The 167,705-nt window shown below is 56.6% G+C and carries 129 protein-coding genes; 79 read left to right on the top strand and 50 right to left on the bottom strand.

The window, feature by feature from the left end:
- Positions 1-94: 94 nt before the first annotated feature.
- From DC28_RS05945 to DC28_RS05960, 4 genes are all read left to right on the top strand, one after another.
- Positions 95-1,297, top strand: coding sequence for an IS256 family transposase (locus DC28_RS05945; protein ID WP_037545877.1), 1,203 nt, complete (start codon positions 95-97; stop codon positions 1,295-1,297).
- A gap of 878 nt (positions 1,298-2,175) precedes the next feature.
- Positions 2,176-4,266 carry a methyl-accepting chemotaxis protein gene (locus tag DC28_RS05950; protein WP_037546882.1) on the top strand — a complete coding sequence of 697 codons (2,091 nt, stop codon included), beginning with the start codon at positions 2,176-2,178 and terminating at the stop codon, positions 4,264-4,266.
- A gap of 256 nt (positions 4,267-4,522) precedes the next feature.
- Complete coding sequence (locus tag DC28_RS05955; RefSeq protein ID WP_081942000.1) at positions 4,523-5,533, top strand: ROK family protein; 1,011 nt, start codon at positions 4,523-4,525, stop codon at positions 5,531-5,533.
- 84 nt (positions 5,534-5,617) lie between these two features.
- A complete protein-coding gene (locus DC28_RS05960) occupies positions 5,618-6,823 on the top strand; it encodes an MFS transporter (protein WP_037546885.1) in 1,206 nt (401 codons plus the stop codon).
- Here the strand turns inward: DC28_RS05960 and DC28_RS05965 are convergent.
- Together DC28_RS05965 and chrA are read right to left on the bottom strand one after the other, a co-directional pair.
- Positions 6,820-7,164 (bottom strand): hypothetical protein, encoded by a 345-nt coding sequence (locus tag DC28_RS05965; RefSeq protein WP_156104597.1) that lies wholly within the window; start codon positions 7,162-7,164, stop codon positions 6,820-6,822. The genes DC28_RS05960 and DC28_RS05965 overlap by 4 nt on opposite strands.
- A 12-nt stretch (positions 7,165-7,176) precedes the next feature.
- Positions 7,177-8,409, bottom strand: coding sequence for a chromate efflux transporter (chrA, locus tag DC28_RS05970; RefSeq protein WP_081942001.1), 1,233 nt, complete (start codon positions 8,407-8,409; stop codon positions 7,177-7,179).
- A 65-nt stretch (positions 8,410-8,474) separates the two neighbouring features.
- Here chrA and DC28_RS16205 point away from each other — a divergent pair, with 65 nt between their 5' ends.
- The 3 genes from DC28_RS16205 to arsB all read left to right on the top strand — a co-directional run bounded on the left by DC28_RS16205 (position 8,475) and on the right by arsB (position 11,000).
- Positions 8,475-9,356 carry an arsenate reductase/protein-tyrosine-phosphatase family protein gene (locus DC28_RS16205; protein WP_081942021.1) on the top strand — a complete coding sequence of 294 codons (882 nt, stop codon included), beginning with the start codon at positions 8,475-8,477 and terminating at the stop codon, positions 9,354-9,356.
- Positions 9,357-9,450: 94 nt separating this feature from the next.
- On the top strand, positions 9,451-9,909 hold the full coding sequence (locus DC28_RS05980) for an arsenate reductase ArsC (protein ID WP_037546890.1): 459 nt from the start codon (positions 9,451-9,453) through the stop codon (positions 9,907-9,909).
- Between the two features lie 47 nt (positions 9,910-9,956).
- Positions 9,957-11,000, top strand: a complete 1,044-nt coding sequence (gene arsB, locus DC28_RS05985) for an ACR3 family arsenite efflux transporter (RefSeq protein ID WP_037546891.1) — start codon at positions 9,957-9,959, stop codon at positions 10,998-11,000.
- A gap of 494 nt (positions 11,001-11,494) precedes the next feature.
- On the opposite strand, the gene DC28_RS05990 is transcribed toward arsB, so the two are convergent.
- The 13 genes from DC28_RS05990 to DC28_RS06050 form a co-directional block, all read right to left on the bottom strand.
- Positions 11,495-12,970, bottom strand: a complete 1,476-nt coding sequence (locus tag DC28_RS05990; RefSeq protein ID WP_037546893.1) for a dihydrolipoyl dehydrogenase family protein — start codon at positions 12,968-12,970, stop codon at positions 11,495-11,497.
- A 7-nt stretch (positions 12,971-12,977) separates the two neighbouring features.
- Positions 12,978-13,724, bottom strand: coding sequence for an ABC transporter ATP-binding protein (locus DC28_RS05995; protein ID WP_052078529.1), 747 nt, complete (start codon positions 13,722-13,724; stop codon positions 12,978-12,980).
- Complete coding sequence (locus DC28_RS06000) at positions 13,706-14,500, bottom strand: ABC transporter permease (RefSeq protein WP_052078530.1); 795 nt, start codon at positions 14,498-14,500, stop codon at positions 13,706-13,708. Before DC28_RS06000 ends, DC28_RS05995 begins: the two co-directional genes overlap by 19 nt.
- Positions 14,481-15,590, bottom strand: a complete 1,110-nt coding sequence (locus DC28_RS06005; protein ID WP_052078531.1) for an ABC transporter substrate-binding protein — start codon at positions 15,588-15,590, stop codon at positions 14,481-14,483. The genes DC28_RS06000 and DC28_RS06005 overlap by 20 nt, the downstream gene beginning before the upstream one ends.
- Positions 15,591-15,817: 227 nt before the next feature.
- Positions 15,818-16,813, bottom strand: coding sequence for a YkgJ family cysteine cluster protein (locus DC28_RS06010; protein WP_156104598.1), 996 nt, complete (start codon positions 16,811-16,813; stop codon positions 15,818-15,820).
- A 338-nt stretch (positions 16,814-17,151) separates the two neighbouring features.
- On the bottom strand, positions 17,152-18,054 hold the full coding sequence (locus tag DC28_RS06015) for an AraC family transcriptional regulator (protein ID WP_037546897.1): 903 nt from the start codon (positions 18,052-18,054) through the stop codon (positions 17,152-17,154).
- Positions 18,047-19,495 (bottom strand): amidase, encoded by a 1,449-nt coding sequence (locus DC28_RS06020; protein ID WP_052078532.1) that lies wholly within the window; start codon positions 19,493-19,495, stop codon positions 18,047-18,049. Before DC28_RS06020 ends, DC28_RS06015 begins: the two co-directional genes overlap by 8 nt.
- Positions 19,496-19,797: 302 nt before the next feature.
- The gene (locus DC28_RS06025; protein ID WP_280938009.1) at positions 19,798-20,976 is read right to left on the bottom strand and encodes a glycoside hydrolase family 130 protein; all 1,179 of its coding nucleotides are present in this window, start codon (positions 20,974-20,976) and stop codon (positions 19,798-19,800) included.
- Positions 20,976-22,394 (bottom strand): AGE family epimerase/isomerase, encoded by a 1,419-nt coding sequence (locus DC28_RS15355; RefSeq protein WP_052078533.1) that lies wholly within the window; start codon positions 22,392-22,394, stop codon positions 20,976-20,978. The genes DC28_RS06025 and DC28_RS15355 overlap by 1 nt, the downstream gene beginning before the upstream one ends.
- Positions 22,395-22,512: 118 nt before the next feature.
- Complete coding sequence (locus tag DC28_RS06035; protein WP_037546899.1) at positions 22,513-23,703, bottom strand: LacI family DNA-binding transcriptional regulator; 1,191 nt, start codon at positions 23,701-23,703, stop codon at positions 22,513-22,515.
- A 57-nt stretch (positions 23,704-23,760) separates the two neighbouring features.
- Positions 23,761-24,522 carry an ABC transporter ATP-binding protein gene (locus tag DC28_RS06040; protein ID WP_052078534.1) on the bottom strand — a complete coding sequence of 254 codons (762 nt, stop codon included), beginning with the start codon at positions 24,520-24,522 and terminating at the stop codon, positions 23,761-23,763.
- A complete protein-coding gene (locus DC28_RS06045) occupies positions 24,515-25,294 on the bottom strand; it encodes an ABC transporter permease (protein WP_037546900.1) in 780 nt (259 codons plus the stop codon). Before DC28_RS06045 ends, DC28_RS06040 begins: the two co-directional genes overlap by 8 nt.
- Positions 25,273-26,259 carry an ABC transporter substrate-binding protein gene (locus DC28_RS06050; protein WP_081942003.1) on the bottom strand — a complete coding sequence of 329 codons (987 nt, stop codon included), beginning with the start codon at positions 26,257-26,259 and terminating at the stop codon, positions 25,273-25,275. Before DC28_RS06050 ends, DC28_RS06045 begins: the two co-directional genes overlap by 22 nt.
- A 299-nt stretch (positions 26,260-26,558) precedes the next feature.
- Here DC28_RS06050 and DC28_RS06055 point away from each other — a divergent pair, with 299 nt between their 5' ends.
- Both DC28_RS06055 and DC28_RS06060 read left to right on the top strand, forming a co-directional pair.
- Positions 26,559-27,194, top strand: a complete 636-nt coding sequence (locus tag DC28_RS06055; protein ID WP_037546902.1) for a hypothetical protein — start codon at positions 26,559-26,561, stop codon at positions 27,192-27,194.
- Between the two features lie 158 nt (positions 27,195-27,352).
- Entirely contained in the window at positions 27,353-28,600 is a 1,248-nt protein-coding gene (locus DC28_RS06060; RefSeq protein ID WP_037546904.1) for an ABC transporter substrate-binding protein, read from the top strand.
- A gap of 129 nt (positions 28,601-28,729) precedes the next feature.
- On the opposite strand, the gene DC28_RS06065 is transcribed toward DC28_RS06060, so the two are convergent.
- Positions 28,730-29,092: a hypothetical protein gene (locus DC28_RS06065; RefSeq protein WP_156104599.1), complete on the bottom strand. Its 363-nt coding sequence runs from the start codon at positions 29,090-29,092 to the stop codon at positions 28,730-28,732.
- Positions 29,093-29,210: 118 nt separating this feature from the next.
- Here DC28_RS06065 and DC28_RS06070 point away from each other — a divergent pair, with 118 nt between their 5' ends.
- From DC28_RS06070 to DC28_RS15360, 4 genes are all read left to right on the top strand, one after another.
- The gene (locus DC28_RS06070) at positions 29,211-30,104 is read left to right on the top strand and encodes a carbohydrate ABC transporter permease (protein WP_037546907.1); all 894 of its coding nucleotides are present in this window, start codon (positions 29,211-29,213) and stop codon (positions 30,102-30,104) included.
- The gene (locus DC28_RS06075) at positions 30,101-30,982 is read left to right on the top strand and encodes a carbohydrate ABC transporter permease (RefSeq protein ID WP_202962960.1); all 882 of its coding nucleotides are present in this window, start codon (positions 30,101-30,103) and stop codon (positions 30,980-30,982) included. Before DC28_RS06070 ends, DC28_RS06075 begins: the two co-directional genes overlap by 4 nt.
- Before the next feature lie 97 nt (positions 30,983-31,079).
- Positions 31,080-32,873 carry a type 2 periplasmic-binding domain-containing protein gene (locus tag DC28_RS06080; RefSeq protein WP_037546909.1) on the top strand — a complete coding sequence of 598 codons (1,794 nt, stop codon included), beginning with the start codon at positions 31,080-31,082 and terminating at the stop codon, positions 32,871-32,873.
- A gap of 8 nt (positions 32,874-32,881) precedes the next feature.
- Complete coding sequence (locus tag DC28_RS15360) at positions 32,882-34,429, top strand: sensor histidine kinase (RefSeq protein WP_052078535.1); 1,548 nt, start codon at positions 32,882-32,884, stop codon at positions 34,427-34,429.
- Positions 34,430-34,435: 6 nt separating this feature from the next.
- Here DC28_RS15360 and DC28_RS06090 read toward each other — a convergent pair whose 3' ends face one another.
- Positions 34,436-36,532: a methyl-accepting chemotaxis protein gene (locus DC28_RS06090; RefSeq protein ID WP_037546911.1), complete on the bottom strand. Its 2,097-nt coding sequence runs from the start codon at positions 36,530-36,532 to the stop codon at positions 34,436-34,438.
- Positions 36,533-36,727: 195 nt separating this feature from the next.
- A complete protein-coding gene (locus DC28_RS06095) occupies positions 36,728-38,821 on the bottom strand; it encodes an FAD-dependent oxidoreductase (protein ID WP_037546913.1) in 2,094 nt (697 codons plus the stop codon).
- Between the two features lie 161 nt (positions 38,822-38,982).
- Between DC28_RS06095 and DC28_RS06100 the strand changes: the two genes are divergently transcribed.
- Together DC28_RS06100 and DC28_RS06105 are read left to right on the top strand one after the other, a co-directional pair.
- The gene (locus tag DC28_RS06100) at positions 38,983-39,636 is read left to right on the top strand and encodes a deoxynucleoside kinase (RefSeq protein WP_037546915.1); all 654 of its coding nucleotides are present in this window, start codon (positions 38,983-38,985) and stop codon (positions 39,634-39,636) included.
- A gap of 103 nt (positions 39,637-39,739) precedes the next feature.
- Positions 39,740-40,561 (top strand): Cof-type HAD-IIB family hydrolase, encoded by an 822-nt coding sequence (locus DC28_RS06105; RefSeq protein WP_037546917.1) that lies wholly within the window; start codon positions 39,740-39,742, stop codon positions 40,559-40,561.
- A 163-nt stretch (positions 40,562-40,724) separates the two neighbouring features.
- Here DC28_RS06105 and DC28_RS06110 read toward each other — a convergent pair whose 3' ends face one another.
- Together DC28_RS06110 and DC28_RS06115 are read right to left on the bottom strand one after the other, a co-directional pair.
- Positions 40,725-42,428 (bottom strand): FAD-dependent oxidoreductase, encoded by a 1,704-nt coding sequence (locus DC28_RS06110; RefSeq protein ID WP_037546919.1) that lies wholly within the window; start codon positions 42,426-42,428, stop codon positions 40,725-40,727.
- Entirely contained in the window at positions 42,425-42,877 is a 453-nt protein-coding gene (locus tag DC28_RS06115) for a MarR family winged helix-turn-helix transcriptional regulator (protein WP_162180200.1), read from the bottom strand. The genes DC28_RS06110 and DC28_RS06115 overlap by 4 nt, the downstream gene beginning before the upstream one ends.
- An 88-nt stretch (positions 42,878-42,965) precedes the next feature.
- Here DC28_RS06115 and DC28_RS06120 point away from each other — a divergent pair, with 88 nt between their 5' ends.
- The 4 genes from DC28_RS06120 (at position 42,966) to DC28_RS06135 (ending at position 45,801) form a co-directional block, all read left to right on the top strand.
- Positions 42,966-43,856, top strand: coding sequence for a damage-control phosphatase ARMT1 family protein (locus DC28_RS06120; protein WP_037546921.1), 891 nt, complete (start codon positions 42,966-42,968; stop codon positions 43,854-43,856).
- A 168-nt stretch (positions 43,857-44,024) separates the two neighbouring features.
- A complete protein-coding gene (locus tag DC28_RS06125; RefSeq protein WP_052078536.1) occupies positions 44,025-44,489 on the top strand; it encodes a TrmO family methyltransferase domain-containing protein in 465 nt (154 codons plus the stop codon).
- 9 nt (positions 44,490-44,498) lie between these two features.
- A complete protein-coding gene (locus DC28_RS06130) occupies positions 44,499-45,095 on the top strand; it encodes a GyrI-like domain-containing protein (RefSeq protein WP_037546923.1) in 597 nt (198 codons plus the stop codon).
- Positions 45,073-45,801, top strand: coding sequence for a helix-turn-helix transcriptional regulator (locus tag DC28_RS06135; RefSeq protein ID WP_037546925.1), 729 nt, complete (start codon positions 45,073-45,075; stop codon positions 45,799-45,801). The genes DC28_RS06130 and DC28_RS06135 overlap by 23 nt, the downstream gene beginning before the upstream one ends.
- Positions 45,802-46,073: 272 nt before the next feature.
- Here DC28_RS06135 and DC28_RS06140 read toward each other — a convergent pair whose 3' ends face one another.
- Together DC28_RS06140 and DC28_RS06145 are read right to left on the bottom strand one after the other, a co-directional pair.
- Positions 46,074-49,043 carry a hypothetical protein gene (locus DC28_RS06140; RefSeq protein WP_037546927.1) on the bottom strand — a complete coding sequence of 990 codons (2,970 nt, stop codon included), beginning with the start codon at positions 49,041-49,043 and terminating at the stop codon, positions 46,074-46,076.
- Between the two features lie 41 nt (positions 49,044-49,084).
- A complete protein-coding gene (locus DC28_RS06145) occupies positions 49,085-50,521 on the bottom strand; it encodes a sensor domain-containing diguanylate cyclase (RefSeq protein WP_037546928.1) in 1,437 nt (478 codons plus the stop codon).
- A 222-nt stretch (positions 50,522-50,743) separates the two neighbouring features.
- Here DC28_RS06145 and DC28_RS06150 point away from each other — a divergent pair, with 222 nt between their 5' ends.
- The 5 genes from DC28_RS06150 (at position 50,744) to DC28_RS06175 (ending at position 56,692) form a co-directional block, all read left to right on the top strand.
- Positions 50,744-51,685 (top strand): NAD(P)-dependent alcohol dehydrogenase, encoded by a 942-nt coding sequence (locus DC28_RS06150; RefSeq protein WP_037546930.1) that lies wholly within the window; start codon positions 50,744-50,746, stop codon positions 51,683-51,685.
- Between the two features lie 479 nt (positions 51,686-52,164).
- Positions 52,165-53,601 (top strand): tRNA 2-thiouridine(34) synthase MnmA, encoded by a 1,437-nt coding sequence (gene mnmA / locus DC28_RS15365; protein ID WP_052078537.1) that lies wholly within the window; start codon positions 52,165-52,167, stop codon positions 53,599-53,601.
- Entirely contained in the window at positions 53,601-54,806 is a 1,206-nt protein-coding gene (gene dusA, locus DC28_RS06165) for a tRNA dihydrouridine(20/20a) synthase DusA (protein WP_063135616.1), read from the top strand. Before mnmA ends, dusA begins: the two co-directional genes overlap by 1 nt.
- Positions 54,803-55,648: a class I SAM-dependent methyltransferase gene (locus DC28_RS06170; RefSeq protein WP_037546933.1), complete on the top strand. Its 846-nt coding sequence runs from the start codon at positions 54,803-54,805 to the stop codon at positions 55,646-55,648. The genes dusA and DC28_RS06170 overlap by 4 nt, the downstream gene beginning before the upstream one ends.
- Positions 55,649-56,692: a tRNA dihydrouridine synthase gene (locus tag DC28_RS06175; protein ID WP_052078538.1), complete on the top strand. Its 1,044-nt coding sequence runs from the start codon at positions 55,649-55,651 to the stop codon at positions 56,690-56,692.
- A 17-nt stretch (positions 56,693-56,709) separates the two neighbouring features.
- On the opposite strand, the gene DC28_RS06180 is transcribed toward DC28_RS06175, so the two are convergent.
- From DC28_RS06180 to DC28_RS06195, 4 genes are all read right to left on the bottom strand, one after another.
- A complete protein-coding gene (locus DC28_RS06180; protein ID WP_037546935.1) occupies positions 56,710-57,636 on the bottom strand; it encodes a hypothetical protein in 927 nt (308 codons plus the stop codon).
- 279 nt (positions 57,637-57,915) lie between these two features.
- The gene (gene gltA / locus DC28_RS06185; RefSeq protein WP_037546937.1) at positions 57,916-59,427 is read right to left on the bottom strand and encodes an NADPH-dependent glutamate synthase; all 1,512 of its coding nucleotides are present in this window, start codon (positions 59,425-59,427) and stop codon (positions 57,916-57,918) included.
- On the bottom strand, positions 59,427-60,284 hold the full coding sequence (locus tag DC28_RS06190) for a sulfide/dihydroorotate dehydrogenase-like FAD/NAD-binding protein (RefSeq protein WP_037546939.1): 858 nt from the start codon (positions 60,282-60,284) through the stop codon (positions 59,427-59,429). Before DC28_RS06190 ends, gltA begins: the two co-directional genes overlap by 1 nt.
- Before the next feature lie 195 nt (positions 60,285-60,479).
- Positions 60,480-61,436, bottom strand: a complete 957-nt coding sequence (locus tag DC28_RS06195; protein ID WP_037546940.1) for an aldo/keto reductase family protein — start codon at positions 61,434-61,436, stop codon at positions 60,480-60,482.
- 289 nt (positions 61,437-61,725) lie between these two features.
- On the opposite strand from DC28_RS06195, the gene DC28_RS06200 reads away from it, so the two are divergent.
- The gene (locus DC28_RS06200; protein WP_037546942.1) at positions 61,726-62,682 is read left to right on the top strand and encodes an alpha/beta hydrolase; all 957 of its coding nucleotides are present in this window, start codon (positions 61,726-61,728) and stop codon (positions 62,680-62,682) included.
- 247 nt (positions 62,683-62,929) lie between these two features.
- Here the strand turns inward: DC28_RS06200 and DC28_RS06205 are convergent, their stop codons facing one another.
- The gene (locus DC28_RS06205) at positions 62,930-64,102 is read right to left on the bottom strand and encodes a 30S ribosomal protein S1 (RefSeq protein ID WP_037546943.1); all 1,173 of its coding nucleotides are present in this window, start codon (positions 64,100-64,102) and stop codon (positions 62,930-62,932) included.
- 459 nt (positions 64,103-64,561) lie between these two features.
- Between DC28_RS06205 and nuoE the strand changes: the two genes are divergently transcribed.
- From nuoE to pflA, 6 genes are all read left to right on the top strand, one after another.
- Positions 64,562-65,080, top strand: coding sequence for an NADH-quinone oxidoreductase subunit NuoE (gene nuoE / locus DC28_RS06210; RefSeq protein ID WP_238565781.1), 519 nt, complete (start codon positions 64,562-64,564; stop codon positions 65,078-65,080).
- Positions 65,073-68,204, top strand: coding sequence for an NADH-ubiquinone oxidoreductase-F iron-sulfur binding region domain-containing protein (locus DC28_RS06215; RefSeq protein WP_037546945.1), 3,132 nt, complete (start codon positions 65,073-65,075; stop codon positions 68,202-68,204). Before nuoE ends, DC28_RS06215 begins: the two co-directional genes overlap by 8 nt.
- Entirely contained in the window at positions 68,197-69,975 is a 1,779-nt protein-coding gene (locus DC28_RS06220) for an NADH-dependent [FeFe] hydrogenase, group A6 (RefSeq protein ID WP_037546947.1), read from the top strand. Before DC28_RS06215 ends, DC28_RS06220 begins: the two co-directional genes overlap by 8 nt.
- Before the next feature lie 71 nt (positions 69,976-70,046).
- Positions 70,047-73,340 (top strand): DEAD/DEAH box helicase, encoded by a 3,294-nt coding sequence (locus tag DC28_RS15370; RefSeq protein ID WP_052078539.1) that lies wholly within the window; start codon positions 70,047-70,049, stop codon positions 73,338-73,340.
- 445 nt (positions 73,341-73,785) lie between these two features.
- Entirely contained in the window at positions 73,786-76,020 is a 2,235-nt protein-coding gene (gene pflB, locus DC28_RS06230; protein ID WP_037546948.1) for a formate C-acetyltransferase, read from the top strand.
- Positions 76,021-76,235: 215 nt separating this feature from the next.
- Positions 76,236-77,039, top strand: a complete 804-nt coding sequence (pflA, locus tag DC28_RS06235; RefSeq protein WP_081942008.1) for a pyruvate formate-lyase-activating protein — start codon at positions 76,236-76,238, stop codon at positions 77,037-77,039.
- 200 nt (positions 77,040-77,239) lie between these two features.
- On the opposite strand, the gene DC28_RS06240 is transcribed toward pflA, so the two are convergent.
- The 5 genes from DC28_RS06240 to DC28_RS06260 form a co-directional block, all read right to left on the bottom strand.
- Complete coding sequence (locus DC28_RS06240) at positions 77,240-79,180, bottom strand: amylo-alpha-1,6-glucosidase (RefSeq protein ID WP_037546950.1); 1,941 nt, start codon at positions 79,178-79,180, stop codon at positions 77,240-77,242.
- Between the two features lie 3 nt (positions 79,181-79,183).
- On the bottom strand, positions 79,184-80,602 hold the full coding sequence (locus tag DC28_RS06245) for a carbohydrate ABC transporter permease (protein ID WP_052078540.1): 1,419 nt from the start codon (positions 80,600-80,602) through the stop codon (positions 79,184-79,186).
- A complete protein-coding gene (locus tag DC28_RS06250) occupies positions 80,599-81,690 on the bottom strand; it encodes a carbohydrate ABC transporter permease (RefSeq protein ID WP_037546952.1) in 1,092 nt (363 codons plus the stop codon). Before DC28_RS06250 ends, DC28_RS06245 begins: the two co-directional genes overlap by 4 nt.
- A 71-nt stretch (positions 81,691-81,761) precedes the next feature.
- Entirely contained in the window at positions 81,762-83,048 is a 1,287-nt protein-coding gene (locus tag DC28_RS06255) for an ABC transporter substrate-binding protein (RefSeq protein ID WP_037546953.1), read from the bottom strand.
- 438 nt (positions 83,049-83,486) lie between these two features.
- Positions 83,487-84,464, bottom strand: a complete 978-nt coding sequence (locus DC28_RS06260) for a LacI family DNA-binding transcriptional regulator (protein WP_037546955.1) — start codon at positions 84,462-84,464, stop codon at positions 83,487-83,489.
- Between the two features lie 130 nt (positions 84,465-84,594).
- On the opposite strand from DC28_RS06260, the gene DC28_RS06265 reads away from it, so the two are divergent.
- Entirely contained in the window at positions 84,595-87,396 is a 2,802-nt protein-coding gene (locus DC28_RS06265; RefSeq protein ID WP_052078541.1) for a PEP/pyruvate-binding domain-containing protein, read from the top strand.
- Positions 87,397-87,555: 159 nt separating this feature from the next.
- On the opposite strand, the gene gdhA is transcribed toward DC28_RS06265, so the two are convergent.
- On the bottom strand, positions 87,556-88,896 hold the full coding sequence (gene gdhA / locus DC28_RS06270) for an NADP-specific glutamate dehydrogenase (protein ID WP_037546957.1): 1,341 nt from the start codon (positions 88,894-88,896) through the stop codon (positions 87,556-87,558).
- Positions 88,897-89,128: 232 nt separating this feature from the next.
- Positions 89,129-92,497, bottom strand: coding sequence for an ATP-binding protein (locus DC28_RS06275; RefSeq protein WP_037546959.1), 3,369 nt, complete (start codon positions 92,495-92,497; stop codon positions 89,129-89,131).
- Positions 92,498-92,686: 189 nt separating this feature from the next.
- Between DC28_RS06275 and DC28_RS06280 the strand changes: the two genes are divergently transcribed.
- The 11 genes from DC28_RS06280 (at position 92,687) to DC28_RS15380 (ending at position 103,255) form a co-directional block, all read left to right on the top strand.
- Entirely contained in the window at positions 92,687-93,817 is a 1,131-nt protein-coding gene (locus DC28_RS06280; RefSeq protein ID WP_037546961.1) for a hypothetical protein, read from the top strand.
- Positions 93,818-93,928: 111 nt separating this feature from the next.
- Positions 93,929-94,864 (top strand): ACP S-malonyltransferase, encoded by a 936-nt coding sequence (locus DC28_RS06285; RefSeq protein WP_037546962.1) that lies wholly within the window; start codon positions 93,929-93,931, stop codon positions 94,862-94,864.
- 177 nt (positions 94,865-95,041) lie between these two features.
- Positions 95,042-96,325 carry a beta-ketoacyl-[acyl-carrier-protein] synthase family protein gene (locus tag DC28_RS06290; protein ID WP_037546965.1) on the top strand — a complete coding sequence of 428 codons (1,284 nt, stop codon included), beginning with the start codon at positions 95,042-95,044 and terminating at the stop codon, positions 96,323-96,325.
- 4 nt (positions 96,326-96,329) lie between these two features.
- Positions 96,330-97,076, top strand: a complete 747-nt coding sequence (locus DC28_RS06295) for an SDR family oxidoreductase (RefSeq protein ID WP_037546967.1) — start codon at positions 96,330-96,332, stop codon at positions 97,074-97,076.
- Positions 97,077-97,113: 37 nt separating this feature from the next.
- On the top strand, positions 97,114-98,343 hold the full coding sequence (locus DC28_RS06300; protein ID WP_052078542.1) for a hydroxymethylglutaryl-CoA synthase family protein: 1,230 nt from the start codon (positions 97,114-97,116) through the stop codon (positions 98,341-98,343).
- Position 98,344: 1 nt separating this feature from the next.
- Positions 98,345-99,214, top strand: coding sequence for an enoyl-CoA hydratase/isomerase family protein (locus DC28_RS15375; RefSeq protein ID WP_052078543.1), 870 nt, complete (start codon positions 98,345-98,347; stop codon positions 99,212-99,214).
- A 70-nt stretch (positions 99,215-99,284) separates the two neighbouring features.
- Entirely contained in the window at positions 99,285-100,031 is a 747-nt protein-coding gene (locus DC28_RS06310) for a polyketide synthase (protein ID WP_037546969.1), read from the top strand.
- 22 nt (positions 100,032-100,053) lie between these two features.
- Positions 100,054-100,869, top strand: a complete 816-nt coding sequence (locus DC28_RS06315) for an SDR family oxidoreductase (RefSeq protein ID WP_052078544.1) — start codon at positions 100,054-100,056, stop codon at positions 100,867-100,869.
- Between the two features lie 47 nt (positions 100,870-100,916).
- On the top strand, positions 100,917-101,165 hold the full coding sequence (locus DC28_RS06320) for a phosphopantetheine-binding protein (protein WP_037546970.1): 249 nt from the start codon (positions 100,917-100,919) through the stop codon (positions 101,163-101,165).
- A gap of 271 nt (positions 101,166-101,436) precedes the next feature.
- Positions 101,437-102,714, top strand: coding sequence for an aminotransferase class I/II-fold pyridoxal phosphate-dependent enzyme (locus DC28_RS06325; protein ID WP_081942009.1), 1,278 nt, complete (start codon positions 101,437-101,439; stop codon positions 102,712-102,714).
- A 1-nt stretch (position 102,715) separates the two neighbouring features.
- Complete coding sequence (locus DC28_RS15380; RefSeq protein ID WP_052078546.1) at positions 102,716-103,255, top strand: 3-hydroxyacyl-ACP dehydratase FabZ family protein; 540 nt, start codon at positions 102,716-102,718, stop codon at positions 103,253-103,255.
- A 330-nt stretch (positions 103,256-103,585) separates the two neighbouring features.
- Here the strand turns inward: DC28_RS15380 and DC28_RS06335 are convergent, their stop codons facing one another.
- Positions 103,586-104,881 carry a beta-ketoacyl-[acyl-carrier-protein] synthase family protein gene (locus DC28_RS06335; protein WP_202962961.1) on the bottom strand — a complete coding sequence of 432 codons (1,296 nt, stop codon included), beginning with the start codon at positions 104,879-104,881 and terminating at the stop codon, positions 103,586-103,588.
- A 54-nt stretch (positions 104,882-104,935) separates the two neighbouring features.
- Between DC28_RS06335 and DC28_RS15385 the strand changes: the two genes are divergently transcribed.
- The gene (locus DC28_RS15385) at positions 104,936-105,646 is read left to right on the top strand and encodes a 4'-phosphopantetheinyl transferase family protein (protein ID WP_202962962.1); all 711 of its coding nucleotides are present in this window, start codon (positions 104,936-104,938) and stop codon (positions 105,644-105,646) included.
- Positions 105,647-105,656: 10 nt separating this feature from the next.
- On the top strand, positions 105,657-106,631 hold the full coding sequence (locus DC28_RS06345) for an NAD-dependent epimerase/dehydratase family protein (RefSeq protein WP_037546972.1): 975 nt from the start codon (positions 105,657-105,659) through the stop codon (positions 106,629-106,631).
- Positions 106,632-106,705: 74 nt separating this feature from the next.
- On the opposite strand, the gene msrB is transcribed toward DC28_RS06345, so the two are convergent.
- On the bottom strand, positions 106,706-107,344 hold the full coding sequence (msrB, locus tag DC28_RS06350; protein ID WP_156104601.1) for a peptide-methionine (R)-S-oxide reductase MsrB: 639 nt from the start codon (positions 107,342-107,344) through the stop codon (positions 106,706-106,708).
- A 58-nt stretch (positions 107,345-107,402) separates the two neighbouring features.
- On the opposite strand from msrB, the gene ccsA reads away from it, so the two are divergent.
- From ccsA to DC28_RS06370, 4 genes are all read left to right on the top strand, one after another.
- Complete coding sequence (gene ccsA / locus DC28_RS16835) at positions 107,403-111,434, top strand: cytochrome c biogenesis protein CcsA (protein ID WP_052078549.1); 4,032 nt, start codon at positions 107,403-107,405, stop codon at positions 111,432-111,434.
- A gap of 254 nt (positions 111,435-111,688) precedes the next feature.
- Positions 111,689-112,171, top strand: a complete 483-nt coding sequence (gene ilvN / locus DC28_RS06360) for an acetolactate synthase small subunit (protein WP_063135617.1) — start codon at positions 111,689-111,691, stop codon at positions 112,169-112,171.
- Between the two features lie 72 nt (positions 112,172-112,243).
- Positions 112,244-113,569, top strand: coding sequence for an NCS2 family permease (locus DC28_RS06365; protein WP_238565782.1), 1,326 nt, complete (start codon positions 112,244-112,246; stop codon positions 113,567-113,569).
- Between the two features lie 75 nt (positions 113,570-113,644).
- Positions 113,645-115,624: a putative bifunctional diguanylate cyclase/phosphodiesterase gene (locus tag DC28_RS06370; protein ID WP_156104602.1), complete on the top strand. Its 1,980-nt coding sequence runs from the start codon at positions 113,645-113,647 to the stop codon at positions 115,622-115,624.
- A 93-nt stretch (positions 115,625-115,717) separates the two neighbouring features.
- On the opposite strand, the gene DC28_RS06375 is transcribed toward DC28_RS06370, so the two are convergent.
- Both DC28_RS06375 and DC28_RS06380 read right to left on the bottom strand, forming a co-directional pair.
- Positions 115,718-117,562 carry a methyl-accepting chemotaxis protein gene (locus DC28_RS06375; protein WP_037546975.1) on the bottom strand — a complete coding sequence of 615 codons (1,845 nt, stop codon included), beginning with the start codon at positions 117,560-117,562 and terminating at the stop codon, positions 115,718-115,720.
- Positions 117,563-117,659: 97 nt separating this feature from the next.
- Positions 117,660-118,856 (bottom strand): tRNA-dihydrouridine synthase family protein, encoded by a 1,197-nt coding sequence (locus DC28_RS06380; protein ID WP_037546978.1) that lies wholly within the window; start codon positions 118,854-118,856, stop codon positions 117,660-117,662.
- Between the two features lie 62 nt (positions 118,857-118,918).
- On the opposite strand from DC28_RS06380, the gene DC28_RS06385 reads away from it, so the two are divergent.
- Positions 118,919-119,971 carry a 3-deoxy-7-phosphoheptulonate synthase gene (locus DC28_RS06385; protein ID WP_037546980.1) on the top strand — a complete coding sequence of 351 codons (1,053 nt, stop codon included), beginning with the start codon at positions 118,919-118,921 and terminating at the stop codon, positions 119,969-119,971.
- 143 nt (positions 119,972-120,114) lie between these two features.
- Here DC28_RS06385 and DC28_RS06390 read toward each other — a convergent pair whose 3' ends face one another.
- Positions 120,115-121,104: a tetratricopeptide repeat protein gene (locus tag DC28_RS06390; RefSeq protein WP_037546981.1), complete on the bottom strand. Its 990-nt coding sequence runs from the start codon at positions 121,102-121,104 to the stop codon at positions 120,115-120,117.
- 238 nt (positions 121,105-121,342) lie between these two features.
- Here DC28_RS06390 and DC28_RS06395 point away from each other — a divergent pair, with 238 nt between their 5' ends.
- Positions 121,343-122,533, top strand: coding sequence for a glycosyltransferase family protein (locus DC28_RS06395; RefSeq protein ID WP_162180201.1), 1,191 nt, complete (start codon positions 121,343-121,345; stop codon positions 122,531-122,533).
- A 132-nt stretch (positions 122,534-122,665) separates the two neighbouring features.
- Here the strand turns inward: DC28_RS06395 and sbcB are convergent, their stop codons facing one another.
- The gene (sbcB, locus tag DC28_RS06400; RefSeq protein ID WP_052078552.1) at positions 122,666-124,504 is read right to left on the bottom strand and encodes an exodeoxyribonuclease I; all 1,839 of its coding nucleotides are present in this window, start codon (positions 124,502-124,504) and stop codon (positions 122,666-122,668) included.
- Between the two features lie 383 nt (positions 124,505-124,887).
- Here sbcB and DC28_RS06410 point away from each other — a divergent pair, with 383 nt between their 5' ends.
- The 3 genes from DC28_RS06410 to DC28_RS06420 all read left to right on the top strand — a co-directional run bounded on the left by DC28_RS06410 (position 124,888) and on the right by DC28_RS06420 (position 129,506).
- Positions 124,888-127,803, top strand: a complete 2,916-nt coding sequence (locus DC28_RS06410) for a glycoside hydrolase family 2 protein (protein WP_081942014.1) — start codon at positions 124,888-124,890, stop codon at positions 127,801-127,803.
- 258 nt (positions 127,804-128,061) lie between these two features.
- Positions 128,062-128,976, top strand: coding sequence for an arginase (gene rocF / locus DC28_RS06415; RefSeq protein WP_037547106.1), 915 nt, complete (start codon positions 128,062-128,064; stop codon positions 128,974-128,976).
- 161 nt (positions 128,977-129,137) lie between these two features.
- Positions 129,138-129,506, top strand: a complete 369-nt coding sequence (locus DC28_RS06420; RefSeq protein WP_037546984.1) for a FliG C-terminal domain-containing protein — start codon at positions 129,138-129,140, stop codon at positions 129,504-129,506.
- A gap of 143 nt (positions 129,507-129,649) precedes the next feature.
- Here the strand turns inward: DC28_RS06420 and DC28_RS06425 are convergent, their stop codons facing one another.
- The gene (locus DC28_RS06425; protein ID WP_037546985.1) at positions 129,650-129,979 is read right to left on the bottom strand and encodes a hypothetical protein; all 330 of its coding nucleotides are present in this window, start codon (positions 129,977-129,979) and stop codon (positions 129,650-129,652) included.
- A 265-nt stretch (positions 129,980-130,244) separates the two neighbouring features.
- Between DC28_RS06425 and DC28_RS06430 the strand changes: the two genes are divergently transcribed.
- The 7 genes from DC28_RS06430 to rsxA are packed head-to-tail and all read left to right on the top strand — an operon-like array spanning position 130,245 to position 135,965.
- Complete coding sequence (locus tag DC28_RS06430) at positions 130,245-130,715, top strand: SoxR reducing system RseC family protein (RefSeq protein WP_037546986.1); 471 nt, start codon at positions 130,245-130,247, stop codon at positions 130,713-130,715.
- A gap of 36 nt (positions 130,716-130,751) precedes the next feature.
- Positions 130,752-131,594 (top strand): RnfABCDGE type electron transport complex subunit B, encoded by an 843-nt coding sequence (locus DC28_RS06435; RefSeq protein WP_037546987.1) that lies wholly within the window; start codon positions 130,752-130,754, stop codon positions 131,592-131,594.
- Positions 131,591-133,045, top strand: coding sequence for an electron transport complex subunit RsxC (rsxC, locus tag DC28_RS06440; RefSeq protein WP_037546988.1), 1,455 nt, complete (start codon positions 131,591-131,593; stop codon positions 133,043-133,045). Before DC28_RS06435 ends, rsxC begins: the two co-directional genes overlap by 4 nt.
- The gene (locus DC28_RS06445) at positions 133,042-134,142 is read left to right on the top strand and encodes an RnfABCDGE type electron transport complex subunit D (RefSeq protein WP_081942016.1); all 1,101 of its coding nucleotides are present in this window, start codon (positions 133,042-133,044) and stop codon (positions 134,140-134,142) included. Before rsxC ends, DC28_RS06445 begins: the two co-directional genes overlap by 4 nt.
- Positions 134,135-134,734, top strand: coding sequence for an RnfABCDGE type electron transport complex subunit G (locus DC28_RS06450; protein WP_052078555.1), 600 nt, complete (start codon positions 134,135-134,137; stop codon positions 134,732-134,734). The genes DC28_RS06445 and DC28_RS06450 overlap by 8 nt, the downstream gene beginning before the upstream one ends.
- Positions 134,731-135,396: an electron transport complex subunit RsxE gene (gene rsxE, locus DC28_RS06455; RefSeq protein ID WP_052078556.1), complete on the top strand. Its 666-nt coding sequence runs from the start codon at positions 134,731-134,733 to the stop codon at positions 135,394-135,396. The genes DC28_RS06450 and rsxE overlap by 4 nt, the downstream gene beginning before the upstream one ends.
- On the top strand, positions 135,393-135,965 hold the full coding sequence (gene rsxA / locus DC28_RS06460) for an electron transport complex subunit RsxA (protein WP_037546989.1): 573 nt from the start codon (positions 135,393-135,395) through the stop codon (positions 135,963-135,965). The genes rsxE and rsxA overlap by 4 nt, the downstream gene beginning before the upstream one ends.
- Positions 135,966-136,267: 302 nt before the next feature.
- Here rsxA and DC28_RS06465 read toward each other — a convergent pair whose 3' ends face one another.
- Positions 136,268-136,729, bottom strand: coding sequence for a universal stress protein (locus tag DC28_RS06465; protein ID WP_037546991.1), 462 nt, complete (start codon positions 136,727-136,729; stop codon positions 136,268-136,270).
- A 78-nt stretch (positions 136,730-136,807) separates the two neighbouring features.
- Here DC28_RS06465 and DC28_RS06470 point away from each other — a divergent pair, with 78 nt between their 5' ends.
- Positions 136,808-137,686 carry an inositol monophosphatase family protein gene (locus DC28_RS06470; RefSeq protein WP_037546993.1) on the top strand — a complete coding sequence of 293 codons (879 nt, stop codon included), beginning with the start codon at positions 136,808-136,810 and terminating at the stop codon, positions 137,684-137,686.
- A gap of 176 nt (positions 137,687-137,862) precedes the next feature.
- On the opposite strand, the gene proB is transcribed toward DC28_RS06470, so the two are convergent.
- The 3 genes from proB to DC28_RS06485 are packed head-to-tail and all read right to left on the bottom strand — an operon-like array spanning position 137,863 to position 140,869.
- Positions 137,863-139,014 carry a glutamate 5-kinase gene (gene proB, locus DC28_RS06475; RefSeq protein ID WP_037546995.1) on the bottom strand — a complete coding sequence of 384 codons (1,152 nt, stop codon included), beginning with the start codon at positions 139,012-139,014 and terminating at the stop codon, positions 137,863-137,865.
- 17 nt (positions 139,015-139,031) lie between these two features.
- The gene (locus DC28_RS06480) at positions 139,032-140,354 is read right to left on the bottom strand and encodes a glutamate-5-semialdehyde dehydrogenase (RefSeq protein WP_342585331.1); all 1,323 of its coding nucleotides are present in this window, start codon (positions 140,352-140,354) and stop codon (positions 139,032-139,034) included.
- On the bottom strand, positions 140,351-140,869 hold the full coding sequence (locus DC28_RS06485; RefSeq protein ID WP_037546998.1) for a hypothetical protein: 519 nt from the start codon (positions 140,867-140,869) through the stop codon (positions 140,351-140,353). Before DC28_RS06485 ends, DC28_RS06480 begins: the two co-directional genes overlap by 4 nt.
- A 154-nt stretch (positions 140,870-141,023) precedes the next feature.
- Here DC28_RS06485 and DC28_RS06490 point away from each other — a divergent pair, with 154 nt between their 5' ends.
- From DC28_RS06490 to phoU, 6 genes are all read left to right on the top strand, one after another.
- Positions 141,024-142,604 (top strand): HD domain-containing phosphohydrolase, encoded by a 1,581-nt coding sequence (locus DC28_RS06490; RefSeq protein ID WP_037547001.1) that lies wholly within the window; start codon positions 141,024-141,026, stop codon positions 142,602-142,604.
- Positions 142,605-142,712: 108 nt separating this feature from the next.
- Positions 142,713-143,711 carry a PstS family phosphate ABC transporter substrate-binding protein gene (locus tag DC28_RS06495; RefSeq protein ID WP_037547003.1) on the top strand — a complete coding sequence of 333 codons (999 nt, stop codon included), beginning with the start codon at positions 142,713-142,715 and terminating at the stop codon, positions 143,709-143,711.
- A gap of 176 nt (positions 143,712-143,887) precedes the next feature.
- Positions 143,888-144,829, top strand: coding sequence for a phosphate ABC transporter permease subunit PstC (gene pstC, locus DC28_RS06500; RefSeq protein ID WP_037547005.1), 942 nt, complete (start codon positions 143,888-143,890; stop codon positions 144,827-144,829).
- Positions 144,826-146,100 (top strand): phosphate ABC transporter permease PstA, encoded by a 1,275-nt coding sequence (gene pstA / locus DC28_RS06505; protein WP_052078557.1) that lies wholly within the window; start codon positions 144,826-144,828, stop codon positions 146,098-146,100. Before pstC ends, pstA begins: the two co-directional genes overlap by 4 nt.
- Before the next feature lies 1 nt (position 146,101).
- Complete coding sequence (gene pstB / locus DC28_RS06510) at positions 146,102-146,872, top strand: phosphate ABC transporter ATP-binding protein PstB (protein ID WP_037547008.1); 771 nt, start codon at positions 146,102-146,104, stop codon at positions 146,870-146,872.
- A gap of 176 nt (positions 146,873-147,048) precedes the next feature.
- On the top strand, positions 147,049-147,708 hold the full coding sequence (phoU, locus tag DC28_RS06515; protein ID WP_037547012.1) for a phosphate signaling complex protein PhoU: 660 nt from the start codon (positions 147,049-147,051) through the stop codon (positions 147,706-147,708).
- Here phoU and DC28_RS06520 read toward each other — a convergent pair.
- From DC28_RS06520 to DC28_RS06540, 5 genes are all read right to left on the bottom strand, one after another.
- On the bottom strand, positions 147,674-149,671 hold the full coding sequence (locus DC28_RS06520) for a transglutaminase-like domain-containing protein (RefSeq protein WP_037547013.1): 1,998 nt from the start codon (positions 149,669-149,671) through the stop codon (positions 147,674-147,676). The two genes, phoU and DC28_RS06520, sit on opposite strands and share 35 nt — an antisense overlap.
- The gene (locus tag DC28_RS06525; protein WP_081942018.1) at positions 149,668-151,056 is read right to left on the bottom strand and encodes a DUF58 domain-containing protein; all 1,389 of its coding nucleotides are present in this window, start codon (positions 151,054-151,056) and stop codon (positions 149,668-149,670) included. Before DC28_RS06525 ends, DC28_RS06520 begins: the two co-directional genes overlap by 4 nt.
- The gene (locus tag DC28_RS06530; protein WP_037547016.1) at positions 151,031-151,975 is read right to left on the bottom strand and encodes an AAA family ATPase; all 945 of its coding nucleotides are present in this window, start codon (positions 151,973-151,975) and stop codon (positions 151,031-151,033) included. The genes DC28_RS06525 and DC28_RS06530 overlap by 26 nt, the downstream gene beginning before the upstream one ends.
- Before the next feature lie 159 nt (positions 151,976-152,134).
- A complete protein-coding gene (wrbA, locus tag DC28_RS06535) occupies positions 152,135-152,749 on the bottom strand; it encodes an NAD(P)H:quinone oxidoreductase (RefSeq protein WP_037547018.1) in 615 nt (204 codons plus the stop codon).
- A 3-nt stretch (positions 152,750-152,752) separates the two neighbouring features.
- Positions 152,753-153,211 carry a MarR family winged helix-turn-helix transcriptional regulator gene (locus tag DC28_RS06540; RefSeq protein ID WP_037547019.1) on the bottom strand — a complete coding sequence of 153 codons (459 nt, stop codon included), beginning with the start codon at positions 153,209-153,211 and terminating at the stop codon, positions 152,753-152,755.
- A gap of 224 nt (positions 153,212-153,435) precedes the next feature.
- Here DC28_RS06540 and DC28_RS06545 point away from each other — a divergent pair, with 224 nt between their 5' ends.
- The 11 genes from DC28_RS06545 to DC28_RS15400 all read left to right on the top strand — a co-directional run bounded on the left by DC28_RS06545 (position 153,436) and on the right by DC28_RS15400 (position 167,371).
- A complete protein-coding gene (locus DC28_RS06545; protein ID WP_037547021.1) occupies positions 153,436-153,927 on the top strand; it encodes an ATP-binding protein in 492 nt (163 codons plus the stop codon).
- Positions 153,924-154,298, top strand: a complete 375-nt coding sequence (locus DC28_RS15395; RefSeq protein WP_052078558.1) for a hypothetical protein — start codon at positions 153,924-153,926, stop codon at positions 154,296-154,298. The genes DC28_RS06545 and DC28_RS15395 overlap by 4 nt, the downstream gene beginning before the upstream one ends.
- The gene (locus DC28_RS06555) at positions 154,298-155,452 is read left to right on the top strand and encodes a methyl-accepting chemotaxis protein (protein WP_081942019.1); all 1,155 of its coding nucleotides are present in this window, start codon (positions 154,298-154,300) and stop codon (positions 155,450-155,452) included. Before DC28_RS15395 ends, DC28_RS06555 begins: the two co-directional genes overlap by 1 nt.
- Before the next feature lie 12 nt (positions 155,453-155,464).
- Entirely contained in the window at positions 155,465-157,582 is a 2,118-nt protein-coding gene (locus DC28_RS06560) for a PP2C family protein-serine/threonine phosphatase (protein WP_037547024.1), read from the top strand.
- 192 nt (positions 157,583-157,774) lie between these two features.
- The gene (locus DC28_RS06565) at positions 157,775-159,988 is read left to right on the top strand and encodes a methyl-accepting chemotaxis protein (protein WP_037547026.1); all 2,214 of its coding nucleotides are present in this window, start codon (positions 157,775-157,777) and stop codon (positions 159,986-159,988) included.
- A gap of 195 nt (positions 159,989-160,183) precedes the next feature.
- Complete coding sequence (locus tag DC28_RS06570; RefSeq protein ID WP_037547118.1) at positions 160,184-160,879, top strand: ABC transporter ATP-binding protein; 696 nt, start codon at positions 160,184-160,186, stop codon at positions 160,877-160,879.
- A 1-nt stretch (position 160,880) separates the two neighbouring features.
- Positions 160,881-162,392, top strand: coding sequence for an ABC transporter permease (locus DC28_RS06575; protein ID WP_037547029.1), 1,512 nt, complete (start codon positions 160,881-160,883; stop codon positions 162,390-162,392).
- A gap of 12 nt (positions 162,393-162,404) precedes the next feature.
- A complete protein-coding gene (locus tag DC28_RS06580; RefSeq protein ID WP_037547031.1) occupies positions 162,405-163,715 on the top strand; it encodes an ABC transporter permease in 1,311 nt (436 codons plus the stop codon).
- A gap of 63 nt (positions 163,716-163,778) precedes the next feature.
- Positions 163,779-164,540 (top strand): outer membrane lipoprotein-sorting protein, encoded by a 762-nt coding sequence (locus tag DC28_RS06585; protein ID WP_037547032.1) that lies wholly within the window; start codon positions 163,779-163,781, stop codon positions 164,538-164,540.
- Between the two features lie 9 nt (positions 164,541-164,549).
- Complete coding sequence (locus DC28_RS06590) at positions 164,550-166,079, top strand: hypothetical protein (protein WP_037547034.1); 1,530 nt, start codon at positions 164,550-164,552, stop codon at positions 166,077-166,079.
- 179 nt (positions 166,080-166,258) lie between these two features.
- Positions 166,259-167,371, top strand: a complete 1,113-nt coding sequence (locus DC28_RS15400; protein ID WP_156104605.1) for a 1-acyl-sn-glycerol-3-phosphate acyltransferase — start codon at positions 166,259-166,261, stop codon at positions 167,369-167,371.
- Positions 167,372-167,705 lie beyond the last annotated feature (334 nt).

Consider the following 167,705-nt stretch of genomic DNA (forward strand, 5'->3'; position numbering starts at 1 on the left):
GTTGGTGTACAATTCTTTCTGTAAATTAGGTTGAAGAAAGCAGGCCGATCAGGCTCAAATGGTAAGTGACGAAACAAACCATAAGGAGAGCCCGATGGCCTACCAATCAGAGTATACACTTTTAGAGCAAGTGATCCAAATGTTAGCCACCAAGGAAGACAGTAAATTTTCTAAGGTGATAGAAAAGGTAGTGAACGAAGCAATGAAACTTGAGCGAGCCAAAACCCTTCAGGCCGAACCCTATGAGCGGACCGAAGATCGAATGGGCTACGCCAACGGGTTTAAGAACAAAACCTTGGCTTTGGCTACCGGGAAGGTATTACTCAAGATACCTCAAGTCCGCGGACTGGAATTCTATCCCAGCTGTATCGAAAAGGGTATTCGGAGTGAACGAGCCTTAAAACTTGCGATAGCCGAGATGTACGTAAAAGGGGTCAGTACTAGACGGGTTTCAGATATCGTAGAAATCCTATGCGGCACCGAGGTGAGCTCCTCACAGGTAAGTCGATTGGCGAAGGAGCTGGATGAAGAGGCAACATCCTGGCGATCCTCGCCGGTAGGACAAATACAGTATCTCGTGCTCGACGCTACATATGAATCAGTGCGTGTAGGCTCGAAAGTGGTCAAACAGTCCCTACTGATGGCCATAGGCGTCGATTATGAAGGCAAACGTCAGATTTTGGGCACAGAAGTAGCCAATAGCGAAGCGGAGGTAAATTGGCGATCGTTTCTAGAAGGCCTGGTTCGTAGAGGGCTCCATGGTCTGACCATGATTACCAGTGATGACCATGCGGGTCTTCGAGCAGCTATCGATGCTGTGTTTCCTGGAATCTTGTGGCAACGGTGTCAATTTCACTTGCAGCAAAATGCTCGTGGTTACGTGACAAGGAAAGACGATGTCCCGGCGGTAGCGGCGGAAATCCGCAAGGTTTTCAATGCCCCAGATGAACAGAACGCCGAAAGGTACTTGCAGAGCCTGGTAGAAAAGTATGAGAAGACCCAGCCCCGTCTTGCCCAGTGGGCTGATGAAAATCTCCGGGAGGGATTAAGCGTATTTCATATCCCGGAAAACCACAGGAGGAAGTTACGAACCTCAAATTTGGCTGAACGTCAAATGAAAGAAATAAAAAGGCGAACAAAGGTCGTAGGCGTATTCCCTAATGCCGATAGTTTGCTTCGCCTTGCGGCGGCCATGCTGATCGAACAGAACGATCAATGGCAGAATGAAAAACGGTACTTACCCGAGTCTAATGATCGCCCTGCTTTTAAAGAAATTTACAGAAAAAAGGTTGCTTAATCTATAAATCCCGGAGGGGCTTTTTTACTTCCCAAGCAAAAGGAAGTATAGTCACCTTGGAATCACTGTTGAAATTGGCATAAAAATGCCTCCGGCCTTGGGCAAACGTATAATCCCAAAGCAGTACAACACCGTATCCACCAGGAGGCTTTAAGCTTCCCCCCCATCTCATGGTTCCTTATTGTTAGCCTGCTTCTCATAAGGTAACACCTCTGTAAAACTACTAAGAACCACTAGAAATGGACATTTGTCAATGTGGGTTTTACTAAAATCATAAGGATATAAAGAATCGCGAAAGGCATACTTTAAGAAACTCAAGCGAAAGTTGTTCTTACGGCCTGCAGGGATAAAAAGACCATGTATATCTCAAATTAGAACTGAACCGGTACTTTCGTTTTTCAACATGATGAGGTTCCAGCTGGCCCGGGACTATCAGGTCCCGATAAGAAACACCAATCATTACAGGCCCTGAAAAACCATCCCAGCGCTTACAACTTATAGCAAGATATAATCTTACTTCTATAAAAATGGGAGTCCAACACCCCCAATCACCGCAAGCTGTCCCTGTGAGGGGAGGAGTTGAAGACCTGGAATATGGAGTGGCGTAACCCCGGGGTGTACTTCGGAACCTAGGTGCCGTAGTACACTTCGGCGTGAGATGGGGATGTGCGCTGGATTGCTGGGGGCCCAAAGAGGTACAGGCTTTTGCGTGCTATGAAATTAATCCCTAATTGCACCAGGAAAATATAGTCGGTATGCTAAGGGATACCGAGTGCGCAAAAGAATGTGTACGCGCTGCTACTAGAAACCAATTTTGACCTCCGGTCTGTCCACCGTACCAATCCAGACAGGCCGGAACCCTATCACCGGAGGATCTCATGGGAATTCGCGCCCGCATCAGCCTTATCGCTGGAACCATCGCTGTACTTGTTCTCGGGGGGCTTATCAGCACCCTGACCCTTATGTCCCGCAGTCGCCTGTTAGAAACCGCCACCCACGATATACGCCAGACTGCCTCAGCAGCCGCAGGGGATATTGACCGGTGGGAAGAGGTCATTACCACGGCTGCCCGGACCATGACAGGGATTCCCGGGGTCAGGGCGATGGATGCCCAAGCCCACGGGCAAGCCTTTACCGGGGGGTTCCAGGCCTTGGACACCTACGCCTACACCCTGTACTCCATTGATGATCAGGGTTCGGTGTTCATTACCCAGGACGGTGAGCGGGGAAGCGGTTCCCGGGCGGACCGGGTGTATTTTACCGAGGCCATGCAGGGCCGGGCGGTGGCCCGACAGGTTCTCATGGGTCGCAGCCTTACACCCCCGGCACCGGCGGTTGCCTACGGCTTTCCCATCATGGCTCCGGGTGAGCAGAGTTTACGCCGGGGTGGTATTGCGGGAGTGCTTCTTGTTGCATCCCGGTTAACCGAGATGTCCCAGATTGTGGCGAATTATACCCTGGAGGGTGGGCAAACCTTTATTGTGAATGACCAGGGTTTGCTGATCGCCCATAGCGATTCCGGCGAATTATCCTCGGATGATCTGGTGGATTATTCCCAGCAGCCCGCCGTAGCCCGGTGGTTTGGGGATGATTCGGATGCCCAGGAGGTCTTCACCTATACCCGGGAGGGGCGGCGGATGATGAGCATCGCCCGCCGGGCGGAGAACGGCTGGTGGGTGTTCCTGGAGGCCGACGAGGAGTTCATAACGGGAGCTGCGGAGGAGATTACCCGGGTTGGCGTCTCCCTTGCCCTGGGGGGGATGGTACTATTAGTTGCGGTGTTGTACCTGGTTACCTGGTTCTCCCTGAAACCCCTGGGGGTTCTGCAGGCCCGGTTGGAGGAGTTTGCCGCCGGGGGAGGGGATTTACAGGCCCGGTTGGAGATTCAGCGCCGGGATGAGGTCGGCAGGGTGGCTGAGGCATTCAACCGCTTTGTAGCATCTCTTGGGGGATTGATCGCGGAGGCCAAGGGCTCCATCCGCGAGGCCGATTCCCAGCGTATCGAGGTGGGAGCCAGAGCGGCGGAGACCTCGGCAAGCTCCGAGGAGATTGCTGCCACGGTACGCTCGGTTCGTCAGCAGATAGAACAGTTGAGCGGTCAGGCATTAGAATCACACCAAACAGCCCAGGAGATAGCCCGGGAGGGGGAGGAGCTTTCCGGCCGGGTCAGCGATCAGGCCTCGGCAGTGGAGCAGTCCTCCGCCTCGGTGGAAGAGATGATAGCATCCATTCAGAGTGTCACTCGTACAACCCAGGAGAAGGCTCAGGCCCTGGAGACCCTCCAGGGAACCACTGCCCAGGGGCGGGGCGAGATTCAGGCTACCACCGAGAAGGTGGATGAGCTGACCGGGGCTATTGAGCAGCTCCAGGATGCGATTTTGGTGATAAACAACATCGCCTCCCAGACCAATATTCTGTCCATGAACGCGGCCATTGAGGCGGCCCACGCCGGGGAGAGCGGGAAGGGGTTCGCGGTAGTGGCTGAGGAGATCCGGGCGCTGGCGGAATCAGCCGCGGAGAATGCCAAGGAGATTGAGGCGAGCCTCCGGAAAAATTCCCAGGATATTCAGAGTTTGAAGGTGTTCACCGACAGCGTGGATGCGTTCTACGGTGATATTGAGACCCAAATTACCCAGGTTCATCAGGCCTTTGATGAGATTGCCCGGGCCATGGAGGAACTGTCTACGGGTGCCCAGGAAATCGGTAGGGCTGTGGTGAGTCTCCGGGAGACAACCTCGGCGGTGGAGGCCAGTTCGGACCGGATTACCCGGGGCGGAACCCGGATCGCAGAATCCGCCGGCCGGACCAACCAGGTTTCATCCCAGGTGCTGGACAGCATGAGCGAGATCGATCTGGGAACCTCGGAAATCTCCACAGCCATGCAGAACCTGAACGCCTCGGTGGTTACCCTGTCGGAGCATATTGCCCGGGTAGCCCAGCTCATGGAAACCTTCCGTACCTCGGTGTAACCCGGGGTACACGAGGAACTACGAGAACTCCGGACGGTCGGAGGGTTCGGGGCACTTCGGGAATTCCGGGCGCCCTGTGTCGAACCGACCGCTCCGGGGAGGACCGGGGACTCGGGGTGCTCCAAGCAGGTCGCATCCGGTACTGCACCCGCTGGGTTCTCCCCCGGTGGGCCAAGCCCGGCGCTGTCTAGTGTATACCGGAATTGCCTAACCCCCTGGCTTGACAACTTATTAAAGTACATTTATAAAGTGTCTTATGAAGTTCCAGGAAGTTCACGGATCAAATGCTCGGACCATGAAGGATCGCAATACCCGGGTTGTGTTAGAGGCCTTGCGGGCCCGGAAGATGGGTACCGTCCGGTTTTTAGCAGAGCAGACCGGTCTTAGCGCGGTAACCGTGGGAAGCATAATCCAGGAGCTCATCCATGAGGGGAGGGTGCTTCCCGGAGAGTTGGCTCCCTCGGAGGGAGGGAGGCCGGCCCAGCAGTTCATCTTTAATGGCCATTTTCAGCACGGCCTGGCGGTGTTCTCCCGGGAGCTCGGGGGCGTGGATACCCTGTGTTTCCGGGTGGTGGATCTTCTGGGCGGCGTGGTCGGCCGCTGGGATGTGCCCCTGGGGCAGATAACCCCGGAAAATCTGGAAGAGCAGGTGGCTATCATTCTCGATGAGGATCCGTCCATCGGGGCTCTGGGCTTCGGGGTTCCTGGCATTGAGCTGGGGGGTACCATCGTCGCCCTGGATTATCCGGCTTTTCGGGGAGTTAACCTGGTTGAGCGGCTGACCGGCAGGTTCGCCAGGCCCGTGCGGGTGGAGAACGACGTAAATGCCGCTGCTCTCGGCCGGGGAATCCAGGCTGACGCCCGGCATTCCGAGGTCTGCATCTACTTTCCCCGGAAGTATCCCCCGGGGGCGGGTATTCGTGTGGACGGACGGCTCATCAAGGGGGCACGCCATTTTGCCGGTGAGGTAGCATGGTTACCCCTGGGGATCGCGTGGGGGCCGGAATTGGCGGATTCCCGGGATGATTTTATTGCTGCTGCGGCCCGGGTGGTGGTAAGTCTGGTCGCGGTGGTGGATCCCCAGAGCGTGGTGCTCTACGGGGAATTTCTGACCCCGGATTACCGGGAGGGAATCATTGCACGGTGCAGGAAGCTCCTACCCCGGGACATGGAGCTGCCGGAGATCCTGTGTCCCGGAGATTTCAGCGGAGATTTTGAGCAGGGGCTCATCGGAATCACCCTAGAACTATTAGACAACCCCAAGTAGGTTCCCGGAAGCCCGTCTCATCGTCCGGGGAATCCCGGGGGTGGATGAGAAACCAAGGGCGCCCCGGAATATGAAGGAGAGGATATGGCAACGCTGCTTCTTGTTTTGATTTACGTTTCGTTCATTAGTCTCGGGTTACCCGATGCATTGCTGGGGGCCGCTTGGCCGGTCATGCAGCCCGAGTTCGGGGTCCCCTACGGATTGGCAGGACTGGCCCAGATTATCATTTCCGGGGGAACCATTGTGTCCAGCATGGTGTCCGGGGCGGTTTTGAAGCGCTTCGGAATCGGAAAGGTAACGGCGGTGAGTGTCGGTATGACGGCCCTGGCGCTGCTGGGATTCTCCATCGCCCCGTCCTTTTGGTGGCTCTTGGCCGCCGCCTTACCCCTGGGACTCGGTGCGGGTTCGGTGGACGCGGGGCTGAACTCCTTCGTTGCAAGCCATTACGAATCCAGGCACATGAGCTGGCTCCATAGTTTCTGGGGGGTCGGCGCCCTGGGCGGTCCTCTGGTACTCTCAGCCCTGTTGTACCAGGGCTTTCCCTGGCGAACCGGATACGCCTCGGTGGGGGTGTTCCAGGTGGTGCTGGTGGTAGTTCTCATCGCTGCCATTCCCCTGTGGTCCCGGGTGCGGGTGCGCGCCGGAGCCGAGGGCGGGGGTCATGATCATGAGCATATTCCCCTCTTTGCGGCCCTGAAGATACGGGGGGTGGGCTTTGCGATGCTCACCTTCCTGGTGTACTGCGGCATTGAGGCGAGCATGGGGCTCTGGGGCGGGTCGTATCTCTTCAAGTCCCGGGGGCTGGATCCCGCCCAAGCAGCAACCTGGGTGTCCCTGTTCTACGCCAGCATTACTGCGGGCAGATTTCTTACGGGATTTCTGACCTACCGGCTTTCCAACCGGGCAATGATCCGCGGCGGGGCTGTTCTTGTGTTGTTTGGGGTGATTTTAATGCTTCTGCCTCTTTCCCTGCCGGGTGCGCTTACGGGCTTTCTCCTCATTGGACTCGGCTGTGCTCCCATATTCCCCTGCATGCTGCATGAAACGCCGGTTCGCTTCGGGGCTAAACATTCCCAGGCCATCATGGGCTTTCAGATGGCCCTGGCCTATGTGGGTTCCACCGTCCTGCCCCCCCTGTTCGGCCTAGCCGCAGGAGAAAGCCGATTCTGGCTGCTACCGGTTTTTGCCCTGGGGTACATTCTCGTTCTCTTGGCGAGCACGGTGGTTCTGGATCGGCAAACCGTGCAGAATCCCCAGGTCCAGGACGCGGTGGTAACTGAATCCCCCTAGAGACCCGAGGGATTCGGCGGGCCTTCTATCAGCTCGGTGAATTCGAAGTAGAGCAGACCTTGGTCGCTTACCTCGGTTTTTACCCGTAGGCCGTCGCTTACCGAGAGCAGAAGGGCCTCTGCATCCCCAGGGCTCATACCCAGATCAGCAGCTGCCTGGCTGACCGTGAGCCGGCCCCGGTGTTCCCGGGCCACCCGGAAGATCCTGGCTTGGAGGTCCCCTTGTGTTAGCCGGGGAGCATCCTTCCTCCGCCTACGGCGGATATACAGCGCCAATCCTATTCCGCCTGCGGCAAGGAGAGCCAGGGGAAAAAACATAGAGACAAGGGAAAATCCCATCATATGCATCATAGGTTATTGTACCATAATCCCGGCGATGATACTCCCCATGACCAGAAGAGGGGGTGGCAGCCGGGTGAAGAGCAGTAATCCCGTGCTCAGAGCGGTCACTCCCAGGGGCAGGGGGGAGATGCCCTGGGCTGCTAACAGAACCACGGTTGCTGAGGCAACCAGGCCTCCTGCTGCAGCCTTAATGCCTTCCAAGGCCCGCTGGATCACGGGTTGGCTGCGGAACCGCTGCCAGAGGGGGTAGATAAAAAACAGCAGGAGGAGCCCCGGCAGGAAAATCCCCACAGCCCCAATCAGACCGCCACCGACCTGCCCCAAGGTCCCCAGGGGTCTGGCAGCCATCCCTCCGGCGTAGGCCGCAAAGCTGAACATGGGCCCGGGAAGGCCCTGTACCAATCCAAAACCGGACAGAAACTCCTGATTCGTCATATACCCTCTACCATCCACCAATTCGCTCTGCATCAAGGGCACCACAACCTGGCCCCCGCCGATTACCAGGTATCCGTAGCGGTAGAAGCTCTCGAAGAGCTGCACTAGAGGCTGGTGCAGGAGGGCGGCCAGGCTAATGCCTGCCAGGGCTATACCGGCGAAGGCCGCCAGGTAACCCCAGGGCGCCTTGACCGGGCTGCTAGGGCTGTTCCGGGTGAGGGGATTCTTTCGAGGGCGGAGGATTCCGATGCCCCCGGCAGCCAGGAGTACCAGGGGAAACACCCAGGGCTGACGGTAGAAGACGGTAACCCCTGCCGAAACAGCAAAAATGACCACATCCCCCGGGGTTTTAAGCACCTTGCCGGTAATCCGCACACCCGCGAACACCACGAACCCGACGGCCATGGGAGCCAAAAACCGCGTTACGTCCTGGATAAAACCCAGGCGAGCCAGGTAGGTATAGAGAAAACTGGCCAGGGTCATAAGAATGACCGCCGGCAGGGCCCAGACCAGCATGGTTAATCCGGCTAACCGGGGACCGCCCAGCTTATGCCCGAGAGCAACAATGGTTTGGGTGCTGCTGGGGCCGGGCAGCATGGTGCAAAGGGCATTGAGCTCCAGAAGCTCGTCTTCGGTGCAGTAGCCGCGTTTTTCCACCAGCTGCCGGAGAAAGACCCCCAGGTGGCTCTCCGGGCCGCCGTAGGCGCCCAGGGAGCATAGTAATACATCCTTGAGAAATGCCCGGGTCGAAGCAGGCGGTTCCGGAGGGGATTTGGCGGGCAGTGGTTCGGGCTGGCGTGGATTATTCATGAGCGAAAATCTAATATATTCGCTTCTGGCTTGCAAGGCTTTAACGTATGCAGTATTATGCAAGTATGCAATCGTTAGTGACCATCCACAAGGCCCTCGCGGATGAAACCCGGTGGCGGCTGTTCCGGCTTTTGGTTCTGGCAGGACGCTTTGTCTGTGAGTGTGAGCTCGTGGATGCCCTGCGTAAACCACAGTACACCGTGAGCCGGGCAAGTTCGGTATTGCGGGCTGCCGGCCTGGCGGAGGAGTCCCGGCGGGGAAAGCTGGTATTTCTCCGGGCTGGGGATACTCCGGCGGTACAGCAACTCGGAGCCTGGGTTATAAGCGCCAGCTCCCAGCCCGATCCCGGGAGCGCGGGGGAGAATCCGGATGGTTCCCAACCCCCGGGCCGGGCAGACTGGTTCTATGATTGGGAGCGGTTGAGATGGCGGTTTGTTCTCCGGGATCGGGAACAAATTCAGGTGACCTACCCCAACCAAGAGGGCAGGGATGATCCCAGGAGGAAGGTGCTCCTGGTATGCGTGCATAATTCGGCCCGCAGCCAGATGGCCGAGGAGTATTTCAGGAGCCTGGGGGGTGATTTGTTTTTGCCCGTCAGCGCAGGACTGACTCCCGGGAATCTGAATCCCTATGTTGTGCAGGCCATGAAGGAAGACGGGATTGATATCTCCAAAAAACCGACCAGGGCGGTGGCGGATATCTACCGCCGGGGTTACACCTACGACTATGTGATAACGGTGTGTAGCCGGGAGGCGGAACGGGGATGCCCGGTTTTTCCCGGCCCGGTCCGCCGGTTGAATTGGCCCTTCCCGGATCCTGCTGCCTTTACCGGCACGGAGACCCAGATACTGAACCGGGTGCGGGAGCTGCGGGATGCCATAAAAGAGCGTATCAGCAGGTTTGTAGAAGAGATTCGTCAGGGGCACGAGGATGTACCCTGTGATTAGTGCATGAGCGGGTCTTGTTATTCCCGTGCTGTGCCTTAATCCGAGGTAGGTTCCATCAGCTGCTCATGAAAACTATCATAAGGAAGGGAGGATCATGGAAGGAAAATCGAAAACGCGAGTTCTGGTAATTTGTATTCATAATTCAAGCAGGAGCCAGATGGCTGAGGAGTATCTAAAACGCTTCGGGGGCGATCTATTCGAGGTGGAGAGCGCCGGGATAGAGCCGGGGAATCTGAATCCGGTGGTGGTGGAGCTGCTGGGGGAAGAGGGTATTGATATCCAGGGGAAGCAGACCCGGAGTGTTTTTGATCTGCATCAGGCGGGGCGGAGCTTCGATTATGTTATTGCGGTGTGCGATCCCGAGGCGAAGGAGGCCTGTCCCATCTTTCCTGCGGAGAAGAAGCGGCTACACTGGCCCTTTCCGGACCCCTCGGCGGTTCAGGGCAGCTTGGAGGAAAAGCTGATTCAGGTGCGTCCTATCCGGGATCTCATTCGGGCGAAGGTAGAGGGATTTGTGGAGGGCTGGCGAACCGGTTCGGCAGGCTGTTGTTGAGGCGCCGGGCATTAGAATCACCATAAAAAAAGAAAGGAATAACTAGTATGGGCTTTTTTGATAAATTTCTAAGTCTCTGGGTTGCCCTCTGCATCGCCCTGGGGGTGCTGATTGGTATCTTGCTTCCCGGGGTGCCGGGGTTTCTGGGTGGATTGGAATACGCGGGGGTTAATATTCCTATTGCGGTGCTCATCTGGCTGATGATTCTGCCCATGATGATGAAGATTGATTTTTCCAGTCTCCGAAATGTGGGGCGCAAACCCAAGGGGCTGGTGGTGACCCTGGTGATGAACTGGTTGATCAAACCTTTTACCATGTACGGCCTGAGTTATCTCTTTTTTAGGGTGATTTTCCGCGCCTTCCTGCCCCCGGAGCTTGCCAACGAGTACCTTGCCGGGGCCGTGCTGTTGGGGGCCGCACCCTGTACTGCCATGGTGTTTGTCTGGAGCGCTCTGACCAAGGGGGACAGCGCCTACACCCTGGTGCAGGTGGCAATTAACGATCTGATTCTGATTGTGGCTTATGCACCGATTGTTATGTTTCTGTTGTCCCTGGGCTCGGTGCCGGTTCCCGCGGATACGGTGCTGTTTTCGGTGGTAGTGTTTGTGGTGCTTCCTTTGGCTGCAGGCTGGCTGTTCCGCTGGGCCACGGTGCGCCGCCGGGGGCTTGAGTGGTTCACCGGGGTGCTTCTGCCCAAAGTTTCGGTGGTTACCCCTGTGGGGCTGTTGTTAACCCTGGTGATGATTTTCAGTCTCCAGGGACAGACCCTGGTGGATAATCTCCTGCATATTTTGTTGATCGCCCTGCCCCTGGTAATTCAGACCTTCCTCATTTTCGGTCTTGCCTACCTGTGGGCCAGGGTTTGGAAGATTCCCCACTGCATCAGCGCACCCGCGGGGATGATCGGAGCAAGTAATTTCTTCGAACTGGCAGTGGCTGTGGCTGTGGCGGTGTTTGGGGTCAATTCGGGGGCCGCCCTTGCCACGGTGGTGGGCGTTTTGGTGGAGGTGCCGGTGATGCTCGCCCTGGTTCGTTTTGCAAACCGAACCCGGTCGTGGTGGCCCGAGGGGCTCCGGGAGGGGGCCCAGTGAGGCTCGATTGGGCCCAGTAGGCCCGAGGGAGCTAAATAGGCCTCCAGGGGCCCAGTGAGGTCCGAGGGGGCCCCAGTGAGGCCCGAGGGGGCCCCAGTGGGCTTCTGCTCCCGGTGCGGCTTGGGGTCATAGGTGATTGTCATATCTCAAGCCCACCAGACCCCTTGTTCATCCGGGAGCACCATCCGCCGGGAACCCAATTGACAGATGCTGTATTCCCGGGGATGTCGATCCTAACCCGCAACATCCTCAAACGGCACCGGATGGAGGGGCAACGTCGGGAAACCAGCGTCGAAGAACCAGCGTCGAAGAACCAGCGTCGGGAAACCAGCGTCGGGAAACCAGCGTCGAAGAACCAGCGTCGAAGAACCAGCGTCGAAGAACCAGCGTCGAGGAATCAGTGTCGAGGAACCGCTGATGGGCCTTGCTGCCATCGTTTGCCCACGACGTCCTGCATGGATGGCGGTTGCGCCCCGGAGTTGAATGGCCTGAAATCAGAACATGTACTTTATCTCATCGCTGAAGGTCGGGTATGCCCGGGGAAGGTTTTTTAGGGTCTGGGCAGGCATGTCGGCGGTCATGGCCAGGGCGATGAGGTTGATGGAATCCGGACTTGCGTGGCCCAGGATGTGGGCGCCGAGGATTCTTCCGGTGGCGGTATGGACGATGGTTTTGTAGTAGCCGTGGGTCTGGCCGATGCGTTTGTTGCTTACCCACCGTGCCATGCTTCCTTGACGGACGGTAATGGCGTCCTTTTCCTGGGGGTCGGGCTTCCCGGAGCCGTCGGGAGATTGAGCGGCCCCGGGCCGGGGTGCGTGACCGGAGGCAGGGGAGCCGAAGCGTTGTTCGGCTTGGTGCTGGGTCAGCCCCACACTCGAAAGGGGCGGGTGGGTAAAGACCGTGGTGGGGATAATCTGGTAGTCCAGGGCTTCCGGGGCAGACGCGCCGGTTTCGCGGTAGATGATGTGGGCAGCGGCGGTTCTGGCCTGAAGGTCTGCCAGGGGGGCGAGCATGGGGGCCGGGGCGGCGCAGTCGCCCAGGGCGTAGACATCCGGGTTGCTCGGGGATTGGCAGAAGCCGTTGACGGGAATTCCCTGGTTTTCCGGGGTTATTCCGGCTGCTTCCAGGCCGAGATTCTGAACCCGGGGGATCCGGCCGGGGGCGTTCAGGACGGTTTGGGCGGTATGGGTCTGGTTCTGGGAGTCGGTTATCTCCAGACCACGGGCGGTTTTTTTAACGGCTGTTACTGCCCGTCCCAAGAGGATTCTGATGCCCTGATCCCGGGTAGCGGCCATGAGGGCCTGGGCCAGGTCGGTGTCGAACTGGGGAAGGGGGGTGTCCAGGGGATCAAGCATGGTTACCCGGCAGCCCTGGGCTGCCATGATCTGGGCGAATTCCAGGGCGATATACCCCGCCCCGATGGTGAGCATGGACTCGGGTGGTGTGGCAAGGTTGAGGAAGTCTTCGCTGTCTATGGTGTGTTCTATCCCCGGGATGGGCAGGATCCGGGGATCGGCCCCGGTGGCGGCGATGATGTATTTGGCGTTTAGGGATTGTTTTTTTGCGGTGCGGGATTCCTGGTTCGCCCGGGGATGCTCCGAGGGGCCGAGCTCCAGAGTGGAGGGGCCGGTAAACCGGGCTGCAGCCTGAAAACAGGTGATGCCGGCCTTTTCCATGATGTGGCGGGTTTTTCCCGGGACATTCCCGGTGAAGGCCTGTTTCGCGGTCATGAGAGCATCCCAGTCCGATGCAGGGGGCGTTGAAATCCCCAGGGAAACCAGATCCCGGGAAGCGGCAAGGACATCACGCTGCTCCACCAAAAACTTCTTCGGCTGACACCCCCGCATGGCGCAGGTGCCTCCGAAGTCCCGTTCATCCACCATGGCTACTGAGAGTCCCGCTTCAACCAGGGGCATAGCAGCGCTCTGACCGGCTGTGCCCGAACCGATAATGATTACATCAAAAGTCATATTTCTATTATATGACGTACCCTGCCAGGGCATCAAATTCGGCCCGGATGGTTTGAAGGTCCTTGCGGAAGTCGGGGTGGGCTCCGCTCCTGGGGTGGGGGAGGTGTATCTCCAAATCCTTGGTTATGGCTGCAGGGCTGCCGGCAAGCATGATGATGCGGTGGGCCAACCGTACGGCTTCTTCGGTATCGTGGGTTACGAAGAGTATGGTGGTGGCGGTTTCTTCTTGGATGGCAATGAGGCTCTTCTGCAGGGTGGTCCGGGTTTGCGGATCCAGGGCGCTGAAGGGCTCGTCCATGAGCAGCAGGTCGGGCCGGCGGACCAGCCCCCGGGCTAGGGAAACACGCTGCTTCTGTCCTCCTGAGAGCTGGTGGGGCCAGCGTGCGGCCTCGGTTGTTAGTCCCACCAAGCTCAGAACCTCGTCTACCCGGTTTTTTTGCTGCTGCCGGGTCAGACCCAGGCCGTAGAGACCCATCTTTATATTATGCCTGACGGTCAACCAGGGGAATAGCCGGGGTTCCTGGAACACAAATCCCTGGCGTTGACTTGGAACAGATACTCCGCCGGTTGCGGCGGGCAGAAGACCGGCTATCCAGCGGAGGAGGGTGGATTTTCCAACCCCCGAGGGGCCCAGGAGAACGGTAATCTGTCCGGGTTCCAGGTTCAGACTGAAGTCTTTGAACACAGTTTTCCGCTGCCCTCCTGTTCCCAGGGTAATGGAACTGTTTGAGAGGGTTATTCCTTGGGTAGCCATCGGGTCAGCCTCCGTTGAATGAGAGAAAAGGCGCTGTCAAATAGGGTGTAGAGTCCTGCAATGGTCAGCATGTATACCAGGACAATATCCGTCGCCAGGAGCCCCGCCGCCTGGTTCATCCGTTCCCCGATCCCGGGGATTCCGAAGAGCTCCGAGGCCACCACGGCCATCCAGCCCATCCCCAGGGAGGTCCGGATTCCAGTGAGCATTCCCGGCAGGCTTTCAGGGATTGTGACGTGGAGGAGCCGGGGTAAAAATCTCCCGAACCCGAAGACATGGGCGACCTCCCGAAAATCCGGATTGCTGTGCTGGACTGTGCCCAGGGTGCTCAGGAAGTTGATCCAGAATACACCCACAAAAATAATGAAGGCCGATGCAGCGGGGGTAATGCCGAACCAGATGATGGCAAAGGGGATCCAGGCCAAGGGGGGAATGGGTCGAAGCAGCCGGACCAGACCCTGGAGTAGGGCAGCGAGTTTCGGTAATGATCCTGCGGTAAGTCCGAGGATCACCCCTGCGCCGATGCCCCCCAGAACCCCCCGAAGGTAGTGCCCCAGGCTCTGGAGTACCTTGGCCATCCATAATCCCCCGGGAAGTCCGATTCCGGGCAGGGCCATCTCCCGGGCCAGGGCCTGAGGCACCTGGCTCGGCAGGGGTATGAGGGTTCCGGGCAGCAATCCTGCTCGGCCGCTCAGCTCCCAAATCAGTATGAACCCTCCCAGCCCAGCGGCGGACAGGAGCAGTTCGGTCCAGGATTTATTGTATGGCTTGTTCATAATGCTCGGTTTGAATGAGCTGATCCACATCCACCGGGGCTGCAAGGCTGCCTGTCTCTAATTGGAAGTTGTGCATCCGTTTAGCGCTTTCCAGGATAACCCGGGGATCTGCGGTAAAGCTCGGGATGCTGGTTCGGACGGCCTTTTCAATGAGACCCTGGTCTATCAGGCCTCCCCCAAGGGTACGGCTCAGGATTTCCGCGGCCTTTGCCGGGTTTTCCCGGATGAACCGGGTTGCCCGCTCTACTAACCCGGCGATGGTGGCTCCCAATCCGGGATGTTCGTCCAGTACTGCCTGGCGAACCGTCACCACGGCACCGGGCTGGTTGGGAAAGAGTTCGCTTCCCGATGCGAGAACCCGAATATCCGGTCGGCGGTCCTGCACAATGGTCACGATGGGTTCCAGGGTGGATGCACCGTCCACCGCCCCGGACAGCAGGGCCTGCTGAACCCCGTTTGCACCCATGCCGAGGATTTCCACATCCTCGGTTCCGGCACCGAGGATCTCCTCCAGCCAATATAACAACACCACATGGGGCACACTGCCCTCCTGGAAGGTCGCGATTTTCGCGCGTCGACCCCTAGCCTCGCGGAATCGGGCGAAGGTGCCGCCGGGATCCTGGGCCTGCCAGAATTCCGCCAATCCGCTATCCGCCAGAAAGCTCATCTGCTCGACGATAAGGCTCGCCACCACCCGAAGATCCTGACCCCGGCCTGCAGCCACCATAGCCGGGCCGATACCGAAGAACTGTACATCAAGTTGCCCGTTCCCCAGGGCCTGAACAATGGGAGGTCCGCTTTGAAAAACAGTGGCCTGAAAGTCTAGGCCGGCATCGTGATCCCAGCCCTGGTCTTTAATAATGTAATACTGGCTTACCGGTAGAATCGGCATCGTTGCAACCTGGAGGGTTAACAGGGGTTGCTCTGAATCCCCGGCGGAATTGTCCGATGCGGGTGCTTCGGTACCCGACGCCCCGGGAGGGGGCTGTTGCCCTGGCGATTCCGGGCTGCCTCCGGCCCACACGAGGGCTGATGCAATAATGAGAAGCAGGCCTGTAATTCCTGCTACCGGTTTTTTGGGGCTCCGCATGGTCGTACCTCCTTTGGGTTTCCTATCTATATATATAACTATGTAACGTTATTAAGTCAACAATAGTGGGTGTATGGTAGAAAAAAATGTGTCAGCACGCCGAACCAGGTTTATTTTCTATCGGCGTCAATGGGTATCGTATTAGGGGGGAGCGTAAGACCTAGATGTTGTTTGTGTGATGTGGGTATACCCACCCTACCGCCGGTTTTGTCAGTTCCTAGAGCGAATTAGGCCGGGGTTTTGATCATCGGGTCCTGGGGATTCGGCTCGGGCTCGGGGAAGAACTGATCAAGGAGGTGGAGGGTGCTGCCGGTAATTACCTGCAGATCCGGGCGGTAGAGCAGGTTGCGGGTCAGGGCGGGGAGTTTCTCGATGGCTGTATCCAGGTAGCCGCTATGAAGGTTGGTGAGGATTTTCCGGCCCAGCTGGGAGGAAATACCGGCAGAAAGGTCCAGGGGTAAGCAGAAGGCCCAGGAATCGCCCTGGCCGATAAATGCCATCCCCGGAAAACCTAACCGGAATCGGATCAGATCAAGGTGTCGGCGGTTCGACGGACGGCCGGGGGGCACTACAAGGATGGGTGGTAGATTCTGCCCGGTGCTGTCCAGGGGAAGGGTTGGCAGGGCTGCGGGTTGCTCCAGGGCTGGGGCCGGTAGCAAGGGAATCTGCTCCATAATTCGTATCATATCATCCCAGCCGGGAACCTTCTGAATAGATTGTTCCGGTCCGGAATAGCCGATCGCTTGGATGAGCCACTCCAGACGTTCCGGGTTGAACTGGATCATAGTGGTATTGGCACCGATGGGCCCGGGTTCAGGCGTCCGGGGCAGGGTGCCGAGGGAGGGAAATGCCCGGCGGTACCAGCAGGTATAGGGGCTGTAGGTGCTGCAAATGCGCGGCTGCTCCGGGGTATTATGAATGGAGCACATTCCGGTGGTGCTGGTTAAAAACCGACAATCCCGGCGGAGGAAGAGCCACCAGTTTCCGTCTTCCCTGAGGGCGGGTAGGATCCCCTGGAAGGCTGACAACCCTGCCAGGCGTTCAAGGTCTTCCCGGGTATCAACACGCAATTCTGCCAGGGGCAGATGGCGGCAGCATGGGGCTCCGCCGCAGGAGGAACAGGGAGACTTGCTGAAATCGGTATTTCCCACCAGCTTCACAGGGTTTCGACTCGCCGTTTGGGCCCCTGCAGGCCCTCCGAAGGGATTTAATTGTTCTGTCATGGAGGTGAACTGCTCTGGAAACTCCGAAAAAACGGTAATATGAATCCAGCCAACAGGCTGTGTTTGTCCCATTATTGGTCATGCCAATTGCACATGGCTTCTGTAATTGGCTCTACATCAATTCAAAAGCGTGCGCCATTATATCCCTTTTATCTGACGTTAGGCCATATCCATCGTCCGCATTTCTCTCGAGAGTTTTTTGTAGTGCGCAAAAGGTTGTAACCTAGGCCAGATATAGTGGGGCAGGTCGGGAACCAACCCAGGGATGGTTTCGTCAGGGTAAGGAGTTACAACCTTTTGCGCACAATGTACAGGTTCTGGTATCCGGCCGGACTTTTCTACCCGTGAAGCATAGATGCCTCATGGCAGGTAACAGGAACCCAGATTTCTGAGTAGGAATCCAGCTCCTTAGGGCGGGATTCTTTGGTATAACATTCAAAACTAAAATCGTCGGCAATCTGAGCATTAGAAGAGGGCAGCCAGTTGGCATAAATAAACTTATGGGCATCCCGTATTCGTCGTACTGGGCCGTGATAGGTAAACACCGCGTAACGGTGAGGGGGAATGGTTTTCTCGGTATACAGGTTTGGAGGGTCGGAGACCTCATTTGTATCCACCCCGGCAAAGTAATTAAAGACCTCACCCTCATGTATTTTCGTTTTTCCTTCCATACGACAACATCCATAAAACCGTGATGGGCCGGTTTTCCTGGGAAGTTTCGAGAAAAAGAGCTTCCATATGTTCATAATATCTCTCGAAACCCGGTATCCGCTTAATTCTACATCCGCCGAGATTCCCATCAGGGTGATACCCGGATTTTCGATAAAACGAGGACCCGAGACAGGCGCAATGCTAAAATTTTCGGTAAAGACCCTCCCTTCGAAGGGAGGGTATTCCGGTAGGATGATGCTGTTCTTTCGCGCGGCCTTTGGAGATATGCCAAAACAGCGTTTAAAAGACCTGGTGAAGGCTTCATGGCTGTTGTATCTGCACCGTAGCGCGATTTCCAGAATGTTGATGTTTGAGTTGAGAACCTCATCCTTCAATTCGGATAGCCGCCGCTTGGTGATATAGTCCTTTACAGTATCCCCGATTACAAACTGAAACATCCGGTGGAAATGGAAGCTCGACATATGTGCTTTGTCTGCAATCTCATCCAAGGTGAGGGAGGAGAACAGCCGTTCCTCTATGTAGTGGAGGGCCTGTTGAATATTTCCCTCATAGGTTCCCGGATTAGCCAAAGAATTTCTCCATTATCGGCATAGTAGATCCTGTGTGGCGTTCTAGTTCATTACAGGCTTGAAGAAGTGATAAGTCATGAAATCGCCGACCCACCACCTGTACCCCAACGGGAAGCCGTTCCTCTACAAGCCCGATGGGAAGCGAAACAACCGGACTGCCCGTTACACTAAAGGGCACGGTGAACCCTGCCATGGCTTGACCATATAGAACGGAATTACCGTTCATTGTAACTATTTTCATCGGGTCATGTAATAGGGTTGGAGATTTTCCCGGGTCAAGATGTTTCGGTGCCGCAGTTGCGGTAACCGGACAGATGAAACCATCATATTCTGCGAGAAAAGCCTCAAGTCTGGCCATAAGACTTTCCCGTTTTATCATCCAGGTATCGAAGGTCTTTCGGCTGGTAGAAACCTGGGTATTCATGAGGGAAAAACCGTTTACCCTTTTATTTTGCAACTTAACCAACATCCTCAGGAACAGGGGAAGGTTCATCAATTCAAGGCTCAGCAGTGCCCCGAACACCTTATAACATTCAAAAACATCCATCGGGAGTTCACTCACCTGTACCATAGTAATACCGGTGTGCTCACAGCGGCGGATAAAATCCCTAATAGAACGTTTATAGCCATCATCAACCTCAATGCCCGGCCATGAGTCTGTCCAAAGGAATTTGAGCTTGCTCTGTTCGGGGGGGAGGAGATATCCCAGCTCGGGTTGAAAGGCATCGGGTCCGGAAATGATCGATACCCCCAGGGTGAGATCCTCGAGGGATCTGGCCACAAGCCCCGGAACCGCCATGTTTCTGGGGGGACGGAACCCTGTTTTTGGTCCTCCTGGGTGTAGACCGTATCGAGAAACCGCATAATCAGTCGGGCGTAACCCGTAAACACCGCAAAAATGAGCTGGAATTCTAATGGAACCAGCTAAATCACTCCCAACCTCGAGGAAGCTCATGTTGGACGCTACTGCAGCAGCCCCGGCAGTACTTCCCCCGGATGTCCGCGTTACATCCCAAGGATTATTCGTTACTCCGAAGATGGGACTGTTTGCTTGGAAATCCATGGCCATAAAGGGTAGGTTTGTCTTGCCAAGAATAACCGCCCCCTCCTTCCGTAAGCGGGCCACCACCGTGGCATCAAAATCCGGAACCTGTTGCGCAAAGCTTTTCATGCTGTTGGTGGTCCGGAGGTTTTTTGTGGCAAAGTGGTCCTTGATGGTAATTGGAATGCCCTCAAGAAGCCGGGGATTTCCCTTTTTGATACGTTCATCCGAGATCTTTGCCGCGGCCATTGCTTCCCTATAGTTGAGGGTAACAATGCTGTTAATTGCGGGGTTAACCGTTTCAATCTGCTGAAAGCATGTTGCTGTCAGCTCCTGGCAGGTAATCCGTTGCTCTTTAAGAGCCTGAAGGGTTGTATGCATAGTGTTTTGTGTAATCATGGTCTACTCCTTGTAGGGAATGGTACGCGGAGTAGACCGGGGCTTCTTGATTTTTTTTGCTGGATTCTAACGCCCAGGGGATGGAAACTGCCTCCACCTAACAGTTCCTAAGCTATGAAAAACGCTCAGTGCTTTGTTCTCCAGCCAGGGCACACCTCAAGCTTCTCGGACACTTCCATCGAGTTAACTGTCAGGTACCCAACGGAGAGGGTGCTAATTACCATTCTTAAGAATTTTAGAGGATCATACCTTACCCGTGAGCCCACGAAGAGCGTAAGGTATGATCCTACCAGAACCCAGGCTTAGCGATTCGCCCGGATGAGTTCTATACGCTGAAGAACCGAACCCCGGCTGGTGACCCCGTCTTCGGGAGTGTTCAGACAGTAGTCCACCAGGCGTTCCAGGGAGGTCTCGGCCACATGCATCCGGGTATCGCTGGATGCATAGTAGAGCAGAACCCGGCCGGAGGGCTCGGCGACGGCGCCGTTAATAAATACGACATTGGATACATCACCCACCCGCTCGTCCTGCTCCGGCGCTAGGAGGTACCCACCCGGGCGAGCGATGACCCGGGTGGGGTCGTCCAGGGCGGTCATGAAGGCGTAGACCACATACCGGAGGCCTGCCGCGGTGTTTCGCACCCCGTGGACAAGGTGAACCCAGCCCTGGGGGGTCTTTAGGGGCGGGGCTCCGGCCCCGTTTTTGCTCTCCTTGATGGTGTGGTAGACCCGTGGATCCAGGAGCCGTTCTTCGGCTATGACGGCACCCTCCATGGTGTCGGTCAACCCCCAGCAGATCCCGCCCCCGGAGCCGGTCTCGATGAATCCGTCCTGGGGCCGGGTGTAGAGTAGGTACCGGCCCTGAACAAATTCGGGGTGCAATACGACGTTACGCTGCTGGGGGCTGGGGGTAATCAGATCGGGCAGACGTTCCCAGGATTCCATATCCTTGGTTCGTAGGATTGCGGCGGTAGCGGTGGCGCTGCTGGTATCCCCCGGGGCCGCCCCGGGGTCCTTCCTCTCGGCGCAGTATATGCCGTAGATCCAACCGTCCTCATGCTGGGTCAGTCGCATATCGTAGGCGTTGGTTTCCTGCTCAGCATTCCCGGGGGGGTCAAAGAGCAGGGGTTCTCCGATAAATGTAAAGGTGTCCGTACCGGTAGGGCTCTCCGCTACCGCGAAGAAGCTCTTGCGATCCCAGCCCTCTACCCGGCAGACCAGGCGGTACCTGCCCTTCCAGAGGATAGCGCCGGCGTTAAACACCGCGTTAATTCCCAGGCGCTGCATGAGATACGGATTGGTCTCATACCGCAAATCGTAGCGCCACTCTAGGGGTACGGAATCTGCGGTTACCACGGGGTGTTGAAAGCGCTCATAAATCCCGTTCCCGGGCAGAAGTGCTTTGTTGGGACGGTTCACCCCGGCCTCAAATTCCGCCCGTAGGGCGGCAAGCCGGTTATTCCATTCTTCTCTTGTCATCATTAGGACTTCTCCTCTATGGAAGCCAGGAGCGCCCGGCTTCGTTCTAGTATTTCCATGCAGGCTCGGCCGTTATGGTAGGGGGTCTTCCAGAGACCGCCCTTCTCCCGGGTAAGGTCCGGCCGGTCCTGGTCATCCAGGGCCCAATGCCATTCGCCGTTCTCGGCGCGCTGGTGCTCCAGGCAGTACCGCCAGACGCCCTCGGCTGCCCGCAGATAGTCCAGATTCCCGGTGGCCTGGTAGGCATTGAGAAACCCCACAGCCCCCTCGGCTTGGACCCACCAAATCCGGGTCGTATCCCGGGTTTCGGGCTTATCCGGATCGTGATGTTCATTGGCGAGCCACCAACCGGCATGATCCAGTCCGCGATGGTACACCGCCGCAGCCATACGCCGGCCAACCTCGGAGGCTACCCCCCGGAGATTGGAATCACCCAGGACCTCTGCAGCCTCCATAAGCAGCCAGCTGGTCTCGATATCGTGGCCGTAGCTCACCGCCCGGTCCAGGCGCGACCAGTCCTCGGTAAAAAACAGCCCCTGGTGGTCACCCTGAACGACCCGCTGGGCAATAGTCCGGATCAGGGAGCCCAGGGCCTCGGCCACGGGTGGGGTGGGCTCAATCCGGTAGTAGTTGGTGTAGGCTTCCAGGACGTGGAGATTGGTATTCATGCTCTTCTCACAGTCCATGTCCACCGGGGACAGCCGGCGGTCCTTGGCGGGGCTCCAGTCGGCTTCGCAGGCCTCCCGGTACCCCCCGTGCACCCCGTCCCTCCCGTAGGTCTCCAGCAGCCGGAAGATTTCTCCGCAGCGCCGGCGGATGTCCTGGATTCGCTGCTCCTCGGGGAGCCGGCTGAGTCCCCCCGGTTCCCGGGACTGGGAAGCGCCAGATGGGGGTTCTTGGTGGCCCCGGGCATTCTCTCCGGTACGAACCTCAGCATTCCGGCCCGGTCCTTCGGCGGGGCGAGTCCGGGGGAGCTCCTGGGGTTCCCGCCCGGGACCGCCGAACTCAGGATTCCGCAGAAGCTCGCTGTAGCCGTAGAGGGCAAAGGCCTGGCCGTAGATCTGTTTTTTAGAAACCACCGGTTCCGAGCCGTCCCCCCGTACTGACCAAAAGAACCCCCCGTGCTCGGTATCCCAGAACCAGCGGTCCAGGTAGGTTTCGGCGTACTCAGCGGTTTCCAGCCACCGGGTGTCCCGAGTGCGGGCCCCTGCAGCGTAGGTCCAGAGAAACCTGGCATGGGCTACCAGCCCCTTGGCATGCCCGGGATCGCCCTTGTTCTGACCATCGATGAGCCCGAAAAACCCTCCGTTATGCCGATCCACGGCGTAGCGGTTCCAGTACGGAAGGATATTCTCATCCAGCTCCTTCCGGGCCGCGTCGGCCATCCACCTGAGCACCTGGGCATCGTAATCGTTTCCCACATCCACCTCCGTACCGGCACACGGGTGAGGCAGCGCTTCCTAGTGGAATCATTCTGGATCTCAATTCCGAAACCGGTTTCGTATTATGGTACAAGAATACGCTGCTTTCCCGGCTCTGTCAACGGATATTTAGACTTCCCGGGACCAGCCGGTGGGGCTGTTCGGGGGGCCGACCTTCCAGGAGGGATAGAAGCATATCCACTGCCTGGGATCCCAGGGCCTCCACGGGCTGACGGATGGCCGCCATGGGGGGGTAGAAAAAGTCCAGGTACTCGTAGTCGTCGTTCACTACCAGGGTCTCCAAGGCTGGAATTCCGGAGGCTTCGGGGCGGCTTTCGGAACCGTGGGGATGGTCGGTGCGGGTCAGGGTTCCAGGGTGATTCAAATGCCCGTGCTCCCTGAGCCAGGCCAGAGACTTGAACATGAGATTCCCTCCGGCAGAGATGTACAGCCCGTCGGGAATCTGCCCGGGGGCATGGGAATCACCCCCAAAGAGAGAGGCCATGGCCTTCCGGATGCTGGAAGTCTGGTAATCCCTGGACTCCGCCTGGAGACATTTCGGGCCGAGGATGTCCATGAATCCATCCAGACGCTCCTGGTTGTACCCCAACCCCCGGGGGCCGGTAATGATGCCCGGGATCCGGCACCCCGAGGCAGCCAGATGACGGGCAGCCATTCTGCCGCTTTCTCGGTTGTCGGTATCAACCCGGTAATGTTCAAAGGATTGGGTGCGCCCCAGGGTAACGAAGGGAATTTCCGATTCCAGGAGCAGCCGGGCTCCCCGGGGATCCAGGAGCTCGGCAATGACGATGATGCCGTCAACCTGCCGGGACCGCAGGGCCTGCTCGTAGATCGGGCCGGTATCGCTGCCCCGGCGGGGGCTCAGGAGGATAATGGAATACCCTGCCTCCGCCGAGCGGTGCACCGTGGCGGCGATGAGCTCCGCCCAGTAGCTCTCATCCAGGGGGTGGTCGGGATCCAGGGGCAGGAGCAGACCGATGCAGTTGGAGCGCCGGGATGCCAGGGACTGCGCCGCCGAACTCGGATGGTAATCCACGCGCCGAACAATTGCCATAACCCGTTCCCTGGTCTCTTCTCCCACATCGGACCGGCCGTTGAGTACCTTGGAAACCGTTCCCTTGGTAACCCCGGCCAGTCGGGCAATCTCGCTGATGGTAATTCGCTGAGCCATGGCCCATGATACCACGGGTTTTCCCCGGGTTCTACGCCCCGGGGCGGAGGAATCGTCCCGGAATAGGGGCGCCGGGGCGGGCTCGTTCAGGAACAGCGGGGAGAAGCTGCGTTCCATGGATCCCGGGATGGGCAGGCCGGTACCCAGACGAAGACCGATTACTAGGCCCGGGCCCTATATTGAGGGTGCCCAGTGTTCGGTCCTGAGACCCAGGGCGGATAGCAGCTGGTGGCGAAGCTCGGCGTAGGCACCGCTTCCGGGCTCCCGGGGGCGGTCCAGGAGAACCGGGGTATCCAGGGTGATACGGCCCGGCCTGGGTGCCAATACCAGGATTCTATCCGCTAGGATCAGGGCCTCGTCCACATCGTGGGTTACCAGGAGGATGGTTTTGCCTTCTTCCTCCCAGAGTGTAAGGAGATCCTGCTGCATCCGCATCCGGGTTATGGCATCCAGGGCACCGAAGGGTTCGTCCATCAACAAGATATCCGGATCCATTACCAGGGCGCGGGCCAGGGCGGCCCGCTGACGCATGCCCCCGGAAAGCTGTCCGGGAAAGTAGGATTCAAAGCCTGTTAGTCCGACCCGGGTTAGGGCCTGGGCCGCCCGGGTGCTGCGTTCCTTCCGGGGTAGGCCGCGGTATTCCAGGCCGAGTTCCACATTTTTTCGAATCCGGCGCCAAGGGAGAAGCCCATCCTGTTGAAAGACCATCATTGTTCTGCCGGATAAACGACACCGTCCCCCGCTGGCTGGGGTCAAGCCTGCAACCATGGATAGCAAGGTGCTTTTTCCGCATCCTGAGGGGCCCAGGAGGGCGACCAGCTGTCCGGGTTGTACTGAAAATGAGAGTGGTTCCAGGACATTCAAATCACCATAAACCTTAGAGATACCCTCCACCCGGATGCTGCCCCGGGGGACTTCGATTTCTTGGCTATTCATGTTGAGCGTACCTCCAAAGCAATAGTCTGCGTTTCAGTAGTTCCAAGACCACCTGGTCCATGAGGGCGGCAAACACCCCGATCACCACAATGTGGGCCAAAACACCGGACATATCGGCAATCTCCCCTGCAAAGGTGATGGACCACCCCAGGCCGATACCCACCCCGGCGACCATCTCCGCCGCAACCAGGGCGCGCCAGGCATTGCCGAAGCTGATCTGCGCACCGGTGATGATGGACGGAAAGACCTCGGGCAGGTAGATGCTTGTCAGGACCCGGAGTTTTCCCGCCCCCAGTGCCCGGGCCACCCGGATATGCAGGGGCTCAACCTGCTCCGCGGCGCTCATCACGCTTTGGACCATGGGATAAAAACTGGCCAGGGTAACTACGACAATGATGGGGCCGTCACCGAATCCCATGGTTATAACCAAGAGGGGTACCCAGGTTATGGGAGGCACAGATTGCAGAACCGACACCAGAGCCCGAAGGTACGTCCGCAGCCAGGGGAGAATTCCCGAGGCCAGACCCAAAAGGGTTCCCGACAGGGCTGCAGTCAGGTATGCGCTACCCAGCCGGGCCAGGCTGATTCCCAGGGCCTCGGCAAATTCCCGGCTCGAAAGGATCGTCCCCAGGCGTGCAAATACCTGGGGTATCCCCGGCAGCAAGAAGCTGGGAAAGAGTCCCGCAGCCCCCTGCCAAACTCCTGCGATGGTCGCGGCCACAGCGAGGTAGGCCAGGATCCGTTTGGTGATTATTCCCTTGCCTGCTGCCATGATAGATCCAGGATTTCATCCAGATTTACCGCGCCGGATAACAGGTTCTCCCGGCGCATAATGCCCTCGACCTGGTATATCCGGTCGATATCCTGGGCAGTCAGCTGCCAGTTGAAGGTGTTGGCACGGACGGCTTCCTCGATGACCTGGACTGCCGGAATGGGTCCCTGGGGGGTATCCAGGGTATCGCCTTGGATGAAGTAGTGGGAGATCAACCGGGCGGCCTGTTGGGGGTTGTCGGTCAGAATTTCGATAGCGTCCTTCTGCGCTTCTAGTACCGCCTCAAGACGGCTTCGGTCCTGCCGCCAGGTTTCGCCGCTGGTTATGACTACCATACAGGGAAAGGGCCAGTGATCACCGATCTCATAGATTTCTTCCACCGGAGCGGTGTACTGGGCTATTCGGGCGTAAGGTTCAAACAAGAAGGCGGCATCAACCCCGCCGGCTACCAGGGATTGCACTGCTACAGCAGGGGAGACATAGCGCATGGTCAAATCCCGTTTAGTCAGATCGGCATCGGGTAGTACAACATTGGAGAGAACCACATCAGCCGTTGATCCCTGCTTCTGGGATGCTAAACTCCGGCCCCGCAGGCCGGAAACCCCGGTTATTCCCCGGTCCTTTCGCACCAGGATGGAGTGGTAGCCCCGCTGAGCACCCCCAATGATCTTCAGGTCCGCTCCCCGGGAGGCCCAACTCAGGGCATTGGTAAAGCCTAGTACACCAACATCCAGGCTCCCGGTAACGATGCCCTTTATCAGATCGGTTCCGCTGGAAAACCGCACCAATTCTACATCCAGACCGTACTGGGCATAGAGGCCTGCCTCGTAGGCTACATGAACCGGTGCATCATCCATGACATTCACATACCCGATGACGGTACGCTCGGGGGTTTCTGCCGTTACAGGACCGACAATACCCAGGATGACTACCAGTACGAACAAAAATCTGAGACCTTTTATCATATGATCCTCCTTATGGTTTCTTTGTATATTAAGTCGCGTTAGTATGTCAACAATAGAAAGGCAGTTTTATTCAAGAAGGTTCATTCAAAACCCCGTTTTGGATGATCCATGCTCCTGAATAATAAATGTACGTCTTTTCCTGGGCACTAGAGATACCCGCCTCCTCGTGGTGATGCCGTTTCCACGGGGGTGGGGTATGCCGGGGGCAAATTAGCCAATTTTGGCTATGGAATTCCTGTTGCTCCATCCCTCAGGATGGTAATAGGGTACCGTGGCGACGTTACTCTAGGGAGGAGCATATGACTCAGACCACAATCCTGCGAACCCGGGATCCAAAGCATGTACGGGAATTCCTAAGCCTGGAACTAGTACCCGGTGAATCCCCTGACCGCCAGGAGCTTCGGCTTACGGATATGGAGGTTCGGGATGTGTTCCGTACCTGCCCCCTTCTCCAGGACGGTAAGCTCGCGACCCACCCTACACCGGAGAACCCTGTTCTCTATTTTAGAGACGGCTCAAAGATAGTCGGATCCAGGATCCTTGAACCCAGATCCGAAGAGCAACGGATTACCCGGGTCTACACCTATCCCGGGAGGGTGGCTACCGCGGTGTTGACCTTTGATCATCGCGGCCAGATGAAGGAAAACCGCCAGTACATCTCAACCCAAACCGGGAATTCGGTTAAGATTTTTCTGGATGAATCCTTGGTGGGATTTCTGCGTCATGAGGACCGGGCTGTTACCCTAAGCTATAAGGATGCCCAGGATCAGTGGGATGTTGAGGCTGTTGAGATTGAACATGGATGGCGATTACAGACCAGCATCAGCGGCACCCAAACCCAATTGGTCTTCGCCCGACCCGGTACGGCTAAACCCCTCGCCTTGGGGCTTCTCTTTCTGTTTACCCTGGGGTTCATACCCTACTACCCGAATTGAACCTGGACCTGTAGCCCCCACCCTCGAACCGGTACAAAAGTACCGCAAATTCCGAGAAAAAATGTGATAATTGTTACTCCCCGGATCAGAAAAGCAGCCATAGCATGGTACGTATCCGGGAAGAGAGGCCCGGAGAAAAATCCGAAGGAGGAACGGGTATGAAGAAGATCCTTACCCTGATGCTGGCCGTATTGGTGGCCGGCGCTGTGTTTGCAGGTGGAGGCCAGGAATCCGGGGACGATGGAACCCAGGAGCTGGTCATAAATTCGTATATGTCCGACCAGGCCCCCAAAGAGGCCTTTGAGGCTCTGGTGGCCGATTTTGAGGAGAAGAATCCGGGAATTTCGGTTACCGTGAACACCACGGCTCACGAACAGTTTAAGACTCTGCTGCCGAACTGGCTTACCAGCCGCCAAGCTCCGGATGTGGTAACCTGGTTTGCCGGCTACCGGATGCAGGCCTTTGCAGAACGGGGCTTGCTGGAACCCATTGGTTCCGCCTTTCCCAACAATGCCTTTGCAGCCCAGTTCCCCGATGCGTTTCAGAAGGCATCGAGCTACGACGGAGATATCTACTTTCTGCCCCAGAGCTGGTATTGGTGGGCGGTTTACTACAATACTGAGGTCTTCGACCGCTTGAATTTGAATCCCCCCAAAACCTGGGAAGAATTTCTCCAGGTCAGCGAAACCCTGAAGCAGAACAACATTGCACCCATCGCCATCGGCGCAAAGGACACCTGGACCGCCGGAGGCTGGTTTGACTATCTCAATTCCGCCATCAACGGGATGGATTTCCATGTAGACCTGACCGCCGGTAAGGTATCCTACACGGACCCCCGGGTCGTAGAAACCTTCCAGACCTTCGCGGATCTCAACCAGCGGGGGTACATTATGGACAACGCTACCAGCTACAGCTGGCAGGAAGCCGCTACCCTGCTGTTTAACGGTGAGGCAGGGATGTACCTCATGGGACAGTTCATTAAGGACGTCGCCCCCGAGGATGTAAAGTCCAAGATCGACTTCTTTACCTTCCCGAGCTTCGGCAGGTCCGGTTACGCCGTTGATACCCCCATTGACGGGTACATGGTTCCCAAGAATGCCACCAACAAAGAGGCCGCTATGAAGTTCATGGCCTATCTGGCAACCCCCGAAGCCCAGGCCCTCTTTACCGTGCCCCTGGGACGCTTGGCCGCGAATAAAAATGTACCGGTGCCCAACGAAGACGCCCAGAAGGGACTGGACATGGTTCTTGGCGCCGAGGGAGCCATGCAGTTCTACGACAGGGACGCTCCGGAGGAGATGGCCGCCAAGGGAATGAACGCTATTCTGGATGCTATGCAGAATCCTGGAGACATCTCCGAGATTCTGGCTAACCTTGACCGGGAGCGGGAGCGGATCTACCGGTAGGGGGGCTGTCCAGGGCCGCGGGACCGGGGTCGGGTAACGACCTGGAACCGGCGGCCTGGGGCATAAACCCCTGGGAAGGGGGTCCGGTTCGTCGGATTATGATCTGCAAACCGGGACCCTCGATCGTTTTTACTGCCTGGAATCTATGTTCCGGGCAGTGCCCTTGGAGGGGCGGCTGGAGCTTGCCTGGGGCCGGAATTTCCCGGTGGCCGAGGTTTCCGATGGCGGCTTCCGATGGCGGCTTCCGATGGCCCGGCAAATCAGATGGCTGGCTTTTCGGGTAGCCGGATACCCGCCGACGGGGAGTTCCCGGGCGGGAAGTGCTGGAGGCCGTAATATCCCGGAATCCGGTTGTCCGGGGAGGTCACCCGGGTCATGTATGGCAGACCACCGTCGTGCATGGCCGATCAGGGTGAGCAAGGCATCCATGGTCATTCGGGGCTTTCCGAGCCGGCTGCCGCTCCAAGGGCGGAATGCAACGATAGTGTGCAAAGGGCTGAAACTCTACGCCTGATATAACGGGGTTGCCAGCAATCCCGTCCCGGGGGGTAGGGATGCCGATGGGCATTGTTACAGTTTTTGCCCACTAGAAATGTAAAAGGGGCGAACCATGAAAATAGGAAAATTTACCGTACATAAACAACATCTGGCACCCTGGCTTTTTCTGGCGCTGCCCCTGGCAATGTACGCCGTGTGGGTCATTGTCCCGATTCTACAGAGCATGGTGTTCAGTCTTACCGACCGGGATAGTATCCTGTACGGCCGGCAGTACATCGGCTTGGGCAACTTTATCCGTCTGATCTCCGATCCGACCTTCCATTTGGCACTCAAGAATAACCTGTTCTGGATGATTGCCTTCGTTCTTCTGCCCATACCCATAGGTCTGGCCATTGCCATGTTCTTTAATCAAGACTTTCCGGGGGCCAAGCTCTTCAAGACGGCGTTTTTCATTCCCATGACCCTGTCATATGCTGTAATAGGCACCATCTGGGCATGGATCTACCACCCCGATTTCGGTGCCCTCAATTCCCTTTTTCGGTCCCTCGGGCTGGACAACCTGGCCATGCAGTGGCTGGGAGATAGGCGCTACATGACCGGGGCATTGATTGTGGTAGGGATCTGGCGCCAGGTTCCCTACGTTATGATCTTGTATGTGGCGGGGCTTAAGAACGTGCCGGTGGAGTTGGTGGAGGCCAGTATGATTGACGGAGCGGGCTGGTGGCAGCGTTTTGTCAGGGTGATTTTACCCATGCTGCGTCCGGCAACCGTAGTAGCCGTCACCATATCCATTATCGACAGCCTGAGAGCCTTCGACATCGTGTACGTCATGACCAATACCAAGGCCCGGGCGGCGGAGGTCTTGGCAAGTTACATGTATTCCAGCAGCTTCCAATACCAGGACTACGGGTACGGCTCTGCCATCGCGGTGGTACAGTTTGCGATTACCCTGGGATTCATCCTGGTTTACGTCCACAACACCATGAAGAAGGAGACTGAACTATGAGTACCCAAGCCCGGATCCAACAGCCCCGGTTCATGAAAAACCGACGCACCCAAAAACGGGTATTCCGCGTCGTCTTCTACCTGGGAGGAACCCTGCTGGTGGCCTTCTGGCTGATTCCGGTGGTCATTGCCTTCTTTACAGCTGCCAAGAGTATGGACGAGATTATGTCCAGTCCCCTCATGTGGACCCCCCCGGAATCCTGGACCTGGGAAAACTTCACCCAGGCGTGGCGGGATGCGGGAATGTCCCAGTACATGCTGAACTCGTTTATTGTGACCATTCCCTCGGTAGTGGGAACCCTGCTCATCTCAAGTTTGGGGGCCTATGCCCTGGCCTTTTACCGGTTCCGGCTGAATAAGGCCGTGCTCATACTCTTTGTTTCCGGCATGCTGATACCCTTCCAGATGCTAATGATCCCCGTTTTCCGGTTCTCCGACACCCTTGGGCTCATAAATACCTACGGCGGGGTATCCCTCTTCCATGTGGCGTTCCAGCTGGGATTCTGTGTGTATTTCCTCCGGAATTTCATGAGGACCCTGCCGTACAGTCTCATCGAAGCCACCCGGATGGACGGGGCCGGGGAGTTTACTATCTACCTGCGGATTATTATGCCCCTGGCTCTTCCCTCTTTGGCGGCTCTGGCCGTCCTGGAGTTTACCTGGATCTGGAACGACCTGTTGTGGTCCATCGTCCTCCTGCACTCCGATAAGGTAAAGACCATTACCCAGGGGCTGGCCAATATGCAAGGTGAGTTCATCACAAGCTACAATATGATCGCTGCGGGCTCCATCTTGGCCGCCCTGCCTCCCCTGGTAGTATTTTTGATCTTCCAGCGATTCTTTATCTCCGGGCTCACCGTGGGAGCTGAAAAGGGATAGTTCTTCCTTCCCCCGCCGGAGCGTGGGGTGGGGCGGGCTGCCTCTCCCGCCTTGCCTTCTCCGGGAATTTGGTTAACACTAAAAGAGTGGGGGATGTATGAAGGGTAGGAAGTGGATTCTGGTTTGTATGGTGATTCTACTGGCGGGTTGGACCGGATGTTCCCGAAATAACCAACCCGGCCCCCGGTCTACCCAGGATCTCCCTAGGGAGGCCCCGAATGCATACCCGAATTCGAACACCCTCGAACTAACTCCCGTCCAGGAATCTCTCGTCGCCAGGATACAGCAGGAGGGGGGATTGCAGGCTGCGGTACTACGTAGGGAGGAAGTGACCTCAACCATCATCAATGCCCGGACAAACCCCACCATGCCGGCAATCCGGCGTTTTAACCTGCTACTTCTGGACGAAATCTCCCGGCTTCTTTCGCTGCCGGTAACGATCAATGAGATCGGTATAACCGAGGTATTCGGTAAAGACGGGGTCATCCCGAAGGATGTCCGTTCGAATCCCCTCATTAGCTACACCCCGGATGTATTTCTGAATAACCATATCCTGGTGGGGAGTGTGACCCCCCTCCCATGGAGGACCAGGCTGATGGGATTCGTTCCGGTGGTGCCCTCCCATGTGGTTGTCCTTGCCAGGGAAGAGTTTACGGGGACCAGGGTCTCCGAGTTGGGTTCCCTGGGGATGGTTATTCCCCCCGGTTCAAGTTATATGGAATACTACAACCGCCTCTCAGAGATTCACGGATTTGAGCCGAACCTACGGATTGCCGGTGAGGATTTTGTACAGCAGGTTCTCGACGGCCGGGCTGATGCGACCCTTACCGATGCCATTGAAGCGGTCGGACAGCTGCGGCTGCATAGCGGATTAACTATGTTGGAGGGGGTCACCAATATTCAATACGAAAGCTGGGCTGTTCCGAAGGATGCCCTGGAGCTGAATAACCTTATCCGCCAGGCCCTGGACCATCTCAAACGGGCCGGTCTGTTTGATCAGTTGTTTTTACGTAGTTTCGGTTTTGATCTAAAGACCTACCACATGATGATCGGGTTCCGTCCGGAGGATGATGTGAGTCAATTATCCCTCACCCTGGAGGAGCTGGACTATATCCAGGGTCTGCAATCCCGGGGAGGAATCCGGTATGCCACCATGGTGAATCCCGAGGGCTACCTGCCCCGGGAGGACGGCAGCATAACCGGCTTTGATTACAACCTGGCAATCTCCATGGCCCGGGTGCTCGGCTTGGATTGGCAGTTCATTGTCCTTCCGGACATTCAGGCCTTCTTCACCCACGATGGAGAGTTTGATCCCCGGGTTATGCAGGGGGCGGGGGTCTCCTATACCCCGGACATCTTCCGTCGAGCCGATGTGCTGGTGGCACCCTTTGCGGTGAATGAGTGGCGTCAGCGCCTGGCCCGGTTTATCACCCTGTACCCGGCGGGTATTGCCATAGTGGGTTCCCATGCCCAGGATATTCGGGAATTTACCGATCTGGAGGGCTTACGGGTAGCCCTCCCTCCCGGCGGGTTTCAGGAGCCCTTGCTGGAGCAGCTGGGGGCGGAGCACGGATTTTCGGTAGAGTATGTGTACTATCCCGCTGAACAGGATGTCTTTGCCCTGCTCAGGGCGGGCAGGGCTGATGTCACCATCGACGGTACGGTGTTTCTTGCCCGGGGGATGCAGGAGATTCAGGGATTGTCGATAGCGCCCCTCTCCCTTTCGCTGGTCCCGGTGGGTTGGGCTGTAGCGCCGGAGAATACAATTTTGGCAGGGATCATTGAAAAATTCCTTCAATTGTCCCTGAGCACCGGGAGTTTTAACCGGTTTTGGACCGAGGCCCAGGGGGTTGATTTTGACTATTACCTGCGGCTTGTTTCGGGTACCTAGGGGGTGGTATGAAGATTCGTAATCAGCTGCTTCTTACCTTCATTCCCCTCGTGGTGCTGCCGGTGGTTACCATCATAGGGTTGTTTTCCTGGATTTTTACCGGGAATCTCCTCGATCAGGAGGGAGACGTGCTCCGGGCCCGGAACCGGTTATTGGTCCGGGAGATCGAGTCCCAATACGCAAGTCTCCAGGCCTTGGGGATTCATGAGGTTCCCTTCTACCGTGACCGGATGATTGAGGCCTTGGACTCCCAGCTGGGAGAATCCTCGGTTCCCGGAGCGGGCTACCTGATTGTCGGGCAAGATGGGCAGATACTGGGGCCTAAGGTCTTTCAGGATAGGAGGCTGTCCCCGGAGCACCTGACCCGGCTATTCGGAACTCGGCGGTTTACCCAGTGGGACGGTCTGCCTTGGGATCCGGACCTTGGGGCCATGTTGGCCTACTGGGATCAGGTGGAGCATCCGCCCTGGCGGGTTGTATCCCTCCAGAGCCGGGTTAGGGTTCTACAGCCCATCCGGGACGGAATGGTGTACACCGGGCTCATTGGTCTTGGTGCGGTGGGGCTAGCGATTATCGGGGTATTGGTAGCTGCCCGCCGGGTTTCCCTCCCCTTGATGGAGCTGACCGCTGCCGTAGGCCGATTTGACGGTACTCAATTAGAAACCGACAGCACAATAGGGTATCCCGGTGAGGTCGGGGTATTGGCCCGGGAGTTTAACCGCATGGCCCAACGACTGACCACCTTCACCCAGGATCTGGAAGGCTTGGTTCAGAGCAAAACCGAGGACCTGGAGGTGACCCAGGGGCAACTGGTGCAGGCTGAGAAGATGGCAAGCCTGGGACGCCTAGTGGCTGGATTTTCCCATGAGGTTAATACCCCCCTGGGAATTGCCGTCACTGCCAATACCCATGCCGATGAACTGTTACGGGAGATTCGTGCCCTGGTATTGTCTCCGGAGGTGAGTAAAACCAGATTGCTTGCCCTGCTCGACCGGGCAGGAGAGTCCTGCGGGCTGACTACCCAGAACCTAGAACGCAGTAATGCCCTCATTCAAACCTTTAAGCAGGTAGCCGTGGATTACCACGTTGAGAAACCCAGGGTCATAGAGGTGGAGGAGTTTCTCCAAGAGATTACCCCTTCTCTCCGGGCTTTAATCCCCTCGGACCTTGTTACGATTCAGATTTCCTGTCCTGGCGAGCTGAATCTGCGGACCTACCCGGGGGTGCTGTGGCAGGTGCTCAGTAACCTAACCCAGAATGCGGCTATCCATGCCTTTGATGGTCAAGAGGAGGGTTCCATCGGTATTGCAGTGTCCGGGGCCGGACCGGCCGGGGTTGAAATCCGGTTTCTCGATAACGGTATCGGGATTCCCCCGGAACTCCGGGATCAGGTCTTCGAGCCCTTCTTTACCACTAAACGCTCCCAGGGGAGCACCGGGTTGGGCCTTCACATCGTCTACAATCTCATCACCCAAAAACTCGGGGGCAGTATCCGCATTGAATCTCCTGAGAACCAGGGTACCTGTTTTGTGATTGGTATTCCGTCCCTAGCATAGCCATCCCTAGACAGTGAACCGGTCTACTTCGTGGGTAATTTTACCGATCTGCCCCGAGAGAGAACCGATATTCTCGTTCAAATTGGTCACCGCCGTGGCTATTTCACTGGCACCCTGGGCGATCTCGCCGATGGCAGAGGTAACGGTAGAGGCGATATCCTTGTTCTCGGTGTTCATGGTATTCAGGTCCGTTACCGCTGAACTGATGCGGGTGCTACTGTCATTTACCTCGTTGATGGCGTCCCGGATGGATACAATGGCCTTGGTAATCTCTCCCATACCTGCGGAGAGTTCGGTAACGGTAGAGTTGATTTCCTGGAAGGAGATTACCACCTGGCCGGTGGAATCATCTACCTGATCGAACACCTGGCGTGTCCCTTCAAAGGCGGAGGAGATTTCATGAATCTGGGAGACGCTTTGCTTCAGGGAGTTCTGGATGGTTTTGGCATTGCTCGCGGAGTTTTCCGCGAGCTTTCGGATCTCATCGGCCACCACAGCGAAGCCTCGTCCCTGGTCTCCCGCGTGGGCGGCCTCTATGGCGGCGTTCATAGCCAGGAGGTTGGTTTGGGCAGCGATGGTGTTTATAACCGAGGCGGCAGAGATCATGGTATCGGTTTGTTTTGACAAGGTTTCTACTAATTGGCTGACCTGGTCTATATCCGTCCGTGTACGGTTTACCACTTCGGTCAGATCCTTGCTCTGGGTAACCCGGGTTTCTACCATGGCATTGATGCTGTTAGCCTGGGCATTGATCTGTTCAACCGAGGCGGTGGTTTCTTCGATAGCAGAAACCTGGGTATCCACCTGGGTGTGCAGCCCCGAAAGGGAATCGCTGATCTCATGGATGACCGAGGCTGTCTTTTCAATATTATCCGAGAGGTTGTGAATGGTATCCTTGACCGAGGCGATATTCGCGCTGATCTGGGTGATGGAGGCTGAGCTTTCCTCCGATCCGGATACTATTTCATCTTTATTGGCTGCCATGGTCCGGCTTCCCTTCTGGACGGTGGAGATTATTTCCCGGAGTTTTTCCATGAGCAGGTTGAAGGCTTCTGCTAACAGCCCGGTTTCATCCCGGGAGTGAACGGCCAGGGTTTGGGTCAGGTCGGCCTCACCCTGGGAGATTTCTGCCAGCTGGTGCTGGACAAGACGGATGGGTTTTACGATTCTGCGGACTACCAGTAGGACCGTAAGGATGGTTATTGCCAGACCAACCAGGGTTGCGGCCAGGGTAATCATGAGGCTTCGGTTCAGGAAGGTGGTGAGGGTCTGGTTCGGTATCATGGTTACCAGGGAGTATTCCGAATCGAGGATCTGGTTCGCACTTACCAGCAGGGTGTTCAAGCCGATGCGCGCCTCGGCATAGTTCGTTTCCAGGAGGTCCTGGATAACCTGGGTGTTCACCAGAGAGGATAGGTTCTGCCCCGGGTAGTCCGGATTATTGGAGATGAGGATGGAGCCCTCCCGGTCTATGAGGGTGATGATGGTATCCGAATCGTTCCCGGCGTATTCTTGGAATTCCCGGGCTAGACCGGTTACCTCAATACCAACCCCGGCAACACCGATGGCCCGGCCGTTTCGGCGCATGGGGACGTTGACAAAGAGGGATGTTTCTTGGAGTTGGGAATTATAGTCGAGGTTTAGGATGTATTGCTGGGTGCTCTCCAGGGCTTGGTAGAACCAGGAGTCGTCGGGATCGTCGGGGCTGACTACCTCAATGAGTCTCTCGCCGTCCGCCCAGTAGTTTCCGGTTTGGACCCCTACCAGGAAGGTGGTGAAGTAGTCAAACCTGCTGGTCAGCATATCCAGATGTTCCAATACCAGTGCCCGGGTTTGGGGCTGGGATTCCGGTTCTCCAGCGGCAATCCAGTCTTGGATAAAGGGGTTTTCAGCAATGTTCCGGCTGCTTTCAATGGCCCGGGCTACCCGGACCTCTACCGGTGCTGCCAGGGTGCCGCTGATACTACGTAGGTAGGCGGGTTTTATGTCCTGGTTATAGACCCGTGAAGTAAAAACGTAACTTCCGAACCCCGCAGCCAAAATACCTACCAGCACAATTGCAGCTGTGGGGATAATAATCTTCGTGAGTATGCTGTTTCTCATATCTGCCCCCTGATTCTAACTATAGTGGATGGCCGGGGTATTGCAAGGTGGGGGGCAAGGAGGTTTCTTTCGGGTTAAGGTGCGCAAAAGGCTGTACCGTTCCGTATCGCCAATACCACTCCTGGGCCGGAGCCCGGTACAGACCGCTATATCCGGGGTCGATTACAGCCCTTTGCGCGTTACCGATTTATCCGGTTACCGGCGATTGTGAGACAGCATCTCCATGAGGCTGCCGCCGTTCTCAACCTGGGTGAAGCCCAATTGGCCCAGGAGCATTTGGGCGTAGGAACTCCGGGCGCCGCTGGCGCAGTAGACGATGATTTGCCGGTTTTGGGGCTGGAGTTCGGTGTAGCGGCTGGGAAGTTCGTTCAGGGGGATGTTTAAGGCGCCGGGGTAGGCGCGCATGGCGAATTCCTCCGGGGTGCGGACGTCGACCACCAGGGGGGCCGGGGTATCCGATGCGGTTTTGCTGGAGGACGGGGCGTTGGAATCACCCTGGGATGGGGTTCCAGCCTGGGAGAGCAGATCATCCATGGATGGGGCCGATGCCATACAGGGGCTTGAGACCAGGCCTTGGGAGAAGTTGATGGTCAGGGCGCTGTAGGGCCGAACCTTCGCGTGACGCTCGATACTGGTGAATCCTCCGAGGATGTTCAAGACCCGGGTGTAGCCCCGTTGTTGGAGGATTCGGAGGGCCAGATGGGCTCTGTAGCCCGAGGCACAGTGGACCAGGATGCGCTTGTTCCTGGGCAGGCGGTGCAGGTTTTCTCTCAGCTCGTCCAGATCGATATTGAGGACGCCGTCGATATTACCGTCTTCGTATTCCTCCCGGGTTCGAACATCCAGGATCAGGTCGTTGTTCGGGTCATAGGTTTCTTCCAGTTCCTCGGCGGTAATGGCCGGGGAGCTCTCCGAGAGGCGGTTCTGAGCTACCATGGCAGCGATGTTCACCGGATCGTTGGCGGAGGAGAAGGGGGGGGCATAGGCCAGGTCCAGTTCAGCCAGATCGTGAATGGTGAGCCGCCCGGTGATGGCCGAGGCGATGACGTCGATCCGTTTATCCACGTCTGCCCCGGCAGCCTGGGCTCCGAGAATGAGGCCGTCGGGGATTCGGTAGGTCAGTTTGAGGGCGAGGTCCCGGCTTCCGGGATAGTAGCCGGCGTGGTTTCCCTTGTGAATGGTGACCGCCTGGGCTGGGATGCCCGCTGCCGTTGCCTGGGCCATGCTGATTCCCGTGGATGCGGCGTTTTGGCCGAAGAGTTTTACCACGCTGGTGCCGATGGCGCCTGAGTAGCCCTTCAGGGGGCCGCCGGAGAGTTGTGCCAGGGCATTGGCGGCTGAGATCCGGCCCTGGCGGTTGGCCGGGCCGGCCAGGGGTAGCCGCTGGTTCAGGCCTGTCACCCGGTGGGTGAGCTCAATCATGTCGCCGGCGGCGAATATTGCAGGGTCGCTGGTTTGCAGATACTCGTTCACGAGGATTCCTCCCCTCTCGCCCATGGCCAGGCCGGTTTTCTTTGCCAGTTGGAGGGTGGGGGCTACCCCCACGGAGAGCAGGACGATATCCGCAGGTACCTCGGTCTTATCGTCCAGGATGACGGAGTCTTCGCAGATGGCCTCTGCCCGGCGGCCGGTGTAGAGGGAAACGCCCTGGTCGCGGAGTTCATCTTCCAGGACCGCTGCTATTTCATCGTCCAGGTGGGCCATGATGTGGGGGGCCATTTCAATGACCGATACTTCCATGCCGCGATGACTCAGGGCTTCGGCCATTTCAAGGCCGATGAACCCGCCCCCGAGAACCGCCGCGGTTTTATTGGATTCGTCGGCGATGGCCTGTTCCAGGGCGTCCATTTCGGGAATGGTCCAGAGGGTGTGGACATGGGGCTGGTCGGAGCCGGGCAGGGAGGGGCGGATGGGCCGGCCGCCCTGGGCGAGAATAAGGCTGTCGTAGTGAAAGGTTAGTTCTTCCGAGATACCCTGGTGGCCCTCGGTCCGCCGGGCGGTGAGGACCTTATTGGTGGCATCGATGGCTACGGCCTCGGTATTGATGTGAACTGTGAGGTTGTACCGTTGACTGAATTCTTCGGGTGTCTGGAGAATGAGTTCCCGGCGGTCTTTGATCTCCCGGCCAAGGTAGTAGGGGAGTCCGCAGTTTGCGAAGGAAATATATGGTCCTGCTTCTAGGAGGGTTATTTGGGCGTTTTCGTCTTGGCGGCGGGCCCGGGCTGCAGCGGTGGCTCCCGCGGCGACTCCACCGACGATGAGTATTCGTTTTGGTTTGTTCTGGTTCATGGTTTGCTCCTTACCTGTAGCCGGGTGACTATCCGGCGGCGTTTGTTTTCTTAATCGTGATTTCATTATATATAAAAAAGCATATATAATCAAGGGACGATGAAAAAAAATGCCGCCGGGGGCTTGGCCTTGATGGACCCCCGGGGGCATACTGGGATTCCATGGATACCAAGAAGCATATAATTGTGGCCGGTAATATCGGAGCGGGGAAATCAACCTTGGTGGAGGAACTGTCCAGGGCCTTGGGATACGTGCCGTATTTCGAGCCGGTACAGGAGAATCCCTATTTGGAGGATTTTTACCGGGATATGCCGCGCTGGGCGTTTCACTCCCAGATATACTTTTTAACCCATCGGGTTCAGTCTCACCATGTTCTGGCACAGCAGCCCCGGCCGGTGGTCCAGGACCGGTCGGTGTACGAGGACGCCCTGGTTTTCGCCAGGAATCTTTTTCTTGGGGGGATGATGACTGATCGGGATTGGAAGACCTACGAGGGGCTGTATCAGACGGTCACCCAACTGTTGCCGCCGCCGGATCTGGTGGTGTACATCCGGGCCTCGGTGGCCACCTTGGAGAGGCGCATTGCTAAGCGGGGGCGGTCCTTTGAAGAGGGGCTCGATCCTCAGTATCTGGCGGGGCTGAATGATTTGTATGAGCAGTGGATCGGGGGATTCTCCTTGGCTCCGATGATGGTTATTGAGGGGGATGAGGTGGATTTTGTAGAGGATTCCCGGGCCATGACGCCGATCCTCGGGGAGGTGCGCCAGCGCCTGGCCGGGTCCCAGGGATTATTGTTTGGCGAAGAGGGTCGATAGGGCCCATGGAGCGGTGTGCGGGTTTTCCCATGTTCCCCGAGGCCGGTCTCGTGGACCTGACGTGGGAATCACCCGTAAGAATGAAATGGCGGAGGAACCAAGAATGAAGACCCTTGAGCCCATCGGGCTATTAGCATTGGATCTGGATGATACCCTGCTGAATCACGATTTGCAGATTTCCCGGGAGAACCATGATGCCCTGGTGGAGGCCGAGGCCCGGGGCGTTCGGGTGGTGTTGGCCTCCGGGAGAGGCCCCTATGCCATGCGCTCCTTCGTAACGTACCTTGAGATGGATCAGCGGGAGGGCTACGCGGTGACCTTCAACGGCGCCTTGGTGCGTAGGACGGATACCGGAGAGGTGATTTTTTCCGAGTCCTTGGCGGCTGATTTGGCGGAGGATGCCATGGCCTGGGCGGTGGAGCGGAATCTTCCTGTTCAGACTTACCGGGATGATACCATTTATGTGACCTTTGAGACGGAGTATACCAGCCTGGACGCACGGCTGACCCACATGAAGCTCGGGGTGGCCAGTCCCCGGCAGATTCTGGATTGGCGGCCGGTTAAGTATGTGATTCCCGGGGATCCCGAGGAGTTAGCCGAGCGTGAGGTGGAACTCCGGGCGTACCTGGGAAACCGGGCCAACGTATTCCGTTCCAAGCCCTTCTTCCTGGAGGTCATGGCACCCGGGGCGGATAAGGCCCACGGGCTGCGGGCCCTGGCGGAGCATCTGGGGGTGGATCGCCAGGAGGTGATGGCCATCGGTGATGCGGGGAATGATGCAGGCATGCTCGGCTGGGCGGGTTTGCCTGTGGCTATGGCAAATGCCATTCCTGAGGTAAAACAGTTGGCACGGTGGGTCACCACCCGGGATAATGATAACGCCGGTGTGGCCGAGGCCGTGCGGCGCTTTATTTTGGGGGAGTAGCATGCGGGACTTACCAGGGTAATCCCGCATACTCTACCGAGGGCGCAAAAGCATGGTAAAAATGCCGGATATAGGGTTCCATCCAAGGCCCACCCCAGGGATAGGGCCGTCAGTACCGAAGGTTTCAGCCTTTTGCGTAGTATCCACGGTTCCGATTGGAAGACTATTTTTCCCGGCAATACGGCCAGGCGAGTATTCCGCCCTCTAACACCTTGATGTTCGTATACCCCTCCCCTTGGAGAATCCGTGCGGCTTCATATCCCCGGAGGGAAATCTTGCAGAAGGTAATGATTTCGCTGTTCTTGTCTTGGGGGAGTTCAGATAACCGGTTTCGTAAGGCTCCGAGGGGGATGAGGCGCTCTCCGATTCCCAGGCGCATTTGCTCAAACTCGTCAGGGCCCCGTACATCCAGAATGAACAACTCTTCCTGGGCCTGTACCCGATTGTACAGCTCCTCAGCACAAATTCCGGTGAACAGGTTGTTCATCTTATTCTGCAGAACATGACTTACCCCGATACCATTATCGATGGCAAGGGAGAAGGGGGGTGCGTACGGCAGGTCCAGGTTGGTCATATCGTCAACGGTTAATCCTCCCTGGATAGCCACCGCCGCCTGGGCAACCTGTTTTGATACATCCCCGGTCCCCACACATTGGAATCCAAGAATACGCCGGGAATCGCGGTCTGCGACCATGTAGGAGATGAGGGGAAGTCCTTTCATGAACCCGGGCTTGTCGGGTCCGGAAGCTACCACACAGATGGGATTGAAGCCTGCCGCTTTGGCATTGTCAAAGGTCAGGCCTGTCGAGCCGGCTATGAAGTCGAAGACCTTGCAAATTCCGGTTTGTACGGTGCCGGGGAAGGACGGAAGCGGCTGGTTGGCCTTGGCGGTTTCTGTCGCTGCATGTTCCCCGGCTACCCGGCCCTGAAGGTTTGCCAGGTCTCCGTAGGGAGCTAGAACGGGTTTTCCCGTAAGGCGATTGTGAACCTCAATACAATCCCCTACGGCAAATACGTTCTTTATGCTGGTTTTCATGTACTGATCAACTACAATCCCGCCGAGATCCCCGATTCGGATGCCCGCCCTTCGGGCTAGATCTACATTGGGTTGTACGCCCACGGCGATGACCGCTAGCTCGGCTGATAGTTCAGTTCCATTGGAAAGTTTTACTGCCCGGAGTTTATTAGAATCACCTAAAAATTCCTGCACCCCATTGTCCAGGATGACATCAGCCCCCTTACTCCGGAGGTGCTGCTCTACCAGGGATGCGAGTTGGGGGTTCAAGAAGGAGAGGATGTGGGGGAGCATCTCCACTATGACCACCTCGATTCCGGCTAAATGCAGGGCTTCAGCCGTTTCTACCCCGATAAGCCCCCCGCCCACTACCACGGCTTTCCGGATGGATCGCTGGTCTCTGATGGCTCGCAGGTAATCCGCATCCTTTAAGGACTGCAGGGTTGTGATTCCTTCCAGGGTAATACCCGGTATGGGGGGCATTTTCGGACGAGCGCCGGTGGCGATAATCAATCGGTCGTAGGGGAATTGCCTGACTGATCCATCCTCCAGAGATGTTGCAGTAACAACCTGATTTTTCGTATCGATCTCCGTCGCCTCTGTTTGGGTCAGGGCGGTGATCCCCTTGGCCTTCATAAAGAATGCGGGGTCGCGAACCACCCCGGTGGGGGTGCTGATGAGTTGGTTTCGGTCGTCAAAAAAACCGCCTACGTAGTATGGGTACCCGCAGGAAGCCATGGAGAGGTGAGGTTCTTTTTGAATTATGGTTATTTCCGCCTTGGGGTTAATTCTTCGTGCCCGGGCTGCTGCCTTGGGACCTGCCGCCGATCCGCCGATTACAATAATGTTCATTTATCCTCCAGAATCCGTATTATATCAAACAGTTCTTCCCGTAGCCGGAAAAAACGTTCCTCACTCAGGGACTCTTTGTTCAGCCGATTCAGAGGCATGTTTACCGCCTGCTGTTTTTTCCCTAGGCCCGATTCGGTAATGGAAATGAGGACGGTCCGTTCATCGGATTGGTTTCGTTGGCGTTTAAGCAGTCCGTTCCGTTCCATTCTCTTCAGGAGGGGTGACAAGGTTCCGATATCCAGCATGAGCCGCTTGCCGATGTGGCCGATGGTCACCGGCGATTCTTCCCAGAGCACTAAAAGCACGAGGTATTGCGGATAGGTTACATGGAGGGAATCCAGGTATGGTTTTAACGCCTTGAGAACTGCCCGGGAGGCGGCGTAGAGGGCGAAACAGCATTGGTTATCCAGGTTTATGGTATTTATATCGTTGTCGATTGTATTGTGCACAATATAAATTGTACCATGACTTGTTCTACGAAACAATACCATTATTGCAGGCCTCGGGATGGGGGGCGTGCCCGGAGGAGTTTTCTACATGACCCTATTTCACCAGTGTATTCCCTGTATTATGAAGCAGATCCAGTCGCTCATTGAAATTTTAGGTTTACCCCCAGGGGAGGCCATGGCAGTTATGGAATCCGGTATGAGAATGATGCTGGATCGTGGGGATTCTATCACAACCCAGCATATTCTGCGGCAACTGTATGACCATATTCATGGCACCTATTTCCCCAACCTGGATGTGTTTGATCCGTTTCGGGAGCTGAAACGGGATGCAAATCTTCGGGTGTCGGTGATTCTTCCCTCCTTCGAGAAGGTCGTGGCAGGCGCCGATGATCCCTTTCGTATGGCTGTTCGGGGTGCTGCGGGGGGGAATATTATTGACTACGGAGCAATACCCCAGGGCAAGGTCTCCATCGAGACGGAGGTGGCTAGGATTCCACAGCTCCGGTTCGCAGTGGACCGGGTGGAGGAGCTCCGGAGCCGGGTCGGTGGCAGTAGAACCATTCTTTTGATTGGGGACAACGCCGGTGAGATTCTCTTTGATGCCCTGTTGGTGCAGGAAATACAGCGCTTGAATCCGGCAGCAGAGCTCTATATCACCCTGCGTCATGCTCCCATCATCAATGATGCGACCCTGGCTGATGCTTCCTTCCTTGATTTGCATCCCGGGGTCAGGGTGATTTCCAGCGGGAGTATCTATCCGGGGACTATCTTGGCTGAAACGACCCCCGAGTTTAGGCAGTTGTTTGGTAATGCAGATATGATAATCGCCAAGGGCCAGGGAAACTATGAAACCCTACTCCATGAGCAGCACCCGGGTCTCTTCTTCCTGCTCAGGGCTAAATGCAGCCCCGTAGCTCAATCCCTGGGAGTGTCCCCCGGGGATCTTGTCGTCACCCGGAGCCCCGAACTCCCAGGCTGAGCAGGGCGGGCCAGGGGTTCGTACTGCGCAATTTCCGTCGGGTACGATGGGTCGGATGGGCATAGGATGGGGCAGGGGATGAGGAAGTGCTCCGGGTTCGGGATGCGGATGTCAGAGCCGGGAGCAGTGGAATCACCCTAACACCAGAATACCCAGAGGAGACCCTGTATGTCAGAACAAACCAAGGTAGTGAACCCCATCGGGCGGGTGGAGAAGAGCCCCGAAGGAAAGATTGTAGCGCTGGAAGAGCCGTACCGGCGGGGCCTGGCCGGGCTTGAGGGCTTCAGCCACTGTATTGTCGTATGGTGGGGGCATGCCCATGAGGAACACCGGGACACCGTGCCCATGGAGCTGGAGCTGCCCTATGCCCCGGGAATTCGGGCTGGGATATTCGCCACCCGCAGCCAGATTCGGCCGAATCCCGTCAATTGTACGGTGGTTCGGATTGTAGGGGTGGATATTGAAAAGGGGATTCTACGGCCCGATGAACTGGACGCGTTTGCGGACACCCCGGTGTTGGATATAAAGCCCTACTACGGCTGCCTGGATAGGGTGCGGGATTACCGCCAGCCCGACTGGGTTCCCGGAGAGTGGGGAACATGGTACGTGCCAATTCCCGAACAAACCTGGTAGAATGATCCCATGAAACCTGAAATTCTCCACCTGCCTCCGGTTTTTCTGGCCGGGGCGGGTTTTTTCGGCAATCCCTTTACCTCCCATGCAGCCTGGACCGAAGAAAACGAGATCGGCCTATTGTGGAACCGGTACTTTTCCTTGATGACCGAGGCTGGATTTTCCTATCCCGGGGGGCAGGCTGCTTCTTCGGAAGCGAAGGCGGAGGGGGATGGGGAGGCGGATGGGGCCAACCTGAGGGCCGGGGAATGTGCCGGTGCCTCCGGGGCTGCCATGCCCGGTGAGTTCTATGAGCTACACATCCTCCATCCCCAGAGTCTGAAAACAGGTGACTACGAGGTCTTCGTTGGCCACCAGGTTCCCCTGGAAGATCCGGTTCGTTGGGATATCCGGTTTTCTACTAAGGTACTGCCGGGCGGGGATTATGCGGTTTTCTGGCTGGCTGGGGAAGCCATGACGGACGATTGGACCCGGGACCTGGAGCTGCCCGAGGGGTACCGGGTGGATACGGGGTTCTCGGTGAATAAATATGACTATCGCTTTAAGGGCATGGACCGATTGAGCGAGTCGGAGATTCAGGTGTATGCACCCCTGCGACGAGACTGACCGGCGATTACAGCGGGTATTTGATCTGGTAGAGGAGTATATCTCCGGTTCCTGCACCGTGGAAACCATGGCCCGGGAGGCTTGTTATTCCCTGTTTCATTTTATCCGTATCTTTACCCGGGCAAGCCTCTACTCACCCTATGAGTACCTCATCCGCAGGAGGGTGGCTTCAGCGATGGGGCGGGTGTTCCGGGAAGAGATGCGTATTACCGATGCTGCCTTCGAATACGGCTTCGACAGCGTTGAGGGCTTCAGCCGGGCGGTGAAACGATGTTGCGGAAGATCGCCGAGCCAGCTGACCCCGGAAATTTTGTTCTATCTCCCCAGCCCCTGGTCGGTTCCTCGGCTGGAAACCTATCGCCGGGTCTGCCAGGGGTCGGAGATCTGCGCTTGGGATGAGCCGGGTGTGGGGCGTTGGTGGGGGGACGGTGCTGGTGAAAAGGGTGGCGGAGAAGACTGTGCTCCGGGGCCGGCCTCCAAGCAGATACGGGCCATCGCCTTTGAATACCTTGGGCAGCAGGGGTTCGGCTGCCTACTCTCTCTAAGAGAGGCGGAAGAGGTGGTTTCCCACGCTATAGGATCAATACTTCCAAACAGGACCGGTAGGGCTATCTCCCCCGGGGCTCCTCATCCGGATTCTCAAAACCTGTTCAAGGTGCTCTTGACCCATGAGGCCTGTGCCCGCAGAACGGAGGAGATGATCTAGTCCGCTGTATGGGATCAGCTTTAGTGCAAGGTCAGACATCTCGTCGGTGTTCATCAAACCCCGTAGGTAGTGCGCAAAAGGTTGTAAACGACACTAAAGATAGCGGCGCAACCAATCATTTCACCCATGGGTGGTGTCGCCGGGGTGCAATGGTACAACCTTTTGCGCACTATAAACCTCATTCAGGCCCGGCGCATTTCCTGGTGACGGCGAATACCCGCCGCCCGTTCTGGGCATTCCTCTAGAATTTCACCTAGATCCATGGAAAGGGATTACCCTGTCAGGTAGTCCATGTAGGCCTGCATATCCTCCGGCACCGGTTTTTCGGCCTTTTCGAAGCGCTTGAACCGGCTCTCCAGCTTGAGAATCTCCTTCCGGGTGCGGTTGTTGTACTTCATATCCAGATCGCTGAAGAGGGGACGCTTTGCCATCTCCTGGCGGCGTTCCTTGGGAAAGGGGCAGAACCGGTAGAAGATATCCCGGGCTACAGGGTTCAGCCTGACCTTGTCCTCGTACTCGTGCATCACCCAGGTGTAGTAGTCCAGGGCGAAGCGTTCACGTTCCGTGCGGGTTTTCCCAATGAAGTCCTTGATCTTTTCCTTATGGGCCGAGGAGAGGTGGGGGTTCTTTTTATAGAAGGCCAGGTAATCGTAGTACGCACCCGAGAGCCCCCCTTCTACGGCATCCATCCAGTTGGGCCCCGCTACAACCCGGGATAGTTCCCATCGAAGATGGGCTAACACGTGGGTTATGGCCTGATCTGCCTGGCCGGCGAAGAAGGCCGGCACCATAATTCTGCCCGGGGTATCCTTTTTGGTACCGTCGATCTCCTGCCACATCATCATCCGCGAGCCTGCTCCGGGGTACAGGACAATGTTGGGTGCCACGGATTTTTTTACCAAATCGCTGCCGAAATGGTGGCGGCAAACTGTTTCCCGGTGAAACAGGGTGAAGTCCCGTTGATGAACGGCCTCAATCCGGCTGGATAGGGAGTGGGGATCCTGGAACAGCCCGGATATCCGACCGCCTTGGAGAGACTGGCTGCAGAGAACCGGCAGGGCGTGGTTGCGGCCTCCTGCCAGAAGCCGGGAAAGCTGGGGGGCTATGAGACTGAGTTCCCAGCGAACCCGGTCCTCGGGGGTGTCCTGGTATTCTTTCTGTTTGCCGCGTTTACCCTGGGGCTGCTTCCTCTGTTTCCGGAGGGTTTCTGCGAAGCCCTCTCCCATTTCGGTAATGGAGGGTTGCACGGTCCCGGTGTAAATTTTTTCCAGAAAATAGGGAAGGGTCATAACGGGAACGGGTTGTTCCAGGGAGAGAACCTGGGAATACAGGGCATCCAGCTCGATCAGCTCCTCCCGGGTAACCAGGGTTTCATCCACCAATCCGAGGTGAAGCATGATGCCGGGAATGAATCCCTTGAGGTCCGAATCGATGACCTTCAGGAAACAGCGCTCATAGAGCTTCCAGTACCGGGAGGATATCTGGCTGCGGAGCTGCTGAGCTTCCTTAGTGCTACTGAAAACATCCTCCATTCCGGCAAGACGCTGAATGAGTTCGGTAAACTCCCGGTTGAAATCGCTGCCCATCTCGGCAAACCCCAGCAGCTGGGCCAAGAGCCCGTTGTACTTATCCAGCCGCCCGAGCCTGTCGGATGTGCCGCCCCCGGATTCCCCGGCCACAGCACCAACTCGAGCCCCCGGAGCACCAACCCCGGCCACAGCACCAACTCGAGCCCCCGGAGCACCAACCCCGGCGGCACCGGCACCGGTACGCAACTCGGCGCCGGCTGCTCCGGCGGATAGTAGGCCTGAGGCAGTAGCGGCTGATGCCGTGCGGCTGGTGAGGTGCTTGAATCCTGGATAATCCCTGGAAATATCCCGGCCCAGGAGCTTCAACCCGTCTACCCGGCAGCGCCAGGAAAAGCGTTGGAGATAGGTTAAAAACCGGCCGTAGGATGGTTCGCCGGACAGGGAATATCCCGCCCCGCCGACGGATTGGGGAGCATTCGACCCGTCAGGCGAAACTGAGCTGCCTGATTCGGATCCAGCCATCGACCCGGCGACGGACGCCCCCGGGGCGGTTCCTGAGGCAGTTCCTGAGGCAGTTCCTGAGGCAGTTCCTGAGGCAGTTCCTGAGGCGGTTCCTGAGGCGGTTCCTGAGGCGGTTCCTGAGGCGGTTCCTGAGGCGGACTGGTCACCGGCAGGGGGTCCCTCGGCAGCTATGCCCGGCGGGGTACCGGGTCCCGAGGCCATAAAGCCGTAATGGTCCAGCTCCAGGACCCAGCCCCGGGGGCCGTAGAGCCTGGAGGTAAGATCCAAGATCGCTTGCACCAGATCCCTGTTGGCGGTCAAGAGGGTGGCCAAATACTGGGACAGCAGCTGGAACACATAAAAGTTGCTGGGCTCATCCTGGGAAAAAATCCCCGCCAGGGTCTTATCGTCCTTGGCAATGAGGCGCTTGAGGAACAGGTATTGGGGATAATCAATCATGTTTTCCACGGGATGGTCATCAAGATCGCCGTAGAGCTCCAATGCCTCCTGGACCCGGTCTAAAAACAGGTTAGGATCCCAGGGTTCCAGATTCACCGATTCAAGGGCTCTGGCCCTCCCCTGGAGATAGGCCGCATACTCCCCCAGCGGGGAGGTCTCCCGGGTCGGCTTCTCGGGTGGTTCGGGACTCTGGCCGCCATGAACCGTCCCGGGGGATTGGGATTCCTCTTCAGGTTGGGGTGGTTCTTGGGGTGATTCGAATGCCCGGACATCCCCCAGGGCCTGGGGGGGCAGGGCCAGGGCAATGGAATCCGCGATGGATGCCAGCTTATGCCAGAGGTAGCGGTAGTTTTTTGCCAGGAAGAGGGCAGAATCTATTCGCTGGCGCAGCGCCCGGAGTACCTGGAGGTTGAGGGCCATGTTCTTCTGGAAGGTCTCCAACAGCTCCTGGGATTCCACGGGTGTACTAGAAATAATACATTCACTCACGGTCCGGATGGACCATTGCTCGGGTTCATCCCGGGTGAAGCTGGACACTCCGCACACCGATTCACCCTTCAGCAGGCCCACCCGGTGGCTTTGCTCCATGATCTGCTCCGGCCGGATGGGCAGCTCCTCGCCGGAAAAGGCCAGGAGCTCCGCAAGCCCGGAGTGCAGCAGGATCAGGGCGCGGTTGGGCCGTCCCTGGATGGTCAGGATGGTTCCCGGAGGAATACTCTGGTGGTTAAGGGCTTGGGCTGGATCAAAGAGCATACATCTATTTTAAACCGAAAAGCCGGGGTGCAACAGTCGGTTTATGGATAATCATTCTGACCAAAAATGGCTACACGGTTGCGACCGCTGTTCTTGGCTTGGTAGAGGGCCTGGTCCGCCCGGCTGATGAGGGTATCCAGGGAGAGAACCGGGTCTTGGGAAAGCTCGGCCACGCCGATGCTTATGGGCACCGGTGCACCCAATTCGGGCTGGTTCAGGCCGGCTGAGAGACTGCGGAGCCGCTCAGCCAGGGCACCGGCCTCGCTTCCGGGGGTTTCGGGCAGCACCGCCACGAACTCCTCGCCCCCCAATCGGCAGAGCAGATCGGTGGTCCGCATCTCCTGTTGCCAAAGATTTGCTAACCGGATCAGAACCTTGTCGCCCACCCCATGGCCGTGGGTATCGTTAACCTGTTTAAAAAAGTCCAGGTCGATCATCAGGACCGATAGGGGGTGCTCCGACCGCCGGGCAGTTTCGTAAAGCAACCGTCCCTCGATGTGCAGACGGTGGCGGCTGCCGAGGCCGGTGAGGGGATCGGACATGGCCAGCTGATAGGTCTTGTCGTGAAGCCGGGCGTTTTCCAGGGCGATGGCTATGTGGTCCGCTACAATCCCGGCCAGGTGCATGTGGCGCTGCTGGTAGGTGTCCGGGGTGGTGCTGTCCAGGGTAAGTAATCCGATCACCTCGCCGCCCCGGATGAGGGGAATCCCCATCCAGGAGAGGATTGGCCGTTCCTCTTTCATGTAGGTAAAACTCGGAAAATCCCGGGAAAGGTTGTTGGTTGCCATGGGGTGTTTTTCTTGGATGGCCCTGGTGCTGAGGCTGTTTTTCTTCGGAAAGGGAATGGTGAGCTGGTTGACCGCCCGGGGATTCTTGAATCCGAAGGAACCCACTACCCGGGTGTGGTCCTTTTCCAGTATTTGAAGGCTTGCGGTGTCGTAGGGGATCAGTCGCCGGGTATGCTCGAGGATGTGGGTAATGGTTTCTTGAAGGTCCAGGGATGATCCGATAACCCGGACGATTTCCTGGAGGGTTTCCAGTTCCTGTAGATCACGCTCCAGCTGAAGTTCCATCTCCTTCAGGCGGCTGACATCCGCATCGCTGCCGATATAGTAGGCCGCCCTGCCGTCGGGTAGACGGCCGACGGTCCTGCCCCGGTTGTAGATCCAGTGATACTCATCCCGGGCGTCCCGCATCCGGAACATTTCATCAAAGATCCGGGACTCCCCGCTTAGGGCCCGCCGGGTGGCTTCCTCTACCCGGGGCCGGTCTTCGGGATGAACCAGATCCAGCCAGCCCTCGTGGCTTTTAATATCCCGGTCGGGCAGCCCCATGGACGTCCAGACATCGCTGGCGAAGGTACGCCCCGTGGCATACTCGGTTATAAAGACCCCGACCTCCGAGAGGGCTTGCTGGAGCTCCGGCTCGGTAAAGAACAGGTGGTAAGGAGAATTGTCTTTTTGTTCGCGAGGTGCCATACGCTAAGTATAGTGTTGTCTCCGGGTAAAATCACCTTTCAGAATATCGGGGCTTTCCTGGGAACCAACATGGAGTCCGGCGCACTGTTCTTTCTAGATTCAGAAAAAAATCCACCGTTCTTACACGAAGGTTCTCCGTCAACCGTCGGATACTAGAGGGCCCGGGCGGAATGTCGGTTCCGGCCGGGGCTGAGACAATCAAAGATAGTTGGGAGCAGTACAATGAAAGCAGTCTTGTTTAAAAAAGGGCGGAATCCGAATGAACTCCTGGTAGTTGGAGAGGCAGAAAAACCCGTACCTACCAGGGATGACGAAGTGGTAATACAGGTTCACGCGTCATCGGTTAATGCCGCTGATTACCGCATGATGAAGATGGGGATAGCACCCAAATCCAAGATATTCGGAGCGGATATCGCCGGGGTCGTGGAATCTGTGGGGAGCCGGGTGGTGCGCTTTAAACCCGGGGATGAGATTATCGGGGATCTTTCGAACGCAGGGTTCGGGGGATTTGCCGAGTATGCGGTAGCACCCGAAGGGGTTCTGGCGCCAAAACCATCACGCCTATCCTTCGCTGAGGCGGCAGCCCTGCCCCTGGCAGGGGGCACAGCCCTGCAGGCTCTGAGAATGGGAATGGTCTCACCGGGGAAAAGGGTGCTGATTGTGGGAAGCAGCGGCGGGGTGGGTAGCTATGCCCTTCAGCTTTCTAAGCATTTCGGCGCCGTAGTGACCGGGGTTTGCAGCCCGGGGAATATGGAGCAGGTACGGGGATTGGGCGCTGATCGGGTCATTGATTATTCCCGGGATGGGTTTGATGATGAATACGGTGTGTACGATGTAATTATTGCAATTAACGGGAGTTACTCCCTTGTAACCTATAAACGGTGTCTTGCCCCAGGGGGCGTTTGTGTGTGTGCCGGGGGATCCCTGGGACAGATTTTCAGATCCCTCCTGTTCGGAAGATTCCTTTCCTTGGGTTCAAAAAAATTCCGAGTGTTAAGTGCCAAGGGGACGGCGGAGGATTTGTTGACCCTCGCACGGATAGCTGATGAAGGGGGGATACGCCCTGTCATCGAGGCTGAATACCCCTTAGCCGAAACACCCCAGGCAGTCGGACACGTTATCTCCGGGCATGCCCGGGGAAAGGTGGTCATCCGGGTACCATAGCCCTGGTCCGGGTACCAAATGCACCAGGGATGGCAGCGGAAAGCCCGCAGCCCGGGCCCGGCGTTCCGGCGAGGGGGACCGAGCCGGAGGGCGCCGGGTGGGCGGAACGGTTCCGGGAGGTGGGGATCTGCCGGCGGCGGGGAAGGTGCGGGGCGGTGTCTCCGGCCCGGGGGAGGACTTGCAGCGTACAGCCCGGCCGGGCGGGACCGGAGCGGGATGGGGGATAGGCGGGGTGCGGGGGCGGTTGTTCCGGGCTCGGGGCGGTGTGGGGTGCGGGGGGTTGATGTCGGCTCCGGGTCGCCCGGGGTGCCCGAAAAAACCGGAAAAACCGGAAAATCCCGAGAAGTACCGGTAGAAATTCGGGAGGGGGCCGGGAGGTAGGGGCTCCGGGGTGCCCAACAAAAGCAGAATGCGTCGGGGTGAACGCGAAGAGGCTGCCGGCTTGTCAGGGCGGTGGTTTTTAGGCATGATAGGGAGTTATGAAAGCAGCAGTCCTCCTCTCGGGAGGGGTCGACAGCTCAGTGGCACTGTGGGAAGTAAAAAAGCGCGGCTACACGGATATTACTGCCTTTTACCTGAAGATTTGGCTCGAGGATGATGTGTCCTACCTGGGGGAGTGTCCCTGGGAGGAGGATTTGTCCTATGCCCGGGCGGTCTGTGAGCAGGCGGGGGTGCCTCTTGAGGTGGTGAGCCTTCAAACCGAGTATTTTAATAAAGTTGTTGAGTATGCCCTGGCGGAGCTCCGTTTGGGCCGTACGCCGAGTCCGGATATTTTTTGTAATCAGCGGATCAAGTTCGGGGCCTTTTTTGATAGGGTCCAGGGTGATTTTGATGTGGCGGTCTCGGGGCATTATGGTGTGGTGGAGCATGATGAGGCGGGGTACGCCCATCTGCATCGGGCTCCCGACCCGGTGAAGGATCAGACCTACTTCCTCAGCCATCTGAGCCAGGATCAGCTCCGGCGGCTCTGGTTTCCCATCGGTTCCATGCAGAAGAGCCAGGTGCGCGCTCTGGCCCAGGAGCTGGATTTGCCCAACAAGGATCGCAAGGATAGCCAGGGGATCTGCTTTCTGGGCAAGATCAAATACCCCGACTTCGTCCGCCACTACCTGGGAGAGCAGCCCGGGGAGATCCGGGAGCTGGAGACCGGCAAGGTCCTGGGGCCCCACAGGGGCTTCTGGTTCCACACCATCGGCCAGCGCAGCGGCCTGGGCCTGGGTAACGGTCCCTGGTACGTGGTGCAGAAGGATCCGGCGGCCAACATCGTCTACGTGAGCCACCAGGAGCACGTGGCCGATCAGACCCGCTCCAGCTTCGAGGTGGCGGAGCTCACCTGGCTCTACGGTACCAACCCTGACACCGGGCTGCCCTCCATGCCGGGAATTTCCTCTATAGATGATTTGAATGCCAATCTCACCGCCAAGCTCCGCCATGGCCCCGAGCTGGTGGGCTGCCGCCTTGACTGGGTGGCTGATAGTCCGGGTCCTGCGGGGGCAACCCAGCCGGTTGAGGACTCGGTTCAGGCAACGCGCCCGGCCGATGGGCTGAGCCCGGAGGCGCCGCGAGGGGCCGGGGCCTCGGTTCAGGTAACGAGCCCGGCCGATGGGCCGGGGGTAGGGGTGAGCACCTCTCAGGCCGCGAATTCGCCCCAAGCAACGCACCAGGCTAAAGAGCTGAGTCCCACCCAGGCCGCGAATCCGCCCCAGGCAGCGCAAGAGGCTAAAGAGCTGAGTCCCACCCAGGCCGCGCGGCCCCCCCAATCCGAATCCCCACCTTTCATCCGGCCGAACCCCGGTTTCCGCCTCCGGGTAACCCTGGACGTACCCGACCGGGGCGTTGCTCCCGGGCAGTTCGCCGTGTTCTACCACGGTACCGAGTGTCTGGGCAGCGGCAAGATCCAGGAATTCTGGACGTGATGATGACATGTTCCGGTAGACCCGATCCTGATACCCCCCGCCTGCCCATGGCATCCGGGATCCAGGCCTATTCACATTCTTCCGCAGCCGATGGTGACAGCCGGGCCGTGAAGGCGGACCCTGCGATAATCCAGGGTAGGCCTCTGCGCCCCATTCTTCCCGCCCCGGTTTCTGTGGCCCCCATGATCGACAAGACCCACCGGCATTTCCGGCGGTTCCTTCGCCTGCTCACCCGGCGGACCCTCCTATACACCGAGATGATCACTGCGGCGGCGATTATCCACGGAGACCGGCACCGGCTCCTGGATTTTGACCCGGTGGAGCGGCCCCTGGCCCTGCAGCTGGGGGGCGGGAATCCCGAGGAGATGGCCGAGGCGGTGCGGATTGCCCAGGATTGGGATTATGACGAAATCAACCTGAATGTGGGGTGTCCCTCCGACCGGGTCCAGAACGGCGATTTCGGTGCCTGTCTTATGGCCGAGGGTGATTTAGTAGCCCGGCTGGTTTCCGCTATGGTTTCAAATACCAATAAACCGGTAACGGTTAAGCACCGCATTGGAATCCGCTCCTACACCCGCCACATCGAGATGGAGCGCTATGACCAGATGGTGGATTTCATCCGGACAGTCAGCCGTGCCGGGGCCGAACGCTACACGGTGCATGCCCGGATCGCCATTCTCGAGGGGTTGAGCCCCAAGGAGAACCGTGATATTCCGCCCCTTCGATACCCCGATGTCTACCGGCTGAAACAGGAGCATCCCGAGTTGTTCGTAGAAATCAACGGCGGTATTAAGTCCCACCATGCTATAGCGGAGCATCTCAGGCATGTGGATGCGGTTATGGTAGGCCGGGCCAGTTACGACGATCCCTACCTCTTTTCGGAGATGGATAGGCGGTACTTCGGGGTGCAGGACCGGACATGGCCCGACGGCGGGGCTGTGATTCCCAGCCGCCGGGAGGTTATCCAGGGATTCTTCCAGTATCTCCGGGTTCAGGCCGAGGAAGGGCTCAATCCGCGCAATCTTGTGTGGCCGATATTGGAGCTGTTCAGCGGCAAGCCCGGAACCCGGCGCTGGAAGCAGCGGCTCTCCCGGCCGATTCCCCGGGGATGGTCCCTGGACGATTATCTATCAGATGCCTTTGATGCAGCCCCCGAGGACTGGCTGGATGTCCGAGGCTTAGAAGACCGGGGAGACCTGGCGTGAGTCCCGACCGTGATGGCTGGTTAGAGGCCCTGAACCGCCGCCCCCTGGGTCGTACCCTGGACGCTGCCTGCGGTGACGGAGAGTTCGGCGAGGAGCTTCTGGTTGACGGAACCGGCATGTCTTTTCTTGCAGGCTTCGATCCCGAGAGCGACTCCGTCGATCAGGCTCGCCGACACTTCCGCGCCTACGCCCCCCCGGGACTGACATTCGAGTTTGTTCACTCCGGTATTGAGAATCTCGCGGATCGGGCTCCCCATTTTGCTCAGCCCGATAGTTGGGACACGGTGTGCCTGGGAATCGCCCTGCACCATCTTCCCGATCCCCATGCATCTCTCAACCTCTTATGGTCCTGGGTTCGGCCCGGGGGGCGGCTGATTATCAGCGAGATGGTCCGAGATGGCCTGGACCCGGCACAGGAGGTTCTCCGGGATCTGCACCATCTCAAGGCCAGGGTGGACTCTCTGCTGGGTATAAGTCACCGGGAAACCTACTCCCGGGATGAACTGGCAGACCTGGTCCAGGCGGCCACCCCCGGGGCTGTTCCCTGGGGTGCTAACCCCACCACGCCTAACCATGGAGATGGCGGTAATTCCTGGACTGAGGCCTGCCCGAGCAGCTGTCGGGATGGTTTTCTCATCCAGACCGAGGATCAGGTAATCTGGGATCCCCGGGACCATGCCCGGCGGATCGATTTTATTGGGGATTACATCCTCCATGTGAAACATCATAGGGAGTATGCAGCCCTCCGGCGTCAGGTCAGCCGGCTGGAGCAGGAGATCGCCCGGGTAGGCGCCCGCCGGCCGCCTCGACTGAATATGATCCTGGAAAAGGAGCCTTCGTAAATGCCCCGCTACACCGATGCTGAGTCTGCCATGGCACCCAAGACCCCTTCCATAGACGTTCCCCTGGGGTTTTGGCGGGATCTTCCCCGGCCATTTACCCTACTAGCTCCCATGGAGGATGTGACGGATATTGTTTTTAGGGATATCGTCTGTGAGGCGGGGAGGCCCCATGTATTTTTTACCGAGTTCATTGGGGCCGGGCATCTGGTGGCCGGTGAGCGGGAGGCTCTGCGCCGGACTGAGTATCATCCCCGGCAGCATCCTATTGTGGCGCAGATCTGGGGCAACAACCCCGAGGATTACTACAAGGCTGCGGTGGAGCTTGGTCAGCGGGGATTCGACGGCCTGGATATCAATATGGGTTGTCCCCAGCCGAAGATCACCAAAAAGGGAGCCTGCAGCGCCTTGATAACCAACCCCGCCCTGGCTGCCGAGCTGATTGCCGCCGCCCAGGAGGGTGCCCGCGCCTATACCGCCGGGACGGACCGGGAATTGCCGGTGAGTGTTAAAACCCGGATTGGGTTTTCCCGGCCTGCAACGGCTGAGTGGTGCGGATTCTTGCTGGACCAGGGTCTGGCAGCCCTGTCCGTCCATGGCCGGATTGCAGCCCAGATGTCAGAGGGTGAGGCGGATTGGCGGGAGATCCGCCGGGTCAGCGATCTGCGCACCGGCCGGAACCTGCCTACCCTGATCATCGGTAACGGGGACCTGCATAATCACCACCAGCTGAAAACCTACTCCCAGCGTTTCGGAGCCGAGGGGCTCATGGTAGGCCGGGGGATCTTCGAAAACCTCTATATCTTCCGGGATCTGGCGAAACCCGAGTTCACCACCTTCGGTGAGAGTTCCCGGGAGGAGCATCTGGGGTGGGCTCGGAACCACTTGAAGGCCTACCGGGATGCCTACGAGGGCCGGCGTAACTTCGAGATTATGAAAAAATTCTTCAAGGTCTACCTCCAGGACTTCCCCGGCGCGGAGGAGCTGCGTGGCCGGATCATGGAGACCCACAGCTATTCCGAGGCGTCAGCCCTGCTGGATGATTAACCGGTGGACGACCGAGGTTACCCCTGGGGCGGTTCTGGAACCGCCTCGGGTTGGGCAGCCGGAACCTCGGAGTGGATGGGGTTCTCTACATCCATGCTTCGCAGAATACGGCTTCGTACTACGATGAGAAAGGTGTACAGACCTGTGGAGACCACTATTTGAATCAGCTGCAATAGATTGCTTCCCACTGCATCTAAGGCTCCTATGCCGTCGGTAAGGGAGAGATTCAAGAGGCTGCTGCCTCCGAGGATCAGCAAGGCTAATGCGTAGTAGATTCCGTAGATCCGCATAGGTTTTCGATGGTGGTTATAGAATTCCCTTGAAAGGTGAATAGCCGGACTTCCCGAGATGCCCGTGACAGCGGTTATCTGAGGTGACATGAATAACCGGAGACCGATAAAGAATGCTATTACAAAAAAGCCAAACACCGATATGCTCGTTAGGCTAGGGGCAAGGACTTCTGGGATAGGCAAGAACACCATGGTAAGAATAGTAAGAAAGATCAATATCACCATCGGGATCAGGAGATACTTTAACAGGTATAGAAATCCGAACACGGTGGTTTTTACAACTCCGCCGAAGCTCCTGCGTATCTGTTCCCACATCCCGGCGTGATTAGGCTGCTGCAGGTCTTGGTATGCAGCCTTGGTAAGCCAGATTTCCAGGAGAATTCGTACAACGAAGTCTAGGACAAACAATAGAATCACCATAACAGCACCCAGTACAGCCATTCCGGCGCTATCACCCAGGGTTTGCCTGAGCCAATTATAGGGGCGAGCAATGAAACCCACCCGGGAGCCCAGGACTCCTACCAGCATCAGGAGCCCGGCAATGACCCCGTAGGGTTTCCAGGCTTTTTTAATGTAGGCAACGCTATCCGAGAAGACACTCTTTGCTGTTAAATTAGAGTAAACTATCTTCGTGTAGATGGTATGGTAATTCATTGAATCAGTATAGTCGGAGTTTGTGCTCACAACAAGAAAAAGTTGTGGGTACCGGGGTGAGCAACAGGCAAATATCATGCGCAAAAGGTTGCACCATAACGCCCCGGCGACGTGAACTTATAGGTTGCTCTGCTATTTGTGCTGCCGTTTCCTGCCTTCTGCGCTTTATTATACCCTTGCCATACCTTCCCTGCCCCCGGGAAGGTCGTATTCCGGTGTACTCCTCGGGGCAGGGGCTACCCCGCACCTATAAATGATGTGTGCTCCCCGGGCCAGGGGCTACCCCCAGCGGCCCGAGGTCAGATCCTTGGTGATAGCGGCGGCGGCTCGCCGGCCCTCACCCATGGCCAGGATTACCGTGGCGGCACCCAAAACGATATCGCCCCCGGCATAGACCCGGTCCATCTTGGATCGGTTCTCGTCGTCCACGAGGATGTTGCCCCACTTGTTGGTTTCTAGTTCCTTGGTGGTCTGGCGGATCAGGGGGTTACTCACGTTTCCCAGGGCCGGAATAACCGTGTCCATGGGAATCTGATACTCGCTGCCGGGGATGGCGACCGGGCGCCGCCGACCCGAGTCATCGGGTTCACCCAGCTCGTAGCGCTGCACCTCCAGGGCGCAGACCTTCCCCTGCTCGTCACCGATAATGCGGGTGGGGTTATGGAGAAAGTGAAAGATAATCCCTTCCTCTATGGCATGGTCAACCTCTTCGGCCCGGGCGGGCATTTCCTCCCGGGTGCGGCGGTACACCACATTCACTTCCTTGGCACCTAGGCGCAGAGCCATCCGGGCCGCATCCATGGCTACATTTCCCCCGCCGATGACCGCCACCTTCTCGCTGGGGTAAATGGGGGTGTCCACCCGCTGCTTATCATAGGCCTTCATTAGGTTGCTCCGGGTCAAATACTCGTTGGCACTGAAGACCCCCACCAGATTCTCCCCCTCAATGCTCATAAACTTGGGCAGGCCCGCTCCCGAACCGATGAAAATCGCATCAAAGCCGTCTTTATTCAAAAGATCATCAATGGTCCGGGTTCGTCCGATGAGGAAATTCAGGTGGATTTTAACGCCCATGGCCTCCAGGGTGGCGATTTCCTGTTCGACGATGGCCTTGGGCAATCGGAACTCGGGGATCCCGTAGATCATAACACCTCCGGGCTTATGGAAGGCCTCGAAAATTTCAACCTGGTGGCCGGCCTTGCGAAGATCCGCTGCAGCGGTTAATCCCGCAGGCCCGGATCCTACAACGCCCACCTTGAACCCCGTTTCCGGACCCACCTGGGGAGGGGTGATCTTCCCGGCTTCCCGTTCCCAATCAGCGACATAGCGCTCAATCCGTCCGATGGCCACTGACAGCATGGGGTCTTTCAGACTTTTTCCTACGGTACAGTGTTCCATGCACTGCTTTTCTTGGGGGCAGACCCGGCCGCAGATCGCGGGAAGCAGGCTGCTCTCCTTTATAATATCGATGGAAGCCTGGTACTCCCCTTCGGCTGCCTTTTGTATGAAGCTGGGGATGTCAATGGATACCGGGCAGCCGGCTACGCAGGGGGCATTTTTACACTGGAGACAGCGCAGGGCTTCCAGGCGTACCTGTTCCTCGGTGTATCCCAGGGCAACCTCACATTGATTGCCGCCCCGGACCACCGGATCTTGGGCGGGCATATCCTGCTGGGGAATGCCAAGACGCTCCTTAACCTTTAGATCCCCGGCTTCCTGGCGGGATTGGTATTCACCCCAGAGCTTCAGCGCCTCGGAGGCCAGGGTTTCTGCTGTTTTATGGTCTGCCATTATTTTGTTCCTCCCTGGGGGGTTCTTACATCCAATCCGATATTACAGGCATGGTCGGCGTGCTGCTCCTGTTCCTTGTAGGCTTTTTGGCGGAGCATCATGTTGTCGAAATCCACCAGGTGGGCGTCGAATTCCGGGCCGTCAACGCAGACGAACTTTGTCTCGTCGCCCACGGTCACCCGGCAACCCCCGCACATGCCCGTGCCGTCCACCATGATGGTATTCAGGCTCACCATGGTATGGACGCCGAAGGGCCGGGTAGTTTCGGCGCAGAACTTCATCATGATGGGCGGACCGATGGCGGTAACCTCGTCCACAATCCCCTGTTCGCAGAGTTCCTTCAGGGGCTGGGTCACCAGGGCCTTGCGTCCGTAGCTGCCGTCGTCGGTGCAGATGATGACCTCATCGCTGTGGGCCCGCATCTCTTCCTCCAGGATGAGCAGGTCCTTGTTCCGGGCGCCCATGATGGTAATGACCTTGTTGCCTGCCTGCTTGTAGGCCTGGACGATGGGGTGAAGGGGCGCAACCCCGATTCCGCCCCCGACGCAGACCACGGTACCGACTCGGCGGATATCCGTGGGGGTCCCCAAGGGCCCGAGGACGTTGGCAATGGAATCACCTTGGTTAAGATCCCCAAGCATCCGGGTGGTTTTTCCCACGGCTTGAAAGATAATCGTAATGGTGCCAGCTTGCTCGTCTGCATCGGCAATGGTCAGGGGGATGCGTTCACCGAAGTCGGTGTCAAGTTGGATGATCAGGAACTGACCGGCCTTCCTAGCCTCGGCAATATAGGGGGCCTGGAAGACCATCTTGTAGACGTCTTCGGAGAGCCGGGTTTTTTCGATAATGGTATTCAATGAAAAGCCTCCTGGGCGTGGATTTTGGTATAATTATGCTGGTACGACCTACTGTACCGCTACTTCTTGGGATGCGTCAAAGGGAAATGTCGGCTGGGGGGGAATCTGGTAGGGGATTCTCATGCCTCAACCCCTGAGGGGGCGAGAAGAAACACCCCCCGGGCGGGCCGGGGGGCTGTGTGGGAGACGGTTTGATTACACTAGGGGGAAGAGCTTGTTGATCTTGGTGATGTCTCGGGGTTTTAGGGTTACCCCCGAGGCCTTTATATTTCCTTCCAGCTGGTCGATCCGGCTGGCTCCGGTGATGACCGAGCTGATGCCCGGGTTCTGGAGAATCCAGGCCAGGGAAAGCTGGGCGATGGTCAGACCGTAGGACTCGGCGATGGGGCCCAGGGAATCTACCTTGTTCAGAAGTTTGGTGTCCGAGGCGCGTTCTTTGATGAACATATTCAGGGACTCGTTGGCTGCCCGGCTGTCCTTGGGAATGGTTCCCCCGGAGTACTTGCCCGTTAGAATCCCCTGGGAAAGGGGACTGAAATTGGCGGTACCCATACCCAGGCTCATACAGGTCGGCAGGATCTGCTTCTCTATACCCCGGTCGAGCAGATTGTACACCGGCTGGTTCACCACGGGCAGATGCCAGCCTCGGGCCTTACAGATGCTGTAGGCCTGGGCAATCTGCTCTCCCGTCCACTCACTGGTTCCCCAGTAGATGATTTTTCCCTGGCGGATGAGGTCTTCAATGGCTTCCAGGGTTTCTTCCAGGGGTGTTTCGCTGTCGTAGCGGTGGCAGTAGAAGATGTCCACGTAGTTCAGGTGCAGGCGCTCCAGGCTTCCTTCCAGGGAGTCGATGATGTGTTTGCGGCTCAGTCCCCGGTCGGTCACATGGTCGTCCGACATGGGCCAGAAGGCCTTGGTGGCAACGACGTAGTGGCGGCGGTTGTATTTCGGGAGGATTTCGCCCAGAAGGCTCTCCGCCTGGCCTCTGTTGTATACATCTGCGGTGTCGATGTAGTTGATCCCGAGTTCAAAGGTCCTGTGGATAATGTCCTTGGCGCTATCCAACTCAACCTGGTTAGCGAAGGTTAGCCAGGAGCCATAGGCGATTTCACTCACCTTCAATCCTGATTGTCCGAGTCTTCGGTATTCCATAACAATGCTCCTTTATTAGTGATTCTGGCTCGGGTAGCCTGTGGCAGCCTCGCCCGGCCTGTTTCCATAATACCGCCCGGGAGTGAAAAAGGGCAACTTTGAGTCCGACTCTAAGGTTCGGTTTTTTGTCGGGAACTCCTGGGGTGCCCTCCCGGTGCGGGAAGGGTTGTGATTTTCTAAGGGGTCGCCGTGTATCCTCGGATTGTGTGGGGTGTTTGGGTTTTTGTGGGAGACATTGCTTCAGGTATAAATCCTGGGGATCTTGGTTTCCGCGTGTATAGGGGATGGTATGAAAAGACTGGTACTACTTTACATGGGTCTACTTCTGGCGTTGGTGTCCTGTGTCAGCTCTCCTGAAGCTAGGCTGTTTCAGAGGTACTATGATGAAATTGACCATAGTACTAGGGGGAGCAGCACCTACTATCGGTGGATGGTGCCCGGTTCCAGACGGTTGATTGTATATCTTGAGGGAAGCGGGCTCTACTCCGTGCTGGGAACGGAAGAGACGGGGCGGTTGGACTCATATACCGTTAGTTACGTTATTCTTGATGCCTGGAAGGATTCCGCGGATATCCTTATTCCCGAAAAACCCGGCATGCACAAGGGCGGTCAGTTTTATGGTGATGCCTCCGTCCTTGCTTCTTACACGGTTGAGGACCATGCATCCTCCCACGCGAGAGGGATCGATGATCATCTTTCACGGTATCAGTATGATGAGGTGTTCCTTGTGGGCTTTTCCGAGGGCGGCGCCCTTCTTCCTGCGGTCTACGAAGCTATGGAGCGGAAAGTCGAGATTACCGGGCTTGTTGCCGTTGGTGCCGGGGTCATGAATCAGTATGATGAGTTTATGCTCCTGGCTGAATCACCCTTGTCCATGAACGATCAGTACAGAAACGGACTGAGTCATGTCGCCGAAGCCCGGGAAAAAATCATGCAGGATCCCCAATCCATTGATAGGTGGTATCTCGGCTGGCCGTACCGCCGCTGGTCTTCCTACTTTTCTTATACCCCGGCAAACCTCTATAGGGATGTACCGGTTCCTGTTCTCTTTTTGCATGGCGAGAAAGACACCAGTTCTCCCGTCGAATCGTCTCTGGCGGCAAGGACACTCGGTTTAAGCGATTGCACCGTGATTACCTACCCTGAGATGGGCCATGGACCGGACACCGACGAGCAACGAACCCGGTTATTTACCGATATTACCGAGTGGTTTGCCGGGGTCGGGACCGGCGTGACCGACCGATAGTGCGCAAAGGGTTGTAACATTCCCCATTCGGGGCGCTATCTCTGGGGCCAGAACCCGGTCAACCCCGCTATATCCGGTGTAGTTTACAGGCTTTTGCGTACTAAGTGACCGATCCTTAAGAGTAACGTTACCGAGGTGGTTTGGTGCAGCCTTTCGCACACACCATCGTTTTACCGGCCCCTCCGGGGTATCCCCCGGAAGTAACCGGCCGGTTACGGCTCATACGGATCTTCCATTCCTGGAGAGCCTATCCCTTCTCCTTCCGGTTCTTCATGAACTGGGCAAAGGGGTTATAGGTGGATTCCTCGTCGGCGGTTTCAACGTACTGGGCATACTTATCGTCATCTATATCCAAGGAAGCGGGTTTCAGGGCTATGCGCTGTTGTTTCGGGTCCACGGAAATAATTTCGACCTTCAGGGTTTCTCCCCTCTTGAAGAGGAACCGCGGCTTGGTAGGGCCTTCATTTTTGGTCAGTTCCGACACGTGGATCAATCCGTCCAAGCCGGGTTCAAGGGTGACAAAAGCACCATAATCGGTGAGGCGGGCCACCCGGCCGTTGTGTCGTGATCCCGGGGGATACTTTTCAACAGCCTTCTCCCACGGATCGGGAAGCAGGGCCTTCATGCTCAGCCCGATTCGCTCCCGCTCCCAGTCGATGCTGATAACGAGGGCCTCAATCTCCTGGCCCGGGGAAAGAACCTCGGCCACATCATTGAGCCGGCCTTGCTGAATTTCGGAGATGGGTAGCAGAGTTTGTACTCCTTGGACATCCACAAAGGCGCCAAAATCCCGGATGGAGCTTACTTCTCCCCTGACCTTCATGCCTATTTTTAGGGAGGATTTTAACGCAGCAATCCGTTCAGCATACTCTTCTTCCTGGATCGCGCGGTGGGAAACAAGAATACTACGGCCGTTCTCTCTGAACTCAAGAATCTTGAAGGGTAATGTCTTCCCCAGCCACTCATCCGATGATTCGGACCGTTTTCGGCCCATCTGGGAGAAGGGGCAGAAGGCCCGGGCTTCGCCAATTCGTATATCAAATCCACCTTTTATTTCTTTCTCGACGCGGCCCTCCACGGGTATGGCGTTTTCATAGGCATTCTGGAGCATCGCCGATCCGGCCTCATCACCGGATATTCGGGTGGTGAACCGGAGTTCACCGTCCCGGGATGCCAGAAAAAAGACCCGGACGGTATCTCCCGGCTTCACCCGGAGTGATCCATCCTCTTCGCTCACCTCAGAGGCATCCAGGACTCCCTCGCTCTTTCCCCCCAGCTGGAGAAACACGGTTCCACCTGAGATCGAAATAACAGTAGTTTCAAGCATCTGTCCGGGCTCAAACCGGGATAGCCCTTCGAGGCTTTTTTCAATGAGATTTTCGAAGCTTTCTTCGCCAAATTCACTGGTATCCTTATTCATTGGTCCCCACTTCTTGGTTATCTGTTCAAACATCGTGCACCGTTTCGGTGTTTATGGATCAGGGGTATGGCTGATCCGCTCCAGTATAGCATAGTTTTGCCCTAGGTCTCCTGGGTCTGTGGCAATGGGCTCGGAGGGCGGGGGTCCTCTCGGGAATCCTTGGTTGGGTGGAGACTGCTCGAGGAATGTCCCCGCCCTCGCCATCCTTCCGCACCCCGGCCAGGGGAACGGCCAGCCCTCCCGGGTCAAGGATGGGGGCCATTGGAATCACCCTAAAAACATCCCAATAAATCCTTGACGTACCACCGGACTGCCCGTACGATTATTTTATATCGATAGATCATTATGTATACGGAATTATCCGTAGCAACCAGATAACAGCTAGAGATACTGCAACACGGTGTACCCCGGAAGATTCGCGCAGGTAATGCGCATGAGATATACGGCAAGGGGGATTGTATGTGTTCTAAGAGCGGGATGGCTTCTGCCCTCGGGCGGGAAGCCCTGGATCTATCGAAATTGTCAGAATTTCTTGACAAGCACAAGGAAATGCCGGGTGTACTCATACCCGCCCTTCAGTTTGCCCAGGATACCTACGGCTACCTGCCCGATGCGGTCCTGCACCATATCAGCCGCTTCCTCCACGTTCCATACAGCGAAGTAACCGGAGTTGTCGGTTTTTACTCCTACTTTTCCACCGTTCCCAAGGGGAAGCATACCGTCCGGGTATGTCTCGGTACTGCCTGCTATGTTCGGGGCGGCAAGGGGGTTCAGCAGGCTTTGGAGGCTGAACTTGGAATTTCCGACGGTGAAACCACCGAGGATCGCCAGTTCTCCCTCCAGACCGGGCGGTGTTTCGGAGCATGCGGCTTGGCCCCGGTAGTCATGGTAGATGACAACACCCACCAGCGGGTTTCTCCGGCAAAGGTACATGAACTCTGTGAACAGTACCGGAACCAGGAGGATTCTGATGCCTAATAAACAGAAGTTGAAAACCCTCGGGGATTGGGAGGTATTTCGGGCAAGTACCATTGAAGCGGAAGCCCCGGGCGCACCCACCCTGCATGTCTGCTGCGGAGGCGGGTGCCTAGCCTCGGGTGCCCAGGATGTAATCAAAGCGGCCACAGAATCGGCGGACAAACGTGGCTTGAATCTCCAGGTAGTTCCCTCGGGATGCCTGGGCCCCTGTTCAAAGGGGCCGGTGGCTCGGTTTGATCCCGCCGGAATTCTCTTCCAACACCTCACACCCGAGAGTGTCCGGGAGCTCATACAGGACTGGGACGACAGCCAGGCTGAACCCGTATCCCGGAAACATCCCGCCCGCTGGCCGGACGCTCCCAGTTTCCTCAGTAAGCAGCGTAAATCCGCCCTGCGTTCCTGCGGCCGGGTGAATCCCGAGAGAATCGAATCCGCCGTGGCTCACGGCGCATACTCCGCCCTCACCCAGGTTCTAGCCGAGGGCAGCGGTGATGGGGTCATCGCCGAATTGAAGGAATCCGGACTCAGAGGCCGGGGAGGGGCAGGGTTTCCAACCTGGCTGAAATGGCAAAGCACCATGAATCAGCCTGCTTCGCCGAAATACGTGATCTGCAACGCCGATGAGGGCGATCCGGGGGCCTTTATGGACCGGAGCATCATTGAAGGTGCACCCCACGACCTCATTGAGGGTATGGCCCTGGCTGCCTTCACCATTGGTGCCCGCCAGGGGTACGTCTACGTCCGGGCTGAGTATCCCCTGGCCGTGTCCCGCTTGGAGCATGCCATAGAAGATGCCCGCCAGATTGGCCTGTTAGGAGAAAACATCCTGGGAACCGGGTTTGGTTTTTCCCTGGAAATCCGCAAGGGATCAGGAGCCTTTGTCTGCGGAGAGGAGACCGCCCTCATGAACTCCATCGAGGGCAAACGGGGTGAACCCCGTCCCCGGCCGCCCTTTCCCGCGGAAAAGGGGTTGTGGAACTCTCCCAGCCTGCTCAATAACGTGGAAACCTATGCCACCGTTCCCCTCATCATCTCCCAAGGGGCGGAAAAATACCTGGACTTCGTACACGACGGCAAACGCCCCGAGGGCAGCCGGGGGACAAAGGTATTCGCTCTGGCCGGGGCCATTGCTAACTCGGGCTTGGTAGAGGTACCCATTGGAACCACCCTGGGTGAACTGCTTTACGATATCGGCGGCGGAATGTTGGGAGGACGGGAGTTTAAGGCAGCCCAGATCGGAGGACCCTCCGGGGGCTGCGTTCCCAAGGGGCATCTGAACGTGCCCCTGGATTATGAAACCCTTAACGAGCTGGGTGCAATTATGGGCTCCGGGGGATTAATAGTCATGGATGAAGAGACCTGCATGGTGGATGTCGCCCGCTTCTTCCTGGAATTTGTCCAAGAGGAATCCTGCGGAAAATGTGCCCCCTGCCGGGTTGGAACCAAACGGATGCTTGAAATACTGGAAGGGATTTGTGCCGGCAAGGGCCGGATGGAAGACATCGACACCCTGGTTCGGCTTGGTGAACAGATCCGGGAAACCGCCTTATGCGGCCTCGGACAGACCGCACCCAACCCCGTTCTGTCCACCATCAGGCACTTCCGTCACGAATATGAACAGCATATCCGCTCCCACCACTGTGCTGCGGGCATCTGCCCGGGCTTAGTCCGGGCCCCCTGTCAGAGCGGCTGTCCGGCTGGGGTGGATGTGCCGGGCTTCGTAGCCCTGGTGAAGGAACGCAGATATGCCGATGCCCTCCAGCTCCACCGCAACCGGAATCCCTTCGCAGCGGTCTGTGCCCGGGTATGTTTCCATACCTGCGAGGAGCGCTGCCGGCGCAGTTCCATTGACGACCCGGTGGCAATACGCTCCATCAAGCGGTTCATGGTGGACCAGGAGGTCACTATTCAACGGCCCGAGGTACGGGCTAACAGCCGTACCCAGGAGCGGCGCATCGCCATCATCGGGGGCGGTCCCGCTGGTCTATCCTGCGGGTACTTCCTTGCTCGGTTGGGTTATGAGCCGGATATTTTTGAAGCGGAACAGCGCCCCGGGGGAATGCTGGTACAGACAATTCCCGCCTATCGCTTACCCCGGGAGGTATTGGCTCGGGAGATTCGAATGATCGAGCAGATGGGGGTCAAGATCCACACCGATTCACGCCTGGGACGGGACTATTCCATTGAGGATTTGCGTAACCAGGGGTACGAAGCCATATTCCTTGCCATGGGTGCGCCGGGGTCTACCACCCTGGGCATACCCGGGGAAGAGGCGAAGGGGGTTGTACACGCCGTGGATTTCCTCCGTCAATACAACATCCGCGGCTCGGTTCCGGTAGCCGACCGGGTCGTTGTCGTTGGAGGCGGAAACGCTGCGGTGGATGCTGCCCGGACCGCCGTACGCCTGGGGGCCAAGGAGGTGACTATTGTGTACCGCAGAACCCGGGATCAGATGCCGGCATATGCCGAGGAGCTGCAGGCCGCCGAGGAGGAAGGGGTCGCGATATGCGGACTGACCCAGCCCGTGGAGGTTATCGGCAGCCCCGTTTCTGCCCTGCGGTGTTCATCCATGCGGCTCGGCGGATTCGACCCCAGCGGCCGCCGCAGGCCGACCGAGGCGGGGAAGCAGCTCTTCGACATCCCCTGTACCCAGGTCATTGTTGCCATCGGGCAGCAACCCGTGGATACGGCACTCTTTTCCGGATTTACCGCTATTCGTACCAGGGCAGGATGGATCGCCGTGGACCCTGCCACCGGACAGAGTTCGGTGGAATGGCTGTTTGCCGGGGGTGATGCGGTAACCGGTCCCAGCTCGGTGGTTGCCGCTATCGGTGCAGGCGAACGTGCCGCGGTGGGCATTGACCGGATGTTTACCGGAGAGAACAACGCCTTCTGGCGGATTGATCGTGAGGTCGATGTTGAGTTTAAACCCGGCGATGAGCCGGTTGAGACAGGCCGGGAACCCGTGCGGATGATGGAGGTACAGCGTCGATGCCACACCTTTGAAGAGGTTGAACTGCCCTGGAACGAAACCGTCGCGGTTCAACAGGCGGCGCGCTGTTTGCGCTGCGAATACGGTAAGTGCCGGAGCGAGGATGCATCCAAGGAGGCGGTAAATGTGTAAGGTTTCAATCGACTGTGTGGAGGTTAAGGTTGAGCCGGGCTCTACCATCCTTGATGCGTCCAAAAAAGCCGGGGTTGTCATACCCACATTATGCAATATGGAGACCCACGAGGCCCTGGGAGCCTGTCGGGTCTGTGTGGTGGAGGTTGAGGGGGCGAAAAGCCTCATGGCAGCCTGTTCCACCCCGGTTTGGGACGGTATGAAGGTGCGAACCACCACCCGGCGGGTTCGAACCGCCCGAACCATGGTGGTGGATCTGCTTCTCAGTGAGCATAACGGGGAATGCGGAACCTGTTTTCGAAACGGTGAGTGCGAACTTCAGGCTATTGCCGCGGGATTGGGTCTGGATCGGGACACCATCCCGGGGCCCAAGCTGCCGGCACATCTTGACACCTCCACTGCAGCCATCCGCCGTGATACGGGAAAATGCATAAAGTGCCGTCGGTGTGTGCGGGTATGTCACGGCATCCAGGGGGTAGGGGCCCTGTTTCCCCAGGGCCGCGGGTTCGACACTACTATCGGACCGGCCTTCGGGGCAGACCTCAGTACCGTTGCCTGTGTGCAATGCGGCCAATGCGCTGCAGTATGTCCCGTGGGGGCGATCATGGAAACCTCCCATATCGACCGGGTATGGGATGCCCTGGACAATCCGGATCTCCATGTGGTGGTGCAGACCGCTCCGGCCATCAGAGCGGCCCTGGGGGAGTGTTTCGATATGCCCCCGGGTACCCAGGTGACCGGAAAGATGGTGGAAGCCCTTCGGCGCCTCAACTTCGACGCGGTATTTGATACGGATTTTACCGCCGACCTCACCATTATGGAGGAGGGGACTGAGTTGCTCCTGCGCCTCAAGTCCGCCCTGGTGGACGGCAAAACACCGAAGCTTCCCCTGATAACCAGCTGTTCCCCCGGGTGGATCAACTTTGCCGAACAGTATTTTCCCCGGTCCCTACCGCTAATATCCAGCTGTAAATCACCCCAACAGATGTTTGGGGCGGTTGCAAAATCCTACTACGCGGAACTCAAGGGGATTGATCCAGCATCCATCTACGTTGTATCGGTCATGCCCTGCACCGCGAAAAAGTACGAGGCTGCCAGGCCGGAAATGCAGTCCTCCGGCGGCCCGGATGTGGACGCAGTCTTAACCACCCGGGAACTGGCTCACATGATCCATCAGGGTGGCATTACCTTCTCGAGCCTCAAGGACGGAACAATGGATGAACCCCTGGGAATCTCTACGGGCGCCGCGGACATCTTCGGGAACACCGGAGGGGTTATGGAGGCAGCCCTCCGGACCGTTCATGAAATCGTCACCGGTGCCCCGCTTCCCGGACCCCAGGGGCGCCTGGAGCTTCAACCGGTACGTGGACTGGAAGGGATCAAGGAGGCGACCCTGCGGGTGGAGGGAGCCAAGGGTGATTGGGCATTTCTGGAGGGCAAGGAGCTCTCGGTGGCGGTTGCCCACGGTCTGTCAAACGCTGCTGAGGTATTGAAGCGTATCGAATCCGGGGAAGCCTCGTACCATTTTGTGGAGATAATGTGCTGCCCCGGAGGTTGTATCGGGGGCGGCGGTCAGCCCCGGCCCACCACCGATGCCATCCGGGAGGCGCGAATGCGGGCCCTCTATGCCGAGGATGAGGGCAAGCCCCTACGCGGCTCCCACATGAATCCCGCAGTGCAGGTGTTGTATAAGGAGTATTTCCAGGAGCCGGGCAGCAAACGGTCCCATGAGCTTCTGCATACCCACTACACCGCCCGGACTCCTGTATAACAGAAGGTCTATACCCTGGTATAGTGAGCTTAAATGTGTCTTGAGCCCCCGTTGTAGGAGATCGATGGCCCATGGTACTTGAGAATCTCTTGGCTAGAATTAAAGAGGAGTTCTTCCAGCTCCGCGTCTGGCAGCGTGGGATAACCTATTTCGAGCAGGAAAGAGTTTTACAGTATATCACCGGGGAGAATCACGTAAGCTTTAGGGTGCATGGTTCTTCCGGGAGAGTCTATACCGTAATTGTTGATTATTCGGTCGAATATGGTGATCTTGATGCAAGTTGCACCTGTCCCTATGCCGAGGAATGTAAGCATATTGTTGCGGCCATTCATTTTGGATTTGCAACCGGGGTCTTCCAACCGAATATCTTTGATGCCCCAAGGGGTAACCCTGATGAATTTGGCTTCCCGGTTCCCCATCCTGCCTTAGGAATATTAGAACCCCGGGCTCGTCAGGCAGCGGTGGATAATGGCAAACGGTATACACCCTTTTTAGTGTTGTCGGACCGAACCGGGCCGGTACCAGGATCGAATCACCAGAACTACCTGTTCACCGGCTCCCGGGGACTGCCGTGGCACTTGGATATGCTTTGCCAGTATGTCCGTCAAGACACCAAGCAGGGGAGATTTTATCGGTGGGCACCGGGAATGATCTTCGAAACCGAAACCTCCAGCCTACAACAATTGTATCGTGCTATCACCCAGGCGTCTGATCGTCGATTAGACGCCCAGGTTTGGCTGCGTTGGGTCTTTAATCAGAACGAGATTCCCCTGGGAATACCTGGAAATTCACATTTTATGACCCTGCGAAAGGAATCCCTCCTCCGCATAGTTCTTGAGTTTACCGAACAAGATTCATTTGAGGAAGGGTTCTTCCGTCCACAGTTTTTAGGCTTATTCCAACAAGAGTCGGAGCTTGCTCATGTTGGTCATACCCCGCAGCTTTTGGCAATTAATGCGGGGCCGGAATGCTTTCTTCTGGATACCCAGAATGGTGTACTCTTTGAGACCAGCCAAATCGGCGACCTGGGCACCAAACCGGATATCCCTGGGTATCAATACCAAACCGCTCTGGACCAACTCTTTGATATCATACATGTGTGTAGCGTTTCTTATGAGGGGTTTACCCGCCAGATGATTGAGGTGTTAGAGAAACAGGTTGCTGGGAATGCCGTCATTTCCGCCATCCTAGATGTGGTGCCGCCACCGGCCGAGAAGGAATTATCCTTTGCTGTTCCCGCTTTCCGTCTGTACTTGAAGGCTGGTTGGCAGGTACAGGCCACCCTGGCAGTCAGTTACGGTGGACAGGAGATTCTATCTGGGCCCCGGCGTAACTGGTGGAGAGAGCCCATAGCCCGGGATGGTTTCCGGTGGGTGCAACCCGACTATATTCGGGAAAATTTGTTTCGTCAGCGGGTAGAATCCCTTGGGCTCATCCCCGCATCCGGAGATTCAGTGGGTGGATTCTCTTTCGTCAGCCAAAGACCACCGGCGGAATTACTCCAGGCTATGGTAACCGAGTTTTTCTCGGAAATCACTACTGGTGAGCTGGAACTGCTGGTTAATCGGATTCCGGTTAAGCTCAGTTCGATCCGCATTGAGGTGGAGTCGGGCATTGATTGGCTGAGCATTCATGCCACTGCCGACGGGGAGTCGTTAGATCAGCGGGATGTAGACAGCCTATGGAATATGCTGATGACCCGCTCAGGATACCGCCTAGTTAGTTCCCAGGAGTTGGCTGCCTTGAAAACCCTGGGTGAACTCAGCCAACGGGAGGATACAATTCGCCTCAACCCCTTGGAAATTGCCGCCCTGGACCCCCTGCTCACACTCCTCCAGGGGGAAACCAGGGAAGGGTCCGGCCAAGGTGAGGAAAATCAACAGAACCAACCGACCTCCGATCCCCTCTTCCATTTGGCTACGTTACATGGGGAATTTGAACAATCCCTCACCGGAGTATCTACCCCACCCGCTCCGGCATTCCGGGGTGAACTGAGAGATTACCAGCAGATAGGATTGAGATGGTTACGTTTTCTGAAGTCTGCTGGCGCCGGAGGAATAGTAGCCGACGATATGGGACTGGGTAAAACTCTCCAAGCTATAGCCCTCCTGGCGGATTACCGAGCCGAAAAGAATGATCGGCCTGCCTTGGTGCTTGCCCCGGTATCTACCCTGGGAAACTGGAAGCGGGAATTATCCCGGTTTTTACCCGATGTGGCGGTAGTCCTGCACGCCGGTACAAGCCGGGGTGAACTGCCCGCGGGACCGCTAACCATCCTCAGTTCATACCAAACCATGGTTCGGGATTGGGCTGTTTTTTCAGAAACCGTTTTTTCGCTCATCATCCTTGATGAAGCCCAACTAGTAAAAAACCATCAAACCAAGTTGCACAGTACGGTTTCGCAATTACGTGGCCAGCAGCGAGTATTGCTTTCCGGTACCCCGGTAGAAAACAGTATCATGGATCTTTGGGCTCTCATGCAAATCGCCAATCCTGGTTTCCTGATGACCCGAAGAGCCTTCAAAAGACGATACGGCGGAAGCAAATTGACCAAGGATGCCCACCTGACTAGCCAACTCCAGCAGCGTATCCGCCCCTATTTCCTGCGCCGCACAAAACAGATGATAGCCCATGAGCTGCCACCAAAGCAGGAAAATCAAATTACAGTAACCCAGGGAACGACTGAAGCCCAATTCTACCGTCGCCTTGAATCTGCCTGCCGCCAAAAAATCACCGAACTCCTGACTTCCCCCGACCCTCATAAGGCAGGAATCGCCATTTTGCAGACCCTTACCCATCTCCGCCAGGCTGCCATCGCTCCTCAACTGGTGGGCGGCCCAGAGCACTCCGCGAAACTGGACACCCTCACGGAAAAACTTACCGAGGCTGCGGCCGAAGGTCATGGAATTCTGGTATTCAGTCAATTTGTGCGGGTTCTCGAACTCATTCAACAGCGCCTGAACCGAAAGGGAATCCGCTATGCATACATCGATGGTTCCCTGAGTGCAGCGAAGAGGACCCAGCAGATTGAAACATTCCGAGGCAATAAACAAGTCCAAATCTTTCTATTGAGCCTTACAGCAGGGGGTGTTGGAATCAATCTGACCGAAGCGGACTATGTATGTATTGTCGATCCCTGGTGGAATCCCGCCGTTGAAACCCAGGCCATCGACCGCACTCATCGAATCGGCCAAACCAAACAGGTAGTAGCCATGAGATTTATTGTAGAAAATACAATTGAAGAACGGGTATGGGAGCTGCAAAATAAGAAGCGGCTGCTCTTGGAGAACATCTTCGGAAACGGTGACTCCCTGTTCAGCCACCTTGATAGCGAGGAAATACTCCAGCTGTTTCATTCGAAATGACCTGGTTGGGTAGTTGCTCATCCCACTATTAGTTCCCTGTCGCGGTATTTTTGGCATACTGCCGGTTTGCTACCGGGTGATTTCGGCCCAGGGGCTTGCAATTACCGAGGAATCGTTCTAAACTTAGACATGTCTAACTTTCAGGGGCATGGACAGGGCGGAATCAGCAGGGTTACTTGGTAGCCTAACGCATGAGAATCACCTGAAAAAAGGCAGAACTAGAGCAGATATTCAGGACATGGGACGGCGAGAATACCGCCGGTTGTCTGATTTCGATATTTCATCGGCGGAAAGGGATCTGGCCGCGGCCCGAGGGTCGGAGTCCAGGGGCTGATAATCCGCGGAGTACAACAAACAAGTACCGCATCTCTTCTTCCACTAACGGATCACGGCCCAGGGCCAGAGGTCCCTTAGCTGTTTTAGGGACGGTTCACAAGGAGCACATATGGCACAGCATGTTGATTCACGGGGCTTTACGCCCGGAAAATGGAATACCCGAGTAGAGGTACGGGATTTTATCCAACGGAATTATACACCCTACGAGGGTGACGCATCCTTCCTGACCCAGCCCAGCGAAAAAACAAAAAAATTGTGGGAGAAGGTCAGTGCCCTGATGACTGAGGAACGAAAGCGTGATGGTATGTACGATATTGATGCCAAAACGATTTCCACCATTACCAGCCATGCTGCCGGCTACATCGATAAGAGCCTTGAAGAGGTGGTGGGATTGCAGACCGATGAGCCCCTGAAACGCGCCATAATGCCATACGGCGGAATCCGCATGGTGTATTCCGGTTTGGAAGCCTATAACCGCGATATTGACCCCCAGCTGGAGGAGGTTTTCCGTCACCGGAAGACCCATAATGACGGGGTTTTTGATGTATACACCGACGAAATGAAGAAGGCCCGGAAGACCGGTGTTATTACCGGACTGCCCGATGCCTACGGGCGGGGCAGGATTATTGGGGATTACCGCAGGGTGGCTCTCTACGGGGTCGACTACCTGATTGCCCAGAAGAAGGAAGCTCATCGGAACGCTGCCGGGGATGCCATGACGGACGATGTTATCCGGATGAGAGAGGAGCTGGCCGAGCAGATCCGTAGTCTGCAGGAACTCAAGGAAATGGCTGCCAGCTACGGTTTCGATATCAGCGGGCCTGCCAAGGATACCAAGGAAGCAGTCCAGTGGGTGTATTTTGCCTACCTTGCTGCGGTGAAGGAACAGAACGGCGCGGCCATGAGTTTGGGCCGGATCGCTACCTTCCTAGATATTTACGCCCAGCAGGATCTGGACGCTGGGAGGTATACCGAGGAAGAGATCCAGGAGATGATTGATCACCTGGTTATGAAGCTCCGGATGGTCCGGTTTCTCCGTACCCCGGCCTACGACGCCCTCTTTTCCGGGGATCCTACCTGGATAACCGAAAGTCTCGGGGGAATGGGCTTGGACGGCCGAACCCTGGTTACAAAAATGAGTTTTCGCTTCCTCCATACCCTGACAAACCTGGGGCCCGCACCCGAGCCGAATATGACGGTACTCTGGAGTCCGCGGTTGCCCGAGGGCTTCAAGCAGTTCTGCGCCAAGCTCTCTGCTGAGACCAGTTCCATTCAATACGAGAGCGACGAACTCATGCGGGAAAAGTTCGGGGACGATTACGGAATCGCCTGCTGTGTGAGTGCCATGCGCATCGGAAAGCAGATGCAGTTTTTCGGGGCCCGGGCGAACCTGGCCAAGGCGCTTCTCTACGCTATCAACGGCGGGCGGGATGAGAAAACCGGTATTCAGGTCGGCCCGTTTTTTGAGCCGGTGAGAACCGAGTACCTGGAGTACGAGGATGTGGCTAAACGATTTGATATGGTGCTTGAATGGCTGGCTAAGCTCTACATCGACACCCTGAACGTGATCCACTACATGCACGATAAATACTGCTACGAACGGGTGGAAATGGCCCTCCACGACGAAGAGATAGACCGGACCATGGCCTGCGGGGTAGCCGGCCTCTCCGTTGTAGCGGATAGCCTGTCTGCCATCAAAAATACCCGGGTAAAATGTATCCGGGACGAGAGCGGCCTGGTTGTGGACTTCGAACTTGAGGGTGAATATCCGCAGTTCGGTAACAACGACCCCCGGGTGGACCAGATCGCCGTCGATCTGGTGGAAAACTTCATGACCAAACTCAAAAAACACCACACCTACCGGGGCAGCCGACATACCTTAAGCATCCTCACCATCACAAGCAACGTTGTGTACGGTAAAAAAACCGGGAACACCCCCGACGGCCGGAAAACCGGCGAGCCCTTTGCGCCCGGTGCAAACCCCATGCACGGCCGGGACAGCAAGGGCTGTATCGCCTCTATGGCATCCGTGGCCAAGCTGCCCTACGACTACAGCGAGGACGGTATCAGCTACACCTTCAGCATCGTACCCGAGGCCCTGGGGAAGGATGATTCCCAGCGTTATGCTAATTTAGCAAATCTTCTGGACGGTTATTTCGAGAGCGAGGGGCACCACATAAACGTGAATGTCCTCAACAAGGAGGTGCTCCTGGATGCCATGGACCACCCTGAACTGTATCCCCAGCTGACCATCCGGGTTTCCGGTTACGCCGTCAACTTTATTAAGCTGACCCGAGAACAGCAGCTGGATGTAATCAACCGGACCTTCCACGAGGTATTGTAGGCTCCCGGGACCCCAGGACTCCGGGACCCCAGGACTCCGGGACCCCGGGACTCCGGGACTCCGGGACTGTCCCGGGTCCGGCAGTCCCCGGAGTAGCAGGATGCAGCCATGAATCTATGGATGCATCCCCCCGAACCGGTGTCTTAGGCATCGGTTGAGGGGGGATGGTTCGGCGGGTGACGAAAGCTTAGAAAAATAGTAATATAGGAGGTCCCATGAACATTAAGCGAAGCCATTACGGCCCCCTAGGGGCCTCAGTGAGTCTGCATCCCGGCGCCCGGCCTGCAGCCCAGGACCCCCGGGGGTATATCCACTCCATCGAGACCGGTGGTACGGTGGATGGACCGGGAATACGGTATGTAGCCTTTCTTCAGGGATGTCCGCTGCGCTGCCTCTACTGCCACAATCCGGATTCCTGGCAGATGCGTACCGGAAAAACCATGACATCCTCCCAACTACTCGAGGACGTGCTCCGGTATAAACCCTTTATAAAATCCGGCGGTGTGACCCTTTCCGGGGGAGAGCCCCTGACCCAGCCGGAATTTGTAGAGCATTTTTTTACGAATGCCCGAGAACATGGCCTGCACACAGCCTTGGATACCTCCGGGGCTATACCCCTGAACAAGAGCCGGTCCGCCCTGGATGCGGCAGATCTTATTTTATTGGACATAAAGGCCTTGGATCCCCAACTCTGTCGGGATCTGACGGGAATGGACAACCAGCATGCCTTGGAGATGCTTGAATACCTGGAAGCTTCGGGCAAGCCGGTGTGGATCCGCCATGTCGTTGTACCCGGCTACACCGATGATATGGAGCAGCTTGAAGCCCTGGCCTATTACCTCAAGGATTTTTCGGTTATCCAGCGGGTGGAGCTTCTGCCGTTTCACCAGATGGCCACCTATAAATGGAAGGCTCTGGGTCTGAAGTACGCCCTCAAGGATACCCCGGTTCCCTCCAAGGAGCTCATGGAGCGGGCGGCCGAACCCTTTATTCGCCTTGGTTTGATGGATAGCCTGTAGCAGGACATGATCTGCACCCTTGAAATTAGCCTATTCAATCCGCAGAAAACCCCCGGCCGACCGGCCGGGGGATGGGTAAGGAGGTATGGCATTCGGTACTATAAAGAGCCGATTGCACATAACCACTGCAATCGACATGTGCAATTATTGGTAACCAGTCAACCATTTTGCGCACTAAGAAAGGTTTAAAAGAGCCTCGGTCACTCACGGATAAGCAGCGGGTGTAGATATACCAGGGCTGCGGCATCCCAGGACTGGGGCCTGCACGCCACGGGGTAGGGAACCGGGGGGGATGTGCCCCGGGAATACCCGGCGATCAGTTCGGGAAGCCTCCGGTCCCCCTGGCTTCCGGCGAGATCGAAGAGATCCCGGACCAGCTGACCGGCCTCATCTCTAAATCCGTAGTCCCATAGCCCCCGGGCAATCAAGGCGGTATCGTGGGGCCACACCGAGCCGTTATGGTAACTCACCGGATTATATCGAGCCTCCTGGGTCCCCAGGGTTCGTATGCCCCAGCCGCTGTAAAGTTCCGGTCCCATGAGGGTTGAAACCAATCTAGGGGCCCGGTTTTCCGGAACAATGCCCGACCACAAAAGCTGCCCTGCATTGGAGCTCTTAACCGCCAGGGGACGGGAATCACCATCCAATGCCATGGCGTAACAATCCAGAGAATCACTCCAAAACACCCTATCGAAGGACAGCTGGAGCGCCTGGGCGCGCATAAGCAATTCACTGCTCTTCTCCGGGTTCCCAAGGTCCTCGTAAAACTCTGCTGCGGCCATGTAGGCCCGGTAGGCGTAGCCCTGGACCTCGGCTGGCCGGATATATCCCTGGGCAAGGCTGCCGTCGCCGTGGCTCATGGAGTCATCCGAATCCTTCCAGCTCTGGACGACCAGTCCCTTTCCGGGTTCTGCGCTGATGTATTCCAAGAACCCGTCGCCGTCCGCATCCCCGTATTCCATCATCCAGGCCAGGCAGGCCTCCCACTGGGGCTGGAAATGGGCGATCAGATCCCGGGAGCCCGTCTGCTCCACCAATTCCTGGAGTAATATAATGTACAGAGGAGTGGCATCAATGGTCCCGTAGTAGGGGGTATGGGGTATCTTTCCCTTCCGGGCGAGTTCACCGAAGCGTATTTCGTGCATGATTTTTCCCGGTTCCTCCCCGCGGAAGGTATGCACCTCCCTACCCTGGTAATGTCCCAGGTACTCCAGGACTCCCCGGGCGACCCAGGGATGGTGGGGCAGCAGCATGGCCGCGGTAATCAGGCTGTCCCGTCCGAAGGCGGCGACAAACCAGGGAATACCCGCCGCGGGAATGCTTCCCTGGGGCGAAATGAGCATGAGGGCCCGCAGATCCTGGATGGCCTGATTGAGGACCCCCTGATCCTGGCTCACCGGGCCCCGGATCAGGGATTCGGGAAATCCTTCCCGCCACCGGGAATAGCTGGGCAGGCTCGATTCCAGGTCCTGGTTCAGACTTGGATGGGTCAGTGCTATCTTCATGGTCAGGGTAATTTTTTTTCTCGGGGGGATTTCAATGTCCCAGGATAGGGCGGCTTCCCCGGTACCCTCCCCCTGCCGGACTGCCATTTGGGTTTTCCCAGGGTCTCCGGGAACCATCAGACCCCCATCCGGGCCCTGGAGTTTCAGGGTAACGTGAGTTCCATAGGTATCGGGGCCGTCGGTGTATCCGAATTCCAGGGAGGACTTCCCTATGGCCGGGGGTGAGAGGCGGCGATCCAGGGAGGCGAAGCCCCTGGCCTCAAAGAGATCGATAAAATCTGCATCGATGCTCAGGCCAAGGCGAAGCCGCCGGGGTTGGCTGTCGGTGTTTTCCAACACCAAGGTATCAGCCAGCCGTCCTTCCTCCAGGCTCAGGGTGCGGTGGACACCCAGGATCTGGCTTGGCCCTTGGATCAGGGCGTGGTGAAAGACCGCTGTATCGGGCTGGGAGCTGTGGGCAACCAAGGTATGGAAGGTCTCGGGGACATCCGGGCAGTCGAACTGCCATAGGAGTCTGCTCAAGAACCGGGTGTCATGGGAATAGAGCCCCCGCTCCCCCCCAGGAATAGCGCCGTCCTCGTCCGTCACAAGAAAGGTGTAATTTTCCTTCAGTACAATGTTTTTGCTCAAATTCATGGATTATCCCTTTGTTCCGCCGAAGGAGACCCCTTCGAGGAAGTATTTTTGAAAGACAATAAAGAGTATGACTACCGGCAGGGCGCTAAGCATCGCTCCGGCGAGGATGAGCCCCCAGTCTCCTGCAGTTCCGTATATCTGCCGGAAGCTTAATAACCCGATGGGAAGGGTTTTTATTTCATCCGGACTGGTAAGGATGATGAAGGACCAAAAGAACTCGTTCCATGCGCCCTGAAAGCTCAGAATCACCAAGGCACCCAGAGCCGGCCGGGCCATGGGGAACATAACCCTCCAGTAGGTGGTCCATTCGCTGGCACCATCGATCCGGGCTGCTTCCTCGATTTGCCTGGGAAGGGATTCGAAGTACTGCTTCATCAAAAACACCTTGGCTGCCTCAATCATGGTACCCGCGCCTCCGATGATCAGGCCCCAGATATTATTCAATAGGGTGGGTGTACCGAAGATGTTGCTTAATCCCCAAATACCATCCCGTAACACCAGGTAGTTGGAGATAAAAATTACCTGTACGGGAACCATCTGAGCCACTAAGAGCAGCATGAAGACCAGGTGCCGGCCCCGAAAGGTGAAGCGGGCCAGGGCGTAACCGGCCATGGAGGCCAGGAGCAGGTTGGTAATTACCCTGACGAGGGCGAAGAAGAAGGAATTACCGAACCAGTTGGTAAAGAGGCTGGTTCCGGAGGTGATACTCTTCGCTTCTTGGAAAACCCGTTGGTAGTTCCGGAAGATGTATCCGAGGAACCCCGGGCTGATGGTATCGAAACTGGCAACCCGGCCCCGGCGTTCGATCCGACTGGCGGTGATGGTGCTGCCAGTGTAAATCTGGCCGGGGGGCACGGTGGCATCCAGGGGAACCCGGCTAATCCTGGGGCCGTCACCCTGGTATGAAACCGAAAATCCGTAGGTTGTCAAAAGACCGTCAACCGTAGCTCCGTCAATTTCTTTGCTGCCCGGGCGTTGGTCGATCTGCCGAACCGGTCCGACCAGGGCGTAGTCAGCGGCGTAGGTTTCTTCGAATACGGCTCCCAGGCCTGCCCCGGGCCGGCGCTTGGGTATGATAACCTCCGGGGGCTCGGGTGTCTGGGAATGGGGGGTGAGGTAGGTAATATCAAATTCGATGGTGCTTCCCGGTGTAAATCCCCCGAAAAATGCGTTTTCACCCCCCTGACGACCTAACCGCGCTGCTTGAACCCAGTTACGGGGATTCAGCTGGGGAGAAAGGAGCTTCGGCGGGTATTCCAAGGGGTCGGTTTTAATGCTCGAAAGGGCGGCAAAGAGAAGGGGAGAAAGGAATACCAGGGTAAGGGCGATAAAGAGGGTGTACCCAATACCCGCCCTTGCCCATCGCCGACGTCGATGCCAGTTCTCAAGTAGTTGCTGATTAATCTGTGTTGTTTCGGTCATACATCACCTCGGTCTTTTATTACCAGCCGCTGAAGCATGACCGCTGCAAAGGTAAACAGGGCCAGAAACATGGCTGCTGCTGAAGCCAGTCCCACCTCGGGCAGTTGAGCGCCGGGGAACATCCGGTCGTATACGAAGTAGGCCAGGGTTATGACCGATTCCTGGGGAACTGCGTCACCGAAAATAGCCACCTGGTCGAACATCTGCAGGGTTCCGATGAGCCCCATGGTGGTTACCAGGAATAGTACCGGCCGGATGGATGGAACGGTTATGGATAGAAATTGCCGTACCGGACCGGCTCCATCGATAGACGCCGCCTCGTAGAGGCTCCCCGGCACGTCCTGGAGTCCGGCGATGAAGATCAACATCAGGGTTGGAATGGTTGTGAAGGTGTTTTGAATCATGATGGCAATGAGGGGTACCGGAATGCCCATAACGGTTTGGCGGGTCTGGAGCCAGACAAAGTCCACATCAACCCCGGGACCTAGATCGATAATGCCGGTCATGGTGCCAAGTACGGTTATTCCCAGGGACAAGAAGAAGGACAGCAGTCCCGTGGGGGCATCGAAAAACCGGATAGGGAAGCCCTTGGTACGCTCGTAGAGGTAAAATCCCGTCTGGAACAAGAGAAAGAGCAATGCCGCAGTCACAATGGCTGGACCGAGGCTCTGAATCGTTCCCGATATAAAGTTTATAAATCCCCGGCGCTGGAACAGCCAAAGAAAGATAACGGTAATAACTACTGAACTGGCAATGCTGGGCAGATAAAAGGCGGAACGAAAGAAGCCAATGCCCTTCATCTTCCGATTCAGGATTGATGCTATCACCAAGGCCAGAAAGGTCTGTACCGTGGTGACAATGAGGGAAAAGGCTACGGTGTTTCTGAGGGCCTTAAGAAAATTCGCTTCACGGAAGAGGTTTGCATAGTTTGCCAATCCGACGAACTGTGCCTGATTGAACATATTGTAATCGGTAAAGCTAAAATACACCGCCCGGACCGCGGCATACACAAAAAATATGCCCTGAATTACCAGGAATGGGGTAAGAAATCCCCAGGCGGTCAGGGTGCGTTTTTGATGGAAGGTCATGTACGCCTCCTTGGCGGAAGCCCGGGATCAGCAAAGGAGCTGATCCCGGGCGGGGGAAGATTCGGGGTTTCCTAGAGTCCTGCGCGATCCAGGATTGCATCAAGCTCGTTTTGAGCCTGGCGCACCGCATCGTTCACAGAAATCTGACCGGTCATAACCTCGGACAACATGGCGTTTACCGGACCCATCCAGTCGGTTCCCACCACACCGAATTGGTAGCCGTATACCACACCCTCTTCTGCGCCTTGGAAGACTACCTTATTGGTCTGCGCTTCCACGGTGTCTTGGTCGAAGAAGGGGTTGTCTGCTAAGGCGGTTCGGCTTGGAATGGCCAGACCCTCTTCCAGAATGAATTGCTGGGCTTTTTCACTGGTAAGGGCCTTCAGAACCTCCACGGCGGCTGCCTTCCGGGGGCTATCGCTGTTGATCCCATAGGCAACGGTGAACAGGAAGTTGCCCCGCTCTCCGGTATTCGGTGCTTTGGGGAGGAAGGTCGCTCCGTAGGCGAGGTTCGGTGCCTCATTCCGGAGGAATCCGATAATCCAGGCTCCTTCAATGGCCATGCCTACATTCTCGGTTGCTAAGGCGCCGCCGCCCCAGCCCTGACCGATATCCGACGGAAGTACCCCGACCTTGTCCCGAACCAGACCGGTGTACCAGGAGGTCGCAGAAACGAAGGCAGGATCATTGAGGTTTGTCCGACCGTCAGATCCCCCGAAGGGGCTCCATCCAGCACCGAAGGCGAAAGCGCCGAACCGGGCGTAATCCGCCGGCAGGGCTATGCCATATACGTCTTGGCCGAGTTCAGAGATCTTCCGGGCCTTTTGAGCCAGGGTTTCCCAGGTGTCGTTCTCGTTGGGATAGGCAACACCGGCCTCGTCGAAGAGATCCTTATTGTATACCAGCGCCAGGGTGTTGAAGTCCTTGGCAATGCCGTAGAGCTTCCCATCGATGGTGTAGGCGTCGGTCAGGCTTTCAATGAAGGGATCCGGGTTTACATAGTCGTTCAAGGCCTCGACCTTCCCGGTGGCGATGATTCCCGGGGCTGTTTCTACGGGAATGTAGAAGATGTCTCCAGCTGTTCCTGCTGACAGGGCGTTGAATAGAGCTGCGTTATAATCGCCCTCCAGGGGTTCGTACACCACCTCGATGTTTTTTGCTTTTAGATCAGCGCCGATTACCTCGTTCAGCAGCCGGGTGACTACTGCGGGATCCTGGCCGCCATAGCCCATGATCCGTACACGCTGGGGTTGAGCAGGGGATGTGCTGCTGCCCCCGGATGCCTCTGATTCTCCTCCAGCCCATACGAGGCCGAAGCCGATTAGTAATACAAATACCGCAAGTACCAACTTTTTCATAGTTGTCCTCTCCTTTTTTGGTTTTTTGTAAGCGGTTACAATTCCTATTGTCCGGCGCTTTACCTCATCCGTCAAGTAAAAAAATGTAAAATATGGAACCGTTTACAAAAAAACCGGATTCCCGGTGTCCCGATCACCGAAGGGTGGAGGTTCCGGGCCGGGCAGCTGGTTCCGGGAAGTGCTGTCGGTGCCGGATCGGAAGGATTCTATCGTGGGCAATAGGTTGCACACTACACAGGATAGAGCGGAGCTGCCTGGTGTACAGCCCCAGGGATGGCGCCGCGGGATTATCATGGGCTGCATGCCAACCTGGAAGAGTTTAACGCCCCAGGGATAGCGCCGCAGATGGGGAAGGGTACAGGCTTTTGCGCACTATCTGAGGAACTGGTCCCGGGAAGTAGTAGTGGCTCGGCACCTATTCGCTCGGGCCCGGCCGTACTAGAGGCGCCGGGTGGTTTGGCGGGCTACCAGTTGGACCGGCAGAGTGATATGCCTGGGAGGTTGACGGTCAATCTGCTCTCCCAGGAGGGTAAGGGTTTGCTCCGCCATGAGGGGGATGTCTTGGTGGATGGTAGTAAGGGTATCTCCCAACTCGGGTAAATCGTCGAATCCCACAACGGAAACCTGGTCAGGGCAGGAAATGTGGTGATCCGCCAGACACACCAGGGCGCCCTGGGCCATTTCGTCCGATGAGGCGAAGACGGCGGTGAACCTCTCGGGATGGTTACCCCCCGAACCCTCCAGATACCCTGCCAACACCCGGTAGGCATCCAGGGCGGAGAACCGGCCGTCCAGAACCATCTCCGGATTATGCATGACCCCGGCTTGGGACAGGGCCTCGCGAAAGCCTTCGTAGCGGTCTTTAAAGGCCTGGTGCTGCATGTACCCCCCGATGTGAAGGATGGATGTATGGCCCAGGGCCGTCAGATGTCTTCCTGCCTGGTAACCGCCGTCAAAATCATCGGGGCTTATGGAAGCTATACCCTCACCGCGGCCGATGAGCACAAAGGGTGTAGCATTTTGTTGGAGGTAGGCGATCCGGGGGTCGTCATCATGGGCGCCGAAGAGTACCATTCCGTCGGGAAGCTGTTCGGGAAGACCGTTGGGAAGGTTGCCTACCTCCTCGAACCTCAGGCCATCTACCCGGGCGCGGTTCATGAGGCTCTCAATGAAGAGAAAAAAGAAGGGGGTCAGGCGTTTGGTGTTCGGGGCGACGTTTAGTCCGATCCTCAGGCCGGAACGGAAGGATAACTCCCGGGCTGCCACATCGGGTTGGTATCCCAGGGCCTTCATGGTCTCCAGGACCTTCCGGCGGGTGTATTCTTTGACCCCGGGCCTGTCATTTAAGACCCGGCTGACCGTGCCGATGGAGACTCCTGATTCTTGGGCTACTTCGCGAATGGTAATCTTGCTCATAATGGAACCGGTTCCAAGTGTATCATAGATACAGGAGGCGGCGCCAGGGATTAGAGAAGATTATGAACAGCTGTGCCGTTGCCTCCCGTCCCCTCTGGACTTTCTATCCCCCGGAGCCTATGGTTTTTTCATGAGTATGATACTGAATCAGGATTTTCCCTCGGGGGATCCCGGCATAGACACGGTGTCCGGGGGACTGAAGATCGGGGACAACGTGGTCTGGCGGACCGAGTCCCTGGCATTGTACCGCCGGTGCTGCCGGGCCTTAGCGGTGCAGGGCAGAGAGCACGGCATGGCCATGGTGTACTTCCGTTTTGCGAATCATCCCCCACTCTTCGCCCTGGAACAAGACGACCAGGGGGGGTGGATGGTGGCTGGCGAGTTTAGTCATGCAGTGGAGGTGATTCAGACCCATCCTGAACGGGGTTTTGAGGATTTTATTACCCAGATCCACCGGGTCATCTCTCGGAAGGGTGAGGGAGGGATCTACTTTTTTGACAGCCTGTCCGATCTCCAGAATATTTACTATTCAGACCGAATGATCGGTAGTTTTTTCCGGCTCACCTGTCCCTACCTGCGCCGCCTCAAGACCATTGCCTATTTTTGTCTTGACTGGTTCGTTCATTCCAACCATGCCCTGACCCCCATCCGAAGGACTACCCAACTATGGATCGACGGGTTCGTTCACCGGGGCCAGTTCTACCTTCAGCCCATTAAGACCCTGGGAGGTAAGGGGGGATTGTACCGCTGGGCCCGGAGATCCTCTGAGGAAGTCGGGATTTCCGGGGATCCCGGGGGTGATTCGGAGGGCCCGGATAGGGGAGATACTGCTGCCGTTCCGGTACAAAACAGCGCTGAGCAGTCCGCGGTCCGCTCGGCCCTGGGTTGGCAGGGGGTGCCCTCGGCGGCCTATCGTCAGGTGGATGTATGGGATTCGGTGTTTCTACGTCTCAAGGATCTCCTGCAGGCAGGAGAATCCCCCAAAAATACGGAATCTGCCCCCCAGGGCGAAGGCCCATCCACGCCGGATACAGAGGAGCAGATTCGGGAGCTGCACCGGATAACCACCCGGATGATGCTAACCAACGATCCGTCCATGGAGGAGTTGGCTCTCGCGGAGATTTCTCCCCGGGATATCGTATCTATCTGGCAGCGCATGGTGGGCACGGGGTTTATCGGGGGAAAGGCCCTGGGGATGCTTCTTGCCAGGGCGATTCTACGGAATGCCCGGTCGAGGATTCAGGATTACCTCGAGGAGCATGACTCTTTTTACATCGGTTCGGATGTATTTTACACCTTCCTGGTGGATAATGACTGCTGGTGGGACCGCCAGGACCAGCGCAGCCCGGAGTACTACCTGCGGAAGAATGAATCCCTGGCCCAGCGAATCCTCCAGGGCAGCTTCCCCCAGGATGTGGTTAACGCCTTCCAGGATCTGCTGGAGTACTTCGCCGGCAGCCCCATCATCGTCCGGAGTTCCAGCCTCCTGGAGGATAACTTCGGGAACGCCTTCGCGGGAAAGTACGAATCTATCTTCTGCGCTAACCAAGGCAGCCTACCAGATCGCCTGGAGGAATTTCTGAATGCCGTGAGGCGTATCTACGCCGGAACCATGAGCCGGGAGGCCCTGGAATACCGGCGGGACCGGGGGGTGCTGGAAAAGGATGAACAGATGGCCCTGCTGGTTCAGCGGGTCTCCGGAACCCGCCGGGGCGATATTTTTTATCCCGATCTCGCAGGCACCGTACTGAGCTGGAACCCCTATGTCTGGCACCAGGATATCGATCCCGGGACGGGGATGGCCCGGATGGTCATCGGCTTGGGGACCCGTGCAGTGGAACAGGTAGGCGATGACCACCCATGGATTGTATCCCTGGGATCCCCCCATCGGCGGCTGGAGGAGGGGAGGAAGCGCCAGCACCAGCAGATGATGGACTGTATAAACCTGGACCTCGGGCGGTTCGAAACCAGGTCGATCGCCCTGGAGCTGCTTCCGCCGCGGTTGGTCCGCCGGGACTGGCGGCGCCGCCGGGTTCTCCGGGAGATGGGCCTTCCCGAATCCCAGGCCGTGGAGGTATCCCTGGACGCCATCCTCTCGTCCCGGGAGGATTCCCTCATCCCCCTGCTGCGTGAGGCCGCCTCCCGGCTTTCCCGAGCCTACGGGGTTCAGGTGGAGCTGGAGTTTGCCGCCCAATGGGGCCCCGGACAGGAAAATCCCCCTGAAAACGGCAGAACACCGGAACAGGCCCAGGCCGATGATTTGCCAGGTAGCCTCAGGATAAACCTGCTCCAGTGCCGGCCTTTCCAGCTCAGATTGCCCGCCGGTGAATCCCTCTCCCGCCCCGAGCTGGTCAAACACGACCCGCGTATCATCATCCACGCCAAGGGGCCGGTCATCGGGGTGGGGCGGAGTATGGCTATCAGTCATATAATTTACGTTGATCCCCAGGGGTATTCGCGGCTGGATGAGGGCCGCAGGTATGCCCTCGGTCAGGCCATCGGCCGGTTGATGCACGGTCTTCCGGCGGGTCATACCACCCTGCTTTTAGGGCCCGGCCGTTGGGGAACGAGTACCCCGGCCATGGGGGTGCCGGTTTCTTTTCGGGATATTAAGGGTGCCTCGGTGATCGCGGAGATGGACTGGATGCACGAGGGCTTGAGCCCCGAGTTGTCCCTGGGAACGCATTTTTTCCATGAGATGGTGGAAGCCGATCTTCTCTTCATCGGTCTGCGCCGGAGCGATAAGGACTGCGTCATTAATCTGGAGTGGTTCCGGGAACAGATGGCGGGTTGTAGGGATGGTGATGACGGATTAGGGGGATTTGAATGCCTCTACTGCCTGCCGTGCGGTTCCCAACCCCGGGGCATTGTGCTGTTTGCCGATCCCATTGGTCAGGAGGTCCTGCTCTACCAGGATCAGCCTCCCTCCTAGTTGAGGCGGCATCGAACCCCAGTGATTACCCCGCCCGGATGTGCTCGGGCATAAAAAAGCCGGAGGAATCCTCCGGCTCAGTAATTCAGGGCTCTCCGGGATGGTTCTTGGACGCAACCCGGAAAACCCCAGCAGATATCTGCTGGCTTGTATTAGTGCTTATACGACGCCCTGATCCAGCATGCTGTCGGCAACCTTGATGAACCCTGCGATATTGGCTCCTGCAACATAGTTGAAGGGACTCGCATAGCGCTCTGCCGCCTGGGCCGCATCGGCGTGAATTTGCTTCATGATCCCCTGCAGCCGGGCATCCACCTCTTCTCTGGACCACGAAAGCCGTAGAGAGTTTTGGCTCATTTCTAGGCCGCTGGTTGCCACACCGCCGGCGTTGGCAGCTTTGCCGGGACCGTAGAGGATACCGGCTTCGAGGAACTGATGGACAGCATCCTTGTCGCTGGGCATGTTCGCTCCCTCGCACACCAGCTTACACCCGTTTTTCAGGAGTGTTTTCGCATCGGCACCGAGTAGCTCATTCTGGGTGGCGCTGGGGAAGGCGGCATCGCAGGGAATATCCCAGGGGCGTACACCCTCTTTGTAGGTCGCCTTGGGGTATTTTTTAGCGTACTCGGAGATCCTGCCCCGGCGTACATTTTTCAGTTCCATCACGAATGCCAGCTTTTCGGTGGTGATTCCATCGGGATCGTGGATGGTTCCCCCGGAGTCTGAGAGGCTCACGGGTTTTGCTCCGAACTCCAGAAGTTTTTCTACGGTGTACTGGGCGACATTCCCCGAACCGCTCACCAGGCAGGTCTTTCCTTCCAGAGAGTCCCCCTTGGCAGCCAGCATTTCTTTTGCAAAGTAGACAGATCCGTATCCCGTAGCCTCGGGTCGAATCTTGCTTCCCCCCCAGTTCAGGGCCTTTCCGGTCAGGACCCCGGTGAACTCGTTGCGAAGGCGTTTGTACTGTCCGAAGAGGAAACCGATTTCCCGGCCGCCAACCCCGATGTCACCCGCGGGAATGTCGGTATTAGATCCGATATGCTTGGATAGCTCGGTCATGAAGGACTGGCAGAACCGCATAACCTCGCCTTCGCTCTTTCCCTTGGGATCGAAGTCCGAACCGCCTTTTCCTCCTCCCATGGGCAGGGTGGTAAGGGAGTTCTTAAAGATCTGCTCAAACCCGAGGAACTTAAGAATACTCAGATTTACCGTGGGGTGAAAGCGTAATCCCCCCTTGTACGGACCCAGGGCGCTGTTGAACTGCACCCGGAATCCCCTGTTTACCTGGCATTTGCCTGAATCATCAACCCAGGGCACCCGGAAGTGTACAACCCGCTCGGGCTCTACCAGACGCTCCAAAATCTGGTATTCCCGGTACTCGGGATGCTGGGCAATTGCAGGTTCCAGACTGGTTAAGACCTCATCAACCGCCTGGAGGAATTCTTGCTCACCTGGATTTCTTTTTGCGACCTGGGTGAGTACTTCTTGAACGTACGACATGAACAACTCCTAATAAAAATTCCCCGGGGCCTGGCCCCAGGCTTTCGTATAATAATACAGTTTTTCTTGTATAAAAAGGGAATATCCGGGGGAAACGCGGTAAAGTACCCGGATATCCCTGGTCACCCCGGAATCGGCTCCAGGCGTAGACATGTTACCGTGGAGTTTTGCACAATTTTACTCATTTTAGCACCATACAGTCGGCAGCAGACGCCTCAGTTGAATCCCAGAATCAAGCCCAGATTTCATCCAAGAGACCGAAGAGGGTATCCCTCCGGATGGGTTTGCTTAGGTAATAATCCGCGCCGTGGGACAAAAACCGTTTCCGATCCTCGGGAAAGGCGTGGGCGGTGAGGACACATACCCGGGCTCTTAGTTCCCCCGGTTCTTTTTTGCGCATGGCAGCGATCACATCCATACCGTTCATTCCCGGCAGCCCCACATCCATGAGAATCAGATCAAAGGGTTGGAGGGAATCTATAGACCTCTGCCACTGTTCAGCCGCTGCCAGGCCGGTTCCTGCCTCGGTAATAATCATGCCCTGAGCGCTCAGTAACCGCTGGATGTACAGCCTGTTAATGGCCTCGTCTTCTACCAGGAGGACCCGCCGCCCCTGGTACCGACCGGGGGAAGGGGTGAGCTCGGCGGTTTCTGGGGACTGGGCTGGAGGGCGGCCTGCCTGGGGTTCGGGGCGGGAGATTCCCGGGGCAGGGGTGACGGGGGACGCGTGTTCGGGTACGTCGGGAAGCTGCTCCCTGGGCGGATCATGGCGTTCCAAGGGAAGTTCAACGAGGAAGGTGCTGCCCCTGCCGGGTTTGCTGTCCACGGAGATTCTACCCATCATGAGGTCCACCAACCCCTGGACAACCGCCAATCCCATACCGATTCCCTGGTGGGTTTTGGTGTAGGGGTTCTCAAGCTGCGCAAAGGGCTCGAAGATCCGGGAAATCCCAGGATTGTCGATGCCGATCCCGGAGTCTTGAACCTGAATCTCAAGACCGTGTTTAGCCCGGATTTCCAGGCTGACATACCCGGAGTTGGTATACTTAATCCCGTTGGTTAATAGGTTTAGGGTGATTTGACTGATGCGCTGCTCGTCTCCCACCATCCAGACACCCTGAGTCTCATCCCTGTATCGGAGATCCAGGTTTTTTCGTTCTGCCAGTCTCTGGACCTGATGGATGCAGGTTTGGGCGACCCGGCTTGGCTGGAAGGGTTTCGGGGTAATGCGAAGACTATGACGGGACAGGCGGTTAACATCCAGAAGATCTTCCACAATAGCGAAGAGATTCTGTCCGCTCTGTTCCAATAATTCCAGATAGTTGGTGGTTTCCTCGTCGTAGTCGTGCTCCTGGAGCAGACTCAGCATCCCCAGAATACCGTTTATCGGTGTTCGCAGCTCATGACTGACATTTGCCAGGAATTCCTCCCTGGTCTTATTCGCCGCCTCGGCTACCTCCTTAGCAGCCCGCAATTCCATGAAGGTCTGCCGGAGCTGGGTAACATCCCGGGTCAGGGTGGCGAACTGACCCGGGCTTGCCTGGTAGGCGGAAACCTCAAAGTACCGGCCCAGTTCCCGGGCATAACTCTCAAAACAGATGCTTTCCCCCGTCAAGGCCACCTTCCCGTATTCCTCAATCCAATGCTTCTCGGTTCGGGGAAGGATTTCCAATACAGTTTTTCCCACCACCGCAGCGGCAGGCATTCCCAGAATCCCCTCCATAGCAGGGTTCACCTCTAAAAACCGGTAATCCACCGGTTCTCCTCGGGTATTCACGATGATCTCATGCAGGGCAAAGCCCTCGGACATGGTGGAAAAAAGCAGCCGGTACTGATCCCGGCTCGCCCGGAGCTGCTGTTGGCGCTGAAAGTCCCGGGTATTGTCCTCAACCGCAGCTATGGCGCCATCAAAATCCCCCGAGGAATTCTCCAATGGGGCGATGTTCACCCCTAGGACCCGTTCCCGGCCCTCCATGCGTACCTGGATCCGGAGATCATGGAGGACCGTCCGCTCCCGTTCAACCTGCCAGAAGGGAAGGTGATGCGCCTCGAGTTCCGTACCGTCGAGACCCCGAACCCCCATGACGGGGTCGGATAGGGGGGATTGGCCTCGGGAGATTCCAAGGATCTCCCGGGCCCGGGGGTTAGAATACACGATCCCGCCCTGGGTATTCAGCACCACAATCCCCGCGGGGCTTGTGAGAGCCAGCATCTCTAACCGCCGGCGCTCGGATTCCAGGTTTCGTTCCATTTGGAAGTGCAGAACCAGCCCCGCGAAAATCTCCCCGGTGGTGCGCAGCCGGGGTAGCAGGCCTTCTTGAAAGTTGAGGGGGCTGCCGAGATTTACCCCCCAGAGGATGTAGGTGGCTCCCCGGGTTGAGACGAGGGGCAGCAAAAAGGCCCCGGTAATACCCTGGCGTTTCCACCACTTCCATTGACCATCCGTCAGGACAGCTTTTGCCTCGTCCGGAGATGGGACGATGACATCTCTGCCGGCATCTACAATCCCATCCAGCCCGGGAAAGCCCTCTATACGGCTCAGATTTGACAGTTCCGAGCCGGGGTACTGGTAACCTGTCCAGGATTCTATTACCTCCCTGGTTTCATCCACCGCCATGAAGCCCAGGTAGTCCAGGGTCAGGAGCTCTGCCAGCTGTTCGAGGCTTACGGTAAGCCGTGAGGACAAATCTCCTCCAGGTTGAACCAGGTAGGCTGAAACCTGGGCAGTGAGCTGCTCCAGACGGGAGGCCTGGCTTCCCTGTTCACCGGTTCGCGGATTCGAATCCTTCAGGTGCCGGATACGCTCTACCAAGCGTAAGCGCTCGGTGTTCAGGGCGCTGAAGGTTAGCTCGGCCGGGTCCCGGACTCCCCAGCGCAGGATGCCCAGGTGCACGGCGTAAAAGGACAGGGCCTTGAGGGCCTGGGCGGCCATGGCACCGGTTGTTCCGGACCAGGACTCCCGGAGGGGTATGTACAGCGTTGCGGCAAGCCAGGAAAGCACCAGGATCAGTATCATGTACCAGAATAGACTGGTTTTCCTGGCAGTCCAGTACCGTCGGATGTAGAGGACCAGGGCCAGGAGCATTACCCCGCTGATTACAAGGTTGATGTCCCCGAGATCGGCGGTTGGTTCGGTGAGCAGCAGCATCAGGGCCACCAGTCCCAGGCTTAGCAGAGAGGAAAAAGCATGCCAGGTTCCGATGCGGTTGGCCCGGTTCCCGGAGAGCACGGCCGTCAAAATAATTCCCCCCTCCAGACCTCGGCCTGCTATCCATAACGCACCGGAGATTCTTGCATCCACCCCGGGTACACCCGTGAGCAGTTCCAGGTTGCTGATGGTCCGCAGAAGATCCAGCACTCCGACATATCCGTACCCGACTCCGAGAACGAGCAGAAGGCTGCCCCTGAGGTGGGGATGCACCTGATGGGTAAAGGCGGCGATACCCAGGGCTATGAAGATACAGAGAAACTCCAGAAGTAGATGAAAGGTCCGGTGGTTCACCAGGCCTGCTTGTGCAGCGGCCATGAGAATCACCATGACGAGAAAAAGAAATGCGAATTGCGGTACCTGGTTTTTACTTACTGTATGCCGAAGGAACACATCACCCCCTGTTCAAGTATCCACCCTCCGCAAGAGTTCTTCAACTCTAATATTGCCAACAGGGTCAAAAAGCTCCTATACTGGAGGTTCAGTATTCTTGGGCATGCTAAATGCAAAGTAGGGTTGCAATTGGCTACAGTAGAAAAAGTAATTACCGGCGGTGTTTCGCCGGGCTGAAAGGGAGTTTGTATGTCAGAAGTTGTCGTAAAACCGGTTTCCACCAAAAAAGAGATGGACATGTTCATCCATTTTCCCTGGAAGGTGTACCGCTCGCCGGAGTCCCACTATCCCAACTGGGTTCCGCCCCTGCTGATGGATGAGAAACATACCTTCAATAGGAGCCATAATAAGTTCTTCAACCATGCCGATCAGCAGGAGTTTTTAGCCTTCCGGGACGGCCGTGTTGTAGGGCGGATTGCCGCTATGGTGGACTGGAACTATGTGGACTACCAAAAAAAGAAGGACGGGTTTTTCGGTTTTTTTGAGGTGCTGAAGGATGCCGAGGCCGCCCTGGCCCTCCACCGCGCCGCCGAGGACTATCTACGGGAACGGGGTATGGATCGGGTTCTTGGTCCGGTGAACCAGTCCACGGGTCATATCCTGGGGTGTATGATCTCCGCCTTCGATGTGCCCCCGGTTGTCCAGATGGGTTACAACCCTGAGTACTATCAGGAATTTCATGAATCGGCAGGCTATGAGAAGGAGATGGATCTCCGCAGCTATATTATGGATGTAAGCCTGCCCCTTTCGGATAAAATAAAGCGGGTAAGCGAGCTGGCCCGAAAACGCAACGGCGTGGAGGTTCGTAAGGCGGATGTGAAGCAGTGGGCCCAAACCGTTGATGTGGTTCGGGAGATCTGGAACGACGCCTGGACGGATAACTGGGGTTTTACGCCCTGGACGGAAGAGGAATTCGCCGTGATGGCCGCAGACATGAAGATGATCATGGACAAGGACATGGTCCTCATGGCCTATATTGACGGAGAACCCGCAGGTTTTGCATTTCCGGTACCCGATGTGAACAATATCATGATCAATATGAACGGGCGGCTTTTCCCTACGGGGATTTTCAAGCTTCTAGGCGGTATAAAAAAGGTGAAAAACCTCCGGGTGGCTGCCTTCGGGGTGAAGAAGAAGTTTCAGAACAAGGGCGTGGATGCCGCATTCGTGTACGATCTGTACACCCAGGGACAGGCGAAGGGGTATACCGGTGCGGAGTTTAGCTGGATACTGGAGACCAATCAGCGTCTTACCAATATGCTGGAGAACTGGGGAGCGACCTACTACAAGACCCACCGTATTTTTCGAAAACCCCTGTAAGGTGTCGTTTCTTACCGCCGCCTGATTAGTTGAATCTCATTCAATTGTGTGCTACCAATTCAGCAACCCGGGGTAACTCCCGGGTTGCATGTTAGGTGCGAGGAGAGTTGTATGAAAACCTGTTATTTATTTCCCGGCCAGGGAGCTCAGTTTCCCGGAATGGCCAAGGACCTATTTGAATCAAGTCAAACCGTTAAGGATCTCTTTACTGCTGCATCGGATGCCACCGGCAAGGACCTCCGGGCTCTGCTCTTCGACTCATCCGAGGAGGTACTGAAGGTAACCGAGAACACCCAGATTGCGGTTACCCTGGCGAATATTTCAGCTGCCGCCTATCTGTCCGAACGCGGCATCACGGCGGATGCTACCGCGGGCTTTAGCGTAGGAGAGTATGCTGCTCTCTACGAAGCTGGGGTCTTGGGTTTGAAGGATCTCTTTAAGGCTGTGGTGCTCCGGGGAGAGGCCATGGAGAAGGGCAGCCGGGCGAGCGATACTCCCGAGGGTCCGGCGGGCATGAGTGCAGTCATCGGCCTTCCCTTCGAGGAGGCGGCTCCCATCGTAGAATCCTTGGCTGATCAGGGGGTCTATGTGGCAAACCATAGCTCACCCATCCAGATTGTATTAGCCGGAAAGGCGGGCGGATTGACGGCTGCCGAGAAGGCCCTGGAGGATGCCGGGGCTATGAAGGTGGTACGACTCAAGGTTTCGGGGCCATTCCACAGTCCCTTGCTGCAAAACGCCAGAGAGGAGTTTGAGGCCGCTATCGCCGATATTCCCTTTGCTGATCCTAAAAAACCGATCTTTTCCAACGTAACCGGTCAGAGCATTACCTCCGGGGAAGAGGCCCGAAAACTGGCGGGTTTACAGATAGTATCCACTGTGCGGTGGGTGGATAGTATGCAGAATATTCTGGACGGCGGGTATCAACGGGTGCTGGAGGTCGGTCCCGGCACGGTACTGACCGGACTGTGGAAGAGCTTCTACCGGAAACAACGTGCCCTTCCGGCGGGAACAAAGGATTCCATCGAAGCGCTTCTGGAAGCCTAGTAAAGAGTAAAATATCTCCAATACCGGGTCCCGGGGGGTGGGAACCGGGTCCGTCTCAGGAACACGGAGGGGCTTTAGGCGTGCTTAGAAGCCCTGAAATTGGCCTTCGACTGGACAAACCGTGAGTTGTAATTATACTTACCCCATTCTTCAAACCAATGTGAAAGAGGATCATACATGGAACGACGTGTTGTTATTACCGGAATGGGAACCATCAACCCCCTGGGCGACACCCTCCAGGGATACTACGATAACCTGATTGCCGGGAAGTCCGGCGTTAAGCGCTGGGAATCACTGGATTTATCGCCCTGCGAGAATAAGATTGGCGGGGATTTAGGGGATTACGATTTTACGGCCGGGCTTGAACGTTTTAAAGACGCGTTAGGTCCTCAGTATAAGGCGGTAAAGAGGTTATTCCGGAATGCAACCTTCACTTCAAAAATGTCGGTGCTAACAGCCTTAGATGCCTGGAAGGATGCGGGCCTTCTCCATGCCGAGATCGATCCCTTTCAGACCATGACCGTGGTTGCGGGCCATAACCTAAACTCCAACTATATCTACAAGATGGGTCTTCAATACCAGGAGGAACCCGAGTTCATCGATCCCCTGGCAAGCGTAGAGGCTATAGATAACAATGTACCCGCCCTGGTTACCGAGGTGCTGGGTATTCACGGTCCGGCATACACCATCGGCGGAGCCTGTGCCAGTGGAAACCTTGCCCTGCGGGATGCCTTCCGGGATATCAAGCTGGGAGAGGTAGAGCGGGCAGTGGTCTGCGGTGCAGCCTTCGATGTAAGTGCTGCCGATATCATGGCGTCTTCAATAATTAACTCGGTGGTAGTCAAAAAGGAATTCCAGGAAAAACCCGAGACGGGCAGCCGTCCCTTCGACACCCAGCGTGACGGATTTGTATACAGCCACGGATCTGCAACCCTGATTGTTGAATCCCTGGAGAGTGCCAAGGCCCGGGGAGCCAGGATCTATGCCGAGGTGCTGGGGGTTAAGGCCAGCGCGAACGCTAACCACCTTCCTATGCCCGGGGCTGACTACATGTCCTGGGTCATGAAGGAGCTTCTGCGAACCACGGGTACAAAACCCGAGGATGTGGATTACGCGAACTGCCACGCCACAGGAACCCCGGCGGGGGATATGCAGGAGATTATGGCTATTAAGAATACCTTCGGGGAGCATGCCTACAAACTGAAATTGAATGCACCCAAGTCCATGTTAGGGCATACCTGCTGGGCAAGTCCCCTGGTGGAAACCATTGGTGGTATACTTCAGATGCAGCACGGGAAACTTCACCCGACTATAAACATCGACAACCTTGATCCGGAGATAGATCTTGATGTCTGTCCCAATGAGCCTGTAGATTTTCAGGCCCGGATTATGCTGAAAAACTCCTTCGGGTTTGGTGGATTAAACTGCTGTAGTTTAATCAAGATGTGGGAGGAAGATTAGTTATATGGCACAAAATGCCTTTGTAACCGGCGGATCCCGGGGGATCGGCCGGGCAATTGTTTTACGCTACGTAAAAGAGGGCTGGGGCGTGGGGTTTACCTACAATGCCAACGACGAAGCAGCCCAGGAGACCATCAGGCTGGCCCAGGAAATCAATCCTGAACTGCCGGTCCGGTCGTATAAGATGGCTCTGGATAATGAGCAGCAGATCGAAGATGTATGCGATGCGGTGCAGTCCGACTTCCGTACGGTAACGGCTGTGGTGAATAACGCAGCCATTGTCCGGGATAACGCAGCAGCCTTGATGGATAACGACCAGTGGAATCAGGTTATCCAGGCAAACCTCACCGCTCCGTTTTTGGTAAGCAGATCCTTTTTAATGCATTTTCTTTCCAACAGGAAGGGCAGGCTCGTACATATCGGTAGCCTGTCAGCCTACGGAAGCAGCGGCCAGGTAAACTACGCGGCTGCGAAGGCGGGGTTGGAAGGCATGAGTCTGACCCTGGCGAAGGAGTATGGAAAAAAAGGTATTACCAGCAATATCGTGACCGTGGGGTACGTTCCTACGGACATGACCCAGAGTCACATGAATCAGGCTCTCTCGGAATATTGGGTCAAACACTGCCCCCTGCGAAGGGTTGGAACCCCCGAGGAAATTGCCTCCATGGTGTTCTACCTGTCCGGGGACGAGGCAGGATTCATCAGTGGAGAAAATATTCGGGTATCCGGGGCGCTAACCTATTCGGTTTAACCCGGCGTTACAATCACCTATAAAAAGGAGAATACCGATGAATAAGGTCGGCATCGAAAAGTTAAATGTATACGGTACATCCATGTACCTGGATCAGCGGGACCTCGCCGTGGCCCGTCAGAAGGATCCTGCCCAGGTTGTGGAAGATTTTCTGATCCACACCCGCTCTTTGAATCCCCCCTGGGAAGATACGGTTACCATGGGAGCGAATGCTGCCCTGGCTATGCTCAGCGAGGAAGATAAGAAAGACATCGGAATGCTCATCGTGGGCACCGAGGGTTCGGTGGACTTTGGAAAGCCGATATCCACGAATATTCATAAAGCCTTAGGGCTCGGACCGAATGTCCGGAACTTTGAGACCAAATTCGCCTGCTACAGCGGGGTCGCTGCCCTGGATGTGGCGGTTAACTGGGTGGCTTCTGGGCTAAACCATGGAAAAAAGGCTCTGGTTATTGCCACCGACTTTTCCCGGGCCCACCTGGATACCAAGGAAGAGTTTGTAATGGGCGGAGCCGCCACAGCTGCTCTTATCTCCAGCGATCCGAAGATTGTTGAGTTCGAGACCCAGAAAAAGGGGACCTGGTCAACGGATATCTACGATACCTTCCGTCCCAGCGCCACCGCCGAGGTAGGCAACAACGAGGTAAGCTTGTTCAGCTACATGGATGCCGCCAGCGGTTCCTACGAGAACTACCTCGAACACAATCCCGATTCGGTGGATTTCGACACCTATTTTAAGTATTTCATTTACCACACTCCCTTCCCAGGGATTGCCTTCCAGGCTCACCGGACCCTTTGCCGGGATCATGCGCCGAAGAAGAAGGCTGAGCTGAAGGCAGATTTCGAGAAACGGGTCATTCCGGCCCTACAGTTTGCCAAGCGGGTTGGGTCTACCTACGGAACCAGCAATTTTACCGGACTTGCCAGCCTGATTCTCCATGCCGACGATCTGAACGCCGGAGACCGCCTGGCTCTTTTTGCCTACGGATCCGGTGCGATCGGTGAGTTCTACTCAGCTATTGTTCAGCCCGGTGCCCGGGAGGCTCTGGAGGCGATGAAGATTTCTGAAAAACTAGATGCCCGCCGGAAGTGCAGTGTGGAAGAATACGAGTTCATCGAGAATTTGCGGGAGACCTACGTGGAAAACCCCGATCTTGAGCCCGATTTCTCCATCCTGAATAACTGGTACAAAGAACACTACGAGGGCAGCGGTCTGCTGGTCCTGAAGAAGGTGGATAACTGGTACCGAACCTACGAGAGGGCGTAAGATGTCTGGAGGTGCTGTGGGCTACCTGGTAGAGAGCGGGCTTGGTATTCTGACCATGCAGGACGGTACGGGAACGAACCGTCTTGACGGGCCCTTTCTGGAGCAGCTGCTTTCCGGGATAGAGTCCGCCTACGCCGATGATTCGGTTAAGGCGGTTCTGCTGCGCAGCGGAGAGTCTGCCTTCTGCCTTGGGATGAACCTTCAGGCCCTCCAGGGCAGCCTGAGCCGGGACGGCGCCTCCCCGGGAGGGCGGGAGCAGCGCGGTCAGGCTGTGGCTGTGTACGGTAGGCTGTTAGAGCAGCTGCTCTTGGGTCCTAAGCCGGTCATCGCCCTGGTAGAGGGGGCCGTGAAGGCCGGCGGCATGGGGATTACCGCCGCCTGCGACATCGTTATTGCCCAAGAGGAACGTGCAAGCTTTGAGCTCTCCGAGGTACTCTTCGGCTTGATACCAGCCAATGTGCTGCCCTTTCTTATGCACCATCGGATCAGCCCCCAGCAGGCCAGGTATTTAATCCTCTCGGCTAAGCAGCTTTCCGCCCAGGATGCCCTGCATCTGGGTATTGCGGACGAGGTGTATGCCGCTCCCGAATTGGAACGGGGATTAAAAAACCTGCTAAAAACCATGATGCGGGCTGAACCAGGTGCCCTGGCTGCTGCAAAGCGGTTTATCGGGGCCCATATTCAGAGCGGATTTGATGAGTTTCGAGATGCAGCCGAGGAAGAGCTGCTGTCTCTCATGGAGCGGCCCCAGGTCGGCCAGGGCCTCCAAGCCTTCCATGAGGGGGATATGCCGCCCTGGTTTGACCGATTCAAGGCTAAAACGGCCCTCTCGGGGGCTGCACGCCAGGGTGACGGCGGGGTTCAGGCCTAGCATGGTAGCCCGGGACTGTTGAGCAGCCTTGAATGAACCAGCGCCGGGGTTTAGATGAGAAGGAAACCAAATGAGTAAACGTGTTAGTCATTATATCGAAGAAAATGGGATAGCCCATATTCAGATGCACGACCATGAGGGCAAAAACGTATTTTCCCATGCCTTCGTGGAAGATTTTCTGGTGGAGCTTGATGCGGTTGAAAAGGCAGAGCCCAGGGTTCTGATTTTAGAGGGCTTGGATGATGTGTTTTCCGGGGGCGCCGATAAGGAAAGCCTCATGGACCTTGCCCATGGTAATATTGTGGTCCGGGATTTGGTAATCAGCGAACGCTTAATTAATACCCGGTTCCCGGTGATCTCCGCCATGAAGGGACATGCCATGGGCGGCGGTCTGGTTATTGGGCTCTGCAGCGATATTGTCATTGCAGCCCGGGAAAGCAGGTACGGGGCGGTTTTTATGACCATGGGGTTTACCCCGGGGATGGGAACCACCACCCTGTTGCCGACCCTGGTTGGGCCGTTCATTGCCAACGAGATGATGTTCACCGGTAAGCGGTTTAAGGGTAGGGAGTTAGCGGAAAAGGCCTGCGGTTTTAACTACATCCTTCCCAAGGATCAGGTCCAGGCCAAGGCCCAGGACGTTGCTTTACAAATCGCCGAGCGGAATGTAAAATCCGTATACCTCTTAAAGTACACCCTCAGTGCTCCTAAGAAGAAGCTTCTGATAGATGCCCGTCTGCAGGAAGATATGATGCATACCATTAGCTTCGGGTATCCGGAGACCAAAGAAATTATTAATGATTTATATGCCCACTAGGGGCCGGAACAAGGAGCGGTAAGTGATAACGATAGATTTTAGCGGAAAATCAGTACTCATAACCGGAGGGACGAAGGGAATCGGGCTTTCCACAGCTCTGAATTTCGCCCAGGCCGGGGCTCAAACCTATTTAACCTACAAGTGGGGAAGTGCGGATAATGATCAGCTGATGGCCCAGTTTGATGCAGTTAATGGTCCCAGGCCCATCCTGTTACAGGCCGATGTATCGGTGGATGAGGATACCGATGCTCTGCTGGAGAAGATTGCCGAGACCAGCCCCCAGGGTGTGGATATATTCATCTCCAACGTGGGATACGCTGCGACAATGAAAACCCTGGACAACTACAAAAAGCGCAGTCTTTTCAAGACCCTGGAATATTCCACCTGGCCCATGATAGAGTACACCCGGAAGATCCAGAAGCGATTCGGTCGATACCCCGAAAAGGTCGTGGGAATTTCCAGCGACGGCCCGGATCATTATTACCGGGGATACGACTATGTGGCTGCCAGCAAGGCTCTACTGGAGTTCTTCGGGAAGTACCTCTCGGTTCACCTCTTTGAAGAGGGTTCACGGGTGAATGTGATGCGCTTCGGTACGGTTAAGACAGAATCCTTTACTGCCATATTCGGTGAAGAGTTCTTTGAGTACTTGAAGAACGAGGGTGTTTCTGAACAGATGATTCTCACCCCCGAGGCCTGCGGTAAGGCGGTATTTGCCCTCTGCAGCGGGTTTATGGATGCGGTGAACGGGCAGGTGATCAATGTTGACTATGGCCTGCCTTTCCAAGATAATAGCATGATGCGTTACCTGAACTGGAAAGAAAAGCAAACCCAGTAAGCGCAGGATAATAAAGACCTTACCAATCGTAAGAAAAGGAGTTATTAATGACCAAAGCAGAGGTTATTGAGGTAATTAAGAAGAATATCGTTGAGAACCTCGACGATGTTGAGTTGGATGAGATTGATGTTACTAAGTCAATGAAAGACTACGGTGCCAACAGCCTTGATATTATTGAGGTTGTTTCCTGCTCCATGCGGGATCTTGACATCAAGATTCCCCGTTCAGAGCTGGCAGACATCGGTGATATTGACGGACTTGCTGAAAAGTTCATGCAAAACATCGGCGATAACTAAGGGTTTTACACCCCTAAGGCCCGGGGTCTATGAATGGTCCCGGGTTTTTTCGTACTACCATCCGTTTTCCGTCACGCATTGGTATAGACCGGTTCGCGACGGAAGGCTCGGCGGCGCGTCTTCCCTCGGGTGTTCACGACTGGGCTCTGAACAGTGACTCGGGTGCATCCTTACGGGAGTGCTATCCGGTCTCCGGACCACTGGAATACCCGCCGCCGCGTTCCTGTTCAGACATGTACCATGATTCCGGGGCAGGGGCGGATATTTTTCCATGAATAAGGAACGATTTACTATGTCTGATGTAACCAATTTTAGTCTTGCAGACTTCCATTACAATGATAATCCGGATGTTCTGTCTCCCCCTGAGGATTTTGAGTCCTGGATCAACAACCCCACCGTGCAGCGGGCCTTTAGCTTTACCGGACAGCAGCTGCTCCGGGCTCCTTCGGCGGAAACGGAAATCCTGTCTAATCTCGACGGAAAAAGCCGCCGGATGATTAACATGACCAGCTACAACTATCTCGGTCTCTCCACCCACCCCGAGGTGCTTCAAGCCGCGAAAGAGGCGGTGGACAAGTACGGTATGAGTTCTTCGGGTGCACCCTTGGTATCCGGCACCCTGGATATCCACGTGAAATTCGCCGAACAGCTTGCGAAACTGAAGGGTAAGGAAGCTGCGATGATCTTCTCTTCGGGGTACGGCGGTAATGTAGGCGCCCTTCAGGGGCTTATGCGGAAGGGAGATGTAATCGTTTTCGATGAGAAGGCCCATAAGTCTCTGATTGACGGGGGAATTCTCAGCGGGGCGAAGATGCTCTTCTTCGATCACAACGATATGACCAGCCTGGAACAGATGCTCGAAAAGGCAAAGGGGAAACGTACCCTTATCTGTATTGAGGGTGTCTATTCCATGGACGGGGACATCTGTAAGCTCCCCGAAATTGTCGAGCTATCCGAACGCTACAACGCCCCGATCTACCTGGACGAAGCACATTCGAGCCTCATGTTCGGTGAGAACGGAGGAGGTATCGGTGAGTACTTCGGTATGGAGGATAAGATCGGCATTAACTACGGTACCCTCTCGAAGAGCTTCGGCGGGGTAGGGGGCTTCATTGCCACGAAGGCTAACCTGATAACCTACTTGAAGGGCTATGCCTCGAGTTGGAATTTCAGTTGCGCCCCCAGTCCGCCGGTTGTTGCCGCCCTCACCAAGGCCCTGGAGGTAGCTACCCGGGATAGTACCCTCCGAGATCAGCTCTGGTCGAATACGCGGTACATGAAGGAGAATCTCGAAGCCATGGGCTTGGATTTAGGCGGCACAGAAAGCCAGGTTATTCCGATTATTATCGGAGCCAGCGGGGAGCGGCTGTTCACCTTTGCTGAGCAGATGCAGCTCCGGGGATTGTTCCTCCAGCCCATTGATTATCCGGCAGTACCCGCCCATGCCCGGCGGTTTAGAATCTCTGTTTCTTCCCAGTTCTCTCGGAAGGATATGGATGAGGCGCTCAACATTATAAACGACGTTATTGCGAAGGGATTAAAAAAATAACATGGACGCCCTGGAGCTGGAAAAACTACTGAAAAAGCACCGTAAAAAGTTGTTATTTGATCCCGCAGACGTATCCACCCCCTTGGATCTGGACACATCTGCGATTCAGAGGATCATCCCCCACAGGGATCCTCTGCTGTTTGTTGACCGGTTGACGGGCCTCGATCTCCAGGAGGGACGCATCGTGGGACAGAGGACCTTGCACGCCTCCGATCCCGTGTTTCAGGGACATTTTCCCGAAATGCCCCTGTATCCCGGGAACTTCACCATTGAGATGATCGGGCAGCTGGGACTATGTATGTACTACTTCGTCTCTCAGGACCGGACCGAGTTGGGGGATGATGCCAGGCCGGTACCGGCCAGAGCTACCCGCATTGCCGGAGCATACTACCTGGAACCCATTGAACCCGGGAAAACCGTTACCCTTCTGGCTCAGAAACTGGATTTTGACGGGTATTTCGCCAGCATGATCGGTCAGGCCGTGGTAGACGGCAAGGTGGCGGTAGTCACCATCGGTGAAGTCATCATTCTGGAGGATTGAAGCAGGGGGAGGCAGAGGAGCCTACCAGCTTAGCTTAGGGCAGAAGTAAAAACAAAGACCCCGGGACCGGTTCTGAGAACCAGCTCCGGGGTTTTTTCGTGTGATCATACACTGGGGTGTAGAGGATTCAAAGGGCGATCAGGGAATGGTGCGGCTCCAGGAATCGGGGTTCGGGCTGCCGATGGGCTGGGTTCAATCCCCTGGCCATTACCCACGGGACTACCCAAGGATGGGGAACCCTCCCCGCCTGGAAGCCACACAGGAGCGGGTACCGGACGGATCCGGCAGTTTCCCGGAACCCCGAGGGTCAGCCCGGAGACATTCTTCGGGCTATTCGAACCTGCTGAAGATCAGGGTTGCGTTGTGGCCGCCGAAACCGAAGGCATCGGAGAGAATGTGATAGATATGTTTCTCGGTAGGCTCTTTTACTACGTTCAGGTTTATATCCGGATCCTGCTCGAACTGGTTAATCGTTGCGTGGATGACACCGCGTTTAAACGCCATGATGGCGGCTATGGCCTCCACGCCCCCTGCAGCCCCGATGAGATGTCCGACCATGGATTTTGTGGAGTGTACCATGACCTTCTGTGCAATGGTGCTGCCCAAGGCGCGGTTTATTGCAGTGGACTCGGCTTGATCTCCCACGGGAGTAGAGGTGCCGTGACAGTTGATAAGATCAATCTGATCGGTATTGAGTTTGGCCATATCCAGGGCGGCGGTAATCGCCCGGGCCGCTCCCTTGCCCTCAGGATGGGGAGCCACAAGGTCATGAGCATCACTGGTAAATCCGAATCCGGTTACCTCTGCATAGATGGTTGCACCCCGTGCCTTGGCATGTTCCAGCTCCTCCAGAACAAGCACCCCGGCGCCCTCCCCCATGACAAAGCCATCTCGATCCTTGTCGAAGGGCCGGCTGGCAGTCTGGGGATCATCGTTCCGGCGGCTCAGGGCGCCGATGTTTCCGAAGGCGGCGATTCCCGGTATTCCGGCTACCGCCTCGGTGCCCCCGGCCACCATGGCATCGGCCATGCCCATTTTAATAAAGTTAACCGCAACCCCCAGAGAATGGTTGCTGGAAGCACAGGCCGAGCTGATGGCGAAGCTCGGCCCCAGGAGGTTATGTTCTTGGCTGAGCAGGGCCGAGGCGCTGTTGGAAATAGCACCGGAGATGTAAAAGGGGCTTGCCATCTCCATTCCCCGGTCCTTGATCCGGGGAATCTGGTCCCAATGGGTCATGAGACCCGCATCACCGGTTCCGATAACCACACCGCAGCGGTGCCCCATGCGTTCGGTGTCCAAACCCGAATCGCGGATGGCCTGAACACCGGCAATCTGGCTGAAGGTAATAAACCGGCCCAGGCGGCGCATCATTTTTCTGCTTTTAAAATAATCTGCAGCGTTTTCCGGAAGATCGACCTCAGCAGCAATTTTTACGTGGTACCGGGAAAGATCCATGTTCTGAGCAATGCGGGTTCCGCTTTTACCTGCGGTAAGGTTATCCCAGAATTCGTCCACGGTATTTCCGATGGGATTAATGGTTCCGAGTCCCGTAACGACGACCCGGCGTTCAAATGGATTTATGCTGCTCACCTCTGTTCCTCCGTCAGCTGGTTCTAAGATTTGCAAAATCCTACTATACTTTGGGCAATAAATCAAATTACCGCACCCCGGTGTGCACCCGTGAAGGAATCTGACATGACCATCGGCGATATTCCCCTTGAGATTTCCCTGATTCAGTATCATGATGAGGATCCGGGCAGCTATCAGCATCTTTTAGACCAGGGTGATTTGAATGATTTGCGCAACCTGGCAAGTCCCCGAGCCTTTCGGGAGCTGGGCTGGCGCAGGGCCATGCTGCGGAAAACCCTGGCAGAACGGACCGGTCAAGCCCCGGATCGCCTGGTTATAATCAGGGGAGATCATGGTAAGCCCAGACTTGAGGGGGCCGATATATCCTTTAATGCCTCCTACAGTACGGGGCTCTTGGCCCTGGTTATGTATCCCGGGGATGCCGGGGAGGTAGGGGTAGATATTGAGTTTCTGGATCGCCGGGGAGGAGACAACCGGATCCGGCGCCTGGGTGAGGTGGTCCTGCAATTCTTCGGACAGGACGAACAGCAGGTTCTGGGCGAGACCGGACCGCCTGGCTGTGATGCCTGGCTTGAGGAGTTTTTTCGGCTGTGGACCCGGAAAGAGGCCTTGGTGAAGGCCTGGGGTGAGAGCATCGGTAGTCATGGATTGTTTACCACCCTGGATAGTCCCGTATTATGGCAGGGAAGGGCCTGGTGGACCGGAGATTCGGTGGTAACCAGAGGGTCGGATCGATGGTGGTTGGGGGTAGCCGGATCCGGACCGATAACTATGGATACCCGAAACTATAGACTAGTATGAGAAGGTACCTATGATACTTGTAACAGGTTCGACTGGGTTTGTCGGGAGGGCGCTTTGCCGTCGGTTGGCTGAGTTAAATCTGCCCTTTCGGGTGCTGCTTCGGCCCTCCAGCGATCCCAGCAGAGCTCCAGGGGATGCAGCCGGTCAGGTATTTGCCGATCCCGGCGATGTTGATTCTCTCGCAGAGGCAGTGCGGGACGTGGATACCATCGTGCACTGTGCAGGAGCGTTGGTTGGCAGGGAGTATGATGACTATTACCGGGGGAATGTGCTGTATACCCAGAATCTTCTGGAAGCCCTTAAGCGATCAGGCACGATAGTGCAGAGGTTCGTACTGATTAGTTCCCAAGCCGCCGGGGGTCCGGCCTCTCCCGAGGGCGAAGCCGAGGTAACCGAGGACGACAAGGCTCATCCCATTAGCTGGTACGGCCAGTCAAAGTTCCATGCGGAGGAGGTGCTCCGGGCAGGGGCGGTTCCCTACGTTATTTTACGGCCTGTTCCTGTCTACGGACCGGGGGATAGGGAGTTCCTCACGGTGTTTAAGATGGCGAACCGCGGACTCATGGTTACCCTGGATGACGGTCAGCAGCTGGTTAATATGGTATATATTGATGATCTTGTGCAGGCTATTCTGCTGGGGATAAACAGCCCCAGGGCCAACCGGACCTACTTTGTTTCCGGTCCCGGTTTCTATTCCCAACAGGAGATACTCAATACCTGCAGGAGGGTTGTGGGGCGCGAAGCCTGGCTTGTGTTTATTCCGGCCTGGCTGGCCCGGGTAGTCGGCGGGGTGAATTCCCTGGTGGGGCGGTTATTCGGACGGGTTCCCCTGGTGAACCGGGATAAGATCAACGAAATGCTTCAACGCCGGTGGCTCTGTTCTCCCCGGCGGATCAAGGACGAACTGGCCTTCTCAGCCGCCGTTGATCTAGAGGAGGGGTTTCGACGGACCCTCGCCTGGTACCGGGAGCAGAACTGGCTTTGAATCACCCCGGAATGAATCGCCCTAGGTAGAACACCGGAAACAGGGGATCCCCCGCGGCCGATCTGGATGAGGGGTTATTGGGGGATCTTCGGGGGTTCGCCGCCTTCGGGAACAAAGATGAGGGCTGCGGAGTTCATACAGTAGCGCAGGCCGGTGGGCTGGGGGCCGTCGGGGAATACGTGGCCAAGGTGGCTGCCCGATTTGCTGTCCACAACCTCTACCCGGGGTGCGAATAGGGTGAAGTCCCCGAGAAGGTGTACGGCTTCGGGATTGATGGGTTTGGTAAAGCTTGGCCAGCCGGTTCCCGATTCATATTTGTCATCGGAGTGGAAGAGGGGTTCACCCGTGGCCGCGCTGTAGTAGATTCCACGCTCCTTGTTGTTCCATAGGGCGTTGTCGAAGGCCCGTTCTGTTCCGTCCTGCCGGAGGATGTAGTAGCGATGGGGGGAGAGGATGTCCTGCCACTCTTCCTCGCTCCGGGTGATGGGATATTGGAAATCCTCAGGAAGCTGGGTGAGTGTAATTCCGTCTATTTCTTTTGCATTTCTGTTCATGGTGCTTCTCCCTTCAATATCCGGGACTGGTGATGTTTTACCCCGGTCTTCCCCCGAACCCTGGGCAGCTGTCTGGATTGGCACTATAATGAGAATCCAAAGCAGTAGTAGCGGAAGCCCCAGACGCTTAAACCTTATAAAAAAGCTATGGTATTCCATACCAACAAGGTACTGAGGAATCGGATTGTGGGCAAGAAAATGATGGAGACAGGTGATTATGGCTGAACGGAGGATGCGGGGCCGGCTATTCGGTGCATGGGCTCGGGGATTCGGGGCGGTTCTACGAGGTTTTGGATCCTTGAAGCTGTCGGTGGTGCTGTTAGCCGCTCTTGTGGCGGTGGTGTTTATCGGGACCCTCTATCAGGTTGATAAGGGGGTGTACCTGGCTCAAGAGGTTTTCTTTTTTTCCTGGTTTACAACCCAATGGATTATTCCCCTGCCGGGGGGGCAGCTGCTTCTCTGGCTGCTCGGCGTGAATCTGATGGTTTCCCTGGTGGTGCGGCTGCCCAGGGTGAGGCCCCGATTAGGACTCCTTATTTCCCACGGCGGCTTGGTTGTGCTCATGCTCGGGGCGTTTACGGGATTGTACCATAGCGATTCCTTCATTATGGCATTGCAGGAAGGCGCAACGGAGGAACGGGTGTATCATCGCTCCGATTGGGACCTGGTGGCCTATGAATTTCCCGGAGGCGGCGAGCTGGGACGGATCGGTTTGGAAACTATCCGGGAGGGGCGGGCCGAGCCCATGAACCTGGCGGGGGGGCTTGAAATCACCCTTAGGTTAGAAACCATCTATCGAAACAGCCGCCGGGTTTCAGATTCGCAACTGGAAGCACTTCCCCTGGATGATGAGGTAATCCGAAACTTTCCCGGAGTACGCGGCAGGGTGGAGATGGCCGGACGGAATGTACCCTTGGTGCTTCACGGAGGCGATCAGGGGGTGGCAGTGCTCGGTGCTGTAGAGGGTCTTCAGGGGCGTGAGATTGGTGTATTTCTGGAGCCCAGGTCGGTGGCCCTGCCCTTTTCGGTGACCTTGGAGGACTTTGAGGCGTTGTTTCACCCGGGAACGGATGTGCCGGCCTCCTTCGCCAGTGATGTACGGATCCAGCATTCCAGGGGGGATGGTATCGATCTGGAGGCGAGGATATCTATGAACAGTCCCCTTCGGCATGGGGGATACACCTTCTACCAAAGTAGCTACCGCCAGGCGGATCCGGAGCTTGGGATTGCCAGGGATCTGTCGGTGTTTGCCGTGCGTCGGGACGGAACGGCCTGGCTGCCCTACGCCGGAACCCTAATAACCGTGCTGGGGTTAGTGATTCACCTGTTTCAGCGGCTTGGCCGCAGGGGAGGCCGGGGAGGCCGAGGAGGCCGAGGAGGCGGCCGAACGCCCAGGGCCGCCCTCCCGGGAGGCGGCCGGAACGGAGGCGGTGGTTCTGGAAGGCGGGCTGTGTTCGGTAGCGGTGTTGTAGCGGTTCTGTTGGTGGTAGCGTCGGGGCTTGGGTATGCCCAGACCCCCGAGGGGGAGGTAGGCGAGGTATTCCCGCCGGGTTCCCCTGGGGGGGATGTAAACCGAGGGGCGACAGAAACCCAGGGATGGCTGGAGGCCCCCGATCTTTCGGGTTTGATTGTGCAGCAGAGCGGCCGCACCATGCCCCTGGGCTCTTTAGCCCCTGGATTGGTACGGAATCTATCCGGAAAGACCGGGGTAGGGGGCTATACCCCGGAGCAGATCCTCTCGGCCATGATTCGGGGTGAGGATGCCGTTTTGGATGTACCCCTGTTTGTGGTGGATAATCCCGGGGTATTTCCGGTTCTTCGCCTGCCCTTTGAACAACGGGGGCGGTATTCTTACCGAGAACTCCAGGGGGGCCTGGGTATCCTGGAACAGATTCAGGATGTAATCACCCAGCGGGAGGCAGCGGGTACGGAGGATGCCTTGGAGCTGGAGTTGATCAGGCTGTACCGCCGGGGACGGTTGTTCGCCCAGGTGTTTGATGCTCCCCAAGACGGGGGGTACGGCGATTCTATTCTGACCCTGGTTCCTCTGGAGCAGCGGGTGAGCAATCAGGCTGGGTATCGCTGGGTAGATCCCCGGTCGGCCTTGGAGCTGCTGGACAGCCCGGGGTACCGGCTGCCGGATGTGGAGCAGGGTTCTCGTTCTGATTCAGGGGAGCAGAGAAACTCCCGGATCAGGGCGCTGATCGAGCAGATGGCCGGGCTTGATTGGGGTCGCCTGGAGCAGCAGCAGGCTGAACTGCTGAATCTGCTGGGCCTGGAAGACTATAAAATCCGCGGAGAGGTGGAGGCCCTGTACCGCAGGTTCAATCCGGTGTTCTGGGCCATGGTTTCCACCGGGTTGGGGCTTAGTATCGGCTGGCTTTCGGCCCGGAGACAGCGGGTTATGCCCCAGGGCGGCAGCCTATCAGGGGATAGGATGTACCGGTTCGGCCGGGTCGGCGAGCTGATTCTGCTCTGGGGTGGAGTGGTTTTTGTGGCGGGGGCATTGGTTCTCCGGGTGGTTATTACCCGGCGGCCCCCGGTGACCGATTTGTCTTCCAGCGTGTTGTTCGTGGGCGCCACGGCGGTCCTGGTGGGAGCGGTGTTGCGTACCTGGGGGGTCGGGCGGTTCGGCAGTCCCGGACAGCTGGCGGGGTGGTTTGCCCTTGCCTTGCTGGGGCTGAGCCGATATCTCCTGGGGAGCGGGGATGAGCTGGGGGTGATTCAAGCGGTATTGGACACAAACCTGTGGCTGAGCGTACACGTTCTCACCATAGCCTCGGGTTATACCGCTGTGCTCCTGGGGGGTATTACCGCCAATGCCTATACCCTGACGGCAGTTCTCCGCCCCCGGGCTGACCGGTTTCTCCAGATGCTGTACCGGGTAATGTATGTGAGTCTACTGGCGGGGTTGGTGCTGAGTTTTTTTGGAACCATGCTCGGGGGATTCTGGGCTGATCAGGCCTGGGGACGGTTCTGGGGCTGGGATCCCAAGGAGAACGGCGCCCTGATGATTGTATTATGGACGGCCATGGTTCTTCATATCCGTCCAGCGGGATTCGGGGGGAGTTACGGAACAGCCCTGGCGGCAGGATTCGGGGTTGCAGTGACTGCGTTCAGCTGGTTCGGGGTGAACCTCATCGGCCAGGGGCTGCATAGCTACGGGTTTTCGACCCGGACATTGATGCCCCTGGTGGTATCCTTGCTGGTAGAACTGGTGATCCTCGGGGTTGGTCTTGGGGGCATGAGGCGGTACCGATGGGCCCAGCTGCTGCCTCGGGAGGTCCTGGGGCGGGTGGACAGTCGAATCACCCTAGACGATGAAACCATGCACGTATGGATACGGGTCGGGGCCGCGGATCATGAGAGACTGGTCTCCCAGTACCACCCGGGCCAGTATATGACTCTGGGGCTGGACCGATGGGGATCGATTCAGCGTCGGGTTTTCTCCATATCCGGGGTTGATGAGGGACGATGGCGGTTTACCCTTCGTGATTCGGGTAACCGCGGGGTAAGCCAGGGCTTGATGAAGGCTCCCCTGGGGACACGGGTTGGTGTGCTCGGTCCCGGGGGTGATTTACGTGGGCCTGATCTCAAGGATCCTCCGTCTGGAAAAAGGATGATGGCGGTGGTTCAGGGGGTGGGAATCGGTCCGGTGCTTCCCATACTTCAGGGGTTGCTTCCCCGGGGCTGGTCTGCCTGCATTCTCTGGGCAGGGAGCTGGGAGGATGAGGAGCTCGCAGGCTTATCTAAGGATTATCCCGGAGCTTTGGAGCTCCGGCGCTTTGACGGGACCCACCGTCTGGACCTCGGGGGGGTTAGGGCTGCCCAGGAAGAATTCCGCATCCCGGACAACCTGGTGCTTATTGTGGGATCCCAGGAGTTTGTGGAAAGCTTTGATGTACCCGAAGCTCAACGTGAGGCCTTTATCGCTAGTCGAAATTCGGCGGGGGGCGCAGTGCCCATTTCTCAACGGAGCCACATCCTCGGGTTCGCGGGGATATCCCGGACCGTGCATGTGGCGGCAGGTCAGAACCTGTTGTCCGCCATGGTTGAGGCCGGGGTGGATGCGCCCTTCGGATGTGCCGGGGGCCAATGCGGCGAGTGCAAGGCTCGGGTGGTATCCGGCAGGGTTGCGATGGAGCTGCCCAATATCCTGGGACGGTCGGTTGCAGGGCCCGGAGAGGATACTCTCACCTGTTCTGCCTACCCCCTGGAGGATGTTACCCTGGATTTAAGCGAGGATTAAGAGGATTAAGATACCGGGGCAGGCCCGGTTGCTCACCGGTCCGGAGGCCCGGCCCGGAAGGTTTCTTAGTGCGCAAAAGGCTGGAACAATGCATACCCGGGACACAACCCTCAGGCTGAATCCAGGGATACACCGTTACATCTAGCCTGGTTTACAGCCTTTTGCCTAGGATGTATGTCTCAATCGCGTTATGCGGTAGCGCATTTCCGTGGTTTCTGGTAGTATGAGGCTTCACCATACACAAGGAGCGGGCATTGAAGTCTCAGTCAAAACACCTGGTCAGCGTATACGTGCAGGACGGCCCTGGGGTAAGTATTAGAATCGCCTTGGTTTTTGCCCGACGGGGATACAATATTGAATCCTTTGTGGGATCCGAGACAAATAAGCCCGGCTTTTCACTGGTAAATATCGTCGCATCGGGGGATCAAGAGGTACTTCATCAGATTATTAATCAGCTGAACCGGTTAGTTAATGTACTGGAGGCCCGGGAGATTGATCCGAAACAGACCCTCCAGAGGGAGCTAGTTTTGTTTAAGGTTAATGTGGATGCCGAGCAGCGGCCCGAGGCGGTGATGATCGCCCAAGCAGCGGGTTGTGAAATCATTGAGGTGCTTCCGGAGTACATTTCTCTGCAATGTGTGGGAACCAGCGAAAAGATTGACGGTGTGGTTCGCATTTTTTCTGATTTTGGAATTCGGGAACTGATGCGGACCGGAAAGGTTTTTTTATCTCGATAGGGTAGTGTAATACGGTCAGGCTGCGGGGTCTGGCCGTTTTTTGTATCACGGGTTTTATCAAAAGGAGGTAGTGTGAAAAGCATTGCGAGGTTCTTTAAGTTTCAGGAGCTTAATACAGACCTGAAGACAGAGGTGTTGGCGGGAATTGCAACCTTCCTGACCATGGCGTACATCATTGTGGTTAACCCCCTGGTGTTAAGTGATGCCGGGATGCCCTTTGAGGGTGTTTTGTTTGCCACTGTTCTGGTGAGTGCGGTGACATCCATTCTCATGGGCTTGGTGGCTAATCTTCCCTTCGGGCTGGCTCCCGGTATGGGGATTAACGCCTTCTTTGCCTACAGTCTGGTGCTTGGCATGGGAATGGAGTGGCAGACAGCTCTGGGTGCGGTGTTCATCTCAGGGATCATCTTTATTCTCCTATCCATCTTTAAGGTTCGTGAGGCCATTGTACGGGCTATCCCTACCACGATTCGCTATGCCATTGCCGCAGGAATTGGGTTGTTTTTAGCCCTCATCGGTTTACGCAGTGTAGGATTCATTGTATCCAATCCTGCAACCATGGTGGGATTCGGCGGGATTACGCCGGTATTGCTCATATTTTTAGCGGGGTTCTTAGTTACCAGCGTGTTGGTGATTAAGCGGGTAAAGGGTGCCCTTATCATGGGGATCGTATTTACCTCACTGGTTGCGTTTATTGTGAGTCTCATCACCGTGGCGGCCGGGGGTGAAGGGTTTGTTTCCCTGCCCGAGGGGATCTTTGCTCTTCCAAGTTTGGAGGTGTTCTTTAAGCTTGATATCGCGGGTGCCCTGTCTGCTGGAATGATTCTGCCGATTTTCAGCCTGTTGTTCACGGATATGTTCGATTCTATCTCAACCTTCGCAGGGGTGTCCGAGGTGGGCGATTTTATCGATAAGGAATCCGGTGAACCGAAGAATGTAGGAAAGGCGCTGCTGGTGGATGCCATTGGAACCACCCTGTCCGGGCTCTTCGGCACCTCCAGTGCAACCACCTACATAGAGAGTGCAGCCGGGGTAGAAGAGGGCGGCCGGTCGGGATTCTCTGCGGTTGTTACCGGATTGCTGTTTATTCCCTTCATGTTCCTTTCCCCTCTGCTCAAGTTTATTCCTGAGGTTGCTACCGCACCGGTATTGGTTCTTATCGGAATCTTTATGGTTAAGCCCCTCATGAAGATTCATTGGACCCATTTTGACGAGGCTATTCCTGCATTCCTCGGGCTGATCCTCATCCCCCTGACCTACAGTATTACCCAGGGTGTGGTTTGGGCATTTCTAAGCTGGACTGTGTTGAAGGTTCTGCTCGGGAAAGCAAAGGAAGTTCCGGTTACCCTCTGGGTGATTGACGCCTTCGCCATCCTTTCTCTTGTGTTATCCCATTAAACACGGTAGCATGAGCGCCGGTTCCTTTCAGGAACCGGCTATTTTTTTAGCTTGTGCCCCGAGTACACCCGAAATATGAAAAGTGAAATTATATCGTTGTTAACAGAACATGCATCTCTGGTACTTAGCCTGGTGAACCTAGGGATTTTATGTTCCTTGGCGGTTCAGTTGATGAGCATGGTTCTGACGGGTAGGGATACCCTGGTAGAAAATACCGGGGTTTCATTCGGCGATCCTAGGGGAGGTCAGGATGACCGGTGGCCCTATCAATTTGCCGTTGTGCTCTTTTTCCTTTTCGCTGGAATTTTCGAAGTGGTAGGATGGAGTCGGGCAGCGGGGTTCGGGCGAATTGCGGGGTACGCCATTCTCGCAGTTTTCCGAATCTCCAGGATTGTTCCCCCAGGCAGTATTCTCGACAACCATCGCCTCGCCGGAGCCGTCTGGGCAGTGGTGCTCGGGGGCACACTAGTGCTTGTATTGCCCGGTGAGCCTTCCTACATCTTTGAGTTGGTATTGGTGAGTGCTGCTGTCTTCGGGGTGGTCCGTACGAGTACTACCCGGGGCATACGGTTCCTAGTGATTCTCTGGGGCATTGCAGCAGGAACGGGATTGATGCTGCCGGGTCTCGGCCGGGTGATTGCCACCACCGTTGTTCCTGGAATGCTGGCTCTCATGCTTTCCGTGGTCGGAATCAGACATCTCCGGAACCGGATTCAGGAGGCTGAGCAGATCGAACAGCGTTTGGAGTATTTGGCCTACCATGACCAGTTGACCGGTTTGGGAAATCGCAAGTCCTTCTACCGCCGCCTTCAATCCAGTGTTTTACAGACCGTTGAACCTCATTGGAACGAGGCCTCGGACTGGCGTGCGGTATTGATCATTGATATTGACCACTTTAAACATGTGAACGATAGCGCGGGTAATGAGGTGGGGAATATCCTGTTGATAAGAACCTCCCAGCACATCAGCGGGGTGGTACCGGATCCGAACCTGGTATTTCGAACCGGCGGGGATGAATTCGGCATTATCCTAGAGGGAATGGCCTCGGAACTGGATGCTGCCATGGTAGCAGAAAAAATTCTTGGAACCCTTGCCGAGCCCTTCGTTCATGAGGACCACCGGATTTATGTCTCCTTGAGCATCGGTATTACTATATTCCCCCGGGACGGAAACCGGGTGGAGGTAATCACTGCCAACGCCGATCATGCCCTGCAAGAGGCAAAGATCGACCGAAATACCTATCGGTTTTACACCCCGAGTATGCAGGAGCGGGCAGTCAGCCGGATTCAGTTCATAAACTATCTCCGCCAAGCCATCGACCGCAAAGAGATGTATCTGGCGTATCAACCTCAGGTCTGTCTCGAGGGCCGGGTAACCGGTGCGGAGGTCTTGTTGAGATGGCACCATCCGGTGCTGGGCCAGGTGTCTCCGGCCGAGTTCATCCCCATCGCTGAGGAGACTGGGTTGATTTTGGCCATCGGATCCTGGGTAATCGAACAGGCCTGCAAACAGCTCGCCCTTCTCCATAAGGAGGGCTTTCATATCCCCTTGGCTGTAAACCTCTCCCCGAAACAGGTAAAGGATGTGAAGCTTCAACGGACTATAATAGCCCATCTGCGGCAGTACAAACTTCGGCCTGAGTTCCTTCACCTGGAAATCACTGAGAACAGCCTGTTAGAGAACGCCGAAAGCCTCATTTCCAAGATTCAAAACCTGGCTGATCTAGGATTTACCTTTTCTATTGATGATTTCGGGACGGGCTACAGCTCCCTGAGTTACCTCAAACGTCTGCCCATTGCCACGGTGAAGATTGACCGATCATTCATCACCGAACTGCCGGATAATAACCAGGATGCCGCCCTAGTTGAGGCGATTATCTCTATGGTCCACGGCCTGGGGCTGAGTGTGGTTGCCGAGGGGGTTGATACGAGGGAACAGTTTGAATTCCTCCGGGATCGGGGCTGCGGCACACTGCAAGGCTACCTATTCAGCGTCCCCTTGGAGTTTAAGGAGTTTCTCCATTACCTTCGAAAACCCCCGAAATTGCCGGTGTAACAATCCTTCATTGTGAATACCACCCCGGCAACCCTATACTCCTCCCAGACCCGGCGGACCATCAAATCAACCCTCGATCCTCGGTTCCGAGCTCTACTCGGTTTTAAAGCGTTTGAGCAGCCCAGCCAGGTCCCCCAGGCGTGAATTTGTTGTGGTGGACAGTTCGTTGGTGTGTTCCAGCTGGCCGAGGATATGGCCCGCCCCTTGGGTGATTTCCTGTATTCCGCGTTTCATTGTATCGGCATGGTTTTGGATACCATCCAAAACAGATCTGACATCCCGGGCATAGCTGATCATCCTCTGGGTTTCTTCGGTCAGGGAGGTAGAATCCTGGGATAGTGAGGTGGTATCCTCGAGGATTTCCCCGGTTCCCTCTTGGAGTTCCGAGAGGGCATGGTTGATCTGATCCATGGCCTGGCTGAAGGTTTCTACGGCGGTGGCTACATCCTCAAATCGCTGGCTTGAATTTGCAGCGGTGGTAACCGCTGCGTTTATCCGCCCGGTGACCTGATCGATGGTATTTCCTATGCGCTCGGCGTTTTCCCGGGTGGAATCGGCTAACTTCCTAATTTCTTCCGCTACCACGGCAAATCCCTTTCCGGCCTCTCCGGCGTGGGCGCTCTCAATGGCAGCATTCATGGAAAGCAGGTTGGTTTGGCTGGAAATGCTATCAATGATCTCTATAATCTCCCGGATACCGTCCAGGTCTCTGGCCGCTTCCAGAATCTGTTCACTGGTTTCCTGGACCAGTTGGCCGCCTTCTTCGACCCGTGCTACAAGCAGGGTGTTTTGTTCCTGGGTGCTTGTGGAAATGGTATTGGCGCTTTGCATGGCCCCGGCCATCTGTTCAATCGCAGAGGAGGAACCGGAGATGGCGCTGTTTTGTGATTCAATGGTCGCAGCGATCTGTTCCACCCCGCGGATGAGGGATGCGACCTGTTCCAGGGATGAAGCCAGACTGGATTCGAATTCTTGGAATTGGGAATCCATGGAGCTGATATTTTGGGTGATTTCATGAACCGCGCTCACCGAACTATTGGAAGAGCTGTCCAGCTGGGTCATCTGGTTCTCCACCTGCCCAGCAGTCTGTTGCACCTCGGAGATTAACTCTTTCAGATGGTCCGTCGTCCTGGTTAGATGCCGGGAGAGATTCCCGATTTCATCCCTGGCAGAGTCGTTGAGGTTGATACCTAGGTCCTGGTTGCTCACCGATTCCATGGCATCCTCCAGGATATGAATCCGCCGAGACAACCGAAGGGAGAACCAAAAGATGCTAGCCATAGCAATGATAGCGGACAGGGCGGATACCAGAAGTCCGAAGAGCAGGCTGCGGCCGCTCTGAGCCTGGCCCCGCTGAACAATGGCATTCTGAAGTTTGCCCAGGCTTCCCTCTATGAGTTCAATGGCATCCGTTTTCATACTGGGGAGCTGACGTTGCAGCTGGGAGGTTTCAAGGGCAAGGTAGCGGATATTCTGTGCTTGGGGAGAGGTAAGGAACCTGCTGATGTGGAAGATGCCAATCTTTTCTGTTTCCGGTAGATCCTGATTATCCAGGAGCTCTTGGATGCTTTCTTTGCTTTCCTCCATCCTGGTATTCATGTAATTCCACAGGTTCAATGCTCCCTCTATAGCAATCTGCTGGTCGGGGTAGGCATCAGTCAATTGCGGATCTGAGAGGAAGGATTCTAACTCTCCGGCAAATTGCCCGCGGATTTCGTCCCATTTCGGGAGTTCCTGACTCAGTTTCCCCGTGGTGGTGAGCAGGTTATCCGAGACCAGGGCAAACTCATATCCCCGGGTGATGAGCCGCTGAGCTTCCTGGGCAAGAGAGCTTGTCTGTTGAAGCTGGGTTATGGCCCCAAGGAGCACCAGGAGGGATGCTACCATTCCTGCAAGAATAATCGCCATGATGGCGAATAGTTTATGGCGTATCTTCATAAGCACCTTTCTGAACCTACAGCCTGGAAAGGGCTGACGAGGGCAGAATTTCCGAGCTGACAAGGTTGCAATGGCATGAACGGCAATTCTACCATGGTTATGGTCGATCCTCAAACACCGTCTTCCATCGGTGTTCCGGGTTTTCGCCTAGGTACTCGGTAAAGAGGGATTCCATGGCCCGGTAGTCCCGTAAATTTTGGATGCTTGCCCCGATTCGATGACCGAAGAGCAGATTCTTCGTGTAGTACGCGTAGAATCGTTTGGTTCGGGTAATCCAGAAGTCCTCGGGTTGAAACTGCTCCAGGTAGGCGTGGAAGGCCTTGGCAGTAGTGAGGAGATCCACCTGCAGGCTGGATCCCCTCCAGCGCATGAGTCCCTTGGAGAGGGCGGTATGCAGACCCGGCGCGGAGGGCTGCAATTCCCACGGCCCTGGAGCCCCGTTCCCCTGTTGAATCCTCCCCGGGATGGGGGAGGGGGGGCTGAGTCGCGGGAGGTTCCCGAGAAGAAAGAACCAGGGCTGCTGAATCACCGCCCTTCCTACCATGAGACCCGCCGAGGAATAACGGCTCCGGATGTCGAGACCGGGCAGGTCCTGGATGTCTCCGTTCCCGATAACCGGTATGGTTAGGGCCTCCTGGAGGCAGGAAACGGCGTTCCATTGGGCGGGACGGCTGTAGCCTTGTTTCCGGGTTCGGGGGTGGAGGGTGATGAAGTCGATTCCGGTTTCCGCCAAAGCCGATCCCAGAGCACGTACATGGGCATAATCCTTGTCGTCCCTGCCGTCCGGGGAGTCGGGAAGGCGGATTTTAACCGAGAGGGTACGGGTTGGTACCTTTTTCCGTAGACGGCTTAGCAGACGGGTGAGGCGGTCGGGCTTGGAGAGCCAGGATATCCCCGCACCGCTCCTGACAATTTGGGGAGCAGAGCAGCCCAGGTTTAGGTCCAGACCGATCCAGTCTGCGTCCAAACCTTCCATGTGCTGGTGTATTCGGTCTATAGCAGGTTCCAGGGCTTCGGGGTTACGCCAGAGAAGCTGGATTATGAGGTTCTCGGGTTGTGGCCGGGGGTCCAGGTAGTACTCTTCGTAGGTCCCGCGGTTTGCCAGGGCTTCGGCGCTGATCATCTCAGTCCAGAAGGCCCGGGGTGAGGAAAAGTCAGCGATGAGGCTGCGGAATCCCGGATGCCCCATGGTCGCGATAGGGGCGAGCACCAGGGGTTTTGGGGACGTTGAGGTTACCGAGGCATGGAGATCACTGAGAAAAGAATTCCCAGCCGGATGATAGGCAGTTGGCATGAATACTCCTAATACCGGGAACCCGGCATTGACAAAGCCCGGCCCGGTAAGAAAGATACGGTATGCATTTTAGAGTTGATGACGTACGAATTAATCAGATCAAGCCCCTCATCCCTCCGGCCATCCTCATGGAGGACGTTCCCCTGAGCGAGGCGGGCGAGGAGACTGTAGCACAGGCGAGGTCTTCTATAGAAGGTATTATCCGAGGGAAGGATAAACGCATTTTGGTGGTGGTGGGGCCCTGCTCCATTCACGATGTCCAGGCAGCCCGGGAATACGGCCGGCGCCTGGCAGGGATGCGCAGTCTCTACCGCGATGAGCTGGAGATTGTAATGCGGGTGTATTTTGAAAAACCCAGGACTCGGAAGGGCTGGAAGGGTTTGATAAATGATCCGTTTTTAAATGATAGTTTTGAGATTAATAAGGGGCTCCATCTCGGCCGGCAGCTGCTGGTGGACCTGGTGGATATGGGGGTTCCTGCGGGCTGTGAGTTCTTAGATACCATCACCCCCCAGTTCATTGCTGATGTGGTCAGCTGGGGAGCCATTGGCGCCCGAACCACGGAAAGTCAGGTGCACCGAGAGTTGGCCAGTGGCCTCTCCATGCCGGTGGGTTTTAAGAATGGCACCGACGGGAATACCCGGATCGCCATAGATGCGATTCATGCTTCCAGTGCACCCCACCATTTCTTGTCAGTGACAAAACAGTCCGTGGCGGCCATTGTCGAGACCACTGGGAACGAGTTCTGTCACCTGATCCTCCGGGGGGGCAGCGACGGACCCAATTTCAGTGCTCCGGCAGTGGAGTCTGCAGGCCACGATCTGGAGCAGGCGGGGCTTCCTGCCCGCATTATGGTGGATGCCAGTCACGGTAATTCCAACAAGGATTTTTCCAAGCAGCCCGGGGTGGTTCGTGAGATCGCTAAGCAGGTATCCCAGGGCAGCCCCTACATCTTCGGTTTGATGATCGAGAGTAACCTCGTGGAGGGGAATCAACCATTGCTGGCTTCCGACCAGCTTGTGTACGGCCAAAGCATCACCGATGCATGTATCTCCTGGGAGACCAGCGAGGAGCTGCTGGCGGAGCTGGCAGAGGCGGTAAAGCAGGGCCGTTGAAGCGAAGGTTGGAAAAACTAGGCTGTTGAGGTGCAGGTTCGAAAGGAACCTACACCGGCTATCGGGGGTATCCGTGTTCCGCCTCCAGGGATAGCGCCGCTCCGGGGTACTGGCACAATCCTTTGAGCACTACCCGGGCTTCACTAACCGGTAAAGCCGAAGAGGACCTGGGAATCTTCGTCCCAGGGCTGGTCATCCTGATCGGGATGGGGCTCTGAGGACTTGGGGATATCCGGTGATTCTGATCCGGCATCCTTGGGAATGGTACCCTGGGAACTGGAGCCGGCCCTGGTTTGAATACGGATTACTGCTTGTTGAAGTTCCGGATTGCCGGGCATATGTTCCAAGGCTGCTTCGTAACAGCGTTTGGCCTCTCCCCAATGTCCTAATTCCTCGTATGCCTGGCCGATGTGACCCATAACCCAGGCTTCCTCGCCGGTTTGATAGCAGTTTGTGAAGGCAAATACCGCTTTCCAATGGTGCTGAGCCTCACCCAGGGCAAGACCCATCCGAAGCCAGAGCGCCGAACGCTCACGGCTGTCCCGGGATAAGAGCACTGCTCGTTTATAATGCCGGAGAGCACAGTGCACCCTGTTTTGGGAAAGAAGTTCGTCTCCGGATTGTTCCCAGGTCCGGGGAATGAAACTACCGGGATTATCTAAAAAGGCCTGATTCTCCTCTTGCTGGTCCTCCATGGCCTCGAAGAGATCCAGCTGCCGGCCAGCATCAGGGTCGCAAAGTTCGTACAGCTCCACCTCCCCATGACTGTATTCCACCAGGTGGAAGGGGATATCCTGCCCCGAACTATCGGGTATACCCAGATCCTGGAGGTTGCGGTATTCCCGGGCGAGGCATACCACGGTCCATGGATCGCAGTTGATGCCAAATTCCCTGTCCCATTCTTCAACCAAGCGTTGATCCATGTGGGTACCCCGGAACCAAGCGCGGCCGGCCAGACCCTGATCGCGGAGCAGGGTCTTGAGAGGCCACCAGTAGGGTCCGTAGAGGCGGTAGCTTTCAGGGTCAGCGGTTAATTCCTGGGCGTAATGCTTCAATGTTTTATGAAGGTCTTTAGTCGAGGGACGGGTGGATTGTTCAAGTATGGTCTTGTGTTCGTCTGAAGTATAGTACATGGGGGTGCTCACCTTAGTACAGTTTCGGCAGGTGTTCAAGGTAAATTGAGGGGCACTTTTCCCTTCCCTACCATAGTGCGCAAAAGGTTGTACCATTGCACCCCGGCGACACTACCCATGGGAGGAACGGTTTCCGAGACGACAGGAGGAAACCCGGGAGGATGCGGTCTTTGGGCCCTCATGAAAAAATCATCGTTTTTTCATGAGATCTGTATACCGGGATTTTATAACTGATTATATGAAAATCAGAATCGGTCTCGCCGCTTGCGGCGAAGGCTTCGGCCATGTGAGCCGTATGGTCAGTCTGGTTCAGGGGCTTGGTACTGAATTTGAGATTGTACTGTATGCTCCTGACACGGTACACGGGTTTTTATATGAAAAGCTTGCACCCCTACGTTACGGGACGTTGGAGATCCGAGATATCCCCCATCTCCATCTTGCAAAACGCGGGACCAGGATAAACTACAGCCGCACACTCCGGGAGAATCTACCCACCCTCCTATCATTACGGAAGAGTCTTACGCGACTGCGAAGGCAATTGCAGGGCGATGAGATCTCGGTGCTCATCAATGATTTTGAGCCCTTCACAGCCCTAGCCGCCACTGCTCTGGGGATTCCGGTGCTTCAGATAAACCACCCCGGTATCGTTACCCGGAGTCCGTCGCTTATGCCCGATGCCCTGTTCACTCGGTTGATAGCCCATTTCATGATGCCGGCTTATGACCGCCGGTTATACATCAGCTTCTACGACGGAGATCTTGGACCCATGATACGGGAGGAGATTGTAAACCAAGAGCCCGTCCAGGGCGATTACTACGTGGTATATCTGAAACCTGAATACCGCCGTATTGTTCTCGGAGCCCTCCACCGTCTGGGTATGAGGAATTTCCACGTCTTTCCCCAGTCCCGCCTGGATTATGCCCGGACTCTGGCGGGGTGCAGGGGAGTCATAACCAGTGCCGGTCATCAAACCTTGAGTGAAGCCCTTTATCTCGGTAAACCCGTCTTTGCCATACCCCAGAAGGGGCAGTACGAACAGCGACTCAATGCCGCAAAACTTGCAGCCAGCGGCTGGGGTGTGCATGCCCGAAGCCGGAACATACCACGCCAGCTCTTCGGCTTTATCAGCCGGGTAGAATCGGGGGGATTCCCCCAAGCCTGGGCGCTTCCATGGCTGCGTATCTACCGGGAAAATCACACCCCCCGAGTCATCCGACGGGTCCGGCAATTTATCTATAATTCCACCTCCCCACGGATCATTCCGGTTCGATCCTATATTTGGGACGGTTTTCTATCCATGGAATCCCCCGAGGATGTCCAGGGACTAGTCTCCCGGTGGCAGCGATGGGAGCGGCTGAGCTACCGGGCGACGGGGGGAGCGGATGTGCGGATGAGGGGTATCAGCGGTGAGGTATATCCCCGAGCCTAGTCCGTTCCTCCGGACAGGGGTGATGAAGCGGAAGGGTAATGCGCTTGAAACCTAGGGGCGATGGAGCCGGTGGGGGCTCTGCAATCGGTGGGGGCTCTGCAATCGGTGCTGCCCTCAGATCGGCAAACCGATTCAACCCCCGTATTCAAGAACCTTTCGAATCTCGGTGTCTACATATTCCTTCAGGGCCCGGAGAATGACCTTATCCCGGGCGGGGGTGTCGGCGCTTTCCATTTTTGCGGTGATGACCTTTGAGGCCGTAGCGAGATCAGTACCCTCGGCAAGGGGATGGTACAAGAGCCGGCCGGCACAGAAGCTCAGCCATCTGGCATGTTCACGTTCGGTCAATGCCTCGGGAAAGTTCCGGGCGAAAAACCGGCGCAGCATCTGAGGAATCCGGGGATCCTGGAAATGCAGCTGGTACACCTCCTGTTTTATCTCCATAAGGCGTTTACCCTTATTCCGGGGTGATTCGGGATGCCCCTCTGCCTGGGGGTGGGCCGAGGAAAGGTCCTTCGCGACGTCTCTTGGGGAGTTTTCTGAGAGTCCTGGGGGCCTATCTCGGTACCCGGCGGGCTTGTCAGAGAGGCTTGCCGGCTTTTCACGGGTTTCTGGGGACTCAGAAGCATGGGGCGCCGGTGTTCCAGGGATGGGGGGTTGGTTTTCGGCCGGGAAGGGTGAGGCGGGTTTCTCCGCCCCATTCCCGCCATTGGAGGAACCGTCGACGCCTCCAAGATATCCGGACAGAAGATCGTGGATGGTCTCGAATTGCTGTTTATCCTCATCCCGGAAGAAACCTCCGGAGTAAATCTGAAAATCCGGATCCTCGGAATCCTTGGTTACGGTAAGGGCTCCTTCCCCCTGGGGGGAAAAAACACTCATGATCTTCTGGATTAGGCGGGGTTCGGAGCGCAGCATGGCTGCGTGGCGTTGACAGGCTGCCAAATCAAGACCCAGACGCTCTGCGGCCTGATCCGTCAGGGTCTTAAGGGGAGCAAGAAAGGGACTCCGGTTGAGGTGGACAATTGTCAGGGGGATTCGACCAGCAAAATCACCCTGGTTCAATCCCTGAGGGTCGGGGTCTTGGCCGAAGCGCCGGGCGAGATCCTCCTCGGCCTCCAGTTCGGCCCGACTCGTAAAGACCCGCCGGCGCAGCTCCTCCACATCCAGGTCGAGCAGCGCCGAGGGATCATAACGGAGATCAATGGTGATCAGGGCGTTGCGGTTGGTGCCGTCCATGCCTATGGGAGCCACTAGGGTGGTGCAGCCGGCATCCGAGGTGTGAACCCCTGCTGTGTGCAGCAGGGGGGTGTGTTCAGCCAGGTTTACCAGACGCTTCAGGGAGTCCTTTTTCCGATGGGAGAAATAGTAGGCGAATAGTTTCGGTTGGCGCTGGTGAATGAGCCGGGCCATGGCAATTGTGGCCAGTACATCACTCATAGCATCATGGGCCTGTTCATGACTGATCCCGTTGGCTGCGGTCAATTCCTCCAGCCGGAAGCTGGGACGGCCCTGGGAATTGACCGGCCAGGTAATACCCTCAGGCCGGAGATCGTGGGTGGCCCGTACCAAATCAATAATATCCCACCGGGAGTTTCCCTGGGACCATTCCCGACGGTAGGGATCAAAAAAATTCCGGTACAGGGTATTGCGGATAAACTCGTCATCAAACCGGATGCTGTTGTACCCCAGGGCTGTAGTGCCCGGTACCATGAACTCCCGATGAATCCTGCTGATGAACTCATACTCACAAAGCCCATCGCTCAGGGTAACCTGGGGCGTAATCCCCGTGACCATACAGGCGTAAGGGTCGGGCATATAGTCCGGGGTTATTCGATTATACAACACCAGCCGTTCGCCGATAATCTCGAACCGGTCATTGGTGCGTACCCCGGCAAACTGGGCTATCCTGTCTGCCCGGCTGCTGCGTCCGAAGGTCTCTAAATCATACCAGAAAAGGGTTTGGGCCATGGGCAACTATACCAGCTGGCAGTCAAAACCACAATTCTGTCACCGAGAGGTTTTCCCAATATCACACTAAGAAAGACTTATGCAATTGGTTCCCGGTATAAATTGTGTTCAATCCCCGGGATGTGGTACAATAGATTCGTTAATTGGAAAAGCCAATTAACTTTTAGGGTTTTGGGGTGATTCGAATGCCCCTGGCACCCCGGTGTTCTGTGCTGACACTAAACCTGAACTCGAACCATTGGCTGGTGCGCAATAGTATGGAAACTGCACCGAAGAAAGCGGCTCCATCCTGGAACCATCCCAGGCGAGAGCCGCCGGTACCGAAGGGTACAACCGTTTGTGCACTATACAACCGGTAGAATCTCCAGAAAGGAAGTAAAAATATGATCGAAACGAAACCATTTTGCACCATGGACACCTGGGAGATCCATGGACGAGGACTTTCCCTCACCGCCGGACCAACCTGGGACATCTACAGCCTACTTATTCAAGAAGGCCATATACCTCACCCCTACCAGGACACCCAGGAAGAAGATGTGCAGTGGGTTGCCCGGCAGAACTGGCAGGCCCGGTCGGTATTTTCCCTGAGAGCCGAAGATCTACCCCGGCCGGAGGAACGCTGGTTCCTGGAATTTCCCGAGATCGACACCATCACCGCCATCCGGCTTAACGGACAGCATCTGGGGGTCACGGATAACCAGTTTCACCCCCATGAATTCAGGGTGGACGAAATCCTCCAGGAGGGGAACAATACCCTGGAGATCGATTTCTCCAGTCCCGAACAGGCTGCCTTTGACCTGCAAACCCAGGGGCCCTATGCCTTTCCCCACGCAGTATTTCCCCTTCAGTCCCCCCATCGGAATATGATTCGTAAAACCCAGTGTCATTCCGGCTGGGATTGGGGGCCCTGCCTGATGACCTCGGGCATCTACCAGGCTGTGCGCCTGATCCGCGCCCAATCCTCCCGGGTTACCGACATCTCCGCCGAGGTCATCCCCCCGGCAGAGGCTGGTGAAGAATGGCAGATCAGAATTGACGCAGCTTGGCAGTCCTGGCAGGCCTCCGATTCAGCCGTGGAGGTACAGGTGCTGCTCTACGGACCTGAATCCCCAACACCAGAGGTATCTCGTGCCTGGACCCTTGGGATTCCCGGCACCCAAGCTGCCTCCCGGGGCGGGGCTTCAACACATATTACCGTGAAGGATCCGGAGTTGTGGTGGCCGAACGGTATGGGAGAACAGAATTTATACACCCTGGAACTCCGGTGGCCCCAGGGATACCGGAATCTCCGTTTGGGATTCCGAACCCTCGAGGTAGTCCGGCAGAAGGATGAGTTCGGTACTAGCTTCTATTTTCAGGTGAATGGCCAGGCATTTTTTGCCAAGGGTTCCAACTGGATACCTGCCGACGCCCTGCCAAGTTTCGAGGATCCCCGGCGTGTTCAGAATCTTTTAACCTCTGCCCGGGACAGCCATCAGAATATGATCCGGGTTTGGGGGGGAGGACATTATGAGAGTGAAGCCTTTTTTGATGCCTGCGACAGGCTTGGCCTTTTGGTCTGGCAGGATTTTATGTTTGCATGCTCTACCTACCCGGCAACCCCGGACTTTTTCGCCCAGGTAGAACGGGAGGTGGAATTTCAGGTGCTTAGGCTGCGCCACCGGCCGAGTGTCGCCTTGTGGTGCGGAAATAATGAAAACCTCGGCGCCCTGACCTGGTTCGACGAGAGCCTGGCAAACCGTGACCGGTACCTGGTGGACTATGACCGGTTGTATGAGGGGGTTATCGGCGATACGGTGCGCCGTCTGGACAGCCAGCGCCTGTACTGGCCGAGTTCTCCCAGCGGGGGCAGCGGGGATTACAGCGACGGCTGGCATGATGATGCTAACGGCGATATGCATTACTGGTCGGTCTGGCATGAGGGTAAACCCTTTGAAGGCTACTTTGATGTTATTCCCCGGTTTTGCAGTGAATTCGGATTCCAGAGTTTCCCCAGTCCCGAAGGGATAAGCCGGGCCATGACCAGCCAGAGTAGTACCTATTCGACCTCAGCCGAAGAGGGCCAGGACTCGGCCTCTACTCCCTCCGGATTCCTTCCCCAGCCCGGAACCCCCCGCCCCCGGCGAACCTGGGCAGATCCTCAGGATTGGTGTCTGACAAGTCCGACCCTGGATTATCACCAGAAAAATCCCCGGGGGAATACCATAATTCTAGATACCATGCTGCGCTACTTCCGGATGCCGAGCCGCCTGGCCGATACCCTGTATATCAGTCAGGTGCAGCAGATGCGGGCCTTCGAGACGGCGGTAGAATACTGGCGCAGCCAAGCCCCGAGATCCATGGGGGCCCTCTACTGGCAGCTCAATGATCTGTGGCCCGTAGCGAGCTGGAGCAGTATCGAATACCCTGATAAGTGGAAACTGACCCATTATGGGGTCGCCCGGTTCTTCGAACCCCTGCACCTGGCAGGAATCATCGTCCTGCCCCCGTGGAAGGTTGGAACCGTTCCCCAGCGGTCGGCTCCGGTCCGCCTGGTGTTGGAGAAGGACCTGCCCCAGACCATGGAGCTTCATCTCCGAGTCCGGCTAATATCCTTTGGGGGAAGCGTACGGGACCTCGTCGATGAAACCCGGAACTTCGACCATACCATGGCCCAGGAGGTCGGTACCTACGACCCCGGGGAACTGGACATTGATCCCCGGGACTGGTTCCTGCATTTTGAACTCTCCCTGCCCCCGAGCGGTTACGCCGGTGAGGGCGATCCGCGGATCTTGGGTGTTTCCCTGGGTGATCTGCCCGGTGGAACCGTGATTTCCCGGGGATTCCGCTTCTTCACCGCGCCCAAACACGCCCGCATTCAGGATCCCGGGCTCCGGATCCTATACCCCGGCGTTGATTCCGAATCACCGGATGATGATGACTCCCAGGACAGTCCGGCCGAAGAAGGTCCATGGCTGCTGACCGATGTCCTGGCAGCCAGAGAGCAGGCCCTGGAAACAGCCAGGCCGCTCCAGGCACAGGTTCTCGTTGAACGCCCAGCCTTCTACGTTTCTCTGGACAGCCCCGGCTGGATGGGCAGGTGGAGCAGTAACGCTGAGGTGGTCCTGCCGGGTGAGCAGTGGAACCCGGTATTTATTCCTCGGAATTCCCATACCCGGCAGTGGACCAGTGCCCTGGTGACCTCTTGGGACCGCCAGGGGTTAGAATCCAGTTCCGCCGATTCGGAGGAGGTATATTGCCAGACCGAGGTCTATGATCTATGGTCCAGCGGAGTGGCATTAGAATCACCCAAGAAGTAAGCACTATCCAAAAGATTGTAAAAAACGCCGGATGAAGCGGCTCAATCCATCCATGGGCCGCGATAGGGGTAAGGATCCTCGGTCCCAAACGGTACAACCGTTTGCACACCATCTACGAGGCTGCATCCCTATCGGACCATGGCATGGGTTTTCGGGGGAGCCACTACCATGGGATTGCCATTCCGGTAGTCCCCCCGTATAGCACCATTCTCCCTGTACTTGACATCCAAGGCGGAAATGCAGACCATTAACATCTCTATGAAAACACAGTCAAAACTTAGTATTATCGGGTTTCTGCAGGATATCGGCGCCTCCAAGCGGGGAGTTGATATGGGTAGCTACGCCATCCGGGCTGAAAAGCTCGTGGAGAAACTCAAGGCCCTGGGATATCAGGTGAGCGATGAGGGGAATGTGGAGTGCTATTCCATGGATGAGGGTGATACCCTGGAGTCCGGGAACCCGAAACTCCGCTATGCTGCGGCGATCCGGCGGAATATGCTGGAGTTGAAGGAGCAGGTACAGGCGATCGTCCAGCAGGACGCCATGCCCATCGTTCTCGGGGGCGACCATTCTATGGCCATGGGAAGTTTGGCCGGGCTCAAAGAGCGGTACCAGGGGAATCTCGGATTATTGTGGGTTGATGCCCATGGTGATTTTAATACCCCTGAGACAACCCCCTCAGGAAATGTACACGGCATGCCCTTAGCTGCCATTACCGGCCGGGGAGCCCCGGAGCTCGTAGACATCGGTCCCTTTCCCGGGGTGCGGGAAGAAAATACCGTACTCTTCGGTATCCGCGACCTGGACCCGGAAGAGAGCATGCTGATACGGGAAAGCCGGGTAACCATGTATACCATCCGGGATATCATCGAACGGGGGTTTTACACCTGCCTTCAGGAAGCACTCCAGGTGGTAACCACCGGAGTGGATCAATTTCATCTTAGTTTTGATATGGATTCCATCGATCCCATTTTTGCCCCCGGAACCGGGACACCGGTCATGGGCGGTCTAAACGATCGTGAGGTACTCTATCTTATGGAACGGGTTCACGAGACCGGACGCCTGGTCTCCATGGATCTCGTAGAGGTGAATCCGGCCCTGGATGTGGGTAACAAGACCGCCCGCCTAGCTGCCGAGTTAATTCTCCGGGCGTTGGGAAAGAAGACATTGTAGATCCAGGGAGGTGAGACCGTTTTTCCTGCGCAAAAGCCTGTAACTACACCGCATACAGCGGTGCCGTTCAGGGACCGGCCGCAGGAGTGGCGCCGCCGAGGGCATAAGTTACAACCGTTTGCGCACTAGGGACATCCTTTCCACGGATCAGGAGGCAGAAGATGCCACACTCAGATAAGCAGTCCCGGCTGCTCGGAATTCCGGACAGCCAGAACCTGGATTCACTCCTTCGGAGCGCGGATGCCACGAGACTGCAAAACGTTCTAATGGCGACCCCGGACCGTGAAATCGCCGCCCTCTGTCTGGTTCTTGATGAGGAAACCCGGGATTATCTGTATGATTGCATAAGTTCTAAAAAAGCAGGGCGGATCAGGGAAGAGCTAAACCGCTTAGCCCATGTCCACATGAGTCATGAGATTCAGCAACGCTTCGTGATAAATCTCATCACCCGGTTGGAGGGGCACCGCGGTGAATCCTTCCGGTCCCACTTCAAACCCCGGATCCCGCCTTCTCGGGGTAGGAACATCTAGAATCCGCAAAGAAGAACTATTGTGCGCAAAAGGATGTAAGGAACACCGAGCATAGCGGCTCCATCCAGGTGCCCCGCCCCAGGGAGGCTCGGCACCAGATAAACGAACAACCTTTTGCGCACTAACCATTCTGTTGCGATCGTCTATTCTTCGTATCGGTCGCGTTTACCCTTGTGGTGTTGATGCTGCTTTTTTCGAGCCAACCCAAGACCACCAAATCCGCTTATTATGGCCATGTAGAAGCCTAAATCGTACCAGAATCCCGAGTTGTTGGCTTCATATATGCTGATTTCCGGTTTAAAAATACTGACGATAAGGGAGATGGGTGCTACCCAGCCATGCCATATGCCCCAGAAGAAGCCCGCAGGTTCTTCCGGAGTGTTTTTCCCGTCTCCGGGAATACAGCTTGTTACCAGCCCAGCCAGAAGAATGATGGCGATAATCATCAATACCGTTTTTCGCGATGTTTTCATACTCTACCTCGTTGTGTGGTTTGTACTAAGTGTACTCTTCTGGAGTACTTTTATTCGTATAAAACCGCCTAATACGATGGATTTGCGTACCAGATAAACATTACAAGGATAGTAATAAATAACTAATTATACATTTTGATTTTTTATTGAGCAAATAAAAACCCTATAGTACAATAACTGCGCCGGACTTTCTTGGCCTGGATACTGGTGATTTGGGAATAGAAAGGAGACGGATTATTACAAACACAAAGGCAGGATGCCTGCTATGGCTGAATATACAGAAAACCGGTCTGGCATGATTTCACAAGATGGAATTGTGCGGGCCATAACCAACGGCTACGCCCTGGTAGATATACAGGCTGCAGGGGCATGCGCGGCATGCCAAATTAGCGGAAGCTGCACCGAGGCAAAAAGTGGACGGGAAATTCAGGTGTATCTCGGAGAGGGAGGTGAATCACCCTCGAATATCCGGATAGGCGACCGGGTACGGGTGACCACTGAAACCCGCCAAGGTCTGCTCGCGGTACTATTCCTGTTTATCATACCCCTGATACTTATCGTGGGAGGGGTTGCGTGGGCCGGCGGACAAGGCTGGGATGATGCAGTCGGAGCAGGAGTTGGTTTGGGAATAGCCGGAATCTACGGCTTGGTACTTTGGCTGCTGAATTCCCGCATTCAGAGGAATGTCAGAATTCAGATTGAAAAAATAAGCAATCCGACCGCAGCGCCTCAATAACGGGCCTGCACCGACACCACAAAAAAGGAACGACCTATGATAACCCTTTATGCAGTTCTAACCCTGAGCGGGTTGGCTGTTCTCTTTGCGGTTCTACTGTTTTTTGTATCAAAACGATTTCACGTCACCGAAGATCCTCGGAAGGCCGAGGTGGAGGCCATGTTGCCCGGTATTAACTGCGGAGCATGCGGCTTTCCCGGATGTGCAGGGATGGCTGAGGCCCTGGTAAAGGGGAGTGAGGAAGGGGATATTAGTCATCTCTCCTGTCCTCCCGGGGGGCCTACCACCATGGCAGCCATAAGCGAGTATTTCGGACTCGCGGCGGGTGAGAGTAAACCCCTGGTTGCGGTGTTGCGCTGCGGGGGCAGCTGTGAGGCTGCTCCGGCCAAGAGCCGGTATGATGGTCCTGAGAGTTGTGCCATTGCCCACTCCCTCTATGCAGGGGAGTCGGGCTGCCCCTTCGGGTGTTTGGGCGATGGTGATTGTGCGGCCGTCTGCGAGTTCGATGCCTTGCATATGAATCCGGAAACCGGCCTGCCCGAGGTAGATGAAGAAAAATGCACGGCCTGCGGGGCCTGTGTTACTGCCTGTCCCAGAAATCTCTTTGAGCTGCGTCCCATCGGTAGGAGGAGCAGACGGGTATGGGTGAACTGCCGGAATACAGAGAAGGGGGCCGTTGCCAAGAAACATTGTTCGGTGGCATGCATCGGGTGCGGAAAATGCGCCAAGGTTTGTCCGGTGGACGCCATTACCATCGAGAACAACCTGGCATACATCGATCCGGAGAAGTGCATTGCCTGCGGAAAATGTGTGCCCGTATGTCCTACCGGGGCCATTCTTGCGACCTTTCCGGTGAAGAGCAAAGGAGAAACGGCATGAAGCTGCTAGAAACCATGAAGACCTTTAGGAGGGGGGGGATTCACCCCCCGGAGATGAAGATTACCGCAGGCAGCCCGATTGTAGCCGCCGGTCTGCCTGTCGAGGCAGTCATTAGTTTAGGGCAGCATATTGGGGCCCCTGCCCAGGTTCAGGTGAAACCCGGGGACAGTGTTCAGGTGGGGAGTCTGTTAGGGGCGGCGCCGGGCCTGATTTCTGCGAATGTGCATTCCAGTGTGTCTGGGAAGGTTAAAAAAATCGAACCGAGGATGGATGCCTCAGGGTACCCGAGGCCGGCGGTTGTTATCGCCGTGGAGGGAGATCAGCTGCTTCCAGAGTTGGCAGAGTCCCTGGGTGTTAGCCAGGCATTAGAATCACCCCAGAATACAGAAGAACAGGAAGCATCTGAGAGCGGTCCGGATCCTGAATGGGGGGATTGGCTTAGGGATAAGCCGCTGCGCAGAGAAATAACCATGAGTCCCGAGGAAATCCGGGAGGCCCTGAAAGGGGCGGGTATTGTTGGAATGGGGGGGGCGACCTTCCCGACGAATGTGAAGTATATGGTGCCGCCGGGGAAGACGGCAGAGTACCTCATTATAAACGCAGTGGAGTGTGAGCCCTATTTGACGGCGGATCACCGGACCATGCTGGAGTTTCCCCATGAGGTGTTGACGGGTATCGAAATCCTCCGCAGGACCCTGGGGGTGGAGACGGCCTGGATCGGCATTGAGGCAAACAAACCTGATGCCATCGAACTAATGACAAGGTTGTCCCGGGAGTACCCGGGGATTGAGGTGTATCCCCTTCAGGTTCGGTACCCCCAGGGGGCGGAGAAGCAGCTGATCGAGGCCCTGACGGGCAGGCAGGTTCCTTCGGGTGCCCTGCCTATCGAGGTGGGGTGTGTGGTGAATAATGTCGGGACGGCCCAGGCGGCATACCGGGCGGTGCAGTTCGGGATGCCCTTTATCCAGCGGGTAGTGACGGTGACCGGGAAGGGGCTGAAGAATCCCGGCAACTTCCTCGTCAGGATCGGTACTCCCATCGGTGATCTGATTGAGATGGCCGGCGGGCTCCCCGAGGGGCCGGGACCGGTGAAGGTGATTCTCGGCGGACCGATGATGGGGAAGGCGGTAGGGTCCTTGGATATTCCGGTCAGTAAGGGGACCAGCGGTGTTTTGGTTCTCCAGGAGGATGAGGCGGTCCGGCCGCCGGTGGAAACCTGTATACGTTGCGGGCGCTGCGTGGGTGTTTGCCCCATGGGATTGGAGCCCTATTTGCTTAGTCAGCTGGCGGGTCAGAAGCGTTTTGAGGAGGCCGAGGAGCTGAAGATTATGGATTGTGTTGAATGCGGCAGCTGCTCCTACATCTGTCCGAGCAACCGTGATCTCTTAGATTTTATCCGGCTCGGGAAGTCCCGTATCATGGCATCCCGCAAGAAAGGTGGCGCGAAATGAATTCATCTCTGGTTGTATCCCTATCGCCCCATGTGCGGGGGAAGGACTCTGTTGCTTCGGTAATGTGGGGTGTGGTTATTGCCCTGCTGCCTGCGGTGGGGGTTTCGGTCTGGGCCTTCGGGTTACGGGCTCTGATCGTGTTGATGGTGGCAGTGGGGGGGGCTGTACTGACCGAATGGCTGGTAACCGCCCTGCTGTTGCGCCGGCCGGTTCGGGTGGCAGATGGATCTGCGGCCGTTACCGGGTTGTTGCTGGGATTAAATCTCCCGGCAGGCATACCCCTGTGGCAGGTTGCTGCCGGGGCGGTGTTCGCCATTGCCATCGCCAAGATGGTATTCGGCGGACTGGGGCATAATCCCTTTAATCCCGCCCTGGCGGGCCGGGCCTTTATGCTGGCCAGTTTTCCCGGGGAGATGACCCTATGGCCCCAGCAGGGGTTTTCCGCGAGCCTGGCTGCCGACGGAGTGACCGGGGCAACGCCTCTGGGGATTCTGGCTGAGTCCGGGAGTGCTGCATTGGCGGAGCAGGGGGCGCCGGGTCACCTGGATCTGTTCCTCGGGACCATCGGCGGATCCCTGGGAGAGATCAGTGCGCTGGCAATTCTCGTCGGTGGCCTGTTCATGCTTATACGACGGATTATCACCTGGGAAATTCCGGTGATGTTTTTATTGGGTCTCGGAATATTCACCGGAGCGTTCTGGGCGGCCGATCCCGGCCAGTATGCCGATCCGCTGTACCATATCCTTGCCGGGGGTGCCATGTTAGGGGCCTGGTTTATGGCAACGGATATGGTAACCAGTCCCATGACGGTGCGGGGAAGGATTATATATGCTCTAGCCGGGGGAATGCTGGCAGGGGCCATCCGACTTTTCGGCGCCTATCCCGAGGGGGTGAGCTACGCTATTTTGATCATGAACGCCTTCGTGCCCATTATTGACCGGGCAATTAAACCCCGCCGGTTTGGGGTAAAGACTGGTACCGCCCCGCTTCCTATGAGCGGGCCTGCCAAATCCGGTGCTTCCGGGGGCGGTGTGCAAACCGGAGCCTCCCCGAAGAACACAGAACAGGGTACCGAAAAGGAGCAGAGCCGTGGCTGAATCTAAACAACTACCTTCCACCTTTACAAACATGCTCCTGGTTATGTTGGTTTTGGCCCTGGTATCCGCCGGAGCCCTGGGGATGACCTATACGCTTACCGCAGACCAGATTGCCGCAAATGCCTTGGAAAAACAGAAGCAGGCCCTGGGAGCGGTACTGCCTGAATTCTCCAACGATCCTGTGGCTGAACAGGTTCACCATGCGCAGGACAGTCGAATCACCCTGTATCCCGCAAAAAAAGACGGAAGGTTAATCGGCCTGGGGGTCCAGAGTTATTCTGAGCAGGCCTTCGGCGGGGTGATGACCCTGATGGTAGGATTTGATCTTGATGGACGGATAATCAAGTCCGAGGTTCTCTCCCATTCCGAGACCCCGGGTCTAGGCAGTAAAATTACGGAACCGCGCTTCGCCGGACAGTTCGACGGTCTGAGTACCCCGGACTTTCCCTTGAAGGTGAGGAAGGACGGCGGTCAGGTGGATGCGATAACCGCGGCCACCATCAGCTCCCGGGCCTATGTGGACGGGATCAACCGTGCCCAGGCTGCTGCTGCAGATTTTGCTGCGGCGTACGGGGAAGGAGAAAGACAGTGAATATTCGCGATACCCTGACTAAGGGATTTTTTAAGGAAAACCCGGTATTTGTGCTGCTTCTCGGGATGTGCCCGACCCTGGGGGTAACCACCTCAGCAATGAACGGCTTGGGAATGGGGTTGGCCACCACGGCGGTGCTCCTGGGTTCGAATGCGGTCGTGGCACTTATCAAGAATCTGATTCCCGATAAGGTCCGTATTCCTGCATACATCGTCATCATTGCCAGCTTTGTCACCATTATCGACCTTGCTATGTTGGCATATCTGCCGGACCTCCATGCGGAGTTGGGACTTTTCATTCCGCTTATCGTGGTGAACTGTATTATCCTGGGAAGGGCTGAGAGCTTTGCCAGCAAGAACGGGGTGGTTCTGAGCCTGATGGATGCCGTATCCATGGGGCTGGGGTTTTCCATGGCCCTGACTATGCTGGGCGGAATCCGGGAGGTGCTGGGATCCGGGGCGATCTTCGGTGTTCCCCTGGTGGCGGAGGGTGCTTCCACCATGCTGCTCTTTGTTATGCCGCCCGGGGCCTTCATAGCCTTGGGGGTACTGATAGCCTTTGTCCGCCAGAGTCAGCAGGCCCTCAGCCGCATGGCGAGGAGCCGAAGAGCCAGTGGATTGGCCGCTCAGACAGCGGAATCCCCCCAAGGAGGCACAGTATGAACTATTTTTCTCTCATTATCGGAGCCCTACTGGTTAATAACGTAGTGCTGGTCCAATTCTTGGGTATCTGCCCCTTCCTGGGGGTCAGCTCCAAGATTTCCACGGCTACCGGCATGGGAGCGGCGGTCATGTTCGTCATGACCCTGGCGACCCTGGTAACCTACCTGGTTCAGCACCTGATCCTCGTACCTCTGGGCATCGGGTTTATGCAGACCGTAGCCTTTATTCTGGTGATTGCCGCCTTGGTGCAGATGGTGGAGATGGTGCTGAAGAAGGTAAGCCCGGCCCTCTATCAGGCCCTGGGGGTGTTTCTCCCCCTCATTACCACCAACTGCGCCATCCTCGGGGTAGCTATCCTGGTAATTAAAAACAATTTCAACCTCATGGAGGGGTTGGTGTTCGCCTTGGCTACCAGTGCAGGGTTTGCCCTGGCCCTCTTCATCTTTGCGGGTATCCGGGAGCGTCTGGAGTTTGCGGATATCCCCAAGACCTTTAAGGGTGCTCCCAGTTCCCTGATTACCGCCGGCCTGTTAGCTCTGGCGTTCATGGGGTTCAGCGGCCTCGTGTAGGGGCTATAAGATGGGGGTTCGGGGTGATTCGAATGCCCCCGGTCCCCCTGGGGGTTTGGGTTTTGCAGATCTATGCTGATCCGGTGCCGAGGGGGTTCCGGATCCCCGGAGCCTCCGTGGTTTGGAGCCGAAGGGGTGCGGGGTGGGGCGTTCGGTGTACTGGCATCTAGGTAGTGCGCAACAGCCTGTAACATTCCCTATTCGCGGCGCTACCTCTGGGGCCCGAACCCGGGCAACCCCGCTATATCCGGTGTCGGTTACAAGCCTTTAGGCACTATACAATGGGTACTGCCGGTTTGTGACTAACGGCCGGCTTCCCGGTCCAGACGCTGTTGGGCCGGAACGAGGATCACCGGGGTGTCAAGTTTTTTCATGACACCTTCCGCCACCGAGCCTACCACCAGGTGGTACATGGCTCCGTTCCCGTGGCTTCCCAGGACAATATAGGGCGCTTCTACCTTGGCGGCCTCAGCTGCAATAACATCCGAGGTTTTTCCCCTGGGGGTAGCGTAGCTGCAGGGGATGTCCTCCTCTTCGAAGTCTGATTTCAGATTGTTCAGCTCTTTGATCTCCTTCATCATCTCCCGGCCGAGGGAAGGGTCGGCGCCCTGGTGAACCACTGCGGTGGGTGCGGAGGGTTTCTCCGGCTGGGCATGAACGAGATGAACGCCCAGGTTCAGGGCCTTGGCAAGTTCTTTGCCTGTCTTTACAATTCGGGGTGTCAGGGGAGAGAAGTCGATACAGATTAGGATTTTGGTACTCATGGAGTCATTATAGCGCGGCATCCCCGGAGTGAGCAATATACGCTCTTGTTCATCAATAGTAGCAAGGAAGTAACGAGTATGACGGAGAATATATGGGAACCAGAGTTTATCAGTGGCATTGTATTCCAGGCCGGTGTCATGGCCATGGAGTACCAGGATACAATTCAGGGCAGCCAAAAGGCTGACAATTCCCTGGTAACCAAGGCTGACCGGGAAGTGGAGGCGTTCCTAACCGAGAAAATCCTGGAGGCGTATCCCCAGGCTGTGGTCCTGGGGGAGGAGACGGCAGCAGCCATGACCCGGGAGGAGCTGGGGCGAGGGTTAGAGGGAGACTTGTTCATCATCGATCCTATTGACGGGACGGCGGTGTATGCTGCGGGGCTCGGAGGATGGGGAGTGAGCCTGGGGTACGCCAGAAAAGGACAGCTGGTCCATGGAGCTGTGTTTTTGCCCGGCCAGGGGGAATTTTACCGGACCGCCGGATCCCGGGCTGAATACGCCCGCCTCGCTATGGATGAGCAGGGCAGACCCCGGGCTCCTGAGACCGGTGCTATTGCCTTTCGTCCCCTTCTTCCCCGGACCGAACAACCCGTACAGCTGGTAGGTATAACCCAGTACATCGCCAAGGACAAACCCTTTCCGGTTCCCTACACCCTGGTGGCCACCGCAAGCTGTGTCGTTAGTCTGCTGAACACTGCCCGGGGGAGCTTCGCCGGGTACATCGGAAAGGCGAAGGTTTGGGACATGGCTGCTGCCTGGCCTATTGCCCACCGGGCCGGGGTTCGTGGGAGAATGCAGGAAGACAACCGGACTTTCGGCTTGTCTTTAACCGAGGGTCTGTGGAATATGGAGCCCAGCCATCCCAGGGCCTGGGGACTGCCGGGTAATGTTATTTTTTACCGGGACGAGGATCTGGCGAGGAATCTCCGCCGGGGAGGCAGTCCCGAATATGCCTAGGGGGGAAACCCAGCAGCCCGAAGGTGGGTCACGGTAGTCCCGGATACACCCAAGGTTTCTAACTCAACCTGCCGCGGGCGCCAATCTTGGGTGGGTTGCCGGGGTAGATCGCACTGTCCTCCGCGTACGAAATAGGCTAGTAGTATGGGGTGTGGCTTTTCGGCCGGGTACCCTGATCAGGTGTCCAGAAAAACCGTATCCTCGGGACGAGCAAGCAGATCCTTACTCTCCGGACCGAGGATACCCGGGATCTCCTGGCTATGTTTGCCCTGAATCAGCCGCAGCTCCTCGCTGCTAAAGGCACAGAGTATGTGGGCAATATCGTTAACCTGTATGACGGACCCCGCTTCAAAAACACCCTGAACCGAAACAACCCCCCGGGGAAGCAGGCTCTTTTTATCCCGCATGGCCTGCAAGGCCCCCTGATCTACCGTAATGGATCCTGAAGGGATGGCGTTTTTCAGCCATCGGATTCGGTTTTTAAGGGGTTCCGCAGGGTCGAAGAGGGTTCCGAGGTCTTCACCGGCCACCAGCCGGGGAAGGATGTCCGGGGTACGTCCGTGGGCAAGGATGACGGAGCAGCCCGCATCTCTCGCGATGGTTACTGCTTTGAGTTTGGTCTTCATACCGCCGGTAGAAAACTCCGAACCGTTGTCCCCGGCAGCGGCATAGATCTCAGGGCTGAGGCTGTGAACCTGCCGGATGGGCCGGGCTTGGTGATTTACCCGGGGATCCTGATCGTAGAGGGCATCGATATCACTGAGGAGAATAAGGAGCTCGGCATCAATCTTGCTTGCCACCAGGGCTGAAAGCTGGTCGTTATCTCCGAAGGCACTGCCGATTTCTGCGGTGCTCACGGTATCATTTTCGTTGAAAATGGGAATCACCCGCATCTGAAGCAGGCGTTCCACGGCGCTCCGTAAATTATTGTAGCTGGTCCGATTGTTCAGGGTGTCCCGGGTAATGAGGATCTGGGCCACCGTCAGTCCGAAGATGGAGAATACCCGGCGGTACTCATCCATCAGCAGGGGCTGGCCGATGGCGGCGCAGGCTTGGCGCATCTGAACCGAGCTTACCCTTCGGTCAAGGCCGAGTTCCCGGGCTCCCATGCCGATGGCTCCGGAGGATACCAAGAGGACCTGTTTGCCCTGGGCAACCAGCCCTGAAACCTGATCGGCCACGCGGTAGAGGTAGGCAAGGTCGATTTCTCCTTCCCGAATGCGGCGCCCCTGGCTGGGATACAGTCCCTCCTGCCACTGAGCCCGGGAGGTGAGTACGTTGGTTCCGAGCTTAACAACCATCCGTGTGATGTATGCGAGATCCCTCATGGTATTACTCCGGGTATTTAGAAGGGTTTCTGGTGTTCGATGGGTCGGTGGGTGTAGGTTTTCCCCCCGCCGGAGTAATCCCCGACGATCTGCCCCTGGCCGTAGAGCTGCCATTTATACGTCATCAATCCCTGCAATCCTACCGGACCCCGGGCATGGAGCTTACCTGTGGAGATTCCTACCTCGGCCCCGAGTCCGTATCGGAATCCATCGGCGAACCGGGTGGAGCAGTTCCAAAGTACGCTGGAGCTGTCGACCTGGGCGAAAAACCGTTTGGACGCCTGGGCATCCTGGGTAAGGATGGCATCGGTGTGTCCCGATCCGTAGGTGTTGATATGGTCAATGGCTTGGTCAAGGGAGTCAACGGTTTTAATGGCTAGGATGTAGTCCAGGTACTCGGTAGACCAGTCCTGATCCACCGCAGCCTTCGCCGTCGGAATGGTGTGTCGGACATTCGAATCCCCTCGAATCTCTACCTTAGCCTGATCCAGGGCTTGGGCCAGGACGGGAAGGAGCTGGGGAGCGATGTCGCGGTGCACCAGCAGCGTTTCCAGGGCGTTGCACACCGCCACATACTGGGTCTTAGAATCCAGGATGATTTTAACGGCCTGATCAACATCCGCGTCATGGTGAACGTAGATATGACAGATGCCGTCGGCGTGACCCATTACCGGAATGTGACTGTTTTCCATAATGTACCGAACGAACTCATTGGAACCCCGGGGTATCAGAAGATCGATGAGGTCGTCCATGCCGAGCAGATCGGTAATCTGGTCACGGGTTTCGAGGAGACCGATCCAGCCCTGGGGGGCGCCGGCTTGCTCAGCGGCCTGGGAGATGACGGTGAATAGGGCGCGGTTTGTCCGGCTTGCCTCGCTGCCTCCCTTGAGTACCACAGCGTTGCCGCTTTTTAGGGATAACCCGGCTATCTGAACCAGGGCATCTGGCCGGGATTCGAAGATCATGCCGATTACTCCGATGGGGCAGCTTACCTTGTAGAGCTCTAATCCCTCATCAAGCTCGGTGGCATCGAGCTGTCTTCCTACGGGATCTTCCAGGCTGGTCAGGGCCTTGAGGCCCTCTACTACCTCGGCGAGTTTATCCTCTTGAAAGCCCAGGCGTTTTAAGAGGGGTGTTTCAAGGTTGTCTTTTTCAGCCTGGGCAAGGTCCTCCCGGTTCGCCTTGAAAATGACATCCCGGTTGTTCTCCAGGGCTTCGGCGATGGATGCAAGGATCGAGTCCTTGGTTGTTCTGTCTAATCCTGCCAGGCTGCGGGATGCACGCCTGGCTGCTTCGGCAATGTCGCGGGTTTTCATAGGGTGATGGTAGGGGATTCTCAGGGTTTAGGCAAGAACGCTTTGGGAAAGTGCTCCTTCAGGACCGCCATCAGATCCTCCCGCAGCATGCCTGCTACCTCTTCGGGTTTCAGGCTGACCACCGGTTTGTCCTTGGGGTCGGTTTCCAGATCATCCAGGAGAATTTTTCCCAGCCCCTTGGGAACCTTTTTTTCCGACAGGGGGCGTCCGGGTTGGTAGCTGTAGATTTCTACCGAGTCATGCCGGGTGTCGATGGTGACGTAATTGAATCGAACAGGAGGAATTTCCTGGATCAGCCATTGGGAGTGGGCTTTGCCTGCGTTTTCATCGGTTAGAAAGTAGATGGCCATCCGGGCTTCTCCCCGGTGGCAGGATACGGTGATATTAAGATACTCCATATCCATGGTAACCCCGCTGAGGATCTGGCGTTCTTGGATGTCGTAGTCTTTGATGATGGTCTTCTCAAGGATGTCGTAGATAACATCCGGGTGGGTAATTCCTGAAATAAAGAGTGTGTTGGTAAACCATTTTCGCTTCATGCAGTCTTTTTACATCCCTGGCGCATATTATAGCATCTATGGTAACACAATGCGAGGCCATAATTCAAAATAAACCCTGGTTTAAAGGTCAGGAATTTGGATATTGCATTCTCTAAAGCGATAATCTACCCTTTATGCAAGGAGTACAGGCTGAATGAGAGACCTATGGGATGAAGATCTGCTTGAGTTTGCAACAGAACATACTGAGTCTGCACCCCCCTCTGCGGATGAGATGCCTCCCTGGAACATCCTGATTGTAGATGACGATGAGGAGGTCCATATTATAACGAGGCTGGTGCTCCGGGACTACGTTTTGGACGGCAGGCCGGCCCGGCTTTTCCATGCGTACTCCGCCCAGGAGGCCAAGGCGCTGCTTTCGTCGGAATCGGGAATTGCGGTCATTCTCCTGGACGTGGTCATGGAGACGGATGATGCCGGCCTCCGGCTGGTACGCTGGATCCGGGATGATCTCCAGAACCGCCTGGTACGGATTATCCTCCGCACCGGTCAACCCGGGGTTGCTCCGGAGAAACAGGTTATCACCGAATATGAGATAAACGACTACAAATCAAAGACCGAGATAACGGATATCAAGCTCTACACCGCCATTACCGTTGCCTTACGCGGCTACCGGGACCTCCGGAGTATTCAGGAGCATACCCGAGGGTTCGGGCATATTATCCGCTCGGCCCGCAGCGTATTACGCCACAGGAATCTGAATGAGTTTTTCAGCCAGGCCATGGAGGAGGCCGCCCTGCTGGCTGGGATTGATCATGAGGATTGGAATACGGCCCCGGGGGTGCGGGGAATCTGTCTCCGGGCGGTAGACCGGGGCTACATGGTTGTTGCCGTACGGGGCGGCTACGAAGTTGAATCGGGAACCCGGTTACCTCCGGATCTATCGGCTCTGAACCATCCGGCGACAGCGGAGATAATCGCCCAGGTGCAGGGAAAACCCGGCATTGTGTTTACCGATTCGGAATTTTGCGCTCATTTTCAATCCCAGAACGGCGAATATAAAACCACCCTGCTCATTGCCGCTCCGGGTCCGCTGACCCATCTGGACAAGGAACTGCTGCATGTTTTTACCTCACACATTGAGGTTTCTTACGAGAACCTTTCCCTGGGGCAATCCATTGAAACCAGTCAGCGGGAAATTATTTACACCCTCGGAGAGGTGGTGGAAAGCCGGAGTCAGGAAACGGGAAACCATGTCCGCAGGGTAGGGGCTCTGGCCGAGCTCCTCGCCACCCTGGCGGGCATGGACGAAACCCAGCGATCTGCCATGCGCCTGGCTGCTCCCATGCATGACATCGGCAAAATCGGTATTCCCGATTCCATCCTGAATAAGCCCGGCGCCCTTACTGAAGAGGAGCGGGAAATAATCCAAAGTCATGCCGAGATCGGATACTCTATCCTTCGTTCGGGCAAAAAGGGCATCCTTCAGCTGGCTGCCGAACTGGCCTACACCCACCATGAGCGGTGGGACGGTTCGGGCTATCCTCGGGGACTGGCCGGGCAGTCCATACCCCTCTCGGGGCGCATCGTTGCGATTGCGGATGTGTTTGATGCCCTGACCCACACCCGGGTCTATAAGAAGGCCTGGACCATGGAGGATGCCCTGGATTACATCGGCCAAAACGGGGGCACTCAATTCGACCCAGAATTAGCCCGGCGATTCGTTCAATCCCGGGAAGAAATCAAAAGAATCTTCAATAAATACGAGGAAGGGTAAGCTCCTTCCGGATTATTCACGGTTTTCTTAATAGATCCTAACATTTCTCTAACAGAGCTGGTGCCTAATGAGCCCATACAATTTGTAGTTCCATTGAGGAGGAATAGTATGAAGAAGGCATTAACAATTATGAGTCTCCTGCTCCTGGCTTCTGGGGTATTTGCCGGCGGTCAGAACGAGGGGGCAGCCGCCCAAAACCAAGGCCCCTGGGCTTGGATTACTGAAGAGAGCGATGACGCCCTGCTGCCCGGGGTGAATCCCCTGTTGGTCCGGGGTGATGTTATTACCGCCGGTTCATCCACGGTGTATCCCCTGGCGGAAGCCATGGCTGAGCGGTTCAAGAACGAAGGGTACCCTGGAACCATTACCATTGATTCCATCGGTTCTGGAGGGGGATTCGAACGTTTTACCGTAGCGGGAGAAACCGATGTCTCCAACGCTTCCCGTCCCATCAAGGCATCCGAGATTGAGGCAGCCCGGCAGATCGGCCGCGAACCCATCGAAATCCGGGTAGGTACCGATGCCCTGGCCGTAACGGTAAGCAAGGACAACACCTTTATTAAAGAAGCAACCATGGAAGAACTTGCTCAGATCTTCACTGCCGACAATTGGAGTGACGTGAATCCTGACTGGCCCAACCAGCCCATCCAGCGCTTCATTCCCGGAACCGATTCAGGAACCTTTGACTACTTCGTCGAAGAGGTATTCGACGAGGATGCCGAGCCCATTCTCGCAGCAGCAAATACCCAGTTCAGCGAGGATGACAATATTCTGGTACAAGGTATTGAGGGATCACCCTATGCCATCGGATTCTTCGGATATGCCTACTATGCGGAAAACGCGGATAAGCTTAATGTCCTGAAGGTCGACGGCGTGGAAGCCAACGCTGCCAATGTTGATAACAACAGCTATCCCCTGGCCCGTCCCCTATTTCTTTACACCGATGCAACCATCATGAAGAACAAACCCCAGGTTGCCGCCTACATCAACTTCTTCCTCACCTACGTGAACGAAGAAATTACCCGGGTCGGATACTTCCCTGCCAACCCTGCAGCCCTGGAGGGTGCAAAGCAGGCCTGGCTGGATGCAGTCGAGGGTGCTTACTAAAAAGGCGATTGAAGCAGGAAGCGGCGCAGACGCCGCGACCTAAAAGGCTACTCAGGTACAGGCCCGGTCCCCCGACCGGGCTTGTGTCTTGAGGTCCTTGCTGGACAGGGAGCTAGAACCTTGAACGATCCGGGTTCTCTCCGGTCCAGGTACAGCAATAAAAAAGGAATCATGGAATGGGAATCAAACACGGATTATCGGGCAAACCTGAAGCCAGCATTGATTTTTCAAAACGCCGCCGTCCCGCCGAGGGAACCATCAGGACCCTGTTGTTCATCAGCGCTGCGATCTCCATATTTACGACCATTGGAATAGTGGTCATCCTTGTGGAGGAATCAATCCTGTTTTTTGGGAGTCCGGAGGTTGACATTATAGAATTTCTCTTCGGGACCGAATGGAAACCGATGATCGGAGAGTTCGGGATTCTGCCCCTGCTGAACTCCACCCTCATGACGAGTACCATCGCTATGCTGGTGGCAACTCCCCTGGGGCTCTTTGTGGCGATCTACCTCAGTGAATATGCCTCCGAGAGGGTACGGGGTATTCTAAAGCCGCTCCTCGAGGTCCTGGCGGGAATTCCGACGGTGGTGTACGGCTACTTTGCCCTCACCTTCATGACGCCCCTGCTCCGGAGTATCTTCGGCCCCAATATTGTGCAGATTTATAATACCGCTTCGGCCGGGCTGGTGATGGGTATCCTGATACTGCCCCTGGTAGCCTCCATGACCGAGGATGCACTCTCGGCGGTACCCTCCAGTCTCCGCCAGGCCTCCTACGGGCTGGGAGCTACCAAGATGGAGACGAGCTTACAGATTGTGGTACCGGCGGCATTCTCCGGTATCGGGGCTGCCTTCATCGTGGGGCTTTCCAGAGCCATTGGAGAAACCATGATTGTCGCCCTAGCCGCCGGGGCCGGTCCGCGGCTGACGGCGAATCCCTTTGAATCAGCTGAAACCCTCACGGGCTACATTGTCCGGATCTCCGGAGGGGATGTTGGCTACGATACCGTGGATTATAACAGCATCTTTGCCCTGGGCTTGGTGCTCTTCATAACAACCCTGATGCTTAATATCATCAGTAGAAAGATCGTCAAACGCTTCCGGGAGGTGTACGAATGAGTGTGGTATTTAGTAGTCCCAGGGACACCGCCCAGGAACATCTTTTCAGAGAGCATAATCTTCCGGTTCGCCGCAGGAAGGGCCTGATATGGCAGGCTGTCTTCTACGCCGCTACCTCCATTGCGATTATTACCCTGGTCACCCTGGTACTAAGTATTGTTGATGGTGCATTCGGCTATGTGGCTGTTCAGAATCAGATAGAGGTGGAGGAGCTGGTGGGCCCGGGGCGGACCCTGGACAGCGCCTCCAAACAGGAGCTTATCGCGATGCTCAACGAGCACCTAAGCCGGGGACTGGTCCGCCGTTTCGACTTCGAGGCGCCGCTTATGGAACGGTCCAACCAGGACCTAATCAAGCTTGTAATGCGGGAGGTGGTGAAGCCCCAGGTCTTGGGAAGCTGGAATTTGGTTCCCAGTCTTTTTCAGAAAGATTTGATTCTCCAAGAGGCGGCGCAACGCTACCCCGGAGCCGATATTGTCTTCCGCTCCTGGCTAACCTTGGATTTTATCGGGGCATCCCAATCCTCTATTCCTGAATTAGCGGGCATCCGTACGGCGATTATGGGCTCTCTCTTGGTAATTATGATTACGATTCTGGTGGCCTTTCCCATTGGGGTCGGGGCTGCTATCTATCTTGAGGAGTTTGCCAGTGATTCACGGCTTAACCGGATCATCCAGGTAAATATTTACAATCTTTCAGGGGTTCCCTCTATTATATATGGACTGTTGGGTTTGGCTGTTTTTGTCCGAGGTTTGGAGCCCTTGACCAGCGGCGCGTTATTCGGGTTCGGTGCGGGTCAAACGGCCAACGGCCGTACGGTGTTGTCCGCGGGGCTTACCCTGGCACTCCTGGTACTCCCGATCATCATCATAAATGCCCAGGAGGCCATCCGGGCCGTACCCCAGAGCCTTCGGGACTCCAGCTACGGCCTGGGTGCAACCAAGTGGCAGACCGTTTGGCACCATGTGCTGCCGGCCTCCATTGACCGGATTCTGACCGGGACCATCCTCTCTATCTCACGGGCCCTGGGGGAGACGGCGCCCATCGTTGTGGTCGGGGCCTCAACCTTTATCTCAGTGGATCCCAATTCAATCTTTTCGAAGTTCACCACCCTGCCCATCCAGGTATACCAGTGGACTGCCCGGCCCCAGGGGGCCTTCAGGAATATCGCAGCAGCGGCAATTCTGGTACTGCTCGTCCTGCTGTTAACCCTTAATGCCAGCGCGATAATCATGCGTAACCGGATTAGCAAAAAAAGGAGACAGGCTTAAGATGAGCGCAAACATCGAAATCAGCTTAAAAAAAACAAGCATATTCTACGATCAGTTTAAGGCGGTGGAGTCCGTGGATTTAGATATCGCCAGCCAGGAGGTTACCGCCTTCATCGGACCCTCGGGATGCGGTAAGAGTACGGTGCTGCGGTCCTTAAACCGGATGAATGACCTGATTCCCGGCACCCGGATCGAAGGGGAGATTACCTTCCGTGGTATGAACATCTATGCCGACCAGGTTGATCCCGTGGAGGTACGGCGTCATATCGGGATGGTGTTTCAAAAGCCGAATCCCTTCCCCAAAAGCATCTATGAAAACATCGCCTGGGGGGCCAGGATTAACGGATACCACGGCGATATGGACGAACTGGTGGAAACGAGTCTCCAGCAGGCGGCCCTCTGGGGCGAGGTGAAGGATAAACTCAAACAGAGCGCCCTCAGGCTTTCGGGGGGGCAGCAGCAGCGACTTTGTATCGCCCGGGCCATCGCGATAAAGCCCCAGATCATTTTGATGGATGAGCCTGCCTCCGCCTTGGACCCGATCTCAACCCAAAAAATCGAGGACCTGATAAGCGAACTAAAGCAGAACTACACCATTATCATTGTTACCCATAATATGCAGCAGGCGGCCCGGGTCTCGGACAAGACCGCTTTTTTCCTCGTGAACGATAACCGTTCAGGCTACCTGGTGGAATTCGGTCCCACGGATGAGCTCTTTTTTAATCCCAAGAAGAAGGAAACCGAGGACTACATTTCCGGCCGTTTCGGCTGATCACCAGCCTGTAACCCGGATCCGGGCTCGGAGGGGGGCGGTCAGTTGTCGCAGATGATGCCCCGCCAGAGCTCCCGCGACCCGGACCCGCAACCCGGACCTGGAGGGGGACGGTTACCCCGGTCTCCGATTCAGAGTGGACCGGTTTTGTACCAAATGAAAGGAAGGACTATACCATGGAATACAGAGAAGACTACCACCGCGAGCTCCAGGCCGTGCGTGATGCGGTGCTGGAAATCGGTACCCTGGTCATGCACCAGGTCCGCCAGGCCTTCATCGCCCTGGATACCCAGAATACCCAGCTCGCCGGGGAGATCCTGGAGGCTGACAAGGAGGTAGATGCTCTGCAGTACCGTATTGAGGACCGTTGTGCCCGGATCATGGCGACCGAGCAGCCTGTAGCCGGTGATCTACGGGAGCTGGTTACCACCATCAAAATTGTATCGAACATGGAACGGATCGGTGACCACGCGAAACACCTCATCAAAGCCCTGGACCGGGTGTCCAAGCCGGCCCTGGAGGATGCCATTCCCCGGCTTCGCCGCATGGCAGACCGCGGTTTGGAAATGTTGGAAGAAACCCTCCGTGCCTTTGAGTCCCGGGATTTTCAACAGGTTATTGCTATTGCCCAGCGGGACGAGGAAATTGACCGGATGCGCCATGAGTACCATGACTATTTACTGAATACCATGAAATCCAACCCCGGCTCCATCCCGGACTCGGCTACCCTGATGTTCCTCAACCGCTTCATGGAGCGTCTCGGTGATCATGTGACCAATATTTGCGAATGGGTCTATTTTGCTAAGACCGGTCACCACGTTGATTTGAACGACTGAGTTTACGGATTCTCCCCAGCCACCGGATCTCCTCCCGGCTGACCCCAGGGGGGCCGTAGCCGTACCACCGGTATAACTGGGCCAGCCACATGGTCCGGTCCTTCGGGCCCAAATCAGCCAAGGGTGAAAGACTATCCTGGCGAAGAGGGCTGTCCGGACTGCTGGACTTTGAGAGCCTTACCATCTCCCGGTTCCACCGGCGCAGGGGCTGTTGCCACCAAAGCACGAACCCGGCGGTTAGAAGCACTACCACAACCACACCCCCGGGGAGCAGCATTTCGCTTGTCAGACTCCGGCGGGCTTCCCCTTCCGCATCGTCTTGTACCTCAGACTGATTACCCGGATCCGAACGCCATGAGAGGCCGGTATCGGGACCGAGCAGGCCCTCCCGGGGGGTTAACTCGGCAATTCGCCAGAAGCCCTCTTCGTCCAGCACCTCGACCCAGGTATGGCTGTGTTTGCCCGTAATCCCCAGGGGTTTACCCAGATCCTGATAACTCACCGGCAGAACAAACCCCTCCACGAATCTGAGGGTATACCCCAGCTGGTTGTAGTACAGGGCCGCAAGGGTGGCAAAATGCAGGCAGTACCCCTGCTGCTGGGAGAAGAATCCCGAAAGGGGATGGCTTCCCCGGGAGATGCCCTCTACTTCCAGGCTGTATGTGAACCGGTCCTGGATGATCCGGCGTAATTGAGCCGTATTGGCATTAAAATCACCCTGATCCGGCAGATGTACTAGAGCCATCAGCTCCGGGGGAGCCTCGGACTGAATATGGTTAATACCGGGGCCGGGCTCGGAATCCCGGGGGGTGGAGGCCTGATCCGCCGCCGGGTCCGGGGCCTGGGCGGCCCGCAGACCGAATTGGAATTCCTGGCCGGGAGGAACCAGTTCGGACAGCTCCAAGGCCCGGGGGATGAGCTCGTAGGGGGAATCACCCGGGTTCCCCGAGGGCTGCTCCCCGGAGGTGTCAGACCCTGGGTGCGGCGTTTCTGCCCGGGGATCTGCGGTCAGGAGGGTGCTTTCCAAAAAGTCCCGGGTGCGCGGCCGGGGAATCCGGTTTTGGTAGCCCATGACGGTTCTCAGGGTCACCCGGGTTTGTCTCCGGGGATCCCCGGGGGATTGGTGGATTTCCGGAACGGGTGGGGATCCGGGCGCGGGGGATTCGGGTGTCTGAGCCTGGGCTGCGGACTGGGCTTCCCGGAGCGGTGGGGGCGCGAAGTACCACCCTGCATCGGTAATACTCTGGGCGTACTGTTCGGCTAGATAGTAGGTGCCGGGGCGGCTGACCTCCAGGCTGTAAATCTGCCGGGAGGTCAGACTGGGCGGACGGCCGAAGTCTCCGGGGGTGATGGCGTGCCCCTCCCCGGGCAGCGCCAGAAGCAGCCCCAGATCGGGAACCTGGCGCCGCAGAATCTCCACAAACCTCTGCTCAACCCCCAGTCCCCGACCGCTCCGGGGGAGAAGAATACCCACCCCGAAGATCACCAGAGTACCCGCCGCCAGCAATCCCAGGTGTTGGACGAGTCTCATGCTGTAGCGGTCCTGCCAGTACATCAGGCTGAAGACCATGAGGATTCCGAGCATGGCCAGACTTGCCCAGGGTGATTCCAAGGTCAGCACCACCATCACCCCCAGACTTAACCCCAGCATGGCCACCCAATCCCGGCCCCGCCTGCCCCCGGAGGCCCCCGGGACGACCAAGAGTCCTCCGGCGTAGGCAATACACCAAACCAGGGCCCGGGTAACCGGATGACCGAGAACCCTCCATTGCCCGGCTTGGAACCACTGGGCGATGAGATCCCCGGGAATGGTCAAGAGATGCAGGCACAGCAGCAGGATGCCCGTCCACAGCCATACCAGGTGCCATCCCCTGTGGCGGCGGTTGAGCAGCCCAAGAAGCAGGGGGACAGCCAGCCAAACTTCTGGCCTGTTCAGGATGGACCAGGCGTGGGAAAGACTCATAGCAGCACCTTCTCGGGTATCTCCCGGGGGTCCTGGATGAAGCCGATGAGACCTTCCAAGGTGGGATCCCCGGAGACCAGGTGCTGCAATGACCGGTAATCAGGATTTTGTTCCCGGCCGCAGCAGTAAATTCGGTGGGTTACCCCCGATGCCCCCAGGGTGCGGCTGGTTTCAATAATGGCTCCGTCGGTGTTTTTTGTGATCAGGAGTACCCTGGTTATCCGGTTCCGGGCTAGGTGTTCCTGGACGGCGGTGACCAGGGAATAGTGTTGGGAAAAGAATATTCCCACACTGCGCCGGGACAGTCCGGCAATCGAACCGTCATCCCCCGGGGAGGGTGAGCTGGCCAACCGGCGGCCGGGGAGCGATGCGCTGTGTTTTGTACCCGATCCGGATTCCCACCCGGGAACCTGGCAGATCCAGCTGCCCCGGATGGCGCTGATAATCGAGAAGAACACCTCCACTGCGCAGTCTTCATCGGGGACGGTGCTGCCCCCGGGCGGGGTTTCTTCCTGGATCTGGCGTTGGGCCTCGGGGGGAACACCGGTTGCCTGGGGAGACCGGCTGGGTCCGGCGGTTGCAGGGGTGTCGGCCTGGAGGCGGGGGGTGCCGAGGGAGGCCCGGGTATCTAAGAATACCAGGGAGGTGGTGCGGGTTGCGCTGTCGTACTCACGGATCACGGGACTACCGATTCTGGCCGAGCTTTTCCAATCCACCCGGGCGGGGGAAATGCCCGGGATGTAGGGCCCCAGGCCGATAACCTGGTCGGGAAGGGAGGATTGTCCCGGTGCAGCCCGGTCGGGTAGATCCGTTGACGCCCCGGGGTCTGTGAGGGTATGCCGGATCGGATAGATTTTCGGTTCAACGTACATCACCCGGGGTTTAACCTGGCGATGGAGGGACCAGAATCCCAGATTGCTGGTAAATCGGATGGATTTGAGCCCCATATCGTAGACCCCCCGGTACCGGCAGGGCAGGACAGCCTGGAAGGAGCCGGATTCCCGGGGGCGGAGTCCGCCCATGGCACCCGGGCCGGGATTACCCCGCCCTCCGGGTTCCGGATACAGGACGATACTCAGGGGACAGGTGGTTAGAGGCAGGGGATTTGAAATCACCATGGTCCACTGCACCACATCGCCCTTATGCGGGTGCTCGGTACTCAAGGTCTGGTGGTATTGCAGGGTAAACCAGGACAGGATGAGCAAAAGCCCGTCCATCAGGGGCAGGGATAGGATTATCGCCGCGGAAAGGGCGGCCCAGGTGCCCAGGTGCCTGGCTGTTAATAGTGCCAGCACTACCAGAAACAGGTAGGCTTGTTTATTCGGGGTTTTCCGAGGGGGGGCTTGGGTTGGCATCCTGTTACCGAAGAAATTTGACCGATTCATAGATTTCTGTAAGCCGTTTTTCCAGGGTTATGCCGCTGATCCGGGCGTCTCCGGTCAATCCCAAACGGTGGGCCAGGCAGGGTATCCATAGATCCCGGATATCCTCGGGCAGAACCGCCTGACGGCCGTCTAGGAGGGCTCGGGTCTGGCTGAGGCGGGTTAACTGCAGGAGTCCCCGGGGTGAAAGACCGTACCGGAGCGCCTTGTCCTCCCGGGTTGCCTTTCCTAGGGCTAGAATATACCGCTCCATTGCCTGGCTTACCTCCACCCGGCTTGCCTGGGCCTGGAGTTCTAACACCTGGGTAGGGGTGAGAACCTGCTCGAGGGTATCCATGGGTTGCTCGTTTCTGAGGGCCCTGCGATAGACCCGGAGCATCTCCAGTTCTTGGTCGGTTTCGGGATACCCCAGGGAGAAGGAAATGGCGAAGCGGTCCAGTTCCGCTTCGGGCAGCTGAAAGGTTCCTGCGTATTCCAGGGGATTTTGGGTGGCGAGAACCATGAAGGGCTGGGGCAGGGGGGTGGTCTTCCCGTCCAGGGTTACTTGGTACTCCTGCATGGCCTCCAAGAAGGCGGCTTGGGTACGGGTGGCTCCCCGGTTCAGCTCGTCTGCTAGGATGCATTGGCTGTGAATAGGACCCTGGCGGAGGATGAATTTCTGTTCGGTGGGGGACCATATGGAGGTGCCCAGCACATCCCCGGGGAGAATATCCGGGGTAAACTGAATTCGGGCGAAACCCAATCCTGCTGCAGAGGCAAAGGCCCTGGCCAGGGTGGTTTTTCCCACTCCGGGGATGTCCTCCACCAGGACGTGGGCCTCGCTGAGAAGGGCTAAGGTCAAGAGGCGTACCGGCTCGGAACTTCCCCGGAAGGCTTTGTGAACCTCCCTGCTTATAGAAGAGACAATAGTTTCTGGCTTCATGGCATCAGTATAATGCCTAATACCGGTATGGCAAGAAAACAGTCGGGTACCAATAAAAAAAACCGTCCTCCGCAAGGAAGGACGGCCTAGGGTGACCCTTGAGGGTATGCCGCCCCGGGGCAGGGATCACTCCCCGGGTTTGCAAATCGCATCCTCGTACTAACGAGTCAGCTTTGCGGCGATTTCTGCAATGTAGGCTCCGTGGTAGGCGGCCCCGGCGAGTTCATCCTCACTGGGCATGCGGCCGCCGTCGCCTCCGGCAATGGTTGTTGCTCCGTAGGGTGAGCCCCCGCGGATCTCATCAACCCCGGATTGTCCCTGGTAGGTGTAGGGTAGACCGGCCACAACCATTCCCTGGTGCAGGAAGTAGCGGTGAATGGTTAGGGCTGTACCTTCCTGACCGCCGTGCTGGGTTGCCGTGCCGACAATGGCGCCGCCAACCTTGCCCTTCAGCTTCTGGTTGGCCCAGATGCCCCCGGTCTGGTCGAGAATATTCGCAACCTGCCCAGGAATATTGCTGTACCGGCTGGCGGTTACGAGAATGATACCGTCTGCCCCTTCAAAATCCTGAGGACCCAGCTCGGGAACATGGGCAAACTGCTTTTGAGCCTCCACCGCCCCCATTTGAGTGAGGACATCCTGGGGTATGGTTTCGGGAAATCGCTTCACTACCACCTCTGCCCCTGCTTTTTCGGCCCCCTCCGCTGCGGACTTTGCCATGGCGTACATGTGTCCGTAGGTCGAATAGAAAAATACCTTAATTACTGGTTTCATACCTTACTCCTCCGTATCGGTTGTATGATCTTGCTCCCGGCGGCCTGTTCCGAGGATCCGGCACAGCGCCGAGAGCCCTTGCTGTTCCTCGGTGCTCAGCACCGAGAATATCTCCTGAATCGTTTGGCGCACTGTCTCGAAGGCCGGCGCGATGGTGTTCCGCCCCGCCTCGGTCAGTTCGCACCTGAACTGGCGCTTATCAAAATCCTCCTGAATCCGGGTCAACAGTCCCCGTTTTTCCAGGACCTCGATCTGCTGGCTGATTCTTCCCTTGGACTTCAGAACCTTTTGGGAAATCTGCTTCTGGCACAGCGGGCCCTTGTGGTAGAGGGCCTCGAGAACCTCGAATTCGGGCTGGGACAGATCTGCCAGCCCCGCGAAGGTCCCGGCCAATGACTGGTGCACGCTGTCAGTGGCCCGGGTTAGTTTGATAAACGCGTCAAGAGAAGGATCCTTGCTCATAGGCTTAAGGTACGAATGCTTATGAAAAGAATCAAGAAAAAAGTTTAGAATTAAACTAAATACCGTGCTTCCTGGCCTAGTAGGGTGATTGTATGGTCAGAATACCGATGTTCAACCTAAAAACGGAGATTTTTGGCCAAGTTCTTGCAGTTTTGTCTTGACCTGGGCAGAATCTGAGCCTTCAATTGATATGGGGGAAGAGTAAAAAATTTATAGGAGGGTGTATGAGTGAGGCAACACACGCATACGTAGACATTACCTTCGGGCCGCGGTGGAAGTATATCTCCGTGACCCGGAACTATGTACAAAACTTTATTGCCGTAGGGTTGGCCGGCCAGAGCAAGGCCGACAGGATAGCCATGGCGGTGAGCGAGCTTTTGGAAAACGCGGTTAAATACTCCGCCGGGGAGGAAACCCGGATACGTCTGGAGGTAAAACCCGAGCAGGGAAAGATAGTGGTATCGGTATCAAACACCACCGATCCGGGGCGGGAAGAAGAGCTGCGGGCAATTTATAAGCGGGTGAACTCCGGGGATCCCCTGCAGACCTTCATTGAGATGATGCGGGAAGCCACAACCCGGACCGACGGAAAGAGCCAACTCGGCCTGGCCCGGATCCGCCATGAATTGGGGGCGGATATTCAGTTGAACATTAGTTCCGATCATCTGGTTACCATTACCCTGGAAGTGGACGTAGAAATGGAGGGAGAGGCATGAGCACACTCGGTGTTGATTCAATACAGGTAGAACGGCTGAAGATTACGGTTCAGGATTCCCCTGCGGGACTGGTTTTTACCGGCGATATAGATATGGAAGATCCCAGCACCATTCTGGATCCCTTCTTTGCCAAGGTTCACCAGGGGCTGACCAGCCAGGGAACCAAGGAAATAGCCGTGGATATGACGGGGCTGAACTTTCTCAACTCCAGCGGCATCAAGGCTATTTCCAAATGGATCATGCAGCTCGGCGCCCTGGGGGATGATCAGAAGTACCAGATCAAGATAAAGCATAATCCGGAAATCACCTGGCAGGCAACGAGTCTTCCGACCCTGACTTACTTGGTGCCCGGAGCGGTTGAAGTGGTGTGATGATGCAGCGGAAGAAGATCTTAGGGATCTGGCTTCTGGTTTGGACGGTGGTGTTCATCCTCGGTATGGTTTTGCCCGGGATCGGTTTTGCCGCGGCCACGGTGCTTCTGGGCCTGGTAGTGGCGGGATTTATCCTAAAGAGCCGTTTTTTTGGTCAGGGTGATTCCGATGCCCGGGGCTCGAGTGCCAGCCCGGCGGAACGGGAAGCCTTCCGGGAGGACGGGTTCCTTCCGGGGTCGACCCCGGCCGCGCCGGTTTCTCCGGGCAGTCGAATCACCCCGGAACACGAAGCAGCCGCCGAGGAACTGAAGGCCTACCGTGTCCTGCTTGGGGAGGTGTTGAAGGATCTAGAGTCCCTGGCGATTTCCGAATCCCAAGACCCCCGGTCTGCCCAGGCTCCCGAGGAGTTTTTGGTCCAGACCGAGGAGGATCTGGAACCCCGGATTAAGCGTCTCCAGACCGATACTAAGGCGGTGTTGGGAAATGTGTCCCAGGCCTACAGCATCTCGGATAATCTGAGCAAAACCGCCAAGGATGCCTTTGCCCTGGCGGAGAAGGTCCAGAAGGGAATTGAAAATATCAACCACATCCTCCGTCAGTCTCTGGAGAATACCAATTTCCTGGAGGAACAGTCCAAGAAGATCAGCCGCATTCTGGATCTCATGGGGGAGGTTTCTTCCCAGATTCATGTACTTTCCATCAATGCTTCCATCGTCTCAGCCCGGGCAGGAACCCATGGACGGGGTTTCGAGGTAGTGGCCAAGGAGATCCGTGAACTCAGCCACCAGACGGAGAGTTCCCTCCAGGATATTGCCGACTCGATCGAAGAGATTCAGCAGACCATCCGCAAGGTCGGGGAGGATACCCACCAGGCTGATCAGGCTGCCGCCGAGGAAACCAAGTCTTTGATCTCCGTGGCCGGTTCCCTCCAAGGGGTGCAGCTTGCCATCGAGGTCGTGCATACCGTGAGTACCGGTTCCAAGGAAAAAATTCAGCAACAGATTGATGATCTCGCCCAGATTGAGTCCCTGCACCAGGGGTTACGCGGGTCCTTGGATCAGCTGTTGCCGGCCCTCTCGGCCACCCGGCAGGAGGGCCGGGTCCTTGCCGGGGTGATAGCCCGGATACGAGAGGCGATTCATAACAAATCCTAAAGGGGGTAGTGTATGAGGGAATTTTTCTTACTGAGCTTTCCCATAATCATTGTGTTTGTAGGGCCCATGTGGTGGGAGATCCACCGGCGGGCCGAGTACGGGAAGCGTTCCCGCAGCCTGCTTTTTTCTCTGCTCTGTTTTCTCGGCGCCGGGGCGGTCTCGGTGGTTCAGTATTTGGGGGTTATACCGGCCCTGCCCATGGCCGGAGTGCTTACTACCGGGCTCTTGAGCCTCCTGTACTTCGGTGCCCTGCTGCTCCTGGAATTTTCGGTACATCGCCAGCGGATACGGGACAGTTTTTTATCCGATGATTTCCGCTCCCAGATGGCCAAGCTGGTTCCCAGCTGGATACTCTTCGGCACGGCGATTGTGCTTGGCGGGGTGGTGATGGTATTGAAGCTTGCCGGGGTGGAGTTGTCGAAAACCCTGGCCGACCTGTTCTTTATTGTCGGGTTCATCGGCCTGTTGGCCGGGGTTGGGATCAGCGCCGGTATCGGTGCGGGTATTCTCTTCGGGTTCCAGGCCGGAATCGTACGAAAAAAGGCCTACCCCTTTATCTGGTACGGGATCATCATGGGGATTGCCGTGGTCCGGGGAGTGGCCCAGGGCAAGGATGATTATGCCGTGCTGCTCCTGGGGCTGCATGCTCTATTGGCATACCGGATTTTTGAGGAGTATTTCTTTGCCCGGTTCATTCACCTGAACGACCTCTTTAACCGCCTGCAGGATTCGATTCGAGTACGGAACGAGTTGGTAGACCGGATCATCCACTCCCCCTTGGAGGAGGATCATCTGGTTGTTCAGGGCATGTTTGAGGAGTCCATAGCCTCCTCCCAGAAGGAGGCTACCCTGCCCCAGTACCGGGTGACGGGTGCCGTATTGTACCGGAGGGTCGGCCAGGAGTTCGTGGTTGAGTTCCCCGAATACGTGTACGGTTTCGCCGTGCCCCTCTATGAGAACGAACTGATCCGCAAGCTAACCCGGGAACAGCTGGTATCCAAGCTGCAAACCGAGACATACCCGGCACAGGGGGCCCCGGTTTCTTCCGGCCTCGGGGAGGGTAAAAACTTCGGAAAACCAGCCTTTCAGCAGATGCTCCAGAGCCGTGAGGTCGTGAAGATCAGAGATCTCCCGAGCTGCTTCAAGGGGCTCATATCCTTTGTTGCCCTGTATCCCGTGGTGGATCAGGACGAGGTTACGGGGTGCCTTGTGGTGTACAAGGACAGCTTCTACGATATGTTTCCCCAGGAGGATAAGATCCTCCGGACCCTGGCGGGAAACCTCAGCACGGTGTTTAACATCATGGTCGGAAAGCAGCTTCAGGAGGAACGCAACCGGCTGCAGGGCGAGATGAATATTGCCACCAATATTCAGACCTCCATTCTTCCCAGAGAATTCGCCCTCCAAGGCTACCGCATTGCGGCCTCCATGGAAACCGCAACCGAGGTCGGCGGGGACGTGTACGACTGGGTTCCCGGGCCGGGGGGTAATTACCTGGCCATTGGGGATGTATCCGGTCACGGGTTGCCCGCAGGTATCATGGCCTTGATCCAGATGTCGGCCTTCCACGGCGCTGTTCAGACCGCCAGCCGGATGGATCGGGAGCTCTCCGCTCCGGAGCTCTACAATGTGGTGAACCGGGTTCTCTGCACCATAAACAGGGACCGCATCGGAGCGGACAAGTTCATGACCGCCAACTACTTTGTAGAGAAGGACGGAAGCTTCAGCCATGCCGGGGCCCATGAAATCGCCCTGATATACCGGGCTCGGGAAGACCGCGTTCAGGAAATCCATGATACCGTCAGCCGTACGGGCTTTCTGGGTATCTCCGAGTTCATTAATGCAGATACCTCTGCAGGGACGTTCTCCCTAGAAGAAGGGGATGTGCTTCTGTTGTACACCGATGGAATTATCGAAGCCAAGGACCGGAGCGACGGGCAGTTCGGAATTCCCGGGGTTAGCCGGATCTTGTCCGATCATGCCAAGGAGGAACCCGGGGACATCATCCGGCATCTCCGGGAGGCGGTTCGGGGATTCGCCGAGGATGGTGATCTGGCCCGCCACGGAGGCAGTTTTGCCGATGATATTACCCTAGTGGTTATCAAGCGGGATGGATCGGCGGCGTCCTAGAGGGGCCTGAAAATTCCTAAATAGCAAATATCACTACTATGTGGATAGTCCCGGGTCCTAGCCGGGGCTATCTTTATCGCCTAAACTTTACAGCTCGGCAAGACGATGCTACTGTTAGGGAGGGTGGGGTTCGGTTCGATCCTGGAATTGGGATAATGACCGGACCCTGGGTACTCTGTAGTTGGGGGACAAATGAAAATATCTCAAAAAATCGGTCTTATGATCGCTATTGTTATACTGCTTTTCTCGGGGTTGTTGGTCGGGGAGGTGGTACTAAAACGGGTTTCCGCCCAGTATCTGGCGCTTCGCCAGGAGTTTGTTGAGCTGGAAAACCAGATGCTGCGGCTCCTGGCTACGGCCAAGGATCTCCTGATCACCGAACACGACATTGTTGATCCCTACCAGCAGTTCATTGCCCAGCGTAAGGTGGTGAGGGAACATCTGGCTGCACTCCCGGACCACGGGAGCTTCGGGCTTATTTCCGGAACCCTCTTAGAGGATTTTGAGCGGCTCCAGGCAGTACAGAAGGATACGGAGGTTCGGTTTGCCCGGGTAGATCAGACCATGAGCCAGATATTGGCTAATCAGACCGATCTCCGGAATATCCGGAAGCGCGGTGTGTTTCGGATCCGTCTGGATTTAGCAGCCATCGACAGCGGCAGTCCCCTGAATTACTATCTGAATGAGGCTATCGGGACCATCACCCGGAGCCAGTACAATTTTGAGGACGCAGCCCTGCCCCTGTCCAACCGCATCCGTCAGGGGCTTTTCGAACAGAATGAGACGTTCGAACGTATTTCGAGTCTTATTACCCTCATCGGTACGGCGGTTATTATAATCCTCAGCACCATCATTGCCATTCCCTTTACCCGCCGCTTCGCGGCCCGGGTCCGGCATATTGAGGCCGTTATGGGCCGGGCCAAGGAGCGGGATATCCGGTCCCGGGTACAGGTTCGCGGCCACGATGAGGTTGAGTCTCTCGGGAACGGGTTGAACAGTGTTCTGAACTCCATGACGGAGTTTTTGGACCATGCTCAGAAGGTGTCCCAGGGGATAAACGATATGAACCAGGTGTTAGCCTCCAGTTCCACCGAATCAACCGCCGCCCTGAACGAGATCTCCAAGAATGTTGAATCCATGAACGAGCAGTTCGCAAAACTGAATTCTATGATTGAACGGGGAGCCAAGGAGGTCAGCGAACTCCGTCAATCCCTGGCGGGTCTGACCGAGGATGTAAACCACCAGGCAGCCATCGTGGCCCAGTCCACCAAGGATGCCCACGAGATTAACAGTGAGATAAAGACCGTGCATCAGGTCAGCCAGGAGCGGGCCCGGGAGAGCGAAGAACTGAAGCTGGTTACCGTGGAGGGGGGTGAACGGGTTGAATCCACCGCCCTGATCATCGACGAGGTGAACGCAGAGATTGAATCCATTCTGGAAATCATTGACCTTATAAACCACATCGCCGACCAGACAAATCTACTCTCCCTGAACGCCGCCATCGAAAGCGCCCATGCCGGTGAGGCCGGGAAGGGGTTCGCGGTGGTGGCCCAGGAGATCCAGAAGCTGGCTGAATCCACCGGGGAGAACTCCGCCCGGATTACCGACAGCCTCCGCTCCATTACCGAGAAGATTCAGGATGCCAAACGCCTTTCATCCAAGAGCATGGACGCCTTCGGACAGATTCAGGACTCGGTTCAGGTGTTCGCCAAGGAAATGCTGGGTATCCGGGACCGGATGGACGGCCTGTCGAATTCCAGCCGGGACATCCAGACGGTTAACGACGAGTTGAAGTCTCTTACCGACAGCATTGCCGAGCGTTCCATGAGCATGAGCAGCGGGGCAAGCAGTATCGAGCAGGTAATGGAAAATACCTCAGCCTATTCGGGCTCCATTCTTCAGGGGGTCAGGGAGATTGACTCCGGAGCAAAGGATGTGCTGGCCTCCATGGTTGAGGTGCAGGATATGGCGGTGCGCAGCAAGGACCAGGTGTCCACCCTCGCGGGTATTATCGGATCCTACCGGTACCAGGACGGCGAAGATGGAGAATCCGACAGCGAAACCATTCCAGCCAATACCACGGCTGAACCCAACAAGGCTGATGAGCCGGTACGCCATGAGATAAAGTCCGTAAAACCCGCCCCCGCCCCCGCCCCCGCCCGAGAGGCCGGGACACAGGAGAAGACCTCGGCCTCTTCCGGGAATTCCAGGCCGTCGGAGTCGGGTAACACCCGGGAGCGGGTTCAGGACCTGGAGACCTTCATGAGCGGATCCCGGATGACGGGGGGCCAGGCTCCTCGGGAAGGATCGGGGCAACAAGCGGAGAAGGACAACGGGGAATCGGAGGGTGCCTCCCTGGAGGTTCTGCGGATAGACCACGGAAATTCGGACAGCGAGAAGCCATAGAATCACCCCGGAACAGAAAAAACGAATATTCAGACCGGACAGTACGAGCCCAGGAGGGGTATTGTCCGGTTTTTTTATTTTATGGTGGATAGTAGGCGGAAAATTGAATATTTTCTGACCCAACGGTTACCGTTACCAAAACCCCGCTGCCGCGGACTTGCGGAGCGGGACTGCAGCAATACTAAGGAGAAACACATGGCAATTGTGCAGTTGAAGGACGTACACAAGAAGTACCCCCTGGGGAAAACCGAGGTTCATGCGGTTCGAGGGGTCAGCTTCGAGATTATGAAGGGTGATTTTATTTCCATCGCCGGACCATCGGGATCGGGAAAATCGACCATACTGAATATGCTCGGATGCATTGATGTTCCCACCGACGGGTCGGTGGTTCTCAACGGTGTGGAGACCAAGGATCTCTCGGATAAGGAGATTACACGGCTCCGCCATCAGTTCATCGGTTTTATTTTCCAGAGTTTTAACCTGGTTCCGGTGTTGAACGTCTACGAGAATATTGAGTTCCCCCTGTTATTGGGTAAGGAAAAGATGTCTCAGGCAGAGAAGACCCAGTGGATTGATTTCCTCATTGAACAGGTGGGCCTAACCCAGTGGAGAAATCACCGGCCCAATGAACTATCGGGAGGACAGCGCCAGCGGGTGGCCATCGCCCGGGCTCTGGTAACCAAGCCGGAGGTTGTACTGGCCGATGAGCCCACGGCTAACCTGGACAGCGCGACCGGGGAGGCTATTATCGAGCTGATGAAGAAGATAAACCGCGAGCAGGAGACTACCTTTATTTTCTCCACCCACGATACCACCATTGTGGATATCGCGGATCATATTATCCGCCTTCATGACGGTCAGATTGCCCAGGAAGAGCGAAGGGAGCGTTAATATGCCTATTCTATTGCGTATTGCCCTCCGGAATCTCCGGGAGCATAAGGGGAAAACCCTGATTGTGGGTACCCTCATAGCCCTGGGTGTGCTGATGCTGATTTTGGGCAATTCCCTATTGGCCACCGCGGCTGAGGGAACGAGGAAATCTATAATCGATAACTATACCGCCCATGTGATGGTGCGGGCCAAGAGTGATACGCCGGTCTCCATTGCCGGCGCCGGCGGTTTTACTGGGGATATTACGGGGAAGACCATCCCCAACTACTCCCGGGTGTATGACATTGCAACCTCAATCCCGGAGGTGGGTCAGGCAAATCCCCAGATTACCTACTTCGCCCGGATTGATTACAGCACAGAAAATCAGAATCAGGGCGCTATTGCACCGATCTTCGGGATCGAGCCGGATACCTACCAGTCCATGTTCACTGAAAACATCGAGGTTCTGGAAGGACGCTTTCTCGAGCCCGGGGAACAGGGAATCGTGCTGCCTGAGCAGACCGTAGCGGATATCCGGGAGAACCTCGAAATTGATGTGCAGGTAGGGGACGAGCTGAAGCTGCAAAGCGGCGGCGAGAGCTCCGGGCTGAACATCCGCCGGCTTCCCCTGGTTGGTGTCTACCGGTTTGCCGTGGATAATGCCGCCCTGTCGGGCTTCGCCTTTGTGGATGCCCAGAGTGTTCGTTCCATGGCCGGTCTCGTGGTCGGGACCAGTGCGATCATTGAGATTGATGAGGCGGACACTACCCTGCTGAACGAGGCGGGTATCTTCGGAGAAGAGGACCTTTTCGGCGAGGATAGTCTCTTTGGCGGGACCGATTCGGACCTGAGTCAACAGGAGAGCCTGGGGACGGATTTCAGCGAGGAAGGCCTCTTGGGGATCCTCGGGGATACCTCCCAGCGGGAATCCCTCAGCCAGCCGGATTCCGGGGCGTGGAGCTACCTGTTGCTGCGCTTGGATAGCCTGGAGCAGGCTCCCGGGGTTATCAGCCAGCTAAATGCAGCCTTCGAGGAGGCGGAGATTGCCGCTGAAGCGGTGGATTGGGCAACCGCCTCGGGGGGCGTAGCGACCTTCAATCAGGCCTTCGGCATCTTTTTTAACGTGGTTGTCCTGATAATCACCATCGTCTCCGTCATCATCATTATGAATACCCTGGTCATCTCGGTTATCGAGCGTACCAGCGAGATCGGGACTATGCGGGCCCTGGGGGCACAACGGAAGTTTATCCGCCGGATGTTCATCCTCGAGACCATGAGTATATCTGTGGTGTTTGGAATGATAGGTCTGGGACTCGGCGCCCTGCTTGTGGGCATATTTAACGCCACAGGGCTTACAGCGCCCAATGCCTTTTTCGAGATTATTTTTGGAGGCGAAACCCTGCGGCCCGTGTTGACCTTCGGGGCTGTGTTCCAGGCTCTGCTGATGATGCTGGGAATCGGCTACCTATCCAGCCTGTACCCGGTATCGGTGGCACTGAAGATACAGCCCGTCAAGGCCATTGCGGTATCCTAAGGAGCGAACCATATGAAGTACTTACAAATTGCGTTTAGAAACCTGAATAGACAGAAAAAACGGTCCATCCTCCTGGGAGGCGCTATCGGCTTCGGTATTATGATCATTACCCTGGTGAACGGATTCACCGCCGGTGCCGTTTCCAATGTGAAGGAGAACTTTTCCTACCTCTTGGCGGGGCACATTTACATCTCCGAGCAGACGAAGCGGGACGACGGCGAGGTGCTTACGGTCTTTGAAGACCAGAAGCCGGTCACCCAGGTGTTGCAGCAGCTTGCCATTTCCGAGGAGCGGTTGAAACGGCGGAGCGATTTTTACGGGGATTTTATCTTTAACGGCCGTTCGGCTGGGCAGAATGTGATCGGGGTTGATTGGGCGGCGGAGCCGACCCTCCAGGAGCGGATGAAGCTGGTGGAGGGGTCTGTTGCCCAGGCCAAGGACGATGTCCGGGGTATTATCATAAGTGAACAGATTGCCCAGCGACTTGACCTGACCCTGGGAGACGACCTAACGGTGCGGATGCAAACCGTTACCGGCCAACAGAATGTGGGAACCCTGGTGGTACGGGGAATCATGGCCGACCCGGGAATTTTGGGGTCCATTTCGGCCTATGCCGACATCAGAACGGTGAACCGGCTTCTGAATATACCGGAAGATAGCTTCCAATCCCTCAACATTACCCTGGATGGTCTGGAGCTGGTAGACGGAGTCACAAACCGGATTTATGCGGAACTCGGCAAGGCCGTGCAAGTAGCCGAACGTGGCGAGCGTGAAGGGTTCAACTTGGATAATATCAGCTTCACCTATCAGGACGAGCCCGAGCCTGAGTGGAGCGGAACCCGGTACCGGATTCAGAATATCAACGACTTTACCAGCCAGATCGACCAGCTTTCTGCTACCCTGAACGGGGTAGGACTGGGAATCCTGGTGGTGCTCATCCTGATTACCATGGTGGGGGTAACCAATACCTTCCGGATGATCATGTATGAGCGGGTAAAGGAGATCGGGACCATGCGGGCCATCGGTATGCAGCGGGGCGGGGTTCGGAAGATTTTTATCTACGAGGCCTTTTCCCTGGGTACCTTCGGGTATTTCGCCGGGGTACTCCTGGCATTGCTGGTTTCCCTGGTATTGGGTTTGTTTTCCATTCCCAGTGATAATGCATTCTCGTTGTTCACCCTGAACGGCCAGCTGACATTCCCCATGCAAATCGGGAGCATGATTTTTAACTACCTGTTGATTGTCGGACTTACGGTTTTGGCGGCGTCCTTCCCTGCAAACAAGGCGTCCAAGCTGCAGCCGGCCGACGCATTACGGGCTTAGGTGGATGGCTCGGCCGGGGGAAGAGAAAATCCCCGGTACGGGCGAATTTTTTAGGAGTACTATATGAAAAAGAAAAACATAATATTGTTACTGATCCTCTTGGTCAGTGTAGGAGTCGGCACTACCTGGGCTCAGACCCAGCCGGATTTTGTTGCAATTCTACAGAGCATTGATGAGTTTGGATCTTATCAAGAAACGGATTTCACCGCCGAGTACACGGTGATAAGCGAGAAACCCGGTGAGGAACGGAGCATTTTTAAGACAAGAATTTTCCGACGGGACGGAGAGGATAAATTTCTCCTCTTGATTCTGGAGCCGGCACTACGGAAGGGAGAGGGATACCTCCAGGTGGGTGATACCGGTTGGAGCTATGATCCCGAGAGCCGGGAGTTCGCTATCTTCAGTCTGAAGGAAAACTTTCAGGATTCTGAAGCCCGGAACAGCGACTTTGCCGGCACCAAGGTGAGTGATAACTACGATGTTACCGACTGGTCGGAGGAGCGTCTCGGAGCCTTTGATGTATGGCAGCTTACCTTGAAGGCCAAAAACGATACCGTTGCCTATCCGACCACCAAGCTCTGGGTGCGCCGGGATAACTACCTGGTACTCAAACAGGAGGACTACAGCCTGTCGGACCGGTTGATGCGGACGAGTTACTTCCCATCCTACGCCAGGTCCGGAGGATACTACGTACCTACCAAGATGCTGTTTCTTGACAACTTGAATGAGGGCGAACGAACCGAGGTAACGGTTCGGAATATCAGTTTTAATACCATTCCGGATTCGGTCTTTACCAGGACCTATCTCGAACGGGTCAACCGGTAGGAGGTCAGGATGAAACGAGGAAGAATTATAGCGATCCTGATGGTCCTGCTGCTGCCCCTGGGCGTCTATGCCCAAGAGCAGCAGCAGGATTCCGGAATAGACGAGGACGCCCTCTTTGGCGGGGGCGGTGATGGCTCGGGAGAGGCCGGCGATTCTGGGGGAGGTTTGGATGAGGACGCCCTGTTCGGTGGCGGCGAGTCTACCGGCCAGGATTCGTCGGATGAGGACTCCCTCTTCGGCGGTGATGACATGGTTATGGACATTACCGGCGAGAATGCTGAAACCGGCCAGGCTGCGGCGGACCTGTTTTTAACCGATGATGAGGTTGTACGGATCGGTGGAAGCCTCTCCTCCAGTCTGCAATCCTATTGGACCTGGTCGGAGGCACCCCAGGAATGGGCCGACTGGACCGGGGGGGCGGAGAACCGGCTGGGTATTTCCTTAGGCGGTTCGGTATACCTCGATGCAAGGCCGGATGCGGATCTGCGCATTTTTATGAAGGCGAAGACAAGTTACCCCTTCAGCATCACCTCCTCGGGATATATTTCTAGCACTCCCGTGCTGGGGGTGCAGGGTACGGCCCCGATACAAACCGTGGAGATGGATACTCCGGTGAATCTTAGCCAGCTGAATCTCCAGATTTTTGAGTTTTATTCGGACATTGCATTCCGGGATCTGCTGTTTTTCCGCTTCGGAAAACAGACCGTCAAATGGGGAACCGGATATTTCTTCTCCCCGGCGGACATTATTAGCCTGACACCCATTGATGTGGATGATCCGGAAGCAGAACGGGAGGGACCGCTCTCCCTGAAGGTAAGCTTCCCCTTCGGTTTGAATACCTTGGATGCCTACATCATCGGGGACGACCAGGTACGAGCCATTGAGGATCTGGGTGTAGCTGCACGAGGGGTGTTCTACCTTGCTCCCCTGGAGCTCGGGGTGGGGCTGGGCTACCAAAAAGACCGGCCCTTCCGGATTGTATCAACAGCCCGAATGCCAATCGGGGATTGGAACCTCTTTGCCGAGGGGCGCCTGAGTTTTGGAAGACAGGAGCAGAAGGTTGATTCCGACGGGGTTCTGACGGATGATGATCAGGCATATGTCTCCGCCACGGGAGGGGTCTTTTATACCAACGCTGACTGGAACCTTACCGCTGCAGCCCAGTACCTCTACCAGGGAGAAGGCTATCCAGATACCGAAGGGTTGTATGAGGCGGCTATCCAGCAGGTGTTTGCCGGAAACCTTCCCGGTTCGGTATTGAACCGCTTCGGTCAGCACTACACCATACTTTTGCTCAGTCTCAATGAAATCTTCATTGAAGAGCTTTCGGCTTCGGTTCAATGGCAGGCCAACTGGACGGACACCTCGGGTTTGGTGTCGCCCAGTATCAGTCTGCGGATTTTTGACGGCTTGAGCATCTCCGGGGGGATTTACATTCCCTATGGAGACGAGGGTGACGAATTCACCGGAGAGGTACGAAATCCCTTTGGCGATCTGAGTACGAGTCTGACGGTGTCCATTGGCGGCGGCCGCTTCTGAGGGACGGTATGATCGATTCACCGCTCCCGGCGACCGGCCCGGGGGTACATATGAGACTGTCTGATATTTAAGACAGATTCTGATGTCTCCGTGGTTCCTTGGGGTATATCCGGGAGACCGGATTCCCCGGGGCGCGGAGGATTCTTGTCCTTTACCGGGACACTTGGTACTATACAACCATGAAGTATTCAGATATTGAAGCCTATCCAGAGCATGCCTTTACGAAGTACTGGAGAAGCCTGCTGGCAGATCCTCATTTTTTAGAAATCATTAAAAGCCTGGGGAAGCACAGTGCGTCCACAGGGAGGAAGTGGCTGGAGAACGGCCGGGAGATGATGAGCGGCATACGGTCTTCAGTAGACTTTCACCGCATGATGGTTCGGCTTGTCGAGACCGTGGTAGATCATACCACCGAGGGATTAAGCTTTTCCGGTATTGAGAACATTCCCCAAGACAGGGGCGTATGCTTTTTATCTAACCACCGAAGTACATCCCTGGATCCCGCCTTCGTAAACGCTGTTTTATATAAAAATTTTACCCGTACCGCATACAATGCTGCGGGGGACAATATTTTTAAGACGAACTGGCTTGGTCATCTGATCCGATTGAACCGCGGATTTATCGTCCGCCGGGATGTTGATGATATTGACGAGAAGAGAGCGGAGGCCCAGAAACTCTCCGGCTATATCAATACCCTCCTAGAAGACAAACAATGGGTATGGATTGCCCACCGGAACGGCCGCTCAAAAGATGGCTGGGATCAGACCGATTCAGCGGTCTTAACCATGCTGAAGATGGATCGGCCGGATGCATCCTGGCAGGACTATACTGAAACGAATGCGTTGGTTCCGGTGAGTATCAGCTGGGAACTGATCCCCCTGGATATCCTTATGGCCAAGGAACTCTGTGATATTCCTACCTACCACGGGCCCCAGCGCGATATGAAAAACATTGTTACTGAAATCGGTATGAAGAAAAAACGGGTCCATATCCACTTTTCTTCACCGGTAACGGCTGAAAAGCGCGCTCAATTGGTTCGGGGAACCGATGCAGGGATTCAAGCAGGCCAGACCATCTGGCCTGCAAACTGGGTTGCTGCCCAAGAATTGAATCCGGATCTTGATTTACCGGAATCAGTTGACGCCAACCAAGGGATGTGGATCCTGCAACGCGCCGATGAATTGGAGCAGAGCATAGCTGCCGAGGGACATTCATTTCAGCAGGCCCTGGCGGTACGAACCACTTTGTTACGTATGTATGCCAGGCCGGTGCTAAAGACCTTGCTTTCCTAGGGACCTACCCCTAGGTGATTATCCATTTCACCCCCTCTCCTACACACTCCTGATCCTCCCGCGTGCCCCCCACCGGGGGCCTAGGGTTCTGGAAATCGTTATGTAGTGCGCAAAAGCCTGTAACTTTTTTGTGCCTCAGAAACCCCCAGAGCACACCCGCCTCATCACGCCGAAATGTACTTCGGCACGTAGGTCCCGAAGTCCACCCCAGGGTTGCGCCACTTCATATTCCAGGTTCTCAATTCCTCCGTCCAGAGAGACAGCTTACCCCGAAACGGCCGTCGGCCCCATAGCTCCCGGATGATCGCTGTCAGTCGCTCCCGGCTCAGGCCCA

The sequence above is a fragment of the Spirochaeta lutea genome, assembly GCF_000758165.1.
Taxonomy (GTDB): domain Bacteria; phylum Spirochaetota; class Spirochaetia; order DSM-27196; family Salinispiraceae; genus Spirochaeta_D; species Spirochaeta_D lutea.

Bases quoted from the DNA above. Each gene is read 5' to 3' on its own strand.
- DC28_RS06390 (WP_037546981.1), bottom strand. From the start codon at position 121,104: ATGTACTATACTTCAGACGAACACAAGACCATACTTGAACAATCCACC.
- proB (WP_037546995.1), bottom strand. From the start codon at position 139,014: ATGAGGGATCTCGCATACATCACACGGATGGTTGTTAAGCTCGGAACC.
- dusA (WP_063135616.1), top strand. From the start codon at position 53,601: ATGATGACATGTTCCGGTAGACCCGATCCTGATACCCCCCGCCTGCCC.
- DC28_RS06245 (WP_052078540.1), bottom strand. From the start codon at position 80,602: ATGACCGAAACAACACAGATTAATCAGCAACTACTTGAGAACTGGCAT.
- DC28_RS06020 (WP_052078532.1), bottom strand. From the start codon at position 19,495: ATGATTACACAAAACACTATGCATACAACCCTTCAGGCTCTTAAAGAG.
- gdhA (WP_037546957.1), bottom strand. From the start codon at position 88,896: ATGTCGTACGTTCAAGAAGTACTCACCCAGGTCGCAAAAAGAAATCCA.
- pflA (WP_081942008.1), top strand. From the start codon at position 76,236: ATGAACATTAAGCGAAGCCATTACGGCCCCCTAGGGGCCTCAGTGAGT.
- DC28_RS06380 (WP_037546978.1), bottom strand. From the start codon at position 118,856: ATGCCAACTGCCTATCATCCGGCTGGGAATTCTTTTCTCAGTGATCTC.
- DC28_RS06130 (WP_037546923.1), top strand. From the start codon at position 44,499: ATGAAACCTGAAATTCTCCACCTGCCTCCGGTTTTTCTGGCCGGGGCG.
- DC28_RS06585 (WP_037547032.1), top strand. From the start codon at position 163,779: ATGAAAAAGAAAAACATAATATTGTTACTGATCCTCTTGGTCAGTGTA.
- chrA (WP_081942001.1), bottom strand. From the start codon at position 8,409: ATGAATAATCCACGCCAGCCCGAACCACTGCCCGCCAAATCCCCTCCG.
- DC28_RS05995 (WP_052078529.1), bottom strand. From the start codon at position 13,724: ATGGCTACCCAAGGAATAACCCTCTCAAACAGTTCCATTACCCTGGGA.
- DC28_RS06465 (WP_037546991.1), bottom strand. From the start codon at position 136,729: ATGAGTACCAAAATCCTAATCTGTATCGACTTCTCTCCCCTGACACCC.
- DC28_RS16205 (WP_081942021.1), top strand. From the start codon at position 8,475: ATGCAATCGTTAGTGACCATCCACAAGGCCCTCGCGGATGAAACCCGG.
- DC28_RS05960 (WP_037546885.1), top strand. From the start codon at position 5,618: ATGGCAACGCTGCTTCTTGTTTTGATTTACGTTTCGTTCATTAGTCTC.
- DC28_RS15400 (WP_156104605.1), top strand. From the start codon at position 166,259: ATGAAGTATTCAGATATTGAAGCCTATCCAGAGCATGCCTTTACGAAG.
- arsB (WP_037546891.1), top strand. From the start codon at position 9,957: ATGGGCTTTTTTGATAAATTTCTAAGTCTCTGGGTTGCCCTCTGCATC.
- DC28_RS06560 (WP_037547024.1), top strand. From the start codon at position 155,465: ATGAGGGAATTTTTCTTACTGAGCTTTCCCATAATCATTGTGTTTGTA.
- DC28_RS06565 (WP_037547026.1), top strand. From the start codon at position 157,775: ATGAAAATATCTCAAAAAATCGGTCTTATGATCGCTATTGTTATACTG.
- DC28_RS06145 (WP_037546928.1), bottom strand. From the start codon at position 50,521: ATGGCACCTCGCGAACAAAAAGACAATTCTCCTTACCACCTGTTCTTT.
- DC28_RS06420 (WP_037546984.1), top strand. From the start codon at position 129,138: ATGCCACACTCAGATAAGCAGTCCCGGCTGCTCGGAATTCCGGACAGC.
- gltA (WP_037546937.1), bottom strand. From the start codon at position 59,427: ATGGCAGACCATAAAACAGCAGAAACCCTGGCCTCCGAGGCGCTGAAG.
- ccsA (WP_052078549.1), top strand. From the start codon at position 107,403: ATGGCTGAACGGAGGATGCGGGGCCGGCTATTCGGTGCATGGGCTCGG.
- DC28_RS06375 (WP_037546975.1), bottom strand. From the start codon at position 117,562: ATGAAGATACGCCATAAACTATTCGCCATCATGGCGATTATTCTTGCA.
- DC28_RS06200 (WP_037546942.1), top strand. From the start codon at position 61,726: ATGAAAAGACTGGTACTACTTTACATGGGTCTACTTCTGGCGTTGGTG.
- DC28_RS06075 (WP_202962960.1), top strand. From the start codon at position 30,101: ATGAGTACCCAAGCCCGGATCCAACAGCCCCGGTTCATGAAAAACCGA.
- DC28_RS06195 (WP_037546940.1), bottom strand. From the start codon at position 61,436: ATGGAATACCGAAGACTCGGACAATCAGGATTGAAGGTGAGTGAAATC.
- DC28_RS06490 (WP_037547001.1), top strand. From the start codon at position 141,024: ATGAGAGACCTATGGGATGAAGATCTGCTTGAGTTTGCAACAGAACAT.
- DC28_RS06580 (WP_037547031.1), top strand. From the start codon at position 162,405: ATGAAGTACTTACAAATTGCGTTTAGAAACCTGAATAGACAGAAAAAA.
- DC28_RS06255 (WP_037546953.1), bottom strand. From the start codon at position 83,048: ATGAAAAAGTTGGTACTTGCGGTATTTGTATTACTAATCGGCTTCGGC.
- DC28_RS05945 (WP_037545877.1), top strand. From the start codon at position 95: ATGGCCTACCAATCAGAGTATACACTTTTAGAGCAAGTGATCCAAATG.
- rsxC (WP_037546988.1), top strand. From the start codon at position 131,591: ATGAAGCTGCTAGAAACCATGAAGACCTTTAGGAGGGGGGGGATTCAC.
- DC28_RS06125 (WP_052078536.1), top strand. From the start codon at position 44,025: ATGTCAGAACAAACCAAGGTAGTGAACCCCATCGGGCGGGTGGAGAAG.
- DC28_RS15360 (WP_052078535.1), top strand. From the start codon at position 32,882: ATGAAGATTCGTAATCAGCTGCTTCTTACCTTCATTCCCCTCGTGGTG.
- DC28_RS06280 (WP_037546961.1), top strand. From the start codon at position 92,687: ATGTCAGAAGTTGTCGTAAAACCGGTTTCCACCAAAAAAGAGATGGAC.
- DC28_RS06220 (WP_037546947.1), top strand. From the start codon at position 68,197: ATGTGTAAGGTTTCAATCGACTGTGTGGAGGTTAAGGTTGAGCCGGGC.
- pstA (WP_052078557.1), top strand. From the start codon at position 144,826: ATGAGTGTGGTATTTAGTAGTCCCAGGGACACCGCCCAGGAACATCTT.
- rocF (WP_037547106.1), top strand. From the start codon at position 128,062: ATGAAAACACAGTCAAAACTTAGTATTATCGGGTTTCTGCAGGATATC.
- DC28_RS05965 (WP_156104597.1), bottom strand. From the start codon at position 7,164: ATGATGGGATTTTCCCTTGTCTCTATGTTTTTTCCCCTGGCTCTCCTT.
- DC28_RS06150 (WP_037546930.1), top strand. From the start codon at position 50,744: ATGAAAGCAGTCTTGTTTAAAAAAGGGCGGAATCCGAATGAACTCCTG.
- DC28_RS06430 (WP_037546986.1), top strand. From the start codon at position 130,245: ATGGCTGAATATACAGAAAACCGGTCTGGCATGATTTCACAAGATGGA.
- pflB (WP_037546948.1), top strand. From the start codon at position 73,786: ATGGCACAGCATGTTGATTCACGGGGCTTTACGCCCGGAAAATGGAAT.
- DC28_RS06425 (WP_037546985.1), bottom strand. From the start codon at position 129,979: ATGAAAACATCGCGAAAAACGGTATTGATGATTATCGCCATCATTCTT.
- DC28_RS06525 (WP_081942018.1), bottom strand. From the start codon at position 151,056: ATGAATCGGTCAAATTTCTTCGGTAACAGGATGCCAACCCAAGCCCCC.
- rsxA (WP_037546989.1), top strand. From the start codon at position 135,393: ATGAACTATTTTTCTCTCATTATCGGAGCCCTACTGGTTAATAACGTA.
- DC28_RS06260 (WP_037546955.1), bottom strand. From the start codon at position 84,464: ATGAGCAAGATTACCATTCGCGAAGTAGCCCAAGAATCAGGAGTCTCC.
- DC28_RS06040 (WP_052078534.1), bottom strand. From the start codon at position 24,522: ATGAATAGCCAAGAAATCGAAGTCCCCCGGGGCAGCATCCGGGTGGAG.
- DC28_RS06135 (WP_037546925.1), top strand. From the start codon at position 45,073: ATGCACCCCTGCGACGAGACTGACCGGCGATTACAGCGGGTATTTGAT.
- DC28_RS05980 (WP_037546890.1), top strand. From the start codon at position 9,451: ATGGAAGGAAAATCGAAAACGCGAGTTCTGGTAATTTGTATTCATAAT.
- DC28_RS06385 (WP_037546980.1), top strand. From the start codon at position 118,919: ATGCATTTTAGAGTTGATGACGTACGAATTAATCAGATCAAGCCCCTC.
- DC28_RS06495 (WP_037547003.1), top strand. From the start codon at position 142,713: ATGAAGAAGGCATTAACAATTATGAGTCTCCTGCTCCTGGCTTCTGGG.
- DC28_RS06590 (WP_037547034.1), top strand. From the start codon at position 164,550: ATGAAACGAGGAAGAATTATAGCGATCCTGATGGTCCTGCTGCTGCCC.
- DC28_RS06240 (WP_037546950.1), bottom strand. From the start codon at position 79,180: ATGAATTTGAGCAAAAACATTGTACTGAAGGAAAATTACACCTTTCTT.
- DC28_RS06025 (WP_280938009.1), bottom strand. From the start codon at position 20,976: ATGATGACAAGAGAAGAATGGAATAACCGGCTTGCCGCCCTACGGGCG.
- DC28_RS06570 (WP_037547118.1), top strand. From the start codon at position 160,184: ATGGCAATTGTGCAGTTGAAGGACGTACACAAGAAGTACCCCCTGGGG.
- wrbA (WP_037547018.1), bottom strand. From the start codon at position 152,749: ATGAAACCAGTAATTAAGGTATTTTTCTATTCGACCTACGGACACATG.
- DC28_RS06005 (WP_052078531.1), bottom strand. From the start codon at position 15,590: ATGCGGAGCCCCAAAAAACCGGTAGCAGGAATTACAGGCCTGCTTCTC.
- DC28_RS06045 (WP_037546900.1), bottom strand. From the start codon at position 25,294: ATGGCAGCAGGCAAGGGAATAATCACCAAACGGATCCTGGCCTACCTC.
- DC28_RS06100 (WP_037546915.1), top strand. From the start codon at position 38,983: ATGGATACCAAGAAGCATATAATTGTGGCCGGTAATATCGGAGCGGGG.
- DC28_RS06435 (WP_037546987.1), top strand. From the start codon at position 130,752: ATGATAACCCTTTATGCAGTTCTAACCCTGAGCGGGTTGGCTGTTCTC.
- DC28_RS06105 (WP_037546917.1), top strand. From the start codon at position 39,740: ATGAAGACCCTTGAGCCCATCGGGCTATTAGCATTGGATCTGGATGAT.
- DC28_RS06520 (WP_037547013.1), bottom strand. From the start codon at position 149,671: ATGAGTCTTTCCCACGCCTGGTCCATCCTGAACAGGCCAGAAGTTTGG.
- DC28_RS06540 (WP_037547019.1), bottom strand. From the start codon at position 153,211: ATGAGCAAGGATCCTTCTCTTGACGCGTTTATCAAACTAACCCGGGCC.
- DC28_RS06175 (WP_052078538.1), top strand. From the start codon at position 55,649: ATGCCCCGCTACACCGATGCTGAGTCTGCCATGGCACCCAAGACCCCT.
- DC28_RS06055 (WP_037546902.1), top strand. From the start codon at position 26,559: ATGACTCAGACCACAATCCTGCGAACCCGGGATCCAAAGCATGTACGG.
- DC28_RS06050 (WP_081942003.1), bottom strand. From the start codon at position 26,259: ATGATAAAAGGTCTCAGATTTTTGTTCGTACTGGTAGTCATCCTGGGT.
- DC28_RS06575 (WP_037547029.1), top strand. From the start codon at position 160,881: ATGCCTATTCTATTGCGTATTGCCCTCCGGAATCTCCGGGAGCATAAG.
- DC28_RS06070 (WP_037546907.1), top strand. From the start codon at position 29,211: ATGAAAATAGGAAAATTTACCGTACATAAACAACATCTGGCACCCTGG.
- msrB (WP_156104601.1), bottom strand. From the start codon at position 107,344: ATGGAATACCATAGCTTTTTTATAAGGTTTAAGCGTCTGGGGCTTCCG.
- DC28_RS06035 (WP_037546899.1), bottom strand. From the start codon at position 23,703: ATGGAACGCAGCTTCTCCCCGCTGTTCCTGAACGAGCCCGCCCCGGCG.
- DC28_RS06345 (WP_037546972.1), top strand. From the start codon at position 105,657: ATGATACTTGTAACAGGTTCGACTGGGTTTGTCGGGAGGGCGCTTTGC.
- pstB (WP_037547008.1), top strand. From the start codon at position 146,102: ATGAGCGCAAACATCGAAATCAGCTTAAAAAAAACAAGCATATTCTAC.
- DC28_RS06370 (WP_156104602.1), top strand. From the start codon at position 113,645: ATGAAAAGTGAAATTATATCGTTGTTAACAGAACATGCATCTCTGGTA.
- DC28_RS06545 (WP_037547021.1), top strand. From the start codon at position 153,436: ATGAGTGAGGCAACACACGCATACGTAGACATTACCTTCGGGCCGCGG.
- DC28_RS15370 (WP_052078539.1), top strand. From the start codon at position 70,047: ATGGTACTTGAGAATCTCTTGGCTAGAATTAAAGAGGAGTTCTTCCAG.
- DC28_RS06180 (WP_037546935.1), bottom strand. From the start codon at position 57,636: ATGAATTACCATACCATCTACACGAAGATAGTTTACTCTAATTTAACA.
- DC28_RS05955 (WP_081942000.1), top strand. From the start codon at position 4,523: ATGAAGTTCCAGGAAGTTCACGGATCAAATGCTCGGACCATGAAGGAT.
- DC28_RS15375 (WP_052078543.1), top strand. From the start codon at position 98,345: ATGTCTGGAGGTGCTGTGGGCTACCTGGTAGAGAGCGGGCTTGGTATT.
- DC28_RS06295 (WP_037546967.1), top strand. From the start codon at position 96,330: ATGGCACAAAATGCCTTTGTAACCGGCGGATCCCGGGGGATCGGCCGG.
- DC28_RS06290 (WP_037546965.1), top strand. From the start codon at position 95,042: ATGGAACGACGTGTTGTTATTACCGGAATGGGAACCATCAACCCCCTG.
- DC28_RS06530 (WP_037547016.1), bottom strand. From the start codon at position 151,975: ATGAAGCCAGAAACTATTGTCTCTTCTATAAGCAGGGAGGTTCACAAA.
- DC28_RS06485 (WP_037546998.1), bottom strand. From the start codon at position 140,869: ATGAAGCGAAAATGGTTTACCAACACACTCTTTATTTCAGGAATTACC.
- DC28_RS15395 (WP_052078558.1), top strand. From the start codon at position 153,924: ATGAGCACACTCGGTGTTGATTCAATACAGGTAGAACGGCTGAAGATT.
- DC28_RS06285 (WP_037546962.1), top strand. From the start codon at position 93,929: ATGAAAACCTGTTATTTATTTCCCGGCCAGGGAGCTCAGTTTCCCGGA.
- nuoE (WP_238565781.1), top strand. From the start codon at position 64,562: ATGTGTTCTAAGAGCGGGATGGCTTCTGCCCTCGGGCGGGAAGCCCTG.
- DC28_RS06555 (WP_081942019.1), top strand. From the start codon at position 154,298: ATGATGCAGCGGAAGAAGATCTTAGGGATCTGGCTTCTGGTTTGGACG.
- DC28_RS06300 (WP_052078542.1), top strand. From the start codon at position 97,114: ATGAATAAGGTCGGCATCGAAAAGTTAAATGTATACGGTACATCCATG.
- DC28_RS06010 (WP_156104598.1), bottom strand. From the start codon at position 16,813: ATGACAGAACAATTAAATCCCTTCGGAGGGCCTGCAGGGGCCCAAACG.
- mnmA (WP_052078537.1), top strand. From the start codon at position 52,165: ATGAAAGCAGCAGTCCTCCTCTCGGGAGGGGTCGACAGCTCAGTGGCA.
- DC28_RS06110 (WP_037546919.1), bottom strand. From the start codon at position 42,428: ATGAACATTATTGTAATCGGCGGATCGGCGGCAGGTCCCAAGGCAGCA.
- pstC (WP_037547005.1), top strand. From the start codon at position 143,888: ATGGGAATCAAACACGGATTATCGGGCAAACCTGAAGCCAGCATTGAT.
- DC28_RS06250 (WP_037546952.1), bottom strand. From the start codon at position 81,690: ATGACCTTCCATCAAAAACGCACCCTGACCGCCTGGGGATTTCTTACC.
- DC28_RS06215 (WP_037546945.1), top strand. From the start codon at position 65,073: ATGCCTAATAAACAGAAGTTGAAAACCCTCGGGGATTGGGAGGTATTT.
- DC28_RS06140 (WP_037546927.1), bottom strand. From the start codon at position 49,043: ATGCTCTTTGATCCAGCCCAAGCCCTTAACCACCAGAGTATTCCTCCG.
- DC28_RS06090 (WP_037546911.1), bottom strand. From the start codon at position 36,532: ATGAGAAACAGCATACTCACGAAGATTATTATCCCCACAGCTGCAATT.
- DC28_RS06445 (WP_081942016.1), top strand. From the start codon at position 133,042: ATGAATTCATCTCTGGTTGTATCCCTATCGCCCCATGTGCGGGGGAAG.
- DC28_RS06310 (WP_037546969.1), top strand. From the start codon at position 99,285: ATGAGTAAACGTGTTAGTCATTATATCGAAGAAAATGGGATAGCCCAT.
- DC28_RS05950 (WP_037546882.1), top strand. From the start codon at position 2,176: ATGGGAATTCGCGCCCGCATCAGCCTTATCGCTGGAACCATCGCTGTA.
- DC28_RS06320 (WP_037546970.1), top strand. From the start codon at position 100,917: ATGACCAAAGCAGAGGTTATTGAGGTAATTAAGAAGAATATCGTTGAG.
- DC28_RS06095 (WP_037546913.1), bottom strand. From the start codon at position 38,821: ATGAACCAGAACAAACCAAAACGAATACTCATCGTCGGTGGAGTCGCC.
- DC28_RS05990 (WP_037546893.1), bottom strand. From the start codon at position 12,970: ATGACTTTTGATGTAATCATTATCGGTTCGGGCACAGCCGGTCAGAGC.
- DC28_RS06080 (WP_037546909.1), top strand. From the start codon at position 31,080: ATGAAGGGTAGGAAGTGGATTCTGGTTTGTATGGTGATTCTACTGGCG.
- DC28_RS15380 (WP_052078546.1), top strand. From the start codon at position 102,716: ATGGACGCCCTGGAGCTGGAAAAACTACTGAAAAAGCACCGTAAAAAG.
- DC28_RS06120 (WP_037546921.1), top strand. From the start codon at position 42,966: ATGACCCTATTTCACCAGTGTATTCCCTGTATTATGAAGCAGATCCAG.
- DC28_RS06470 (WP_037546993.1), top strand. From the start codon at position 136,808: ATGACGGAGAATATATGGGAACCAGAGTTTATCAGTGGCATTGTATTC.
- DC28_RS06265 (WP_052078541.1), top strand. From the start codon at position 84,595: ATGAGTATGATACTGAATCAGGATTTTCCCTCGGGGGATCCCGGCATA.
- DC28_RS06060 (WP_037546904.1), top strand. From the start codon at position 27,353: ATGAAGAAGATCCTTACCCTGATGCTGGCCGTATTGGTGGCCGGCGCT.
- DC28_RS06410 (WP_081942014.1), top strand. From the start codon at position 124,888: ATGATCGAAACGAAACCATTTTGCACCATGGACACCTGGGAGATCCAT.
- DC28_RS06325 (WP_081942009.1), top strand. From the start codon at position 101,437: ATGAATAAGGAACGATTTACTATGTCTGATGTAACCAATTTTAGTCTT.
- DC28_RS06000 (WP_052078530.1), bottom strand. From the start codon at position 14,500: ATGAACAAGCCATACAATAAATCCTGGACCGAACTGCTCCTGTCCGCC.
- DC28_RS06395 (WP_162180201.1), top strand. From the start codon at position 121,343: ATGAAAATCAGAATCGGTCTCGCCGCTTGCGGCGAAGGCTTCGGCCAT.
- sbcB (WP_052078552.1), bottom strand. From the start codon at position 124,504: ATGGCCCAAACCCTTTTCTGGTATGATTTAGAGACCTTCGGACGCAGC.
- DC28_RS06205 (WP_037546943.1), bottom strand. From the start codon at position 64,102: ATGAATAAGGATACCAGTGAATTTGGCGAAGAAAGCTTCGAAAATCTC.
- phoU (WP_037547012.1), top strand. From the start codon at position 147,049: ATGGAATACAGAGAAGACTACCACCGCGAGCTCCAGGCCGTGCGTGAT.